Source organism: Corynebacterium sp. NML 120412 (genome assembly GCF_002285155.1).
GTDB classification, from domain to species: domain Bacteria; phylum Actinomycetota; class Actinomycetes; order Mycobacteriales; family Mycobacteriaceae; genus Corynebacterium; species Corynebacterium gottingense.
Window position 1 is genome coordinate 1 of record NZ_NSGL01000002.1, and the last position, 225618, is coordinate 225618.

Consider the following 225618-nt stretch of genomic DNA (forward strand, 5'->3'; position numbering starts at 1 on the left):
TGCGACCGGGGCGCGACGGGAGTACCGGGGCCGCCGGCGAGCCGGGGGGTGCCGCCGAGGCCCCGGGCGCTCGGCGGCGCGCGGCGCGGTTCCGCAGGCGGGATGAGCAGGGCGGGCGGGTGGGTGTGGGCGGGGAGCGGAACGGGGTGGCCGGGGACGGCGGTGGGGCCGGAGGCGGTGTCGATGGTGCTGTGCCAGCGCGCGTGCTCGGGGCCCGGGCCGTCGTTGCGGCCAGACCATTCGGATGCGGGGGAGAACAAAGGGGCGGTAACGGTATTCATGCCACCCGAGCCTAGCGCCGTTGCATACTAGGCGGGATGAATTCACCACAAGTCCCGGCCGCGCACAATGTCTTGCGCATCCTTGCTCTGCTGTCTGCCTCGGACGTGCCGCTTTCCGCCACCCGCATCCAGCGCGAGCTGGGTCTCCCGCGCTCGAGTACGTACCACCTGCTCCGCGAGCTGGAGGATTCCGGCTTTGTCGTCCATTTGAGCCAGGCGGGCACCTACGGGCTGGGGCTGGCCTCGTACCGCATGGCGCAGGCGTACACCACGCAGCAGCCGCTGGTGCGCCTGGCCACCGCGCCGCTCGCCCGGATTGCGGAGCTGGCCGGCGGGTCAGCGCACCTCACCAGGCTCGCCGGCGCCGAGACCGTCTACCTCCACGAGGTGCGCGCGCCGGGCGCCGCCTCGCTGGTCACGGAGGTCGGCGTGCGCCTGCCCACGCTCTCCACCGCCTCGGGGCGCATCATGCTTGCGCATCTGCCGGAGCCGGAGCTGCGCGCGGTGTTCAATGCTTCCGGGTCGCGCCGCAGCTTCCGCGAGTGCAAGGAGGAGCTGCACGCTTATCGACGCCAAGGGTGGGCCACAGAATCCCAAGATGTCTCCCGCGGGCAGGAGTCGGTCGCCGTGGCGGTGCTCGACCACCTCTCGCGCCCGGCGGCCGCGCTGGCGGTGACGTACCCGGTGGGCAGCGCCGACGAGCGGAAGCTGGTGTCCGCGCTGGGCGACGCCGCCGCGCACCTGCGCGCACGCTTCTTCGGGAAGTTATGAGATCGGACACATTCATGGTCTATTATCGCGCCCATGACAGATATGCAGACAGTTTCAGTAGGAATCGGCGCGCTGACCATCGAGGACGTCGTCGCCGTCGCTCGCCACGGCGCTGAGGTGGCCATCGACCCGGCCGCGCTCGAAGAAATCGCCACCACCCGCACCCGTATCGACGAACTCGCCGCAGACCCCACCCCCGTCTACGGCGTTTCCACCGGCTTCGGTGCGCTTGCCACTCGCCACATCCCCGAGGAGCTGCGCGCCCAGCTGCAGGTCTCGCTCGTGCGCTCCCACGCCGCCGGCTCGGGCCCCGAGGTCGAGGAAGAGGTCATCCGCGCGCTCATGCTGCTGCGCCTCTCCACCCTGTGCACGGGCCGCACCGGCGTTCGCCCCATCGTTGCAGAGACGTACGCGGCGGCGCTGAACGCGGGCATCACCCCGGTCGTGCGCGAGTACGGCTCGCTCGGCTGCTCTGGCGACCTCGCGCCGCTGGCCCACTGCGCGCTTGCCCTGCTGGGGGAGGGCGAGGTCCGCGTGCGGGGCGGCGAGGTCGTACCGGCGGCGGACGCGCTGTCCCAGGCGGGGATTGAGCCGCTCGTCCTGCGCGAGAAGGAGGGCCTGGCACTCATCAACGGCACCGACGGCATGCTCGGCATGCTGTGCCTGGCCATCGCGGACCTGCGCGAAGCTGCCAAGGTGTCCGACATCGCTACCGCCATGACCGTGGAGGGGCTCACCGGCACGCTCACCGTATTCGACGACGACCTTCAGCAGCTGCGCCCGCACCCGGGGCAGGCCGACGCCGCCTACAACATCCGCACCGTGGCTGCAGACTCGCCGATCTTGGCGGCGGCGCGCGAGGAGTTCAAGGCCACCCGCGTGCAGGACGCGTACTCCGTGCGCTGCACGCCGCAGGTTGCCGGCGGCTTGCGCGACACGCTCGCGCACGTCACCAACGTGGCGAACCGGGAGCTCGCCTCCGCCATCGACAACCCGGTGGTGACCAAGGACGGCCGAGTGTCCTCCAACGGCAACTTCCACGGCGCGCCGGTGGCCTACGCGTTGGACTTCTTGGCCATTGTGGTCGCCGACTTGGCGTCGATTAGCGAGCGCCGCTCCGACCGCTTCCTTGACCCGGCCCGCAACCGCGGGCTCAACGCCTTCCTCGCCGATGACCCTGGCGTGGACTCCGGCCACATGATCGCGCAATACACGCAGGCGGGCATTGTCAGCGAGCTCAAGCGCAACGCCACACCCGCTTCCGCCGACTCGATCCCGTCGTCCGCGATGCAGGAGGACCACGTGTCCATGGGTTGGGCCGCGGGGCGCAAGCTGCGCCGCAGTGTCGACGGGCTGCAGCGTGTGCTGGCCGTGGAGATCCTCACCGCCGCGCGCGCTCTGGACATGCGCGAGGGCGAGCCGGCCGCCGGCACCGCGGCAGCAATTGGGGCGCTTCGTGCGCTTGTCGACGCCCCCGCGACCGACCGTTTCCTCGCCCCGGAGATGGAGCATTCCGTGCAGCTGGTGAAGGGCGGTGACTACGTGGCGGCCGTGGAAGCCGTGGTCGGCGAGCTGCGGTAGGGGCTCGGGTGTCTCGCATACGAGACAAGACGTGATGCAAGTCCCGCCGAGAGTAACGGACCCCTCATTACCCTACTTGGTGTAAGTCGTATCACACCAAGAGTGAAAGAGGGAAACGATGAAGTGGCACCCGCAGAGCGAGAAGAACCCGCTGCCGTACTCTCCGTTTAAGTCCAGCACCATCCCGCGCCCGATCGGGTGGCTTTCCAGCGTGGGCACCGACGGGCGCGAAAACATTGCCCCATACAGCCAGTGGCAGAACCTCACGTTTGACCCGCCGATGGTGATGTTTTCCGCGAACCAGTACCCGGATGGACGACGCAAGGACACGGTGCTCAACGCTGAGGAGACGGGGTGGTTCGTGTGGAACATGGCCACCTACGACCTCCGTGAGGCTGTGAACCTCTCCGCGATGGCGCTTGGCCCTGACGAAAGCGAATGGGACCACCTTGAGGGGCATGGCGTGACCAAGGTGTACGCAGACAACCACCACATTCCGATGGTGGCTGAAAGTCCGATCAAATTTGAGTGCAAGTACAAGACCACCCTGCGCGTTCCCGGCAACTCTCCGGTTGGCACGATCGACATCGTCGTTGCAGACGTCATGACGATTCACATCAACGAGGATTTCCTCGGAGACGACGGAAAGCTTGACGTGCTGAAGATGAAGCCGATCGCGCGCATGGGGTACTTCGACTACACGGTAGTCACCGAAAAGTTCGAGATGCGGGTACCCGGCTCCGATTCTGATGCTCAAGCGGGATTGGAGGGGTCTGCATGACGCAGCCCTCCGCGGAACGACCGGGGGAACCGCTTATCCGACCTGGTAGTGCGACGTCGTACGGCCCGCGCTCGGAGCGGGAAGACGCGGCAGGCGGGTCGCTGAGTAAGCGTGTCCGCGACATGGTGGTGGCCAATTTTGGCAACGTGCTCGAGTGGTACGACTGGAATATCTACACCATCTTCGCCCCATATTTTGCGGTGCAGTTTTTTAATCACGACAACCCCACGTCGGCACTGCTCAGCACACTCGCTGTCTTTGCGGTCGGCTTTGTGGCGCGTCCGGTCGGCGGGTACATCTTCGGTGCATACGCCGACAAGGTTGGGCGTAAGCAATCCCTCGTGGTGGCGATGATGATCACGGCAGGGGGCTCGCTGGTCATTGGCCTTTCGCCGACGTTCGATTCGGTCGGGATTCTGGCATCGATCATTCTGGTCACCGCCCGACTGGTGCAGGGCCTCGCTCACGGTGGCGAGATGGGGACCGCAGTGACGTATCTGGTGGAGCGGGCTCCGCGCAAGCGGCGCGCGTTCTTCGGATCCAGTTCATGGTTTAGCGTGGTGCTGGGCACCATGGTGGCGACGCTGACGGGGCTGATCATCAACGCCATCTTGACGGATGACCAGGTCTCCGCGTGGGGCTGGCGAATCCCATTCATTGTCGGTGGCATTCTGGGGCTTTACGCGTTGTGGCTCCGGCGCGGGCTGCAAGAAACGGAAGCGTTCGAAGCGGGCCAAGAATCGGGTTCTGAGAACGAGGAGTCCACGGTTGGCGATTCGATCTTCAGTCACTGGCGCGGCCTGGCGACGATTTTCTTCGTCTCCGCTGGAGGATCTCTGTTCTTCTATACGTGGTCGATCTACATGCCAACGCATGTGCAAGTGGTGCATGGACAATCTGCGAACAGTGCGCTCGGTGCGAGTTTGCTCGCGGAGTTCCTCTTCCTGTTGGCTATCCCGATTATGGGCATCCTTGGCGACAAGGTTGGGCGACGTCCGATGGTGCTTATCTCCGGCGTGTTGTTCCTGGTGATTACCGTCCCGGTGTACAGGTTCCTCGATGGCACGTTTATCACCCAGTTCCTGGGGCAAACGATGGCCCTGCTCGCGTTGTCCTTGTTGTTCGGGGTGAACGGCGCGATCTGGACCGAGTCGCTTCCAACCAGATTCAGGGCGAAGGGCGTGGCAACAACCCTCTCGCTTGCTACTGCGATCTTCGGCGGCACCGCACCGTATCTCAACGCATGGCTCGGTGAGCAAGGAAGCCCCCAGGTGTTTCAGTACTACCTCGTGTTGATGGCGGTGGTGCTGGTTGCTACCGGTTTCTTTATGCGGGAAACAAAGGGCGTCGAACTGTAAGGGCGCGGACCCCCACCGCGGGTGTCTCGCATACGAGACACCCCACCGTATATCACCCTTTTGTCCTCTTGTGATGACCGTTACTCTCATTACCGTAAGTCGGTTGGACAACACGAAAGGACATTTCCATGGCGAAGAACTGGTCTGAAGGCGCGCGCGAGGTCCGTGCCCCGCGAGGCACTGACATCACCGCGAAGTCTTGGCAGACTGAGGCCCCGCTGCGTATGCTGCAGAACAACCTCGACCCAGAGGTTGCGGAGCGCCCGGACGACCTCGTCGTCTATGGCGGCACCGGCCGCGCCGCGCGCAGCTGGGAGGCGTTCGACGCGATTGTGGAAACCCTGAAGGACCTCGAGTCCGACGAGACCCTGCTGGTGCAGTCCGGCAAGCCGGTCGGCGTGTGGAAGACCAACGAGTGGGCCCCGCGCGTGCTCATTGCCAATTCCAACCTGGTCGGAGACTGGGCGAACTGGGAGCACTTCCGCAAGCTCGAGGACGAGGGCCTGATGATGTACGGCCAGATGACGGCCGGTTCCTGGATCTACATTGCCACCCAGGGCATCCTGCAGGGCACCTACGAGACGTTCGCGGCAGTGGCGAAGAAGCGTTTCGACGGCACCCTCGCCGGCACCCTCACGCTGACCGGCGGCTGCGGCGGTATGGGCGGGGCGCAGCCGCTGTCCGTCACCCTTAACGGCGGCGCCTGCCTCATCGTGGACGTCGACGAGGCCCGCCTGAAGCGCCGCCAGGGCAAGCGCTACCTCGACGAGGTCACGACTGACCTCGAAGAGGCCATCAAGCTGGTCACCGAGGCGAAGGAGGAGAAGCGCGCCCTGTCCGTCGGCCTGGTGGGCAACGCCGCCGAGATCTTCCCGGAGATGCTGCGCCGCCACCGCGCGGGCGAGCTGACCGTGGACATCGTGACGGACCAGACCTCCGCCCACGACCCGCTGTCCTACCTGCCCACTGAGATCCCGTTTGAGAGCTGGAACGCCGAGGCGGACGAGGACCCGACCACCTTCACCAAGAAGGCTCGCGAGGCCATGGCCACGCAGGTCCAGGCGATGGTGGAGTTCCAGGACGAGGGTGCCGAGGTGTTCGACTACGGCAACTCCATCCGCGACGAGGCGCGCAAGGCCGGCTACACCCGCGCCTTCGAGTTCCCGGGCTTCGTCCCGGCGTACATCCGCCCGCTGTTCTGCGAGGGCCTCGGCCCGTTCCGCTGGGTCGCGCTGTCGGGCGACCCGGAGGACATCAAGGTCACCGACCAGGCCATCAAGGAGGCTTTCCCGGACAACGAGCACCTGCACCGCTGGCTCGACGCGGCCGAGGAATACGTCGAGTTCGAGGGCCTGCCGGCGCGCATCTGCTGGCTGGGCTACGGTGAGCGCGCCAAAGCCGGCGTGATCTTTAACAACCTGGTTAAGGAGGGCAAGGTCAAGGCGCCGATCGTCATCGGCCGCGACCACCTGGACTCCGGCTCTGTGGCCTCCCCGTACCGCGAGACCGAGTCCATGCTCGACGGCACTGACGCCGTTGCTGACTGGCCGCTGCTCAACGCCATGACCGCGGTCTCCGGCGGCGCGACCTGGGTGTCCATCCACCACGGCGGCGGCGTGGGCATGGGCCGCTCGATCCACACCGGCCAGGTCACCGTCGCCGACGGCACTGAGCTCGCCGAGGCGAAGCTCAAGGCCGTGCTGACCAACGACCCGGGCATGGGCGTGATCCGCCACGTGGACGCCGGCTACTCCCGTGCCAACGAGGTGGCCAAGGAGCGCGGCGTGCGCATCCCCATGGAGTTCCACGCGCGCGACAAGTAGAAAGGAACCCATGAGCACCCTTATCACCGGAATTTCAGAGCTCCGCACCGTCTCAGAGCTCGGGACCATCAAAGACGCCGCATTGCTTATCGACGATGGCGTGGTCGCCTGGGCCGGCCCCGCCGACGAAGCCCCGGCGGAGGCGAACAACGCCGAAACCGTGGACGTGGGCAACCGCGCCGTCCTGCCCGGCTGGGTGGACTCGCACACGCACATGGTCTTCGACGGCAACCGCGCCGAGGAGTTCGAGGCCCGCATGGCCGGCGAGTCCTACGCCGCCGGCGGCATCGCAGTGACCATGGAGGCCACCCGCTCCGCTGGCGAGGAGCGCCTGGACCAGCTGGTGGCCGAGCGCGTTGCGGCCGCCCACGCGCTGGGCACCACCACCTTCGAGACCAAGACCGGCTACGGCCTCAACGTCGAGTCCGAGGCGGAGGCCGCGCGCGTGGCCTCGCGCCACGTCGACGAGGTCACCTTCCTCGGCGCCCACCTCGTGCCGCCGGGGGAGGAGGCCGACGAGTATCTCGAGCAGGTCGTCGGCCCGATGCTGGAGGCGGTGAAGGACCATGTGCAGTGGATCGACGTCTTCTGCGAGCGCGGAGCGTTCGACGAGGCGCAGTCCCGCCGCGTCCTCGAGGCCGGCAAGGCCGCGGGCCTGGGCGTGCGCGTCCACGGCAACCAGCTCGGTGAGGGCCCCGGCGTGAAGCTCGCCGTAGAGATGGGCGCGGCCAGCGTTGACCACGTCAATTACCTTTCCGACGAGGACATCCAGCTCCTCGCCGGCTCCGACACCGTCGCCACGCTGCTGCCGGCCTGTGACCTGTCCACGCGCGAGGAACTTGCTCCGGGCCGAGCGCTTCTCGACGCCGGCGCCACCGTCGCCATCGCCTCAAACCTCAACCCGGGCACGTCCTTCACCTCCTCGATGAACTTCTGCGTGACCACCGCGGTCCTGCAGCAGCGCCTCACCCTCGACGAGGCCATCGAGGCAGCCACCACCGGCGGCGCGAAGGCGCTGTGGCGTCACGACGTCGGTGGCGGCAAGGACCCGCAGGGCCGCCCCGCGAAGGGCACGCTCGCGCCGGGCGCGGCGGCGGACCTGCACATCCTGGACGCCGACAACGCCATCAACCTGGCGTACCGGCCCGGCATGCCGATCACCTGGCAGACCTGGGTCGCCGGGAAGAAGGTGTACGGGTAGGGGCGGCTCGCGTGGGCGTCGATAAGCATCTGCGACGGCCACACTCCACGGTGCGAACCACCAAGTAGCTGCGGCAGACGCCCACGACGCCATCGTCGTCGATCACAACCTGGCCCTGGTTTCCCGTGCCGAATGCGTCATCGACCTCGGCCCAGGCGCCGGCTCTGCTGGTGGCAAGGTGGTGGCTGCGGGAACGGTGCGGGAGCTCGTCGACAAGCATGCGCACACCGGGTCCGAGACCGGGCGGTACCTCGCAATGCAGGAGTCCTAGCGCGCCGCCCGGAAATGGGGTATGCGCAGGCGATTTGCTTGCTCGCACGGGGTCTGTGTAATGTATCAACTCGTGCGAGCGACAGTGCAACACACTGAAGGAATCGCACAGACAACACAATAATGGCCCTGTGGCGCAGTTGGTTAGCGCGCCGCCCTGTCACGGCGGAGGTCGCGGGTTCAAGTCCCGTCAGGGTCGCTGAACTGCCTGAGCAGTTCTGGCTAGATAGCTCAGTCGGTAGAGCACACGCCTGAAAAGTGTGGGGTCGCCAGTTCGATCCTGGCTCTAGCCACACCCCAGCCCCTCCACATTGTGGAGGGGCTTCGTGCTTTCGGTAGGCTGGGCCACCGATTGAGCGAACACTCTCTGACGGACTTCTCAGAAGGAGCGATCATGCCCGAGACTTCACAAGCAAACGTGGAACTGTCCAAGAATGAGGACAAGAGTCAGTACGAGATCCACGTGGACGGCGAGCTCGCCGGTTTTGCCACCTACAAGGACAGCGGCTCGGCGCGCGAGTTGCCGCACACCGTCGTGGACCCGAAGTTTCGCGGCGAGGGCCTGTCCAAGCCGCTGATCAAGTTCGCGCTTGATGATGCCCGCGGGGACAACCTCAGCGTTGTCCCGTCCTGCCCGGCGGTCGCCCGCTACATCGTGCAGAACCCGGAGTACAAGGACCTGGTGGAGTAAGCGCCCTAGATGACGTACTGACCGTTGTCGAAGTAGCTGTCCGGGTCCACCAGGCGCCGCAGCTCCGTATCCTTGCGCTCGCGCGCCTTCGCTGGGATGCCCACGGCAATCGAGTTCTCGGGGATGTCTTTGGTCACCACGGCGTTCGCGCCGACGGCCGAGTTCGCCCCGATCGTGACAGGACCGAGCACCTTCGCGCCCGCGCCAATGGTGACGTTGTCTCCAATCGTCGGGTGCCGCTTCGTCTGCGTCAGCACCTGCCCGCCCAGGGTGACGCCGTGGTAGAGCATGACGCCGTCGCCGATCTCGGCGGTCTCGCCGATGACAATGCCCATCCCGTGATCGATGAAGAATCGGCGGCCAATGGTCGCGCCCGGGTGGATCTCAATCCCGGTAAAGAAGCGGTTGGCCTGCGCGAGGATGCGCGCCGCGCCCTTCCATTCCCGCTCCCACATCCAGTGGCAGATGCGGTGGACCCAGATCGCGTGCAGCCCGGAATACACCACCGCGTTTTCCAGATCGCCGCGCGCTGCGGGGTCGTGCTCCCTGGCGTTGGCCAGGTCTTCTCTCATGCGGGAAATTACGCTCAGCATGACGGGTAGTCTACCTACTCTTTTCGGACAAGCGCGCAAATAAAAAAGCACCACGGGGTGGTGCTTTTCGACGCCGCGCAGTCCGCGGCCAACGCCTCCGCTAGTCGCGGATGTCCTCGAAGAGGATGGTGGAGACGTAGCGCTCGCCGAAGTCCGGGATGATGACCACGATGGTCTTGCCCTCGTTCTCCGGGCGCTCGGCCAGCTCGAGTGCGGCCTTCACATTCGCGCCGGCGGAGATACCGGCGAGGACGGCGTCCTCGCGAGCCAGCTCGCGAGAGGTGGACACGGCGTCCTCGTTGGAGACGGCGATGATCTCGTCGATCTGGTTGCGGTCAAAGGTGCCCGGGATGAAGTTGGCGCCCAGGCCCTGGATCTTGTGCGGGCCGGCCTCGCCGGTGGACAGCAGCGGGGACGCAGCGGGCTCGACGGCCACGTTCTTCACGTCCGGCTTCTGCTCCTTGAGATACTTGCCGGCACCGGAGATGGTGCCGCCGGTGCCCACACCCGCGACGAGGATGTCGACCTCGCCGTCGGTGTCGTTCCAGATCTCCGGGCCGGTGGTGGCGTAGTGGATGGCCGGGTTGGCCTCGTTCTCAAACTGGCGAGCCAGGATCGCGCCTTCATCATTAGCCACGATCTCGTCGGCCTTCTCCACGGCACCCTTCATGCCGGCTGCGCCCGGGGTGAGGACGATCTCTGCGCCGAACGCGCGCAGGACCACGCGACGTTCAATGGACATGGTCTCCGGCATGGTCAGGATGACCTTGTAACCCTTGGCCGCGCCAGCCAGTGCGAGGGCGATACCGGTGTTGCCGGAGGTTGCCTCGACGATGGTGCCGCCCGGCTTCAGGTCGCCTGACTTCTCAGCGGCCTCGATGATGGCCTTACCAATGCGGTCCTTGACCGAGTTTGCCGGGTTGTAGAACTCCAGCTTGGCCAGCACGCGGGCCTTGGAATCCTTGGACACACCGTGCAGTTCAACCAGCGGGGTGTTGCCGATGAGCTCGAGGACGTTGTTGGCGATCTTTGCCATGGTGATCAGCTCCTTGCTGTTCATATCCAAATCCGTTGTGCGGCCAACTATACACGGATAAAACAGACTATGTAGTCTCACCGGAGTAGACTGAACAGTCTGGTTGGTGCGGGGAGGGGGGCGCGGGGGCGTCGATAAGCGAAGGCCCACCGCCCCCAAAAACCACACCCGCGCGTGTAAATACAGCGGGAGGGGTGAACTTTGGCTACCCCCAAAGTCGCGTTATGATGGTTGGGATTCAACGTCAAGTTCAACTCGCGGGTGGCCCCGTGGGGACACTCAGATGGGTGGAAGGCTCAACAGCAATGACCATGGACGCACAGCGGATCAAGGACGATGACGACGCGATTCGGGCAGCCCTGACGGCGCTGAAGACGGCGACCGGCATCCCCGTTGCCATGTACGGCACGCTGCTGCCGGACAACAGGCTGCAGATCACCCAGTGGATCGGGCTGCGCACTCCCGCGCTGCAGGACCTCGTGCTGGACAACGGCTCCGGTGTCGGCGGTCGCGTGGTGAGTACGCGGCGCGCAGTTGGCGTCTCGGACTACACGCGTGCGGCGGTCATTTCGCACGAGTACGATAAGCAGATTCAGGACGAGGGGCTGCACTCCGTCGTCGCTGTCCCGGTCATCGTGCTGCGCGATATTCGCGGTGTCCTCTATGTTGGCGTCCACTCGCCGGTGCGGCTGGGGGAGAAGGTGATCGAGGAGGTCGCGATGACGGCGCGCACCCTCGAACAGGAGCTGGCCGTGAACGCCGCGCTCCGCAATGCCGACGGTGGCAAGGGAACGGCCAAGGTGGGGCGCGTGATGAACGGCGCGGAGTGGGAGCAGATCCGCTCCACGCACTCCAAGCTGCGCATGCTGGCCAACCGGGTCGACGACGACGCGCTCCGCAAGGAGCTCGAGCAGCTGTGTGACCAAATGGTCTCGCCCGTCCGCGTCAAGCAGTCGACCAAGCTCTCGGCCCGCGAGCTGGACGTACTGTCCTGCGTAGCGCTCGGCCACACCAACGTCGAGGCGGCAGAGGAAATGGGCATCGGCGCCGAGACCGTCAAGTCCTACCTGCGCAGCGTGATGCGCAAACTCGGCGCGCACACCCGCTACGAGGCGGTCAACGCCGCGCGCCGCATCGGTGCCTTGCCGTAACGCTTTTTGCTTATCGACGCCACGCCGCACCCCGAGTTGAGTACAGTAGGCCCCGTGAAAGAGCGATTTCTTGTAACAGGCGGTAACCGACTCGAAGGCGTGGTCAAGGTCGACGGCGCGAAAAACAGTGTGCTGAAGCTGATGGCTGCGGCACTCCTCGCGGAGGGCACGACGACGCTGCACAACTGCCCCGAAATCCTCGACGTTCCGCTCATGCGCGACGTGCTCATCGGGCTCGGCTGTGACGTCGACATCGACGGCTCGACCGTCCGCATTACTACCCCGACCACCGTCTCTCCCCGCGCCGACTTCGACGCGGTACGCCAATTTCGCGCCTCCGTCGCCGTGCTCGGGCCGTTGGTGGCGCGCTGCCATGAGGCATACGTGGCGCTGCCGGGCGGCGACGCGATCGGTTCGCGACCCCTGGATATGCACCAATCTGGCCTGGAAAAGCTGGGTGCTACGACGCACATCGAGCACGGCGCGGTTGTCGCGCGCGCCGAGAAGCTCACGGGCGCGAAGATCAGTCTGGACTTCCCGTCTGTCGGCGCGACCGAGAACATCCTCACCGCGTCCGTCCTCGCGGAGGGGCAAACGGTGCTGGACAACGCCGCGCGCGAGCCCGAAGTCGTCGACCTCTGCGACATGCTGAACTCCATGGGCGCGAAGATCAGCGGCGCTGGCACCTCCACCATCACCATCGACGGTGTGGACGAGCTGCGTCCCACCGAGCACTCCGTGGTGGGCGACCGCATCGTGGCGGGTACCTGGGCATACGCGGCCGCGATCACCCGCGGCGACATCACTGTGACCGGTATTGCCCCGCGCCACCTGCACCTTGCGCTGTCCAAGCTCAAGCTCGCGGGCGCCAACGTGGAAACCTACGAAAACGGGTTCCGCGTCCGCATGGACCAGCGCCCCAAGGCGGTGGACTACCAAACCTTGCCGTTCCCCGGGTTCCCGACGGATCTGCAACCCATGGCCATCGCCATCAGCGCGATCGCCGAGGGCGTCACCGTGATCACGGAGAATGTGTTCGAGGCCCGCTTCCGTTTTGTTGACGAGATGCTTCGCCTGGGTGCCGACGCCAATGTCGACGGCCACCACGTGGTGATCAGGGGGGTGGAAAACCTCTCATCGACTGACGTGTGGTCCAGTGATATTCGGGCCGGCGCCGGACTCGTGCTCGCTGGCCTGGTCGCCGATGGACAGACGACCGTGCACGATGTCCACCACATTGACCGCGGATACCCCAAGTTTGTCGAGCAGATCAACGAGCTCGGCGGCAAGATCGAGCGTTCGCTTGCGTAAGCGCATTTAAGTGACACCTTTAACGTGCGATTTAGGCCCCATACGCTGGGGATTTGTGTTGGCGTTTGGGTGTGTGTAACTTTATGTGAGTCAGCGAGACCGACAACGCCCCGCCAGACAGACTCCGCAAGGGAGTGGAGCTGGTGAGACGGCGGTCAGGAAAACGATCGCTGGCCGACATAAGAAAATATGGACTTCGGTCCGGTTGGGTCAAGGATTTGACTTTCGGATTGTGGTTTGTGTAGTGTCGACAAAGTCGCTTTTTACAGCTGCTGAGCAAAATGCTTGGTGGTGGGTAAATGTGCGTGTGTTGTTTGAGAACTCGATAGTGTGCCAATGTACTTTTGTTTGTGGATTGGTTGCGTGCCTGTGTTGTGCTGGCTGCACTTTTGGTGTGGTTGGTGTGTGCCGGTGGCGCTGCTTGTGAACCTCTAGTTGCAGGTGGGGTTTGCTGGTTATGGTGCGTGATTTGATTCGCGTTTTGTAACTATATTTTTTGTTGTGTCGGCCTGTTTTTGCCCCGTCGGGTTGGGTCGGCATGAGAAGGTAATTTGAGGATTTGCCAGTCCTGCACTGCATTTGGTTGTGGTGTGGGTTGGTTTGTTTTTGGTTAGGTTTGGGCTTTTCACGGCCTTTGTTTCTTGCTGAAACTTTTTGTGGAGAGTTTGATCCTGGCTCAGGATGAACGCTGGCGGCGTGCTTAACACATGCAAGTCGAACGGAAAGGCCCTGCTTGCAGGGTACTCGAGTGGCGAACGGGTGAGTAACACGTGGGTGATCTGCCCTGTACTTTGGGATAAGCCTGGGAAACTGGGTCTAATACCGAATATGACCACTTCTTGGATGGGGTGGTGGAAAGCTTTTGCGGTATGGGATGAGCTCGCGGCCTATCAGCTTGTTGGTGGGGTAATGGCCTACCAAGGCGTCGACGGGTAGCCGGCCTGAGAGGGTGTACGGCCACATTGGGACTGAGATACGGCCCAGACTCCTACGGGAGGCAGCAGTGGGGAATATTGCACAATGGGCGCAAGCCTGATGCAGCGACGCCGCGTGGGGGATGACGGCCTTCGGGTTGTAAACTCCTTTCGCAACCGACGAAGCTTTTGTGACGGTAGGTTGAGAAGAAGCACCGGCTAACTACGTGCCAGCGGCCGAGGAATACGTCGAGTTCGAGCGTTGTCCGGAATTACTGGGCGTAAAGAGCTCGTAGGTGGTTTGTCGCGTCGTTTGTGGAATACCGCAGCTTAACTGCGGGGTTGCAGGCGATACGGGCATAACTTGAGTGCTGTAGGGGAGACTGGAATTCCTGGTGTAGCGGTGGAATGCGCAGATATCAGGAGGAACACCGATGGCGAAGGCAGGTCTCTGGGCAGTAACTGACGCTGAGGAGCGAAAGCATGGGGAGCGAACAGGATTAGATACCCTGGTAGTCCATGCCGTAAACGGTGGGCGCTAGGTGTGAGTCCCTTCCACGGGGTTCGTGCCGTAGCTAACGCATTAAGCGCCCCGCCTGGGGAGTACGGCCGCAAGGCTAAAACTCAAAGGAATTGACGGGGGCCCGCACAAGCGGCGGAGCATGTGGATTAATTCGATGCAACGCGAAGAACCTTACCTGGGCTTGACATACACTGGATCGGGCTAGAGATAGTCTTTCCCTTTGTGGCTGGTGTACAGGTGGTGCATGGTTGTCGTCAGCTCGTGTCGTGAGATGTTGGGTTAAGTCCCGCAACGAGCGCAACCCTTGTCTTATGTTGCCAGCATTTGGTTGGGGACTCATGAGAGACTGCCGGGGTGAACTCGGAGGAAGGTGGGGATGACGTCAAATCATCATGCCCCTTATGTCCAGGGCTTCACACATGCTACAATGGTCGGTACAACGCGTGTGCGATCCTGTGAGGGTGTGCTAATCGCTGAAAGCCGGTCGTAGTTCGGATTGGGGTCTGCAACTCGACCCCATGAAGTCGGAGTCGCTAGTAATCGCAGATCAGCAACGCTGCGGTGAATACGTTCCCGGGCCTTGTACACACCGCCCGTCACGTCATGAAAGTTGGTAACACCCGAAGCCCATGGCCCAAACTTGTTAGGGAGTGGTCGAAGGTGGGATCGGCGATTGGGACGAAGTCGTAACAAGGTAGCCGTACCGGAAGGTGCGGCTGGATCACCTCCTTTCTAAGGAGCTTTTTATTGTTGTGCCCACGGTTGTGGGTTGGTGGTTGATGTCGCCTAAGGTGTGACTGCCACGTATTTGTTTTGTATAAATTCCGGGTGGATGCGCACCGGCAGGGTTGGATGCTTCTGCTTTGTGTGGCGCGGGTGTGTGACCAAGTGTTCCGCAAACATGGTTTTGGGTATGTTGGCATGCTGTTGGGTGTCTGGGGCAGCACATGGCCTGCGCACGACGTTTATGTTGTGTGTGGTTGTGGTTGTCTTGTTGGCCTGCACGTGAATGATCACTGCGCTGTTTGTGGTGTGTGGTTGTTGTGGTGTGGGTGTGTTGTGTGAGAACTGTATAGTGGACGCGAGCATCTTTCTTCTTTGCCGCATCCTTGTGCGCATGTTTGTGTGTGCTTGGGGTGTGGTGTTGTGAAGGATTTTTTGTTTTGTAAGTTTGCAAGACTGTTTTTGTGTTTTGTGTATCTGAGCATGCGCCGCCCGTTGTGTGGTGGTGTGTGTTTGTGTGTGTTGGATAATTGTTTGGTTATTCAGGGCGTACGGTGGATGCCTTGGCATGCTGAGCCGATGAAGGACGTGTGAGGCTGCGTTATGCCTCGGGGAGTTGTCAACAAAGCGTTGATCCGAGGATGTCCGAATGGGGGAACCCAGCACCGGTTGTGTGGTGTTACCTGCAGATGAATGCATAGTCTGTGTGGAGGTTGACGCGGGGAAGTGAAACATCTCAGTACCCGTAGGAGAAGAAAACAATTGTGATTCTGCTAGTAGCGGCGAGCGAACGTGGATGAGGCTAAACCATGTGCGTGTGATACCTGGCAGGGGTTGCGTGTGTGGTGTTGTGGGGTGCAGTGTTTCTGGGCTGCTGACCAGGAGCGTGCGCGTGCGTGTTAGCGGAAGCATCTGGGATGGTGCGCCGGAGTGGGTGAGAGTCCTGTACGTGAAGGCGTGTGCGTGTGTGTTGTTGTTGCCCCGAGTAGCAGCGGGCTCGTGGAATCTGCTGTGAATCTGCCGGGACCACCCGGTAAGCCTAAATACTCAGTGTGACCGATAGTGGATAGTACCGTGAGGGAATGGTGAAAAGTACCCCGGGAGGGGAGTGAAAGAGTTCCTGAAACCGTGCGCTTACAATCCGTCAGAGCACTTCTTGTGTGTGATGGCGTGCCTTTTGAAGAATGAGCCTGCGAGTCAGCGGCATGTCGCGAGGTTAACCCGTTAGGGGTAGTCGTAGCGAAAGCGAATCCTCATTGGGTGTTGTTAGTGGCATGTCCTGGACCCGAAGCGGGGTGATCTACCCATGGCCAGTGTGAAGCAGCTGTAAGAGGTTGTGGAGGCGCGAACCCACGTAGGTTGAAAACTGCGGGGATGAGTTGTGGGTAGGGGTGAAAGGCCAATCAAACTCCGTGATAGCTGGTTCTCCCCGAAATGCATTTAGGTGCAGCGTTGTATGAGCTTGCCGGAGGTAGAGCTACTGGTTGGTTGAGCGGGACTATCATCTTAGCAACATCAGCCAAACTCCGAATGCCGGTGTAAGTGTTGTACAGCAGTGAGACTGTGGGGGATAAGCTTCATAGTCGAGAGGGAAACAGCCCAGATCGCCGGTTAAGGCCCCTAAGGGTGTACTAAGTGGAAAAGGATGTGGGATCGCGAAGACAGCCAGGAGGTTGGCTTAGAAGCAGCCATCCTTGAAAGAGTGCGTAATAGCTCACTGGTCGAGTGGTTCCGCGCCGACAATGTAGTGGGGCTCAAGTACACCGCCGAAGCCGCGGCAACAATGTTTTGTTGGGTAGGGGAGCGTCGTGCATGGTGTGAAGCAGTACCGTGAGGGGTTGTGGACTGTGTGCGAGTGAGAATGCAGGCATGAGTAACGAGTGTAAGGTGAGAATCCTTACCGCTGGATGACTAAGGGTTCCTGGGTCAAGTTCGTCTTCCCAGGGTGAGTCGGGTCCTAAGGCGAGGCCGACAGGCGTAGTCGATGGTCAACGGGTTGATATTCCCGTACCCGTGTGTGTGCGTCAAGTGATGAAGCGGTGATACTAACCACCCTGATCGCTGGCCATGGGGTAACTTTGTTGCCCTGGGTTGGTGTGATGCGTGGGGCCTGAGTCGTTGTAGTCAAGTGATGGGGTGACGCAGTGTGGTAGCCAAGCCACTTATTGGATTGTGGTGTAAGCGTGTGGCACGACGGTGTGTGAAATGCCATCGTTTTTGTGTGTGAGGCGTGATGCGTAGCCCTTTTTTGGGTGATGTTGGTGATCCTGTGCTGTCGAGAAAAGCCTCTAGCGAGTGTGCATACGGCCCGTACCCGAAACCGACACAGGTGGTCAGGTAGAGAATACTAAAGCGGTCGGGTGAACTGTGGTTAAGGAATTCGGCAAAATTCCCCCGTAACTTCGGGAGAAGGGGGACCTGTGCTGGTAGCTGCATTGTCGTGTGGTGTGCTGGTGTGGGTCGCAGAGAAGAGAGGGGAGCGACTGTTTATCAAAAACACAGGTCCGTGCGAAGACGGTTAAGTTGATGTATACGGACTGACGCCTGCCCGGTGCTGGAAGGTTACGAGGACCTGTTAGATCTTTTTTGGGTCGAAGCGGAGAATTTAAGCCCCAGTAAACGGCGGTGGTAACTATAACCATCCTAAGGTAGCGAAATTCCTTGTCGGGTAAGTTCCGACCTGCACGAATGGCGTAACGACTCCCCTGCTGTCTCAACCACAGGCCCGGTGAAATTGCAGTACGAGTAAAGATGCTCGTTTCGCGCGGCAGGACGAAAAGACCCCGGGACCTTCACTATAGCTTGGTATTGGCATTCGGTGCGGTTTGTGTAGGATAGGTGGGAGACTGTGAAGCATTGACGCTAGTTGGTGTGGAGTCGTTGTTGAAATACCACTCTGACCGTAGTGGATATCTAACCTTGGCCCATGATCTGGGTTGGGGACAGTGCCTGGTGGGTAGTTTAACTGGGGCGGTTGCCTCCCAAAATGTAACGGAGGCGCCCAAAGGTTCCCTCAGCCTGGTTGGCAATCAGGTGTTTAGAGTGTAAGTGCACAAGGGAGCTTGACTGTGAGACTTACAAGTCGAGCAGGGACGAAAGTCGGGACTAGTGATCCGGCACCTACTTGTGGATGTGGTGTCGCTCAACGGATAAAAGGTACCCCGGGGATAACAGGCTGATCTTCCCCAAGAGTCCATATCGACGGGATGGTTTGGCACCTCGATGTCGGCTCGTCGCATCCTGGGGCTGGAGTAGGTCCCAAGGGTTGGGCTGTTCGCCCATTAAAGCGGCACGCGAGCTGGGTTCAGAACGTCGTGAGACAGTTCGGTCTCTATCCGCCGCGCGCGTTGAAACTTGAAGAAGGCTGTCCCTAGTACGAGAGGACCGGGACGGACGTACCTCTGGTGTGCCAGTTGTTCCGCCAGGAGCATTGCTGGTTGGCTACGTACGGGAGGGATAACCGCTGAAAGCATCTAAGCGGGAAGCCTGTTTTGAGATGAGGTTTCTTAGGCGCCCAGGAGATGACTGGGTTGATAGGCCAGATCTGGAAGCATCGTAAGGTGTGGAGGTGACTGGTACTAATCCGCCGTTGATCAAACACTTTTGCACACACGTGGATACACTTGTGGTGTTGTAGGTTTGCGAAACGATTTGTTTGCGTCCACTATGCAGTGCTGGCACAGCACACTGTTGGCTAACTGTTCATATTGTTGAATATTTTGACTGTCGCATCACCAACCGTTGGTGGTTGGTGGCTGGCATGCCCCGTGGGTGTGTCGGTGGTTGATGGCGGCGGGGAAACGCCCGGTCCCATTCCGAACCCGGAAGCTAAGCCCGCCCGCGCTGATGGTACTGCACTCGGGAGGGTGTGGGAGAGTAGGTTACCGCCGACCCAATAACTATAAATAATTGAATACTGTTTGTGCGCCCCGGCCCCGGGGGTGGTGGGATCATGTGTTGATCCGCACCGCCCTTTGTGGCCGGGGCGCTTCTTCGTGTGTGCGTAGCAGGGTGGGGGGAGCCTGGCCCGCCGAGACGCGTAACCTGCCACCGGGGAGTAGCCGTTGTCAGCTGCCGACTGTGACGGGCATCAATGGCGGGGGCTCGGCCGACCCACGAGGCGCGTGTGCTTGGTGCTAGCTCCATTTTTACCGTCCGGCCAACCGCGATCAGGTGATTTACTGGCGGATCCGCGCAGTTGGAGCTAGCTCCATCTGCGGCCACCAGACGGATGCGACCAGGGTATTTACCGGCGCCACCGTCCAAATGGAGCTAGCTCCATATAACGCAGCCCGCGCCGAAGTCTCACAACCATCGCAGACCAAGCTGTGGCCGTGCCGGGGGCTTTACTCTGCCACCGCAGAGCAAATGGGGAGCGTGGACCGCCGTGGTGCCTACGCTGTCGCCGCAGAGCGCAACCCGGTTGAACACCCGGGCAAAGGCTACACGGTTATCCTCACCGCATGATCGCCTGGCGTTGCTGTTGCTACCGGGGTTCACGCGTGCTGGCGCACCGCCCAACCCCGCGTGCAGTCAGTAGGGCGGCTATTTGACGAGGTCTCCGTGACGAAGATGCGAGACGAGGGACGTGAATTCGTCACCCCCTTCTCGTCCAACACACAGCTGCCATCAAACACATGGTCTTCTCGTCAAACACCCGACACCACACCCCACCGAAACACCGAGCCAGACGAAGGCCACCCCGAGCGGGCAACCACACCGGCGGCGCCCACCCCATCCACCCCGCCATAGCAAGGTCGACCGCCCTACCGAGCAGCCGTGGAGTTAGGAACCCGACGGCCCCGCGTCACGTCGAGGAGGGCGCAGTCCTACCCGAATGCGAGAGCACCCCAGCGGAGCCCGAAACCGGCGGCGACGAGGCTCAGCACTGCCGTCGCTAAGGCGTAGCGCACCAGCTCGCTCCAATTCCGATCACGGATGAGCTGACCGAGCTCCTTGGCCAGGGTGGACCAGGTGGACAAGGCGCCGGCGAAGCCGGTGCCGATGGCCATCGCGACCAAGCCACCGTGGCCGGAGACGAAGCCGAGGATGGAGCAAGCGACCATATTCGCGGCCCACGTACCAACTCGAGGTGCGGGGATACGCGCTAGCGCCCACCGGGAAACGCCGCCGGCGAAGGCTCCCGCGAAGATGGCAACCGTGGTCCAGATCAGCAAAGCCATGTTCAGGGCCTTGCCTGTGTGCGGTAGGGGTGGGGGGACGTGGCGTCGGCAAGCAACCAAGCTCCGACGCAGACGATGAAACTCACCGCGATGATGCCGAGAGCCCAGATCGCGCTGGACGTGGCTGCGGCGACCGTCATCGCGGAAAAGGTGGTGAAGCCGCCGAGGGCACCGGTGCCAAGGAACGGTCCGGGCTTGAAGTAGCCCATGGCGAAGGATCCGGCGGCGTTGATGCCCAGCGTGGCAAGGGCAGCGGAGCCTGGGATGACGGCGACAAGGGCGGCGCGCAAAAGCGCCCCCAGTGCGGCGCCGAGGCCGACGAGGAGCGCTTCATTGAGTGGACCCTGCATGCCGCCAGCCTAGCAGGCGGCTAGTGCCAATCCAAGCGTTGCTGCTGGACGAAGCGGGCGACGTCGTCAGGCGACTTCTTGAGCTTGGGGTCGAACCTGAGGTATTCGCGGGTCTCGCGGGCGACGAGCCCAGAGAGGATGAGTAGGCCGATGAGGTTCGGGATGGCCATGAGCCCGTTGGCGAGGTCGGAGAAGGTCCACGCGAGTTCGAGCTCGGAGGTCGCGCCGACGAACGAGAGCGCGGTGAAGAACATGCGGTAGGGCACGCTGATCCACTGGCCAAACAGCGCCACGATGGAGCGCTCGCCGTAGTAGGACCAGCCCAAGATGGTGGAGAACGCGAAGAAGATGAGGGAGATCGAGACGATCGTCCCTCCCCAGTGGCCGGGAAGCCCCTCGGCGAAGCCGGCCGCGGTCATCACGGCTGCCTCGTCGCGCCCCATCTGCCAAGTGCCGGAGGTGACGATGACCAGGCCGGTGATGGTGACAACGATGATGGTGTCAATGAACGTCTGGGTCATGGACACGAGGCCCTGACGCACGGGGTGCTCCGTCTTCGCGGCGGCGGCCGCGATGGCGGCGGAACCCATGCCCGACTCGTTGGAAAAGATGCCGCGAGCCACGCCGAACTGGATGGCCAGCATGATCCCGGAGCCGACGAAACCGCCAGCGGCAGCGGAGCCGGAGAACGCCCCGGTGAAAATCGCGCTCAGCGCCGCCGGGATCTGGTCGGCCATGGTGATGAGCACCGCGATACCGCCAACCACGTAAATGACGATCATCAGCGGCACGAACGCGGCCGTCATCTTGCCAATGCCCTCGATGCCGCCGAGGACGGCGGCGCCCACGCAGAGGAAGATGAGGATGCCGGAGACGACCGGGTCGACGCCAAACGCGTCCTCCATGCCGGCGGCAATCGAGTTGCCCTGGGCCAGGTTGCCGATGCCAAACGACGCGAAAATGGTAAACAGCATGAATGCCGCGGCGAGCACTTTGCCCAGGCCACCGGGAATCCCGCGGCGCAGATAGGTCTGGGGTCCGCCCTGCTGTTTGCCGTGCTTGTCGGTCGTGCGGAAGCGAACGCCCAGGTAGGCCTCGCTGTACTTGGTGGCCATGCCGACGAGTCCGGTCACCCAGATCCAGAACAGCGACCCCGGACCGCCGATGGACAGCGCGGTGGCAACGCCAACGATGTTGCCCGTGCCCACGGTCGCGGCGAGCGCCGTGGTGAGTGCCTGGTAGTTGGAGATGTCGCCGGCGCCCTCGCTGCTCGTATCAATAAACGCATGGCGCGTGGCGCGCCCGAGCGTGCGGAACTGGATGCCGCCGAGCCGGATGGTGAGGTATAGGCCGGTGCCGAGCAGCAGCGGCATGAGGACGAAGGGCCCCCAGACGACGGTGGACACCGCGCTGAGGACGTCATTCAACGATGAGGTCATAACTCCACGTTTCGGGCAGGAATTGAGGATAGGCTCACGCCGCAGTCGCGCTGCCGTGCGCAATGCGAACGGAACTTTGGACGTCAGAATAACCTGTCGAGTGATAAAAATACGAATCCTGGCAGAAATCGGTTGGAGCATGGAAGATGGGGGTGAGCAGGGGGCGTCGAGAAGCGGCGCGCCTGACGGAGACACAAGGAGCACGCACATGGCACACGAACGCGCTGGTCAACTCGCCCAGCCCGGAGACCTGATCGACATCGCCGCGCTAGTCACGGCCTATTACACGCGCGACATCGACGCGGAGGATCCTGACCAGCAGGTGAGCTTCGGCACCTCCGGGCACCGCGGGTCCGCGCTGGACAACGCGTTCAACGAGCCGCACATCCTGGCCACCACGCAGGCCATCGTGGATTACCGCCGCGCCAACTCCATCGGCGGCCCCGTCTACATCGGCCGCGACACTCACGCGCTCTCCGAGCCAGCGATGGTCACCGCGCTCGAGGTCCTCATTGCCAACGAGGTGCCAGTGCTTGTCGACGCCGCGGGGCGCTACACCCCCACCCCCGCAGTCTCGCACGCGATTCTGGCGCACAATGCCAAGCTCACCGGCGGCGTGACCGGCACGGACCCGCAGCGCGCGGACGGCATCGTGATCACGCCCTCGCACAACCCGCCGCGCGACGGCGGCTTCAAGTACAACCCGCCCAGCGGCGGCCCTGCTGGTGCGGACGCCACAGACTGGATCGCCGAGCGCGCCAACCAGTACCTCGCCCGCGGCCTGGAGGGTGTGCGCCGAGTCAACGTCACCGGCGTGCTGGATGACCGCGCCGAACGCTTCGACTTCCTGGGCAACTACGTCGACGATCTGCCGAATGTGGTGGACATCGACGCAATCCGCGGCTCCGGACTGAGCATCGGCGCGGACCCGATGGGCGGCGCGTCGGTGGACTACTGGGGCGCAATCGCCGAGCGTCACGGCCTGAACATGCAGGTAGTCAACCCGAACGTGGACGCCACCTGGCGGTTCATGACGCTGGATACCGACGGCAAGATCCGCATGGACTGCTCCAGCCCGAACTCCATGGCGTCGCTCGTGCACAACCGCGATAAATACGGCATCGCTACCGGCAACGACGCGGACGCGGACCGCCACGGCATTGTTACCCCAGACGCCGGGCTGATGAACCCGAACCACTACCTGGCCGTGGCGATCGAGTACCTGTTCAGCCACCGCGACGGCTGGGCCGATGGCACCGCAGTGGGGAAGACGCTCGTGTCATCCTCCATGATCGACCGCGTTGTGGAGTCGCTTGGCCGCACGCTCGTCGAGGTCCCCGTCGGCTTCAAGTGGTTCGTGCCCGGGCTTATCGACGGGCAGATCGGCTTCGGCGGCGAAGAGTCCGCCGGCGCCTCCTTCCTGCGCAAAGACGGCACGGTCTGGTCCACCGACAAGGACGGCCTGATCATGGACCTGCTCGCCGCCGAGATTACGGCCGTGACCGGCAAGACCCCGTCGCAGCGCTACGCCGAGCTGGCCGAGCAATTCGGCGCGCCCGCATATGCGCGTATCGACGCCCCCGCGAACCGCGAGCAGAAAGCCACCCTCAAGGCGCTCTCGCCGGAGCAAGTCAGCGCGACCGAGCTCGCCGGCGAGCCGATCACCGCGAAGCTCACCGAGGCCCCCGGCAACGGCGCAGCCATCGGCGGGCTCAAAGTGACCACGGAAAACGCCTGGTTTGCCGCCCGCCCGTCGGGCACCGAGGACAAGTACAAGATCTACGCGGAGTCCTTCAAGGGCGAGGACCACCTCAAGCAGGTGCAGGAGGCGGCGAAGGCCGTTGTCGCCGACGTGCTGGGGGAGTAGGGGCTACACAGGGGTTGCCGTAGTCGAAGCTGCGCGACTAAGCTGTGGGTGAAACCGGCGATAAGTCCTCCAGGGGAGGACTTCCCACCTTCACAGGCGGGATAGCCGGTTTCAGTGATTTTCAGGCCGGCCCCAGGGGGTAAATAGCGTGGAGAGCGTTGGTTTAATACAAGGCTCGAACCATGTACATTTCTTGCCCTCGAGATGACGCTGAACTGCCCAAAGACCGTAATCCGCCACCTGGAGACCCCAAGAGGATTGCGCAGTCCATACGCAAAGTGTGATGTTTCTGTTGATCTGGTCGCAGACCTCTGCTACCGATTCGGACGCAGCTTTCCGTATCTGTTTGGTGCCAAATTCTGCGACGACGACGTAGAGCTCATCGTCTGGCCGGGATACCTGTAGGGCGACTTTCTTAAGATGAAGAAACCACGCCATTTTGTAGAGTCGCAATGGTCCGTCGGCTTTGACGTATGGATATGCGTTCGCTTTGTATAAAAAAGTCGTGTCGAAACGTGGCGCTTGGCTCTTGATAAGTGAAAACATTTCGTTTCGAGTCTTGGCGGAATCGTCGACAGCGTGGAAACCCCTTGCGAGAGATATGCCTTCCTTGGAGCGACTCGCCCTGAGATGAAGGCCTTCGATGAGATCATCTCCGTGACGCGCCGTATCGAAGGTAGCTGTCCCGAAGCCGAAATACGTTGACGCGCCACCGCCTTTCGGGTTTGGGGAGCCTTTGTAGTCAAGGTTTCCAGTTTCGTCTGCGTAGAGGTATATGCGTCGAGACATTGAAGAAAATTGTGTAATGGTGCAGGGCTACTGTCCAGATGCTGGGCGCGCGAGCTGGGCAACCAGGAACGCCGAGTCCTGGGTGAACGGCTGGAGGTCCCAGCTCTCGTAGCAGTACTGGACCGCGAAGCCGACTTCCTTGGCGGTGGCGAGGAAGTCGTCGAAGCTCCAGCCGCGGCCCGCGCCGAAGCCGACGAAGAGGCGGCCGCCGGGGCGCAGGGTGCGGAAGATGTTTTCCAGCGCCGGCGCTCGGCCGGCGGGGTCGAGGAAGCCCATCACGTTGCCGGCACACACGGCGACGTCGATGTCGCGGGCGGGGATCTCGTCCTCGGAGAGGTCGCCGACCAGCCAGGTGGCGTCGGGGAAGTCCTCCTTCGCGTGGCCGATGAGGATCGGGTCGAGGTCGGTGCCAATCACCTCATGTCCGCGCTGGGCGAGGTAGCCGCCGACGCGGCCGGTGCCGCAGCCTGCGTCGAGGATGCGTGCGTGGCGGGGCACGGTGGCGTCGATAAGCCTGGCCTCGCCGTCGATGTCTTTGCCTTGGGCGACGAATGCTTTCCATCGCTGTGCATAATTTTCGGAGTGGGCGGGATTTGCGGTGGTGATGTCTTTCCAGGTAGGCATGGTGCCGAGTATAGGCGAGTCACAGATCACACCATTAATCGGAGTGGAGGCTTCCCGCGGTATGCAGCGCTGCGCTACGCTGCTGGTTGTGACGACAATAGATGCAACGGACGCGCCCGAAAAGCAGGTGGAGGCGAAGCGCAGCACGCGCGCGCTCGTGCTCGACGTGCTCTCGGCGGCGGCTCGCTTTTTCATGGCCTACGTGTGGATTAAGGCGGCGATCCCGAAAATCGGCGCTGTGCTGGACGTGACGCAAACCATCGCCGCGTACGAGATTTTTACACGCGACTGGTCCTACCTACTCGCGCACATCATCGGTCCCCTCGAACTCGCGGGCGGGCTCCTCCTGCTCCTGGGGATCAAGCTGCGCCCCGCGGGCTGGGTCTCCATCGGCGTGCTGAGCCTGTTTATCATCGGTATGCTTTCCGCGTGGCAACGCGGCCTGATCATTGACTGCGGCTGCTTCGACCCCAACACTGAGGGCACCGAGGGGACAAACCTCCTGGCCACCGTGGGGCGCGACGTTATCTACATCGCGATCACGCTGTTCATGATCTATCGCCCGTTCAAGAAATTCGCCATCTACCCCTAGGGCCAGGTCGTGCCGTATAATCCGCGGGGTAGAGCGGCGCTTATCGACGCTACCGAAACCCGCGTGGCAGCGCCGACCGGCCACAACCGCTTCTGATATTGAGGAGAACCTACATTGACCACTCGTAAGGTCCAGAACCCGAACGCGAAGGGTGGCGCCGGCTTCATTTGGGCCATCGTCGCCGTCATTGCGATCGCCGCGATTGTGATTGGCATCATCGTCTTCAACGGTAAGAAGGACCGCAAGGACGCGATTGCCGAGGACATGATTGACACGACCGGTATCACCTCCACCTGGGAGGAAGGCTCCGACGTGATCCACCTCGCCGCCGAGGGTGCGGAGGACGCTCCGGAGGCTGACCTGTTCGAAGACTTCTCCTGCTCCCACTGTGCCGAGCTGGAGGAAGCGACGGGCGACCAGGCGCTCGAGGCGCTGAAGGCAGGCGAGATCCAGATTGAGCTGCGCCCAATGGTGGCGTTGGACGGCCGTGGCGACGCGTACTCGCCGGATCACTCCACCCGCACCCTGGCGGCGGAGCTGGCACTGTTCGCGCACAACGACACGAACGCCGCGCTCAACCTGCGCTACTACCTGTTTGGGAACCAGCAGGACGTGTACAAGAAGCTCGAGGCTGAAGACTTGGCCAAGCTGGCCGAGGACTACGGCGCATCCGGGGATGCCGTGCAGGAGATTCGCGACGGCAAGTACATGGACACCGCGAAGGAGGTCTCCGACGCGAACATTAAGCTGCAGGAGGACCGCACCAAGGACGTCCCGGCCGACCAGCAGGGCGCTTGGTCCCCGCGCGTGATGGTCGACGGCAAGGACATTGAGGGCGACCGCGACGCTTGGGTGGAGACCCTGAAGAACAGCAAGTAGTCCTTGCTCACCCAGCCCGGCCCCGCCGGGTGGAGTTGCCAGAATTCGCGCCCGCAGGCGATTTGGTTCGCCAGCGGGCGCGCGTGTATATTGAGCAAAGTGCTTCGGGCCGGTCGCTGCCGGTCCATGCAATCCCAAACTGGGGCTATGGCGCAGTTGGTAGCGCACCACACTGGCAGTGTGGGGGTCACGGGTTCGAATCCCGTTAGCTCCACTCCTACAATTACATATTCACCTACGGGGCTATGGCGCAGTTGGTAGCGCACCACACTGGCAGTGTGGGGGTCACGGGTTCGAATCCCGTTAGCTCCACTTTGGCACGCTGCCCGGCTGACTCAGTGAGTTGGCCGGGCAGTTTTTCGTTGGCGCGGGGCGGAACGTGCCTGGCTCTGGCCGTGGTTGGCGGCGAGGTGCGGCCTGTTTGACGAGGACCGGATGACGAAGATGCGGGGGTGGGCGCAGCCCGGCGTAATCCCCACTGCCGGGCTGCCTACTGCGCAGCCTGGCGCATGCCCTCGAAGTAGGCGCTGCCGTCGGCCCCGGTGTAGCAAGCGCTCGAGTCCACCGGCCAGAGGCTGCGCGCCTGCTCGCACGTCCACTCGGAGGCGTAGGGGCCCATGGTGGCCCACTCCATGCTCGGCCCGCCCTGCTGCGGCGCGGGCTGGGCAGGAGCCTGCTGGGCAGGAGCCTGCTCCGCTGGCGCCTCCTGCTGTGGCGCTTCTTGTACCGGCGCGGGTGCCGGCTCCGGTTCGGGCGCCTGCTGCTGGTTGAGCGCTTCCGCTGCGGCTGCCTCGGACGCTGCCGCCGCTGAATGCTCGGCCTCTTCGCGCGCCTGCGCGGAGCGGGACGCCTCTGCGGCTGCAGACTCGGAAGCTGCCGCTGCCGCGCTCGATTCGGACGCCGCTTGCTCCGCGGCTTCCTTATCCATTCGATCGCGTGCTGCGTCGAGCTCTTCCTGGTCAATAACGCCGTCGCCGTTCGCGTCGTCAGCATCCACCAGCTTGTGGCTCAAGTCGCGCATGTCGGATTCGCAGCCGGCGTCGCCGTCGCACACGGTGGCGTCGATAGGCGGGTTTGTCCCCGCGATCGTCTCGGAAGAGGAATCGCTGCACCCCACGAGCGCCGCGGCTGATGCAACGAGGAGAAGAGTAATGCTTGCAAGTTTCTTGTGCATAGCTTGGAGTTTATCGAATGCGCCCCCGGCGAGCAGGCCGTTTGCAGGCTACGGTGGGGCCCATGGACACGCTGCAGTTCCACCAGATCGATTCCCCACTTGGCCGCCTGGGCCTCGTCGTGACACCGAAGGGGTTGGCCAAGGTCCTCTTCGAGTGCGACGACATCGACGCCGAGCGCGACCGCGCCGACCGCCCCGCCGAAGTGCCGCTGGCCGCCCAACAGCTCACGGAGTACTTCGAGGGCCACCGCACGAGCTTCACGCTCCCGCTGGACTTCCGTTTTGCGTCGGGGTTTCGCACCGAGGTCCTCCGCGAGCTCGCCCGCGTCCCCTTCGGCGCCACCACCACCTACAAGCAGCTCGCCGAGCAGGTGGGAAACCCCAACGCCGTGCGCGCGGTCGGCGGCGCCTGCGCGCACAACCCGCTGCCCATCGTCGTGCCCTGTCATCGGGTGCTGCGCGCGGACGGCGGTCTCGGCGGATACCGTGGCGGCACCGACGCGAAACGTTACCTGCTGGACAAGGAGGGCATTGATGTGTAAGGGCTTTACCAAGCACGGCAGCGCCCCGGGGTCCGCCGCCTCCGAGGCGGCGGGGCTTCGCTGGCTGCGCGAGGGGTCGCAGGCCGTGGTCGAGGTCTTTTCGCTTCACGACGCCACGAACACTCTCACCATCGAATCCGTCGAGCCCGCACGCCCAACTCGAGACGCCGCGCTCCGCGCCGGCCGCGAGTTGGCTGCGATCCACGCCGCGGGTGCCCCGGCGTTCGGCGCCCCGCCGACCGGGTGGGAGGGGCCGAACTTCATCGGGCGCCTTGAGCAGGACTGCGTGCCGGCGGACCGCTGGGCCGAGTTTTACGTCAACCAACGCGTGCTGCCGTTCGCGCGCTCGGCGCATGCCGTGGGCAACCTGGACGCGCACGAGCTCGTCGAGGTTGAGCGTGCCTGCGACGCGCTCCTGGCCGAGGACGAGGACGCCCCGCTCGCGCGCATCCACGGCGACCTGTGGGCGGGCAACCTCCTGTTTAGCCCGGAGGGGCCGAGGTTCATCGACCCGGCCGCCCACGGCGGGCACCCGTTGACGGACATCGCCATGCTGGAGCTCTTCGGTGCTCCGTACTTCGACGCGATCGTGGACGGGTACCTCGGCGCGGGCGGCACGCTTGGGCCAGGCTGGCGCGCCCGCATCCCGGTTCATCAGCTGCACCCGCTCGCGGTCCACGCCACCACCCACGGCCCGAGCTACGCCTCGGCGCTGGTCCGCGCCGCGCGCGACGTCGTCTCCGGGCTGAGCAGCTAGCGCCACCAGTTCTCGGTCGGCCCCGGCGGCAGGTGGCGCTTGTGTTGGCCGACGCGCCAGAGGTGTTCCAGGCGCGCTGCGGTGTCGGCGGGCACTTGCTTGCCTTCCAGGTAATCGTCGATAAGCGAATAGCTCACGCCGAGCGCCTCCTCATCGGGCAGCGCCGGGCGATCCTCCTCCAGGTCCGCGGTGGGCACCTTCTCCCACAGGCGCGGGGTGGCGCCGAGGTGCTGGAGCAGCGCGGCGCCCTGGCGCTTGTTCAGGCCGGCGAGCGGGAGGAGGTCGGCCGCGCCGTCGCCGAACTTGGTGAAGAAGCCGGTGATGTTCTCCGCCGCGTGGTCGGTGCCAATGACCAGGAAGCCGCGCTCGCCAGCGATGGCGTACTGGGCCACCATGCGCAGCCGGGCTTTTACGTTGCCCTTGTTGAAGTCGCCGAGGCCGTCCACCCCAATGGCGGAGGCGACCTGCGCGTTGAGCGCGTCGGTGGCGGGCTTGATGTCCACGGTGACGGTCTCGTCGGGGCGGATGAACTGGAGCGCGAGCTGCGCGTCGTCCTCGTCGGCCTGCACGCCGTGCGGGAGGCGGACCGCGACGAACGTGGTCTCGGCGCCCTCGGCGCGACGCCGCTCCACCGCGAGCTGGGCGAGCCTGCCCGCAAGGGTAGAATCCTGTCCGCCGGAGATGCCCAGCACGAAGCCGTTCGCGCCTGTGGCTGCGAGGTAGTCAACCAGGAAGTCAACGCGGCGCGACACCTCCTCCTCTGAATCGATCAAGGGGCGCACACCCAGGGCGTTTATGATGTCCTGCTGCAGGTTTTCGTCGTGTTCAGACATGACATCCATCGTAGCCGTCAGCCATATTGGGGGACATGGTTCACAACATTCGCGCACCACGTTACGTGCGCACCGTCGCCGCCACGGCCGCACTCGGCGGCCTCCTGTTCGGCTATGACACTGGTGTGATGAGCGGCGCGCTGCTCTTTATCACCCCTGAGTTTGGCATGTCTCCGGGGCAGGAGGGGCTGGTGACGTCCATGCTGCTCGTCGGCGCCGCGATTGGCGCCCTCGGCGGCGGCGCGGTTGCAGACGCGCTCGGCCGCCGCCGCACACTCATCGTCGGAGGCGCCCTCTTCGTCCTCGGCTCCGTCTGGTGCGCTCTGGCTGGCGGCGTCGGGGCCCTCGCGGCGGCGCGCACCTTTCTCGGGGTCGCGGTCGGCGGTGTCTCCATCGTCACGCCCATGTACATCGCGGAGATGTCGCCGGCGAAGGTCCGCGGCAAGCTCGTCTCACTGAACACACTCATGATCGTGGTCGGCCAGCTCCTCGCGTACCTGGTCAACTCGGTGCTCGCGCACACCGGCAGCTGGCAGTGGATGCTCGGCCTCGCCGCCGTCCCGGGCGCCGCGCTGGCGGTCGGCATGCTCCTGCTGCCGGAAACCCCGCTGTGGCAGGCGCGTCGCGGGGCACGTCGGCAGGCGGAGGTGACTGCGGCGCGCGTCGGCATGAGCTCGGATGAGCTCGAGGAGCTGTTGCTTGACGACGCCCAGACGCGCCAGGCCGCCAGCGCCGGGGAATGGCGCACCCTCCGCCGAACCCCTTGGCTGCGCTCCACAGTCCTCGTCGCCGCGCTGCTCGGTGTGACGCAGCAGGTCACCGGCGTCAACGCGATCGTCTACTTCGCGCCCACCATGATGGAGACCGTCGGTCTCTCCACCGAAAACGCCGTCTACACCTCCATCGTCATTGGACTGGTGTCCGTGGTCGCCTGCTGGGTTGGCTTGCAGGTGGTGGACCGGATCGGCCGCACGCGCCTGCTGCTCATCGGTCTGGCGGGCAACGTGGTCTTCCTCGTCGCGCTCGCTGTGATGTTCCGGGCCGCGGAGGGGAATGCGGCCCTGGCGTGGGTGGCGCTCGCCTGCATGGCGGGGTTCATCGCCTCGCAACAGGCCGCGGTCTCGCCGACGACGTGGCTGCTCATCTCCGAGCTCGTGCCCCCACAGGTCCGCGGCGTGGGGATGGGCCTGGCCGGGCTCGCGCTATGGGTGATGAATTGGGTGGTCGCCCAGTTCTTCCTCCCGCTTGTCGACGCCACCTCTGCCACCTTCACCTTCTGCCTCTTTGCGGTCTTCGGCGTGGTCGCCTCCGTCTTCGTGGCGCGCCGGGTCCCGGAGACGATGGGGCGCAGTCTTGACGACGTCGCCGCGGAGATGCGCCAGCGTTTTGGTGCTGGGCAGAAGAACGTGTAACCTTAATCGACGTGTCGCGACCCGGCACCGCGCAGCATGCTGGTAGCGTGCTGCGGCTGGGCATGAGGTCGCAGGTCAATGAAACCTCGAGAAGAAAGGAGCGCCCGATGAAGGTCCGCAAGTCGCTTCGGTCGCTGAAGAACAAGCCGGGCGCCCAGGTTGTACGCCGCCGCGGCAAGGTCTACGTGATCAACAAGAAGGAGCCGCGCTTCAAGGCTCGCCAGGGCTAGTTCACCGCCCGCCCAAACACCCCGCCACCAACCGGATTTCCGTCCGGCCGGTGGCGGGGTGTTGGCTTTTGTGAAATTAAATTGCACGGATGTAACCCGTTTGCTGGTGCGGGAGTGGTTATAGCGGACTACATGTGGGTAATTCCTGGGGCCTATCCTGGGAATACCAGCCCTGTAACTACTACATGTAGTATCACTTGCCAGAAATTGCCCCAAGGTATAGTGTTTCTTGGTGTTGCGCTGAGGTAGGAATCAGCGCCGAGGAAACCCCGTCATCTTCCCGTAAACGCGACAGAAAAGAGCTACAGGTTATGTCCATCACCGTGTACACGAAGCCCGCTTGCATGCAGTGCAAGGCAACCACCAAGGCCCTCGACAAGGCTGGCCTGGAGTACTCCCTCGTCGACATCTCGGTGGACGAGGAGGCTCGTGATTACGTCATGGCGCTCGGCTACCTGCAGGCACCCATCGTCGAGGTGGACGGTGAGCACTGGTCCGGCTTCCGCCCGGATCGCATCCGCGGCCTGAAGCCCGCCGCCTAAGCGGCTCCGCGCGAGCCACACGGCGCGCCCTAAGCGGAGCGCGCACCCCACCACCTGCACAATTCAACACCTGGAGTGAGCATGCTTGTCGTGTACTTTTCCTCGACGACGGAGAATACGAAACGTTTCGTGGAAAAGGTCGGGTTGCCCAGCGCGCGGATCCCGCTGCGCAGGGCGGAGGCGCCGCTCGAGGTGGACGAGCCCTTTGTGCTGGTGTGTCCGACGTACGGGGGAGGGGCGTCGATAAGCAATGCTCAATCACGGCCCGTGCCCAAGCAAGTCATCCGCTTCCTCAACAACCCGCGCAACCGGTCGCAGCTGCGCGGTGTGATCGCGGGTGGCAATTCGAACTTCGGCCCAGACTACTGCGTGGCCGGCGACATCATCGCGCGCAAGTGCAACGTGCCCTACCTCTACCGCTTCGAGCTGATGGGGACGTGGGACGACGTGGCGCACGTGCGCGGCGCGCTGATCCGCAACGCGGTGGCACTCGGGCTCGCGCCGTTGAGCGAAAGGCAACAGGCGGCGCTGCAGCCGCTTCCCGCGGATAATGGGGACCGGCTCGACGCGCTGCGCGCCAAGTACCAGGCGAAATACCGGCGCGATCCGCGCAGCGCCTAGTGCGCGCGCCCTGCGCCCGAGCGCAAGAAACCTCAAACTTGTAACCTAGAGACCCGACAAACGTGAATGAAAGGCTCTGCTGTGTCCACCTACGCTTCTGCTTCGGATAAGCACGGGAAAGTCGTCCCGGAACCGGTGAATACCACCGACCAGTTGGATTATCACGCGCTCAACGCGCTGCTGAACCTCTACGACGAGGACGGCCACATCCAGTTTGATAAGGACCGGGAAGCGGCCAATCAGTTCTTCCTCCAGCACGTGAACCAGAACACCGTGTACTTCCACGACCTGGAAGAGAAGATGAAGTACCTGGTGGACAACAAGTACTACGAGCCGCACGTCGTGGACGCCTACGACTGGGAATTTGTGAAGGAGACGTTCAAGCGCGCCTACGGTTTCAAGTTCCGCTTTAAGTCCTTCCTCGGCGCGTACAAGTACTACACCTCCTACACCCTGAAGACGTTTGACGGCCGCCGCTACCTCGAGCGCTTTGAGGATCGCGTGGCGATGACGGCGCTCTTCCTCGCCGACGGCAATGAGAAGCTCGCGTCCGCGCTCGTGGACGAGATCATGACCGGCCGCTTCCAGCCCGCCACCCCGACCTTCCTCAATGCCGGCAAGGCGCAGCGCGGCGAGCTCGTCTCCTGCTTCCTCCTGCGCATCGAGGACAACATGGAGTCCATCGGCCGCGCCATCAACTCCTCGCTGCAGCTGTCCAAGCGCGGCGGCGGCGTCGCCCTGCTGCTGAGCAACATCCGCGAGTCCGGCGCGCCCATCAAGCACATTGAGAACCAGTCTTCCGGCGTCATCCCCGTGATGAAGCTGCTGGAGGACTCCTTCTCCTACGCCAACCAGCTCGGCGCGCGCCAGGGCGCGGGCGCGGTGTACCTGAATGCGCACCACCCGGACATCATGAAGTTTCTGGACACCAAGCGCGAGAACGCGGACGAGAAGATCCGCATCAAGACCCTCTCGCTCGGCGTGGTCATCCCGGACATCACCTTCGAGCTGGCCAAGCGCAACGACGACATGTACCTGTTCAGCCCGTACGACGTCGAGCGTGTCTACGGCAAGCCCTTCGCCGACATCTCCGTGACCGAGAAGTACGAGGAAATGGTGGAGGACCCGCGCATCCGCAAGTCCAAGATCAACGCCCGCCAGTTCTTCCAGACGCTGGCGGAGATCCAGTTCGAGTCCGGCTACCCGTACATCATGTTCGAGGACACCGCGAACCGCGCGAACCCGGTGAAGACCGGCCGCATCAACATGTCCAACCTGTGCTCCGAGATCCTCCAGGTCAACTCCGCCTCCGAGCTCAATGAGGACCTGACCTACCAGGAGGTCGGCCACGACATTTCCTGCAACCTGGGCTCGCTGAACATCGCGATGACGATGGATTCGGACAACTTTGCCCGCACCATCGAGACCGCCATCCGCGGGCTGACCGCCGTGGCGGACAAGACGGCCATTAACTCCGTGCCGTCCGTGCGCGAGGGCAACGACGCCTCGCACGCCATCGGCCTGGGCCAGATGAACCTGCACGGCTACCTCGGCCGCGAGCACATCCACTACGGCTCCGAGGAGGCACTCGACTTCACCAACGCCTACTTCGCGGCCGTGATGTTCCAGGCCATCCGCGCGTCCCACAAGATCGCGGTGGGAAAGGGCCAGGCGTTCGCCGACTTTGACAAGTCCGAGTACGCTACCGGCGAATTCTTCGACCGCTACGACCCGGCCGACTTCCAGCCCAAGACCGACAAGGTCAAGGCGCTTTTCGACGCTTCCAACATCGCCGCACCAACCGCGGAGGAGTGGCAGCAGCTGAAGCAGGACGTGGCGCGCGACGGCATCTACAACCGCTACCTGCAGGCGGTGCCGCCGACCGGCTCCATCTCCTACATCAACAACTCCACCTCGTCGATCCACCCGATCGCCTCCAAGATTGAGATCCGCAAGGAAGGCAAGATCGGCCGCGTCTACTACCCGGCGCCGCACATGGACAACGACAACCTGGAGTACTTCGAGGACGCGTACGAGATCGGCTACAAGGCCATCGTGGACACCTACTCCGTGGCGACCCGCTACGTGGACCAGGGCCTGTCGCTGACCATGTTCTTCAAGGACACGGTCACCACCCGTGACCTGAACCGCGCGCAGATCTACGCCTGGACCAAGGGCATCAAGTCCCTGTACTACATCCGCCTGCGCCAGATGGCGCTGGAAGGCACCGAGGTCGAGGGCTGCGTGTCCTGCATGCTGTAGCCGGAAGCCTGGGTCTCAACCCGGAAAAGGGCCTGCACACCGAGAACGGAGTGCAGACCCTTTTCGCTGTACTTCCCTGCGAGACCGTCTAGATCGCCAGGAAGGTCTTGATCCCGGTGAGCAGGTCGCGGGAGGCGGCTTCGGAGGCGGAGGCGTCGCCGTCGTTAATTGCCTTTGCCAGGTCGACATGGATGCGCATCGCGGGCACTGAGGGATCGTCCGGCATGATGCCGTAGCGCGTGCGGCCTTCGAGCACGTGCATGATCGGTTCCGCGAGGGTGGAAAACATCTCGTTGCCCGACGCGTGCAGGATCAGCGTGTGGAACTCCTTGTCCGCGTCGAGGAACTCCTGCGTGTTGCCGGCGCCCGCCTCGGAAAGTTTGACCAGCAGCTCCGCGAGCTCGAGCAGGCGCGCCGACTGCGCGGGCGTTGCGTGGCTGGCGGCCAGCAGCGCGGCGACCGGCTCGACGGCGGTGCGCAGCTCGTTGAGCGACGTAATCTGCGCGGGGCGCTGCTCGGCGCACGAGAGGCGCCACTTGATCACGGACTGATCGAACACCGCCCAGTGCTCGGGCGGCAGTACCTTAATGCCCACGCGGCGTGACGAGGAGACGAGCCCCATCTGCTCGAGCGCGCGCATGACCTCGCGGGCGACGGTGCGAGAGATGCCAAACCTGGAGGACAAGTCCTGCAATGTAAAGGTGTATCCGGGTTCGAGGGCGCCGGAGATGATTTGCTCGCCGAGGGTGTCAAGGATCGACGTGAGCAGGGGCTCCGCCGAAGGTTCCTGGGGTGCGGCCATGGAATTCAACCTCATATGGTGGGAAAACGAGAAATAGAACTACCATTATCCTAGTCCTCAACGGGGGTAAACAAAATCGCGTGACGCGCGGTGCGGGGGAAGAAGACATTTGGTTAGGATGTGAGCCATGAGCGAGGAATATCAGGCATACCTGGATAGCCACCCGAACCCGATTAAGGCGATCAACTGGAATGAGATTCCGGATGATAAGGACCAGGAGGTGTGGGACCGCCTCACCGGTAATTTCTGGCTGCCGGAAAAGATTCCGGTGTCCAACGACATCCCGAGCTGGAACACGCTCAATGACGCGGAGCAGCTCGCCACTATGCGCGTGTTTGCGAACCTGACTCTGCTGGACACCATCCAGGGCACGGTCGGCGCGGTGTCGCTGATCCCGGATTCGCGCACGCTGCACGAGGAGGCCGTGTATACCAACATCGCCTTCATGGAGTCCGTGCACGCGAAGTCGTACAGCAATATCTATATGACGCTGGCGTCCACGCCGCAGATTAACGACGCCTTCCGTTGGACCGAGGAAAACGCCCAGGTGCAGCGCAAGGCGAAGATCGTCAAGTCCTACTACCGTGGCGACGACCCGCTGAAGAAGAAGATCGCCTCCGTGATGCTGGAGTCCTTCCTCTTCTACTCCGGGTTCTACCTGCCGCTGAACTGGTCGGTGCACTCCAAGCTGACCAACACTGCCGACATCATCCGCCTCATTATCCGTGATGAGGCCGTGCACGGCTACTACATCGGCTACAAGTACCAGGTCGCGCTGCGCGAGGAGTCCCCGGAGCGCCAGGAGGAGCTGAAGGAGTACACCTTCGATCTGCTCTACGACCTCTACGAGAACGAGCAGCAGTACACCGAGGACATCTACGACCCGCTCGGCTGGACCGAGGACGTCAAGCGCTTCCTGCGCTACAACGCCAACAAGGCGCTGAACAACCTCGGCTACGAGGGGCTCTTCCCGGCGGATGAGACCAAGGTGTCGCCGGCGATCCTCGCGTCGCTGTCGCCGAACGCGGATGAGAACCATGACTTCTTCTCCGGCTCCGGCTCGTCCTACGTCATCGGCAAGGCGGAGGACACCGCCGATGAGGATTGGGACTTTTAGGGGCACGCTTATCGACGACCACGTGAGCGTCGATAAGCCTCAACCTTTCGTTTGATATACAACGGGGGAACTTAACGCGGGGTTGACCACGAATGGGGTCAACCGGCAATCTGTCGAGGTGTTTGGGCGTGTCGCGCCCACCTCGGCGGGGGAGTGGGCGCGCACGCGGGGCAATCCCGGCGGATCGCGCGTGGTGCTTTCGGACCGACGCGCACGATGTGACGCAAGGGCCTATTGTTTAACCTGTAGCTGGCCTGGGAGGGCTGGCAATTTCATGAGCCGATCACATATGATGATTCGGTATCTAACAAGGCCTCGCCGCCATTGCGGTGGCGAGCCGAAGTCAGGAGGATCGAATGACCGCTGTGGCGCCAAGGCTGGACAATCATGTCCCGCCGACACGTCCGGAGCCGACGGGACACGCTCGCCGTGGCTCCAAAATCTACAAGCAGCTGACCACGACCGACCACAAAGAACTGGGCATCATGTACATCATCATGTCCTTCGTCTGGTTCTTCCTCGGCGGTTTCATGGCGCTGCTTATCCGTGCTGAGCTGTTCCACCCGGGCATGCAGTTCCTGTCCAACGAGCAGTTCAACCAGCTGTTCACCATGCACGGCACGGTGATGTTGCTGGCCTTTGGTACCCCAATCGTCTGGGGCTTTGCTAACTACATCCTGCCGCTGCAGATCGGCGCACCGGACGTGGCCTTCCCGCGCCTGAACGCCTTCGGTTTCTGGATTACCACCGTCGGCGTTGTCGCCATGCTCTCTGGCTTCATCACGCCGGGTGGCGCGGCCGACTTCGGCTGGACCATGTACATGCCGCTGGCTGACGCAGTCCACACCCCGTCCGTCTCCGCCAACCTCTGGATCGTCGGCGTGGGCGCAACCGGTGTTGGTACCGTCGCCTCCGCGATCAACATGCTCACCACCGTGCTGACCATGCGCGCACCGGGCATGACCATGTTCCGCCTGCCGGTCTTCACCTGGACCGTGTTCGTCACCTCCATCATCGTTCTGATGATCTTCCCGCTGCTGCTCGCCGCGGCACTGGGCGTGCTGTACGACCGCCTGCTCGGCGGCCACATCTACGACACCGCTAATGGCGGCTCCATCCTGTGGCAGCACCTGTTCTGGTTCTTCGGCCACCCCGAGGTGTACGTTCTGGCGCTGCCGTTCTTCGGCATCATCTCCGAGATCGTCCCGGTCTTCTCCCGTAAGCCGATCTTCGGTTACATCGGTCTCGTCTTCGCAACGCTGGCCATCGCGGGCCTGTCCATGGCCGTGTGGGCGCACCACATGTTCGCCACCGGCGCGATCCTGCTGCCGTTCTTCTCCTTCATGACCTTCCTCATCGCCGTGCCGACCGGCGTGAAGTTCTTCAACTGGGTCGGCACCATGTGGAACGGCCACATCACCTTCGAGTCCCCGATGATGTGGGCGATGGGCTTCCTGTTCACCTTCCTCTTCGGTGGCCTGACCGGCATCATGCTGGCGTCCCCGCCGCTGGACTTCCACCTGCACGACTCCTACTTCGTGGTCGCGCACTTCCACTACACCCTGTTCGGTACCGTGGTGTTCTCCGCAATCGCCGGCGTCCACTTCTGGTTCCCGAAGATGACGGGTCGCATGCTGGACGAGCGCCTGGCAAAGCTGTCCTTCTGGCTGGTCTTCATCGGCTTCAACATGACCTTCCTGGTCCAGCACTGGCTGGGCAACATGGGCATGCCGCGCCGCTACGCCGACTACCTGGACACCGACGGCTTCACTTTCCTGAACCAGGTCTCCACCGTCGGCGCCCTGATCCTGGGCATCGGTATGCTGCCGTTCATCTGGAACGTGTTCAAGTCCTGGCGCTACGGCGAGGTCGTCACGGTGGACGACCCGTGGGGCTACGGCAACTCCCTCGAGTGGGCAACCTCTTGCCCGCCGCCGCGCCACAACTTCACCGCGCTGCCGCGCATCCGCTCCGAGCGCCCGGCGTTCGAGCTGCACTACCCGCACATGGTGGAGACCCTGCGCCGCGAGGCGCACGCCGGCCACCACGCAGACGGCCCGGCAACCTGGAAGGGCGAGTCCGCAACCACCGGTTCTACCGCTGTGACCAAGTAATTCGCTTGGCGCGAACCCCCTGACAGTAATTACCCCTCACCGCCTCGGTGAGGGGTTTTGCTGTGCTATCGTCCTGGTTTGTGACCAACCAGCCAGCCTTCCAAGTCGAACTGCAACCGGGTCTCAAGCCCGCGGTGATTTCCACCTCGGGCCCGGACCGCCCCGGCGTTTCCGCCGAGTTTTTCACCGTCCTCGCTCGGCACGGGGTGCAGCTGCTCGACGTCTCCCAGACAGACTTCCGCGGACGCATGATGCTCGCGGCCCTGGTAGGCATGGATCCCCACTCGCTCACGCAGGTTGAGCGAGAGCTTCGCGACGGGCTGTGGGAGTACGGCCAGCGCGTGAACATCGAGACACACGCGGAAGCCCGCGCGGTGTCGCGCCCCCGCTCGACGCACGTGCTCGTGGCCCTGGGCAACCCGGTCAGCGCGGAGGCCATCTCTCGCCTCGGCGCGGAGCTCGCCGCCGTGGGTGCGAACATCGACGCCATCCGCGGCGTTGCCCAGTACCCGGTAACCGGGCTGGAATTCCGCATCACCATGCCGGACTACACACCTGGCGATGCCCAGGAGCTGCGCAAGCGTTTGGCCGAGCTCTCCGGCGAACTCGGCGTGGACGTGGCGATGGAGCACGCAGGCCTGCACCGGCGCGCGAAGCGCCTCGTCTGCTTCGACTGCGACTCAACGCTGATCACCGGCGAGGTGATCGAGATGCTCGCCGCCCACGCCGACCGCGAAGCGGAGGTGGCCGAGGTAACGGCGCGCGCGATGCGCGGCGAGCTGGACTTCGAGGAGTCGCTGCGCGAGCGCGTGAAGGCACTGGCTGGGCTCGACGCCTCCGTCATCGACCGTGTTGCCGCCGACATCGAGCTCACCCCGGGCGCCCGCACCACCATCCGCACGCTCAACTCGTTGGGCTACCGCACGGCGGTCGTCTCCGGCGGATTCATCCAGGTGCTCGAGGACCTCGCCGCGGACCTCGAGCTGGACTACGTGCGCGCCAACACGCTGGAGATTGAGGACGGCAAGCTCACCGGCCGGGTCATCGGCAAGGTGGTGGACCGCAAGGCCAAGGCGGACTTCCTCGCCGAGTTCGCCGCGGACTCCGGGCTGGCGCTTTCGCAGACGGTCGCGGTGGGCGACGGCGCCAACGACATCGACATGATCTCCCGAGCCGGCCTCGGCATTGCGTTCAACGCCAAGCCCGCCCTCAAGGAGGTCGCGGACGCGTCGGTGAACTTCCCGTTCTTGGACGAGGTCCTCTACATCCTGGGCATTCCCCGCGAGGAGATCGACTCCTCCGACGCGGCCGCGGGCATCGACACCAGGCGCCCGCTGTGACGGCGTCGGCGCACGGGTTGCTCGCGGCGTCGATAGGCGCAGGCTCCGGCGACCCCGACGACCCCGCGGCGGTGCAGGCGATGCAAATAGCCATCAATCTGCCGAAGCAGGACCCGCCCGCCCGCAACGCCATGCTTATCGACGCCGCACGTGCCGCCCTCCTCGTCTGCCTCGACGAGCGGGCCGAGCGCGACGGGTTTTGGCGCGAACGGCTCGAGGCGTGGTACTCCCGCAGGATCCGGAAGGTGGCGCGGCGCGCCCGCAACAAGGCGTGGGACGATGTCCAGGCGCTGCCCGGCGTGACCGTCGGCAGCGTGCGCGCGTTCGTGCCCTCCGCGGTGTCCGAGGTGCCGCGCGAGCTGGCGAAGCTGCAGGTCCGCGGCACGGACCTGCCGGCCGACGAGGGCCCGCTCCCGTTCGACCCGACCGCGCCGATGATCGTGGTGGACGCGTCCCTCGAGATGACGGCCGGGAAGGCGGCGGCGCAGGTGGGGCACGCGTCGATGCTGTACGCGGCAGCGCGTCCGGAGGGCGAGGTGCGCGAGTGGGCTGCCGCCGGGTGCCCGCTAAACGTGCGCGAGGTGCCTGCGGACGTGTTCGCCGCTTGCGCGGCGCACCCGGGCGCGGTGCCGGTGCGTGATGCGGGCTTTACCGAGGTCGCGCCCGGCTCGATGACGGTGCTCACGCTGCCGCCGGGCGCGTTCGACCCGGCTAGCGGGCGACCAGGCGCTTGAGCGCTCCGGTGACTACGTCGAGCCGGTCGGTCTGCCAGAAGGGCGGCAGCGAGCGCAGGAGGAATGCGCCGTAGCGCTTGGTGACTAAGCGGTTGTCCAGCACGGCGACGACGCCGCGGTCGTCCACCGAGCGCAGCAGGCGGCCGGCACCCTGCGCCATGAGGAGTGCCGCGTGGGTTGCGGAGACCTCCATGAACCCGGAGCGGCCGGCGGCGTCGGCGGCGTTGGCGCGCGCCTGGAGGAGCGGGTCGTCGGGGCGGGGGAAGGGGATGCGGTCAATGAGCACGAGCGAGAGGGAACTGCCGGGCACGTCCACGCCCTGCCAGAGCGACAGGGTGCCAAACAGACACGAGTTTTCCGCGTTGGCAAAGGCGGTCACGAGCGCGCCGGTGGAGTCCTCGCCCTGTAAGAAAATGTCAAAGGGGAGTCGCGCGCGCATCGCCTCCGCGGCCTGTTCGGCGGCGCGGCGCGAGGAGAACAGCCCGAGGGTGCGCCCGCCCGCGGCAGTGATGAGGGTGGCGATCTCGTCCAGAGTCTCGCGGCTCAGCCCGTCCCGGCCGGGGGCTGGGAGGTGGCGGGCGGTGTAGAGGATGCCGGCTTTCGCCGGGTCGAATGGGGTGCCCGCGTCCAGACTGTCCCAGGACCCGGACGGCAGGCCCCACGCGGCGGCCATCGCGTCGAAGTTGCCGCCGACCGTGAGCGTCGCGGAGGTGAGCACGACGGTTTGCTCGCCGAACAGGTTCTCGCGTAGCAGGGCCGCCACGGACAGGGGCGCGACGGCGACGGAATCTCCGAAGCGCTCGTTGCGGGTCAGCCACACCACGTCCGTGTGCTTGGCGGGGTCGTCCTCGTCAAACACACCCAGGATGCGTACGACCGCGTCGTGCAGGTCGCCGAGGTGGTTCTTCAGGTTCGTGCGCTCGGCAAACTTCTCCGGGTTGTTCTCCGATTCGCCCTCGGGGCTGTCCGCGATGCTGGTGCGGGTGGCCCAGAGCGCGTCGCGAAGCGCGGCGAACGCGCCGCGGGCCGGGTCGGAGATGCGCTCCCAGCGGCCGGGCTGCTCCAGGTCGATCACCGCGGTGAAGTCGTCCTTGACCTCCTCGAGCTTGTCACCGTCGCCGCCGATCTTGTCCGCGCGTCGCGCCGCGAGCGTGAGCGCTCGGGCGGAGATCTCGTTCGTGGCCACCGAGGTGATGCGCGCGTCCAGCTCGTGGGCCTCGTCGATGAGCACGGCCTCGTGCTCGGGCAGGATGTTGGAATCCGCGAGCGCGTCGATGGCCAGGAGCGCGTGGTTGGTCACCACGACGTCCACGTCGCGCGTCTTCTCTCGCGCGAGCTCGGCGAAGCACTCCTCGCCGTGCGGGCAGCGGGCGGCGCCAAGGCACTCGTTGGAGGTCACGGAGACCTGCCGCCACGCCAGGTCCGGCACGCCGGGGGAGAGGTCGTCGCGGTCGCCGGTCTCGGTCTCCTGCGCCCACTCGGCCACGCGCTTGACGTGGCGGCCGGTCCAGGAGAGCTCCGATTCGTCGATAAGCGATCCCTCTGGCTCGTCCTGCGCGAGCTTGTTCAGGCAGACGTAGTTGTTGCGGCCTTTTTGAATTGCAAAGGTGGGGCGGTGCGACAAGTGCGGCTCGAGCGCGTCCGCAAGGCGCGGCAGGTCGCGCTGCACCAGCTGGCGCTGCAGCGCGAGCGTGGCGGTGGAGACGACCACCGTGGTGTCGTTGGCCTGCGCGTAGCGCACCGCGGGCACGAGGTAGGCGAAGGACTTGCCGGTACCTGTGCCGGCCTGCACCGCGAGGTGGCGCTCCGTGTCCAGTGCGCGCGCCACGGCCTCAGCCATGCGTTGCTGCCCCTCGCGCGTTGCACCCCCAAGCTTATCGACGACAGCGCCCAACAATTCCAGCGTCTCCCCGCTCAGGGGAACGTCGCCGGTGGTGGTGCCTTCTTCTTCCTCGCGCGTGCTCACACCGTGAAAGTGTAGCGGGGTCGGTGTTAGTCCAGCGGGTCGGGGAAGCCGACGAATCGCGTCGGGATGGCGGCGTCGCCGCGCGAGAGCGCGAGGCCCTCCCACGGCAGGGTGCCGCGCGCCGCGTCGTGCAGGGTGCGGGCCTGCTCTAGGCTGCCGTGCTGCTCGTCGTACTCGGGGAGGCGCTTGCCGCCGCGCACCATTGGCACCACGATCTCGTGGTAATCCAGGTTGGGCTTGCGGGTGATCTCCGCGTCGAGCGGGTAGACGATCTCGGCGACAGCGACGCCTGACGCGCGGTAGCCGCGCAGCGCCGTCTTCGCGCCGCCGTAGGTCTGCTTGCCCGACGAGCGCTTCGCCACCGGGTGGCCCTCCACCTCGACGAGCTTGTACACGAGCCCGGCGGTGGGGGCGCCGGAGCCGGTGACCACGGAGGTGCCCACGCCGAACCCGTCGACCGGGTCGCCGCGCAGCCCGGCGATGGCGAACTCGTCGAGGTCGGAGGAGACGATGATGCGGGTGTTAAACGCGCCGGCCTTGTCCAGCTGTTGGCGCACGCGGCGCGACACGATGCCCAGATCGCCCGAGTCGATGCGCACCGCGCCGAGCTCCGTGCCCGCGACCTCGATGGCGTTGGCCACGCCCTTGGTGATGTCGAAGGTGTCCACCAACAGCGTGGTATCTACGCCCAGCTGGTCAATCTGCGCCTTGAACGCCGCCTTCTCGTCCGGCGTGCCGTCCTCGTCCACGTGCAGCAGCGTCCAGGAGTGCGCGGCGGTGCCTGACGGCGGGATGCCGTAGCGCAGCGACGCCTCCATATTGGAGGTGGCCTCGAACCCGGCGATGTAGGCGGCGCGGGCGGCGGTCACGGCGGACTGCTCGTGGGTGCGGCGCGAGCCCATCTCAATGATCGGGCGGCCGTCTGCCGCCGAGGCCATGCGGGAGGCGGCGGAGGCGACAGCGGAGTCCGAGTTCAGGATGGAGAGGATGACTGTTTCCAGGATGACGCACTCGGCGAAGGTGCCGCGCAGCGTCATGATGGGGGAGTAGGGGAAGTAGATGTCGCCTTCGCGGTAGCCGTCGATGTCGCCCGAGAACCGGTAGTTGGCCAGGTAGTCCTTGGCCTCGTCGGACAGGAAGTCGGCCGCGTCGATCTGGTCTTGCGTGAAGCGGAACTTTTCTACCGCGTCGATCACACGCGAGGTGCCGGCGACCACACCGTAGCGGCGCTCGCCGGGCAGGCGCCGGGTAAATACCTCGAACGCGCATTGGCGGTGTGCGGTGCCGTCCTTCAGTGCGGCGTCGAGCATGGTGAGCTCGTACATGTCGGTCAGAAACGCTGTAGAGTCCGGCGTGGAGTTCGTCATGGTCTTACAGACTACGCCCTGGTCGCGCGCGTCGCGTTTATTTGCGCGGAAGGGGCTCTTCGGGGCTATCCCGCAAACGCCACGACGACCCACACATCGCCGCGCCCGTAGGCCACGCCGATGCCCACGTCGCGGTGGCGATCATCCAGCAGCACCTCCATGTGCTCGGGCGAATGGGTGAACAGCTCGAAGAACTCGTAGCCGGAGGCCTGCTCTACCGGGAGGTGGGCGGAGACCTGCGCGGTCTTCTCGCCGGCATCCAACGGTGGCTGCTCACCGGTGACCGCGTTGCCCTCTGCTTGGGCTTGGGCGGTGCGCTGCAATTCGGGGTCGAGGCTGACTGGGGGCAGTGTGTCGTCGATACGCAACTGGGCGATGGCGGTGAAGAAGTCGGTGCGGATCTCCTCGAGCTGCTGCCCGGTGTCAAAGTCGGGATCGACGTAGCTGTCGCCGCGCCCGTCCGCGTGCGAGGAGCCGTCGGAGTGCTGCGCGCTGACCACGGTGAGGGCGACCGCGCTGACGATGCCGAGGACGGCAAGCACGGCACGCAGCAACTGCTCGGTGGAGACAGGCAGCTCCTGGAGGCTGGGGATGTTCCGCATGGGCCCTGATCCTAGCAACCTCCCGGGGCACACGTGCGGGAAACAACCGGTAGGCTGGTCCGCATGAATTGCGAATTCACGCGCCAGGACATGGGCCAGGACATGAGCCCGGACATGAGCCAGGACATGAGCCCGGAAGCGAGTTCAGCCGCGAGCCGAGTGCCGCAGATGAGCTCGCCGATGGCTACCCCGGACCTCGAGGAGGACCTGAAGGTTGAGGTCGCGGCCGGAGAGAACCTGCCATGGATGTGCATTGTGTGGGACGACCCGGTCAACCTGATGAGCTACGTCACCTACGTGTTCCAGACGGTGTTGGGCTACGACCGCAAGCGCGCGAATGAGCTGATGATGCAGGTACACACCGAGGGTAAGGCCGTGGTCTCCTCGGGTGAGAAGGACAAGGTCGAGGGCGACGTGAAGAAGCTGCACACCGCCGGCCTGTGGGCGACGATGCAGCAGGCGGGGTAGAGCTATGCAACCGTGGCGTAAGAAGAAAGGCCTGATGCGTTCAGGCGTGAAGTTCACTACCAAGTTCGATCCGTTGGAACGCGAGGTGATCGGCGACCTCACCGCGACCGTGTCGGAGGCGCTCATCTCGCGCGCGCAGTCCGCGCCGAAGGACGAGTTTGCAGAGATGGTCGGCATGTCCACGGGCCACACCGAGGCCCCGGAGGACCCGAAGCTGGCCCGCCTGCTGCCCGATTTCGAACGCGAGGGCGACGAGGAGTTCGACGGCGACAACGGCCTGCTCCGCAGCCTGCACGAGAACGACATCATCCGCGCGAAGCTGATGAACATGCAGGTGATCAATGACGTGCTGGGTCCCAACGGAGGCGTGGAGGTGAGCATCGACGAGCAGGAGGCCCACCAGTTCGTCGCCGCGCTCAATGACATGCGCCTCTACGTGTCCGCGGATGATCGCGGCGGAGAGGGCCAGGCACAGGATCGCGAGCGCCTCATGGAGTGGCTCGCGTTCTGCCAGGACTCCCTCGTCGACGTGCTCTGCGAGTAAACAGATGCTTGTCGACGCCACCGTGGCCCCAATCCTTCCCGCGGCCCATCTCTCCCTGGGCGACACCGGTGTGACCGCGTTCGTCGCCGCCGACCCGCGCGGGATGCGCGCCGCCGTCGACGTGCACGGCGGCGGCCGGCACCACGGTCGAGCGAGTCCACGCGATACTGTTGTGCGGCGGTTCGGCGTTCGGCCTGGCCGCCGCCGACGGCGCGATGCGCGAGCTGGAGTCGCGCGGGCGGGGGTTCCCAGTCTTCGGCGAGGGCGTGCCCGGCCCGCGCGTGCCCATCGTCCCCGCAGCCGTCATTTTCGACCTTGCCGTCGGTGATCCGTCGCACCGCCCAACTGCGAGTGACGGCGCCGCAGCCGTGGCGGCAGCGCTGGAGGACACCGCGGGCGAGCCGTTGGCGTCGGGCATTGTCGGAGCCGGCTGCGGCGCGACCGCCGGCGTCCTGCGCGGCGGGTTCGGCATCGCGTCCCGCGCGGTGGATCTTCCCGGGGCGCGCAGGAGCGCGACGGTGACCGCCGCGGTGGTGGCAAACCCGGTGGGCTCCGTGGTTGACCCCGCGACGGGGTTGCTGTTTGGCGATGCCTCGAAGCCCGCAGTGGACCTCGAGCGGTACCGCACCCTGCAGCGGCCCGCCCCTGGCAGCGGCGCGCCGGACCCGCGGCTGAACACCACCATCGGCGTGGTGGCCACCGACGAGGACCTCCCGGTGCCGCAGCTGCAGCGCCTGGCCATGACGGGGCACGACGGCATCGCCCGCGCGATCCGCCCCGCCCACTCGCCGCTGGACGGCGACACCCTCTTCGCCGTCTCCGTCCCGAAAGATGATGGTCAAGACGCGGGTGGGCAGGGCGACGCCGCGGAGCCGCTGGCACCGGAAGCGCTCGCGCACCTTTGCGGTGCCGCGGCGGACGCGGTGGAGGCAGCGATCGTGGACGCGGTGTGCAGTGCCACGGGCGGTTTCGGGGTGACGGCGTGGTCGGACGTGGTTGCTGGTGGGCGTCGATAAGCTTGCTCAGCGCGCCGGGGAGCGCCACGGCTACACTTATCAGCGATGACACACAATCCTTACGGAACCAGCGGCCCGACCCCACCCAACAACCCCTACCAGGGCGCTGGCTGGGGCTACGGCCAGACCCACCAGCCCGGCTACGGCAAGCCGTTCCAGCGGCCGTTTTCGCACCCTGAGACGCAGCTGCCCGCATTCCCGGACGGCGTGCAGCCGGAAGATAAACGGACCAAGCGTAAGAAGCAGCGGCGCACGGGGTTCACGTTTGCCATCGGCTACCTGGTGGTGATCTGGGCGGTGTTCCTGCTCAACGAGGGGCTGTTCGGAGGGCTCCTGCAGTACTGGGGCATCCACCCGCTCGACCTGGTGAGCATCTGGCACATTTTCACCGCCCCGCTGCTGCACGCCAACCTCGAGCACATCGTGGGTAACTCGGTCACCGGCGCGATTTTCGCGTTCCTCATCGGCTACTCGGGCAAGCGCGTCTTCTGGGAGGTCACGACGTTTGCCACGGTATTCAGCGGGCTGGGCACCTGGCTGTTCGGCGGGATTGGTACCAACCACCTCGGCGCCTCGGGCGTCATTTACGGCTGGCTGATCTACCTGCTGGTGCGCGGCATCTTCAACCGATCCGGGACGCAGATCGCGCTGGGCCTCGTGCTCGCGTTCTTCTACTCCGGGCTGATCCTGGGCGTGCTGCCGGGCACGCCCGGCGTGAGCTGGCAGGCACACCTCTTCGGCGCCATCGGCGGATTTTTCGCCGGCATGATCATCACCTCGGACGACCCGCCGGAGCTGGTGGCCAAGCGCGAGGCGAAGAAGGCTCGGAAACAGGCGGGCTACTAGCGCGGCGACACGGGTGGCACAATGGCACCCATGGAACAGCACAGTGGGAGTAGCAACGGAACCAGCGGGGGAAATACCGCCCCGATCGGCATCTTCGACTCAGGCGTGGGAGGGCTGACCGTCGCGCGCGCCGTGATGGATCAGCTGCCCGATGAAGCAATCATCTACATCGGCGATACGGGCCACAGTCCGTACGGTCCGCAGTCGATCGCAGACGTGCGCGCGCACGCGCAGCGCATCGGCGACCAGCTCGTAGACCAGGGCTGCAAGATGCTCGTCATTGCCTGCAACACCGCCACCGCCGCATTCCTGCACGATGCGCGCGAGCGGTACGACATCCCCGTCATCGAGGTCATCCAGCCCGCCGTGCGCCGCGCGATCGCGACGACCCGGAACAACAAGGTAGGCGTCATCGGCACCGCGGGCACCATCAAGTCGGGGGCGTACCAGGACCTCTTTTCGCTCAAGTCCGACCTGCAGGTCACCGCGGCGGCGTGCCCGGCCTTTGTGGAGTTTGTGGAGCGCGGTATTACCTCCGGCCGCCAGATCCTCGGCGTGGCGCAGGGGTACCTCGAACCGCTGCAGACCGCAGGCGTGGACACGCTGGTGCTGGGCTGCACGCACTACCCGCTGCTCTCGGGCGTGATTCAGCTGGCCATCGGCGAGCAGGTCACGCTTGTCTCTTCGGCGGAGGAGACGTCGAAGGACGTGCTGCGCGTGCTCACGGAGCGCGACATGCTCGCCCCGCCGCAGGCCGAGAGCGGCCGCGCGCCCGAGCGGGTGTTTGCATCGACGGGCGACCCGGCGGTGTTCGACCGGCTGGCCGCGCGCTTCCTGGGGCCGCAGGTGCGGGCAGTGGGGGAGCAAAACTTGGGGGCTGTGGGGCGTCGATAAGCAAAAATGCCCCGAAGTTTAGAATTCCCCGCAGATTCGTGGCACAGTAAGCGCATGAAGTTGACCATCCTCGGCTGCTCCGGGAGCCTGGCCGCGCCAGGCAACCCCGGCTCCTCCTACGTAGTGAGCGCGCCCGGGCACAGCGACATTCTGTTGGATTTCGGCCCCGGCGCCCTCGCTGCCATGCAGGAACACTTCGACCCGGCGGACGCGCACGTGTGCTTCAGCCACCTGCACGCGGACCACTGCTCCGACATCGCCTCGCTGCTGGTGTGGCGCCGCTACCACCCAGAAAAGCCGGCGGAGTCGCGCCACCGCATGTTCGGCCCGAGTTACACGCCGGAGCATGTCGGCCGGATGAGCGCGGACGGCCCGGACCAGATCGACGACATCGCAGACACCTTCGACTTCGCAGCGTGGCGCGCCGGGCAGGCCGAAACCCTTGGCGGGGTGACCGTGACACCGTTCGAGGTCGTGCACCCGGCTGCGGAGTCGCACGCGCTGCGCATCGAGGATGGCTCGCACGCAATCGCCTATTCCGGGGATAGCGCGTGGACGCCCGCGCTTATCGACGCCGCCCGCAACGCCGACCTCTTCCTCTGCGAAGCCGCCTGGGGCCCGACCTCGGAGGGGATGGCGCCGGGGATGCACCTTTCCGGCGCAGAGGCCGGTCGCATCGCCCGCGAGGCTGGGGTGAAGACGCTGGTGCTCGTGCACATCCAGCCGTGGACCAGCACGCAGGCCACGCTCGAGGCTGCGCGAGCCGAGTTTGATGGCGAGATCGTGGTTGGCTCCGCGGGGGACGTCTTCGAGCTGTAGGGCGCGCGGCGTGCGTTAGGCTGGGGCGCATGACTGATTTCAAACGCGCAGACGGCCGCGGACTCAACGAGATGCGCCCGGTGCGCATCACCCGCGGCTTTACTTCCAACCCAGCTGGCAGCGTGCTTGTCGAGTTTGGCAACACCCGCGTGATGTGCACCGCCTCCGTGGAGGAGGGCGTGCCGCGCTTTAAGCGGGATTCCGGCGAAGGCTGGCTCACCGCGGAGTACGCGATGCTCCCGTCGGCCACCCACGACCGCATGCCGCGCGAATCCATGAAGGGCAAGGTCAAGGGCCGCACCCACGAGATTTCCCGCCTGGTGGGTCGCTCTCTGCGCGCTGCGGTGGACCTGTCCGAGCTGGGCGAAAACACCATCCAGCTCGATTGCGATGTGCTGCAGGCCGATGGCGGGACGCGCACCGCGTCCATCACGGGTGCGTACGTAGCGCTGGCGGACGCGATCGAGGTGCTCAAGGAGCGCGGCGTGGTCCCGGGTGAGCCACTGCTCAAGCCGGTCGCGGCGGTGTCCGTTGGCATTATCGACGGCCGCGTGAGCCTCGACCTGCCGTACGAGGAAGATTCCCGCGCGGAGGTTGACCTCAACGTGGTGATGCAAGAGGGCGGCAACTTCGTGGAGATCCAGGGCACCGGTGAGCACGGCCTCTTCGGCCGCAGCGAGCTCAACGAGATGCTCGATGTTGCCGAGGTCGGGCTCAACGAGCTCATCGGCGCCCAGAAGGCGGCCCTGGGATGGTAAAAGTCCTCGTTGCTTCGAACAACCCCGGGAAGCTCCGCGAGCTCGAAGAGGTGCTGCGCGAGCTGGACATCGCCGGTGTTGAGCTGGTGTCGCTGCGCGACGTCGAGCCCTACCCGGAGCCGAAAGAGGACGGGCTGACCTTTGAGGACAACGCGCTGATCAAGGCTCGCGCCGGTGCCGCGCGCACCGGGCTGCCCTGCGTCGCCGACGACTCGGGCCTGGCCGTCACTGCGCTCAACGGGATGCCTGGCGTGCTCTCCGCGCGTTGGTCCGGCGACCACGACGCAGACGACGCCGACTCCGCGAATAACCGGTTGTTGCTCGCGCAGATGCAGGACATCGAGCTTCGCGACGCCGCGTTTATCTCCTGCTGCGCCCTCGTCACCCCCGCCGGCGACGAGTTCACGGCGACGGGCCGCTGGCCGGGCCAGCTGCTCCGCGAGCCACAGGGCGAGGGCGGGTTCGGCTACGACCCGCTGTTCGCCCCGGACGACGCGCAGCCAGCGGACGCGACGCGTCCGGTCTCCTCGGCGGAGTTGACGCCAGAGGAGAAGAACGCCTGGTCGCACCGTGGGCAGGCGCTGCGCGCGCTCGCCCCGGACATCGCGCGCCTGCTGGGATAGGCCAGTTTGGCTAGGGTAGTGGCATGAAGAAAACGCTTGCACTCTCAGCCACTGTCATGATCGCCGGAACCGCGCTCGTCGGCTGCGGCTCGTCCTCCGATTGGGACGGCTCCTGGTCCGGCGATGTCACCTCCACGGACGCCAGCCAGCCCGGCGGCGCCGCGACCCTCACCATCGACGGCGGTGACTGCCACTGGGAGCTCACCGAGCCGGACGGCCAAACCAACGACGCCCGTTGCGAGCAGGACGACGAGGAATTTAAGCTCGCCGACCCGCTTTCCGGGCGCGACCTGGAGTACAAGGGCAAGATCAACGGCGACACGCTGACGTTGAGCCCGGACAATGACCGCGCCGAGGACATCGGCGTGATGGTCCTGACCCGGGCTGGGGAAGAAAAGTAATTGGTTCGGGGCGCGTACCGGTGCCCGACCGCCCTGGTTAGCCGAGCTGGAACGTCTCGGTGACTTCCTTGCGTCGCTTCGCTTCGACGATGAAGGACATGAACGGCACGATGCCGGAAACCGCGGTGAGCACCCACGTCACCGATGACCAGCGGGCCTTAAGCCCCAGGTTCAGCGAGGCGACGAGGAAGAACATAAACGCGAAGCCGTGGACGCGAGCCACCCACGAGAGCAGGGACACGTCCATGTCCAGGCCGTACTGCATCACCATGCGGGTGATGAGCAAGAGGAAAAGTACGCCCGTGATCCACGCCGTGATGGAGAAGAGGTGCAGCGCGGTGCGCACGCGGCGCTGACGCTCCGGGTGGATCTTCGGGGTGGCAGCGGGGGTTTGCTCGGTCATGCGTCCTTCTCCTCGGAATTGTGCTGGTGTGGGGTTTGCCTACGCGGCGTGAGCATGTCGTTGTACTCCTGGACGTCCATCTGCGGCCGCGATGGGAGGAAGTCTTCGCTAATAGTTTTCGGTTGCGATGGGTCCGCACCGTACTTGGCCAGGTCCGCCTCGTACAGGCTGTCCATTTGCTCGCCGGCGTTGATCGCGTCGATCTTCTCGTTTTCCATGCGGATGCCCGCCCGGTAGGCGTAAACAAAAAACGCCCCGAAGAACGGCCACTGGAGGGCGTACCCAAGGTTTTGGAACGTGCCCGTGCCGGACTGGAAGCGGGTCCACTGCCACCACGCCAGCAGGCAGCAGGTGATGACGGCGGCGATAAGCAGCAGGATATGCCACGCGCGCACCTTCACGCGGGAGCGCTTCTCCGGTGCAGGGGCCTCTGTTTCGCCGAACTCACTCACAAGCGGACAGTTTACCAACTCCACACCTGCAACCAAACTAAAGTTTGATGGGGTGAGTGGGGGCTTACCGGTTTCGGGCGGGCGCGTCGCGCCGTGTAGCATGATGGTCACCGCGCCCGTGGCGGAATTGGCAGACGCGCTGGATTTAGGTTCCAGTGTCTACGGACGTGAGAGTTCAAGTCTCTCCGGGCGCACGAGAAAGCACCTGGGGCATCAAGGCCCCAGGTGCTTTGTGCTCGCGCGAGTTCCGGCTGCGTTAGAGGTGCTCTGCGTTAGAGGTGCTCGACGGCGAACTCAGCCTGCTCGCGGGTGAAGTGCTCGGGCCCTTCGGTCAGGGCCTTGGTGAGCTCGCTGCGGCTCGTGCCGTCTTCTTCCATCTGCTGCGCTACCTGGAGGGCGAGCTGGTTGAAGTCCGCGTCGAGGTGGTCGACGGCGTAGCTCGCGGTTTCACGGTCGAAACCGTCGGTGTCGCGCAGCAGGGTGTACAGGTTTTCCTCGGACATCGCCTGACCGTTCAGGTGCACCTCTGCCGCCTTGAGCGCCTCTGCCTGCGCGCCGGTGGCGTTGGCACCGGCCGTAGCGTTGGCGCTCACGGGGGTGTCCGTCGCCGGGGCGGACTCGTCATCGTTGTCGCTGAGCAGCAACCAGCCGAGGAGCCCGAAGCCGATGAGGGCGAGGACGACGACGGTCGCCCACTGGGCGGTGGTGGAGCGGGGACGTGCGTCCGCTTCGTCGTCGTGCGAGCCCTGCAGCGGGTACGGGCTGGACGGGCGCGCGGCACCGGCGGTGTCGTCGGCGCGGGAATCGCTGGGATTGATTGGACTAGACATGAGGCCTCACTTCGTCGCGGCAGGTCAACGCCGCATCAAATCGGTGGGGGACAAAATTTCACTGATATGACCATTATGCCTGGGTGTGGCGTGAATAAGCAAAAAGTTCCCGCGAAACACGGTGAAGATCACACCTGGGTGGCGCTATTCGCCCGGGGCTTTAACGCTGCTAAATATCCCAGTCGCGCAGGATCCGATCGACATGCCCCGAGGCGCGGACGTTGTACTTGGCCTCCTCGATGGTGCCGGAGCCGTCCTCAGCCACGTTCACCAGGAAGGTGGAGCGGATGACACCCTCCGTCACCTTGCCGTACATCTTCTTCTCTCCAAACGCGCCGTACGCGATGAGGGTGTCCTTCGATTCATTACCAAGCAACTCGATGCCCAGATCGTGCTTCGCACGGAAGTCCGCGAGCTTGTCGGTGGGGTCCGGGCTGATGCCCAGCACGGTCACGGAGGCGTTGTTGAAGTCCTCGAGCTTTTCCGTGAAGTCGCACGCCTCGGTCGTGCAGCCCGGGGTGTTCGCCCGCGGGTAGAAGTACACGATGACGCGCTTTCCGGCGAAATCTGACAGGGAGACCTGCTCGCCCTTGTCGTTGGTCAGGGTGAAGGCTGGGGCGGTGTCGCCCTTTTCCAGTCTGATCTGATCATTCATACTTCACCGTTTTACACGTTTTACACTACTGTGGTCACAAGAACCGACAAACGAGTACAACGTAGGAGAATTGAACGTGGCACGAGACATTCACGACATTGAGCGCGACATCTCCCGCACCCGCAGCCAGCTCGCCAGCACCCTGGACGAGCTCGCGGATCGCGCGAACCCGTCCACCCTCGCGGGGGGCGCGAAGGACGGCGCTCTGGAGTGGCTGAAGGACGAGACGGTGCAGAAGGTCCTCGCCGGCATTGGCGTCGGTATCGCCGCACTCGTCGGCATCAAGGTGCTCAACGGCCGCAAGCGCAAGAAGGAGCTCAACGAGCTGCAAAAGCTGCTGTCGCGCAACTAGCGCCAGACCGCTTCGGAACAACGAAAAACCGTCCACACCACCGATTGGTGGGTGGACGGTTTTTTGCTGCGCTGTAGCGTCGACAAGCGCCCCGGCGTTAGGCGATCTCCGCCCCGGCGTCCATCATCTCCTGGAGGGCCCGGGCGCCCGTCGCGTCATCGACGGGGGCGACCATGCCGCGCAGCACCCGGACCTTGAAACCCTGCTTCAGCGCGTCGAGCACCGTGGCGCGAACGCAGTGGTCGGTGGCGATGCCGCAGACATCGAGCTCGTTGATGTCGTGCTCGCGCAGCCAATCGCCCAGCAGCATGCCGTTGTCGTCGTGGCCCTCGAAGCCGGAGTACGCGGCCGAGTGCTCGCCCTTGCGGAAGAAGTGGTCGATCAGCGAGGTGTCAATCGGCCCGCGGATCTTCGCGCCGTAGGTGTCCGCGACGCAGTGCGGCGGCCACGAGTCCTGGAAGTCGGGGTTCTCAGAGAAGTGCTCGCCTGGGTCGATGTGCCAATCCTGGGTGGCGATGATGTGCGCGTACTCGCGCGTCCGGTTGTCCTCGGTGCTGAGGAACTGGGCAATTTTCGACGCCACCTCATCCCCGCGAGCCGTTGCGAGCGGTCCGCCGGGGCAGAAGTCATTTTGGACGTCTACAAGCAGGAGTGCCGTATTCATAGTAGCAACCTTAATTGATTCTCAGGCGACCGGCAAATGTATGCGCATTTTGTTTCAGGAAAGCGGGGAGGCGCACTAAATCTGCAGGATACAAAAGGGGTGACCTATTCCTGTATTAAGAAAGGCTCTCAGGTTTTTGGGGCTGGGAAGGGGGCGTGCTGGATTGTCGTGGGTGATACGTTCTAGGGGACTAGCGTACCGAAAAAGAAAACCCCCTCGCTGAGTACCATTCGGTATCTCCGCGAGGGGGTGAACTGTGCGCCATCAGGGAATCGAACCCCGAACCCACTGATTAAGAGTCAGTTGCTCTACCAATTGAGCTAATGGCGCGTATTTTGTTTTTCTCTCTGTCGCTCTCGGCGACGTTGAAAACAATAACACCTTTCCTTGCAGGGAGTGAAATCGCCTGGTCACGAGCCTTTTTCGTAGTGTTCAAATTGTAATCTATTTAAAGCGAAATGAAGTAGCGTTTGGGTGCTTTTGGCAGATAGGGTAATTGCAATGCACAACGCGATATTGGAGGTAGGAAAGCGTTCATGCGTGTAGGGAAAGTGGTGCGCCGGGCAGCTGGCGTCGTTGCGGCGGCCGCGATGGCCACCACGCTGGTGTCGTGCACGATCGGTGAGACGAACGAGGCTGAAACACAGCACGTTGCCAAGACCGAGGAGCACGAAGCGGCAGAGGAACCGAAGCCGGAGCCGCCGGAATTCTCTTTCGAGGACGGCGCTGAAGATGCCGAGCCTGGTGAGCCAGTCACCGTTACCTCGGATGAGGGGCTGTCGTCTGTGGTGATGACCAACGAAGACGGCAAGGTTGTCAGGGCGAAGATGAACGATGAAAAGACTGAGTGGGAAACGGCGGAGCCGCTCGGTTACGGTCGCACGTACACGGTGAAGGCTGAAGACGCTGCGGGCCAGAAGGCGAAGCAGAGTTTCACCACGGTGGTTCCGGCGGCTGAGACCAACGTGTATCTGGGCCCCCTTGACGGTGACAACGTCGGTGTGGGGCAAGCAATCACGCTCCGCTTCGACGTGCCGATTCAGGACACGAAGGCCGTTGAGGAGCTCATCGACGTGGAGACCTCCAATGACACCGAGGGTGGGTTTTTCTGGCTCGATCCCTACGAGCTGCGCTGGCGTCCGAAGGATCTGTGGGAGCCTGGCACCGAGGTCACTGTCGCTGCCAACGTCTACGGCAAGGATATGGGTGGCGGGGTCTACGGCGTCGAAGACGTCGAGCACAGCTTTACCATTGGTGACAAGGTCGAGGCTGTGGTAGACAACGCGGATAAGATGCTGAAGTTCTACCGAAATGACGAACTGGTGAAGTCCTTCCCGGTATCAATGGGTAGCGATAACTCGCGTGATACGCCGAACGGCACCTTCATTGTGGGCGACATGCACAATTCGTTGGTGATGGATTCGCGCACCTATGGTCTCGGCCTCGAGCAGGGTGGCTACGTCACCCCGGTGTCGTACGCGACGCAGCTGTCCTACTCCGGCATCTACCTCCATGCCGCGCCGTGGGCGATGTGGGCGCTCGGCAACACGAACCAATCGCACGGTTGCATTAACGCGTCGATGGCGGACGCGCAGTGGTTCCAGGAGAACGTGAAGCGCGGTGATGTGGTGACTGTACAGAACACATACGGTGGCACGCTCACGCCGTACGACGGGCTCGGCTACTGGAACATGGACTGGGAGATGCGCTCGGGTGGAACCGAGGATCCCAATGCGTAAGGTTGGTGGCGCGTAGGCGTCGACAAGCGATCTGCTCCAGGCACTGATTGTGCTTGGAGCGTTTTTATTTGCCTTCTCGCTTGTTGGCGGCGTCAGGGAACTCCGCGTGGATGCTCATGAGCGCCTCCCTGGTGCTGGACATGATGGTGACGTCCTTCGCCGCGATGGCGGTCGTCCCCGTCGTCTACGTGTTGTGGGGATGGTCGGCGTCGTACGCTGGAGACGACATCGCCGGGATCGTGGCCACCCCGCTGCAGGCATTTGGGGTCAGGGGGCCAGATCGCTGATTCCGCGGGCAACTTCGTGGCGGGCGCGGCGAGGTCTACCGCGGCGCAGAGGTTGCAGCGGACTTCGTGCCGAAACTGAAGCTCGAGATTGTCACGGGGGGAGGGGCTGGCCGACCGGGCGGTGGACGCCATCCTTCGGGCGGCATCCACGGGGACGTTTGGCGACGGCAAGATTTGGATCTCTCCGGTCGACGACGTGATCCGCGTGCGTACCGGCGAGTGTGGCGAGCAGGCGCTGTAGGGCGCGGCCGACCGAGAAAGCAATGTACCCCGTCACCTGTTTGTACAGGTCACGGGGTAACTTTGGGGTGGCTGACGGGACTCGAACCCGCGACACCCAGGATCACAACCTGGTGCTCTACCAGCTGAACTACAGCCACCATCGCTGCGTTTTCAGCAGCGGGAACTACCTTAGTACGCGGTCTCTAAATCACAAAAACGGCTGGTAGGCGCTATTGGCAGCGTCCCTTGCGTGCTCAGCTTCCGGGGTCTCCGGGCCGGGAGATTCCACGAACACGGAGCGGCGGTAGTAGTCCAGTTCGCGAATGGATTCCACGATGTCCGCGAGCGCGCGGTGCGCCATGCCTTTCTCGGGCTGGTTGAAGTACGCACGCGGGAACCAGCGGCGGGTGAGCTCCTTGACGGTGGAGACGTCGATCATGCGGTAGTGCAGGGCCGAGTCGAGGCGTGGCATCTGCTCGCGGATAAAGGCGCGGTCGGTGGCAATTGAGTTGCCCGCCAGGGGAGCGGGGTGCGCCTTATCGCAGTGCTTGTCCAGCAGTGCCAGGACGGCGTCCTCGGCCTCCTTCATGGTGACGGTCGACGCCTTGATCTCGTCGAGCAGCCCGTTATCTGTGTGCATCTTGGTGACAAAGTCATCCATCTCAGCGAGCTCGGCCTCGGTCGCTCCGATGACAATGTCCAGGCCTTCGTCCAAAATATTGAGCTCGGCATCGGTCACCAGTGCCGCCACCTCGACGATCACGTGGCGGTGCGTGTCTAGACCGGTCATCTCCAGGTCGACCCAAACGATCCGGTTATCTTTTGCGTGGATGTCCACGGTTACTCTTCTCCCATCTTTGCGTAAAAACTGCCTACGAGCGGGGCGATCACGCCGCGCGGCCCGTAGGCGGAAACCACGTCCATCGCCTTGGACAGCGGGCCGGGGACCACGCGGCGCTTGTTCGCGCGCATGGCTCGCAGCGTGTCGCGGGCGCACGAGTCGTAGGTGGTCCACAGGAAATCCGGCACGACCTTGTCCACGATGGACTGCTCCTCTTCCGGAATGTACGCGTCGCGTACCGGGCCCGGTGCAAGCAGGGTGCAATGCACGCCCGAATCTTTGAGCTCGAAGTGCAGGGCCTCGGTAAACGCGTTCACGCCAGCCTTGGTGAACACGTAGGTGGCGTTGTTGGGAATGGGGATGTTGCCTGCTGCCGAGCCGACGTTGCACAGCGCCCCCTCGCCCCGCGGCACCATCTGGTCCAGCACGGCCTTGGTGATGCGGAACACGGCGGTGGAGTTCAGGTTGTACTGGTTTGTCTCGTATCCCCAGTCCTGGCGCATGAATGGGCCGAAGCTGGCGATGCCCGCCGAGTTCACGCATAGCGTCACCTTGCGCGTCGCAATGTGCGCGAGCAGCGCGTCCACGTCGCGCTCCTTGGCCAGGTCGGCGGCCACGACCTCGACGTTGACGCCGTGCGCGTCGCTCAGTTCGTGGGCGAGCTCCATGAGCACGTTTTCGCGACGGGCGACGATGATCAGGTTGTAGCCGGCGGCGGCGAGGTCGCGCGCCACCGCCTCGCCAATGCCCTGTGACGCGCCGGTCACCAGGGCATAAGAGTCAATTTCGGGGGCTGGAAAAGTCATGGTCTACAGGGTACCTGGGCTAGTGCTTCTCGACGCCCACCTCACCCCTCGCCAGCGCCTCCAACGCCTCCATGTGCGCCTGGAAGGCTTCGCGCCCCTCCCTGGTGAGCGTGACCCACACCGTGTCCTTCGCCCGAGTCGAGCCGTACTCGCGGAACCGGGTCACAAAACCGGCTTCCTCCAGGGCGTTGAGCTGTTTGGACAGCGTGGCGTCGGAAAGCTGGGTGGCGTCGCGAAGCGTGCTGAAGCGCATTTCGTAGCGCGTCTCGCCCTCGATGGCGCCGCCGGCGTTGAGCGCCGCGCAAATCTTCAAACGGTTGATGGGGTGGATGACGGGGTTAGTCATGGTACTTGTTCCAGGTCAGGCCGTAGGCGGCGATCATGCCAATTGTTGTGGCTGCCGCGACGATGGCACAGGCCACTGTGCCGATTCCTTCAGCGAGCGTCATGAGGGGGTATGCGAGCAGAGGAATGACGACAGCTTTCCAATTGAGCTTCGGATCCTCGCGGACCTCTTGCTTCATCGCGGTGCGCACCCCGCGTTTGGCGGAAAGCTCGATCCAGATGATGCCCACCACACCAGCGAGGAGGATGAGCAAACCCCAGGCGTGCCCAACGAGGGTGAAGTACATGCCGGCGCCGAAACAGAGGCTGGTCGCCACGATGCTCAGCCACGGCACGGGTTGGGATGCCTTGGCGCGCGCTTCGGTGTCGCGAATTGCCTCGAGTGTCTCGCGAGCGGAGGCGGCTGTGTCCTTGTGTTTGACTCTGGCGTGCTGATTGGTCGTGCTTTGCCGACCCTGCGGCTCCATGTTTTCCATAGTGGAAAGTGTACCGGAACGCGGGGTAACGTCAAGTGGGATTACTCCTCGTCCAGCCACTCCGAGAGCGCCTGCGCGGAGGTACGCGCGTGGTGGACCACCATGCCCAGCTGTACGTCGCGGGCAAAAACGGCCAGGACCAGGTGGCCGACGGGCGGGTGCGCCACTTTTGCCAGTGCGATGACCTCGTCGTTTGGCAGCGATACGCTAACGATTGCGTCGCGTCCTTCGCCTTTCGCCTCATTGGGGTCGCGGGAGGGGTCCACAATCGCGGCCTGCGCCCCGGCGGTGCCAAACATCGATGAGTTTAGGGCGCTGATCCGGGCGGCGTCGAGCGCGTCGCCGAGGCCGATCGAGCAGACGTGGGTGCCGTCGCCGGTGCCGAGGACGACTGCGTAGATTCCCGGTACCTGGTGGCGCATGCGCGACATGTATGGCAGAGCGGCGGCAGCCAGGTCGTTCGTAGCGAAATCGGTGCCGCGCACCCGGCGGTGGCGCCCAATCTGAGCTTTGACGTCATCTTTCATGGCTTCTGACAATCCGCCCTCCAGGCCGTCTGTGGCCAACGTGGTCGTCGTGTTTTCAAGCGTCGCGGTCACAGGTAATCCTCCAGTCTGGTCAGGGCGAGGTCAATAACGCGCGCCACGTCGTCGTGCACGCGCGGGTCGGCCGCCACCACGGGAATGTCGGAGTGGCCGGCCATGGAAAGAAAATCGCGCAGGATCGGGAGCGGGTCGGGCCCATCCGGGTCGATGAAGTTCACCGCGAAGGTGGTGCGGTGATAGGCGTCCAAGCTCCCGATGGTCTCCAGCCAGTGCACGACCTGCTGTTCCAGGAGCTGCGGGAGCCCGAAGAGCCAGACCACGAGCGCTGCGGCCGGATTGCGGGCGGGGGTGCGCGCATCATCAAACTGGTCTTGGCCCGCGGTGCCGAAGACGGCGACGCGCGTGGTGTCGGCGCGGTCCCAGACGCCGAAGTCGATCCCCACGGTGGTCGTTGTCTTGGTCTGAGCGATGAAGTCGTCGGAAGCGTTGGCGTGCGCCTCAGTGTTGATGGGTGTCACCGTCGAGATGGTCGCGACTCCCGTCGTCTTACCAACCCCAACCGGGCCGACAAAGACGACCTCGGAATCTGAGTACGCGCCAATGATGGCGTCCGAGGGCATTGTCAGGTGTGGGTCCAGGTCATCGGCGGTGATGTCCTCGGCCTTTCCGTGGCGCCGCCCAGTGGCGGGCGTTTGAGTCATATCATTTCCTCAGGTTCAGTTTGGGGAGTGACACCCAAATTATCAGACTTTTCTTTCCATTTGTCTAATATTGCGGTATCCTGTGGTGGCAATCCGGGCCAGCGTGCACTTCCACCGTCCCAAACGGGCGCGTACCTGTGCGCCGTGACCAGCAATTACACGAGAATACGAAAAGGAATCGAATGTCCCAGCAGGAGAATCTCAACAACTTCCTCAACGCCGTCTCTGAGGACCTCAGCGGCTTCATTGGCGCATCTGTCGTCGACATCAACACCGGTATGTCCCTGGTGTCCACCTCCCGTTACCCGGACTTCGACCTGGACATCGCGGCTGCGTACAACTCTGAGATGGTGAAGGCCAAGTTCAAGACCATGGAGGCGCTGGGCATCCAGGGTGGCCTGCAGGACATGCTGCTTACCCTCACCGACCAGTTCCACTTGATCAAGATTCTGGAAAATGACTTGTTCATCTACGTGGCAGTCGACTCCTCCCGGACCAACCTGGCGCTCCTGCGTACGGCCGTGAACGCGAACGTGAAGAAGTTCGGCCTGGCATGAACGCAAGTGCGGCGTGACGTCACTGACGGCGCTGACGCCGCCGACGCCACCGACGGCACTGACGCCGAGCTGGTAAAAGCACCTGACGCACCGGATGTGCCGGAAGCGGAGGAGTACCACGGGGCCCACGAGCTAAGGGAAGACCGGGAAGACGTAGTCGTCGAGAAGCCTGACGCGACTCCGGAGGTCGACGAAGAGAAGCCTGAGACGCGGCACGCGCCGCCGCATCGGAAAGCGTGGTGGCTGCCGTGGCGGTAGCCTGGCGTCATGCTTGATCGCGATGAACTGATTTTCAGCCAGACCAAGGCACTTGGTACCGACGAATTTGAAATCACCGACGGGCAGGGCCAGCTCGTCGGCACGGCGCGGCAAACGCTGCAGCTCGCCGATATGTTCCGTGGCTCGCGCGGGGTGGAGGTGCGCGACGCCCAAGGCACCCTCGTGCTTGGCGTGACCGACCCGGCGAATTTCCTCCGGGACTCCTACGAGGTGCGCCTGGCGGAGCCCGACATGGTGCTCGCCACACTGCGCAGCAAGTTTTCCCTGCTGCGCACCAAGCTTGACCTGGAGATCGCCGGCTTTCCCAGCGTGCAGATTGATGGCAAGCTGCTCGCCCTCAACTTTGACCTGACCAGCAACGGACAGCCGATCGCGAGCATCAATGCAGAGTACACGGGCATGGGGCGCGCGTTTATGGGTAAGACCTCGTACCGGATCAGTTTCCAGCCGGGCCTGGATCAGCGTCAGCACGCGGCAATCCTCGGCACCGCGGTGGCGGTGGACATGCTGCGACGGAAGCGCCGAAACTCCTCCTAGCAGCGGTTTTCGCCCCAACGAAAAGCGCCCCCAGCAGGACTCGAACCCGCGACCAGCCGGGTAGAAACCGGATGCTCTAATCCACTGAGCTATGGGGGCAGCGCTCACGAGGGCACCCGTACGCCCGGGCGCTCCGTGCAGCCCGCCTATTGTAGCGCAAGGCCAGTTAGGCACCCCAATCAATCAAAAGTAGGGTAGGGGGCATGTCTGAAGTGGGAGTTCGCAAGCGGGCAGTGCGGCCCGCCTGGCCGGTGTACGTTGCAGCCTGCGTGATCGCCGCGGTGGTGGCGGGTGCGGTGGCGCAATCGTTCGCGGGGGCGTCGTTAAGTGCCCTCGGCATCCCTGATCCCGGTGCGTTGACCACTGCCGGCCTGCCCGCGTTGCGCGGCGTCGCCTGGCTGCTGTTTGCGCTGTCGTTAGGGTCGTTTTTCCTCACCGCGTGGCTGATCCCGCCGACGCGGCGCGGCGAGGGCGCGGATCTGAACGGCGCGCAGCTCACCGTCGACGGGATCATCGCATCGCGGACCGGCGGCTGGGCGCAGCTTGGCATCGCGCTTATCGGGTTGACGATGATTCCGCTCGTGCTTTCCGACGTCTCCGGCGAACCGCTCGGGGAGGTCTTCTTCCAGCTCAGTGCCTGGTCCGTCGCGCTGGAGCAGGTTGCCGACGCGAAGGTGTGGCTGGTCACCGCCATCATCGCCGCGGTCGTTGGCGTGTGCGGACTCCTGGCGCGCAGCTGGTTTTCCCAGGTGGCGCTGTGTGGGGGCGCGTTGGCGTCGATAATGCCACTGGCGCTGACGGGTCACTCGGCGTCGGGCGGAAGCCACGACTTTGGCACGAACTCGCTGATCTGGCACCTGGTGTTCATGCTCATCTGGGTCGGCGGACTCATGGCGCTGGTGGCGCACGGCCGCAGGCTGGGCCCCAACCTGGAGGGGGCGGCGCGGCGGTATTCCGCGGTTGCCCTGTTCGCGCTGCTGGTCATGCTGGTATCTGGGCTGACCAATGCGCTCATCCGGGTCCGGCTGTCCGACTTGCTCGACTACGCCTACGGCTGGGTGCTGGTGATCAAGTTCGCGGGCATCCTCCTGCTTGGCCTGATGGGGTTCGCGCACCGCCAGCTCACGCTGCCGCAGCTGGGGTCGCGCCCCGGCGCGTTTACCCGCTTCGCCCTCGTGGAGGTCGTGGTCATGGCGGCAATTGCGGGCCTGTCGGTCACACTCGGGCGCACCCCGCCCCCGCCGCCGCTGGACCCCGACCTGACCGCGATGCAGGTGGCGCTGGGCTACAACCTTGCCGAGCCGCTCACGTGGGGCAACTGGCTGACGCAGTGGCGCCCGGAGCTGCTGTACAGCGTTATCGCGCTGCTGCTTGCCGTGTACTACCTCTACCTGGTGCGCCGCGTGCCCGGGTGGCGCGCGTCTCGCACGGCGTGGTGGTTGCTCGGCTGCGCCACGGTGGTGGTCACGCTGAGCTCCGGGCTGGGGATGCACATGGCGGCCGCGTACTCCACGCACATGACAGTGCACATGATCCTCTCGATGGGCGCTCCCGTCTTCTTCGTGCTCGGCGCGCCGCTCACGCTGGTCCGCGAGGCCTACCCGGCCGGCGAGTTCAACCCGCGCCTGTGGGCGGAGAGCTTCCAGCACTCGCGCCTCGTCCGCGTGATCACCTACCCGCCGGTGTCCGCGGTGCAGTTCCTCGTGCTTTTCTACGTCATGTACGTCTTCCCCTCGCTGTATGAGCTGATGATCTCGGAGCACGCGGGCCATGTGATCATGAACGCCGTGTTCCTTGTTTCCGGCTATTTCTACTTCTGGGAGCTCATTGGGCCGGACGAGCTGCCCGCGCGTCACTCGGCGAAAGTCCGCCTGGCGTGGCTGTGGATCGCCATGCCGTTCCACCTCTTTATGGGCGTGTACCTGATGCAGCTCAACTTCGTGCTGGGCGAGGATTTCTACCAGTCGCTACAACTCCCGTGGGATCCGGACTTGCTTGATGATCAAAAGGTGGGCGGCGGTATCGGCTGGGCGGCCGGCTCGTTCCCGCTGGTCATCGTGTTTGCGCAGCTGTTCCGCGCGTGGTTTGCGGAGGACAACCGGGAAGCGATCGAATCCGACCGCAAGGCAGAAGAAACAGACGACGAGGAATGGCGCCAATACAACGAGATGCTCGCGCAATACAATCGACTCTAGCTGACATTTTTGGAAAATTGTCCGCCACCCCTTCCTATTTCGTACGTTTCGTGTAAAAATACCACTAACGGAGCAAGCGCTTGTCGACGCCCCGTTGCACGAAACAAACGTCAAAGTTTAGGAAAGGGGGTGGCTCTCCCATGAGCCACTTGCACACTCACATCCACGGCAACCTGATTGATAACCCAGACCTCCGCGTGTTTAAGGACACCGATTCGGTGCTGTGCAAATTTCGCCTCGCCACCTCGCGCCGTCGCCCGACGGAGGAAAAGGATTCCTCCGGGAAGGTGCTGTGGGAGGATGTGGATCAGCTGTATATCGATGTCGAATGCTGGGGGCAGCTCGCCACCAACGTGGCGGCGTCGCTGAAGCGGGGACTACCGGTTTCCGTCTGCGGCAAGTTGGTGACGGAAACGTGGCTGGTTGACGCGCCGGAGGGTGCCGAGCAGGAGAAGCTCAAGCGCTCAAAGATCGTGCTGAAGGCGACCCAAGTTGCGTTCGACCTGGCCCGCCACCAGGTCAGCTCGGTGCGTAGCGAGCCCGTTGGCAACACGCTGGCCGGGCAGGAACCGCTTCGGGCGAAGACAACGGAGGAACTGACGCGCGACAGTCGCGGGGACGTTACTGACCGGCTGATGAGTGAGGAAGACGCCATCGGGCACGCGAAGCGCGCCAAAGAGCGCGAGCCCGTGTTGGTCGGCGCGGCCGCCGGCGGTGGCGGCGCGGGTGGCGCAAACGCAGCAGATTCCGCAGACTCTTCGGATTCCGCGGACGCCGAGGGGGTGCCGTTCTAAACCGTCACTTCACCCAACGCTGATCTGTCGCTGCTTCCCCGCGCGCGATGCTTGGTCTGGTGCAGGCAGTCAGGCCATGTGGAGGCCCCGAAATGATGTAGTCTGTGGAAAGCATTTACGCCAATTTCGCAGTCGAATTCACAAGAGGGGACTTCACGTGGCTGAATTCATCTACACGATGAAAAACGTTCGCAGGGCCATCGGTGACAAGGTCATTCTGGACAACGTCACTATGGCTTTCTACCCCGGCGCCAAGATCGGTGTCGTGGGCCCCAACGGCGCTGGTAAGTCGTCGTTGCTCAAGATCATGGCGGGAATTGACCAGCCGAACAACGGCGAGGCATTTCTCCAGCCCGGCGCGTCGGTGGGCATCCTGCTGCAGGAGCCGCCGCTGAACGAGGAGAAGACGGTCCGCGAGAACGTCGAGGAGGGCCTCGGCGACATTTTTGAAAAGAAGGCCCGCTTCGAGCAGATCGCCGAAGAGATGGCGACCAACTACTCCGACGAGCTCATGGAGGAAATGGGCAAGCTCCAGGAGGAGCTCGACGCGGCCGACGCGTGGGAGGTCGACTCCAAGATCGAGCAGGCGATGGAAGCGCTGCGCTGCCCGCCGTCGGATTCCCCGGTGACCAACCTGTCGGGTGGTGAGCGCCGTCGAGTGGCGCTGGCGAAGCTGCTGCTGTCCGAGCCCGACCTGCTCCTGCTGGACGAGCCGACCAACCACCTCGACGCGGAGAGCGTGCTGTGGCTGGAGCGCCACCTGCAGGACTACCCGGGCGCCGTCCTCGCCGTGACGCACGACCGCTACTTCCTGGACAACGTCGCGGAGTGGATCTGCGAGGTTGACCGTGGCCAGCTCTACCCGTACGAGGGCAACTACTCCACCTACCTGGAGAAGAAGCAGGAGCGCCTCCAGGTCGCGGGCAAGAAGGACCAGAAGCTGCAGAAGCGCCTGAAGAAGGAGCTGGACTGGGTTCGCTCCTCGCCGAAGGCTCGCCAGGCAAAGAACAAGGCCCGCCTGGAGCGTTACGAAGAGATGGCGGCAGAGGCGGAGAAGTACAAGAAGCTGGACTTTGAGGAGATCCAGATCCCGACCCCGCAGCGCCTGGGCAATAAGGTCGTCGAGGTGGAAAACCTGAACAAGGGCTTCGACGGACGCACGCTGATCAAGGACCTCTCGTTCACCCTGCCGCGCAACGGCATCGTTGGCGTGATCGGCCCGAACGGCGTGGGCAAGACCACCCTGTTCAAGACCATCGTGGGCCTCGAGGACCCGGATTCCGGTGACGTTGAGGTGGGCTCCACCGTCGAGCTGTCCTACGTGGACCAGAACCGCGCAAACATCGACCCGGAGAAGACGGTGTGGGAGGTCGTCTCGGACGGCCTGGACTACATCCACGTTGGCCAGAACGAGATGCCCTCGCGCGCGTACCTGTCCGCCTTCGGCTTCAAGGGTGCTGACCAGCAGAAGCCGTCCAAGGTCCTCTCCGGAGGTGAGCGCAACCGTCTCAACCTGGCGCTCACGCTGAAACAGGGCGGCAACCTGATCCTGCTCGATGAGCCCACCAACGACCTCGACGTGGAAACCCTGGGGTCGTTGGAAAACGCGCTGCAGGCATTCCCGGGCTGCGCCGTGGTCATCTCGCACGACCGCTGGTTCCTGGACCGCACCTGCACCCACATCCTCGCCTGGGAAGGCAACGTTGAGGAAGGCCAGTGGTACTGGTTCGAAGGCAACTTCGGCGACTACGAGAAGAACAAGGTCGAGCGACTGGGCGAAGAGGCCGCGAAGCCGTCCCGCGTCACGCACCGCAAGCTGACGCGCTAGGCACACGCTTCTCGACGCCACCCGGCCTCCCGCTTCACGCCCCGCCCCGAGAGCCAGCTCACACTGGTTCCGTGGCGGGGCGTTGGTTGTGGGGTAGCATGTCGGCAGTACGTGCACCGCATACCCGCGAAGTTTGGAGTGGAGAATATGGCTGAGCAACCAGGACACGGCGAGACCGCAGGCGCGAACGGCGCCGGGGCCCCGCATACTCACAAGGTTTCGCTGCGCTGGGGCGACTTTGACCGGTACGGCCACGTCACCAACTCCGCCTACATCGAGCTCGCCCAGGAGGCGCGCCTGGCGTTCGCGCAGCAGTTCTTCGAGGCGCAGGGCCATGAGTTCGTCGTGTTTGTCCGCCGCGTTGACGCGGACTACATCCGCCCGCTGCTGCCCAACACCACCGAGGTCACCGTGGACACCGAGGTTGTGCGGCTGGGCAACACCTCGTTCACCACGCGCCAGGAGATTAAGGACGCGCAAGGCCACATCTGCTGCGTGGTGGAAACCGTGCAGGTCACCGTGGACACCGCGACGACGTCTCCGCGACAGATCACCCAGAAGGAAATCGGCATCCTGACCCGCGTTGCCTCGAGCATCGACGAAGCTGGCGAGGAGTAAATGGAGTCCCTCCGCATTACGGGCGGTGCTCCGGGGCTGACAGCGCTGGTCGGCCGGGCCACCGGCCTCGACGCCTCCGCGTCGGCCCGGTTCCAGTCGCTCGACGCAGACGCCCCCGCGGTCGACGTTTACGTCACCACCCCCTTCGACTGCATCGCGTCGCGCCGGGTGAGCGGCGAGGCCTCGCGCGATGGGGCAGTGGTGGCGGCGAGCGATCTGCTGGCTGCGTTGCAGGCTGGCCGCGCCGAAGTCGGTGCGGCGCGGGACCCCAACTGGCCCGGCGCGCTGCCCCCGCGCGAGGGCTTCACGGTGCGTGACGAGGTGCCAGTTTCGGTGGCGCGCCAGCTCGCCGACAAGGGCCGAGAACTCGCCCGCCAGTTTTCCGGGCCGATGGGGCCGCCGAAGTCGCTGTTGGACTCGACGGTGCTGACCGCCGACGCGGAGTCTGCAAGCCCGGTGGAGATCCCCATGCGAATGATTTTTACCTGCACGTCGCTGGGGTTCATCCCCGGCTTCGCTGCCCCCATTGACATCCCGCGCCATCTGCGGGTGTCCACCGCGGGGCGCTGGGTGCGTCTCGACGCCCCGTTTGGGTCCGTTTACCACTCAACGGGACTCGGGCTGTTCGTCTAAGCGCGCTCGTTTAGTACGCGCGCGGACCCTGGTTGATCATCATGTAGGCGACGCGCTGCATGTGGTTCCACAGGGCGAAGCGGTACGCCTCGGGGAGCTCCTCGTCCGAAAACTGGTTCAGCGAATTTTCCATGAGGTGTAGCCACCGATCCGCCTCTGGCTCGCCGATGGGGAAGGGGAAGTGGCGGCGCCGCAGCATGGGGTTGCCGCGCTTTTCCTGGTAGGTCCGGGGACCGCCCCAGTACTGCACGAGGAACCAACGGAGCCGGTCCTGCGCGCCGTCCCAGTCCTGGTCCGGGTACATCGGGCCGATGAGGTCGTCTTCTTTGACCTGGTTGTAAAAGCCTTCGACGAGGCGTTGGAAAAAGTCGGCGCCAAGGGCGTCGTAAAGCGAATGCTCCTGCGGGTTACTGGTCATTGGAGGGCCCTCTTTCGGTGATCTTGTCGCGCGGGTCATTGCGCACGAGGGTGGGTTCGGAGCCCGGCAGGCGGACGTCGGCTTCCTGCATTGCCTCGAGGATCTGCTCGTACATGAAGCGACTCACGCCCCACTGCTCGCCGGGCATGGTGTTTACGGTAACGCGGTAGGTGAGGTGGTCGGTAGTGAAGCTGGATACGCCGAGGAGCTCGGGCTCGCCGATGATGTTGCGGCTGACGCGCTCGTTCTGGGCAGCGGCGCGGGCAGCATCCAGGATCACGTCTGCGGCCTTCGATGGGTCGGCGAACAAGGAGACGGGGACTTCCATACGGGCGACCGAGAAGCGGTCTGAGTTGTTGCCAACCTGCTCGATGTCGCCGTTGCGGATGTACCAGAGCGTGCCGTCGATGTCGCGCAGCGTGGTGATGCGCATGGTCATGTCCTCGACAGTGCCCTCGACGTCATTGACGGCGATGACGTCGCCCACACCGTACTGGTTCTCAAGCAGGATGAACATGCCGGACAAGAAGTCTTTGACCAGCGACTGCGCGCCGAAGCCGAGAGCGACACCGACGATGCCTGCAGAGGCCACGAGTGGGGCGACGTTCACGCCGAGCTGGTCCAGGATCGCCATGATGGCCCAGACCCAGATGACAATGGCCACCGCAGAGCGACCCACGTTTGACAGGGTGCGGATGCGAGCCTGCCGGCGCTGCTCCTGCGAGCGCGCCTGTGGCGAATCAACGTCGCGTTCCCCGCGCCGGAAGGGCACGCCGCTGCCCGGGTTCTTGATTGCGTTTTCGGCACCGCGGCGGATCAGGCGGTTGAGCACCCACTGCAGCACGGAGGCCACGAGGATGATCAGGAGGATCCACAAGGGGCGGGTGACAAAGTTTTGCTGCGTGTCGGGGTCGTTCCACCAGGTGGAGAGGCCGGAGACGGCGCTGTCAACGCGCGCCTCGGTGCCCTTCGATGCTGCTGCGAGAAGTGTTGTTGTATAGCTCATCAGGTGCAATCTTAACCGGCTGGATGTGCCGGTGCTGGCCAGACGGAACGAACGTCCTGTGCATAAAATTCGCCCATTCCGCACCCAAAATGAACCGCTTGGTCTACACTTCGGGGAAACTTCCCCTCGCCGCACGGATGCGTCGCACGGAGGGGCCGCGACGACAAGAAAGGTACCGCGATGACCTCTGGGTTCTCCACAGATTCAATTCACGCTGGGTACGAGCCTGACAGCCTGTACGGACCGATCAATGCGCCGATCTACGCCTCCACCACATTCGCGCAGGACGGGTTGGCCAAGCTCCGCGGCGGGTACGAGTACACGCGCGTGGGTAACCCGACCGTGACCGCGCTGGAGAAGACCGTCGCCGCGCTGGAGGGGGCGGACTACGGCGTGGCGTTCGCCTCCGGAATGGCGGCGATTGACTCCCTACTGCGCATCCTGCTCAAGCCCGGGGACCACATCGTCATCGGGAACGACGCCTACGGCGGCACCTACCGCCTCATCCAACAGGTCTTCACGCTGTGGGGCGTGGAGAACTCGGTGGTGGACATTACGGACACCGACGCGGTCACTGCGGCGATCCAGCCCAACACCAAGGTGATTTGGGTGGAGACTCCGACGAACCCGCTGCTAAACATCGCGGACATCACGGCAATCAGTAGGGCCAAAGGTGCAGCAACCCTCGTCGTGGACAACACGTTCGCCTCTCCCTACCTGCAAAAGCCATTCGAGCTGGGCGCGGACGTGGTGCTGCACTCCACCACCAAGTACATCGGTGGCCACTCTGACGTCGTTGGCGGCATCGTGTGTGGCAAGGATGCGAATCTGGAGGAGGACCTGCGCTTCTTCTTTGGCTGGGTCGGCGCGATCCCGTCACCGTTTGATACCTACCTCACCGCCCGCGGCCTGAAGACGCTTGCGGTGCGCATGGACCGCCACTGCGATAATGCCGAGGCGGTCGCCGATTTCCTCCAGCGCCAGGACTGTGTGGCCAAGGTCCACTACCCGGGGCTTGCCTCGCACCCCAACCACGAGGTGGCGAAGCGCCAGATGACGCGCTTCGGCGGCATGGTGTCCGTCGAATTCCAGACCGAGGAGCAGGCGAAGGCGTTTTGCTTGTCGACGAAGCTGTTCTGCCTCGCAGAATCGCTCGGTGGAGTAGAGAGTCTGGTCGAGCACCCGGCGACCATGACGCACCTGGCGGTCAACGGGTCGGCGCTCGAGGTCCCGCCGGAGTTGGTTCGCATCTCGGTGGGCATCGAGGACGTGGACGATCTCATCGCCGACCTCGAGCAAGCCGTGGCGGCGTTGTAAGCCGGACGCTAGGAAGCTCGGTGCGGCGAGTTCGCCTGGTGACCTCGTTATACCTGCGGGTGCATAAATTGCATCGAAGTTAGACCCCTAATAGGGGGTAATTTCAAGGTTTTTCATGCATGGCATGCATGTCCGGTCGGAATGTACCTTTTGGGGGTGATTGGGGGGAGGTGTGCACCCGTTTGGGTGTGTGCTGCCGGGGTCGGAAAGGGCGACGTTCGTCCAAATTTAGACCATTGATTTGACAACAACTGTCGGTTGGGCGCGTAGAAAGAATGCAGGGTAACTGCATCCTTTGTTGATTAACGTTGATCGAAGAGAAATTTACACAGCCGTTTTCAATAATTTTGACGGCTGCGTGTAAATGAACGTAAATCAACGGCCGAATTGCTCGTCTTGGGAGTTTTCCCATTGCGCGAGGGAGAGCGAGGGAAGGTATCTATGGCGACGAAACCGGCGTATCTCCGTATCGCGGAGACGCTGCGCACCAGGATTGAGTCTCACGAACTCAAGCCCGGTGACAAGCTCCCACCCGAGCGCGAGCTAGTCGACCAGTTCAACGTCGCCCGGATGACAGTGCGGCACGCGCTTGATGTGTTGCAGCTTGAAGGCATCATTGAGCGCAAGCGCGGCCGAGCCGGGGGCACGTTTGTGCGCGCGCTGCCGCCCGTCGTGGACCTCAATGGGGCGACCGGGTTGGCGGCGCAGCTGGAGGAGAAAGGGGTGGACATCGTCTCCAAACTGCTGTTTTCCGGACGCATCACCCCTCCTCGGGTTGTTGCCGCGGCCTTTGGAGACACCGAAACCGACGCCGAGCTCGGCGACGGGGCCAGCGACGGGGCCAGCGACAAGGTGTATGCGGAGGAGCGTGTGCACTATGCCGACGGGGCCCCGGCGTTTTCGGAGACGCTCTACGTGCGCCCAAGATATGAGGAAGGCTACGCCGTGAGCAGCCTGACTTTGACGGCGGACAGGCGGCCGGAGGCGGCAACGCTGCGCGAGGACGTGGTCACCCCCGGCGTGGCTACAGATGTGGAGCGCGGTCGGCTCCAGATGGCGGCGAATGCGCCACTGCAGCGCGTGACCCGCAAGCTGTACGAGGGGAGCCTCGTCGTCGCCTACGCCACCATCGTCGTCCGGCCGGACGTGGCGCAGCTCCGCGCGGTCACGCGCTTCTAGCGCCGCGCCTTAGCAACCCTCGCCAGCGCTTTAAGCGTCTGCAGCGCCTTCAGCGTCTGCAGCGCGGTTGCGCACGGCGCGCGCGACTCGGTCCTGGCCCTCGGCGAGGATGCGCTTGAGGCCGGCGGACACGGAGGCGTCGTCAAGCAATGCGTCCGCCTTGCGCACGGCCTCTTCGGAGATCGCCCAGGTCGGGTACATGCCCTCGAGGGTGCGCTGCGCCATCTCATTGGTCAGACGGTCCCACAGCGCCGGCGCGACGCGGAAGTACTCGTCGGTGAACGCGTCGAGTTCGTCGCCGTTGAACTTCAGCCCGTCCATGAGGTAGCGCGCCTCCAGGTTGGTCAGGTCCTCATTGACCAGCGTGTCCCACGCCCATCGCTTCTCCACGGTCGCGCGGCACCGCAACCGCGAAATCACGCCCTCGGACGAGGTGTCCTCTTCCTTCTCCGCGTCCTCGAGCGGCGCTTCGCCGGCGGCGATGAGGCTGGTCAGGGCCAGCCAGCGCACCTCCTGGTTGTCCGAGCGCTCGAGCAGCTGCTTGAGGTAGTCCACCGTCTCCGGCGTCGGGGAGAGGCGGGCAAGTGCGCGGTCGAAAATTGCGGCCGGCTCGGCGCCGCGGAAGGCGTCGTTGAGCAGGCGGAAGCCCTCGGCCTGCCAGGCGGGGTCGACGTACTGCTTAACCGCCAGGGTGGCCTGGGCGAGCAGGCGCTCCTGCACGCTCGGCTGGTCCTCGGCGGCGCCGTGCTTGGCCACCAGGCGGACGAACTCGCGGGCCGGGAGCTGGCCGTCGCGCACGGACTCCCACAGCGACGACCACACGAGGGTGCGCGCCAGCGGGTCGGTGATCTCGCCCAGGTGGTCCAGGGCGAAGCGCTGGTGCGCGGGGGTCAGGCCCATCTTGCAGTAGGTGAGGTCCTCGTCGTTGACCAGAGCCAGGTCGTGGTCGACGCCGGCGAGCTCTGGCACCTCGGTGCGCGCGCCGTCGACGTCGAGGGTGACGTGGTGGGTGCGGGTGACGGAGCCGTCGATAAGCGAATAGAGCCCCACGGTAACCCGGTGGGTGCGCATGACGTCGGATTCCTGCACGACGGCGAAGGAGTCCTCGGTGATTTCCGGGCGCAGCGCGGAGACACCGGTGGTGCGCAGCCACTGCTCGGACCAGCTCGACAGGTCGCGGCCCGAGGACTTCTCCAGCGCGGAGAGCAGGTCAGCGAAGGTGGCGTTGGCGTGAGCGTGGTTGGTGAAGTGCTCGTGGACGCCGGCGAAAAACTCGTCGCGGCCCACATAGGCCTGCAGCTGCTTGAGCACGGACGCGCCCTTGGCGTAGGTGATGCCGTCGAAGTTCTGCTCCGCGGTCTCGATGTCGGGCGCGTCCGCCGCGATCGGGTGCGTGGTGGGCAGCTGATCCTGCTGGTAAGCCCACGCCTTCTCCACGGCGGCGAAAGTGGTCCAAGCGTCCGGGTACTCGCCGATCTCGGTCTGCGCGATGGCGGCGGACCAGGTGGCGAAGGACTCGTTGAGCCACAGGTCGTCCCACCACTGCATGGTGACCAGGTCGCCGAACCACATGTGCGCCATCTCGTGCAGGATGGTGTCGTTGCGGCGCTCCAGGCGGTACGGGGTGGGCTCGGAGGTGAACACGTACTCGTCGCGGAAGGTCACCGCGCCGGCGTTTTCCATCGCGCCCATGTTGTACTCGGGGCAGAAGATCTGGTCGTACTTGCCAAAGGGGTAGGCCACGCCGAAGTTCTTGTGGTAGTAGGCGAAGCCGTCCTTGGTCTGGCGGAACAGGCGCTCGGCGTCCAGGTGCTCCATGAGGGAGGCGCGGGCGTAGATACCCAGGGGGATCTCGCCGTGCTCGTCGGAGTAGGTGTCGGTGACGTGCTCGTACTCGCCGGCGATCACGGCGATGAGGTAGGTGGACAGGGGGTAGTCCACGGTGGCGGACCAGGTGTTGCCCTCGCGCGTGGTCGGCGCATTGAGGACCACGGTGTAGGACTCCGGTGCGGTCACCGCGATGTCGTAGGTGGCCTTGATGTCCGGCTGGTCGAAGCAGGCGAAGACCTTCATCGCCATCGCGGGCTCGAACTGGGTGTAGAGGTAGTCCTTGTTGTCCACCGGGTCGGTGAATTTATGCAGGCCCTCGCCGGTGCGGTTGTAGGTGATGGTGGCGTCGACGCTGAGGGTGTGTTGGCCGTCGGTAAGCGAAAGCTCGCGGCCCTCGACGGGCGAGCCGTCCAGGGTGGCCGTGAACGAGTCCGCGACCAGGTCGAAGGAAGTTTCGCCGGCACGGGAATCGAAGGTGACCGTGGTGCGCGAGCGGAACTGCTCGGCGCCAGTAACGTCGAGCTCGATGGAGTAGTGGACGTTGGAAATGAGGGCGGCGCGGTGCCGCGCGTCGGCCCGAGTCAGATTTGTTTTCATGGCCCCAACATACTCGGACGCGCGAAATAGCTACTGTGGGGGCCAACCGCTCACACGAAGGAGAATGTAATGACCCAACAAGTCACTTTTTGGTTCGATGTTTCTTGCCCATTTTGCTGGCTGACCTCCCGCTGGATCAAGGAGGTCGAGCAGGTGCGCGACATCGAGGTCGAGTGGGTGCCGATGTCCCTGAGCGTGCTCAATGACGGCCGCGACCTCTCGGAGACCTACGCCCGCATGATGGAGGCGAACTGGGGCCCGGCCCGCGTGTTCACCAAGGTGAAGGACGAATTCCCCGAGAAGATCGACGAGCTGTACACGATGATGGGCACGCTCGTGCACACCGAGGGCCAGGGCGGCAAGCAAGGCTTTGGCGGCTACGACGAGATCATCGGCGTGGCCCTCGACGCGGTCGGTCTGCCGCCGCAGCTGGCGGATGTGGCCAACTCCGAGGTCGTCGACGACCAGCTGCGCGCCTACCACCAGCAGGCCATGGACAACGTCGGCGACGAGGTCGGCACGCCCGTGGTCAAGCTCGGCGACACCGCCTTCTTCGGCCCAGTGATCACCCGCGTGCCCAAGGGCGAGGAGGCGGGCAAGCTTTTCGACGCCTCCGTGTCCCTCGCCTCCTTCCCCTACTTCTTCGAGCTGAAGCGCTCGCGCACTGAGGACCCGCAGGTCCGCGAACAGGCGTAGGGGCCCTGGCCGGGCCGGGTGGCAGGTAGGCTTGTGCGCATGCGAATTTACCTTGGAGCAGACCACGCAGGTTTCGAGCGAAAGAACCAGATCAAAGCCCACCTGGAGCACGCAGGCCACGAGGTCATCGACTGCGGCGCCCACGAGTACGACGCCGCCGATGACTACCCGGCGTTTTGCATCGCCGCCGCTGAAGCAGTGGTGGCGAACCCGGACTCGCTCGGCATCGTGCTGGGCGGCTCCGGCAACGGCGAGCAGATCGCCGCGAACAAGGTGAAGGGCGCGCGCTGCGCCCTGGCCTGGTCCGAGGAGACGGCGAAGCTGGCGCGCGAGCACAACAACGCCCAGCTCATCGGCATCGGTGGGCGCATGCACACCGAGGAGGAGGCGCTGAAGATCGTCGACGCCTTCGTCGCCCAGCCATGGAGCGAGGAGGAGCGCCACCAGCGCCGCATTGACATCCTGGCGAAGTACGAAGAGACCGGTGTGGCTCCGGAGGTGCCGGGTAACCCAGCGCAATCCTAAAATCCCGGTTACGCTTCTGTGCATGAGCGCACAGCCCGAGCACTACATCATTACGCAGGGCGGGGCCGCATGCCCCGTGATCATCCACGTCCCGCACTCCTCGCGCGAGATCCCCGAGGAGGTGGCCGCTGACTTCGTCGCCACCGACGCGCAGCTGGCGCAGGAGCTCGACCGCGTGACGGACGACGGCACGCTTGAGCTCGCCACCGCCGCCCGCGAGCAGTCCGGGGTGGACGCGTGGATGATCGTGAACAACCTGTCGCGCCTGGTGGCGGACCCGGGGCGGTTCTCCAACGAGCGCGACTCGATGGACGCCTCAGGCCGCGGCGCCGTCTACATGAAGCTTGGCGACGGCAACCTGCTGCGCCCCGCGGGTTTTGACACCACCGAACTGCGCGCGAAGTACTACGAGCCCTACGCAGAGGCCGTCACCGAGCTCACCCGCGGTCGCCTGGACGCCCTCGACGGCGCGGTGATCGTGGACGTGCACTCCTACTCCAACCAGCCCGACGAGTACCAGATCCACCCCGGCACGCTGCTGCCGGACATCTGCATCGGCACCCACTCGATCCATACCCCGGCGCTGCTTGCGGACGTGACCGACCGCGAGTTCACCGCCGCCGGGTTCAACGTGGAGCGCAATACCCCGTTCACCGGCGTGTACATCCCCGTCGAGTTCACCCAGAACATGAAGGTGCTGGGCGTGATGATCGAGGTGCGCAAGGACATCCTGAGCGGCGAGCGGGAGGCCGACGTCGCGGCGGCGCTGGCCAAGGTGATCCGCCACGCGGAGGAGATCGCGCAATCCGAGGTCGGCCGCCCGCTCTAGACCGAGCTACCGCGGCGGCGCGGGAACGCCGAGTGCCCCGGCCATCCGCGCAAACGCATCGCGCTCCAGCGCGCCAGAGCCGGCGGGGATACTTGCCCAGACGTTCACGCCCGTGACCACGGGCAGCTCCTCAAGGTTGAGCCGCGTCGCCAGGTCCGGCTCCGCGGGCAGCATGCCGCCGATAAGCCCGGCGACGCGCACACCGCGGCGCGTCGCCTCGCGCACCGTCAGTTCCGCGGCGTTGAGGCTGCCCAAGCCCAGCGAGGTCACGACAACGACGGGTGCGTCCAGCTCGGCGGCGATGTCGGCGATGGTGTAGTCGTCTGCAAGCCGCACCAGCAGGCCGCCCGCGCCCTCCACGAGGGTGACGCCGCGGCCGCCGTCCTCGGCGTCGAGCGCCCGGATCCAATCGCAGACCTCGCCCAGCGGCGGGACCTGCATGCCGGCGCGCCGGGCCGACAAGTTGGGGGCGAGCGGCTCGGGGAAGCGGACGTACTCGTGCGTGGCCACGCCGGTGAGACGGTCGACCGTGTTGGCGTCGCCGGAGCCGTCCGGCTCTCCGGTCTGCAGCGGTTTGGCCACGCGCACGGCCGTCCCATCCGCCTGCCACGCCGATGCGAGCGCCGCGGTGGCGATGGTCTTGCCCACGTCAGTGTTTGTACCGGTGATGACAACAATCATTGGTCCTGCTCCTGTGTTTCCTTGTGTGCGGCTGCGGCCGCGTCAGCGGCCGCGACGACGGCCCGACCGATCTGCCGGACCTGGTCCTCGGTGCATACAAACGGCGGCATGGTGTAGATGTTGCGCCCGAACGGCCTGATCCACACGCCCTGGTCCACCGCGGCCTGCGTGGTGGCGGCCATGTCCACGTCGAACGCCATCTCCACCACGCCAATGGCGCCGAGAACCCGCACGTCGGCGACGCCGGCGATGTTGCGCGCGGGCGCAAGTGCCTGGGTAAGCCAGGTTTCGATGTTGCGAGTCTGCTCGCGCCAGTCACCCTCGGCGATGATGTCGGTCGCCTCGGCGGCCACGGCGCAGGCGAGCGGGTTGCCCATGAACGTTGGCCCGTGCATGATCGCCGACGGCTCCATGCCGGCTGCGACCTCGTCGGTGGTGAGCACCGCGGCGAGCGTCATGAACCCGCCCGTGATCGCCTTGCCCACGCACAGGATGTCGGGGACCACGCCGTTGTCGAGGGTGGTGAAGAGCTGACCGGTGCGCCCGAAGCCGGTGGCAATCTCGTCTGCAAGCAGGAGTGCGCCATGCTTCGTGCAGAGCTCGCGCACGCCGCGGACCAGCTCAGCGTCGTGGAAGCGCATGCCGCCGGCGCCTTGGACGACGGGCTCGATCACCACTGCGGCAATGTCGTCGGTGATGAGCTGCTCAAACTCGGCGAGGTACGCGGCGCGTGCGTCCTCGCTCGCGCCGCGTACCGGCGGGGCGGGGGCGAAGCGCTGCTCGGCGAGCACGCCCTTCCACATCGAGTGCATGCCACCGTCGGGGTCGCACACGCTCATCGCGGCGAAGGTGTCGCCGTGGTAGCCGGAGCGCCACGTGAGCAGCCGGTTGCGCTCCGGGTGGCCGGTGCCGCGGGCGTACTGCAGCGCCATCTTGATGGCCACCTCCACCGACACCGAGCCGGAGTCTGCGAGGAAGACGCGGCTGTAGTTCGGGCCCGCCTCGCCGCTGGTCAGCTCGAGGAGGTTTTGGGTGAGGCGTGCTGCCGGTTCGTGGGTGAGCCCGCCGAACATCACGTGCGACATGCGGTCGATCTGTTCGTGGGCGGCGCGGACCAGGCGGGGGTGCCCGTGGCCGTGGGCTGCGGCCCACCAGGACGACATGGCGTCGATAAGCGTGCGCCCGTCGGCGAGCTCGAGGAAGACGCCGTGGGTCCGGACGACGGGGAGGTTGCCGGAGCCGGGCGCGGCGTAGGGGTGCCAGATGTGCGCGGTGTCGATCGCGGTGATCTCGTCGGGCGTCATGGGAGCCTTTCATTGCTGCAGCTGGTGGCGATATTGAACACTGTACAAGGCGGCGTGTAGGTTGGGTCACATGACCTACTTTTCGGTGCGCATGCGCGCGAGCTCCAACGGCCGACACATCTCTGGCGCGGAGCGCATCGTGCCCGCAGAGCGCGTGTCGTCCACCTGCGCGCAGCTTGCGCAGCGCGCGCTGGACCACCCCAAGGGCGTGGCGGCCGAAACGCACCTCACGGTGGAAGCACTCGACCCCGAAGCGATCCGGCGCGTCCCCGCGCTCGCCGTGGAGGTGGCGGAGTGCGCCCACCCAGGTGAGGCGCAGCAGGTGATCCGCGCGCTGCTCGCGCCGCTGACCCCGCACGCCGACGCCCTGGTCCGCGACACGTTCGCCGCACGGGACATGCGCGGCGCCATGCTCGTGTGCGCGGGCACCGGCGCGCGGCTGGAACCCGACCGCGAACGTGGCGTGCGCGTGAGCCACGTGGATAGCGCAGCTGCAGTCGACCCCACGGCCGCGCCCGGCAAGGACGCCGCCCGCGAGGCGCTCGTCCTCAGCAGCAAGGTCGCCGCGCACCCCGACGTACTCGCGGAGCTGTGCATCTCCGACGACCCCGACTACACCACCGGCTACGTCGCCCACGCCGGCACGTACACGCGCATCCCCAACATCAAGCCGGTCGGCTCGCCCGCGGGTGCGCGCGCCTTCCTCGTCCGCGAGGGCGCCGACACCGCCGCGCTCTTCCGCTACCTGGAGCGAGAACCGGTACTGGTGCGCGTTCCCTCGCAGGAGGACGCGCAGTGACCCCCGGCCAGCCACCGCAGGCCGAGACGCTTGCCGACGTCGCCGCCGCCAGCCTCGACGACTGGCGCGCCCGCGGCCTGTGGCGCAGCCCGTCCGTCTTCGCCACCGCCCAGCGCGCCGAGGCGAGCCTCCGGGACGGGGCACACCGCACCGACGCCGCCCTGTTCAGCTCTTCCAACTACCTGGGTTTAGCGGAGGATCCGCGCCTGGCCGACGCCGCCATCGCCGCGATCCGCACCTATGGTGCGGGCTCGGGCGGCTCCCGCCTCACCACCGGCACCAACGAGCTCCACCTGGCCACCGAGGCCGCGTGCGCGCGCCTGACCGGCTACGACGATGCAGTACTTTTCGCCACCGGCTACCAGGCCAACGTGTCCACCCTCCAAGCCCTCGCCGCCGCGTGCGCGAGCGCGGGCGGCCTCACGATCGTCTCGGACGCGCGCAACCACGCCAGCATCATCGACGGCTGCCGCCTGGCGAAGGCCAGCGGCGCCGAGGTCCGCGTCACCCCGCATCGCGACGTCGGGGCCGTCGCCCGCGCCCTGTCCCAGCGCACGACCGCCCACGCGCTCGTGGTCACCGACGGCCTGTTCTCCATGGACGGCGTCTGCGCGCCGCTGCCCGCACTGCTCGAGGTCTGCCGGGAGAAGGGCGCCTGGAGCATGCTTGACGACGCCCACGCCATCGGCACCATCGGCGCCACCGGCCGCGGCCTCCCCGAGTACTTCGGCCTGCGCCCCGACATCCAGCTCATCACTGCCAGCAAAGCACTCGGGGCGGAGGGCGCTGCCGTGGCGACCAACGCGCCGGTTGCCCAACTCCTGCGCCAGCAAGCGCGCTCCTTCGTCTTTTCCACTTCACCGGCGCCGGCGACCTGCGCAGCGATCACCGCCGCGGTCGAGGTCCTCGAATCCGATCCCAAGCCGGTGCAGCGCCTGCACGCCAACATCGCCCGCTGGAACGCCAACCGCGGCGAAGGCGCGATCGATCCCGCGGGCGCCGGCCCCATCATCCCGGTCCACGTGGGCGACGAGGAAGCCGCGATGCGGGCGTCCGCTCAGCTGCTCGAGCGCGGGTTCATCGTGCCCGCCATCCGCTGGCCCACCGTGGCCCGCGGGCAAGCGATCCTGCGCGTCACCCTCATGGCGACGCACACGTCAGCGCAGATCGATGCCCTGTGCGCCGAGCTCGCGGCGCTGGGAATTGAAGGCTACATGTCCGAGTAGTGCGCGGGGTGCGGCCCGAATCGTCCGAACTCCTCCTCGTCAAGCGCAATCATGGCGGCCATCTCGTCGTGGCTGAGCTCGAAGTCGAAGATGTCCAGGTTCTCCGCCATGCGCTCCGGCGAGTTGGTTTTGGGGAAGACGATTACCCGGTTCTGCAGGTGCCAGCGCAGCACCACCTGGGCGGGCGTCTTCCCGTGCGCCTCGGCGGCGTCGGTGATCTCCGGGTAGTCGGAAAGGTCCAGGTTGCCGCCGCCCAGCGGCGCCCACCCCTCGATGGCCACCCCGTGCACCCGCATCGCGTCGAGTTCCTTCCACCGCTGGAACAGCGGGTGCAGCTCGACCTGGTTGACCGCCGGGGTGACATCGGTAGCCATCTCCAGGTCGTGGATGTGACTGGGGAGGAAGTTCGAGACGCCGATGGAGGTGGTCAACCCCTGCTCGCGCAGCTGGACCATGGATCTCCACGCGTCCACGTAGGCGCCCTCCGAGGGGACCGGCCAGTGGATCAGGTACAGGTCCACGTGGTCCAACCCCAGGCGCTCGAGGGACTCGGACAGCGCCGCGTCGGCGTCGCGGTGCCGGCCGTTCCACAGTTTCGTGGTCACGTACAGCTCGTCGCGGGGCACGCCGGAGGCGGCAATGGCGCGGCCGACGCCCTCCTCGTTGTGGTAGATGAAGGCGGTGTCCAGGTGCCTGTACCCGGCCTCAAGCGCGGCGAGGGTGAGTTCCTCAGCGCGGGCGGGGTCGACGCGGTGCAGCCCGTAGCCGAGTTGGGGGATCAGCGTGCCGTCGTTGAGCTTGAGCTCGGGAATCGTTTCCGTCATGGCCGACATCGTAGTCGGGCGGGGTGACGGGGGCGTCGATAAGCGACTGCCCCTAGCGCTGCGTCACGTTGCCGGTGCGTGCAGCGATGGGCGCGACGAACATCGGCCGGGCGAGCGCCCAACCGCCCGCGATGACCGCGATGGCGATGACGAAGAGGATCGTGCCCGTCCACCCGGTCGGGTCGTCGGTGGCGGCGAACATCGCGTTGAGGTTGCCGCGCACGCCCGTGGTGAATACGAGCGCGACGTGGATGATCACGAACAGGACGAAGAACAGCATGGTGGGGAAGTGGAGCGCGCGAGCCACGCGCATGGAAATGAAGTTCCACTGCTTCGGCCACAGCGGGCTCATGCGCGCACCCGAGATGATCGCCAGCGGCGACGCCACGAACACCACCAGGAAATACGACAGCTCCTGCAGGGAGTTGTAAAACACCCACGGGTTCTCGTTCGGCCAATCTAGGCTCAGGTATTGGATGCCCGCCGACACCGCGTTGGGGAAGGTCTCCCAGCTCGTGGGCACGATGCGCATCCACTGGCCCGTGGTGAACAGCAGCACATAGAAGATCGCGCCAAGCACGACCCAGGCCACGTCCAGTACGACGTGCAGCCACAGGTTTACCGAAATCTTCTCGCGCGGCCTGCTCCGCGGCGCCCAGTACGCCTCCGGCTTCTTCTCGCGACGCTGCATCAGACCAGTCTTGATGATCATGGCCATAAGGAACATGTTGAAGAAGTGCGACCACGTCAGCCACGCGGGGAAGCCCTCCGGCGCGCTTTCCGGCAGCGGCTGCGCGCCGCTGTAGCGCGCAATGAAGTCCGCGCCCGTGTCCGTCCCGACGAACCAGCGCGCAGCCAGCACACCAATCGCCGCAAGCACGACGAGGATACCGCCCCACAGCCAGGGCTTGGTGTTGTGAGGAGTGCTTTTCGACGCCTCCGTGCCACCCCCCGCACGCTTCGCCGTCGACCCGCCGGCAGCGGCAGGAGTTGCGGGTGTGGCAGGTGTTGCGGGTGCCGTCGGGGTGACGTGCGCTGCCGGCTCTTCTGACTCTGCCGGCGCTGCCGGCTCTGCGGTCGCAGAGGGATCCGCCTCCGGTGCCGGTGCTTCCGCCTGTGCGGAAAATTTTGGCGCCGGGACCTGGGCGGTTTCCGCTGCGGGCCAGGGTTGGCCGCCCGGGGTGCGGGGCAGACCGCGTCGCAGCGGGACGGTGACGTACTCTGCGGCCGCAAAGTGAGCTGGGTTCGGTGCCGGGTCTTCCGCCTGTGCGGAAATTTTCGGTGCTGGGACCTGGGCGGTTTCCGCTGCGGGCCAGGGTTGGCCGCCCGGGGTGCGGGGCAGGCCGCGGCGCAGGGTTACGGTGACGTACTCTGCGGCCGCAAAGTGAGCTGGGTTCGGTGCCGGGTCTTCCGCCTGTGCGGAATGTGCCGCAGCGCCGCCCTTAGGCTCCGGTACCTCCGCAACTTCCACCGGCGGCCACGGTGCCCCGCCGGAAACGCGGGGCAGGCCCTGACGTACGGGTACCTGCATAGAGCGCCTACTTCCTGGACTCGATCTCGGAGATGATCTCGGGCACCACATCGAAGAGGTCGCCGATGATGCCAAAGTCGGCGATCTCAAAGATGGGGGCGTCCTCGTCATTGTTGATGGCAACGATGGTGCCGGAGGTCTGCATGCCCACCAGGTGCTGCACGGCGCCGGAGATGCCCACGCCGATGTACAGCTTCGGGGACACCAGCACACCGGTCTGACCGATCTGCGCCTCGTAGGGGACTTGGTCCTCGTCCACCGCGGAGCGGGTCGCGCCGACGGCGGCGCCCAGGGCGTCCGCGAGGCCGCCGACGAGCTCCTCGAACATGTCGGCATCGCCGAGCGAGACGCCGCCGGCGACGACCTTGTCCGCCGTGGTCAGCTCCGGGCGGGAGGAGGTGCGCTCCACCGGGGCCGATTCGACGACCTCGGCGACGCGGCGCTCGCGTGCGTCGCCGGTCACCTCGATGACCTCCGCGTTCGTGGCTGCCGCGCGCGTGTCGACGCTGCCCAGACGCAGCGTGACCACCGGCGCGGAGTGGGTGGCGGCAGCGACGGCGGTGAACGCGCCGCCGTAGTTGGAGTGGTCGGTGACGATGCCCTGGTCGTCGCGCCGAACGTTCGTAGCGTCGGTGAGCAGCGCGCGTCCGGCGCGGATGGCCACACGGGCGGCCAGGTCGCGGCCGCGCACGTCGTGGGCGGTGAGAATGGCCTGGGGGTTGAAGGTGTCGATGGCGGCCACGGTGGCGTCGATAAGCGAAAGCTCCGAGGTCGCGACCTTGGTCGCCCCGAGCCCACCGAGGGCCTCCGCGTGGTCGGCGCTGCGGGCGAGGACAACCGGGTCGCCGAGCGTGCTGGCGGCGCCGATGAGCTCTGCGGCTGCGGGGTCGGGCTGGCCGTCGAGCGTGTCGGGCAAGACGACGAGAACCGGATCTGTGGTGGTCATGGTGGGCTCCTAACTAGATAAGGTTCTGAGACTCGAGGAAATCGACCAGCTTGGCGGCGGACGAGCTCGACGCGTCGATGATTTCACCCTGCTCGCGCGGCGGGCGGCGGTCAATGCTCACCATGATGGCGCGGGCCGGAGTGTAATCCTCGGCGTCAACCCCAAGGTCATCGAGCGTGAGCGTGGTGAGCTCCTTCTTCTTCGCCGCCATGAGGCCCTTGAAGTTGGGGAAGCGCGCGTCCGCGAACTCGTCGGAAACCGCGACAACTGCGGGCAGCTGCGCGCGCAGCGTCGACGTCGCGTGATCGCCCGCCTGCGTCGCGGTGACGGTGTCACCGTCCACATCGAGCGAGGTGAGATTGGTCAGCGCGGGCCAGTTCAGCAGCTCGCCCAGCATCGGGGCGATCACGCCCGAGCCGCCGTCTGAGCTCATCGTGCCCGCAACGACGAGGTCGTAGTCGCCGCGCTCGATCAGCTTTGCCAGCACCGTCGCCGTCATCGTCGTGTCTGCGCCGACGAGGCGGTCATCCGTCACCATCGTCGCTTCCTGCGCGCCCATCGCGATCCCCCGGCGCACGGACTCCGCCGCCTGTGCGGGACCGACCGAAAGGACCTCGACCTGAACGTCGTCTTTCCCCAGCTTCTCCGCAACGCGCAGCGCGGCCTCCACCGCGCGCTCGCCAACCTCGTCGGCGGCGACGTCCCCCGAGCGGTCGGTGAGACCGGTCTCCAGGTTCATGTCGCGGTCGCTGTAGGTGTCCGGGACTTCTTTCAGCAACACTGCAATGCGCACTGCGGCTCCTTATATATAGGGCGGTTGAACGTCAAGCAGTTTATCGCACACAGCCCACTGGTCGGGCAGAGCTTTGGCTATCTGCGTGTTAGTCCCCGCCCCCGCCGTCGCCGCCCCCGTCACCGCCGTCCCCGCCGAAGAAGCCGCCAAACCAGCCGTCCCCGCCACTGTCACCGTCACTTCCGTCGTCGCCGCGCCCCCGGTTGTCGTCGACGTCGAACCTGCCGCCCCTGCTTTCGTTGTCAAAGGTGGCGTTGCCGGAGGATGGGGTGCTCGACCAGTCGCCACTGCCACCTCCGCTGCCTCCGCTGCCAGATGCGGACTCCATCTTCTTGCGGGGATCTTCCTCGGCCTCCGCGTACACGGAGGAGGAGAGTGCCGCAGCACCCGCGGCCCACGTGCCCGCGACGAGCGCCTGCTTCCACCACGGATCGGAGTACCAGCCGGCCGGCACCGGGCGACCCGCGACCGCGCCGCCGGGGTAGAAGTGCGGAGTGCTTACCGACGGCATGGGCGACGCCAGTAGCGTCGGCCCGTCCTCCTGCCGGATCATCCGTTCTTCGCCCACTCTCCCCGCCTCGAGTTGGCCCCGGAGCTTCGGGAGGGGCGACTCCGTCGCCATGCCCATGATCTCGCGTGCGGCGTTGAGGTAGTGCATGCCCTCCAGCGCCGCGTTGCGGGCGGCGCGCACCTCGTCAGGTGCTTGGGCGTACGCGAGTGCACTTTGCGCCGCGTCGTGCCGCTCGTTTGCGTCCGCCAGCGCCTGCCGGGACGCCTCGTCCTTGCCCGTGAGCCCCGACAACTGCGTGCCGAGGTGGTCCGTCCAGCGTTTTGCATCGGACACTGCGGCGTCGAAAAGCACGCGCTCGCGCGGGTCGTTGCCACTGCGGTTCATGATGAAGGCGCACAGTGCGATGCCGACGATCAAGAAAACAAACGGCCACAACACGAACGTCACATCCTTGGGGAGGTCGAGGTTTGTCACCACCGAGAGTATGTGCGCCGGGATGATCGCGCAGCAGCGTATGCGGCGCGGGTTTGGTTTCGCTGAGGCCCTGCGCTACACTTTCCACAGCGATTTCGCGTTCTGGGAATGTCGTATAGTGGCTAATACCTCAGCCTTCCAAGCTGAAGACGCGGGTTCGATTCCCGTCATTCCCTCCACTTTCTCCCGGTGAAACCGGTCGTGCGGGGCGTCGCCCATCAACGCTCGAGCACCCTCACCTCGCGTTGGTTCACCCCGGAAGATGATCCGGAGTATTCCACCTTTTCCACGTGTGTGCGAAGCTCTGCGCCCGGGTCGAGCTCGGTCCCAGACTCAATTCCGTTTCCGCAGGCGTTGATCTCTTCCGGCTCGAACCATTCGACGGAAGTGCTTCCGTCCGTAAAGATGAGTCCGATGCCGGTGCGAGTTTCCCATGCGCTCGGGTTGCGGTTGATGCTAAAGAAGTCTTGCTTGTCAAAGCCGAGCGCCGCGGCCTGCGACGCGTCGTGGTAGGGGCACCACGCGTACGCCCGATCGACGGTTTTGCCGGTCGACTCGCGGGCGACGTCTGCGAGGGTGAATGGGGCGTCATGAAGCAGGTGCTCTTGCAGATCCTGACTGGGTGCGCACGCAGCGAGGGGGAGTAGTGCAACGAGCGCGACAGTGCGTTTCATGGCTGTCTCCTTTTTGTTTTGCCATAATAATTGCTTGTCGACGCCACCGCACCCGGTTTAACGGGGCCTTAATTCCATATCGCGTACGCTGCACGCTACAATTGCTTGGCGTGAGTTGGTAGGGTGCCCCACCATCCTGCTTTACCGCAGCTCATGCCGTAAAAATTGCGGGGCGTGGCGCAGCTTGGTAGCGCACCTGCTTTGGGAGCAGGGGGTCGCAGGTTCAAATCCTGTCGCCCCGACAAGAGCAAGCCCGCTCCTCGTGAGCGGGCTTGCTGCACATACGAATCTTTTTCAATCAACTAGTACAGGAGTTACTTCGTGAAGACTTCCGTCGATAAGCTCAGTGAGACTCGCGTCAAGCTGAACGTGAGCGTCCCCTTCGACGAGCTCGGTAAGGAAATTGACCAGGCTTACAAGTCCATTGCACAGCAGGTCAACATTCCGGGCTTCCGTCGTGGCAAGGCTCCGCGCCAGCTTATCGACGCGCGCTTTGGCCGCGGCCCCATCCTCGAGCAGGTTGTCAACGACATGGTGCCGCAGCGCTACGAGCAGGCCATCGCGGAGAACGAGCTGACCCCGCTGGCCCAGCCGGAGCTGGAGATCACCAAGATCGAGGACAACGACGTCGTCGAGTTCACCGCTGAGGTCGACGTTCGCCCGGAGATCACCGTGCCGGACTTCTCTAAGATCGCTGTGACCGTCCCGGCTATCAAGGTCGACGACGAGGCCGTCGATGCAGAGCTGGACAACTTGCGCTCCCGCTTTGGCGAGCTCAAGGACACCAAGCGCAAGATGAAGACCGATGACTTTGCCATCATCGACCTCGAGGCAACCGTCAACGGCGAGAAGCTCGAGGACGCTTCCTCCGAAGGCCTGACCTACCAGATCGGCAGCGACGACCTGGTCAAGGGCCTGGACACCGCGCTGCGCGGCATGAAGACCGGCGAGGACGCCGAGTTCACCGCCACTATCGAGCAGGGCGAGCACAAGGGTGAGGAGGCCACCTTCAAGGTCCACGTCCAGCAGTCCAAGGAGCGCAAGCTCCCCGAGCTTGACGACGATTTCGTGCAGGAAGCTTCCGCATACGACACCGTCGACGAGCTGCGCGAGGCTACCAAGTCCCAGCTGGAAGAGGACACCAAGACGAAGCAGGCTGCGGACATCCGCGACGAGGTCCTCAAGGCCGCGCTCTCCGAGTCCACCTTCGAGCTGCCGGACTCCGTCGTTGAGGAGCAGGCGCACAACCAGCTGCACCAGCTGCTCGGCCAGATGGCGCACGACGAGAACGCGCTGGCTCAGCTGCTCGAGGCACAGGGCACCACTCGCGAGGAGTTTGACAAGCAGACCCGCGAGCAGGCAGAGGAGTCTGTGCGCACCCAGCTGTTCCTCGACGCCGTCGCTGAGGAGGAGAAGCCGGAGGTCTCCCAGGAAGAGCTCACCGACCACATCCTGTTCACCGCGCAGTCCTACGGCATGGACCCGAACCAGTTCGTGGCCCAGCTGCAGCAGTCCGGCCAGATTGGCAACCTGTTCGCAGACGTGCGTCGCGGCAAGGCCCTCGCCGCAGCCATCTGCCGCACCTCCGTCACCGACGAGGACGGCAACACCATTGACCCGAACGAGTACTTCGGCGAGATCGAAGATGAGGACGAGGCTGCAGAGTCCAACGAGTCCGCTGAGGCGACCGAAGAGAAGTAAGCGGTCACGGGGGCGTCGATACGCTGCCCCTGCCCAGTGAAGCCACTGCCCCACGCGCGGGCGGTGGCTTTTTTCGTGCGCGGGCGGCGCGAATCGGAGGGCGCGTACGCCGGTAGCGAACAGGGTCCACATTGCGCGCGGCCCCGAGTAGGGTAGGGGCATTGACTCAACGGAAACGAAGGATTAAAGGAGCGTCATATGACATCCCCAGCTAACGGCATGAATCTCGGAGACTCCGTCTACGAGCGCCTGCTGCGTGAGCGCATCATCTTCCTCGGCCAGCAGGTTGATGATGAGATTGCGAACAAGCTTTGCGCGCAGATCCTGCTGCTGTCCGCGGAGGACCCCACGCGCGACATTTCGCTGTACATTAACTCTCCCGGCGGCTCCGTGACGGCCGGCATGGCGATCTATGACACGATGAAGTACGCGCCGTGCGACGTGGCTACGTACGGCATGGGCCTCGCCGCGTCGATGGGCCAGTTCCTGCTCTCCGGCGGGACGAAGGGCAAGCGCTACGCGCTGCCGCACGCGCGCATCATGATGCACCAGCCGTCCGCGGGCGTCGGCGGCACCGCGGCGGACATCGCGATCCAGGCGGAGCAGTTCGCGCAGACCAAACGTGAGATGGCTGAGCTCATCGCCGAGCACACCGGCCAGACCTTCGAGCAGATCACCAAGGACTCGGACCGTGACCGCTGGTTCACCGCCCAGCAGGCGTTGGAGTACGGCATCGTCGACCACGTCATTGAGAACGTTGCGCAGACCGACGGCCCAGTTGGTAACTAACCCGGAACACCCTCAACGCAAAGGACTGAACTTATGACTTTCCAGATGCCGAACTCCCGCTACGTCCTGCCGCAGTTCCTGGAGGAAACCTCCTTTGGTACCAAGCAGATCGACCCGTACGGCAAGCTCTTTGAAGAGCGCATCGTCTTCCTGGGCACCCAGGTGGATGACACCTCCGCCAACGACATCATGGCGCAGCTGCTGGTCCTCGAGTCGCAGGACCCGGACCGCGACATCACCATGTACATCAACTCGCCGGGCGGCTCGTTCACCGCACTGATGGCGATTTACGACACGATGCAGTACGTCCGCCCCGATGTGCAGACCGTCTGCCTCGGTCAGGCCGCGTCCGCAGCTGCCGTGATCCTCGCGGCCGGCGCCCCGGGCAAGCGCGCTGCGCTGCCTAACTCCCGCGTGCTCATCCACCAGCCGGCCACCCAGGGCACTCAGGGGCAGGTCTCTGACCTGGAGATCCAGGCCAACGAGATCGAGCGCATGCGCCGCCTCATGGAGGACACGCTGGCCCGTCACACGGGCCGCACCGCGGAGCAGGTCCGCGAGGACACCGACCGCGACAAGATCCTCACCGCCCAGGAATCGGTGGAGTACGGGATCATCGACCAGGTCTTTGACTACCGCAAGCTCAACGCCTAACGCTTCGCGCGGGTGCTTCCCGCGCTGCACACAACAACGCCACCCGGCAGTGAACCGGGTGGCGTTGTTTGCGCGCGGACTATCCTGTTTTACGCGCAGAACGGCACAGCGTTCTTCACGGCCTCAGGCGCTTGCGCAAACGGCTCGCGGGCCCAGCACACGCCGTTCTCGTTCGACCCAGTCGGGTCCACGCTGGTCCAGGTGCCGCCCTCGGAAGTCCAGAAGTACTCCTGATCGTTTTCAGGAGTGATGGTGCGCGCCCAGGTACCGTCGCAGAACGTGCTGTACTCCTGGTTGCCGCTGCCCTCGCCCTGCGCCGGCCACGCGCACCCATTCGAGCCGTCATCCACCGGCACCGTCTCCGTAATCACCTGCTCTTCCACCTCGTCCTTTGCAGCTCGGCGGGTGCTGGTCTTGCGCGTGCTCGTGGACTTCTCGGAGGTCTTCTTCGTCGAGGTCTTCTTTTCCGAGCTGGACTTTTCAGAGGTCTTCGACGAGCTCGTCGACGACGACTTCGTCGTTTCCTCCTCGTCGTCCTCGTCCGCACTCGCGCTCTTCGATGTAGAGGTAGATGTGGACTTCGACGTCGTCGGCGACGCCGTCGTGCTCGTCGCAGGGAAGTCGATCACCGGCTCCGCCAGGCGAGCTTCGTCGCCCTCGGAAGACGAGCAACCCGCCAATACCGTTGCAGCAACGAGCGCTGCGAGAACAGACTGGGTACGGGTGCGTTTCACGAGCAGATCCTTTCCGGCGACGATGAACGCTACTAGCGTAGCCGATGCGGCCTAGAGAAACGCGGTCAAGGCCCGGTTGAATTCCTCGGGGCGCTCGATGCCAACCTGGTGCGAACCAGGGTCGATCACCACCGACTTCACCGGCCCCGCGACGCCGCGCGCGATCTTCTCCAACTCTGCGGGAGGCGTTGACGGGTCCTGTGCTCCGGCGATCGTCAGCACCGGGCAGGTGATCTCGCCCAGGCGGTCGGCGAAGTCCCACTTGGCCAGGGCGTCGCCGTTTTGTGCGTAGCCTTCACCGTCGATGCCGGACACCATGTCATGGATACGCTGCACCTCGTCCGGGTGCGATTTCCGGAACCCGTCGGTGAACCAGTTGCCCATCATCCCGTCGGCCAGCGCCGCTGTGCCCTGCTCGCGGGTGAGGGCGGTGCGCTCGGACCACTTGTCCTGCCCGCCAAGGTAGGTGGCGGTGCAGGCGAACACAGCCTTGTCCACGCGGCCGCTGGTGGCGGCGATGTACTGCGCCAGCGCCCCGCCGAGCGAAAGTCCGACGATGCTGAAGCGGTCCACGCCCGCCTCGTCGAGGGCGTGGAGGATGTCGGACGCGAGGTCGTCGATAAGCGATGCCCCGGGCGCAACCCGAGCCTTGTCGGACTTGCCGTGACCGCGGTGATCAACGGTGACGACACGGAAGGCGCCCTCCAAGACGGGGATCTGTTTGGACCAGGCCTCGTGTGTCGTGGCGATGGAGCTGAGCAGCACCACCGTCGGGCGAGTCGGATCCCCATGTTCGGTGACGTGAAGGTGAGTCATTGTCTGCGTCCTTTCCGCTGAAATGCAGGTCCGGCAACCATTGTTGCGCAAAACGGGAACCAGCGTGGGCGTGCGTCCGTTGGTTTGACGGAGGAACTACACTTGAAATCTAACCTTTTGGTCAGTCCGTGGCGGGGGCACGTATATTGCACGGAAAGACCGCACGGCGATTGCACGAACGGGAGTAAATAGCGCACATGGCAGCAACACACGACGGATCGGATCTGCTCAAGTGCTCGTTTTGCGGAAAGAGCCAGAAGCAGGTCCGCAAGCTCATCGCAGGTGGCGGTGTGTACATCTGCGATGAGTGCATTGAACTCTGCAACGAGATCATCGAAGAAGAGCTCGCGAGCTCGCAGCAGGGGCAGGCTGGTGACCCGGAGCGGCTCCCGCGGCCGTCCGAAATCACGGCGTTTTTGGACCAGTACGTCATTGGGCAGGATCAGGCGAAGCGGACGCTCGCCGTCGCGGTGTACAACCACTACAAGCGCATCAAGGCAGAGTCGCTTGCATCGACGGGGCGCCGCCGCGAGGAGGACGTGGAGATCTCCAAATCCAACATTCTTCTGCTCGGCCCGACCGGCTCCGGTAAGACGTACCTTGCGCAAACGCTGGCCCGAATGCTCAACGTCCCGTTTGCAATCGCGGACGCGACAAGCCTGACCGAAGCCGGGTACGTGGGCGAGGACGTGGAGAACATCCTGCTGAAGCTGCTGCAGGCGGCGGACTTTGACGTCAACCGCGCGCAGACCGGGATCATCTACGTCGACGAGGTGGACAAGATCTCGCGCAAGTCGGAGAACCCGTCGATCACGCGTGACGTCTCCGGCGAGGGCGTGCAGCAGGCGCTGCTGAAGATCCTGGAGGGCACGGTCGCGTCGGTCCCGCCGCAGGGCGGGCGCAAGCACCCGAATCAGGAATTCATCCAGCTTGATACCACGAACATCCTGTTCATCGTGGCCGGCGCCTTCGCTGGTCTGGACAAGGTCATCGCGGAGCGCGTGGGCAAGAAGGGGATCGGTTTCGGCGCAGAGATCGACTCGAAGGCGGAGCGCGACGAGGCCAACCTGCTTTCCCAGGTGCAGCCGGCCGACCTGGTGAAGTTCGGACTGATCCCCGAGTTCATCGGCCGTCTGCCGGTGCTGGCCAGCGTGGAGGACCTGGACCGCGACGCCATGGTGCGTGTGCTCACGGAGCCGAAGAACTCCCTGGTGAAGCAGTATCAGCGCCTGTTCGCTATGGACGGTGCCGAGCTTGAGCTGGATGGCGAGGCGCTCGGGCTCATTGCAGACAAGGCGGCGGAACGCAAGACCGGCGCTCGCGGACTGCGCGGAATCATGGAGGAGCTGTTGGTGCCCATCATGTACGACCTCCCCGACCGTGAGGGCGTGAACCGCGTGGTCATCTCCGCGGACGTGGTGCGGGGCGAGGCCGAGCCGCAGTACCTGACGGACGAAGAGCAGCGCTCGGCCTAAGCGCGCCCTGCGCGCGGGCCGCGGCGCGCGTTAGTAAATGCGCGTCTCCGGGTCGTCGAGGTAATCGGCGCTCACATCCGCGATGGTGTGGACTTCGGGCAAGTCCGCCGCGTCCGCCGCAGGCGTCGGCTCCAAGTAGCTGTCGTACCCGGACGGGGAAATGTTGGTGGTCAGGAACGCGATGACCGCGTCGATGACCATCCTGCGCAGGCCAGTGTTGTTGCGCTCGGAGCGAAAGTTTATGTTGCGCAGCCCCTCCGCGACGTCGCCCAAAGCGGTGGGGAAGAAGCTGAGCGAGACGAGCAACACCAGTACGTCATCGGCCGAGATTCCGGGGCGGAACGCGCCCGAGTCCTGACCGATGAGCAGGAGGCGTTCCAGGTGCAGCGCGACGGTGTCGGTGCGCTGGGTGAGTGCCGACGTGGTGCCGTCAAGCACCGGGTCCAACTCCTCGCGCAGCAGGATGCCTGCGGAATCGGGGTTATGCTTGACGGCCGTGTAGAGCGCGTCGATGAACTTGCGCATCCCCTCGACGGGTACGGCGTAGGAGCGATTCAACACGTGCTCGGGTGGGGTGAGGCGCTCGAGGGCGCGCAGCGTCGCCCGCGTATACAGTCCTTTTTTGTCCCCGAAGTTGTAGTGGATCTTGCGCTTGGACATACCGGATTCCTTGGCAATCGCTTCCAGCTTCGTGGCGTGGAACCCGTCCGCGGCAAACATTCGCAGCGCGGTATCGACGACCGCGTCCAGCGAGTCGGAAGATGCGGCGCCGGAGTCGGCCCGCGCTTCGCCCGTATCTGAGGTCTGGGCAGCCCCGTCAATTGCGTCAACTGCGTCAGCTGCGTCACTGCTCTTGTGCTGTTGCGTCACAGGGTCTCCTTCGGGTCATGCAGGGCGGGCAGGGGTCGGTGCGCGTCAACGCCAAGGTCATACGTTTCCATCGTGCACCACATGCGCCCCCGATGTCCCCATTCGAAGCGAAAACCACAGAAGCTGGCCAAAGTTGTGCCCAAATGGGGGGAGATGCGCGAGTACCCACCGGCGTCGCGTTTCTATACTCGTCGGGTAAACGATCGAGCACACATCCGAGCCAAGGAGTCATGATGACGAAATCCCCGGTACAGCCCGTCAACGTTGTGGTTACTGGAGCCGCAGGCAATATTGCGTACTCGCTGCTCTGGCGTGTCGCCTCCGGCGACGTCTTTGGTAAGGACCAGCCGGTCAACCTCACGCTGCTGGAGATCCCGGCTGCCGTGCGCGCCGCGGAGGGGACCGCGATGGAACTCGCCGATTCTGCACTCCCGCTGGTCAACACCATCACTGTCGCGGACAACGCAGCCAAGGCGTTCGAGGGAGCGAACGCGGCGTTCCTGGTCGGTGCCAAGCCGCGCGGAAAGGGCGAGTCTCGCGCCGACATGCTCGCGGCCAACGGCAAGATTTTCATCGAGCAGGGCAAGGCGCTGAACGACGCCGCAGCGCAGGACGTCCGCGTCCTCGTCGTGGGCAACCCCGCCAACACTAACGCCTACATCGCTTCGAAGTCGGCCCCGGACATTCCCGACGATCGCTTCAATGCGATGATGCGCTTGGACCACAACCGCGCGCTGTCCATGCTGGCACAGCACCTCGACGTGCCCTCCACCGCGCTCGAGCGGTTGGTGGTGTGGGGCAACCACGCCGACACGCAGTTCCCAGACATCACCTACGCCACCGTGAACGGCGAGCCGCTGGCCAACAAGGTGGACCGGGACTGGTACGTCGACGAGTTCATCCCGCGCGTGGCCAAGCGCGGCGGCGAGATCATCGAGGTGCGCGGGAAGTCCTCCGCGGCGTCGGCGGCGTCCGCCGCCGTGGACCACATGCGGGACTGGGTGCAGGGGACCGATGGGCGTTGGGTGACGGTGGCGCAGGCGTCGACAAGTGAATACGGCGTCGACACTGGCCTGGTCTTCGGCGTGCCGGCAGTGGGGACCGGCGGGACGTGGGAGCCCGTCGCAGGGCTGGAGGTGAGCGACTTCCAGCGCGAGCGCATCCAGGCGAACGTGGACGCGCTCAGGCAGGAAGCCGAAGTGGCTGACGCGCTGTTCTGAGCGGGGGCTATGATGGGCAACCGTGAGTGAAGCGACGAATGATTTAGTAGGCAAGAACCGCGCGGACACCCTTCCCAAGAGCTGGGAACCGCAGGACCATGAGTCCACGCTGTACGAGAAGTGGGTGGACAAGGGCTACTTCACGGCGGACCCCGCATCCGACAAGCCCGCCTACTCCATCATGCTGCCGCCGCCGAACGTGACCGGCCAGCTGCACATGGGCCATGCGCTCGACCACACGCTGATGGATTCCCTCGTGCGCCGCAAGCGAATGCAAGGCTACGAGGTGCTGTGGCTGCCCGGCATGGACCACGCCGGCATTGCTACGCAGACCAAGGTGGAGGCGAAGCTCAAGGCTGAGGAAGGGAAGGACCGCTACGACTACGGCCGCGAAGAGTTCATCGATCGCGTCTGGGAGTGGAAGCAACAGTACGGCGGCACGATCACCACGCAGATGCGTGCGATCGGCGATTCGGTCGACTGGTCGCGGGAGCGCTTTACGCTGGATGATGGGCTGTCCAAGGCGGTGCAGACCATCTTCAAGCAGCTGTACGACCAGGGCATGGTGTACCGCGACTACCGCCTGGTGAACTGGTCGCCGGTGCTCGAGACCGCGGTGTCGGACATTGAGGTCGTGTACAAGGACGTCGAGGGCGAGTTCGTCTCTATCCGGTACGGCTCGCTTGACGACGATGCGCCGCACCTTGTCGTAGCCACCACCCGTGTCGAAACCATGCTGGGCGACGTGGCGATCGCCGTCCACCCCGACGACGAGCGTTACGCGCACCTCATCGGCGAGGAGTTCGCCCACCCGCTGCGCGACGACCTCAAGGTCAAGGTCATCGCCGACGACTACGTGGATATGGAGCTGGGCACGGGCGCGGTGAAGATCACGCCGGCGCACGACCCGAACGATTACGAGATGGGCCTGCGCCACAACCTGGACATGCCGATCATCATGGATGAGCAGGCCCGCATTGCCAACACTGGCACCCGCTTCGACGGTTTGAGCCGCGAGGAAGCGCGCGTCGCCGTGCGCGAGGCGCTCGCGGAGCAGGGCCGCATTGTCAAGGAGATTCGCCCCTACGTGCACTCCGTGGGCCACTCGGAGCGCTCCGGCGAGCCGATCGAACCACGCCTGTCGCTGCAGTGGTTTGTCAAGGTGGATGAGATGGCTAAGATGTCCGGCGACGCCGTGCGCAACGGCGACACGGTGATCCACCCGCAGTCGATGGAGAAGCGCTACTTCGACTGGGTAGACAACATGCACGACTGGACCATCTCGCGCCAGCTGTGGTGGGGGCACCGCATCCCGATCTGGTACGGGCCGGAAGACGAAAACGGCGAGCGCGACGTGGTGTGCGTCGGCCCCGACGAGGAAGCGCCCGCCGGCTACGAGCAGGACCCGGACGTGTTGGACACCTGGTTCTCCTCCGCGCTGTGGCCGTTCTCCACGATGGGCTGGCCCGAGAAGACGCCTGAGCTGGACAAGTTCTACCCGACCTCCGTCCTCGTCACCGCGTACGACATCCTGTTCTTCTGGGTGGCGCGCATGATGATGTTTGGCACCTTTGCCGGTAAGTTCACCCCGGAAATCCTCGGCGAGGGCAAGGGTGGCCGGCCGCAGGTGCCCTTCACGGACCTCTACCTGCACGGCCTGGTGCGCGACGAAAAGGGCCGCAAGATGTCGAAGTCCCTGGGCAACGGCATCGATCCGATGGACTGGGTCGGCCGCTTCGGTGCGGATGCGCTGCGCTTTGCCCTGGCCCGCGGCGCGAACCCGGGCGTGGACCTGCCCATCGGCGACGACCACGCCGTGGCCGCCCGCAATTTTGCTACCAAGCTGTACAACGCCACGAAGTTCGCGCTGATGAACGGCGCCGGGGTCGGCGAGCTGCCGCAGCGCCAAGCGCTTACCGACGCCGACCGCTGGATCCTCGACCGCGCCGAGGAACTCCGCAAGCGCGTCGACGCCTACCTGGACGACTACCAGTTTGCAAAGGCCAACGAGGCGCTCTACCACTTCGCCTGGGACGAGCTGTGCGACTGGTACCTCGAGATTGCCAAGACCCAGATCCCGCGTACTGATGCTGACGTGTCAGCGGAAGAACAGGAACGGGGCCGCAACACCCAGATCGTGCTGGGCCGTGTCCTCGACGTGGTCCTGCGCCTGCTGCACCCGACCATGCCGTTTATTACCGAGGTCCTGTGGACTGCGCTGACCGGTGAGGAGACCGTAACCACGGCTGCGTGGCCGACCGCAGACGACACCAACGGTGGTGTGGAGACGGACCTCGACGCGCGCCGTCGCGTCGAGGACTCCATCAAGCTCATCACCGAGCTGCGCCGTTTCCGCGCCGACCAGGGCGTGAAGCCGTCACAGAAGGTGCCGGCGCGCTTGGACTTCGCGTCCGCGGATCTGGCTGGCCAGGAGGACATGGTGCGCCAGATCGCTCGAGTAGAGGTGCCGGGTGAGGACTTTGCAGCGTCGGCAAGCATCGAGATGCGCCTGAGCCAGGTCAACCTCGACGTGGCGCTGGATACCTCCGGCACGGTCGACGTGGCTGCCGAGCGCAAGCGCCTGGAGAAGGAGCTCGCCGCCGCGCAGAAGGAGCTGGACACCACCGGTGCGAAGCTGTCCAACGAGCAGTTCCTGACCAACGCGCCGGAGCAGGTCGTGGAGAAGATCAAGGTGCGGCAGAAGGTTGCGCAAGAGGAATTCGAGCGCGTGACCGCGCGACTGGAAACGCTGCCGGAGAAGTAGACTGGCTCGCATGAGCGAGCAGTACGACCACAGCGACAACACCACCCACGGCGACGAGCAGGAACGTGACGAGCTCACGCCGGTGCGTGAGCGCGACACGGAGTTCGGCCGTATCTCCATGACGGACAGTGGCATGACGCTGAATCTGGGTGGTACTCGGGATCTGGGTGATACTCGGGCCGCCGACAGCGTCGAGCCCGACGGGTCTCCGGAAGGCTCGGAGAACGACGAGCTTGCGCGCCTCGCTGGGCTGGTGGGGATGCGCGTTGGGCAGCTGGCGAGCGACGACGGCGAGCCGATCAGTCGGGTTCCTGAGTACTCCGGGGATAGCGCTGCACTCACGCGGGTCAGCGAGAAGCTTGATGCTCGCGCCGGTGCTGCCGACCCGAACCCGAGCCTTGACCGCGTTGCCGCATTGATGGATTTACTCGGTTCGCCCGAGCGCACGCTGAAGGTGATCCAGGTCGCGGGCACGAACGGGAAGACGTCGACCGCGCGGATGACCGAGTCGTTGCTGCGCGCACTGGGACACCGCGTGGGGCTGTTCACCAGCCCTGAGCTCACGCGGGTGACCGAGACGATGCTCATCGACGGCGCCGAGATCGCGCCGGAACGCTTCGCGGAAATCTTTGACGAGCTCGAGCCCTTCGTGGAAATGGTCGACGCGCAGTTTGCCACCCCGCTGAGCCGCTTTGAGGTGCTCGTAGCCATGGCGTTCGTGGCGTTTGCGGACGCGCCCGTCGACGTCGCCGTCCTGGAGGTCGGCATGGGCGGGACCTGGGACGCGACGAATGTGGTGGACGCCGATGTCGCCGTGATTACCCCGATCGGGCTTGACCACCAAGCGTTCCTTGGCCAGACCATTGCCGCGATCGCGGCACAGAAGGCCGGGATTATTAAGCCCCGCGAGGCGGACGCGTTGAGCGCGTTGAGCCCGGCGGAAAACATTGCGGTGGTCGCCGAGCAGGAGCCGGACGCAATGCACGCGATTCTCGAGCGTGCGGTGGACACAGAGGCAATCGTTGCTCGGAGCGGCAGCGAGTTCTCGGTAGGGAAGTCCACGGTTGCCGTCGGCGGCCAACAGCTCACGCTGCGCGGACTCGGTGGAGAGTACGACGGCATCTTCCTCCCACTCGCGGGCGCCCACCAGGCGGCGAATGCGTCGCTTGCGCTCGCCGCGGTGGAGGCGTTCTTCGGCGTGACCCGCGAGCACCCGCTTGATGCCGACGCCGTTCGCGCGGGATTTGACCAGGTGACGGTCCCGGGGCGGATTGAGCGGTTTGGTAAGGACCCGGTCGTGCTTATCGACGCCGCCCATAACCCCCACGGCGCCCGCACCCTCGCCTCCGCACTCGAGCGGGACTTCAACTACACGGGTCTGATCGGCGTGGTGTCGATTTTTGGGGACAAAGACGCACGCCAGATGCTGACAGCGCTGGAGCCCGAGCTGCGCGAGGTAGTGATTACTCAGAACTCATCCCCACGTGCGATGGACGTCGACGAGCTGGCGGAGGTGGCGTACGACGTGTTCGGTGACGACCGCGTTCGGATCGAGGCGCATCTGCCGGCGGCGGTGGAACTGGCGCGCGAGGTCGCCGAAGAGTCTGGCGAAGACGGCATGGGCGTGTTGGTCACCGGGTCCATCGCCACCGCCGGTGATGCCCGCACCTACCTCACTGCGCTGGACGCGCAGGAGCCCGAGGCGTAGTGCGGTGGGCTGCGACGCTGCCTGGCTGGTGACCAACCGCTGGCTGCACTGGGACAAGTTTGAGTGGCAGTTCGGCGCTCTTGCGCGTGCGGCCGGCGCGGTCGGGCTTGATTTGCGGCGAGTGAGTACCGATGAGGTTGTCGCCGCGATGGGCACCGGTCCGCTGCCGCGCGTCGCGCTTATCCAGGACAAAGACGTTGCCGTCGTCGCACAGCTCGAAGCGCTGGGGGTGCGCACCATCAACACCGCGACCGCGATCGCTGCGTGCGATAACAAGGCGTACACGCACGCGGTGCTTTCTCACGCCGGCATTGCGCACCCGTGTACGTTGACTGCGCCGCTGGCGTACCGGAACTTATCGGCCGCGGAATGGGAGGAGAGCGAATTCCTGGCTGCCGTGGACCGTCAGTTGGGCTACCCGGTCGTGGCGAAACGTGCAATCGGCTCGTGGGGGCAGGGGGTCGAGCTGATCCACGCCCCCGCGGAGCTGGTCGCGTTCCTCCGCGCCGCTCATCCCGCGCCCGTGATCGTGGAGGAATACATCGCTGAATCCCACGGCCACGACGCCCGCATCTTCATGGTTGGTGAGACCCCAGTTGCTGCGATGCAAAGGTTCGGCCAGGGAGGTGACTTCCGCGCCAACGTGACCGGTGGCGGTCGCGCGGTGCCGTGGGATCCGCCCGCGGACTTCGTGGACACTGCACGCACAGCGATGGGCGCGCTCGGCCTGGATATTGGCTCGGTCGATTTCCTCCATGCGTCCAGCCCGCTTGTCGGCGAGGTGAACTCGAACGCCCAATTTGCCTCCCTCACGGAGGTGACGAGAATCGACGTCGCCGCTCGAGTAATTGAGTACTGCGTCCAGGCGCGTTGATCGAAGCGCTTGTCGACGCCACCGCGCACCAGTTATGGCCCAACCGTTCTCAGCGATACGATGAGGGCATGGCTGACCAGAACAACACCCGGCGCTCGCGCCGCGGCGCGCGTCGCGAGCCGGATATGAGCCCCCTCGGCCCGGGCAAGGCCCCGGTCAAAGACCCGATGGCAGGCCTGACCGGCGTACTTTCCGGCACGCTCGTGATGGAAGCGATCACGATCTTCCTCATCCTCACCGTGATTCTCAAGGTTGAGAACGGGGAGCTCTGGACCACGTTTAACTGGGTCTACGTCACCGTCATCGGCCTCGCGCACGTGGTCGTTGCGTTCTTCCAGAAGAAGCCGGTGATGCTGTGGGTGGACCTGGCGCTCCAGATTCCGCTCATCTTCGGGTTTTTCATCCACTGGTCCGTCACTGCCGTCGGCATCACGTTCGGCGTGGTGTGGTTCTTCATCATCAAGCTGCGCTCGGAGATGCTGCAGCGTATGCGCGCCGGGTACCTAGTTACCCAGCACCTGGGCACTGCAGAAGACCCGGCGCGCTAGTCTGCGTGCGGCAGGTCGCGCAGCTGGGTGCGGAGGATTTTCCCGGCTGCGCTACGGGGGATCTCTTCGACAAAATCTACGACGCGCACCTTCTTGTACGGCGCGACCCGGTCAGCCACGAACCGCATGACACCGTCGGCTGTGAGGCGGGCAGACGTGGCTGCCGGTGAGGGTGCGGGCACGACGAAGGCGCGGGGGACCTCGGTGCCATTGAGCACAAAGGGGGTGACGGCGGCGTCGACAATTGCTTCATGCTCGAGCAGCGTGGCCTCCAGCTCGGCCGGAGCGATCTGGTAGCCCTTGTATTTGATCGTGTCTTTGGCGCGTCCGATGATGTAGAGCTCGCCGTGCGTTCCCACGCGCGCGAGGTCCCCGGTTTGAAACCATTCACCGATCGGCTCTTGCCCGAGGTAGCCGCGCATGAGCTGTGGCCCGGCGACGGATAATTCACCGTCGGAACCGATGCGGAAGCGGGTATCGGGGAGCGGGAACCCCACCGAGTCCGGAGGCGTTTCGCCGCGCACGCCAACAAAGGTGACCGGCGACGTCTCGGTCATTCCGTACCCCTGGATCACGCTCGCGCCCAGTCGCGACTCCACCGTTCGTGCCACCGTGGGGTCGAGTCGATCCGCGCCGCTGATGATCAGTTCGAGTGCGTTGAAGGCATCGGCCGGGGCGGTCTCGAGGACGCGCGCGAGCGGCGGGGCGATGAATGTGAGCTGCACGGCGAAATCGCGGTGCGCGCTCACAAAGCGCTCCGGATCAAAGCGCTGCATCGTGAGCACGTGATGCCCCAGCATGAGCGGGGTGAGCAGCAGCGCGGTCAAGCCATAGATGTGTGAGAAGGGCAGCGGCGACATCGTTGGGGTGTGAGTACCCACCCCACTTCGTGCAATCGCTGCAGCAAACTGGGTCATGTTTGCGCTTACCGACGCCCCCGTCAACCCCACCGCCTTCTGCATCCCCGTGGTGCCCGACGAGTACGGAACGAAGGCGAGCTCTTGTGCATTCGCAGCACTGACTGCGGGCGTGTGGTTAGCAGCGTCGCGGCGTGGCCAACCGGCGGGAGTCGTGCCGCGTATCAGCGCTTGCGCCTGCTCCATCCGGATGAGGCCGAGTTGTGGGTCTGCGCCGGCGAGCTCGGCGAGATGTCTCGCTTCATGGTTGCGAAGTAGCGGGCCGATCAGACTGGACGCTGCACCCGCCTGGGCGATGCCGAGGATCACGGCCGCAAACTCCACCGAGTTTGGGAGTTGGACCGCGATGACGGGGGAGGGTGATGTTGTGGCGTGGGCCAGTACGCGCGAGACGTTGTTAGCGAGTGTGCGGAGCTCGCGGTAGGTCACCGTCGTGCCCGTGGACAGCTCTGTCAACGCGGGTGCGTCAGGAAGGCCTTGGCTAAGCGCGAGCTCATGGAGCGGAACATGCTGGTACATCCCCCTAAACCTTAGTAGCTTGGAGGGCATGCGATTCTTCCTGCTGGTGCTTGCTGCGGTGATGTCGCTTGTCGCCGTTGGTGCGTCGTTGTTTGCGTGGCCGAGTTGGGTCGGCGCCGCTGCGATCGTGATCGCGGGCGGTGCTTTGGCATGTGCGCTGTACATGAAGTATCAGGACATGGGTGCCCCGGATCTTTCGCTTGACCCGGAACAGCGTACGACAATTATGCGGATGATCCGTGAGGGAAATGAAGATGGTGCGGTTCGGCAGGTGCAGTTGTGGAAGCGTGACGCGACGCCCGCAGATGCATCGCGCATCGTGCGAGAGGTTTCGGTAGAGTCTGGTCCATGACCGAACGTACTTTGATTCTTATTAAGCCGGACGGCGTTGCCCACGGGCACGTCGGTGAAATCATTTCCCGCATCGAGCGCAAGGGCTTGAAGCTGGTGGAGATGGATCTGCGTACCGCGGACCGCGAGACCGCCGAGAAGCACTACGAAGAGCACAAGGATAAGCCGTTCTTCGGTGACCTCGTAGACTTCATCACCTCTGCGCCGCTGGTTGCTGGCATCGTTGAGGGCGAGTCTGCGATCGCTGCCTGGCGCCAGCTGGCAGGCGGCACCCACCCGGTGGAGAAGGCGACCCCGGGTACCATCCGTGGCGACTTCGCGCTGACCGTCGGTGAGAACGTGGTGCACGGTTCCGATTCCCCGGAATCTGCAGAGCGTGAGATCGCGATCTGGTTCCCCAACAAGTAACCAACCACACCAAACTTTCGACAACGCTACCCCCGGAAGAGCGCATCCTGGGGTAGCGTTTTTCTATGCTTTCCTGGGCAAAACTCGTAAATCATTCAGTTGATTTATTGCGACTCAATACATATGTCACAATGCATAGGAAAGCGTCACGCTGCGATGAGTCCATCGTATGCTTTATCGGAGAAAGGCTCGGAGATGGTCAACGACAAGCCAGAGCAAGAACGTGCAAAAGCGAAGCGCGCGTCTATTGAAAAGGCCACGATTGATCTTCTCCTGCAGGAGGGAATGTCCTCAGTCACTCATCGGCACGTGGCCGCGCGTGCTGGGGTGCCGGTTGGCTCGATTGGTTACTACTACGAGAGCCGTGAGAAGCTCATCCAGACGTGCTTTGAGCGATTCCACGCCGTACAGGCGGCGATCCTCGAGGAGGCGCTGAAGGACCCCAAGATTCGAGAAGATCGGCGTGAGCTCGCTGCAGCGACGCTGGATCTTGTGACCTGTGGGCACCGAGACTGGGTGCGCGGGATTATTTCCGCAACCGTCGATGCCGAGCGCGAGGCGCCCGCGTTGCAGGAGATGGTCAAAGAGCAGTTTTACGAGGCAGTCAACGCCATCGACGCACTGCTCAAGTACGCGGGCGTTACCAACGCGGATGGCGAAGCAATTCTCGGAGCAATTGTTGGGTCATCCCTTGTTGTTGCGGGTTGGGATAAACCAGTCGTCGAAACAACTATTGGCGGAGTTGTGCGCTTCCTCGAGCTTGCGGAGGGGCCGCAGAGCGAGAACCACTAGCGGTTGGTCAAGAGGACTGACCGTGGACAGGGCGGGGTAAACGCGCGGGGCGGGGGCCTGTGCCACAATAGATGGCAAGCATCGCGTCGTTGACGTCCTTGACGATATTCACGTTGTTGACGTTGTTGACGCCGCGCGTGCTGACAAACTTTGACATTGAAGTCCCGCGCATTCGCGCGGCACTGTGCGGCGGCGGCAGGAAATGCCAGCGCCCGGTGCCCGGCGCAGAAGCTGTGCGGGCAGACGCATAACAGGAGAATAGGTTCGTGGCACAGAACGAGGAATCCACGCCAAAGAAGCGCCGCAGCACGAAGGCGACGGCGAAGAAGTCGACAAAGCCGGCCAAGAAATCGACAAAGAAGTCAACAAAGAAGGCTCCTGCGAAGCGCGAACAGCCAGCCAATGAGCCAACGGTCAACCCCTACGCGACGTTTGACCGCTCTCGCCTCAAGGACAAGATGCGCGTCTTCCAGTTGGCCAAAGAGCTCAACGTGCCTTCGAAAGACCTGGTCGTTGCGCTGTCGGACATGGGAGTAGTCAAGGTAGCGCAGTCCTCGCTCACTCGCGCGGAGAGCGAGCAGCTTCTCGACGCACTGTCTCCCGAGACCAACGCACCCCAATCAAGCGACGCTGGGGACGAGTCTTCCGACGCGGACGAGAAGATCCGACACCGCGTACGCAAAGACGTAGAGAACGAGATCCACCAAATTGAGGACAAGGTCAATGCCGAGTTGGCCACCGCAGATGAACCGGGCACGGATCCGAGCGGCGATGCTTCCGACGAGCCGCTTACTGACGTGGAACCTGACGTGACGCCGGCGCCAGAGGACGAGTCGGTCACCGAGTACGCTCCGCTGTTCAAGGCTCCGACTCGTTCGCAGCGTCGACGCGCTCGTCGTGCAGCGCAAGCTGCCCGTGCCGCTGACCGCGAGGTGGCAGAAGGATCCGACGGACTGGATGACTCGGACGCCTCATCTTCTGATTCTGGGGACGGTACCTTGCGCACAGCGGAAGGAAGCTCTGCGGACTCCGCGCGCAGCGGGCGGCAGAAACGGAACCGCGGCAACGCAAAGGCGAGCAAGGCCAGCGATTCACGCGGGCAGGAGAGCGCTGATGGGGCAGAGCGTGGCGTCGATACGCAAGAGGCTGAGCAGATAGACGAACCGAAGGCGATCAAGGGATCGGCTCGTCTGGAAGCGAAGCGACGTCGCCGCAGTGAGCGGAGCGCGGAGGAGCGTAAGCGCTCGCGCATCGTCAGCCAGGCAGAGTTTCTTGCGCGCCGCGAATCCGTGCAGCGCACCATGGTGGTGCGGGACCGCGAGCGGCACTATGGCACGGGAATGGTGACACAGGTCGGGGTGCTCGAGGACGGCCTGCTTGTTGAGCACTTTGTTGACACAGAAGACCAGGTCACCATGGTTGGCAACATCTACCTTGGGCGCGTGCAAAACGTGCTGCCCAGCATGGAAGCCGCGTTTATTGACTACGGACAAGGCCGAAACGGTGTGCTGTACGCGGGCGAAATCGACTGGAAGTCTGCTGGACTCGGGGGTCGCGCGCGACGAATTGAAAACGCGCTGAAGTCCGGCGACCAGGTCGTTGTTCAGGTCACCAAAGACCCGGTTGGGCATAAGGGCGCCCGTCTGACGACCCAAATTTCGTTGGCGGGGCGGTTCCTTGTCTATGTTCCGGGAGGACGGACAGCCGGGATCTCCCGCAAACTTCCGGCCCCGGAGCGTAAGCGCTTGAAGGAGATCCTCCACAAGGTTGTACCCGGGGAGGGTGGGGCGATCATCCGCACCGCTGCCGAAAACATCACTGAGGAAGCTATTGCGGCGGACGTGCAGCGCCTTCACAGCCAGTGGGAGGAGATCAAGGAACTCGCCGAACGTGAAAAGAAGTCTCATGGCGCGAAGCCGGTGACCCTTTATGAGGAGCCGGCACTATTGATCAAGGTCGTACGGGATCTTTTTAACGAGGACTTCAATAAACTCATCGTTGACGGCAAGAAGTCGTACAAAACTATTCGCGCGTACGTTGAATCCGTCGCGCCTGACTTGCTCGGACGCGTCAAGAAGTACCGCAGCAAGAAGCACGATGGACGCGATGCTTTTGAGACGTACCGCGTGGATGAGCAACTCGAAAAGGCTTTGGCTCGGAAGGTGTGGCTGCCGTCCGGTGGCACCTTGATCATCGAACACACCGAGGCACTGACGGTTATCGACGTCAACACCGGCAAGTACACCGGATCCGGCGGAAACCTCGAGGAAACGGTGACGAAAAACAACCTCGAAGCAGCCGAGGAGATTGTTCGCCAAATCCGCCTGCGCGACATCGGCGGCATGATCATCATCGACTTCATCGACATGATCCTGCCGGAGAACCAAGAATTGGTTGTTCGACGTCTCAAGGAATCACTGGGGCGCGACCGCACCCGCCACAATGTCTCCGAGGTAACTTCTCTGGGTCTGGTACAGCTCACCAGAAAGCGTCTTGGGAACGGTCTTCTTGAGACGTTCTCCGTACCCTGCCATTGCTGCGACGGTCGAGGCATTCTGCTGACCGAAGATCCAGTTGTTGAAGAGAAGCGAGCGCGATACGGGCGCGTCGATTCCAAGCGACTCCCGTCCGGTCAGCACCCTGCGGCCAGAGCGATGCATTCTGCGCTCTCCGAGGCGCCGAAACCCGTAGAGAAACCGCTGGATGACGAGGCCATCGACGAATTGGCGGATGCCGTTGTGGCGGCAGAAAAGGAGAAGGAGGACGAGCCGAAGACTTCGTCGAGGCGACGCGGTCGTCGCGGCTCCGGTCGAGGTCGTGGCCGAAATCGTTCGCAAGCGCCTGAGCAGAACGCACCAGGTGCCGGGGAGCACCAAGATCAGCGCGGCAGTGAGGAAAACACTGTTCTTAGCTCGGAGCCAACAGAGAACGACGGCGTCAACGAGGGCGGTAGTGAAACCACGCAGTCCGAAAGTGGCAATGAGCGTGGTGGACGCAACAGGCGCAGGCGACGTCAAGCGCAGCGAAAGAATGCGAAGGCCGAGCACTCGAAGACAGTTGGGGCGTCGGGCGGAGCTTCCGGGGATGCCGGCGACAACAACGACCACGAAGACGCGCCGGCGCAGGGAACCTCGCGAGCAGGGCGATCCAAAAAGCGTCGCAGCGCTCGGAGAGCAGCGACCCGCAGCACCTCGAGCGAGACTGAAGCTCCTGCGCACGGAGAAAACGAGAACACTGGGAACTCGCGGCAGAGCTTTGAAGATGCAATGGCGGATTTTGAGAAGTCACCGCGTCGTCGACGGAAGACCCGGGGCAACTCTCGCTCCGATCAACGGCCGCAACGCAACGAGTGGGACGACGATTCGCAGGCGAGTGAAGCCCAGCAACCTGTAAGGCGAGGCACGACAGATCAGTCTGGAACGCGAGACCGAGGGGCGAGCGCCGATGAATTGACGGGGAATCGTGGGAGCGTCGAAACTTCCCGTGACGCCTCTGGAGGCCGTCGTCGCCGTCGAGCGGTACGGCGGACGAATCGGAGTGTGTCGTCCGAGGATGGTTCCGCGCCCGACCCCCGACAAGATGGCGGGCTTAACGCTCGCAATGCCGGCGCCCATGGGGACACCAGCAGCCAACGTGGCACCCGTGGACACGAAGGTAAGGACAAGGACTCGGAGCAGCATGGTGAGGAGGCAGGACGCCAGCGAAGCCGGCGCGGCCGCCGACGGGCCGCACGCAAGCGCCGCTCCTAGCGCCCGAGGTCGTTGAGGCACAGCGCCCCAGATCGCGGTTTGGAGAAACGCCCCGGTTCGGTGTAGTCTTTGGCAGTCGTTGTTTTTGGGGCGTGCCGCCTCGTTGCCCAAGCATGCGGGCACGGCGGATCGATCAGGTCCTGAAGCACTGAAATGAAGTTCCATGCGTCCACCGAAGCATGCCGGCGGATGCGCGAGTAGAGATAAGGGGTAACCCTCTATGTACGCGATCGTCAAGACCGGCGGCAAGCAGTACAAGGTTGCCGAAGGCGACCTCGTCAAGGTCGAGAAGCTGGAGGGTGAAGCAGGCGACAAGGTTGCACTCACCCCGATCCTTCTCGTTGATGGCGCAGACGTCACCTCCGGCGCAGACGCACTGTCCAAGGTCAATGTTGAGGCTGAGATCGTCGAGCACGGCAAGGGCAAGAAGATCGACATCCTCAAGTACAAGAACAAGACCGGTTACAAGGTCCGCCAGGGCCACCGCCAGCAGCTGACCACGGTCAAGATCACTGGCATCAAGTAAGACTTACTTTTAAGGAGATAGACAAATGGCACACAAAAAGGGTGCATCCAGCTCCTCGAACGGTCGTGACTCTGAGTCCAAGCGCCTCGGCGTGAAGCGCTTTGGTGGCCAGCAGGTCAAGGCCGGCGAGATCCTCGTCCGTCAGCGCGGTACCAAGTTCCACCCGGGCGACAACGTCGGCCGTGGCGGCGACGATACCCTGTTCGCACTGAAGCCGGGCGCTGTCCAGTTCGGCATCAAGCGTAAGCGTCGCATCGTGAACATCATCCCGGCCGATGGTGAGGGCGTCGCCTCTGAGGTCCTGGAGCAGGCAGAGGCTGCAGGCGTCGTTGAGGACGAAGCCACCGCGTAAGCCAAAGTTGGCAACACGCTAGGCCGCGTGGCCCCGATTACGGGGCTACGCGGCTTTTTGCATTCCTGGAGAATCTGCCGGAACGGTGGTGTGACCTGGAGGGCCATATCCCTCGGCTACAAGCGTAATGCGGCCTAATGAGATCAACTCGCGGTCGGCGAAATCGGATCCGTGAACTACTGATCCATCCGCGAGCCGCACCCCGGTGGAACAGGCGCTTCCTTTCATAATGGCCTGCAAGTCACTCATCGGCATAACCGCGTGCGCGCGATCTTCTGCCGAGTGATCCTGCCTTTTTCCGCGCAGCCAAAGAATTGGATCAAGTGGATCACCGGTTTTATTGGTGCCGCTCCTGAGCGTATTGACGACATCCTCTAGAGCGCTGGAATCGCCTGTAAACGTCACAGTCGTCTTCGCGCCGGAGCGCCTTACTCGCACCCCGTCCTGGGGGCTCTGGGTCGGTTGATATGCCTTCTTGATTCTCCGCGCTGTGCGACGGACAACGTCTGTGTCACCTGCAGTATTGCAGAGTTCTACGCGGAATTTCCACCGCGATGTCGGATCTTTAATACTGCGAGAAGCACGGAAAATGAGCGCTAAAGTTTCGACGCAATGTTCGTTGTTCGCTGCGTACTTTCGGCACCGTTTCTGGTATCTCGTGTGCACTACCGGGCGAAAGAGCAGCTCCGCGAGGTCGAGCACATCCATCGCGTAGTCCTTTGGCATCCCTAGTTGAACGAGCTCGCCGAGTGTTTTATTTGATCTGGCAACCCACTCGCCGAGTTTGATGCCATTGCGACGGAACATAAAGTAGTTGCTAATTTCGTTTGAGTAGTCCATACGGCGAAACTACCGAAACGTTGTGCGGGTTGTCAAGGGGTTGCGAAAATGCATAGTGGGCGCACAAGCATGCGGGGCTGACGTAAAGTGGAGCAGAATTCGCGAAAAGGAGTGTAGATGCAGGCAACCACGCACGATGATCTCGCAACCCTACTTGAGCAGCTTCCTTTGGGTGGAACACTGACGGTAACACCTGGGGAGTACTCAGTCGGAACACTTCGCGTTGTGGGGCGCACCGTGCAGGCGAGTGGTCGGGGTGTAATCTTCCACGGTCGCGTCGTACTTGCCGATGGTGCGGCATTAGTTGGTGTGAGCGTGATGGGGCCGAATGAGGCTAACGCCGTCATTTGTAACCGTGGACAAGCAACCCTGAGCTACTGCACTGTGCGAATCCCGGCAGTTTCGACGTACCCTGCTGTCGGGGTCAAAGATGCGCAGCTCAACGTGGTGAATTCTGATGTACGTGGCAGCGACGCTAAGAAGGCGATCCTTGGCGCGCAAAATGCTCAAATCGCAGTTGAACGATCCCACACCGACGCGCTCGAAATTCTTTCAAATGTGAGTGCAACGATCGCTTCGTCCACAGTGGGGACCCTCATCATTAATAAGGGCGGACGTGCCCACCTCGGCGAAGGCGTAGCCATCAAGACTCCGGCAGGTAAGAGAATTGCAGCTGTCGCTGGCGGAGGTGTGCTCGAGGGGCAGCGCGCGCACGTCGATACGAGCCGCCCCGAGATCTTTGTGAAGGACGCTACGGTCCGGATTCCGCAGATGAGCAGCCAAACTGGAGAGCGCATTACCGTCAAGGCTTCCGGTGGCGCAACGGTTGATGTTGATCAGAGCTCATGCGTCGTGGAGCGGGAGAGCGCTGACGAAACAGAAGTTCGGTGGAGTGCTTCCGAAGGTGCGGACTTTGACCGCGTTGTAGCCCCAAGGCTTGCGCCAGAGGCGACGGTGATTCTTGAAGCCGGGGAGTACCGGATGCAGTCGGTGCCGGAAAAGATGCGGCACTTCACAATTCGAGGGGCTGGTCGCGACGAAACCACGATCGCGGTCACCGGCGCGCTTTGCGCGAAAAACGGCGGCACCGTGCGCATTGAGGACGCAACGATTCTGCAGGCAGATGGGCAAAACTGCTTCAACGTGTTTGACCAGTCGTTTGGCGAGCTAGTTCGTACGCGTGTCGTCACCGCGCAACGGTCGAGCAATATGCCCGCCATTTTTGCCAGGGGCAGAAGGCTCTTGCTTGAGGATGCGATTGTTGAATCTCCCGCGGGTGTAACAAATGCGACGCTCTCGGTGAGCGGAGGGGAACTTGTGGCCAAGCGGTCATTTCTCGGGTGGTCGCAGATTCTCGACGGTGTGCTGGCCGTATTTGAAAACACGCGAGCGTTCTCGATCATGGCTGAAAACTCGCGGCTATCTGGTTCCTTGGTGCTCCACCCGTCGATGGCAAACTTCCGCCAGCTCGTCCTCCAAAACGGCAGTCGAGGCGAGTTCGATGAGCTCACTCTCTTTGCCTCCTACGGTGAGTTTCTGGTCAATGGCTCCGTGCTCAGCGTCGAAGATACAAAGCTCACGCAGGGCGCGCAGATTGCAATCTACTCCCAAAATGGCAGCCAGGTGGACGTCGACGTTGCTGCCGTATTCGAAAGCGTCGATGGACAATGGAAGCAGGTCCAAGCGCCCACGCCGGTTAACGGGCCCACGTCAGCAAACTCGGGGAAGAGCGGTCAAGTCAGCGGAAGTTCCCAAGGAAGCGGCGCTGCTGGGGCTGTCGCCTCGGCACCTGGCGATCCGATGGCGCAGATCAACGAGCTCATCGGCCTTGCGAGCGTGAAGCGGCAGATCGCCTCCTTTATGGACCGCGTGAAATTCAATCAGCGCCGCAATGAGCTTGGCCTCGCGTCCGAGCCTGTGGTTATGCACTCCATGTTCCTCGGTAATCCGGGTACAGGTAAAACGACCGTCGCTCGCCTTCTTGGCCAGGCGCTGTACAGCGCAGGAGCGGTGCGCACGAACACTTTCGTCGAGGTTGGACGTGCGGACCTCGTTGCGGAGCACATTGGTGGCACCGCCCAGAAGACGAACAAGGTGCTTGAAGAAGCCCGCGGTGGCGTCCTGTTTGTGGACGAGGCCTACGACCTTCACTCTGAGGGAGGCAACGACTTTGGCAAGGAAGCCGTGAATGCGATCCTCACATTTATGGAGAACAACCGCGAAGACATCGTGATTATCTTTGCAGGTTACACAGACAAAATGCAGGACTTCCTCTCAATGAACCCCGGTTTGAAGTCCCGCATTCCGAACCGGTTTGACTTTGAGGACTACTCTGCCGACGAGCTTGCGCAGATCGGTGCGGCGAGCTTGGCAAAGAAGGGCTACACCTTTGATGAGGAAGCGCTGCATTCGGCGATCCGCCGTCAGTATCGACGTTCCGGTGACGGTTCGAATGGCCGTTGGGCGAGAAACTTCGAGGATAAGCTCATCAGCTCCATTAGTAGTCGACTTGCACGCGAATACGCGGGTGATTTGTCGAAGGTGACGAATGAGGAAATCACGAGCGTGACTGACGCCGATATTCGCGCGGTTTCGGGCGGAGAATCGAGTGGTCAGCGTGTCGAAGAGCTGTTGGATCAGCTGGAGAGCCTGATTGGCCTCGAAGAGGTCAAGCAGTGGGCGGCCGAATTGGTGCGTGTCGCGGAAACGAATCAGCGCCTCGAAGCGCAAGGTCTGCAGACGTCGTCGCCGACCTACCACATGGTCTTTTCTGGCAACCCGGGTACTGGCAAAACGACCGTTGCGCGTATCGTGGCGGAAATTTTCCACGCACTCGGCATTCTGGAATCCTCCACTGTCAAGGAGGTCACGCGCTCTGACCTCGTCGGATCGGTGATTGGTGCGACTGAAAAACAGACCACCCGTGCGCTGGATGAGGCGCTCGGCGGCGTCCTGTTTATCGACGAGGCGTACCAGCTCACCGCAGCAGGCGGCGCTAACGATTTCGGTCTGCAAGCAGTGGAGACACTGCTCCCTCGCCTGGAGAATGACCGGAGCAAGTTCATCGCCATTCTTGCCGGTTACACCAAGGAGATGGACGAGTTCATGAATGCAAACCCAGGCTTGCGTTCGCGTATCCCGAACTCCATTGAGTTCCCCGATTACTCGCCCGTCGACGTCGCGCGCATTGTGGAAGCAAGCATCACCGGCAGGGGCTGGCTTATCGACGCTGACTTGCTCACCGCTACTGTCGTCGCAGCCTACGAAGCACTTCCGCCTGCGGAGCGAAGCAATGGCCGCTGGGCCCGCAATTTCGCGGACCGGCTAGAGCACCAGCACAAGCTGTGGATCAGTCAGAACAATGTGTCCGGTGAGGAGCTTCGTCGAATTTCAGACGACACCGTACGCGCGGTGGCGGGTATCGGCGAGTAGTCGATACCTGACCCGGTACCCTGCAAGTGAGAAGCACGAAATCACGGAAAGGCGGGCGTAACCATGGCGCAGTTTGTTGATCGTGCGGTTCTGCACCTGCAAGCGGGCGACGGCGGGCACGGTTGTGTTTCCGTGCACCGCGAAAAGTTCAAGCCACTCGGTGGGCCGGACGGCGGCAACGGTGGACACGGCGGAGACATTGTCCTCGAGGTGTCGACCCAGGTGCACACGCTGCTCGACTTTCAGTACCGGCCCCACGTGAAGGCTGAACGTGGTGCGAACGGCGAGGGCGATCACCGCAATGGCGCCCGGGGCGAAGACCTCATCCTCCACGTGCCCGTCGGCACTGTCGTACGCAGTGAAGATGGCGAGATACTCGCCGACCTCACCGTTCCGGGGACGAAGTTTATTGCCGCAGAAGGCGGTTTTGGCGGGCTAGGTAATGCAGCACTGGCCACCGCGAAGAGGAAGGCCCCGGGGTTCGCGCTGAAGGGGGAACCTGGTGAAGCGCACGATCTCATCCTTGAGCTGAAGTCTGTCGCAGATGTGGGCTTGGTGGGGTTCCCATCGGCCGGTAAGTCGTCCCTCATTTCGGTACTTTCTGCTGCGAAGCCGAAAATTGCGGACTACCCGTTCACCACACTTGCTCCCAATCTAGGCGTGGTCGACGTCGGCGACGACACGTTTACCATCGCCGACGTGCCGGGGCTTATTCCGGGTGCCAGCGAAGGGAAGGGGCTCGGACTTGATTTCCTTCGCCACATCGAGCGAACCGCCGTCCTCGTTCACGTGGTAGATGTTGCGTCACTTGAGCCTGGGCGCGATCCGATCTCGGATATTGAAGCGCTCGAGGCTGAGCTCGATAGCTACGCTGAGGCACTCGACCACGATTCCGGGCTCGGGGACCTTCGCCAACGGCCAAGGGTCATCGTGCTGAACAAGTTGGACATTCCCGACGCGGCGGAGCTTGCAGAGTTCCTGCTCAGTGACATCAAGGACAAGTTTGAATGGCCGGTGTATTTCGTGTCCACAGTGACTCGCGCGGGGCTCGAAGAGCTGAAGTGGGCGATGTGGGACGTTGTGAAGAAGTCGCGTGACGCGCAGCGTAAAGCCGCTCGAAAGGCTGCCCGTGCTGGTGGCAACACACTGGGCGCGGAGCCGCAGATCATCCGACCACGCGCAGTGGGGAGAAATGGGCGGTCCGGTTCCGGCATCACTGTCGAGCGCGATCCGCTCTACCCCGAGGGCTGGATTGTTACGGGCGAGAAAGCTGAGCGGTGGATCCGGCAAACCGACTTTGAAAACGACGAGGCAGTGGGCTATCTCTCCGACCGTCTGGAAAAGGCTGGTGTTGAGGACGAGCTCCGTCGGATTGGTGCCAAGGAGGGCGATACGGTCACGATCGGTGAAATCTCGTTTGATTGGGAACCGATGCGTGGCGGAGACCCGACACTTGCTGGTCGCGGTGGCGACGCTCGCCTCTACGACACGAATCGCGTCTCCGCGGCAGAACGCAAGCGTGCCTCGCAGGCTCGCCGTGGCCTGATCGATGAGTTTGATTACGGCGACGGTGAAGAAGCCGAGCGGAAGCGCTGGGAGGGCTAGCAACCCATGGTCTCTGAATCCGAGCTGCGTGCACAGATTGCTTCGGCACGTCGGGTCGTGGTGAAGATTGGTTCGAGTTCCTTAGTTAATGAGGATTCAGCAGTCAGCACTGCGAAAATCGACGCGCTCGTGGATGCGTTGCATGCACGTATGAGCACGGGAACTGACATCATCGTCGTCTCGTCTGGTGCTGTTGCCGCCGGGTGCAAGCCGCTGGGACTGCACCAGCGTCCGCGCGATCTGGCGACTAAGCAGGCCGCCTCAGCAGTGGGACAAGTCCATCTTGGCCAGGCTTGGGGGTCGTCCTTTGCACGCTACGGGCGAACCACCGGCCAGGTGCTGCTGACGCAAGCAGACGCAGGGGCACGCGAGCGTGCGCGCAACGCGCAGCGGACCATCGACCGGCTGCGGCAGCTTGGCACCGTACCAATCGTGAACGAGAACGATACGGTCGCCACTACAGAAATGCGATTTGGTGATAACGACAGGCTCTCGGCCATCGTGGCCACGCTGACTTCGTCAGACGCGCTCGTGCTCTTGTCCGACGTCGACGGGTTGTATGACCGAAACCCCTCCGACCCCAATGCGACGTTCATCAGTGAGGTTCGCAGTGGCCGCGACCTCGAGGGAGTCGCTGCGGGCGACGGAGGCGCGTTCGGAACCGGGGGTATGGCGGCCAAAGTGTCGGCGGCACGGCTCGCGGCGCGGGGTGGGGTACCGGTGTTGTTGACGTCGGCAAGCAATATTGACCAGGCGCTCGGTCCCGCCGATTGCGGGACGGTATTCCATACACGACCGGAATCGCAGTTACGGGCGTGGAAGTTCTGGGCGCTCTATGCGGCAGACGCAGAGGGCGTGCTGCGGTTGGACGCCGGCGCGGTTGACGCGGTGACTCGGGGTGGGACGAGTTTGCTCGCGGTGGGTATTACTGATGTCGAGGGCGATTTTCACGCAGGCGACATTGTAGAGATCCTCGGCCCTGACTCCGAGGTCGTTGGGCGCGGTGAAGTTGCATTTGATGCTGCAGAGCTCCATGGGATGTTGGGCAAGCACACTACCGAGCTGGAAGAATCCAAGCGTCGGCCGGTAGTGCATGCGGACTACCTTTCTCAGTACGCGAGCCGCCTGTAGCGATTACTGTGGGGGCATGAAGTTCGCATTTTTGCCCTCACTGTGGAAAGAGTCCGCGGACCACCTGCGCGCAGCTGGTCATGAAATGGTCGATCTTTCGGAGAACCCTGAATTGCTGATCTTCCGCGGCGGACCGTCGGATTTCCCCGCTGAACTGCCGGATAGCGTCAAGGTCGTGCAGATTGGTTATGCGGGTGTTGAGCAGCTGCTTGAAGCTGGAATTCTTGCCCGCCACGCTGAGCGCGGTGTCCGTTTTGCCAACGCAGCTGGAATCTACGATGACACGGTTGCAGAAGCTACACTGGCGCTGCTCCTCGCTGTGCTCCACCGCCACAAGGCAGTGTCTCGCGAGTGGAACCAGGAGCAACTCTTTGGTGAAACTGAGTACCTTTTTGACGCGAAGAAGCTCGCGATCATCGGCGCGGGTGGCATCGGGAAGAAGCTCATCGAATTTGCCGCGCCGTTCGGCGTTGAAATTACCGCGGTGAATCGGTCAGGCCGTCACGTCAGTGGGGCTGAACGCACCGTTGCCATGGGGGATGTCGAAGCGATGGAGGTTGTGTGGTCCGAATCCGACTGTGTCGTTCTCCTGGCGCCACTGACTCCGGAAACTCGGCACTTGGTTGATGCCACGGTGCTGGCGAAGATGCGGAATAACGCGGTGATCGTCAACGTAGGGAGGGGAGCGCTGATTGATACGAAGGCGCTCACAACAGCCCTGCAAGACGGTGCTATTGCGGGTGCCGGATTGGATGTGACGGACCCCGAACCGCTGCCTGCAGACCATCCTCTCTGGGAGATGGATAATGTGGTGATTACGCCCCACACTGCGAACATTCCGCGCTTTATGGCCCGTCGGGTTGGCGCGCTTGCGGCCAGAAACTGGGAGTTGTTTGCCGCGGGCGAATCGATGAGCACTGAAGTCGACGTCGAGGCGGGGTACTAGGATGAGCGGAAACACAACAGCGGCTGGCACTGCCCAATCCGGTTACGAAACGGTGTCCGTGGAGGAGCTTGCGCGTGAAGCGAAGCGGGTCGCGCCGCTGCTTGCGAAAGCATCGACAGCGGTGAAGAACCGCGCTCTCGTTGCTGCCGCGGGTGCTCTGGTGGAGCGAGTGGACGAAATCCTGGCCGCCAACGAGAAGGACATCGAGGCGGCGCGCGCCAACGGTATGTCAGAGGCGATGGTGGACCGCCTGGCACTCAGCCGACAGCGCGTTGCGGCGATGGCTGCCGGCCTGGAGCAGGTGGCGAACCTTAGCGATCCCATCGGCGAGGTGCTCCGAGGTCATACGATGCCTAACGGCATCCGCATGCGACAGGTTCGCGTTCCACTCGGGGTGATGGGCATGGTCTACGAAGCACGGCCCAACGTCACCGTTGACGCATTCGGGTTGGCGTTGAAGTCAGGCAACGCTGCGCTTTTGCGGGGCTCGAAGTCGGCGGTTCATTCCAACTCCGCCTTGGTGAACATTATCCAGGACGCCCTCCACCCGTTCGACCTTCCGCGCGAAGCGGTGCAACTCCTGCCGTGTGAAAGTCACGATTCGGTGCAGGAGCTCATCACCGCGCGCGGTCTGGTGGACGTTGTTATTCCGCGCGGTAGCGCGGCGCTTATCGACGCAGTCGTTCAAAACGCCACTGTTCCGACTATTGAGACCGGTACCGGCAATTGCCACTTTTACATTGACCGTGACGCCCATCTCGATGACGCCATAGCGATGCTCCTCAATGGCAAAACCCGCCGGTGCTCCGTATGTAACGCGACGGAGACAGTGCTTATCGACGCCGCGCTCCCGGACGCAGACAAACTCCGAATCGTCCAATCACTGCAGGAAGCGGGGGTGACGGTGCACGGCGACGTCGGAAAGCTTGGCGCGTTTCAGGCGCAAGGAATTATTGAGGCTACCGAGGCTGATTGGGCTGAGGAATACCTTTCGATGGACATTGCATGCGCCGTAGTTGAGGGCGTCGACGGTGCGATTCAGCACATCGCCGAGTACAGCAGCGGGCACACCGAGGCGATCGCGTCGCTGAACGCGTCGACGCTGCAGCAGTTTGCCGATTCGGTCGATGCTGCGGCAGTCGTGCTGAACGCTTCGACTGCCTTTACTGATGGCTTTGAATACGGAATGGGCGCAGAGATTGGTATATCGACCCAGAAGCTGCACGCGCGCGGACCGATGGCGCTTCCCGAGCTGACCAGCACAAAGTGGATCTTGGAGGGGGATGGTCAGACCCGCCCGTGATCGTAATGAGACATTGACGGCAACTGGCTATATGCTCATTGGCGTGTTAAATTCCCATGCCAATCTCCGCGCTCGCCTCTGCGCGATCGTCATCGCCCTGGTTGCCGCAATTACCGTTGTCGCGAGTCCGCTGAGCCCGACCCCAAAGGCCGAAGCACAGCACCGATGCCCAGCCGTTGCCTTTGTTGCCGCACGCGGGTCCGGACAAAACGACCAGATTTTCCGCACAAGCTACTCCCCGCAGGCGCCGTGGGTGTCGAACGGCTGGGAAGGGCAGACGATCCGTGCCTTCCTCCGCCACGCTGAGGGGCGTTACGCGGCCACGCACGGCGGCAATTCCCTGATGAAGGACGTCGAAGTACTCGGCCTTGAACCTCGTTTCTACCCGGCTGTGTACCCCGAGTATGAGGTCCCCAACGTCATTGCACCGACGACAGCGCTGCAAGCGTTTAGCCTCGCAATGCAATACTCCGTCCCCGTGCTCCGCATGGCGATGCGCGCCGGGAACGAGTTCCTCGACTCTGTGCAGGTTGGTCGCACTGGCGTAATGGCCATGATCAACGGGTACGAAGCCACGACGGGCTGCCACCCGCAGTACATCCTGTCGGGATACTCCCAGGGCGCGATGATCATGCTCGAGCACGAGCGTGAGCTCGCGCGGCGCGGCCAGCTCGCCGGTGTGGTCTACTTTGGCAATCCGAACACCGCTGCCGGTGACCCGTCCACCGTTGGCGTGCCGGGCGGTGGCGCGGGCGGCATTCTCGGATTCCTGCCGTTTAACTCCCGCACGGCCGCTGGCACTGGCAACCGCGTGAACTACTGCCTGCCCCTCGATGGTGTCTGCGACCTTTCCGTGCAAACGCTGCGCGCTTCTCAGGGAAACGGCGGTAATCACGGGCGCTACTTCATCTGGGGCTCCCGGTGGGACAACCAGGTATCGGACTCGTTCGGCAGGTTCGTGGACCAAGTCCGCTACTAGGCCAGTTGCCACGGTCCGGTCAGAAAAGCGGAGTCGTGGCATCATACGAACGACGTCCCGCGTACGCTAAGCAGCATGGACGACGCTTTTGCAGACTCGTTGGATGATGCCGCGCGCATTGGCATCATGGGCGGCACCTTCGACCCCATCCACCACGGGCACCTCGTTGCCGCGAGTGAGGTCGCGGACCGCTTCCAGCTCGACGAGGTGGTGTTTGTGCCCACAGGTAACCCGTGGCAGAAGGCGGGACGCACAATTACTGCCGCTGAAGACAGGTATTTGATGACGGTGATCGCCACAGCGTCAAATCCGCGGTTCTCTGTCTCTCGCGTCGACATTGACCGGGGAGGGCCCACCTACACGATGGACACGCTGCGTGATCTCCGCGAGCAGTTTCCCAACGCGCAGCTGTACTTCATCACGGGAGCGGACGCGCTGAGCTCGATTATGTCGTGGCGCGACTGGGAGCACATGTTTGAGCTCGCGGAATTTGTCGGCGTGACGCGTCCCGGTTACGAGCTCAGCGAGGACATGTTTCCGGAGGAAATTCAGCGGCGCGTGCATCTGATTGAGATTCCAGCAATGGCGATTTCATCGACCGACTGCCGGGAACGGTCAGGACAGGGGAGGCCAGTCTGGTATCTGGTTCCCGACGGCGTCGTGCAATACATCGGGAAGAACCAGCTCTACCAGTAAGTGGCACTTTGCGCGCTCATCGTGGGAGAATGGGGGCGCATTATTGTTATCAGCGAAAAGGAATTGCTTCTTGAGTGCAGCGCAGGTCTCCATCGATCAAGCCACGATTGCCGCAAAGGCGGCCGACGAAAAGCTTGGCACGAACATTGCCGTCCTTGATGTCTCCCAGGTCATGGGCATCACGGACATTTTTGTAGTCGTCTCTGCAAGCAGTGAGCGGCAGGTCGCTTCCATTGTCGATGAGGTCGAGTCTGAGCTCACTGCGGCTGGACTCGAGCCGAAGCGTCGGGAAGGGAACCGTGAGTTCAGGTGGGTGCTGCTTGACTACGGAAACTTTGTGGTGCACGTGCAGCGCGAAGCGGAGCGCGAGTTTTACGGCTTGGACCGGTTGTATGCCGATTGCCCGGCGATCTCGGTTGAGGGCATCGCGCCGTATGAGCGCCCGAGCGACTTCGGAGACGTTCGCGAGGTCGAAACCTTGGAAGACCTGCCGCTTGCCGGTGAGGTCGCGGAGGACGAAGACTAACGCTTGACGACGCCCACCCCGTCAGCAACCAACGTCGTTGATCCCCTTTTCAACGCGCCACATTGATTACGAGCAAAGGAGCGCCGATGCAGCGCCGGCTAATTCTGCTGCGGCACGGGCAAACTACATATAACGCGACCAACAGGATGCAGGGACACCTCAACTCCCCGCTTTCGGAGACCGGTTTGGCGCAGGCGCGGTCGGCTGCGGAATTGGTGGCCAAGCTCGGAGTGTCAAAGATTGTTGCTTCTGATCTCCAGCGTGCGGCAAATACTGCGCAGATCATCGCGGATCAGCTGGGACTCCCCGTGTCGACTGACGCTCGGCTCCGAGAGACCCACCTCGGTGAGTGGCAGGGAAAGTCGCACGCAGAAGTCGATGCGGCCCACCCAGGTGCGCGGGCTCGCTGGCGCAACGATGCCGCGTGGGCGCCACCAGAAGGGGAAAGCCGCGTAGAAGTTGCGCAGCGCGCACGTCCGGTTGTTGAGGAGCTGCTTGCAGAATACGACGCGTGGGATGACTCCGCGGTGCTCCTGGTTGCGCACGGAGGGACGATCTCGGCGCTGACAGCGAACCTGTTGGGACTTGAAGTGTCGCAATACCCATTATTTAAGAGCCTAGGCAATACAAATACAGCGCGCCTGTACGCGATGCCGGCCTACGGTGAGCCCGATGCGGGAATGCAGTGGTATCTCGAAGCCTGGAACCAAGGGCTGGTCGTGCCATGACGGTGCGCGTTGTCGTTGATTCTGCAGCGGGACTCTCGGAGGAGCTTCTGCGAGAGTTGGATATTGCCGTGGTTGATCTCCACGTACTGGATGGGGACGAGGGGGCGTCGACGAGCGGACTCACCGCTATCGAGCTTGCTGCGTGCTACGGCCGCCAACTCGAGCGTGGAGGCGACGACGGCGTCGTCGCCTTGCATCTGTCGAAATCGTTTTCTTCAACGTGGTCCGCGGCTGTCCAGGCGGCGGGAGTCTTTCCTGGCAACGTGCGAGTGGTGGACACAAACGCTGCCGGTATGGCAGTTGGAGCCGCAGCGATGGCGGCGGCAACGATTGCGCGTGAGGGAGCTGATTTGGACGAATGCGAGGAGATGGCGCGGTCCACGATTGAGCGCTCCGAAACGTGGTTGTACTTGAGCCAGCTTGATGACCTTCGTAAGAGCGGGCGGCTTTCAACTGGCACGGCGGTGCTGTCTGCAGCACTGTTGGCCACGAAGCCCATTCTTCGGTTGCACGAGGGAAAATTCGAGCTGGCGGGGAAGACGAGGACGCAGACGAAGGCGTTTGCCAAGCTGGCAGAACTTGTGATGGAGCGCGCTGAGGACCTCCCTGTGTTTGCTGCGATCCAACACGCCGAATGCGAGGACGCTGCTGAGCAGTTGGCGGAAACACTCAGAGAGGTGCTGCCAAACGGGTCACGCGTACTTGTCGCGCCTCTGGTGGATGTGCTTGCAGTTCACACCGGTCGTGGGGCTATTGGACTTTCGGTCGTCTTCTCTTCGCAGGGGCGGCCTGCGGCGTAATTCGCCTGCGTGATCTTCGTCGGTGCCCCCCGGGCCAGATTCACTTACTTGCGATGTTGAACGAATAATGCGTTCCGTCTTCCGATTGGTTCGAATATTGCGTATTATCGCGATATGGAATCTTTAGCAAGAATTAAAGAACTCACTCGTCCAACGGGGGAAGAGGATCTCCTCAACGTAAAATATCCGCCGCCCCGCATCCAGGTGGCTCCAAAATATGCCATCAGCGCGGTGGTGCTCGTATTTCTGGCGGTCGGTGGGTGGGCCATCACCCGCCCACCCTCTCACAGCGAGTCTGTGCCCCAGTGGGAATCGACTGCAACTGAAGCAGAATCCAGTGGCCAAATCGTGGTTTCCGTGATCGGGCAAGTAGAAAACCAGGGGCTCGTCACACTGCAAGACGGAGCCCGAATCGCGGATGCCATCAACGTGGCACGGCCAACCGGTGACGCGGACATCTACCAGCTCAACCAAGCACAGTTGCTCGTCGACGGCCAACAGATCCTTGTGCCAAGCAAAGGCGCGCCGCCGGTTCCTAACGAGCTCGGAGCTGGCGGCGCCCGGTCTGGCGGTGCGCCTCCGGCGGGTGGCGCAGGCGGGCTGGTTTCGCTCAACTTCGCTACAGCAGAAGAGCTGACCAGTCTTTCAGGTGTTGGTGACGCCACAGCGGCGGCGATTGTTGCCCACCGGGAATCAAACGGCCCGTTTGCCAAGCTGGAGGACCTCATGGACGTCAAAGGGATCGGCCAAGCCAAATTTGACGCCCTCAAAGACCAGATCACGCTGTAGCTATGCAGGAACTCCGACTCGCTCCGGCAGCTCTCGTCGTGTGGGGAGCAACCGTCTGCTGCCTGCTCATCGGCCTGCTCCCCGCAGGCTTCTTTGTAGCGGCGACAGCATTGGTGTTTCTCTGTGCGTGGCAAAAGGGGCAGGCGATCCTGGTCGCCGGACTTGGCGCTGCATCCCTTGTTGGTACGTCTCTGCGTATCCGTATTGCAACATCCTTTGCACTGAGCCACGAGGTTGGTCGCAGTGCAGTATTCCCAGCGACAGTGCTTGGACAGCCTAAGCCGTTGAGCTCGGGCGGGTTCCTTACAAACGTGAGCCTTGATGGCTACCCAGCGAAGATTCCAGTCTTCGCACCGGAGCTGGATGACTCTGTCGTTTCAGGCTCAAGCGTAGCGGTATCTGGCCAGGTACGGGAGTCCACGTTTCCTGGGATCGGGACGGTGACAGTAAACGGCGAAGTGGACACTGTTGCTGCGCCGCGCGGTTTTGCCGCGTTTGCGCACCATGTCCGTGCGACATTTGGACAATCTGTGCAGGCAAATGTTGGGGAGGCTGCGGGAGGCCTCATCCCGGGAATGGTACTTGGGGATACGCAATATCAAACCGAGGCGGAGCAACAGGCATACATTGACACGGGGCTAAGCCATTTGTCCGCGGTGTCCGGCGCGAACGTAGCGATTGTGACAACGTTTGCGATCGTCGTCGCATCGCTTGTAGGCCTTGGATTGCGGGGGCGCCTCATTGCCGCGGCGATAGCACTGTCACTCTTTGCCGCGCTGATTGGTCCGGATCCGAGCGTGCTGCGTGCGTCTGTGACCGGACTGGTCGGTGTCGTGGCGGTGGTGGCGTCGTCAAGAGTCGAGCCCATTCACGCGTTGTGTTTGTCCGTGATCGTCTTGATCTTTATCGACCCAGACCTGGCGGTACATTTCGGATTTGCGCTGTCAGTCGCGGCTACTGCCGGGATTGTCGCGCTCAACCCACTGCTTTACCGCGCCCTTGCAGTTACCGGGTGGCCGGACATTGTGGTCCGAGCGCTGGCCGTAGCAATTGCTGCTGACCTTGCCACGATACCAATCATTGCGCTGATGTCGGGACAAGTCTCGCTTGTTTCGGTGGCAGCGAATGTCCTCGTCGCCCCAGTGGTTCCCCTCATCACGGTCCTCGGCTTGATCGCGGTGGTTCTCGCGTTGCTGCCAGGAGGCCTCGAGGTGGTGCTCCTGCAAGCAATGGAACCGTTCGCGTGGTGGGTCCACAAGGTCGCAACATGGGGATCGGAGATGCCTTTTGCACTCATCGACGCCACTCCAGCGTCCGCACTCGTCGCCTACGGATGGATCGTCGCGGGCCTGGTCGCGGGACGCCCGAGACTGACGTTAGCCACAACTGTGTCGTTGATCCTCGTGATGCAGACCCCCTTTGGCGGACATGGTCGCACGCTTGATCCGGGGCAGCTTACTGCACACGTCGTAGAAAGCAAGGAAGACGTCGAACCAATTCCAGGAGGAACCCAGGTTGTGGTGGTGCTTGAATCCGGGCGTCCACACTCGCGGCCCGTGCAAACGGCATCCGGTATCCCGGTGCTGTTTCCCAACCGTGATGGTCCCGTACGACTCTACGCTGATGGCACGCAGGAGCTTCGCGGTTCCGGCCCCTAAGATGGTGGACATGCTCAACCCCGTGCACCTCGTACTCGGTGAAGAGGCGTTTCTTGCGGAGCGAATCACCAACGAGATCATCGACCAGATTGGCCCTGCTGCGGAGGTCTCCACGCTGCGTGCAGGCGACGTCACCGAAGGCGAAATCGCGATGGCAACAAGCCCATCCCTCTTCGCCGAAGAACGTGTCGTGGTGGTGAAAAAGGCAGAAATAGCGGGAAAAGAGCCCACCCAGGTGCTCCTGAACGCATGCATGGATCCTGCCCCGGGCATGACGCTCATCATCGAGCACACCGGCGGTGGGCGCCAAAAGGCGATGGTGAAGAAATTCCAGAAAATCGCTGAGGTACATCCTGCAAATCCGGTTGGCCGTCGGGACCGACCCGCATGGGTTACGTCCGAGTTTCGTCGTCACGGCGTTCGCCCGCATCAAGATGTCGTCGCCGCGCTGCTTGAATCTGTGGGATCTGACTTGCGGGAGCTGGCGTCCGCTGTCAGTCAGCTCGTGGCAGACACAAACGGCGAAGTCACGGTCGAAGCAGTCCGTCAGTATTACACGGGCGTTGCAGAAGTAGCCGGGTTCGATATTGCGGAACTCGCGCTGCAGGGCCGTGCAGACAAAGCGCTGGCGTCAACGCGCCGGGCGTTGCAACTGGGCACGGATCCTGTAGCTATCGCAGCGGCGTTGGCGTATAAGGTCGGCGACCTCGCAAAGCTGCAAGGGGAGCGTGGGGACCCAAATCAGCTTGCCAGGGTTGTCGGTATGCCACCGTATGGGGTGAAGAAGACCATGCAGCTCGCGCGACGGTGGTCTTCTGAGGCAGTGTCGCAGGCCGTGATCATCGTGGCCGACCTGGACGCAGAGGTGAAAGGCAATGGCGGTATTCCCGAGTTTGCGGTGGAGAACGCTGTCCGCCGCCTCGCACAGCTCGCGTGATAGTTTTTCGGTATGACCAGTGAGCGCACGAGCAATCCTGCCCACCAAGACGAGAAAATTCCCGAGGAAGTGCGGAAATTCGCCACCAAGATGTTCAACTTGGCACGTTCCGGCGACGTATCGCTCTTGGACTACGTTGACGCCGGAGTGGATGTGAATTTGTCCAATCAGGACGGCAATAGCTTGCTCATGCTCGCCGCCTATTCAGGGCATGTGGATGTGGTCCGTGGTTTGCTCGACCGAGGCGCAGATGTTGAACGCCTCAACTCCCGCGGCCAGAGCATCCTCGCCGGCGCGGTGTTTCAAGGCGACGAGGACATGGTGAGCGTGCTGCTTGCCGCCGACGCGAGCCCAGAGGCAGGGCAGCCTTCAGCGCGGGAAACTGCGCGTATGTTTGGCCGCGAAGATCTGCTGGGACCGACCGCATGATCGGGTTCGGGGACCTGGCTGTCATCGTCGGCCTAAACTTGCTGGGTGCGGCATCACCGGGGCCGGACATCATTCTGATTACGCGGACAGGGACTCGGTCGCGCACCCATGCGTGGGCCACGACCCTGGGGACGCAAACTGGGGTGCTGTTGTGGTGCACGTTGACAGTGATCGGTGCGACTGCGCTCCTCAATGCATTTCCGTGGGCACTCGAGGCCGTGCAGGTATTGGGTGGCGCTTTCTTGGCATGGATGGGGATCGGCAACGTACGTAGCGGTTGGGCAGAGAGGAGGAAGCCTCCTCCAAATACGGTTGAGGCTGCACGCCGACTCGGCACGCCACGGTCCAGCTACATCCGAGGACTGACCACGAACCTGGCGAACCCGAAAATTGTTCTCGGCCTCTCAGCGATGATCGCCCCGCTACTGCCGGCGCACCCTTCGGCGCTGACGGCGGTTGTCGTTATATTGGCGCTGTGGCTGAGCTCATTCGCGTTGTTTGCGGCGTATACCCAGGTCATTTCTACAGAGCGCGTCCGGCGCCGGATGCTAGGGGCAGGCCCCTTCATTGACATCGGCGCTGGCTGCTTCTTTTTCGTCGTCGGTGTTGTGCTCTTTCTACGCGGCGCACTCGCATTGGGGCAGTAACGCGCAAGGCTGCGGCAAGTCCCCGCAGCTCCACTATGATGCCGCGTTAGAGCTCATTGAGGACGAAATTGACGGACTCCGTCGTCGCGTCTGGGCTGGCAAACCACGTGTGGCCGCCACCGTCGACGCGCTCAAGCCGAGTTGGCGTGAGACAAGTCGTGGGCTCAAAGCTGGTGGAAAACGCTCCGGGGGTTTCAATGAGCTGCGTCGAGCAACCGTTCTTCCGGCCAAACGTAGCAAACACCCGGTCGACGGCTTGAAAGTGCGCGCCGTGTCGGGTTCCGCCGAAATACCCCACGACGTCGTCGTTCGTCCCGTCTAGCAGGAGCGTCGCCACGTCGCCGGACGTGCAGTTGCTCACGGTCGGGTCGTAATACGCACCGGCAGCCGAAGCAACTGCTTTGACCAATTCCGGTGCGTGGCACGCCAACGCGGCAGCCATGCCGCCGCCGTTGGATAGCCCGATCGCAGCAACACGGTCCCGCTCGCCACCGAAGTTGGTCGCAACGTCATCGATCGCGGCACGCACGAAGTCGATGTCGTTGTCCACAGTCGTGTCAGCGTATGGAGCGCCGCCCCAAGCATTGTTAATTCCTTGCGCATAGATAATGATTGCATCACGAGCGACCGATTCCAGTCGCATGTATTCACGCGAGCGCTCAGCAGAATGCTGCCAACCGCCAAAGGCGATGATGACCGGGTAGGCATCGCCTTGGTGATAGTGGGCGGGCAGTACGACGTTGAACGCGCGGGTTCTACCGCCTGCCTGCACGGTGCGACGTTGGAGCGATCCTCCGCCTTCATAGTCACCGTCGGGAGCGGTGTTCTTCGACGACCCCTCGGTGCCCACAATCGGAATCGCAACGCCCAGTACCGCGATGAGTGCGATGAGGACGCCAATGCGCTGCGCCACCACCGGATCTACTCCGGGAAGCTGAGGAAAAGCTCCGTTCAGGCCGCGTGGCGGGCTCTTGAGAAGCTCTTCTGCGAGCGACGCATTCGTGGCAGGCAGGATGCTGCCCGAGGCGTCCTGCGGGCGGCTCTCCACATGGGTATCCGCGGAGGCGACAGCAAGGAAGCCGTCATCCTCGCTGAATGGAACCGCGGTGCTGAGGGCGAGTGTCGTGGTCAATGCGGCCGCACTCATCGTTCGTCGCCACGATCGTGGCAGGCGCGGCGCTCGGGGATTGGACGATTGGGAAATGATCACCCGGCAATCGTAATCCAACCTGGGAGCAAGTATTGCGTCTCCCGTGCGCGAATATGGAAAAGCTCCCACGCCGACCTTGCGGCCGGGGCGGGAGCGACGACGCTCAGCGTCAGTTACGCCATCTTGTTCAGGGCGGTAGCCATGTTGGACTTCTTGTTCGCCGCGCTGTTGCGGTGGTAGACGCCCTTGGTCACAGCCTTGTCAAGCTTGCGGGAAGCCACGCGGAGCTGAGCCTCTGCGGCAGCCTTGTCGCCGGACTCGACAGCCTCGCGGAACTTGCGGATCTCGGTGCGAGTGGCGGAACGGATGGACTTGTTGCGCAGACGACGCTTCTCGTTGGTGAGAACGCGCTTCTTCTGCTGCTTGATGTTTGCCATGATGTACCTCTTGGTCTTTCGTAAAAACGGATCGGTTCGTGTCGATCTCCCGGAAGCGGGGAAGAAACTGCCTGGCTGTAGCGACCCTCGTCGGCGTGCGCCGTGCGTTGGTCTACGCGGACCCAAGGTCCTGACCGCGTCGTCAAGCAAGCCCCGAAATGCCCCGGGCTGAAACAACCACTCAAACCTAGCAGCTCAGCAGGAGAAACCCCAAAACGTGCGCTACTCCCAGTCGAACCTGTCGCGCAGGCGGTTGGCTACACGCTCGAATCGGCGCTGCGGGATGATGGTGCCGGAACGGTGCAGGTCACTTTCCGGCACGATCATTGTCTTATCCAGGCGTACCCAGCAGGGTTTTCCAGAGGCGTTCCATTCGCCGGCACCGATGCCCAGCCAGCGTTCGTCGCTGGCGTGCTCGGCTTCGGAGGAGATGAGCAAGCCGAGAACTTCACCGCGTTCGCGGCCGACGACCAGCATCGAGCGTTGCCGTGGCGGGTGCGAGGGGACGGTGACCCAGACAACCTCGCCGGGTTCCGCGTTGCCGTCCATATCGGGTGCGTAGTAAATGTTGCGCGGCAGGTGCGCCGTCGGCCTCACCGTGACGTAGGTGGCGGTGCGGGGCTCGTGCGCCGGGTTGCGGGTCCCCAGGCGCTCGTTGAGTAACGCGAGCCCCTGGTCCAGCGAACCTACGCGGTGCTCGTCTTTGCTCCCGCGGTTGCGCCTGATCAGCTTGGACGTTGTCGCCTTGATCTTGTTCAGCGGTTGAAAGCTTCTGGGCCTTTTGACCAGGCGCGGCTTGTCGCCCTGAGGGGTGGGGTCTCCGTGTGATTCCACGCTGCTGAACCTTCCGTCCGTGTTGCTGGACACTCTAGGCGCTCGCGGTGGGCGGGACAAGTGGTTTCGCCTGGGTTGTGCCCGGTAGGATGGTGAAACTATGGCTGCCACTACGAAAAATTTTGCGGAAGAGACGTTTACTTCGCCCGAGCGGATCCGAAACTTCTGCATTATCGCCCACATTGACCACGGCAAATCTACGCTCGCTGACCGGATTTTGCAGTTGTCAAACGTGGTGGCTGCGCGCGAGATGCGCGACCAGTACCTAGACAACATGGATATTGAGCGCGAGCGTGGCATCACGATCAAGGCGCAGAATGTGCGCCTTCCTTGGACGCCGACGACCGGTGAGTACGCCGGCCAGGACACGGTGCTGCAGATGATCGATACCCCCGGCCACGTGGACTTTTCCTATGAAGTTTCGCGTTCCCTCGACGCATGTGAGGGTGCGATCTTGCTTGTCGACGCCGCGCAGGGGATCGAGGCCCAAACCCTGGCCAATCTGTACATGGCCATGGAGAATGACCTGGAAATCATCCCCGTGCTGAATAAAATCGATCTGCCCGCCGCAGATCCGGACAAGTACGCGGGGGAGATTGCCAACATTATCGGTTGCGAGCCGGAGGACGTGCTGCGCGTCTCCGGGAAGACCGGCGAGGGTGTGGCGGAGCTGCTGGACAAAGTGGTCGAGCTCGTTCCGCCGCCGACGTCGGAACACGGTCCGGATGCGCCTGCGCGCGCCTTGATTTTCGATTCGGTCTACGACACCTACCGCGGTGTGGTCACGTACGTGCGCATGATGGACGGCAGGCTCGAGCCGAACCAAAAGGTGCAAATGATGAATACCGGCACCACCCTGGAGATCCTCGAGATCGGCGTCGTCTCTCCAACCATGAAGAAAACGAAGGGGCTGGGCCCGGGCGAGGTCGGTTACCTGATCACCGGTGTGAAAGACGTGCGCGAGACGCGCGTGGGTGACACGGTGACCTGGGCGCAGAAGGGCGCCACCGAAGCGCTGGAAGGCTTCGAAGACGTCAAGCCGATGGTCTACTCGGGCCTGTTCCCGGTCAGCCAGGAGGATTTTCCGACATTGCGTGAGAGCCTGGAGAAGCTCCAGCTCAACGACGCCTCCTTGACTTGGGAGCCCGAAACGTCGGTGGCGCTGGGCTTCGGCTTCCGCTGCGGATTCCTCGGCCTCCTGCACATGGAGATCACCCGCGACCGCCTCGAGCGCGAATTTGACCTGGATTTGATTTCCACGGCCCCGTCGGTCACCTACCGCGTGATCGCCGAGGACGGCACTGAGCACCTCGTGCACAATCCGTCGGATTGGCCGGGCGGCAAGTTGCAGCAGGTCTTCGAGCCGGTGGTCAACATGACGATCATCGTGCCGCAGGAGTTCGTCGGCTCCACGATGGAGCTGTGCCAGTCCAAGCGCGGTCAGATGAAGAACATGGAGTACCTGTCCGAGGACCGCGTTGAGCTGCGCTACATCATCCCGCTCGGCGAGATTATTTTTGACTTCTTCGACATGCTCAAGTCACGCACGAAGGGCTACGCCTCGCTCAACTACGAGGAGGCTGGCTGGCAGGAGTCGGACCTGGTGAAGGTGGACATCCTCCTGCAGGGCGATCCCGTGGATGCGTTCTCCGCGATCGTGCACCGCGATTCCGCCCAGTGGTACGGCAACAAGATGACGAAGAAGCTCAAGGAGCTCATCCCACGCCAGCAGTTCGAGGTGCCGGTGCAGGCGGCGATTGGTTCGAAGATCATCGCCCGCGAAAACATCCGCGCGATGCGCAAGGACGTGCTGTCGAAATGCTACGGCGGCGACATCTCGCGTAAGCGCAAGCTGCTGGAGAAGCAGAAGGCAGGCAAGAAGCGTATGAAGGCGATCGGTTCCGTGACGGTGCCACAGGAGGCGTTCGTCGCGGCCCTGTCTACCGACGAGGGGTAGACACGGCTATCAGCGCCGCGGATACCACGGTCGCTACTGTGCCCAGGGGGCCGGAGCTTATCGACGCCCCCGTCACCCACACGTTACCTACCAGATGCACCACCCACGCGGCCTCAATTCCATCGGTGCGCCAGGTCAGCCACGCCGCGCAGGCGGCGAACACGGCGACGTCGAGAAGCGTGCCTGCACCGCCCGTGTGCAGCGCGACGAACGCGAGCGCGGGCAGGCCGTAGGCGATAGCAGGGTGTGCGCACCAGCGTCCGAATGCGCCCGAGCCAATGATCTGGGGGAGCGCGGCGCGGAACACGAGCTCTTCTGCTGCCGATTGCAGCGTGATCACGGCGCACAGCGCACACACCATCGCAACCGAGCGCGTTTCGCTCACCGGGGCGGGCTCCCCGCTAACGCGTGCCCACACGACGGCGCCTGCCGTGGCGGCAGCGTAGAGACCAACCGCGAGGGCGAGGGCGCGCCCCGCTATGGGCCACCTGATGCGCCACGTGGTTGACAACAGTGTCGCGGGGTGGCGTCCGGTGCACGCGGCGGCGAGGGGCGCCGCCGGCAGCGTCGCTGCGAGAATCAGCAGCGGCTCAAAGAGTGCTCGCTGCGCGGGGTCGTCGAGCAGGATCCCGCGCGAGCTGCACAACTGGATGGCGAGTGCGGCGGCGACGCCGAAGGCGGTGGCAAACGCCGCGAGCAGCGCGAGCTCCGCTGCGCGAACCCACGTACTGCGCCCGGGGCGCGCGTCGGCGCTGCGATGGAGCGGTACCGTCATGCGCGCACGCTGCTGCCAGCAGTCGGAGTGACCGTCAGCGAGAGTTCTGCAGACGCGCCCGGGGCGAGCTCAACACCTTCGCGGTTTTCGCCCAGGAGCGCGGGTTCGACGCAGACGAAGCGGGTCCAGTCGTCCGCGTGCAGCCCGTCGGCGGCGGCGCATTCCTCAGGGCCTGGGTTCCACACCACGACGTGGTCGGTGCCGTGGGTGCGGAAGGCGAGGGCGCGGTGGTCGTCGATAAGCATGCAGTCGTTGGTGGTGCGAACGACGCTGTCGACCTCCCGGCCAAATGCGAGATCGCCGTCAATCCTGCGCGCTTCACCCGCGACCTTGTCAAAGTACGGCTGGTCGGCGAGACCGGTGACGCGTGCGCGCGCGGTGTCGACGGCCCAGTAAGGGTGGAGTGCGAGCTGAATACGGCGAGACTCCTCGTCCTCATTGACCGCACGCAGCGTGAACGCGGGCTCGGGGCCGCGACGAACGGTGTAGATCAGGCGGAGGCGATCGTTGCTGAGTTCCGCAGTGGTGGTCTCGCCAGTTTCCTCGGTGATGACCCACGGCAGGGCGCGCGCCCACCCGTGCATCTGCGGGCCCAGCGTTTGCGCAAACCACGGCGCCACCACGGGCACGCCGCCGTGCTCGGGCCCGGCGGACGAGTTGAACAGGAGGTCGCCGGTGGGGTGGGGGAGGGTTCGCAGGTGGCCATCGGTGGTTGGCATGGGGGCAACCTTACTGCCAATGATCGGCAGCGCGATGAGTGCGAGGGCAAACGCGCCAAGTTGGCCGACGACAGACAGCAGGACGCGCGCCGATTCCAGATCAATAAGACCGGAAAACCTTGCGTACGAGACAGTGACGTTATTGACAATGTGCAGCGCCACCGAAAGCTCGATCCCGCCCGAGCGGTGGACCAACAGCGAGGCAATGAGCGCGAAGACCACAATGGTGACCATGCCGCCGCCGCCCGCAGTGTGCCCGACGACGAAGATCGGCAGGGCCAGTAGGTATGCGAGCCACGGCGAGCGCATCCACGCGCCGAAGCTTTGCACAACCACTCCGCGAAAGAGCAGCTCTTCTGCGAGACACTGCAGCGGCACCAGGCTGAGCACGATGGCGACGCTCCAGAAGAAAGTTGGGTCCAACGGGGCAGGGGGCGCGCCGTATATGGCGATGTCAGCAACGAGCGTGAGCAGGCCTGGCGCGGCAAAGACCGCGAGCGCGGGCAGGAAGTAGCGCCACCGGAACCGTCGCTCGACCGACCAGAGCGCGCGCACGTCACGCCCTGAGGACCACGCCGCTACGAACGCTGCCGGGACCGTCATCGCGAGCGCGCCGAAGCCAACCAGCATCGATGTGGGGGTGCCGTCCTCAATACGACCGATACTCTCTTTGCCGTTGATGAGAATGAACGCGACCACCCACACTGCCTGGAGTGCGACGAACAGTGCAGCGGCAACTGCGATCTCAAGAAGCGGGCGCCACCAGCGGTACGGGCGGATGCGGTCGCGGCGCGCCAGGCGGTGGAAGGCGGGGATCATGAGGGGAGTGTCTACGATCGCAGGCATGGAGTCAACTGTAGAGGTCACCCGAGGCCAATGGTCCGTCTTCGCTCGCGTGTTGGGAGACACCGGCGCCCCCGCGTTGCTGTTTTTGCAGGGAGGGCCGGGCTCGCCCGCGCCACGCGAGCGATTCGCGTGGATTGAAGAGGCGCTGCGCCGCGGTTACCGGGTCGTGCTGCTGGACCAACGCGGCACCGGCCGGTCCACGCGAGTCGACGCGGCCACGCCCGAGCTCATCAACGCCGATACGCTTACAGAGCTGCGCGCGCCGGAGATCATCAAGGACGCGGAGGCGATCCGCGAGGAGCTCGGCATCGAGCGCTGGGACGTGCTGGGGCAGTCTTTCGGCGGGTTCTGCCTGCTGCACTACCTGTCGGTTGCGCCGGAACATATCGGGGTGGCGATGTTTACGGGCGGGTTGGCGTCGATAAGCGAGGGCCCCGACGCGGTATACGAGGCGACGTTTGCCAAGCTGCGCGCCCGCCACCGCGCGTTCAATCGCAGCTACCCGGAGGCAGAGCGCACGATGCGCGAGGTGTGCCGCCACCTTGAGGCTGCCGAGGAGCACCTGCCAACGGGCGAGCGGCTCACCGCGCGTCGCTTCCGCACCGTCGGCATTGAGCTTGGGCGCGAGGGCGGCTTTGCGACGCTCGCGAGCCTCCTCGAATCACCCTTCCACCCCAACGGCCGACTGCGCACCGACTTCCTCGCCAACGTTGGCCAACGTGTGAGCTTCGCTCCCAACCCGCTCTACGCCGCTATCCACGAATCCATCTACGGCGGCACCGTGCCGGGGGCGACGAACTGGTCTGCGGAGCGTGTCTCGCACACGGTGCCCGGCTTCGCCCCAGACGCCTCGCCGGGCGACGATGAGTTCTACCTCACCGGCGAACACATCTTCCCCTTCCAGTTCGACGAGGACCCCGCGTTGCGTCCGTTCAAGGACGCGGCGCACGCACTCGCGGAGATAACGGATTGGGGCAACCAGTACGCGGGCGTCAACGACGGCGCGGCGGCGCACGAGGCTGCGGGTGGCAGACGCGTTGCAGCCGTCTACACCGACGACATCTTCGTACCTCGCGAGCTGTCGCTGGCCACCGCAGACGCGCTGGGTGTGAGCGTGTGGGAGACCGCAACGTACCAGCACGACGGCCTTCGCCGACACGGGACGGAGGTCATTGGGCGGCTGCTGGAGATGGCTGCGCAGCGGTAGTGCGTGTGGGGTGCACGCGCGGTTGCGCGCGGGCTATGATCGGGGCATGCAACGACCGGTTCCCCGCGAGCAAGTGCAGTTGAGCTCCGCCGAGGCGCACGAATTTGAGGACCTCACGAGCGTGTTTGAGCGAGTTGAGGAGCACCTGCTGAGCTGGTCTCTGGTGCCCCGCATCCGCGACTAGCGCGCAGCCCCTGGCAGCTCGTCACCGGAGTTTGGGTACGACGGCTGGGCACCGGGGCGCTGAACCGAAAACGCGCCGACGCGCGCCGCGTAGGCGGCCGCGTCATCCAGAGAGTCGCCGGCGACAAGCCGGAAGCACAGGGCGCCAGCGAACGAGTCCCCGGCGCCGACAGTATCTACCGCCGTCACGCGCGGGCTCGCAATGTCGCGCAGGCCGTCAGCGTCGGCGACGAGCGCGCCCGCCGCACCAAGCGTGAGCACGACGGACGCGAACCCTGCGTCGAGCAAGCGTTGCGCCAGTTCGGGCGGGGTTCCCGAGCCGTCGAGGCCAAGCTGCGCCAGAATCAGGCCGGCCTCGTGTTCGTTGGCTAGCAGCGGATCGGCCGCGAGCAGCGCGTCGCGCGGTACGTCGACAACGGGCGCAAGGTTAATCACCACCCGCCCGTGAGCCAGATTGACGGCCTCGGCGAACCCGTCCGCCGGGATTTCGCCCTGCAGCAAGACCAGCGGCGCCTGTTCGATGGGGGCACGGTGCGCGCGCACGAACGTTGCGTCGACCAAAGCGTTTGCGCCGGGGATGACCAGGACGGTGTTTTCGCCGTCGGCGGCGACGGTAATCACGGCGAGCCCGGTGACGTCGTCGACGTCCTCGAGGTGGTCGAGGTTGACTCCAGCTTCGCGCATGAGCGCGGTCGCTGGTGCAGCGTTCGCGTCGCGTCCGACGGCGCCGACGAGCGCCACGCGCCCGCCAAGCTTGGCTGCCGCGCACGCCTGGTTCGCGCCCTTGCCACCGGCGGTAATGCCACCGCCACTGCCCAGCAGCGTCTCTCCGGGCTCGGGGTGCCGCGGCACGTTCACGGTCAGGTCAGCGTTGACGGAGCCGACGACAACAATGTCGGCTGGGGCTGCGGTATCCGCTGTGCTGCTCGTTGCGGCGGGACGGGGTGCGCTGTGTTGGCTCATAGGTCCTCATCGTACGGAAGATCGGTCGGGGTCTCGTAAGGGATGATCGCGTCGAGGAGCTGGTGGGTGTACTCGTGCTGCGGGTCGGCCCAGATTTTTTCGGTCGCGCCGTGCTCGACGATGCGCCCGCGGTGCATGACCGCCAGCCGTGGGCACAGCTCGCGGGCAACCTGTAAGTCGTGGGTGACAAAAATGAGCGTGCCGTCGCCGACGGTGGCGCGCAGTAGGTCGATCACCTGGTGCTGCACGGTTGCGTCGAGGGCGGAGACGGGCTCGTCGGCAAGCAGGAGCCCGGGGCGCGGCGCTGCGGCGCGGGCGATTGAGATGCGCTGGCGCTGCCCGCCGGAAAACTCGTTCGGCAGCCGCGATCCCGTCCCACCGAGCTCGACGGCCTCAAGCATCGCGTCGGCGCGCTCGGCGTCGACGCCGGCCTCGCGGATGGAATCGCGCACGCGCATGCGGGGGTCCAGCGACGAGTAAGGGTCCTGGAACACCATGTGCAATCGCTTGCTCACACTCACCTCGCCGGAATCCGGGGCCAAAAGCCCCGCGATGACGTGCAGGAGCGTGGTCTTGCCGGAGCCGGACCCGCCGACGATGGCCACGCGGTCGCCCTCACGCACAGTGAGGCTGACGCGGTCGAGCGCCCGCGTTGCCCCGCGGTTCAGTGTGATGTCGGCAAGCTCGACCACGGGTTGGCGCAGCTCGCGGTCGTGCGCATGAGGGTCTGCCGCGGGCGGGCCCGGTTGCGCGGCGCGCGCGAGTGACCGGGCGTACTCCCCGTCGGATCCCACGATGCGCCCGCGGTGGAAGACAAGGGTGCGGTCAGTCATATGGTGCACGACCGCGAGGTCGTGGGAGATGAACAGCAGCCCCATGCCTCGCTCGGTGACGAGCGAGTCGATGAGATCAAGGACCTCCGTTTGCGTCGTTGCATCGAGCGCGGTGGTCGGCTCGTCGCAGATGAGCACGTCGGGGTCCTGCGAGAGAGCGAGCGCAATGAGGACACGCTGGCGCTGTCCACCCGACAACTGGTGCGGGTACGCGTCCGGGCGATCCACACCGACCTGGCGCAACAGGTCGCGGGGGACGAGCCGCCCAATCCTGGTCAAGGGATCCAGCGCCGTCATCGGTTCTTGAAACACCATGGCGACGCGTTGCCCGCGTATCTTTCGGCGGGTCCTGTCGCGGGTCCCCACCATCTCGATGCCATCGACGGTGACCGAGCCCGAGGCAGGCGGAAGCCCGGGCTGGTCGGCGAGCCCCATGATGGACAAGGCGGTGAGCGACTTGCCCGAGCCGGATTCACCAATGATGCCGACCCGCTCTCCGCGTTCGAGGGCAAAGCTGACGTGGTCGAGGACGCCGGGGATGGTCAGCCCGTCGACGGTGATGAACGGTGTCGACGAGCCGTCTGCGGTACTGTTCGCCAAAATCACTGTGCCCTCCGTTCGGTTCCGGTGCCGAGCAGGTTAAACCCGAGCACGGTCAGCGCGATGGCCAACCCGGGCCACAGCGCCAGGTGCGGGGACGTGGCCAAGAACGGCTGCGACGCCTGCAGCATGCGCCCCCACGACGCGTACGGCGCCGGGGTACCCAGGCCGAGGAAGGAAAGCCCTGCCTCCGCGAGGATTGCGAGCGCGAACGCGACTGACACCTGCACCGTAATAATGGGTGCGATGTTGGGGAGGACGTGCCGCAGCGCGATGCGCCACCCGGCGACGCCAGAGATGCGTGCGGCGAGCACGTAATCCTGGTGCATGACTTGCATAGTGCCGACCCTGGCGACGCGGATGAATCCGGGCACGCCGGCAATGCCGACAGCGAGGATGACCACCCACATCGACGCACCGAACACGGCGGTAAAGACGATGGCCAGCAGCAGCGCGGGGAACGCCAGCAGCAGGTCCGCGCCCGCCATGACCACGCCGCCGCCACGACCTGCCGCGCCCCGCATGCCGGCGAGGACGCCCATTGGAACACCGACCAGGGCGGAACCGGCGACGGCGGCAAGCGAGACCGCAAGCGTGAGGCGTGCGCCGTCCATGATGCGAGACAGAATGTCGCGGCCGAGCTCGTCGGTCCCCATCCAGTGCTGCCAGCTGGAGCCGACCAGGCGAGCGGCAGGGTCGGCGTGCAGCGGGTCGTACGGAGTCCATACCAGGGAGAGCAGCGCGGCGAGCACTGCCACCGCGACGAGCACGAGCCCGAAGGTGCGCCCCGCTCCGAAGCGTTTACGCGTTGTCACCATTATGCGAACCTCCCCGGCCGCCCAGCTTGTCTCGTTCGCGGATCGATCGCGGCGTAGCTGACGTCCACCGCGAGGTTGACCGCGAGCGTAAACGCGACGATGCACATCATCACCGTTTGGACCGCGGTGAGATCGCGGGTCGACACGGCGTCGATAAGCATGCTCCCGAGGCCAGGCACCGCAAACACGCGCTCAATCACCACAGCGCCAACGATGAGGGTGGACAGTTGCACGCCCGTCACCGTCAGTACCGGCAGCGCGGCGTTGCGTAGCGCGTGGCGAGCCAGGGCAGTGCTTACCGACGCCCCGCTCGCCCTTGCCGTGCGCACATAGTCTTTCGTGAGCTCCTCCGAAATCGCGGCGCGCACGTAGCGGGTGAGGATCGATGCCTGCACCAACGTCAGCGCGAACACCGGCAGCACGATGTGCGACGGCGTGCCCCACCCGTTCGCGGGAAGCCAACCCAGTCGGACGGAGAAGCACGCGACGGCGAGGATGCCCACCAGGAATGAGGGGACCACGATGCCGACCTGCGTCAGCGCGTTGATGAGCGCGGCGTCGGCGTGGCCGCGGCGGCGCGCCAGGTAGGTGCCCGCCGGCACCGCGATGGCCAGCGAGCACACCATCGCGATGACGGTCAGCGTGAGCGACGCGCCTGCGCGCTCCGCCACGACGGGGGCGAGCTCAGTGCCGCTGGCCATGGAGATGCCGAAGTTTCCGGTGAGCATCCCACCTACCCAGTCCAGGTACTGGACCACGAGCGGACGGTCGGTGCCCAGCCGGTGGGAGAGCTCCGCGACCGCCTCGTCGGTTGCGCTCACGCCGAGGGCGACGCGCGCCGGGTCGCCGGGGACGGCGCGGAGCAACACGAAGATGATGACGCTCGCGGCGAGGAGTAATAGGACAAAGCGCAGGAGCGCGCGGCCGAGGCGCGCCGCGAACGCGGAAGCGCCACTCCTGGTTCTGCCGGTGCTGACCGCACGGTGCTCGCGCGAAAGGAGCTTGCTCACCGTTCTACCTCCTTTAACGGTAGCGAGTCGGTGACGACGTTGGGGTTCAGACCGTGCACGCCCGGGGCGTAGAGGACGACGTTTGGGGCGTTGACCAGGGTGAGCGCGCCGGCGTCTGCCATGATCGTGTCCACGGCGTGCACGCGGTCGCCGCTGCCGAGCGCGGCGCGTGCTGCTTCGGAGTCGTAGCCGAGGTAATAGTCGGGGTCGCCAAACAGCACACCCAGGTCACGCGGTTCCACGTGCGCGACCAAGGACGCCTGGTAGTCGTGCCCCTTGAGCACGTCTGCGAGCCAGACCGCGGGGAACTCGACCGTTTCAAGGTGAACGCGGAATCCGACGTCGGTGAGCTGGGAGTAGATAAGTTCGCTGGCCGTTTGCGCGTACGGCAGGTTCGGCACGGTGATGGTGATTTCCGGAGCGCGCCCGCCGAGAAGCTCTCGCGCGCGTTCCGGATCGTAGGGGTAGTAATTCTCGCCCGTATACCAGGGGTCGGTCGGCGGCACGGGTGCGCCGCCGGTGTCGGTGGCGAGTCCGTTGTACACGACGCTATTCACCGCCGCGCGGTCGATGGCAAAGGCAGCAGCGCGGCGGACGTCGGGGTCATCAAACGGAGCGCGATTATTATTCATGGAAAATAGGACCTCGCCGTTGGTGGTGCCGATGTCCACCGTGATGTCGTCGGGGAGCGCGTCGATGAGCTGCGGTGCCTGCATCGCCCACACCACGTCGGCGTCGCCAGTGCGCAGCGCGTTGACAGCGGCAATCGAATCGTCGAAGTAGCGGATTTTGGCGTCGTGCTCGGCGGGCTCGCCCCAGTAGTCCTCGCGCGCACTGAATTCGATGGCTTCGCCGACGCGGAAGTTGTCCACTACGTATGGGCCGGTCCCGAGCGGATCCGTGGCGAGCCGGTCCACGCTCGCCGGCGCCATCATCGCGCCGGTCAGCGTGCCCATGGACCATAACCAGTCCGGGCTCGGGGAGTCGAGCGTGACGCGGAGCGTGTGCTTATCGACGCTCACCGCTTCCCGCACCGGCGCCATCTGGCTCTTCAGGCCGTTCGTCCACTGGTCTTTGACGTAGTTGATGGAAAACGCGGCGGTGTCGGCGTCGAAGGGGGTGCCGTCGGCAAATGCGACGTCGTCGCGCAGGTGGAAGGTGTATTCGGTGCCGTCGGTGCTTTCCTCCCAGCTGGTGGCGAGGAACGGCTGCGGTTTACCCGATTCGTCGATCCGGACCAGGGTTTCGTAGACGTTGCCCATCATCGCCTGGGGGACGGCCGCGCCGCCGGTGGTGGTGAAATCCAGGCTGGCGGGTGCCGCTTGCGTGGCGACGACGACTTCTCCGCGGGCATGCTCGGGGGCCGCGTCCGTGTCTCCTCCGCTGCCGCACGCGGCGGTGGTCAGTAGCGCGCAGGACGCGGCAAGCGCCCCGGCGAGCCGGGGAAGGTGGGAACCAGCTATGGAAGCCATGGGCAGAGTGTAACGGGGCCCACGGGGCGACTACGAATCGATTTCAAACCATAGGGGGGACGAGTGCCCCCGCACATTGTTTAGCCCGATGGTGATCATGTCGGCGCGGTACGTTTGCACCGCGAGCTCGACGGGCCTGCCTGAGTGGTCGAAGACGCGCATCTCCACCTGAATCACCGGTGTACCTGGGGCGATGTCGAGCGCGTCCGCCTCGTTGTCGGTCGCGGCGTGGACCGTCAGCGCGCGGGACAGGTTGTTGAAGTCGATCCCACTACTCACGAGGCGGCGGTGAATGGAATCGTGCTCTGGATCAACCCCGTCAAGGGCGTTGGTCACACTGGGGTGGAAGTAGAGAGACTCGATCACCAGCGGGGCGCCGTCGGCGGTGCGGGTGCGCTGCACGGTCACCGCCTCCTCGCGGCCGGGGACGCGCAGCACGTCCGCCGCGTGCTGGGGCAGCGGGGCCAGGCCGTAGTGCTCCAGGACCTGGCCGGGGGCCTTGCCCAGGTTCACAATCCAGGCCGTGTTGGACAGGATCTCTTCGAACGACTCGGTGCGAATGTTGGAGAGCACGAGCGAGCGCCGACCGCGGCCGGAGGAGATGAGTCCCTCGGCACGCAGGGTCGCCATCGCCTGGCGGACGGGGCCGCGGGACGAATTGAACTGCTCGCACAGGTCCGCCTCAGAGGGGAGTGGTTCGCCCGCGGGGATCCGGCCCGTGAAGATTTCATCGCGCAGGTGCGCCGCGATTTCCTCGTGTTGTTGCGGGGGCCGAAGCGGCGAAACGGACATGACACTCTCCCAGCTATAGCGCGCCTAAAAGTATGAACTCGGCTAGACCCTATACCAGGATCCTGAGTGTTCACGCATCGGCGAATTAATGTTTCCAGTGGCTTGCGAGGATGTCCATGGAGGCGAGTACTTCCTCGTGGCTGGGTGCCTGCAACGAAATCATGAGCTCGTCCGCGCCCGCGTGCTGTGCAAACCAGTCGAGGTACTCGACGACCTGCTCGCCGGTGCCCTGTGCGGTGTACCGCAGCATGTCAATGATCTGCCGGCCCTGGTAGGAGTCGACGACGGCGTCCAGTTGGGCGTCGTCAAGCACCTGGCCCCTTCGGCCCAACATCGCGCGCACGCGGTTGCGGTGCACCAGCCCGGTCTGCCGCTCCGCGTCCTCCTCGGTCTCCGCGGCGGTGACGTTGACAGCGGCCACACAGTACGGCTCGGGGCAGCGCTCGGAGGGTTCGAAGTTCTCCCGGTAGTAGGCGGTGGCCTGCTCCAGGTGTTGCGGCGCGAAGTGAGACGCGAACGCGTAGGGCAGGCCCAGCTTGGCGGCCAGCGACGCCCCGAACATGGACGAGCCGAGAATGATCAGCGGCACGTTGGTGTTGAAGCCGGGGACGGCGGTCACGCCCGGGAGTGGCGACTCGTTGGACAGCCATGCCTGGAGCTCGAGGACGTCCTGCGGAAAGTTTTCGGCGGCGCGGGGGTCGCGTCGCAACGCGCGGCCCAGGGTTTGCTGGTCGGTGCCGGGGGCGCGGCCCAAGCCCAGATCAATGCGGCCGGGGTAGAGCTCCTCGAGCATGCCGAACTGCTCGGCGATGACGTAGGGGGAGTGGTTGGGCAGCATCACGCCGCCGGACCCCAGGCGGATGCGCTCAGTCTTGGCGCCGATGTGGGCGATGAGCACCGCGGGCGTGGAGGAGACAATCGAGCTCATGTTGTGGTGCTCGGAGTACCAGATACGCGAATACCCCAACGACTCCGCGTGCTGGGCGAAGGCTACGGAGCGCTCCATGGCCTCGCCGACGGATTCGTCGGGGTAGCGGGTGCAAAAATCAATGAGTGACAGTGGGGCACGCGTATTCATGCCCCCACACTACGCGGTGACTACGTCACCGTCGACGGTCTCGTTGGTGCCCACCGCCATCGGCGTCTTGGGGTGTGCCCAGTCGATGGCCAGGCCGATGAGGAAGGCGATGACAACCGGGACGATCCACCCCAGTCCCTCGGCGTGCAGCGGCAGCCAGGACACCAGCGGCGTGAGCGCGTCCGCGCCCCACCCCTGGGAAATGCAGGTCTCGATCGCCGAGTAGATCACAGCGACCCAGATGGGCAGGAAGAACGCCCAGGTAAAACGGGTGCGCTTGGCAAACGCCGGCTCGACCAGCGTTACCAAGATCAGGGAGATGGCGGGCGGGTACAGGAAGCCGATGACCGGGGCCGCAATCGTCATGACGAAGTCGAGGCCCTGCGTTGCGATGACCATCGACGTGACGGTGAATACGACGGCCCAGATCTTGTAGGAGCCCGGGAACTGCGAGGAGAAGTACTCGGCGGTCGCGGTGATCAGACCGACCGACGTGGTCAAGCATGCGAGCAGGACGATCAGCGCGAAGATGATCTGGCCCGCCATGCCCATGGTCAGGTTGGAAGCGTCTGCAAGCAGGCCCGCGCCGTTGTCGTACTGGGTGGGGTTGGGGATGACGCGGCCGATAGTGCCCAGGCCGAGGTAGATGGCGCCCAGCATGATGCCCGCGCCAACGCCGGCGAGGATCGTGCCGCGGACAATTTCCTTGCCCTCCTTGAACCCCTTGAACTGCAGCGTGGAGATGACCACGATTGAGAACGCCAACGCGGCGATGGAGTCCATGGTGAGGTAGCCCTCGAGCAGGCCGGAGGTGAACGGGCCGTCTGCGTAGGTCTCACTCGGGGCGGAAGGCTCCGCGTCCCACTTGACAATGGACACGGAGATCATGATGATCAGCAGGACCACCAGGGCGGGCACGAGGAATTTGCCCAGGGTTTCCATAATGCGGGTGGGGTTCCACGCCAGCGCCAGGGAGACGCCGAAGAAGATCACATTAAAGACGGCGGAGGCGAACAAACCGTCCCACCCAAACAGCGGCGTGATCGCCGTTTCCATGGACACGGCGCCGGTGCGGGGCAGCGCGTAGAAGGCGCCGATAGACAGGTAAGCGAGCACCGGAAAGACGACGCCGAAGACGGAACCGGCGCGCTGCGCAAGGTCGCGGACGTTCGCGCCGGACATGGCGATCGCGATCACCGCCAGCACTGGCAGGAGTGCGCCGGTGCCCAGGAAGCCGAGAATGGCGGGCCAGAAGTTGTCGCCGGCCGAGACCGCCAGCATCGGCGGGAAAATTAGGTTGCCAGCACCGAAAAACATGGAAAACAGTGCGAGCGCGGTGATGACGATCGTTTTCGTCTGGCCGCCGGTGCTGCCCGAGGCGCCGGCGGACGTTGCTGTGGAACTCATTGAAACCCTCCTTGTAGGTGTTGGGTGGTTTTCAGCGTACATCGAAGATTCCATTTTTGGGAAACTTTGTCCCAAATAGTGGAAAATTTGGGGAGCGCAACTAATTTGCCAGCGGGTTTGCGTCGATAAGCGATCGGCGCGAGCGGAGCGAGAAAGTGGAAAGTTAGGCAAACTGTTGGTGAATTTTGCGTCAACAGTAGGTGTGATCGGGCGAGAATTTCAATATTGTTCCAGCTCACAGGCTTGAACGCGCGGGAAATGGATGGATTGGCAGGCTTTGCAAAGTGACCTGGCGGGAATTTAAATAGGCGCTGAAAGGATACGGTCCTCGCGCAGGGGTGCCGCAGCTTTCGTCGTTACCGCAGTATCCGCTTACTTCAAGATTGGACTTCGCCATGAAGCTTCGTCACCGCGCTATCGCCGCGTGCGCCGCAGTCGCCGCGACCACTGCAATCGTCCCGGGTGTGGCCCAGGCCGACACTAAGACCCCGATCGAGCATGTCGTGGTCATTTACTCTGAGAACATCTCCTTCGATCACTACTTCGGCACCTACCCCAACGCCGCAAACCTCGACGGCGAGAAAATGCAGGGCTCGGGCAACGACGCCCCGAAGTTCACCGCCAAGAAGGACACCCCGAAGGTCAACAACCTGGAAAACAACGACCTGCTCGGCGAGAAGAACCCGAACTCCACGAAGCCGTTCCGCCTCACCCCGGGCCAGGCCGTGACCACGGACCAGAACCACCACTACGGTGACGAGCAGAAGGCCTACAACGGCGGCAAGATGGACAAGTTCGCAGAGACCGTGTCCACCGATGTGGACAAGTACGGCGAGGGCTCCTTCGCCACTGTCGGCACGACCATGGGCTACTACGACGGCAACACCGTCACCGGCCTGTGGAACTACGCGCAGAACTTCGCCATGAACGACAACTCGTTCTCCACCATCTTCGGCCCGTCCACCCCGGGTGCGCTCAACCTGATTTCCGGCACCGTGGCCGACGCCACCATGCACGACCCGGCCACCGGCGAGCAGCAGAAGATCGTCGACGGCCAGAACCACGCCCTCGCCGGTGTCTCCGAGGACGGCAAGACCGCGACCGTCGTCGGCGACCCGGACCCGCTGTTCGACGACTGCTCCAACTCCTCCTCCGCGGGCACCAACCAGGTCACCGCGATGCACTCCAAGAACATCGGTGACCAGCTCAATGAGAAGGACATTACCTGGGGCTGGTTCCAGGGCGGATTCCGCCCGACCGAAGAGGCAACCGATTCCTCCCGTGCACGCTGCGGCGCCGCGCACAAGACGCTGACCGGCCAGGATAAGACGGACTACAACCCGCACCACCAGCCGTTCCAGTACTACGCATCCACCGCGAACCCGCACCACTTCGCGCCGTCCAGCGACGAGATGATTGGTAAGACCGACCGCGCGAACCACCAGTACGACCTGACCGACTTTGACAAGGTCATCGAGCAGGGCAACCTGCCGGCCGTTTCCTTCCTCAAGGCCGCGAACTACCAGGACGGCCACGCCGGTTACTCCAACCCGTACGACGAGCAGGCCTTCATTACCCACTACATCAACGAGCTGCAGAACTCGCCGGAGTGGGACTCCACCGCGGTCGTCATCGCCTACGACGACTCCGACGGCTGGTACGACCACCAGGCACCGAAGATCCTCAACGGCTCCAACGATCCGCACCAGGACGCGGAGATCTGCACCGCGGCAGCCAAGAAGGTCGGCATTGCGGGTGATAAGCACGGCCAGTGCGGCCCGGGTACCCGTCAGCCGCTGCTGATCGTCTCCCCGTACGCAAAGACCAACTTTGTCGACTCCACCTACACCGAGCAGACCTCCATCACTAAGTTCATCCAGGACAACTGGGGGCTGGGCCGACTGGGAGGCATCGCTTTCGACGAGCGCGCCGGCGAGCTGAACAACATGTTCGACTTCAACGGTGAGAAGGCGCCGAAGCTGTTCCTCAATGAGACCGACGGCACCGTGGCCAAGGATTACGCCTCGATTGAGAAGGTGGACAACACCTCCCGCGAGATCTCTAACCTCAAGCCGGTCGCAGAAGGCATGAACAACCCGCTGGTCACCGAGAACGGTGTCGCCGAGGTGGCCAAGATGGTCAACCGCGACGCGCAGCCGGGTGCGCAGCAGCCGGGCAAGGGTGATCCCGCCGGCGAGCAGGACGGATCCTCCACCGGCGGCATCATCGCCGCGGTCGTCGCCGTCCTTGCTGTCCTGGGTGGCATCGGCGCTTGGGTCATGAACGGCATGCCGGGGCTGCCCGCGAACATCAAGGACTCCATCAAGCTCCCGTTCTAAGGCACGCGCTCAGTAATGCAGGAAAACATCCAATACGCTCTGGCGGCGCTGGCTGCACTCATCGCAGTCATCGTCGGCATCGTGCACATCCCGGGAATCTCAAGCTCGAGTGGCACGGAAGGCTCGAGTGGCTCCTCGTCGCAATCGCAGGGCCAGCCTTCCGCGCAGCCCGCACCGAGTGACAACCCCGACCAGCTCAAGCTGCACGTGCGCGACGTGTACAACTGCCCGTCCCCCGGGGATGTGCAGGACCAGGCGAATTGGAATGTCTACAACACCTCAGGCCTGGCCCTCACCGTCTACGTATCGGACGATGACGGCTACGCCTACCAGGTCCTCGAGCGCGTCGGCTTCCCCGCCGAGCGCGCCTGGACCCCCAAACTTCAAAACGGCACGTACCACCTGACATGCGTGTTTCACAGTGATTCCGCGGTGAAGTCCGAACCGTTCCAGGTCACCGGATCCCCCATCACGGACGCCCCGAAGATGGTGCCCATCACAGACCGAGAAGTCGCCGCCGTCTCCACCGCCCACGCTGCCGCGCAGAAACAGCGCGTCCCCGAGCTGCAGGCCAACGCGCAGGCGCTTGTCGACGCCACCCGCTCCGGTAACCGCAGCGAGGCGCAGGCCTCCTACCTGGCATACCTGGAGACGTACCGCTCCTTCGACGACGCGTCCGAGATGTGGCCGGGCGCGGCACTTGGCGGGTACGAGGACGTCGAAAAGCTGCTCTTCTCCGAGGCGCCGGTGCAGGACGCGGTGGCGCCCGCGGAGGCGCTGGCCGACGCCGTCGACAAGGCGGCGCACGCGCTTCAGACCACGCACTTTGCCATCCCGGCACCCGATTATGGGCTGCGCACGCACGAGGTGATGGAGGAGTTCGAGCGTTTTGACATGCGCGGCGAGCGGGACTTCGGCGCACACGCGCTGCCCACGGCGCTGCGCGGAAACGTGACCTCGACCCGGGCGACGATGGACCCGGTGCGCGAACTCGTGGAGGGGCGCGGCCTGGACACCACCCCAATTTATGACCAGCTGGACGCGCTCGAGCAGCTCGCCAACGAGATGGACGCGAAGTACGGCGCCGGCGGCACGCCGACGGCCTACGACGACTGGGAGCAAGACGACCGGCTGAGGCTACAAGCCGAGGTCGCCCGCGCGAATGAGCTGCTGGCCACGGTGGCCACCATGACTGTGATCCGGAGGATGAACTAGTGACCTGCCCGTTCCACTTCAACCGACGCACGTTCCTCGCCGGCGCCGCCACGGCCACGGCGGCGCTTGGGGTCCAGGCGACGACGCAGGCGCAGCAGGCGGACTCGCCCCGGGGCGACGGCACGCCGCGCTCCGACAACGCGACCGTGAACAACCCGGAGGCGCGCCTGGAATTCCACGGCGAGCACCAGCAGGGCATCATCAACCAGCCGCAGAAGTACGCGGAAATCGTCGCCCTGGACATCCAGCAGGGGGACCGCGCCCGCCTGGAGCAGCTCCTGCGCACGATCACCGAGCGCTCCCGCGCGCTCACGGCCGGGGGCGCGACCGCCGTCGACGGCATCGCATTCCCCGCCAGCGACTCGGGCGAGCTTGGCCCGGACCTGCCCACCGACAACCTGTCCATCACCCTCGCGGTGGGCGAGTCCCTCTTCGACTCCCGCTTCGGGCTCGCAAACCGCAAGCCCGCCCGCCTGCGCGCGATGGAGGCGTTCGCGGACGACACGCTCAACCCCGATCTCTGCCACGGCGACCTGGTGCTGCAGATCTGCGCCGACCAGCACGACACCGTGACCCACGCGCTGCGCGACATCTTGCGCCACACCCGCGGCGACGTTGCCGTGCGCTGGCGCCAGAACGGCTATATGAACGAGCCCCGGCCGACCGGCACGCAGCGCAACCACCTCGGGTTTAAAGACGGCATCGTCAACCCCTCGCCGAAGCAGTTCGACGACCTGGTGTGGGTGGGCGACGGCGAGCCCGACTGGACCGCGGGCGGCAGCTACATGGCCGTGCGCCTGATCGCCATGTATACGGAGTTTTGGGACCGCATCTCCATCGCGGAGCAGGAGCAGATCTTCGGCCGCGACCGCGCCACCGGCGGGCCGCTCTCCGGCGGCGACGAGTACGCCGCCCCGGACTACCTCGATGACGCGAACGGCGACGTGATCCCCACCGACGCACACATCCGCCTGGCCAACCCGCGCACCCCGGAGACCGCGGACCAGCTCATGCTGCGCCGCGCCTACAACTACGACAACGGCGTGCGCGACAATGGCACCCTCGACGTCGGCCTGCTCTTCGTCTGCTTCCAGCAGGACTTGGAGCGCCAGTTCGTCACCGTGCAGAAGCGCCTGGAGGGCGAGCCGCTCGCGGACTACATCCGCCCCTACGGCGGCGGCTACTTCTTCGCCCTGCCCGGCGTCGCCGACCAGGACGACTACTTCGGCAGCGCCCTACTGGCCTAATCCGCTCCTACACCAGGTCGCGGATCGCGTCGAGGGGGATGTCCACCCAGTCCGGGCGGTTGTTCGCCTCGTAAATCACCTCGTAGGCGGCCTTGTCCACGATGTAGGCGGCGAGCAGCGCGTCGCGTTCGGCGCCGTACCCCGCGAGCAGCTTCTCGACGCCGCCGCGCTCCCATTCCACGTCAAACCCGCCGACGGCGCGGGCGTACCCGTACGAGCGCACCATCCCGGCCACGTCACGCAGCCGATGGTCCGGGCGGCGCCGCTGCGCGAGGGGCCGCGCCGGCTCGCCCTCGAAGTCGATGAGGTACCACCGCTCGGGGGTCTTGAGCGTCTGTCCCAGGTGCAGGTCGCCGTGGACCCGTTGCACCGGCACGGTTGACTCGGTTGACTCGGTTGACTCGGTTGACTCGGTTGACTCAGTGTTGCCGAGCTCCGCGTAGAGCGCGCGGATCCGCGGGGCGAAATCGGCGAGCAGCGGTGCGCGGCGCACGTATGCATCCAGGTTTGCGGTGAGCGTGTCGGCGATCGAGCGCGTCGGCCGTTCCTGGACGCCGAATGCGTGGGCAAGCGCCTCGTGCACGGTCCGCATCGCGCGCCCGAGCGACTCCGCCTGCGCGGCGACTTCGGCCTCCGGCAGCGTCCCCTCGGCGGAGCCCCCGGTAGTGAGCACGAACCCGTCGATGCCGCCGCGGATGAATTCCTGCTGCATCGCCAGCGTCTGCTCGCCGCGGGTGACGTAGGCGTTCACGGCGGCGACGTGCGGGCAGTCGCCGATGCGGGTGAGCAGTTCAACGTCCGGGTTGAGGCCGTCCTCGAGGTGGCGGAACACCTTCACAATCGTGTTGCCGACGACGAGGTTGGTGTTGGACTGCTCGGCGCCCAGTGGGGTAGCGGCGCCGGTGATCAGGTCGCCGTGGACCTCGCCGAGCTCGGGGAGCGCGGCCACGTAGGCCGTGGCCCCGGAGTCGGTGCTCAGAATGTCCTGCGTCTCACCGTTCGCCGACTCTGCAAGGAGGACCTGGTAGGTGTCCGAGTCGGCGCCGCGTGTGACGTCGAGAAGCTGCCACTTCGCCGTGGCTCCGCAACCAGCGACGGCGACCGGCCGCGCGGTGGCGACGGTGATCGCGTCGATGGTGTCTGACTTTGCGCCGTAGAATCGTTGCGAGGCGAGATCGAACATGCCGCCCTCCCTAGGAGATGTCGAACCAGAAGAAGCCGTGCGGCGCGAGGGTAACCAGCCAGGGCAGCTCGCCGATGGCGGGGAACTCCAGGCCGCCGGACAGCTCGCGGGGAACGACGCCGGCGTACTGCGAAAGGTGCATCTCCACCGCCTGCGGGCGCGAGCTCATGTTGTGTACGCACAGGATTCGCTCGACCCCGCCGCCGGGGGTCCCGTCCGCGGAAGCGTCGTACTCGCGGATGAAGGCCAGCACCTGCTCGTTGCCGTGGTCCACCTCTATATACGAGCCGCGCCCGAACGCCTTGTACTGCTTGCGGATGTGCACCTGCGTGCGCACCCACTGCAGCAGCGAGTTCTCGCGGTCCATCTGGGATTCCACGTTCACGATGTGGTAGCCGTACTGGTCGTTGCGCACCGGGGGCAGGTAGAGCCGCTCCGGTTCGGCCTTGGAAAACCCGCCGTTGCGGTCGTTGGACCACTGCATGGGCGTGCGCACGCCGTCGCGGTCGGGCAGCCAAATGTTGTCGCCCATGCCAATCTCGTCGCCGTAGTACAGGAACGGGGAGCCGGGCAGGCTGAGCAGCAGGGCGTGCGCGAGCTCCAAGCGGTCGCGGTGCCCGCCGAGCAGCGGGGCGAGGCGGCGGCGGATACCCACGTTGGCGCGCATGCGAGGGTCGGATGCGTAGTGCTTGTACATGTAGTCGCGCTCTTCCTCCGACACCATCTCGAGGGTGAGCTCGTCGTGGTTGCGCAGGAAGATGCCCCACTGGGCGGACGCCGGGATCGCCGGGGTTTCGCGCAGGATGTCAATGATGGGCGTCGCCGATTCCTGGTGAATTCCCATGAAAATGCGCGGCATGACGGGGAAGTGGAACGCCATCTGGCACTCGTCGCCGGAGCCGTCGGGGTTGCCGTGCTCGTCGGTGCCGCCGTCGCCGAAGTACTCCACCACCTCGTCGGGGAGCTGGTTGGCCTCGGCGAGCAGGAAGCGGCCGGGGTATTCCTCGTCAAAGAGTGCGCGCACGCGCTTGATAAAGCCGTGCGTCTCCGGCAGGTTTTCTGACGAGGTGCCCTCGCGCTCGAAGAGGTAGGGGATGGCGTCGAGGCGGATGCCGTCCATGCCCAGGTCGAGCCAGAAGCGGATGATGTCCAGGATCTCCTCCTGCACAGCCGGGTTGTCGTAGTTCAGGTCCGGCTGGTGGGAGAAGAAGCGGTGCCAGAAGTACTGCTTGCGCACCGGGTCCCAGGTCCAGTTGGATTCCTCGGTGTCGATGAAGATGATGCGGGTGCCGTCGTACTGGGTGTTGTCGTCGGTCCACACGTAGTAGTCGCCGTACGGCCCATCCGGGTCCTGCCGGGACGCCTGGAACCAGGCGTGGGAGTCGGAGGTGTGGTTGATGGGAAAGTCCGTGATGATGCGGATGCCGCGTTTATGCGCGGCGTCGATAAGCGAAATGAAGTCTTCGACGGTGCCGAACTCGGGCAGGACCTTGCGGAAGTCGCGGATGTCGTAGCCGCCGTCGCGCAGCGGGGAGTCGTAGAACGGCGGGATCCACAGGCAATCCACCCCCAACCACTGCAGGTAGTCGAGCTTCTCCTCCAGCCCCTTGAGCGTGCCCAACCCCGTGCCGTCCGGGTCGTAGAAGGCGCGGACGAGGACTTCGTAGAATACGGCGTCCTTGTACCACTCGGGGTCGGGCCGCTCCCAGGGCTGCTCCGGGGGTGCGGGGGGTAGGTAATCTGAGGCCTGTGGGGTCTGCTCCATGCCCACCTACAGTAGGCGAATTGCCCCCGCCATGCGCTCGACTGCCTCGCGCAGGATCGCGGGGCTGGTGGCAAAATTCAGCCGCGCCTTGTGCCGGCCACCGGGGCCGAAGCTCACGCCCTCGTTCATGGCCACCTTCGCGTGCGTACGCAGCCAAGTGGCGGGCTTTTCCGTGGTCAACTTGGTATTCCGGAAGTCCAAAAACATGAGGTAGGTGGCCTGCGGGACCTCGACCTCGATGCCGGGAATCTCGCGCGGGAGGTGCTCCACGAGCCAGTCGCGATTTTCGCGCAGCTGCGCAATTTCACCGTCGAGGAAGTCACCCCCGTCCCGGTAACACGCCTCGGCGGCGACGATGCCGAGCGTGCCCGTGCCGTCTTTCGCCACCCCGCTGAGTCCCTGCCAGGTCTTGACATCGGCGTCGTTGGAAAAGATCAGCTGCGCGCACTTCAGGCCCGCCACGTTCCAGGCCTTCGACGCCGCCGTAATAGTGATGCACACGTCCGGATTGTTCGCGGCCGCGCACGTGTGGGCGCCGTCGTAGACCAGCGGCGCGTGGATCTCGTCGACGATCACGCGCGCGCCGTGGCGGCGGGCAAGGGCACAGATCTCATCGAGCCGCTCGGGCGTAAAGGTCCACCCGCCGGGGTTGTACGGGTTGGTGAGCACGAGCGAGCCCGCGCCGCGGGAAAACGCCGCGTCCAGTTCGTCCAGGTCCAGCCCCGGCACGGCGCGCACGTTGATGCGCACGCGTCCGGCGGTCCCCGCCACCTCCAAGAACGGGTGGTAGGCGGGCACCGGCACGATGACCGGGCCCTCGGTGAAGTGCTGGATGGATAGCAACACGCCGCGCACCACGTCGGGGATGGGGAAGATGCGCGCGGGGTCCGGCCGCCAGCCGTAGCGCGCCTCGTAGAAGTCAGCCACCAGCCCAGGCAGCTGCTGCGCGCTCGGGGCGGGGGTGTAGCCGAACATCTCGCGCTCGACGGCGTCGGCGATCGCCGCGCGCACGGGCTCGGCGGTGGTGAAGTCGCTCTCGGCGACGAACAGCGGCAGCACATCGTCGTCGTACTGGGTCCATTTGCGGGTTCCGCGTGCGCGGAGTTGCTCAAGCTCGGGGAAATCCATGGCCCAAGCTTAACGACGCCCACCCGTCCCCTCCGCCACGCCGCCCCGCGGGATCAGGCGTTGTGGGGCTGCGCGGCGCCCTCCACGTCCGCGGCGTCCTCGTCCTCGGCGTCGTATTCGCCGTCTAGCTGGAAGCCGAAGGACTTCAGGCGCGCCCGGTCCGCGGCGGACGAAGACGCGGTGAGCGTGAGCAGCTCTGAATAAATACCGCCGGAGGCAGCGAGCTCCGCCGGCGAGCCGATCTCATCGATCCGGCCGTTGTCCAGGGTGATGATGGTGTCCACGTCGGCGATGGTGGAGAGGCGGTGCGCGATCATGATGGTCGTGCGGTCCTTCATCAGCTCGTCCAGGCTGGCCTGCACGGCGCGCTCCGCCTTGGTGTCCAGGGCCGAGGTGGCCTCGTCGAGCACCAGAATGGGTGCGTCCTTGAGCATCGCGCGCGCGACGGCTACTCGCTGCTTCTGCCCGCCGGACAGCCGCAGGCCGCGCTCGCCGATGACGGTGTCGTAGCCGTCCTTGAACCGGGTGATGAAGTCGTGGGCGTTCGCGCGCTTGGCCACGTCGATGACCTCCTCGCGCGTCGCGCCGGGCTTACCGTAGGCGATGTTTTCCGCCACGGTGCCGGAAAACAGCGCGGGTTCCTGGAAGACCACGCCGGAAGACGCGCGCAGTTCCTCCACGCTCAAGTCCTCGAGGTTGCGGCCGCAGACGGTGAGCGTGCCGTCGTGAAGCGGATAGAGCCCCAGCAACAGGTTGACGATGGTGGACTTGCCGCCACCAGACTCGCCCACCAGCGCGATCTTTTCACCCTCGCGCGCGGAAAAGGTCAGGCCCTCCAGGACGGGCTCGCCCGGGTTGTACGCGAAGGAGACGTCGTCGAACGCGATGACCGGCTCGCGCACCTCGAGCGGCTCGTGCGTCACCTGCGTGAGCTCCGGCACGCCGGTGGACTGGGGCGCGGCGACGAGCTCGCGGTTGGCGGTGGGCTCGTTCGGCTCGTCCATCACCGTGAAGTAATCGCGCGAGCCCGCGATGGCGCGCTGCGCCGCGTCCACGATCCAGCTCATCATCTGCGCGGGCTGGCGAGCCATGGTGACCATCTGGATGAGCATGACCATCTCGCCGATGGTGAAGTCGCCGTGGAGCGTGCGTACGAACAGGATCAGGTAGATGCCCAAAAAGACCGCCGTCATGGCGATGCCGCGCACCGTGTCCATGCTGTGCCACCAGCGCGACTGCGGGCGCGTGATGTCCACGGTGTTGTTGTAGTGGGTGCCAAACTTGTCCAGCTCGCGCACCTCCGCCACGAAGGACTTGGTCACCTTGACCTGACCGACCACCTCGGCGAAGCGGCCGTTGCCCTCGTCGATGTTGGCGTTTTTCTCCTTTTCAAACCGCTGCCACCGCTTGGACGTGAGCGCCGTGAGCCACATGTAGAGCGGGAACAACAGCGCCAGGAGGATGGTCAGCGGCCAGTAGTAGTACGCCGTGATCGCCAGAATCGCCACGACCTGCAACAGCATCGGCAGGAAGCTGTTGGCAAAGGACTGGATGAACTGGGTGACGTTTGCAATCGAGCGGTCCAGGCGGGCGATGATCGTGCCCGTGACCTGGTTGTCAAAGTAGCGCTGCGGCAGCGCGAGCAGCTTGGCAAAGTAGCGCGTGGACATGATCTGTCGGATGCGCGCCACCATCACGTCGCCCAGGTAGCCGGCGACGTTGCGCAGCAGCGCCGCAGCGGTCTCGGCAGCAAACAGCGCGATGGCCAGCCACACGACGGTGCGCACCGGCGACGGCCCCTCGCTGCCACCGCTGACGTATCCGACGATGGTGTCGGTGGCCTCCCGGATGATGAAGGGGGAGACCAACCCCAGTGCTGCGACACCGGAGGAAATGATCACGACGGCGAGGTAGTAGGGCCACAGCGCAGAGGCGCTGCGGAGGACACGCAACAATGACTGCATAATTTGGTTAGGGTACTAGGGCTGTACAGTGAGGAAGAACTGGAAAGCGCCTGATCGGCGCATTTCAGTGCAGTGCCACAACGAGGTAAAAGAGGCGTTTATGTCACACCGTTCGCAGTTCACCGCCGTGCTGCTTGCCGCCACGTCTGTCTTTGCGTTGTCCGCGTGCGTGAGCGGCAACGAGAGCGAGGAGGCGAAGGAATCTGAAATCGAGATCACGACGCCGACTGGCGCCCCCGCGCCGGAGTTCAAGGCGGAGGAGACCGACCCGCTAATCAGCGACGAGATCACGGGCGAGCGCGTGGAGGACCCGGCGATGGACCTCTCCTACAAGTGGCAGGGCACCAGCGCTGCGCCCGGTGGCGGCACCGTGGTCGTCGTGGCTGTGACCAACGAGAGCGAGGTCCCGATGCCCGCGGACACCCTCACCCCGAAGCTGCGCTACAACTCCGGCAACAACAACATGCAAAACGCCGACCCGATGAGCGGCGAGAACGCCGGCGTGGAGATCGTCGGCGTGGACCTGCCGCTCGGCCCGGGCGCCACCACGAACGCGAAGTACGCCTTCAACGTGTCCACCGGCAACCTGTGGGACGCCGAGTTCACCATTGGCAATGTCACCTTCAAGGGGAATCTGAACAACTAATGCGCGAGCAAGTAGTGCTTGTCGACGCCACGCGGACCCCAATCGGCACCGCCGACAAAGCCACGGTGCACACCACCGACACCCCGCTGCACCTCGCGTTCTCCTGCTGGCTGCGCAACGCCGACGGCGAGGTGCTGCTCACGCGCCGCGCGCTCTTCAAGGTTGCGTGGCCAGGGGTGTGGACGAACTCCTTTTGCGGCCACCCGGGCCCGGGCGAAGCGGTGGCCGATGCGGTGCGCCGCCGCGCCACCGAGGAGCTGGGCATTGCTGCGATCGACGGGCTGACGGAGATCCTGCCGGACTTCCGCTACCGCGCCGTTGATTCCTCCGGCATCGTGGAAAACGAGTGCTGCCCGGTCTACGTCGCCCGCCTCGCGCCGGGCGCGGCGCTGAACGCCAACCCGGACGAGGTCGACTCCTGGGACTGGGTCGCGTCGGAGGCGCTCATCCGTGCCGTCGACGCCACCCCGTTCGTGTTCTCGCCGTGGCTCGTTGATGAGCTCGCGGACCCGCGCCTGCGCCGCGCGCTCACCGAGCCCGGCTCCAACTAAAGCTCGTGGGCCACGGGGCTGAATGCGCCCCGCAGGTAGCCAAGCGGATCCGCCACCTCCTGCGCCCCCGAGCCGTCCAACGCCACGCGCAGCGCGGTCCGCCCCGTCCCCGCGCGCGTGCCGCCGCTGTAGGGATCCCACCCGACGTCGCCGCCGCGCACAAATTGGGTGAGCCACCGGTTGAGCCCGGTGCCGTAGGCGCCATCGGCGCCGAACGCGGGGGCGAGGTCGGTGGCGTGGTGCGCCGGGAGGTCGGCGCTGGCGATGAGCTCCGCCTGCCACACCGTTCCCGGCGCGCCCTCAGCAATGTCGTCGACCCAGCGGCGGCACATGGCGTCGGAAATCAGGCGCCCCACCACGTGGCCCGGGTCGATGCGCGACGCCGCGCCGAGGTACTCGCCGACGCGCCGCTTGGCCAGCCCCATGTGCCGGCCCAATGCCCGCGCCACGGGGGTGGCCAGGGCAGTGCCGTCCGCAAACGCGCCGTTGGGGAAGAACTCGTCGCGGGTGGAGGTGACCACCAGGGGGACGCGAGCGAGCTTCGCGGGCTCCAACGGGAACGGGCCGAGCGCGATGTCGGTGAAGTACTGCGTGCGGAAGCGGCGGTAGGCGCGGTCGAACCCCTTCGGTGAGCGGGCGTAGCGCGGGTTGAGGTCCTCGCGCAGCAGCGCGCCGCCGATTGCGCCGCGCGCCGCCCACCGGCGCGAGTCCATCCCGCGGCGCGGGAACACCGGCGACGCCGCCACCGCGCGACGGAACTCGCCCTTGTAGTGGTCGCGTCGGCACAGCCAGACCGCGATGTCCGCCCCGGCGCTTTGGCCCGCGACGGTGACGTTGGTGGGGTCGCCGCCGAACGCCTCGATGTTGCGCTGCACCCAGCTCAGCGCCGCCGCGCAGTCCTGCACGGCCCGGTACTGGCCGGGGGCGTCGCCGCCCACCGGCAGCATCCCCGGAAACTTCAGCCGGTACCCCACCTGCACCAGGATGATCCCGTCGCGGGCGAAGGCGGGGCCGTTGGCGCGGTCATCGGCGTGGGTGCCCTCCTCGAACCGGCCGCCGTGGATCCACACCAGCACCGGCAGGTCGTCGTTTCTGCGAGCACCCTCCGGGGCGGTGATGCTCAGGCGGGTGGCGTGGGGGAGGGGAGTAGTGGCGTCGATAAGCATGCCCGTGGGCGCTGGGGCGGGCGGGTCGAACGCGGCGTTGAGACGCGCGTACGGGATCGAATGGAATTCGCGGACTGCTCCGTCGCTGGTGCCGACGATTGCGCCGGCGGGGCAAGTGACCTGAGTTTCGCGCGTAGCCATGCCGTAATCGTAACCGCCTATGATGGCCGCCATGACCAACCCACTGCTTGCCCCGTCGGAGCTGCCGTACCAGCTGCCGGACTTTGCCCACATCAGGCTCGCGCACGTCGAGCCCGCGTTTGAGGAAGCGCTCGCGCGTCACGACGCGGAGATCGCGGAAATCTGCGCGCAGGAGTCGCCGAACTGGGAGAACACCGTCGAGGCGCTCGAGCTCGCGGGGCAGGACCTATCGCGCGTGCTCGCCTGGTTCTTCAACCTGCAGGGGACTGACGCCACCGCGGAGTTTGACGCCGTGGCCGACCGCATCGTCCCGCAGCTGTCCGCGCACACGGACGCGATCTACCAAAACGCGGAGCTGTATTCCCGGCTGCGCGCGGTGGCGGTGCCCGATGACGAGGAATCGCGGCGCCTTCACGAGCTGCTCGTGCGCCGCTTCGTGCGCCGCGGCGCGGATTTGGACGCAGACGGCAAGGCGCGCCTGGCCGCTATCAACGGGCGGCTGTCCGAACTCTCGGAGCAGTTCGGCCGCAACCTGCTCGCCGATACGAAGCGCCTCGCCGTGCGGCTCTCGCGCGACGAGCTCGCGGGCCTCAGCGAGGACCAGCTGCACGCGTTCGCGGCGGACGACGGGAGCGGCGAGTACATCGTGCCCCTCGAACTTCCCACGACCCAGTCGCTGCAGGCCGAGCTGGAGGACCCCGCGGCACGGCGCGCGCTTTTCGACGCCTCCCAGCAGCGCGGTGCCGAGTCAAACGTTGACATCGTGGTGGAGACGGTCACGCTGCGGCAGGAGCGTGCCAAGCTCCTGGGGTACGACACGCACGCGGACTACGTGATTGCGGAGGAAACCGCTGGCACCGCCGACGCGGCCCGCGCGTTGATCGCGGACCTGGCCCCCGCTGCCGCGGCGAACGCGGAGGCGGAACGCAAGCTGGCCGGCGAGCTCGCGCGGTCGCGCGGCGCGGATCTTGGGAGCCCCGATGGCCCTGACGGTGCGGACTGGCCGTACTGGGCGGCGCAGCGCCGCGCCGAGGAACTCAACTTGGACGAGGCCGAGCTGCGCAACTACTTCCCGCTCTGGCAGGTGCTGGAGGACGGCGTGTTTTACGCGGCGAACCTGCTCTACGGCATCACCGTCACGCGCCGCGAGGACCTGCGCGGCTACCGCGACGACGTGCAGGTGTGGGAGGTCAAGGAAGAAGATGGCACCGGTCTCGGCCTGCTGCTCACGGACTACTCGGCGCGCGAGACCAAGCGCGGCGGGGCGTGGATGAGCTCGTTCATGGACCAGTCCCGGCTCGCCGGCACGGCACCGGTGGTGGTCAACGTCATGAGCGTGAACAGCGAACTGCTCACCATCGACGAGGTCACCACCGTCTTCCACGAGTTCGGACACGCGCTGCACGGTCTGCTCTCCAACGTGCGCTACCCGTCGCTGTCCGGCACCAACGTCCCCCGGGACTGGGTGGAATTCCCCTCGCAGATCAACGAGAACTACGCGTTCGCGCCCGAAATCGTGCGCAACTACGCCCGCCACGTGGACACCGGCGCGCCGATCCCGCCCGCGTTGCTCGAGTCCGTCCGCGCCGCGCGCCAGTTTGGCCAGGGCTTTGCCACCGCCGAATACCTCGCCGCCAGCGCCATCGACCTCGAGTGGCATTCGCTTACCGACGCCACCCCGACCGACATCGACGCCTTCGAAGAAGACGTCCTGCGGCGCTACCACCTGGACGTTCCCGGGCTCACGCCTCGGTACCGCTCGACGTGGTTCAACCACATCTTCGCCGGCGGCTACTCCGCCGGGTACTACTCCTATCTGTGGGCCGAAGCACTGGACGCGGACGGGTACGACCTGGTGCAGGAGGAAGGCATCAACCGGGCGACCGGCGCGAAGTTCCGCGACGCCATCCTGTCGCGCGGCGCTGCGCGCGACTACACCGAGGCGTACACGGCGTTCCGCGGCCGCGAGAAAGATACGCGCCCGCTGCTCGTGCGGCGTGGGCTTGAGGGCACCGACTTCGCGTCCAACACTGGGCGCGCGTAGGCGTACACGGGGGAGGGACCTTCATGTTTGCACTGAGCCCCTGGCTCCAGCTCCCGATCGTGCTTGCCGTCGCGCTGCCGGCGGCCGGGCTCGCCGCGTGGGCGATGCTGCGCGTGGCGGATTGGCTGGCGTTCTTGCGCGACAGAACTCGCGGGACCAAAAGCGCCCAAGAGACCGGAAGCGCACACGGCGAAGTTTCGGCCGCGGCGGACGGGGAAGTACACTAGCGCCATGGCAAACCCGGAAGAATTGCGCAAGCAGGATCAGCGCCTGCCACGGCAGCAACGCAAGTACCCGCAGTCGCGGGTGACGCAGGCACTGTACGTGATGCTCGCGCTCGTCGTTATTGCGGCGATCGTCGGCAGCCTGGTGTAGCAGGCCGAGCCGGTCGAGCCCGCACCTGCGCGGGACCTGCGCCGGCGGCGCACAGCGGCCAAGCTAGCGCTGCGGCCGCCGCGACGCCTCTGCGACCCGGTGGAAGAGGGGGTGGGACGGCAGGGCGTCGATAAGCACCGGCTTCCCCGCGGCATCGGTGAGGGGGATGCACCAGTTTGCGTACTGGTGCGCATTGGTGCCCGGCTGGTTTTGGATGCGGCGGTCGCCCACCATGTCCACGAGGTTTGTGCACGTCATCGCGGACGGGGTCGAGGCGATGAAGCGGGTGAGTCCGACAAGCAGGTCATCCAGCGAGCCCGCGCTGTCGAACTCGCCGAGGTCGTACTGGGTAAAGTCGGCGTCCGCGAACGCCGTGCCCGCGAACGCGCCCTCGGCGCGCACCTGGTTGAGCACGCGGCCGATCCACACGCCGTCCTCGGCGTTGAGCTCTTCGAGCGACTCCGCGACCAGGCCCAGGCGGGAGCGCAGCTCGTTGTGCACGCCCTCCATGTAGCCGGCGGTCGGCGGCAGGTCGTGCGTGCCAACGGCGGACAGCGCCAGCGCCCGGTACTGGTCGGCCGGGCGTGGGTCGTCGGAATCGGTCGCCTCGAACCACAGGACCGTCGTGCCGAACACACCGGTGTCGCGCAGCACGTCCTGCACCCACGGCTCGAAGGTGCCCAGGTCCTCGCCGATCACCACGGCGCCTGCGCGCTGCGCCTCAAGCAGGAGGATGCCCACCATCGCCCGGTAGTCGTAGTTCATGTACAGGCCGTCAGCCGGCTTGTCCTCGCGCGGCATCCAGAACAGGCGGAACAGACCCAGGATGTGGTCGACGCGGATGCCGCCGGAGTGGCGCAGCACCGTGCGCAGCAAGTCGCGCCACGGGCCGTACCCCTGCTGGGCGAGTGCCTCCGGGTTCCACGGCGGCTGGGACCAGTCCTGCCCCTGCTGGGAGTACATGTCCGGCGGCGCGCCAACCGAGGCGTCGGCAACCAGCACATCAGCCAGCGTGTGCGCGTCCGCGCCGTCCGGGTGAATGCCCACGGCGAGGTCCGTCATGATGCCGATGCGCATGCCGGCGGCCAGCGCGCGGTCCTGGGCGACGCGGCGCTGCTCGTCCGCGATGAACTGCAGCCACATGTAGAACTGGATCGTTTCCTCGTCGGCGGCCTTCGCCGCGTGCTGGCCGTGCTCGACCGCGTCGGCCTGGACGGCGCACCACTCGCCGAACTCGCGCAGGCCCTCGCCCTCGTCCAGGGTGTACAGCTCGAAATCGTGCGAGCGCCCCGGGTCCTGCTGGGACAGGTAGAACAGCTCGCGCAGGACCGCGAGCTTCACCTCAAACACGGCGTTGCGGTCCAGCGGGTCGGCGGTGTGGTTCATCGCTTTCAGCGGGCTGACCAGCTGGTTGACCTCCGCGCGCGTTTCCACGCCCAGCTTGGTGAACTCGGGGACCGCCTCGACGGAAATGTAAATGGGATTGACAAAGCGGCGCGAGGCGGGGAGGTACGGGGAGTCCTCCACCGGCGGGACGGGCTGCGCAGCGTGCACCGGGTTGATCAACAGGTAGTCCGCGCCCTCGGCGGCGACAGCCTCGGCGATGCGCGCGAGGTCTTCAAAGTCGCCGATGCCCCAGGACTGCGTGGAGCGCACGGAGTAGAGCTGCGCCATCACGCCGTACGCGGGCCGGCGCTCGAGCGCCTCGTTGGTGGTCAGGCGGGCCGGCACCACAATGAGCGGGCAGACCTCGTCCAGGTCGTCGGACTCCAGGTGCAGCTCGTGCCAACCTTCGGGCAGGTCGCCGGGGACGTGGAAGGTCGCCTCGCCCCAGACGGTGCCGTCGGCGGCGGTGGTCGGCGGCACCCAGTTCTCGTCCTGGTAGGCGTCGCGCGAGGACCCGTCCTCCAGGCGGATCCAGCAGTGCGCGTAGTGGCCGTCCTTGACGTGGACGTTGAAGTGCTGTTCCTCGCCCGCGGTGGCGACCACGGTGAGGGGCAGCGGCCGGGTCGCGAGGGCGGTCGCGCGGGCGTCGATAAGCTCTTGGAGCTCCTGGTCTGAGGGGGATTCAGACAGCGGCACGCCGATTGCGCGCAGCAGTTTCATGAAGGACTGCGCCGGCGGCGTAACAAGTTTCCCAACGTCGGAGCGGTAGGAGGTGCCAAAGCCGTACGACCGGGCGAGTGACAGCAGGAGTTCTTCATTCATCACAGTGAACACAAGGTATATTGTGCCAAACGCGCCGCGCGCTCGCCCGGAGCGGGGCCGAGCAGCTGTTAACGCGGTAGGGTGAGGGCTTATGTCACAGATGTCACAGAATTCTTTCACCACGGACCTCGGATTCGAGCTCGACGCGTCGGAAAACTGCCTGAGCCAGCTGATCACGCTGTGCACGGAGCACCCGCACACGGTGCTGTTTTCCCGCCCGCGTAACTACGACTGGGTGAACGTGACTGCCGGCGAGTTCCTCGAAGAAGTCTACGAGGCGGCGAAGGGCCTGGTGGCGGCTGGTATTGAGCCCGGCGACCGCGTGGCGATCCTGTCGGCGACTCGCTACGAGTGGTCGCTGATGGACTTTGCCATCTGGGCAGCCGGGGCGGCGTCGGTGCCGATTTACCCGTCGAGCTCGATGTCGCAGATCCAGTGGATTTTGGAGGATTCCGGCGCGAAGCTGGCGCTGACGGAGACGCGTGATCATACGCAGCTGATCAGCTCGTTCGTGCTGCAGGAGGATGGCACGCCGCGGCTGGCTGGCTCCACGTCCCAGCTGCGCAAGGTCTATGAATTTAATGCCTCGGGCGTGGAGACGCTCAAGTTTGAGGGGCGCGAGGTGGAGCAGTCGCTTATCGACGCCCGCGTGGCCGCCATCACCCACGACGACATCGGCTCGATCGTCTACACCTCGGGCACCACCGGCCGGCCGAAGGGCGTGGAGCTCACGCACGGCAACTGGGCCTACCAGACGTGGGCGCTGATTAAGAACGAGATCGGCGAGGTCGCCGTGCCCGGCAAGCGCGTCGTGACGTTCCTGCCACTCGCGCACGTGCTGCAGCGCGCGGTGTCGCTGGCACTGGCGATGGCGGGCGCGACCCAGTCGCACTGGTCCGACACCTCCACCCTCACGGTGGAGCTGCAGCGCGCCCGGCCGAACATGGTGCTCGGCGTGCCGCGCGTGTTTGAGAAGGTGCGCAACGCCGCCTACAACAAGGCCGCTGACGGCTCCGCCGTGGGCAAGCGCGTCTTCCTCGAAGCCGAGCGCGCCGCCATCGAGTACTCCAAGGCGCTGGATACGCCGGAGGGGCCGAGCCGCGTGCAGAAGGCGAAGCGCAAGGTGTTTGAAAAGCTCGTCTACTCCAAGCTCAAGGACGCCATGGGCGGCGCCGTGACCTACGGAATTACCGGCGGCTCCGCGATGAGCGCCGAGCTGTCGCACTTCTTCCGCGGGATGGGCGTGCCCATCTATGAGGGCTACGGGCTGACCGAGACCTGCGCCGCGGCGTGTGTGAACAACAAGGTCGGGCAGAAGATCGGTACCGTCGGCCCGCCGGTCAACGGCTACTCGGTGCGGATCAACGACGACGGCGAGATCGAGTTCTCCGGTCCCGGCGTGTTCAAGCAGTACTGGAACAACCCGGACGCCACGGCCGAAGCGTTCGACGAGGGCTGGTTCAACACCGGCGACCTGGGCGAGGTGGACGACGAGGGCTTCGTGCGCATCACCGGCCGCAAGAAGGATCTCATTGTCACCGCGGGCGGCAAGAACGTTTCGCCCGGGCCGATGGAGGAGATCATCCGCCAGGACCCGCTGATCTCCAACGCGCTCATCGTCGGCGACGGCAAGCCATTTATCGGCGTGCTGGTCACGCTGGACGAGGACGAGCTGGCCCGCTGGAAGGCCACCCACAACATCCCGGAGCAGAAGAAGCTCTCGGAGCTCGCCCAGGACGCCAGCCTGCGCGCGGAGGTGCAGGACGCGATCAACATGGCCAACGCGACCGTTTCGCACGCCGAGGCGATCAAGAAATTCCGCATCCTGGACCGCGACCTCTCCGAGCGCGACAACGAAATGACACCAACGATGAAGGTCAAGCGCAACGTGGTCTTCCAGCGCTTCCGCGAGGACATCGACAAGCTCTACGAGCGCTAGCACCCGCCGGGGGCGGGGTGGGTGCGGCGTAGCTTCGGCGCGCCTTCCGCGCCGGGGCGCGCGCGTGCCTTAGCATTGCTCCCAGCAAATCCGTAACTCGTCCTGAGCAATACAAAAGGGGGCTTGTCCGTGCACAAGACGGCTGCAATGCTGCGGCACCGCGAGCTCACGCAGGAGATTTACAACATCGGCGACGAGGTCGCCGAGTACATCGAGCACATTGCAGAGGCCGTCGCGGACTACGACGGCGAGCTCACGGACGACTGCCTCGCTGAGTTTGTGGAGATCGCCGACGACGCCCGCGTGGACGCGCGCCGCGTGGTCGGCGAGCTCATCGGCTTGCGCCAGGCACTGACCTCGGGGATGCGCGCGGGCGTCCTGTCCGCCTCCGCTTGCCCCGAGGAGAAGGTCCCCGAGCCGGAGCTTCTCGACGCCACCGGGCTGGAAGAGCTCTTCCCGCTTTCCGCGCCGTTTTCCGTGCAGACGATGGAGGACGCGCTCACCGGCCGCACCGACCTCACCGTCCAGCACCTCACCGAGATTGTCGCCTACACCCTTGAGCAGACCGACATGGTCGCGCGCGAGCTCGGCGCGGTGAGCCTGCCGCACCTCTACGCCACCGTCTCAGAGCTGGTCGAGGCCGCCGTCGAGGGGTGGGTGGAGACCGTGTGCGTCGACCACCCGGCGTTCGTGCGGACCATGCGTGGGACCAACCCGCCGGAGTTTTTGGACGAGCGCGCCCGCATCAACCGGATCGTGGAGAAGGTCGCGGCGAAGCGCTCCCGGCGCGGTGCCTAAACTGGCCGCATGGCTGAACACGACTCTTTTGGCGTCTACCTTCACGTCCCGTTCTGCGCGACCCGTTGTGGCTACTGCGACTTCAATACGTACACGCCCACCGAGGTAGCGTCCTCGCACGCGGAGTACCTGGACGCGATCGAGCGCGAGCTGGAGCTCGCCGCCGCGCGCACCGCCGCCGAGCGGGGCGAGCGCACCCCGCCGCGCGCGGATACGGTGTTTGTGGGCGGGGGCACCCCGTCGCTGCTCGGCGCAGAGGGACTGTCGCGTCTGCTGGGCGCCGTCCGCAACACCTTCGGCCTTGCGCCGAACGCCGAGGTCACCACGGAGTCGAACCCGGAGTCCACCAGCCCCGGCTACTTCGCGGGGCTGCGCGAGGCCGGGTTTACCCGCTTGTCGCTCGGGATGCAGTCCGCCTCCACGCCCGTACTCAAGGTGCTGGATCGCGCGCACACGCCGGGGCGCGCTGTCGCCGCTGCCCGCGAGGCGCTCGCCGCCGGGTTCGACCACGTCAACCTGGACATGATCTACGGCACCCCGACGGAGACGGACGATGACGTGCGCGCCACGCTTGACGCGATCCTTTCCACGGGAGTGGACCACGTCTCCGCGTACTCGCTCATCGTGGAGGACGGCACCGCGATGGCGCGCAAGGTGCGCCGCGGTGAGCTGCCGGCACCCGAGGAGGAGGTGTACGCGCGCCGCTACGAGTTGATCGCCGAGGCGCTCGAGGCCGCGGGGTTTGGCTGGTACGAGGTGTCGAACTGGTCGAAGCCGGGCGGGGAGTGCCGGCACAACCTGCTGTACTGGCGCGATGGTCAATGGTGGGGCGCGGGTCCGGGGGCGCACTCTTATATCGGCCGCGAGCGCTTCGCAAACGTGAAGCGCCCAGAGCGCTACGCCGACACCCTGCGGGGCGGCGAGCTGCCGATCGGGTTCACGGAGACGGTGACGGTTGCGGAGCACCACGACGAGCAGGTGATGCTCGGTCTGCGGCTCAAGGAGGGTATCCCTGCCGGCTGGGTTGGGGAGGGGGCGCGCGGGGTCGTCGACAAGCATGTGCGCGGCGGCCTGCTCACCGCGGGCGAGCGCATCGCGGTGACGGATGCGGGCCGATTGCTTGCCGACGGCATCGTGACCGATATTCTGGCCGCCGAGTAGGATGACTGGCAGTCGATGAGAGGGAGTGCTAATGAGTGCTGCTGATGACCGCCGCAAGGCGGTGCTGCGCGCAATCGTTGCCGACTACATCGCGCAGCAAGAACCAGTCGGATCGAAGGCACTGGTGGAGCGCCACGGGCTCGGCGTGAGCTCGGCGACCATCAGGAACGACATGAGCGTGCTGGAACAACAGGGCTACATCAGCCAAACCCACACCTCCTCCGGCCGCATCCCCACACAGGCCGGGTACCGCGCGTTCGTGGACGCGCTGCACGACGACGTCAAGCCGCTCTCCGTCGCCGAGCGCCACGCCATCCTAGACTTTCTCGAGCACGGCGTGGACCTCGAGGACGTGCTGCGCCGCAGCGTCCAGCTGCTCGCCCAGCTGACCAACCAGGCCGCGGTGGTGCAGCTGCCTAACCTCGACCTGTCGCGCGTGAAGCACTGCGAGGTCGTCTCGCTCACGCCGACTCGCTTGCTGCTGGTGGTCATCACCGACACCGGACGCGTTGACCAGCGCAATGTCGAGCTCAAGGGGCCGCTTGTCGACGCCCACGTGCCCGTCCTCCGCGACCTCCTCAACGACGTTCTCGTCGGCCGGACGATGCGCGAGGCCGCCGCCGGGCTGTCCACCCTGCACGCGAGGGCGCCGCGGGAACTCGCCGACGCCGTCGGGCGCTGCGCCGCCGTCCTCGTGGACACGCTGGTGGACACGACCGCGGACCGCCTGCTCATCGCCGGCGCGGGCAACCTGACCGTGCACCGGCTGGCGGACCTGCACAACGTGATCGAGGCCCTGGAGCAGCAGGTCGTCGTGCTGAAGCTCCTGGCCAGCGCGCAAGATCTGGAGCGGGTGTCCGTGCGGATCGGGCGGGAGAACGAAAACGAGGAATTTTCCCAGGCGGCGATTGTTACTACTGCATATGGCGCGGGCGACGAGGCGCTTGGCGGACTCGGGGTGGTCGGTCCGACGTACATGGACTACCCCGGTACGATTCAAAAGGTTGCCACCGTGGCCCAATACATTAGCCGCATCCTGCGGGGCGAATAGCAGCCGCGACCAGCGGGCGAAGCACTTTTTCACACTTCTATAAATCTGAAAGGGTAAATACTTTGGCACGAGACTACTACGGCATTCTCGGCGTCGACCGGGAAGCCACGGAGCAAGAGATTAAGAAGGCGTACCGCAAGCTCGCCCGCAAGTACCACCCGGACGTGAACCCGTCCGAGGAGGCAGCGGAGAAGTTCGCGGACATTTCGCTGGCGCAGGAGGTCCTGCTGGACCCGAAGAAGCGCAGCATTGTGGACCGCGGCGGAGACCCAATGGAGCAGGGCGGCGCGGCCGGGCCCGGCGGCGGCTTCGGTGGATTCGGCGGCGTCGGCGACATCTTCGAGGCGTTCTTCGGCGGGGGTGGCGCGGGTCGCGAGCCGCGTTCGCGCGTGCAGCCGGGCAACGACGCCCTGCTGCGCACCCAGATCACGCTGGAAGAGGCGTTTGCCGGCGTGAAGAAGGACGTCACCGTGGACACCGCCGTGTTGTGCAACAAGTGCCAGGGCTCCGGCTCCGAGTCGGGCGCCAAGCCGGAAACCTGCGACTACTGCCAGGGTCAGGGCGCGGTGCAGGAGATGCAGCAGTCCTTCCTGGGCAACGTAATGACCACCCACGAGTGCCCGAAGTGCCACGGCTACGGCGAGATTATTAAGGACCCGTGCCGCCAGTGCGCCGGCGACGGCCGCGTGCGCACCACCCGCGACCTCACCGTGAATGTCCCGGCCGGCATCGCGTCCGGCATGCGCATCCGCATGGCCAACCAGGGCGAGGTCGGCCACGGCGGCGGCCCGGCGGGCGACCTCTACGTGGAGGTCCACACCGCCCCGCACGCCGTCTTCGCCCGTGAGGGCAACGACCTGCACCTGCAGCTGCGCGTGCCAATGTATGACGCTGCGCTTGGCACCGATCTGGCCGTGGAGAACTTGGCCGGCGAGCAGACCACCATCCAGGTTCCGGCTGGCGTGCAGCCGGATGAGGAGATCGTCCTGCACGGCGAGGGCATGCCGCGCCTGCGGGCCGAGGGCGCGGGCGACATGGTCGCGCACGTGAAGGTGGTCGTGCCGACCGACCTGAACAAGGACGAGCGCGCCGCGCTGGAGCAGCTGCGCGAGTCGCACGACGACGAGGCGCGCGTGCACTCCAGCGAGGAGTCCGGCGGGGAAAGCTTCTTCTCCCGCATGCGTGGTAAGTTCCGCCGCTGATGAGCCTGCCGTACTTTTACGCCGTGCAGCCAAACTCCGGCGAGCTCGACGGCGCCGAAGCGAAACACGCCCACGTCAAGCGCATCGGCCCGGGGGAGCACATCATGCTTGTCGACGGCCACGGCAACGCCGCCGAAGTCGTCGTCCGCGACTGCTCGCGCGACCGTGTCGTCGGCGACGTGGTGGCCGAACACACCGAAGCCGCGCCCACGCCGCGCGTCACGCTCGTGCAAGCGGTGCCGAAGTCGGAACGCGCCGAGCTGGCCGTCGACCTCGCCGTGCAGGGCGGCGCGGACGCCATCATTCCCTGGATCTCGCACCGCACGATCGCGCGGTGGGGGAACGACAAGCAGGCGAAGCAGGTGCAGAAGTGGCAAAACCAGGCAGCCGCCTCCGCGAAGCAGTCGCGCCGGGCATGGCTGCCTGAGGTCCACGACGCGGTGACGACCAACCAGCTCAAGGACCTCATCGCCGGCAAGCCCGCGGTCGTGCTGCACGAAGATGCGACGGACTCCATCAAGGACCTCAACTTCGGCGAAGAGGTCTTCCTCATCGTTGGCCCGGAGGGCGGCATTGGCCAAGATGAGTTAGATTTGCTCGGAGCCCACCCCGTGCGGATGGGGCCGCAAGTCCTGCGCACAGCGAGCGCCGGGTTCGCGGCACTTTGCGCCATCGGCGCGTTGACGTCTCGCTGGTAGTGTTGAGGAGCAGCATGCAAAATCCAGTTACCCGCAAACTCGAATTGGACTCCGCCTACGCCCAGGCCGTCCTCGGAGTCAACGACGGCAACCTGCGGGTCCTCAACCGGCAGCTCGCCGCTGACATCCACGCGCGAGGCACGACGCTGACGCTGCGCGGTGCCGAGGCGGATGTGGCCTACGCGGCGCGCGTCGTCGATGAGCTCGAGTCCATGGCGCGCCGTGGCGTGCCCGTGGACCCGGACTCCGTCGTCCACGCCGCCCGCATTATGGAGACGGACACGCCAGAATCCGCGTCCGAGATCCTCGGCGCAGAGATCGTCGCCCGCCGCGGCAAGGTGATCCGCCCCAAGACCGCGGGCCAGCGCCAGTACGTCGACGCGATTGATGAGCACACCATCACCTTCGGCATCGGCCCTGCCGGCTCCGGCAAGACCTACCTGGCCGTGGCGAAGGCGGTGCAGGCGCTGCAGGCCAAGGAAGTCAAGCGCATTATCCTCACCCGCCCCGCCGTGGAAGCGGGCGAGAAGCTCGGCTTCCTCCCGGGCACGCTGAACGACAAGATCGACCCGTACCTGCGCCCGCTCTACGACGCGCTGCGGGACATGTTGGACCCGGAGATGATCCCCAAGCTCGTCGACGCCAACATCATCGAGGTCGCCCCCCTCGCCTACATGCGCGGTCGCACCCTGTCGGACGCGTTCGTGATCCTGGACGAGGCGCAGAACACCACCGGTGCCCAGATGAAGATGTTCCTCACCCGCCTGGGCTTCCGCTCGAAGATGGTGGTCACCGGCGACATCTCGCAGGTGGACCTGCCGCGCGGCACCGTGTCCGGCCTGCGCGTTGCCCGGCGCATTCTGTCCAACATCGATGACATCGCGTTCCAGGAGATGCGCGGCGAGGACGTCGTGCGCCACCACCTGATCTCCCGCATCGTCGCCGCGTACGACCGGCACGATGCCCAGAATTCGATGCGCTACGAAAAGCGCCAGCAGGAGCTTGAGCGCGAGCGCGAGGAGGAAGCCAGCCAGTGAGCATTGAAGTTCTCAACGAGTCCGGCGAGGCCGACGTCAACGAGCAAATGCTTATCGACGTTTGCTCGTTCGCCCTCCAAACCATGGACGTCCACCCGGACACCGAGGCCACGATCACGCTCGTGGATGAGCCGACGATGGCCGATCTCCACGTCCGCTGGATGGACCTTGAGGGCCCGACCGACGTGATGAGCTTCCCCATGGACGAGCTGACCCCGGGCGGCGGCCGCCCCGACGCGACCCCACTGGGCGCGGCGATGCTCGGCGACATCATCCTGTGCCCGGCGTTTGACCGCAGGCAGGCGGAGATGGCCGGCCACGATTTGGCGCACGAGCTCGCGCTGCTTACTGTCCACGGTGTCCTGCACCTGCTCGGCTACGACCACATCCAGCCCGCCGACGAGCGCGAGATGTTCGCGCTGCAGAACGAGATCCTCGCCGACTGGTACGACTCCATGACCGCGCGCGGGGTGGAGTACCAGCCGAAGCCGACCGGGGCGCACGCGTTCCCCTCCGCCGCTGACCGCGAGGAGCTCGACCGTCTGATGCGTGAGCGCGAGGCGCAGCACGCAGACCCCCACAGCCCCCACGGCACCCGCGGCCCCAACGCACCGACCCAGAACGAGAACTAACACCTCAATGCACAACACCATTTTCTACGGCATCATCGCGCTCGCGGCGATGCTGTTGTCCGGCCTTCTTGGCTCCGTCGAATCCGCCCTGACCCCGGTCTCCCGGGCGCGTGTGGAAAACATGGTGAAGGACGAGGTCGCCGGCGCGCCGGCGCTGCTGCGCGTGGTCAACGCGCGCGCGAACCACGTCAACATGCTCGTGCTGCTGTCTACCACGCTGGACATCACGGCGGCGGTGTTCGCGGCGATCACAGCCATGGACCTCATTGACGCGGAAGGCTGGGCGATCACCGCGGCGATCGTGGCGGTAGCGCTGCTGCAGTTCAGCATCATCGGCGTCTTCGCCCGCACGGCTGGCAAGCGCAACCCGTACACCATCTCGCTGAAGGCGGCCCAGTGGCTCGTGGTGTTCCACGCGGTGCTGGGCCCGGTGTCCCGTTTCCTGATCAAGCTGGGCAACCTGTTCCACCCGGGCGCGGACTTCCGCGACGGCCCGTACGCCACCGAAGTGGAGCTGCGCGAGGCCGTTGACATTGCGCAGGAGAAGGGCGTGGTGGAGACCACCGAGGGCCGCATGATCCAAAACATCTTCGACCTCGCGTCCACCCACGCCCGCCAGGTGATGGTGCCGCGCCCGGAAATGATCTGGATCGAGAGCGAAAAGACGGCGCGCCAGGCCACGAGCCTGATGGTTCGCTCGGGTCACTCGCGCGTTCCGCTCATCGGCGAGAGCGTCGACGAGATCGTCGGCGTGGCCTACCTCAAGGACATGTTCGGCGACAACGGTGCCCCGGTCGACGCGTCGACGCAGCTGACCGGGCTGATGCGCGATCCGCTGTTCGTGCCGGAGTCGAAGCCGCTGGATGAGCTGCTCAAGCAGATGCAGCAGCAAAACACGCACATCGCTATCGTCATTGACGAGTTCGGCAACGTGGCCGGCCTCCTCACCATGGAGGACCTGCTGGAGGAGATCGTCGGCGAGATCACCGACGAGTTCGACGAGGACGAGGACGCCCCGATCGAGCAGATCGGCGAGCGCCAGTTCCGCGCCCAGTCCCGCCTGCCGCTCGATGACTTGGTGGACTACCTCGAGGACCACTTCGATTACGAAGTCGAGTTCGACGACGAGCTCACCGACTCCGTGGACACCCTCGCCGGCCTACTGTCCTACCAGCTTGGCCGCGTCCCGCTCCCGGGGTCGTCGACGGTGATCGACGGCGTGCGCTACACCGCCGAGGGCGGCTTCGACCGCCGCGGCCGCATCAAGACGAGGACGGTGCTTATCGACGTCCCCGAACCCCCCGAAGAGCCGCTGCCGACTGACGAAACGCGCTAAGATAGTACCTGTCAGTTTTTCCTCTTGAAAGGGGTTTTTCCAATGCGTGCAGTGCGCTACTACGGTCAGAAAGACATCCGCGTCGAAGAGATTGACGCGCCGGAGGCAGGCAAGGGCGAAGTGCTCATCGACATCGCCTGGTGCGGCATCTGCGGCACAGACCTGCACGAGTACCTGGAGGGGCCGATCTTCTGCCCGAAGCCGGGCCACCCGCACCCGATCACGGGCGAAGAGCCGCCGGTCACCCTGGGCCACGAGTTCTCCGGCGTGGTTTCGGCGCTGGGCGAGGGCGTGGACGACCTGGAGGTCGGCCAGCACGTCGTCGTCGAGCCGTACGTTCTGCCGGATGACGTCGACCCGAAGAAGCCGGGCCCGTACAACCTGCACCCGGACGTCAACTTCATTGGCCTGGCCGGCGGTGGCGGCGGCCTCTCCGAGAAGATTGCGGTCCCGCGCCGTTGGGTCCACACGATCTCCAACGACATCCCGCTGGATGAGGCCGCCCTGATCGAGCCCCTTTCCGTTGCCCACCACGGCTTCTCCGCCGCGGACGCGAAGGAAGGCGACGTGGCGCTGATCGGCGGCGCCGGCCCGATCGGCGTGCTCACTGCCGCGGTGGCGAAGGCATACGGCTGCACCGTGGTCATCTCCGAGCTCTCCGAGCTGCGTCGCCAGAAGGCGCTCGACGCCGGCGTGGTCGACTACGCCATCGACCCGAGCAGCCAGGACCTCAAGGAAGAGATCATGAAGATCACAGACGGCAAGGGCGCGGACATCGCTTTCGAGGCCACCTCCGTGAACGTTGTGCTGGACCAGCTGGTGGACTGCCTGAAGCTCAAGGGCACCCTGGTCGTGGAGTCCATCTGGTCCAAGAAGGCATCGCTGGACATCCACAGCGTGGTGATGAAGGAGCTGACGCTGCGCGGCATCATCGGCTACGCACACGACCACGAGCAGACCATCAAGCTCGTCGAGTCCGGCAAGATCGACCTCAAGCCGTTCATCACCGGCAAGATCGGTTTCGACGGCGTGGTCGACGAGGGCTTTGACACCCTGATCAACCGCAACGAGACCGCGGTGAAGATCCTCGTCTCTCCGGAGCTGTAGAGAATATTAGGAAATTCTCGGGGCTGCGTTTGTGGCCCCTAACGCCCCCGTCGCAAAGCGGCGGGGGCACAATAGGTGGTATGAGTAACATTCTCTCCATCCAATCGGCAGTTGCGTATGGGCACGTGGGCAACTCGGCCGCCGTCTTTCCCCTTCAACGCATCGGCCACGAGGTGTGGCCGGTGTACACCGTCAACTTTTCCAATCACACCGGTTACGGTCACTGGACCGGCCCGATGATCCCGGCCTCGGATGTCGCGGACATCATTAAGGGCATGGATGAGCGCGGCGCCCTCGAGCGTGTCGACGCGGTGCTTTCCGGCTACCAGGGCGGCGACGACATCGCCGACGTGATCGTCGATGCAGTCGCTCAGGTCAAGGCCAAGAACCCGAACGCCATCTACGCGTGCGACCCGGTGATGGGCAACGCGAAGTCGGGCTGCCACGTCTCCGACAACATCCCGCCGCTGCTGCGCGACAAGGTCGTGCCGGCCGCCGACCTGATCACCCCGAACCAGTTCGAGCTGGGCTACCTCACCGAGCGTGACGTCACCGACCTGGACTCGACGCTGGCAGCCGTGGACGCCGCCCGCGAGATGGGCCCGTCGACCGTGCTGGTCACCTCCGTCGAGCGCCCCGACGCGCCGGAGGACGTCATGGAAATGATCGCCGTGGACGACAAGGGCAAGTGGATCGTGCGCACCCCGCGCCTGCCGTTTAAGCGCAACGGCTCCGGCGACGTCACCGCCGCCCTGTTCACCGGCCACTACCTGCGCGGCGGCGACGCGGCGGACGCGCTGGCTCGCACCGCAAGCTCCGTCTACGACATGCTGCGCCTCACCCACGAGGCGGATTCGCAGGAGCTCAAGCTTGTGGAGGCGCAGGACTACTACGCCAACCCGCAGCTGCAGTTCAACGTGGAAGCGCTGTAGTGAACATCGTTTCGCTGCAGTCGGCGGTGGCGTACGGGCACGTGGGCAACTCGGCCGCCGTGTTTCCTATGCAGCGGCTCGGCCACGAGGTGTGGCCAGTGCACACCGTCAACTTTTCCAACCACACGGAGTACCCCACGTGGCGCGGTCCGGTACTCGGCGCGGACAACGTGCGCGAGATCCTGCGCGGCATGGAGTTCGCGTTCCCGCAGGTAGACCTGTTTGTCAGCGGGTACCTCGGCACCGCCGAGATGGCGGAGGTGGTGCGCGACGCCGTCGTGGCCATCAAGGAAGCCAACCCGCAGGCGCGCTACGTGTGCGACCCGGTGATTGGTAACTCGGAGGTCGGCTCGTTTGTCCGCGAGGACATCCCCGGCGTGTATACGGAGACGCTCATCCCGCTTGCCGACGCCATCACGCCCAACCAGTGGGAGCTCTCGCTGCTGACCGGCCGGCGCCTCGACCCGGGCGACGCTGCGTACGCCGCGGACGCGGAGTACGCGGAGTACACCGAGGCGCTGGCGGACGCCGCGCGGTCGCTGTGCAGCAACGCGCTCATCACCTCGGTGGAGACGGGCAACCCGGAGACGATTGGGATGGTCGACGTGGCGTCGACAAGCGTCCTGCGCACGGACGCCCCGCGGCTCGGCGGCAACATTGTTGGTGCGGGTGACCTGGCGACGGCGCTGTACGCCGCGCTCATCGACGTCGCGCCGCAGCAGCGCCTCGACCACCTCGCCGGGACGATGGGCGCGATGGTGCGCGCGGTGCGCGAGCGCGGGCTCGACGAGCTGCCGCTCGTTGAGCTGCAGGAGTGCATCGTCGACCCCGCACGTACCGCCTAGGCGAAGGACGAGCGCGGTGCGCCGATGCCCGGGTCGATGCGCGGCGGCTCGCCGGCGCCGGGGCGGATGTCAATGTCAAAGATTTCCGTCGGCAGGTACACCGTGGCGCACGCGTTCGGAATGTCCACCACGCCGGAGAAGCGGCCCTCGATCGGCGCCGCGCCCAGCAGCAGGTAGGCCTGCTCCGGAGACCAGCCGAACGTGGTGAGGTAATCGATGGCGTGGAGGCACGCGCGCTGGTACGCCAACTGGGAATCCAGGTAGCGCTGCTCGCCCTCGAGCGTGACGGAGGTGCCGGAGAACGCGAGCCACTGGCTGTACTGCGGCTCGACGTTGCCCGGCATGAAGATGGCGTTCTCGGTCACGCCGTACTTGGCCATGCCGTCCTTGATCACGTCGACGTGGAAGTCGATGAAGCCGCCCATCTCGATGCCGCCGCAGAACGTGATCTCGCCGTCGCCCTGGGAGAAGTGCAGGTCGCCGACGGAGAAGTTCGCGCCGTCGACATACACGGGGTAGAACACGCGCGTGCCCTTGGACAGGTTCTTGATGTCCTGGTTGCCGCCGTTTTCGCGCGGCGGGGCGGTGCGGGCGCCTTCCCCGGCGACGCGGTCGAAGTCAGCGCCGGTGAGCGAGCCGAGGATGGCGTGGTCCGGCTCCGGCGGCAGCGCGAGCGGCGGGACGCGCTCCGGGTCGGTGGCGATGAGCGCCGCCTCGCGCTGGTTCCACTTGCCCAGCAGCTCGTGGGACGGGGCGGTGCCCATGAGGCCCGGGTGGATAATGCCGGTGAAGCTCACACCTGGGATGTGGCGCGAGGTCGCGGTCTGGCCGGTGAAGTCCCACACGGCCTTGTACGCGTCGGGGAACTGGTCGGTGAGGAAGCTGCCGCCGTTCTTCTTGGCAAAGATGCCGGTGTAGCCCCAGCCCTGGCCGGCGAGCGGGCCCTCCTCCTGCGGGATCGGCCCCACGTCCAGGATGTCCACAACCAGCAGGTCGCCCGGCTTCGCGCCTTCGATGCGGAACGGGCCGGAGAGCGCGTGGACCTTGTTCAGCGGCGCGTCGCGGATGTCGTCGGCGCTGTCGTCGTTGTGGATGTCGCCGTCGAACCACTCGCGGCAGTCAACGCGGAAGGTGTCACCGGGCTGCACCGTCTGGATCGCCGGGATGTCGGGGTGCCAGCGGTTGTGGCCGACGGTCTCCTGATCCGGGAACGGCTTGGCGGAATCGAGTGGGAAAAGATTCTTCGGCATGCTGCCTCCTAAGGCTTCGGAAGTTTGGCGTGTTGCGGGTTGTGCGAGACCGGGGTGGCGCGCCGGTTGCCGGCACGCGGGACCGAGTTCACGACCGCGGGTTCATATGCGCTCTTCTGCGTTGCCTCCACCAGCTGGGCCTTTCGCTTATCGACGCTTCCCACAGCCGGTGCACTAATCACCCTCGTCGCCTCCTCGCCGCAGTCCTTGCAGTCCGTCGTGCGCGACTCGGAGGACATGGGAAGAAGCCGCTCGGTGGTGTGGCCGGTTGGGCGTGGTGTGGCCGGTTGGGCAACGAAATTCATAGAAAGGCATCTGCTTCACTTTCTTTTTCAGCAGTGGGTGCAATCACAAAAGCACGGCCAGTGTAACGCATACCGAGTAGGGGTACGCGGATGCCGGCCGCCGATCGGGGGTGGCGCGCCCCCGACTACGGTGGCGGGCATGGCACAGCAACGCAGACACCGGAACCACCGAACCGACGCGCGGAGCTCGCGTCCCACAAGGCGGCGCGGCACCATCGACCAGCTGGATCGGATGTGCCGCGACATCGACGGCGCCGGCTACGGCGCGTACAAGAAGCTCGCGGGCGAATACGAGGCCGGCGAGTTCCGCCTGGTGGTGGACAAGGTGCAGTCGGACCCGTTCGCGTCGCCGTCGAAAATCCGCGTCATCGTGCCGCGCGATGCGCTCGATTTGGGTGGCGAGTTCACCGCGACGCGCGGCGACCGCATCGCCGTCGCCGACGTGCTGGCGCGCGAGGCTGCGGCGCTCCTGCGCTCCGGCGGCGCGCCCGGCCGTGGAGGGGGCAGCGGCAAATCCAACACCATCAGCATCGGGGCGCTCGGCCAGGAGGTCCTCGAGCGTACCAACGTGCTGGTGGGGGAGCGCGACGTAGAATTCCGTCTGCTCGTCGGGCTGCCCGCGCGCGGCCGGCGGGTGCTGGGCAAGCAGGCGGCGCAGCTGCTCACGCAGGACGTCCCCCGGCTCGCGCAGCGGGCTGCGGCGGTGTCGCGCCAAGCCCTGGAAGACGCAGTGTGGCTGCTCCGGGACCAGGAGGCGCTCCGCGCCGAGCTGCCGGGCCGCGGGCTCGTCGCGTTCGTCGCCGACGGCGCGAACCTCCCGCGCGTATCGGGCGCGAGCGACCTGCCGCTCGACGGCGGCGTCCCGTTCCGCAGTCCGGAGCCGCTGCGCGTCACGTTCGACCTGCCCAGCGGCCGCACCGTCACCGGGATGGGCGTCCCGGAGGGACTCACCGTCATCGTCGGCGGCGGCTACCACGGCAAGTCCACGCTGCTGCGCGCACTTGAGCGCGGCGTGTACCCGCACACGGCTGGCGACGGCCGCGAGTTCGCCATCACCCGCGCCGACGCCGTCACGGTGCGCGCGGAGGACGGTCGCCCGGTGACGTCGCAGGACATCTCCGCGTTCATTGCCAACCTGCCGAACGGCGCCGACACCGCGCACTTCTCCACCGCCAACGCCTCTGGCTCCACGTCCCAAGCAGCCAACGTTATCGAGGCTCTCCAGGCGAGTGCGAGCACGTTGCTTATCGACGAAGACACCTCCGCCACCAACTTCATGATCAGAGACACCGTGATGGCGGAGCTCATCGCCGCCGACCGCGAACCGATCACGCCGTTCAGCGCGCGCGTCCGCGGGCTCTACGAGGCACTCGGCGTGTCGACGGTGCTGGTCGCCGGCGGCTCCGGCGCGTACCTGGGGCTCGCGGACACCGTGATCGCCCTGGACGCCTACGTGCCGAGCGACGTGACAGAACGGGCCCACGCGGTCGGGCGCGGGCACGAGCCAGCGCAGCTGCCGGTCACACCGGAGATGTTCGCGCCGGATACGCGCACGCTGTCGGGCCCGACCTTTGTCTCCGGCGGCTCAGGCGGCTCCTGCGGCGGGCGGCGCCGCGGGCCGAAGGCGCGGGGGCAGGACACCATCAGCGTGGGCAAGAGCGACATCGACATGTCCTTCCTGCCGCAGCTGGCCGGGGCGCCGCAGACGGCGGCGATCGCCGCCGCGCTGGAGCGGCTGGACGAGTGGTGCGGCCGCGGCGGGGCACCGGTGGCGGTGGGCGTCGAGAAGCTGCTCGGCGAGCTCGAGGCTGAAGGGCTCGCGGCACTCGTGCCGGGGCGCGCGCACCCGGGGCACCTCACGGCGCCGCGGCGGTTTGAGATCCTGGCCGCGGTGAACAGGTACCGGGGGCTTCGCACCGGGTAGGATTACGCGCCATGAGCACTTTCTTCCCCGACGAGGCCGACCTGCCAGACGACGCGCGCGCCGATACCACCGGTGGTACGGACGCGGCGCCCCGCCCGACCGTGCCCGGCTTCACCGACACGCCGGAGGGCTTCCGCTCCGGGTTCGTCAGCTTCGTGGGCCGGCCCAACACCGGCAAGTCCACGCTGACCAACGCGCTCGTGGGCGAGAAAGTGGCCATCATGGCGGACCAGCCGGAGACGACGCGCCGGCCGATCCGCGGCATCGTGAACCGGGAGGACGCGCAGGTCATCATCGTGGACACGCCCGGCATGCACCGCCCGCGGACGCTGCTCGGCGAGCGGCTCAACGACGTGGTCAAGGACACCTTCGCAGACGTCGACGTCATCGGGTTCACGGTGCCCGCGGACGAGAAGATCGGCCCCGGCGACCGTTTCATCCTGGACCAGATCCGCCGCATCAAGCCGAACACGCCGATCGTTGGCATTGTGACCAAGTTGGACAAGGCATCGCGCGATATGGTCGGCGAGCGCCTGCTCGCGCTGCACGAGCTGCTCGGCGGTGACTGCGAGGTGGTGCCGGTCTCCGCCACGGACGGCGTGCAGACGGACGTGCTGATGGACATCCTGGTTGGCCAGCTGCCGGAGGGCCCGCGCTTCTACCCGGTCGGCGACGTCACCGACGAGGACCTCGAGGCGCGCATCGCCGAGCTGATCCGCGAGGAGGCGCTGCAGGGGCTTCGCGACGAACTGCCGCACTCCGTAGCCGTCCAGATCGATGAAATGGTGCCGGACCCGGACAACCCGAACCGCACCATGATCTACGCCGTGATCTACCTCGAGCGCCCCGGGCAGCGCCGGATCCTGGAGGGGCCGAACGGCCGCCGCCTGTCCGGGATCACCCACCGCTCGCGCCAGCAGATCATGGACCTGGTAGGCCACAACGTGTACCTTGACCTGCGCCTGAAGGTGCTGAAGAACTGGCAGCAGGACCCGAAGGCGCTGGGCCGCCTTGGCTTCTAAGGCGTCTCGGCCTACTCGGCCTTCACGGCCTTCGCGCCCGGGCCGCCCGTCCTGGCGCGACCGCGCGTTCGTCGTCCGCACTTACGACTTCGGCGAGGCCGACCGCGTCGTCGTCCTGCTCACGCGCTCCCACGGCCTGGTCCGCGGCGTGGCCAAGGGCGTGCGCAAGGCGCGCTCCCGGTTCGGCTCCCGCCTGCAGCCTTTCGTCGACTTGGACGTCCAGATCTACCCGGGCAAGGGATTGTCTACAATCACCGCCGCCGACACCGTGGCCTACCACGGCGCGCGCATCATCGAGGACTTCGAGCGCTACGCCGCGGCGTGCGCGATCCTGGAGGCGGCGGACAAACTCGCGTACGAGGAGGCGGACCCAGAGCTGTTCGACCTGGTCAAGGACGGCATCCGCCAGCTACAGACGACGGAGGCGCCGACGCAGGTCCTCGACGCGTTCATCCTGCGAGCCACCGATCACGCCGGCTGGGGGCTGTCGCTGTACAACTGCGCGAACTGCGAGAAGCCTGGCCCGCACCGGGCGTTCAACGCCGCCGTGGGCGGGGCGGTGTGCACGAACTGCCGCCCGCCGGGGTCGATGACGGTGGCGGAGGAAACCCTGCACGCGATGTGGCTGCTCGCGCGGGGCTATCAGTACACGCCGGACTCGGCAACGGTGGAGTCGCAGGTGCACCGCGCGGCGACCGCGCACCTGCAGTACCACCTGGAGTCCGGGTTGAAGAGTTTGCGAATGATGGAACAGGCATAATAAGGGCATGACTTTGCGCCAGATCGATCCGGAATTCATCCCCCGCCACATCGCACTCGTGATGGACGGCAACGGCCGTTGGGCGCAGCAGCGCGGCATGAAGCGCACCGAGGGGCACAAGCGCGGCGAGGCAGTGCTCATGGACTGTGTCGATGCCTGCATCGAGATGGGCACGATCGAGTGGCTGTCGGCCTACGCGTTTTCTACGGAAAACTGGCGCCGCGCGGCGTCCGAGGTCCGCTTCATCCTCGGCTTTTCCCGCGACGTGCTGCACCGCCAGCGCGACGAGCTGAACGAGAAAAACGTCCGCATCGTCTGGGCCGGCCGGCGCCCGCGCCTTTGGCGCTCGGTGCTGCGCGAGCTGGAAGCGGCCGAGGAGCTGACCCAGGACAACACCGGACTGACGCTCGCGATGTGCATCAATTACGGCGGCAGGGCAGAGATTATCGACGGCGCACGCCAGCTCGCCACTGACGCTCGTGACGGCAAGATCCGCCCGCAGGACATCAACGAGCAGACGTTTTCCAAGTACCTCTACCGGCCCGACATGCCGGACGTGGACTTGTTCCTGCGCCCCAGCGGCGAGCAGCGCACCTCGAACTTCCTGCTCTGGCAGTCGGCCTACGCGGAGATGGTCTACCAGGACAAGCTGTTCCCGGACTTTACCAAGGACGACCTGTTCGAGGCGGTCTACGAGTACGCCAAGCGCGACCGGCGCTTCGGCGGCGCGGTGGATAAGTTTGCGGAGAAGTAAGGTTACGCGTTGGCGTCGAGAAGCTTCCTGCACTCGGCGCAGATGCCGTAGATCTCGGCGTCGTGGGCGACCAGCCGGTAGCCATACGAGTTCGCGGTTTCGCGCGCCCAGTCTTCGATGGGCCCGCCGTCGATCTCCTCGCTGCGGCCGCACTTCGTGCACACGAGGTGATGGTGGTGGTGCTCGGTGAGGCAGTGGCGGAAGAGCGTCTCGCCGTCGGCGTTCTGGAGCACGTCGACGGCGTCGATCTCCGCGAGCGACTGCAGCGTGCGATACACGGTGGTCAGGCCGACCTTCTCTCCACGCGCATCCAGCTCGGCGTGGATTTCTTTGGCGGTGGCGAACTTATCGACGTCGCGCAGCGTCTCCACCACCGCCGTGCGCTGGCGCGTCATGCGCGCTCCGAGTTTGGGGATGGGCTCCTTCGGCGTCCTCTGGTGCTGCTGTGCCATACCTATCTACGGTAGCGCGGCTACTCCACCGGCTGCCGCGGGGTCTGCGGAACGATCCCGGGGTCCGCGGTGGGAGCCACGGTGGGGGACATCGTTGGTGGGGCCACGATCGCCGCGCCCATGCCGGCGCCCGCGCCGGGGGAGGTCGGCGCATCGCCGTGTTCGCGCGCGCTGCGCTTCTCGGCCAGATCGTCGCGCTCGGCGTTCGCTTCCTCTGCCTCCTTGGTCACCCGAGTGGCGGCCCGGGAGAGCGCGAAGATGACCTCTCCGGCCTCCGGGACCACAAGGCTGTAGACCACCTCTCGGCCGGAGCGCGAGGAGGTGACCAGCCCGGCGGACTTGAGCACGCGGAGGTGCTGCGAAATTAGCGGCTGCGACTTTTTCAGGTCGGCCACCAGCTCGTGGACCACGTGATCGCCGTTGTACAGCATGAGCAAAATCTGCAGCCGCAGCTCGGAGTTCAGCGCGCTGATGAGCTCCGCGGTTGCGTCGAGGTTTGCTGGGGCGCTTCGTTTACGTCGTGCCAAGGCGCCGCCCCTTTCTAATCGCTGTGGGCGTTCTCAGGATTCTCAGTTTAGGAAATTCGCGGGGCTTTTGCCAGTTTCTTGCCCACCGGCTTGAGCGGGCGTGGGGTATTCGCGCGGTGCGCGCCCCATGCGCATACGCCGGGCGTGCCCTGGGCTACACTGGCACCGTTACCCGAAACCGGATTACAGGAGGCTATCCGTGCCCGCCAGCAAGATCGATACCGTTGTCAACCTCTGCAAACGCCGTGGACTCGTGTTCCCCGCGGGCGAGATTTACGGCGGTACGCGCTCGGCATGGGACTACGGCCCGCTGGGCGTAGAGCTGAAGGAAAACATTAAGCGCCAGTGGTGGCGCCACATGGTGCAGTCCCGCGACGACGTCGTGGGCGTGGACACGTCCGTGATCCAGCCGCGCCAGGTGTGGGTGTCTTCCGGCCACGTCGAGGTCTTCACGGACCCGCTGGTGGAGTCCCGCCACACCGGCAAGCGCTACCGCGCCGATCATCTCATCGAGGCGTACGAGGAGAAGCACGGCCACGAGCCGGAGAACGGCCTGGCAGACATCAACGACCCGGAGACCGGCCAGCCCGGCGACTGGACCGAGCCGAAGGCGTTCTCCGGTCTGCTCAAAACCTTCCTGGGCCCGGTGGATGATGAGCAGGGCCTGCACTACCTGCGCCCCGAGACCGCCCAGGGCATCTTCGTGAACTTCAAGAACGTGATGACCTCGTCGCGTATGAAGCCGCCGTTCGGCATCGCCAACATTGGCAAGTCCTTCCGCAACGAGATCACCCCGGGCAACTTCATCTTCCGCACCCGCGAGTTCGAGCAGATGGAGATGGAGTTCTTTGTCAAGCCGGGCGAGGATGAAGAGTGGCACCAGTACTGGATTGATGACCGCTACAACTGGTACGTCGACCTGGGCATCAAGGAGGAGAACCTCCGCCTCTACGAGCACCCGAAAGAGAAGCTGTCGCACTACTCCAAGCGCACCGTCGACGTGGAGTACGCCTTCGGCTTCAAGGGCTCCAAGTGGGGCGAGCTGGAGGGCGTGGCCAACCGCACGGACTACGACCTCTCGGTGCACGCGAAGGGCTCCGGCGAGGACCTGTCCTACTACGACCAGGCCAACGAAGAACGCTGGATCCCCTACGTCATCGAGCCGGCCGCCGGCCTGGGCCGTTCCATGATGGCCTTCCTGGTGGACGCGTACGACGAGGAGGAGGCGCCAAACGCCAAGGGCGGCACCGACAAGCGCGTCGTTCTGCGCCTGGACCGCCGCCTGGCTCCGGTGAAGGTGGCAGTGCTGCCGCTGTCCAAGAAGGAGGAGCTGTCCGTCCCCGCCCGCGAGCTGTCGAACACGCTGCGCAAGCACTGGAATGTCGACTTTGACACCTCCGGCGCGATCGGCCGCCGCTACCGCCGCCAGGACGAGATCGGTACGCCGTTCTGCGTCACCTACGACTTCGACACCCTCGAGGACAACGCGGTCACTGTCCGCGAGCGCGACACGATGGAGCAGGAGCGCGTGAAGATCGACGAGCTCGAGGCCTACCTCGCCGCCCGCCTGATCGGGGCATAGGCACGATGCACTACGTCAGCTGGGACCGCTCGGATCGGGACAACCTGAAGTTGCTCGCCGAGGCAGGCCCCGAGGTGCTCGGCGAGTTCACGCACGACCGCGCCGTCGTGGCGGGACAGCAGTGGGAGCTGCTCGCGTCGCCCGAGTCGGGTGCGGTGGCGACGCGAGGCGGCACCGAGTTCGTGCGTGCGCACGATTCGCTGAAGCGCGCCAAGCAGATCCGCGTCGACGTGGAGGGACGCACCTACCAGATGGTCGCGGAGACCTCGAAAAACTGGATCGTCGACGACGCCTCCGGCACGAAGGTCGCCCAGTTCACCTCCGATCACAACGGCGTGCGCAAGGCCATCCTGGAGTTCGAGGGCGAGACCGAGCTTTCGCTTCTCGACGTCGCTGCGCTCGCCTGGGTCTCCCGCGAAATCTTGGAGGCGCGCAAGATCGTCTCCTCCAACGTGCTGATCGCAACGCTCCTGCTCTTCTCGCTTGTTGCCGTGCTAGTGTTCGTGCTGTGATTTGGCGCGACAACCTGCTGATCCGCGAGGACGATGACCCGCCCGCCGAGGGCGGCGCGCGCCTCGCTGCGGTGGAGGACGGCACGCTGCGCTTCGGCGCCACGCCCCTCCGCTTCACCAGCGGCAACCCGGCTGACCTGCGCGCTGAGGGCGCGCACGGCGAGCAGTTCGCGGTCCGCAAAACGTCGTTCACCGTCGCGCGCTACGCCGCGGACTGCAACGGCGCCGCATACGAGCTCAACCGGACAGGGCTGCGCCCGCGCCGCGAGATCGTTGACGCCCAGGGGAACATCGTCGCGCTGACCGTCGCGCGCGCGAACGGCGATCTCGCGGTCACCGTCCCGCGGGAGATCACCTTGGACATCGTGTTCATGACGTGGTGCCTGACGCTTATCGACGCCCCCGTGCGCCGCACCCGCTACTGATCCACCCCTACTCGGCGTCGTCCGGCGAGCCGACGTAGATGCTCTCGCCCCGGCGCAACGCCGACACGAGCTGCGCCAGTGTTTCGCGCGCCGCAGCCGAACTGGAGCAGCGGCGGAGTGCGTCGAGCTCGTTGAGGTCTTCGGGGGTGAGTTGCGTGGTGATAAGCGCCCTCATCGTGAAAACCTCCCGCTTCCGCTCGTGGTGGCTGGCTGGCTAGTGTTTGCCAACCAAAGCTTATGTGGCTCTAATGTATCGCAGCTGTGATTCAGACACTACGGAACCCCGGGCGTTGTAGCAACGGGACACCTGTCTGTGCTGCTAGAACGTGCCGCCGCGGCCAATGTTGCCGCCTCCGCCACCGCCGGAGAAGCCGCCGCCACCGCCACCGCCGCCAAAGCCGCCGCTGAGAATCGCGCCCCACATGGCTGCGCGCGCGATGTCGCCGGCGGTCTGGCGGTTCTGCTGGGAGCGGTAGTGGTCCACGTCGTCCTTGGCCGCCTGGTAGGCGCGCCGCGCGGTGTCCGTGGCGGCGCGGGCGAAGTCGATCGCGCCGCGGGTGTCGCTGGTCCGCCGCTGGTGTGCCTCGGCGTACTGGCGCTGGGACTCGGCAAGCAGGGAGCGCGGGTGCGAGCCGATGATGCGGCCGCGGGAGCGGATGAGGTCTTCAGCCGACTGGATCTGGGTCGTGGCCACCTGCATTTGCTGGGTAAACAGCTGGAGGGCGCGAGATTGGTCGTTGGCCACGCCCTTGGCGCGGTCCAGCTCGGCGTCGATGCGCCCGTCCAGGTCCGTCAGCTCGGTATAGAGGGCGAGCGGATCGGTCTCAGCGCGGTCGCCCATTTGCGACAGGGCCTCGCGGGCCTGCGCGGCGATGGTGTCCAGGGACGCGACGTCGATACGCGCGCCCTGCTGCGTAGAGCCCTTGACCTGGTCGATCTCGCGCAGCTCGCCCTCGATCTCCTTGATCAGCGCGGGCAGGTTGTGCTGCGCCTTGGCCAGGTTGTCCTCGGCGTGCTCGATGGCAGCGAGGTTGGTGTCGGCGACCTTGACGGCTTGGGTGGCGGTGGCGAGGACGTCGATAAGCGCGCCCTGCTGGCCCGCGGGCTTCGCGGCGAGCGCGCTGGCCTCGCTCAGCTGTTTCTCGGCTTCCGCGAGCGAGGACTCGGCGACGTCGACGTTGTCATCGATCGAGTGCAGCATCCCGTCGTTGTGGCGGCTGCGCAGCTCCTCCAGCGTCGCCTTCGCCGGCTCGATGCGCGCGCGGATGTCGATGGTGCGGGCGCGAAGCGCGTTAACCTCTTCGTCGGCGCGCATGAGCGTGCCGCGCATGGCGTTGAACTCATCCGTCTTCGCCTTGAGCGCCTCCTCGGCCTTGCCGCAGCTGGAGATGATGTCAATGAGCATGGCGCGCTTTTCCGGCTCGGTCTCCGGGATGGCGTCGTAGAGCTTCTGGTGGGTGTGGAACGCGCGCTGCAGCGTGGAGGTCGCCTGGTTCATCGCCGAGGTGAACGGGCGCACGCGCTCGGCGCCGAACTCCGCGGACGCCACCTGCAGCTCCTCCTTGCCCTGCGTGATCGACTCGTCGGCGGCGACGAGGGCGTCGCGCGCCACCTGCTCGAGCGTCGGCGTGGGCAGGCGTCCGAGCGAATCGGTGTCGCCGGGCGTGAGCGCCTTGGCAGACTCGAGCTGCTTCGCGTTCTGCTTCTTGGTGTTGCGGCGCGACGCTACGTAGGCGCCGCCGCCGGCGAGTGTGAGCACGCCGATGCCGCCCGCGGCCCAGCCGGCGCCCGAGCTACCGTCGGAACCGCCGCTGATTGCGGCCTCAGCCGCAGCGGTGCCGGCGCCCGCCCAGTCCTCGGCGGACAGCTTCTCGTAGGCGGCCGCGTCCATCGCGTCGATGTCCTTCTGCGCCCAGTCGTTGCCGCCGAAGACGCCGTAGTCGCGCTCGTCGGGTGCGACGACCAGCACGGCGGTGTTCGGGCCGTTCGCGGCGGCGGCCTGCTCCGCCCACTGCGGGCCGGTCAGGTTGCCCAGCGAGCTCGTGTACACCACGCGCAGCGAGAGGTGCTTCTCCTGGCTCACCTTCGACACGGCGTCCTTGACGCTGGCCAGCTCTGCCTCGGAGAGCACACCCGCCTCGTCCGTGACGGGCTGCGCGAGCTTGCCCGGCGCCGTCGCGGTGTCCACGGCCTGCGCGAGGACGGCCGGTGCGTCGGGGGTTGGCGGGGTGGCGTGGGCGGCGGTCATGGGGGCGTCGATAAGCAATGCCCCGGCGATGAGCGGCGCGGTTGCCACGATGCGTACATAGCGCGAATTCATGCCAACTAGGGTAGTCGCAACCGGGGAACGCGCGCTGCAGCCTTTACGCTTGGGGCGTGTACACCTATACAACTGAGGATTTCGCCCGCCGCGCGCCAGAGGCCCCGAAGCAGGCGCAGATCGCGCCCGAGCAGGACACGCGCGACGCCTTCGCGCGCGACCGGGCCCGCGTGCTGCACTCCGCCGCGCTGCGCCGGCTTGCGGATAAGACGCAGGTGGTCGGCCCCCGCGACGGCGACACCCCGCGCACGCGCCTGACGCACTCGCTGGAGGTCGCGCAGATCGCGCGCGGGATCGGCACCCGCCTCGGCCTGCACCCCGACCTGTGCGAAATGGCCGGCCTGACCCACGACATCGGCCACCCGCCCTACGGCCACAACGGGGAAAACGCGCTCAACGCCGTGGCGCCCTGCGGCTTCGAGGGCAACGCGCAGACCCTGCGCATCCTCGCGCGCCTCGAGCCCAAAGTGCTTATCGACGCCACCTCATACGGACTCAACCTCACCCGGGCCTCCCTCGACGCCGCCGTGAAGTACCCGCGCACCCGCACCAACGCGGACGGCACGATCAACCGCAAGTACTCGGCCTACGACGAGGACGCGGACGTGCTCGCCTGGGCGCGCGCCGGGCACACCGACGACCGCCCGCCGATGGAAGCCCAGGTGATGGATTTTTCCGACGACATCGCCTACTCCGTCCACGACGTGGAGGACGGCATCGTCTCCGGCCGCGTCTCGCTGCAGGTGCTGTGGGACTTCGTGGAGCTTGCCGCGCTGGCGCAGAAGGGCGCGGACGCCTTCGGCGGCACGGCGGACCAGCTCATCGACGCCGCCGATCGCCTCCGCTCCCTGCCCGCCATCGCCGCGGCCGCGGACTTCGACTTCACGCTGCGGTCCTGGACGGGGCTGAAGTCCCTGACCTCGCAGCTGGTGGGGCGCTACGTCGGCGCGGTCACGGAGGCCACGCTTGCGAGTGCAGCGAACCAGGAACTCGTCACGGGGCTCGGCCGGGCGCACGGCGACCTCGTCGTCCCGCCCGACGCGGAGGCCGAGGTCCGCCTGCTCAAGACGGTCGCCGTCCTCTACGTGATGGACCTGCCAGCCCACATCGCGCGCCAGGACCGGCAGCGCGAGCGCATCTTCCGCGTTCACGAGTACCTGCGCGCCGGCGCGCCCGGCACGCTGGACACCGTGTTCCGCGCCTGGTTCGAGGCCGCGGACACGGACCTGGAGCGCGAGCGGGTGATCGTGGACCAGATCGCTTCCATGACAGAGTCGCGCCTGGAGCGCGTGGCAGACAAGGCTGCCGCCTTCGACGGGTTCCTGTAGCTCCGCCTAGAGCCGCTCGGCGATCTGCCCGAGCGCCTCGCGCGTGCCGATTTCGCCCGGGAGCCACGGCAGCTCCACCACCGGCACAGGTAAGTCGAGGAGCGCGAGCGCCTGCGCTTCCACGCCCCGCCGCCCCTCCAGGAACGCCCCCGCCTCATCTGGCGTGCGCCGGTTCACAATCGCGCTTCCCACGTGCACCCCGTTCGCGGTGAGCTCCTCGTAGAACTCCATCGACTCCATCACGGGCAGGCGCTCGGCGGTGAGCACGATGTGGAAGACGCACTCGGCGGGATCGGTGAGCACGGCGCGCAGGCGCTCGAACTTGCGGCGACGGGCGAGCAGTGTGGAGCGGATCTGCTGGTTGCGGCGGTCGACGGGCGACCCGCCGCTAGAATCGCCGCCCATGCCGCGGACGAGGTCGCTGAACTTGTCCGACTTGTCGCGCCGCTCGAGCAGCCCGTCGGTGTAGGCGGCCAAGAGCTCCGGCAGCGCCACGAGCCGGGAGGTGTGGCCGGAGGGGGCGGTGTCGAAGATGAGGTTGTCGTACTCGGACCCAGCAACCAGGTCGGCGATGCGCTCGAGCAGCGCCGCCTCGTGCATGCCGGGGGAGTGGCGCGACATTTCCAGGTGCCGGTCCACTTCGCGGTGGAGGCGCTCCGGCATCATCGCGCGCATGGAGCCGCCGACGGCGCGCAGGTGCTGCTGCGTGATGGCGGCCGGGTCGAGCTCGATGGCGTCGAGGCGTGGCTCGAGGGTGACGGGGGCGTCGTGAAGCGCCTCGCCCCAGATGTGGCCGAGGTTGTGGGCGGGGTCGGTGGAGACGAGCAAGACGCGGCGACCGCGCGCGGCGAGGCGGACGGCGGTGGCGGCGGAGATGGTGGTTTTGCCCACGCCGCCTTTGCCGCCGAAGAACATGACTGGTGCGTCTAGCAGCATGAGATCCCGTCGAGTGGTGAGCGTTCCATGCCCATGCGGGTGTGCCAGGCGTGGAAGTCATCGTACAGCAGCGGCAGCAACTCGAGCGTGTAGTAGCTGGCCGGGTTGGGGATGCCGAGCGTTTCCGACGCCACGAGCAGCGTGAACAGGTCGTCCTCCTCGCGGGCTGCGCGGGCGAACTCGCGGCGGTACGGCGCCTGGTAGAACTCGCTGAGGCCCGCCCCGAGGCGCTTAAGCAGTTGCATACTCGTCGTCCCAGGTCATCGCGGGCTCGCGGCGCGCCTTGCTAATCGACGCCACCGCCTCAACCACCACCCACACGGCCGCAACAATGATGATGACGTCGATGCCCAGCAGCAGCCAGTTGCCGGCCTCGAAGAGCGTGCGCAGCTGCAGCACGGCGGCCCAGAGCGACATGAGGGTGACAAACACCAGCGGGATGAGCAGCGGCAGGGTGGGGCGGCGCAGCTTGGTCAGGATGACCACCAGGACGGACAGGGTGAGGCCGGCCATGAGCTGGTTGGTGGTGCCGAACAGCGGCCAGATGATCATGCCGCCGGAGCCGTCCATGCCGGTGGAGAACGTCAGGCCCAGTGCGGCGCCGACGGCGATGATGGTGGCGACCAGGCCGGAGAGCTTCACGCCCATGATCTCGGCGATCTCGCCGACGACCATGCGCTGCAGTCGCACGCCGGAGTCCATGGTGGTGGCGGCGAACAGGACGGCCATGGTGGCCAGGATGGTGGCGGACAGGGAGGTCGGGATGCCGAGGCCCTCGTTCATGAGCGCGCCGCCGCCCTCGACGAACGCGTTGACGCCGCCCGCGTTCCACTCGTTGTACACGCTTTCCCAGTCGGCGAGCGTCTTGTAGCCGGCGGTGGTGGCGACGATGGTGCCCAGGGAGAGCAGGCCCTCGCCGACGGCGCCGAAGTAGCCGACGAAGCGCGCGTCCGTCTCCTTGTCCAGCTGCTTGGCCGACGTGCCCGAGGCGACGATGCCGTGGAAGCCGGAGACGGCGCCGCACGCGATGGTGACGAACAGGAGCGGGAAGATGTTCGGGGTGCCGGCGGGGACGGCGTCATTGAGCGTCGGCGCGACGATCTCCGGACGGACGATGAAGAACGAGCCGTACAGGATGAAGAGGCCGACGAACAGCTGCAGGCCGTTGATGTAGTCGCGCGGCTGCAGCAGCACCCACACCGGCAGCAGCGAGGCGATGAAGGCGTAGACGAAGAGCAGGATGATCCACACGCCTCGGTCCGGGATGCCCATGACCGTTTCCGGCAGGGCGACGGGGAAGCGGTCGCCGAGCACGATGAGCGCGTAGAGCGCGGCCACGCCGACCAGCGAGACCAGCGGCAGGTTCCACTTGAGGCGGTAAATTGCCTGGCCGATCAGGACGGCGACGATAATCGCGCCCCACGTGGGGATGACCGCCGACGGCGTGGCGATGAGCAGGTTCGAAATCACCACGGCGAACGCGGTGTTCACCATGAGCAGCAGCAGGAAAATGACCACGAGGAAGAGGTTGCGCCCGCGCGCACCGATGTAGCGCCCGGACAGCGTGCCAATCGACTGGCCCTTGTGCCTTTGCGACGCCCACAGCGCCCCCAAGTCGTGCATCCCCGCAAAGAACACGGTGCCGAGTGTGACCCACAGAAACGCCGGTAGCCACCCCCAGATCACGGCGACGGCCGGTCCGATGATCGGCGCCGCGCCCGCCACGGAGGTGAAGTGGTGGCCCCACAGGACGTACTTGTTGGTGGGCACGTAGTCCACGCCGTCCTCCATGGTGTGCGCCGGCGTGCGGAACGTGTCCGATAGCTTGAACACGCTGCGGCCGAGGAACCTGGAGTACAGCAGGTAGCCGGCCACCATCATGGCGAGTCCGATGATGACGAGGAGTAGCGAGTTCATACGCCAACTTTCTTTCCGTGGTTCGTGTCACAACTGTGAGAAGTATGCCACACATCACACGGCGTGGTGCAAAGTGGGGGGCGTTGCTTATCGACGCTCCCCCGCCCCCTTACGGCACAAGAACTGTGTGAAATAGTGTTGACTGTGTGTCGTTGAAATTGTCGTCGACAGCAATGTGGAGGGTACGGCGGCCGTCATCCAGCATTGGCCCCCATGAAAGTGCCTCGACGTTGTCGGGCTGCGGTGGGTTGTCGGCGAAGTCGTACACCAATTCTTTAGTTGCGAGCTGCTCAGTCCCGTCGAGCGTGTCCTTGCCGAGAACATCGTCCGCGCCGCTGAGTGTGAGTCGGTAAATCTCTCCGCGGACTTCGCCGCTTTTTCCCAGCTCAGGGTAGAACCCGCGCTCAAGGACATAGAGCGACCCGTCTTCTGCCTCGAGCACGGATGTGATTCCGCGACCGGGGTTCGCGCGTACCGCGTACTCGTGAGTGGCGTTTCCGTTGGCCAGGTTATATTCGGTGATGCGATTGACTGAGCTGTGCTTCGGATCGTTGCTGGTCCCGTCTTGCGCGAGCGCATTCTCATTGATTGTCAGCGCGGTTGTACCACCATCCGCCAATGTCATTGCTTCCGGTCCGTTGTTGTGGTGGATGCCCTTCGTGTCGTGTCCATCGGGGAAGTGGTATGCGGGTGGATTGATTCGGCGGACTTCGCGACCAGCAGCGGTCGACTCAATCAGTTGCGGTGGAGCGACCTGTCCCTCGCGCGCGTCTCCCTCGGTGGTCCACAACAAGTTGCCATTGGGCAGCTGGCGAATCTCTTCCGCGTCGATGAATTCGGTGTAGTCGGAGCCGTCAGGAAGCGTGAGGCGCACCTCACCTTCATGCGCGAACCTGCGATGATCCTGAGTAGTGAAGATGTATGCGCGGATAGGGCCGTGTTCATGCTTGTCATCGGAAATTGCGATGTATCGCCCATCCTCGAGCTGATCCATGCCGCTGAGCCCGCCGATCGCGGGGTCATGCTCAGTCGCACTGAAGTCAAAACGACTGACGTACTCTGCACTTGGGAGATCGCTGGATGACACTCCCTCTTCGTTCTTCTCTGCCCCTGCGGCCAGAAGCACCTGAATGGCTACAGTGAGCGCGCCGCCTATGAGCACGCCGATACCGGCAACGGCGGCGACAGCCGCCGTAACCGGCACCGTTACTTCGCCTACGTGAAGCGAAGTGCCGTTCTGGCCGACCGTGACCGGAACCGCAGCACTCGGGTCTGCAGTGGCTGTGACTGGCGAGAGCGCGATCGAAGCTGAGACCCCTAACGCGATGACGGTACGACTACGCATGCGTGACTCCTTTGAGAGATACAAATGTAATATCTCACACCTTAAAACCGTCCCTGGAACATGCAACTTGGCCACAGCCACCGTTACGCTCCTACCGCAACTCCCGATACAACAAGTAGACGGCTCACAGAAAGGACACGCACCATGCGCACTTCATACCTCCCCGCCTTCTCCGCCGCGGCCCTCGCCGCCGCAGCCCTTGTCGCCCCGCACGCCACGGCCGCGGAGCTCGCGCCCAAGGGCGAGGCGTCCTGCACGCTCACGATGACCGCCGCCGAGCGCGCCTACGCCGACTCCTTCAAGAGCGAGGAAAAGGACCTGGGCGGCAAGCGGATCGCCGGCACGTGGGTCCGCGCCATCGAGGACGTCTACCCCGAGGCTAGCGCCTACAACGACCTCGACCTCCTGCAGAAGGTCATGCCCCGCAGCCTGGCGGAGCACTACCTGGAGGTGCGCGGGTCCGAGTCCGCCGCCGACGTCCCGTTCGGCCCGACCGCCGAGGCGGTCGCGGGCCTGGGCGCCGTCAACGCCGCCGATAACACGGCCACCACCACTGCGGGGGACCGCGAAAACGGGCGCTCGCTGACGCAGCAGCTCCAGGCCGCGTTCCCCGGGCTGGCCAAGGACAAGGCGGATTCGCTGGCGTACGTGCTGCAAAACGACGCCACCGGCAAGTACTTCAACGACCGTCTGGCCTACCACCAAGCGCTCGAGCAGGCGGAGCTGCGCTGCCACGACCTGCGTGCCGGTAGCGCGAAGCTGGCTAACGTCGACCTGCCCACTGCGGATCCCGTGCAGAGCGCGCCCGCGCCGGGCAGCTCGCAGCCGCACCGGGGCGAGGCGTCGTCGGCAGGCGCGACCGCAGGCGTGGTGGTGTTCTCCCTGCTCGCGGCGCTGGGCGTGTCGCTCGCGATCGTGGCCGCGGTGGGTCCCCAGCTCGGCATCGCGCTGCCGGAGTTCCCGGACCTCTCGGACCTCGCGAATATCCAGGTCTAGCTAGCGCACCAGCTCGACGCGGTTGTCGCGGAAGACGGCCGCGACCTTGCGCGTCTCATCCGCCGGCAGGTGCCAGTCGCAGGCGACCACGCGCGCCGGCCGCGCCTCGCGCAGTAGGTCGGCGAGGCCGTCGAGGTTGCGCGGCGCCGGGCGCTCGGGCCCGAACACCGCGACGGAGATCGCCCCGGCAACGTCCGCGACCGTGTGCACCGGCGCGGTGAGCAGCACCGGGTTTCGGTTCCGTCCGTGTCCTGTCCTATACATCTTGAACCTCCTCCACCTGGCAGAAGCTCTCGTAGTGGTCGGCGGTGTAGTACCACACCTCGGGGGTCTCGTCGCCGGCGCCGCCGTCGTTGTCGCGGCTTCCGGTGATGATGCGCCGCGCGCCGCGGTGCGACACACCCGGCGTGTCCACGGTGAACTCGCGGTAGAAGCCCAAGTCCTCATCGGGGAGTACGCCCTCGTAGTTGCCAAAGCGGGCGTTGTCGTTGTCGGGGTAGGGGAACGGCCCGCCACGCTGCACGAGCGAGATCGTCTCGCGGGCCTCTTGCGGGAGGTTTTCGCAGGTTGGGACGGTGGGGGACGCGGGGGCGTCGATAAGCGAGCATGCGCTGAGCACGCCCGCGAGTGCGACGACAAGCTTTTTCACGCCACGCATTGTTGCACACTACGATTGGGCGCATGGCAAGGGGCAGGATTCCGGAAAGCGACATTGAGGCGATCCGCGAGCGCGCGGCGATTGAGGACATCGTCGGCGAGTACGTCCAGCTCAAACCGGCGGGCCACGACTCGCTGAAGGGACTCAGCCCGTTCAAGGACGAGAAGACGCCGAGCTTCCACGTCCGCCCCGCTCGCGGCTACTACCACTGCTTTTCCACCGGCAAGGGCGGCGACGTCTTCAACTTCCTCATGGAGCTGGAGCAGCTCACGTTCCCCGAGGCCGTCGAAGCGGTCGCGGACACGATCGGCTACCACATCAACTACCAGGGCGGATCCACGGGCGCGCGCGACGTCAAGCCCGGCACCCGCCAGCGCCTCCTGGCCGCGAACAAGGCGGCGCACGAGTTCTACCGCGAGCAGCTCGAGACCCCGGAGGCCGAGCCGGGCCGCAGTTTCCTGCTCGAGCGCGGCTTTGACAAGGAGCTCATCTACCGCTTCGAGTGCGGCTACGCGCCCGACGGCTGGGACACCCTGACCAAGCACCTGCTCCGCCGCGGCTTCGAGGTGCAAGAGCTTATCGACGCCGGCATATCCTCCATGGGCCGCCGCGGACCCATCGACAAGTTCCGTCGCCGCCTCATCTGGCCGATCAAGGACGCCGCCGGCAACACCATCGGCTTCGGCGCCCGCAAGCTCTTCGACGACGACCCGATGGGCAAGTACATGAACACGCAGGACACGCTCCTGTACCACAAGTCGAAGGTGCTATTCGGCCTGGACCTGGCCAAGCGCGACATCTCGGAGCGGCACCAGACCGTGATCGTGGAGGGCTACACGGACGTCATGGCCATGCACGCGGCAGGCGTGACCACGGCCGTGGCGGCGTGCGGCACGGCGTTCGGCGCGGACCACCTCTCCGCGATCCGCCGCCACATGCTGGACGACAGCTACTTCCGCGGCGAGCTCATCTACACCTTTGACGGCGACGAGGCCGGCCAGAAGGCGGCCATGCGCGCCTTCGAGGGCAACCAGCAGTTCACGGGGCAGTCTTTCGTCTCCGTCGCGCCGGACGGGATGGACCCGTGCGACCTGCGCCTGGCCCGCGGCGACGTGGCGCTGCGCGACCTGGTGGCCAAGCGCGTGCCCATGTTCGAGTTCGTCATCGAATCCCTGCTCGCCGACTACTCGCTCGACTCCGCCGAGGGCCGCGTGCAGGCGCTGCGCCGCACCGTCCCCGTCGTCGCCTCCATCAAGGACACCGTCCTGCAGCAGGAGTACGCGCGCCGCCTCGCCGGCTGGGTCGGCTGGCCCAACCCGGACGAGGTGCTCGACCAGGTGCGGAGTGCTTCTCGACGCCCCCAGAAACCCAACCGACGCCCCCGCCCCACCCCCTCCGCCTCCGAACCGGCCCCCGGCCAGCCCCCGGCCCTGCAACCGCCGAACCCGCAGGACCCGCTCCTGTGGCCGCAACGCGAGGCGCTGAAGATCGCGCTGCAATACCCGGACAAGGCGGGCACCTACTTCGAGGGCATCAACCCGGACGCGTTCACCAACGACGCCTACCGCCAGGTCCGCGAGGCCATCGCCAGCGCGGGCGGCGTCGCCTCCGCCACCGAGCACGGCGCAAACTTCCTCGCCGCCGTCGCCGCGGAGATGCGCGACCTGGCCGGCCGCAACTTCGTCTCCGAGCTCGCCGTCGAGCCGATCCACGCCGACGACATGGACCGCTACGTCGACTCCGTGCTTTCGCGCCTGCAGGAGACGCGCGTGGGCGACCAGATTGCGCAGCTGAAGTCCCAGCTCCAGCGCATGCGCCCCTCCGAGGAGCCGGAGGCCTACAACGCCCTGTTCTCGGACCTCGTGGCGCTGGAGCAGGCGCGCCGCGAGCTCAACGACCGCGCCTCGCGCGCCTAACCCCTTTTAGACGCAGCGGAGGCCGCCTCGGTTCCCTCGCGGCGGCAAAATCGGAGAAGAATCACAAACCCTTGTGACCTGCCCTGATGGGCCCATAGTGTGGTCGGCATGGACACCTTGACAGACATCGACGCGCTCATCGACCTGGACCGCCGCGCCATCGCGCTCGCGGGCCTCGTCGCGGGCATGACCGCCGCGGAGCTCACCGCGCGCGGTATGGAGGCGGATCGCGCCGAGCAGTTTGTCACCGTCGCCACCACCTTCTATGGCCCGACCTCCCACAGCGCCTACCAGCGCCGCTGCCGCGACAAGGCGCTGGAGAACGGCCACCGCCTGGACACGCTCGCGTACATCGCCCGGGCGTCGCGCACGATCACCGACCCCACGGAGCGCTGGCGGTTCCGCGAGGCGTTGTGCGCGACGTCTGGCGACGGGGCGGAGGTGCGTCGTCAAGCGCGAGCCCTCAAACGCACACCCACGCCGCCGCCCGCGCACGGCTACCGCGTGGCGCGCTACGCCGACGGCACGATGCGGCTCTCCTTCGTCGGGCCCTCGGCGCAGCTCCAGGACGTCGTCGACTCGATGGAGGCCGACGCGCAAAGCGATTCGCTTTTCGACGCCACCGCCTGGCTCCTCAGCCGCAAACCCGTCGCCGAAACCACGGCCGTCGCCAACGTCGTGCTCACCGTGACCGACTATGTCCGGATCCTCACCGGCGACGGCGACGACATCCGGGTCGAGATGTCCAACGGCGCCGTGCTCACGGGCGCGGAACTGCTCGAGCGCAAGCTGCAGGGCAACGGCTACATCACGCTTGTCTCGCCGATGGAGGGGCCGCTGAACACCTACCGGGCGCGGTTTGCCCACGACAAGCACCGGCGGATGATCGACACCGACGGCGCCCGGTGCTGCTGGCCGGACTGCCGCGCGCCGGCCGCGAAGGCGCAGGCGCACCACATCCACGAATACCGCGACGGCGGCGAGACGCACGCCGGGAACCTGTGCTGGCTGTGCTCGTTCCACAACGGAGTCAACGGATTGCCGCAGTTCGGACGGGTGGAGCGACGTGCCGGGCGGATCGTGTGGATCAGCCCGGGCGGCCACGTCGTACCGACGGGGCGCACCTACTCCGCGGTGGACGGGGAGCCGCCACCGACGTCCCCGTAAACGCTCACGCCAAGGCGCGCCGGTGAGGCGGCGCCGCTTTGGCGTGCCAAAAATTTCCGAACAGCTGTAACGCGCGCCGCATACCCGTAGATTAAATGAGTATGAGCACACAACACCGCGCGGCCCGCGTCGCCGCCCTCTCCGCAGTCCTGACCCTGTCCGCAACTTCCGTCATCAACGCCGCCCCCGCCTCCGCAGAAGAGCCCTTCGAAGGCAAAGACTGGACCGGCGGCTACTACGTCCCCGAAGAGGAGTTCCCGTCTGACCCCGGCTACGCCACCACGTGGCGCAGCTACGACGTCATCCGCTTCGGCGACCCCCGCTTCTTCGACTACGGCACCAACGGCGTCCGCGTCCTTGGCAAGTTCGAGGGCGACCGCATCCTCTGCCTTTCCAACGCGAAGGCCGGCATGCAGTCCTGCGAGGTCGAGGGCCAGAAGATCACGGAATTCCAGGGGCTTCCGAAGACGGTCACCACGGACCCGACCGTCGCGATGCTCTCGCCCGTCGTCGGCATCGTTCTGGCGCTCGGCTACAGGTTCAGCAACCTCGGCCTCACCGGCATCAGCGGCCTGAGCAGCTAACGCCCAAAAAACAAACGGCGCCCGTCCCCGAAACATTGGGGGACGGGCGCCGTCTGCATTGCGCGGGTGTTAGGCGTCGGCGTGCTTGCGCAGCGCGTACTCCACCGCGTCGAGCGGCAGGGAGGAGTCGTGGGCGTCGCGGGCCTCGCGAAGCGCCCTGAGGTACTCGGCGTAGTCGTCGGCGGTCCAGTCGGCGTCCTTGGGCAGCCCGGCGCCGGCGGCGCGCTTGGAGCAGATGATCACCGGCTTCTCGTCGCCGGCCTCCTGCGGCCCGGCGAGGAAATAGGCCACGTGCGACGCGAACTTCGGCGCCAGCCCGGTTTCAACGAGCGACGCGTAGGCGTCCACCGCGGACTTACCGCCGATGTTGCGGATCGCCTGCAGCAGCTGGTTGGCCTTGTGCTTGTTGCGCAAGAACTGCTGCAACTGCATGACCTGGTTCGACTGGCCGGCCGCGAACGCGAAGGCAGCGCCGAGGAAGTCAATGATTTGGTCGCGGTTGTACTCCGAGTCGGCCACGTCCTGAGCGAAGAGGAACACGTCGCGGCGGGTCAGCGACGCGGTGGCGTCGTCGCGGAACGGCGGGACGCGGCGGAGGTGGTGCGGCCACCCGGTTTTCCAGCGGATGGGGGAGAAGGTCGAGGAGTCTGCGGCGACGTCCTCGGGGGTTGGGGTGGCGTCGTGAAGCGCTTCTGCGATTGTCATGCGTCCATCCTTGCATGTCCGGGTGGCCGCTACAATGCGCGGTATGACTGTGTTGGTGCTTGATGCTCGGTGGCCGCAGATGGTGCCGGTGGACGTGGTGCAGCGGCTGGTTGGGCCGCTGGCGTTCACCGCGGAGGTGCCGGTGTCGGTGCGGTGGTCGCTGAGCGCGCCGTCGACGGTGGGCGAGCCGTGGCTGGTCACGACGGATCCCGCCGACCCCGAGGTGCGCGAGCGCGCCGCGGCCGGCGAGGACGTCGTGCGCGTGCCGTCGCTTGAGGACCCGATCGTGGAGGCCCGCCGCGTCATGCACGACGCCCGTCGCCGCGGCGAGTGGGAGCGGCAGATGACGCACGTGAGCCTGCTGCCGTTTCTTCGCGAGGAATCAGCCGAGCTGGCGGAGGCGATCGAGCAGGGCGCGGGTGATGAGGCGTTGAAGCATGAGCTTGCCGACGTCCTCCTGCAAGTCCTCTTCCACGCCGAAATCGCCGACGAGCGCGGCGCGTTCGATTTCGGCGACGTCGCTGCGGCGTTCGTGGCGAAGATGCGCTCGCGGGCCCCGTATTTCTTCGACGGGTCGACGGGGATCGTGGATCAGGCGACGCAGGACCGCCTCTGGGCGGAGGGCAAGGCCCGAGAGGCGGACTAGCCGCGGTTACTGCGCGGCGACGGCGGGCAGCAAGTTGCGGATCTCCGGCAGGCCGGCCTGCGAGGACATCTGCGAGCTCATCGCGATGGCCTGGGAGAGCGGGGTGGCCTGGTCCGGCTTGACCACGCCGCACTCGAGGGCGCGGTCGCCGAGCGTGTTCACGGTGGGGGCGGCGACGAGGCGCAGGGCTGCGTCCTCGCCGACGGCCTTGTTGACGTTGCCGACGAACTGGGAGCGGGTGGTGTTTTCGTCGGCAAGCCCGGTGCCGCGGACGACGGTGCGCAGGGCGTTGCAGTCCATCGTCTTGACGTTGCCGTTGAGGACGCGGACCAGCTCGACGTAGTTGGTGTCGGCGCCGGCGGTGGCGGGGGAGATGAGCGACGTGGCGACGAGGACGCCCGCGGCGGCGAGGGCGGTGCGGCGCAGGGCAGCGATTGCGGTCATGGGGGTTCCTTCCGGGAAGCAAGAATTTTCGGGTACGTGGCGTGGGCCGTTCGGCCGTCCGCGCAACAGCCTACACGTTACGCAAGTGACGCGTGTGACTTATGTGACTCACGGCCTGCCCGTTCCTGTCTGGCACCGCGGGGCCGGTATGCTCGGCAGCTATGGCAAATTCGACTCACGCCCGTCGCGCCGCTCGTGGCTGCGGCTGCGTCGGCCTCCTCGTCATGACGCTCGCCGTCGTGCTGGCCATCTCCGTGGTGGCGTGGGTCCTCTCGTTCCTGGGGCAGCCGATCCCGCGCCAGACCCGCACCCCGGTCCCGGACACGATCCCCCCGGCGGCCGCCGAGGCGCCCCCGCTCATCGACGTCCACGCCCCCGGCCGCACCTCCGACCAGCTCGCCGAGTGGGCCGCCCCGATCGCGGAGCAGACGGGCGTCGACGCGCAGGCGGTGCGCGCCTACGGCAACGCGGCCCTCATCGCGGCGGAGGCGTGGCCGGCCTGCCACCTGAACTGGAATACGCTCGCCGGCATCGGCTGGGTGGAGACGCGCCACGGCACGTACACGGGGCACACGTTTGATTCTGCCCGGTTGGGTGAGGATGGGGTGGCGGTGCCGTCGATAATCGGCCCCCAGCTCGACGGCAGCGAATCCTTCGCGGTGGTTCACGACACGGACGGGGGCGAGTTTGATGGCGACACGACGTTTGACCGCGCGCTCGGGCCCATGCAGTTTATCCCGGAGTCGTGGCAGCGCTACGGGCGCGACGCGAACGGCGACGGTTACCCGGATCCGCAGCAGATTGACGACGCCGCCCTCGGCACCGCCAACCTCCTGTGCGCGAACGGGCGCGATCTGGCCACGGAGGACGGATGGTACGACGCGGTGCACGCCTACAACCAGTCCAACGAGTACGTGCGCAAGGTGCGCAACGCCGCGGCGAACTACGCGCTGAACCAGTCGGCGCCCCGCTAAGGCCACACGTCCGGGCACATCCAAACACAAACGGGGCTACCGATTCCCCGTCGGGGCGAGCATTCTCGGCAAAACTCTGGAAGAATCGGGAGGCGGAAACTTCAATGTCCACACTCAAGGAGTTGAGCCACAATGGCTATCATTATCCACGCCTTCGCCCGCGAGATTCTTGATTCCCGCGGCAACCCCACCGTCGAGGCAGAGGTGCTGCTCGACGATATGTCAAACGGCGTCGCTGGCGTTCCCTCCGGCGCGTCCACGGGTGTGCACGAGGCCCACGAGCTGCGTGACGGCGGCGACCGTTACAACGGCAAGGGCGTGCAGAAGGCCGTGGAGAACGTCAACGAGGAGATCGCTGACGCTGTGGCCGGCATCGATGCTGATGACCAGCGCCTGATTGATAAGGCCATGATTGACCTGGACGGCACCGACAACAAGTCCCGCCTCGGCGCCAACGCCATCCTGGGCGTGTCCATCGCCGCTGCGAAGGCCGCTGCTGAGTCCGCTGGTCTGCCGCTGTACCGCTACATCGGCGGCCCGAACGCGCACGTCCTGCCGGTCCCGATGATGAACATCGTCAACGGCGGCGCTCACGCTGACTCCGGCGTGGACGTCCAGGAGTTCATGATCGCCCCGATCGGTGCCGAATCCTTCGCCGAGGCGCTGCGAATGGGCGCCGAGGTCTACCACGCGCTGAAGTCCGTGATTAAGGCCAAGGGCCTGTCCACCGGCCTGGGCGACGAGGGCGGCTTCGCCCCGTCCGTCGACTCCACCAAGGCTGCGCTCGACCTTATCGTTGAGGCCATTGAGAAGGCTGGCTTGAAGCCGGGCGAGGACATCGCCCTGGCGCTCGACGTCGCATCCTCCGAGTTCTTCGAGGACGGCGTGTACAAGTTCGAGGGTGGCGAGCACTCCGCCGAGGAGATGGCGAAGGTCTACGAGGAGCTCATCGAGCAGTACCCGATCGTCTCCATCGAGGATCCGCTGCAAGAGGACGACTGGGAGGGCTACACCAAGCTCACCGCCGCGATCGGCGACAAGGTCCAGATCGTCGGCGACGACTTCTTCGTCACCAACCCGGAGCGTCTCGCCCGCGGTATCGAGGAGAAGGCTGCGAACGCCCTGCTGGTGAAGGTGAACCAGATCGGTACCCTCACCGAGACTTTCGACGCGGTCGATCTCGCGCACCGCAACGGCTACCGCACCATGATGTCCCACCGCTCCGGCGAGACCGAGGACACCACCATCGCGGATCTCGCCGTCGCCCTGGGCTGTGGCCAGATCAAGACCGGTGCCCCGGCCCGCTCCGAGCGCGTTGCCAAGTACAACCAGCTGCTGCGCATCGAGCAGGAGCTTGACGACGCCGCCGTGTACGCCGGCCGCTCCGCGTTCCCGCGCTTTAAGAAGTAAGCGCTTTTCGACGCCCCCCTTGCACCCCGCCCAACGCGGAGTGCAAGGGGGTTTGGCGTGCCCGCATATTCTTCCAATTTTCTTGGGTAATGCTTGGGGCGTTCTGTGTACGGGCGGATAGGGTTGTGTATGCAACTTCCCGTGCATTGTTTTCGTGCTGAGAAAGGCCGTTCCCGTGTATTCCCGTACTTTCGTCGCCGTTGCTGCGGCGACCTCACTTTCCCTTGCCCTCGTCCCGGCGCCGGCGGCGCTCGCCACCGTCTCCGACACCGCCAGCGCTACGATCGCCACCACCGCTGATCCTGCGGACCAGTACCAGGCCGACCTGGCCACCTGGAAGCAGGAACTCGCCGACGCCGAGCAAGCCGTGGCGGACGCCGAGGAGGCGCGCACCGCCGCGGAGTCGGACGCTGAGGCGCAGCAGGCGAAGGCCGACGCGGCGCAGGCGGACCTTGACACCGCCACGACACGGTACGAGCAGGCGAAGGCCGACCTGGCCAACCTCGACGCGACCGCGCTGGAGCGGGCCGAACAGGAGGCGAAGGACGCGCTCGCCGCGGCGGAAGCCGCCGCAGCGGCAGCCGCCCAGTCCGCCAAGGATGCAGCCGCCGCAGAGGTCAAGGCGGCAAAGCGCCTCGCCGAGGCGGAACAGCGGCGCGATGCGCAGGCGGACGTTGTCGCGGAGCTCGAGCGCACGAGCGACGAGGCGGATGATCAGCTGTACTCCGTCGGCGCGGAGCTCGACGACCTTGAGCGTCGCGATTTTTCCGGTTCGGATTACTCCGTCCAGGACTGGAAGCGCCTGGCCTCCCAGTCCATCGAGGAAATGATCAACGAGTACCGCGAGGCCCACGGCCTCCACCCGCTGACGGTGCACCCCGTGTTTACGGAGCAAGCCGAGGCCTGGTCCGAGGTCATGGCGCAGGACTACGACGAGTCCGGCGATCTCGACGTCGCGTTCCGCCACTCGGATATGGACGGGTGGGGCCATTCCGGAGAGAACATCATCTTTGATTACAACTCGGGTCGTGGCAAAGAGGTCGACACGTGGACGCGCCAGACTTGGGAGTCGGTCCCGTACATGTTCTTTGACAGGTGGCGCCACTCGCCTGGGCACAACCGCAACATGCTTGCGCCGCATGTGCAGCGCATGGGTGTGGGCATCGCGACCGACAGCAAGGGCGGAATCTTCGCCACCACGATGTTCTTCATCGAGGACACTCATTCGGACGACAGCTTCTACCGGACTGACGCCATGACCCGCAAGGCGTTGGAAAGCGGCGAGCCGTTCTACCTCCCCGCGGGCGCAACCGACCTCATGCGAGCAGAATCCCTGGCCAACCCAGAGTTCAACCCCGGCGACGAACGAGATTACGGCGATTTAATCCTCGACGGCTTGGACAAGTCCGAGTACACCGATGCAGGACTGGATCCGTCAGTTGAACCGGTTGACCATACCGAGGCGATCGAGTCCTTCACCCAGCAGTACATCGCGCTGGAGCATCGCTCCACCCAGGCCGCGGAGGAGGCGTCTGCGGCTTCCGCGGAGCTCGACCGTCTCACCGGCCAGTTCGACGAGGCGAACGCCGCGCACGAGGACGCCACCGCCGCGAGGCAGAACGCGGATCAGGCCGAGGTGGACGCGGGCGTCGACGTCGTCAGCGCGAAGGCCCGCCTGACCTCCGCATCCACAGCGCTGGAGCGCAAGCGCGCGATCCCGCGCGAGCCGTACGAGCAATCGCTTGCCGACGCCACCGTCACCCTCGACCACGCCAAGTCCACCCTCAAGGCGGAACGCGCAGCAGCCGCCGAGCTTTCGGAGGCGCAGGGCCCTGCGCGCGACGCCGTCGAATCCGCCCGCGCTGCCCTCGAGCAGGTGCGCGCCCGGGAACCGCAGCCGCCGGCACCGGCACCCACACCAACGTCGCAAGACGTGACGCCGACCGAGACGACTACCACCGCGGCCACGCCGGCTGAGACGACTACGGCAGCCACGCCGGCCGAGACGTCCACGGCGGCTGCGACGACCGAGACGACCACCCCGGCGACGCCGGCGGAGACGACCACGGCGGCCACACCGACCGAGTCGACCACCGCGGCCACGCCGGCTGAGACGACCACCACCACGGCCCACGCTCCCGCGGAGCCCGGGGGCAGCAGCACGGCTGGGACCGCCATCGCGGTCGTCGCCAGCCTGCTGGCAATCCTCGCCGCGGGGATCGCGTTCGCCCCGCAACTGGGTATCGACCTCTCCCAGTTCGGTATCCAGCTGCCCTGATAATAGGGCGGGCGCTTAGGCTTGTGTGTGTCATCCCCCGCACACCTAGAAAGGCCACCCCGTGTCATCCCGCTCCGCGCGCGCCCTCGCCATCGCGGCGGCCGGCTCCGTCATGCTGGCGCTCGCACCTGATGCTGCTGCATCCGCCTACGACGCCCAACTCACCGCCGCCGAGCAGGCAGTGACCGACGCGAAGACTGCGCTCGCGGAGGCGAAGCAGGCGGTCCAGTCGCAGCAGGCCAAGGTCGACGCCGCGCAGGCGGCGCTGGACTGGAAGGTGGAGGCGCGCAACGTCGCAAAGCGCAAGCTCGAGGCGCTCGACGCGGACGCCGCTGACGAGCAAGCTCTTGCCGACGCCACCGACGCAGTCAACGACGCCAACATCGACGCCGAAACTGAACGCGTCGAACTCTCCGTGCGCAAGCAGGCCGTGGAGGACGCGCGGGAGGAGCTGCGGCGCGCCACCGTCGCGCTGGCCAAGGCGCAAGCGGCCGAGCCGGAGGTGCCGGCTTCGCCGGAAACGCCCGCCGCTGGCCCCGGCAACGATGGCAGCACTACCGCGGGCACCACCGTCGCAGTGGTCCTGGGCGTCCTTGCCGCCCTGGGCGCCGGTGTGGCACTCGCGCCGAGGCTGGGCATCGACCTCTCTGGGTACGGCATCCAGCTGCCGTAGTCGCCCGCGCGCCTTCACGCGCGCCCGCTCCGGAGGGCTACACTTCGAATCACTATGTCCTCACGCGTAACGCAGGAGCCCGGCCGGAGACGCGGGCGCAACAAAGCACCTCGAAGGGTGCCGGTGGCTTCGCGCGAGCGCGAGCAGCGCCGCCGCGCCGAAGAGGCTGCCGCTGGCATGAAGAAGCGCCGCCTGCCCGCGCTGTTCCAGCAGGACATCACCAGCATGGCCATCCTCATCGCGCTCGTGATCGCAGTCCTCATCGCCATCGCGGTCCCGCTGCGCAACTACTACGAGGGCCGCGCCGAGATCGCCCGCGCGCAGTCCTCCATCGAGCAGCTGGAGCGCAGGAAAGCGCAGTTGGAAGAGGACATCGCCAAGTACGACGACCCCGCTTACGTGGAGCAGGAGACACGCCGTCGCCTGGGCGTGATGGCGGAGGGGGAGTCCGCCTGGCGCATCATCGACCCGCGCATGTCCCACAGCCCCTCCATCACCACCGATGAGCTTCCCGACGAGCGCTCCTGGCCCGCCGTCATGTGGGATTCGCTCCGCGAGCTCCCGGAGTCGGAGAACACAGCGCCCGAGTCCGCGGAGGTCCCTGATGAGCTCGAAGTACCTGCTGAATAAACACAGCTTAGAACGCAGGCCTTTCGAATAGCGGCTTGCAGATGGCATTTTTCATTTTGGCGAGCAGCCGGATATAGGTATTGAAAAGCGTGGACGAACTGGAATATTCTGGCTCTTGATTGAATTTACTCATGTGAGACAGCCAAAACTAAGTCCAGCTGTTGACCACTGACGTGCCAAAGCGAGATTGAAGGGAGGGCAATAATGGGGACTCTGCGCATTGAAATTAACAAAGATGTTCTGGACTGGGCACTGCAACGTACAGGCCTAAATGAAGAAAAGCTCCTCGATGAGTTTCCTAAACTCAACGATTGGCGCAAAGGCGACGTTGCCCCCACGTTCAAGCAGGCGAAGTCCCTGGCGGAGAAGGCTCACATCCCGTTTGGCCGCCTCCTTCTTGATGAACCTACGGGTGAAAAGACTGATGTCCCAGACTTTCGTACCGTAGGAAATCAGCGACTCGATGGGATGAGCCCTGACCTCCAGGAGGTGATTCACTCAGCTGAGGGTCGTTTGGCTTGGTATGCGGAGTACGCCGCAGAGGTGGGGATTCCTGGTCCTCAAATTCTCCGACTCGTTCAGGAGGAACTCACTCCGAGCGCAGCCGCGCATCGGACCAGGCTTGCCCTGGGGATCGACGCGGATTCCCCAATCTCAGGGCGAGACAAGGTCGGGGCCCTGGTGACCCAAATGGAGGATGCCGGAATGCTTGTGTCTCGGAACTCCGTTGTCGGAAACTCTACGAGCCGTCCCCTCGACGTTGATGAATTTCGGGGGTTTACCTTGATCAATGGTACTTACTGTCTGGTGTTCATTAACACTCGAGATGCAAAGACAGCCCAGCTGTTTAGTCTTGCCCATGAACTGGCGCACGTGGCTTTGGGGAAGGCCGGTATTTCAAATCATAGCGAGCACCACAAAGTCGAGCGTTGGTGTAACTCGTTTGCATCAGCATTTCTCGCTCCCGAGGCGTCAGTGACGCCACGGTACGTCAAGGGAAAACCTCTCCTAGAAAACATTGCATTGCTGGCAGCTGAGTTTGGCATGAGCCGCGAGGCGGTGCTTTGGAGGTTAAGGGAGATCGGCCTCATCGATGCTGAAGCGGCCAGCAAGGTACTGGCACTTGTCCGCGCAAATACAGAGGCGAAAGCCCCTAAGGTTAGCAGTACGGGTGGTCCAGCGTTCCATGTTCTGGTGCGGTCTCGTGTGGGCGGACGGTTTTACGAGACGGTTACCCTGGCAGCCCAGTCAGGAGAGGTAGGCGAGAGAGATGCCGCACGGTACCTTGGAGCTGCCTCGTACGAGTCGCTTAGAAAATTGATTCAAAATAGCGCTTGGGCGACCCAGGAGGTTGTATAACCATTGTTTTTGGTTGATACGAACTTCCTGGGCACTGCTGAAAACCTTTATCCGGAGGATGTCTTCCCAACATTTTGGCGCGAGCTTGAAAGGACTCTTTTCACCAGCGATGTGTTTTTCCACGATGAGGTAGACACCGAGCTACGAAGGTGGAAGCACCCACGTTTGCAGTGGTACTTAAACAAGGTGCAGCCATATCAAGTTCTCGAGTCTGATGCTGACGAAATCAATGCCTATCGGGAGGTCACGGAGTGGGCCGACAATCACCCGACGTACAATCATTCGGCTGCAACGACCTTCCTTAACGCGGCTGACTCGTGGCTCGTGGCTTCGGGCGCCCGGTACGGGTACACCATCGTGTCCAATGAGAAGCCAGCTCCTAATTCAGTGAGCAAAATTAAGATTCCGGATGCGGCAGATGCATTCCAGGTGGAGTGTGTGACGCTTCTTGAATTTTTGAGGATCCGACGGATCAAGGTGTGACACTTCATCCGCTGGATACGACTTGACTCGTCCTCGTTGTTTACCCGCCTTGTGGGATTTACCCCGCGAGCTCCCGGAGCCGGAGGAACCAGCGCCCGAGCCTTCGGAGCAACCTGCGCACCAGGCACCAGAAGCGCCGCAGGACGCCGAACCGCCCGCCGATGCCCCGGAACCCGGCGCAGCCCTAACTAGATTCGCCGAGAAGCCGCAGCCCTTCCCGGAACTCGTCGTCGCGCATGAGCGCGTCCCAGTCCCCGCTGAACGACAGGGCGTATTCCAGCACCGCGGATTGCGCGAACGAGGGCGGTGCCGCGTGCCCGTCGCCCCAGTCGCCGGGCATTGCGCACCAGTCCACGCCGTAGCGCTCTCGCAGCCGCGTTGCCCACGGACCAAAGTGGTGCTGCAAGTGGAACGCGTCGTCACGATTTTGCAGGTAGAGCACCTTGTTGGGCATGGCCGCCGAGTACGCCGAAACCAAATCCATCGTCACATCATCCGCTCCACCCACCCCACCAGGCCAGCACGCGTCCACATAGTCGCGCACCCGCGGCTGGTAGTACTTCATAATGTTGGTCTGCGGGTTCATCGCCACTGCCAGCGACCCCGGCAACTGCAGCGAGTAGTACAGCGCCGCAAACCCGCCGGCTGAGGATCCCTGGCACACGACCACCTCGGCACCAAGCTCCGCCACCACGTGCTCGATCACGCGCACCAGATCCCGTTGGAGTGGCCGCTCCCGGTCTCCCGTGAACCAGCCGATGGACAGCCCCAATTCCAGCGACGGGTCTGAAATGAACAGCACGGAGGCGTCGAGATCCTGCGTCACCTTCTGGCCCGTAAAGACCGGAATCGTGGAAGAAGAAAGATCGACTGCGGCGTGGAACGCCACCACGAGCGCGTTGCTCGAGCGCCGCACCAGCCGCACCTCCAACGCTCCAGCGCCGTAGCTGATGGCATGGATCCCGCTTGGCACGTTCCCCGCCGCAAAGTCGTCGAGGCTTCCGTACGTGTACACCTCGCCCGCGTACCGCGAGTAGTCGCGCTCAGGATGCACGGTTCCTCCAATCGTGGCCAGACACTGCATTCAACCTACCCGCCGCGCCAAGTGCCCCGTGCGCACGCTATGCGACAATAGCCCCATGCAACACGAAACCCCCACGCAGGAGGACCTCGCCACCGTCGCCGAGCAGCTCGGCCGCGCGCCCCGCGGCGTCCTCGCCATCGCCTACCGCACGCCCGACGCCCAGCCAGCGGTGCTCAAGACCGCGCCAAAGCTTGACGACGGCACGCCCTTCCCAACCCTCTACTACCTCACAGACCCACGCCTGACCGCCGAAGCGTCGCGGCTCGAGGTCGCCCAGGTGATGAAGTGGATGGAGTCCCGCCTAAACGAGGACTCCGAAAGCGGCGAGGCGCTGCGCAAGGACTACCTCGCCGCGCACGAGCACTACCTGGCCGAGCGCAACGCCATCGAGGACCTGGGCACGGACTTCTCGGGCGGCGGGATGCCGGAGCGGGTGAAGTGCCTCCACGTGCTTATCGCCTACGCCCTCGCGGAGGGCCCGGGCCGCGTCCGCTTCGGCGATGAGGCCGTTGCCCTTGCCGCCGAGCACGGCAACCTCCGCGGCTCCGCGATCCCCGCGGACTGGCCCACGCTCGAGGACCTGGGCATCACCCTCGACGAGGCAGGGGAGGGGCTCGCATGACCACCCCACAGAACGCACCGATGACCGTCGCCGCCGTCGACTGCGGCACCAACTCCATCCGCCTCCTGATCACGCGTCGCGACGACGATGGCACGCTGACGGAGGTCACCCGCGAGAACACCATCGTGCGGCTCGGCCAAGGTGTGGACGAGACAGGCCGCTTCAACCCGGAGGCCATCGAGCGCACCCGCCAGGCGCTTGCCGCCTACTCCGAGCGCATGGGTGCCGAGGGCGTGCAGCGCGTCCGCATGGTCGCCACCTCCGCCACCCGCGACGCCTCCAACCGCGAGGACTTCTTCGCCATGACCCGCGAGCTCCTCGGCCAGATCCAGCCTGGTGCGCAGGCCGAAGTCATTTCCGGCGACGAGGAAGCGCACCTGTCGTTCCGCGGCGCCACGGCGGACATCGATCCCGCCCGCGGGCCCTTCTGCGTCATCGACCTCGGCGGCGGTTCCACCGAGTTCGTCATGGACCAGGGCGCGCGCTCCACCCAAATGGGGTGTGTCCGCATCACCGAGCGCTTCATGCGCACAGACCCGCCGACCGACCAAGAAACCGAGTCCGCGCGCACCTACATCCGCGATCGCATCGCCGACGCCGCCGAGGTCGTCCCCTTCGCCCAGGCCCGCACGTTCGTGGGCTGTGCGGGCACCTTTACGACGCTTTCCGCACTCGCCCAGGACCTCGACTCCTACGACCCCGCGCGCATCCATATGTCGGAGATCCCCTTCGAGCGCATGCGGGAGGTCACCGCGGACCTGCGCGCCCGCACCGCGTCGCAGCGCCTTGAGTACGGCCCGATGCACCCCGGCCGCGCCGACGTCATCGGCTCCGGCTCCACCGTCGTAGAGGAGATGATGGACGCTTTCGCCCGCGAGGCCGGCGCGACCTCCTTCATCATCAGCGAGAAGGACATTCTCGACGGCATCGTGTCCGGCCTACTGGCCGCCTAGCCCGCCTTAGTCCTCATCCGGCTCGAGGATCTGATCCTCGAGCTCCGGGTTCTTCTTCCCCCGCAGCCTGCGACCCTTGCGCAGGTCCTTGACCTCGCGCATGCGCGGCTCGGGGTCAATCTTGTTCGCGATGGCCTTGCGGGTGGACTCCACCACCTGCTTGGTTACTGGCGAGTTCACCGCTGCCTGGGTAGCGTTGACAATCTGGTGGTAGCGCTTGCGGCCGGCCTTCGTGCCGAACACGTACCCGGCGGCTGCTCCGACAACGAATTGATACATGGCCCCCACCTTACTGGTTGATGGCACCGGCACAACGTGTTGACGGTTGTTGCGATAGATTAGGGGGAAGTGATTATCCCCCAACATCGCAACGAGGAATCGTGTCTTCCCCCAAACCGAAAGTGATGACTGTCTACGGCACCCGCCCCGAGGCAATCAAAGTCGCGCCAGTAATCAAAGCACTCGAGAACGATGACCGCTTCGAGTCTGTGGTGGTGTCCACAGGTCAGCACCGCGAAATGCTCGAGCAGGTGAACAAGCGCTTCGGGATCGAGCCTGATCATGACATGGGACTGATGAAGCCGGGACAGTCCCTCAATGAGCTCGTCTCCCGGGCAATTCAGGGTCTTGATCCAATCATTAAGTCCGAAGCACCCGACGTCATCATCTCTCAGGGCGACACCTCGACGGCAATGGCCGCTGCTCTCGCAGGCTTCCACAGTGGGGTTAAGATCGTTCACCTCGAAGCGGGGCTGCGTACCGGCAATATCTTCTCCCCGTTCCCGGAGGAAGCAAACCGCAAAATTATTGGCCAGCTCGCCAGCCTCCATCTCGCGCCGACCGAGCAGTCCAAGGAAAACCTTCGCCGTGAGAACTTCCGCAGCAAGGACATCGTGGTCACGGGCAACACGGTGATCGACGCCCTCTTGGCTGCCAAGGAATGGGACGTCGCATTTGATGACGAGCGCCTCCAGGCCCTGCAGGACAACGATCAGAAGGTCGTTCTGGTGACCACCCACCGTCGCGAGAACCTCGACGCGATGACCGAAATCGGAGGCGCGGTGCAGGACCTTGCGAAGGCATACCCCGATTACGCGTTCGCACTCCCGCTCCACCTGAATCCGAAGGTCCGCGATGCGGTGCTTCCTGAGGTTGAGGATCTGCCAAACGTGATCATCACAGATCCGCTCCCGTATGACCAGTTCACTGCACTACTGAATCGTGCGTACCTCGTGCTCACTGACTCGGGCGGAGTACAGGAAGAGGCGCCCTCGCTGGGTAAGCCGGTTCTGGTCATGCGCGAGAACACCGAGCGCCCTGAGGCAGTCGTAGCCGGCACCGTGAAGCTGGTTGGCACGGATCGTGGACGCATCGAGGCCGAGGCCAAGAACCTCCTCGATCAGGATGCTGCTTACGAAGCGATGGCCAACGCGGTCAATCCCTACGGTGATGGCAGAGCAGCAACTCGTTCCGTAGCAGCGATCGCAGAGATCGTTGGTGTAGGGGAAAGGATTGACGAATTCAGTCCAGCGGCTCCCGCGCAGTAACGACATAGCAGTCTCAATATAGATCCGGGCCGTGTATCTTTTACTCTTGAGATTGAATGCACGGTGGTCGGTAATGACACGTAGCCAAAGAGTTGTGAACGAAAGGGTTTCAACCAGATATGCTTAATACTCAGCAACAATTCAAGGACGTTTGCGTTGTCGGATTGGGGTACATCGGACTCCCCACCGCGGCATTCATTGCTTCGAAGGGAATTAAGGTTACTGGTGTTGACGTCAACCCCGCGTTTGTTGAGACCATTAACAAGGGCGAAGTTCCGTTCGTAGAGCCCGGATTCGACGAAATGTTGAAGGACGTTGTCAACCGTGGCCTATTGACCGCTCGCTTTGATCAAATCGAAGCGGACGCGTACATTGTCTGCGTCCCGACACCGTTTAAAGGCGAGAATCACGAGGTCGACACCAGGTTCATCAACTCCGCCGTTGATGCGATGGCTCCCCACTTGCGGCCCGGCGCTCTCGTTGTGCTCGAGTCGACTTCGCCTCCGGGGACCACCCGCGCCATGGCCGACTACATCCTGGAAAAGCGTCCTGATCTGACGATCGGGGACGATGAAGATAATGCTATCTTCGTGGCCCACTGTCCTGAACGCGTGCTGCCTGGGCGCATTATGGAGGAAATGGAAAGCAATGACCGGGTTATCGGCGGATTGACCCCGCGCGGTACCGAGCTTGCAGTCGCGCTTTACGGCACGTTTTGTTCTGCAGAATTGCTGCAAACCGATGCGACGACCGCGGAAATGGCAAAGCTCACTGAGAACTCGTTCAGAGACGTGAATATCGCGTTCGCTAATGAGCTCTCGCTTATCGCTGACCGGCTGGGGATTGACGTCTGGGAATTGATCGAGCTGGCGAATCACCATCCGCGCGTCAATATCTTGCAGCCAGGTCCCGGCGTTGGTGGACACTGCATTGCTGTTGACCCGTGGTTTATTGTTTCCTCTGTTCCTGAAGAGTCGAAATTGATTAAGATGGCGCGCGACATCAACGACGGCAAGCCCGAATGGGTTATGGAACAGGTAAAGAAGGCAGTTGATGGTAACGAGAACGGTACCGTAGCTGCACTTGGCATCGCTTTCAAGAACGATATTGACGACTTGCGTGAGTCGCCGTCACTGGGGATTGTCAAGCGGCTCGCGTCGGAGAACCCAGGATTGGATGTTCGAGTCGTGGAGCCGAATGTGCAGCAGCTCCCGGAAGAACTCGCGGAGATTCCAAACCTGCGACAGCAAACATTGGCCGAGGCCGTTCAGGAGTCCGACGTGATCCTCCTGTTGGTGAATCACAAAGAATTCCTTGCCATGGATAGGTCGATGCTTGAAGGAAAGACGGTTATCGATACAAAGGGAGTCTGGCGGAAGTAACTGCCCGACCGTCACCTCCCGCGATTGCCGGTTCGGGCAAAACTTCGGGTGTGTGTAATGTGGGTGTTCACATAGTGAGCTTTGCCACGTTGTTTTGCTGGCAGAATTACCATAGATCCGCCCGGAGAGAATAAGTAGTTCAATTTGAAAATCCTGATCGTTTCGCAGTATTGGTACCCAGAAAACGGTGTTCCACAACGCCGTTGGTCGTGGCTCTCCAATATTTTGACTACTGCTGGTCATGACGTGATGGTTGTCGCACCACCTCCGCATTACCAGCGAAAGGTGACGCGCAGGGAGTGGTTGCAGGCACTGCGGACTAGCTCGAGCCCAGAAGTTGGTCCCTCAGGAGAATTGATCCTCCGGAGCCCTTACATTCCGGATAGCCGCTCACTCACTTCGCGTGTGCTAAATCAGGCTTTTGTAGCGGCCGGAATGATTACGATGGCGATTCGAAAGTCGAGTGGGATTCGAGAGTTCAAACCGGAAATTGTGATTGGAACCGTCCCCGCAATACCAACATCGGTAGTCGCGGCAATTATCGGACGCGTTTTTGACGTGCCGTATATGGTCGACTTGCGAGATGCATGGCCGGATCTCCTTGATCAAGCGGCAGGATGGAATCGTAGCATCGGGGAAAAGTCGATTCGTGAGAAACTTTTGTCCAACGGCCCCCTCCAGATTCTGACGGCGATAACTAGAAAGGCGATATATCGGACGCTCAGAAACTCGCAGGGCATTCTAGTGACCTCGGACTTCTTGCGTTCTCAGTTGCTTGGGAAAAAGGAATTGGAGGGAGGTTCATTTCGCATAACGACAATACGAAATGTGTTTCCACCAAAGACTCCTATTAAGAGACAACACGGTGGGCGAAGCAAGAAAAATAGTTTGAACGTGTTGTATGCAGGAACGCTCGGGAGGGCACAAAATCTTGCTAATGCGATCGAAGCTGCAAACATGGTCGCCTCGCGAGGAATTCACATTCATCTTCGCCTCATAGGTGCGGGCGCTGCCCGTGAACCGCTGACACGTCTTGTCGAGCATTCGAAAGCTCGAATCTCGATTGAAAATCGTCGGCCGGCTGACGAACTCGGCGATTGCTATGAGTGGGCTGACACTGCTTTGGTGCACCTTACTGACTGGGAGCCGCTTGCAAGGGCAGTTCCGTCGAAGACATACGAGTTGATGGAGGCGGGGATCCATATTTCTGGTGTTGTCACTGGTGAGACAGCGGAACTTATCTCAAAGCTCCACGCTGGCGATGTGGTGAATCCGGAGGCCCCGGAGGATTTGGCAAACTTGTGGTGCGATCTTGCCAGGGACCCATCTCGCCTATCTGTAAGCTCCGAGGGACTGGACTGGGTAAATTCAGAACGCACCGAGGTGGTGCCGCCTAGTCTTTTGAATGCTGTATCGGAAGCGCAACACTATAAGCGGAAGCGTGGCAAATAAGGAGAATTCGTGACAACGCGACAACGCTATTCGTTCCTGGTACGTCAGATTTCCGTAATGGCGAGCGTGACGGTGACAGGACTCCTCACGGACGCTCCCCGTTTTCTGACTTCGCTGTCAGAAAGGCTCCGGCAAATGCCGATTCCTGGAGCTCTGCGCTTAAGCAAGGTGGCATCGCTTTTAGCGCAGCGGACGTCTTCTCCATCGTTGCAATTACTGCAAAAGGGGCAAATCAATGAGGCGATGGCCGCGTTGCGGTCGAAATCTCAATTCGAAAAAGGCAGGTTTTTCTCTAGCCCTCGGACTCGTCATCTACGGGGAATTCAGCAGGAGCTCACTGCGACGATGGGCGGCCCCGCTAGCGACGCAACGAGTCGAAACCACATGAAGCAGACCTCAGCGACGAATCTACGTGTTTTGCTGTTTCTTACGAATAGTCGACCGCATACCTTGTCCGGGTACACGGAGCGTTCACGAGGAACTATTGAATCTTTGACGCGTTCAGGCGTTGAAGTATTCCCGACAACCCGATTGGGGTATCCCGCAGTTGTAGGCAGGTTTGCTAGGTCGAATGTAGAAGCGGAAGGTGACATTACATATACAAGGTTAATACCGTGGTTTATGCCGATTAACGCTTCCGTTGTACGCACAAAGACGGTGAAGGCGTTGGTTCGACAGGCTGCCGCCCAAGACATCAGCCTTATGCATACAACAACCCCGTTTCGAAATGCCTTGATCGTCAGCAAAGCGGCTTCATGCCTGGGTGTCCCATGGATCTATGAGGTCAGGGGAGAGCCAGAAAAGACTTGGCTGGCTAAACGGGAGTCGTTGGGTGACCTGGAGGCTCAGCAGTCGGAGCTGTACCAATGTTCCCGCAACCAAGAGCTCGAGGCGATGAAAGCGGCGGATGCGGTCGTCGTACTTAGCAAGGTCCAAAAGCAGAGCATTCGAGAGCACGGTGTCAGCGCAAGTAAGATCCATGTCGTTCCGAATGCCGTTGATGGTGTTCAGCTTCAAGAGTTTCGAGCGAAAGGGATCGCCAGATCTGAAGCTCGAAAGCTGCTTGACTTGCCGGTTGAAAAGAAGCTGGTCGGCATTATTTCGTCGTTAGTTGAGTACGAGGGCATCGATGTGCTTCTGCGGGCGGTCGCGCAGTTGCCTTCAGACTATGAGTGCGTCGTTGTCGGCGACGGAACTGCACGTCCATCGCTTGAAGAGCTTAAGGATCGTTTGCAACTCGGGCAACGAGTACATTTCGTCGGGCGAAAACCATCTGAAGAAATTCCGTACTGGTATCGAGCACTTGATGTCTTTGCAGTTCCGCGCAAAGACACCGCAGTTTGTCGTGCCGTCACTCCAATAAAACCCGTGATGGCGCTCGCTCTTGGATGCTCAGTGGTTGCTAGCGACCTCCCTCCGCTTCGGGAAATCACCGGCGGGTTCGCTCAGTACGTCCCGCCAGAGTCCTCAGAACATATGGCGGAAGGCATTTTGACTGCGTACCACCAAGAGCCTCCCAGGGCTGAAAAACTCGACGCCTTTTTAGATGAACATACGTGGGGCCACAACGCAGAGATCTACAAATCGATATACCAAGAGGTGCTGGAAATGAACAGAAACAGCTCAGAGACTTAAGAGTGGTCCAACTCGCTACCTAGAACGATTTGTGGAGGATTTCCGTACTTGGCGCGAATGCGATCTACAATCACGCGCATCTTGTCATATTTCCGCTGGGAGGAAAAGGAACTCCAGGCACGGTATGCATCGGAAATCTCATCTGCAGGACCATCCGCGATAAAAGTACCGTCGTGAATCCACAAAGCTCGGGTGCAATGTGTCTTGATTGCGGCAGGGCCGTGGGAGACGAGAAAAATCGTTCCTGCGCTATCTAGGAAAGAATCCATCCGCTCTTTCGCTCGTGCAGCAAACGTAGCATCACCCGTCGACAGCGCTTCATCTACCAACAGAATCTCGTGCTTCACTGCAGTGGAGATTGAAAATCGTAGGCGGGCCTTCATTCCAGACGAATATGTCTTCAAAGGACGGTTGATCGCGTCGCCAATATCTGCCCAGTCCGCAACAGAACTCTCCAGTTCACTCGCTTCGTCGGGTGAAAGGCCCATTGCTAGAAGACCAAGGCGCACGTTCGCTCTTCCGGACAAATGTGGCTGAAGCACAGCGGAAACCCCCAAGAGGGTTGGTGGCGCGGAGACGAGGACTTCGCCGGTAGTAGGAGACTCGTTGCCAGCGATAATCGAAAGGAGTGTCGACTTGCCGGAACCATTTCGGCCGAGAACGCCAATCGACTCGCCCGCAAACGTCGCAAAGCTAATACTCTTGAGCGCCTCGACCTCAACCTTTTTGCGTGCCCCGAATAGTGACCGCGACGAACCTCCTGGGTAAACGCTGTATGTTTTTGTTACGTCGCGAACGACGACTGTAGGTTTAGCGTACGCTTGCATATCGCGCCTCGGCTCTCCAGAAGTAAATGAACCCGACAATGATTAAGATCGCTGACCAGGCGATGAGGTATGCGCTAGCACCGATACTGGGGATGGTGCCCTCCAGTACGCATCCTCGAAGCGTGGAAAGAAACAGATAGATTGGGTTCAACTCGACAATCAACTTGATGGTGGGCTCTGCATCAAAGCGAGAGACAGAGAAAAACACGCCAGAAAGGAAGAACAGCGCTCGAACTGTGAGATTAACAAGCCCCTTGAGGTCTGGAATGAACGCAGTCGCGCGTGCGATGATGAGCTGCAATCCAGCGACGAAAATATGCATCAAGACGTAGATCGGGAAAACGAAAAGCAACGTTAGGCTGGGCGCCTTGTGAGCTTGGAAAAGAAGCGCGATCACTATGGCTAAGAGTGCTGGGGGGAAATTATCAATGAACTGTTTAGTGATCATCGATGCCACGAGCGAAGCCTTCGGAAAATGAAATGACGTAATCATGCTTCGTTCACGTTGAATCAGGCCCGCTGCAGAGTTGATTCCCTTCGAAACAAACCCGAAGTATATGACTCCGAGTACCAAGAAGCCGATGAAATTCTCCATGCCGCGCGACGTCTTCAGGATAAGGCCAAAAACGAGTGCGTAAATACCAACCTGGATGAGAGGGTTAATAAGGATCCACAAATTACCTAGGAACATGTCGCGGCCGTCGGTGAGAGATTTACTCTTTGAGTCCTCCCAAATGAAAAACCTTCTCTGCCAAAGCGACTTGATGTAGGTGATCAACGGCGGACGCGGCTGAGTGCCCGTTAGTTGAGCATCGTCTACTACCACCTGAGCCTCCTGCGGCTTGGGGAGTTCTCCCGGCACGTTCACGCTGAGCTCCTTAAGATTCGAGATTTTTCCAACCGGCGCGATGTGGCTCATCGGTAAAGCGTCGGATGGCGATTCTACTCCTCTCGGCGGGCGATATTGGAAACGGCAGCCGAAACCCAGTGATTTTAAGGAGAAGTGAGACCGAAGAAATGAAGTTCGGTTAAGGTAATGTGTGATCCATTGGCCTAACCGCGACTTGAAAGTGCAACTAGTGTTTCAACCTTCAAAGAGTTCATTACTTCGACTTGGCGCCGCAGTCGGGTCATCAGTTCTGACGACTGCCGCATTTGGTGCTACAACCAAGAAATGGGGGCCGGCAACGCTTGCGGGGTCAGCAGTTCTCGCTTCGCAAGCTGCTGGTTTTATTGGCGATGTGAACTTGGGCCGGGCTGTGAGCAGAACCCGTCTCCTTACCGAAACTGTTGGTCGCGATTTGCGCTCCCGAGATGGCTACGTAGCGGTCGAGCAAGAGCTCAGGGCATTGCAGGCTGCGGTCCGCAGTATTCAAGCAACACCAGCTGCGGTTGCCAAAAAAGTGGCACGGAAGATGGAGGTCCCCACGGCCCCCGCAGCGGACCCGAAGACCCGGCGAACTGGCGCGCCCGTGAACTTCGTGCTGCCGGCCGAGGTAAAAGCGCGTAAGCGGGTCCCGTTGGTTGGCTCTGCTGCGGAAGAGTGGGTGAAATCGCGCACTGGTGGAGAACCGTATGTGCCGGTTGAACCTGATCTTCCTTACCGAGCCAAAGGGATACCATTCGCGGACGAAGTCCCAGTTGCGATGATTGCGGACGATTTCACGTTCCACTCTTTCGAGAGTGAGTTTCATGCGTTGCGGTTGACTCCCTCGAATTGGAGGAGCATTTTTACCAAATACAAGCCGGCCGTGTTTTTCTGTGAGTCGGCCTGGCAGGGAGGATCACCGAAAACCCACCCATGGCAAGGGAAAGTTTACGCCTCGGTGAGATGGCCAAAGGAAAACCGCAGCGCTTTGCTCGACATTCTTGACTACTGCCACAAGCACCAAATTCCAACAGTCTTTTGGAACAAGGAAGACCCCACCCACTACTCCGATCGCATCAACGACTTTGTTCGTACGGCCGCGTTGTTCGATTACGTGTTCACGACTGCGGAAGAGTGCGTAGAAGGCTACAAGAAGGACGCGGGCTGCAACTATGTAGACGTTCTCCCGTTCGCGGTACAGCCAAAGCTGTTTAATCCCATGGGGACAGCCGACGCCACTGACTCGGTGAATTTCGCCGGAACCTGGTACGGCATGTACCCAAAGCGGTGCGAGGCCCAAGCCGCGATTATGGATCAGGTACTGGATGCTGGCCTAGATTTGGTCATTTATGACCGCATGAAGTCTAGCCCACTTGAGACTTACCGTTACCCAGAGCGGTTTGAAAAATTTACCCGTGAAGCAATTCCCTACACGGAAACTGCACAGGCGTACAAGCAGTCGAAATATGGCATCACAATGAACACGGTTGCCGATTCGCGCACCATGTTTGCACGAAGGGTGTTTGAGTTGGCTGCTTCCGGCAGCGTAGTTCTATCGAACGACGCGAAGGGCGTACGTGAATTCTTCGGAGATTCAGTAATCTATGCAGATTCTGACCCGGAGGCGTTGGCTTCATTGACGCCCGAGAAGTACCGAGACCTGCAGCGTCGGGCGCTGAACATCGCTCTGAATAACACCTACCGCCACCGTGCCGAGAAGATCTTGCGTGTAGTGGGAATTTCCTTCCAATCTAGGCATCAACAGCCGACTCTCATCTGCTCAATCCGCAGCATGTCCGAGTTTTCGGAGTTCATCAACGAGTTTGAATCGAGGAACTGTTTTAGCGAGTTGCTCGTGATCGTAGAATCAGGGGCCGAGCAAAGCCTCGAATTCAAGCTTCTTCAGCGTCGCGACGAGCACGTAACAATTATTAGTGAACGCAGCATTGTGGAGAACGAATTCCGCGTGAGGAGCTTCATGCAAAGCGGACACTTTGTGTACGCGGACCGATCTTCCGATATTCCTGAAGTTGAGGAGATTGAGGAGATGCTTTTGCACACGTCGTACTTTGAGGGGCAGATCAAGTTCGCTCCTTCTTCGGAGCTGCGCTACAAGTCTGGTCCTGCGCCCCTCTCCCCGGCAAGCCTGGTTGCTACCTCGTTTGTCAAGGAAGCGCTTACTGGTCGTGAAATCCCAACCTACGAGATTTAAAGAGGTACATCATGAACCACTTTGACCTGACAATCGCGATTCCGACCTACAATTCGATCGCAAAGATGGCAGAAACCATCGATTCGCTTCGTAATACGAGCGAGCTCGTCAATTGCGAAGTCATCTTCGTTGATGACTGCTCCTCGGATGATACATTTGAGCGACTCAGTGAAATTGCGGTTGAAAACCCCTCCTGGAGCGTCTACAGGCTGGAAAAAAATTCTGGTTCGGCAGCTGGTCCAAGAAATTACGCAATTGGTAAAGCTCGCGGCGAATGGATCTACTTCCTAGACTCGGACGATGTGCTCGAGCCCAAAGGCATCGAGGACGCTCTGCGGACCGCTAAGCGATACAACTATGATGCTGTCCGAACGTCCCTGCGTGTCCGTATGGGGGACGGAACAGAACGTATCGGGGACTTGATCCCCAAATGGGATTCACTGAAGTCCGCGAACGAGCGAATTCGAGCAATTACTCGGCATCAAAGCCTCACGTGCAGCTTTTTTGCTAAGCGCAGCATCCTGATGGACCATCATGTTCGTTTCGACGAGAAACGTCGTATTGGCGAGGACATCAAATTTACCTCTGAAGTCTTGCTCCACTGCAATAGGATTGGATACCGTGCGCTGCCATCAAGGACATACGTGCGAAACGCTGTCGGAGCCGAGTCTGTAACTCAGAAAATTAATTCCGAGCAGTTCTCGGACTTTACGAAGTCCTGGAATGAAGTGGAAGAAAACCTTTCTGAGCTTGGCATTTCTTTCGTTGCGGAGCACGGCTTTTCCGCCGTCCAGTACGCCCTACGACAGTTTGTATGGTTTAAATCCGAGGAATTGTCGAAAGAAGCGTTTGATGAGTTCGCCGACTTTTGCAATCGGCACAAGGCATCCCTTCGCTCCTTCGCCTTCCAACCCCGTTACAGGGAGCTCGTAGATGCAGCGCTGGCGCGCGATCACGCAGTTTTCAATCAGGCCGTTCAGCTGCGAGTTCTGGTCGCAGGTCACGATTTGAAGTTTATGGGTTCGATCGAGAACCGCATTCGTGACCACTATCCTGTGCGAATCGATAAATGGGAGGGGCATACTCGACACGACGAACGAGAGTCGAAGCAGCTTCTTGCATGGGCGGACTTTGTCTGGGTCGAATGGCTATTGGGCGCCGCTGTCTGGTATTCGAAACATCTCCGCGGAGACCAGCGGATGGTTGTCAGGGCTCATAGGTCCGAAGTAACTGTCGACTACGGAAATCAAATCAACCTTGATCGAGTAAGCGGGATCATTTGTATCGCTCCTCACGTGCTCGGTGACATCGCAGATAAATTCGACATTCCACGATCGAAACTCTGGCTGATCCCGAACGCACTCGATGTGCAAACCTACGAACGAGGCGAGTACGACGAGGATCGGCTGCGACGGATTGCGATGGTTGGAATTGTCCCTCGCCTCAAGGGATTCAAAAAGGCGCTCGAGGTACTTTCCTCGTTGAAGGAGGACTTCCCTCAGGTGGAACTTCATGTATACGGCAAGCAGCCAGAAGAATTGGAATGGGTGTTGAACAAGCCGGAGGAAGCAAGCTATTACGAAGAATGCCGTGCGTTTATTGCCGAACGGGAACTTGAAAACAACGTGCGATACCACGGGTGGGTCGACCCTAAGCAAGAGCTTTGCGGAAACGCTGCAGTCATTTCAATGAGTGACTTTGAGGGTATGCAAGTCTCAGTGGCCGAAGGGTACTGCGCCGGCAGCATCGGCATGACGCTGAATTGGCGCGGAGCCGAGCAAGGATACCCTAAGCAGTGGGTATTTGACTCTTCAACAGAATTGGAGAAAGCATTGCGCGGGGTACTTCAGGGCGAAATTGATGTGAAACGGGAGTCGCAGAAGGGCCGCGCCATCATCGAAGATCTGTATTCAATTGATTCCGTCTGGCCGAAGATCGAGGAAATGATGAAAGCGGTAAGGGCTTGACATTTCCTGACATCGACGTCCGTAACCCGTTGGGGTGACGCGGAATTTATATCGAGGGAGTGTAAAGGCGGCAGTTGGAAATGGATATGGCGAAAGCGGACAACAGGCCAGACTATTGGCTGAAGTTTCCCGATGGCTCTCCAGACCGCTGGAAAGTTGAGCGATCTGATTCGGCGTGGAGCATCACGATGCCAAACTCGGCAACGATCACGATTTCTAGCGCCGATCCCGTCGTAGCTTTCAACGGTAATTTCGATGCCGACCGGGACTCAACTCGCCTCTGGGTCAACTCAATGCGCTACGCGACGTCGATTCTCGATGAAGGAGATGAGGATACTACGTGGTGTCTCCTTTCTCAGCTCAAAAATCATGTCGCGGTCGATCCTCGAGGACCTGGTGGGGAATTCAGCGGTAGTCTCGACCATCAGTACGCACTCCAGCTCAGGACACTGTGTGACTTGCGCTCTTGGCTCCTGAAGCGACCTTGGTCACGCCTGAGCGCAGAACGGGACGAGCTTCTCTGCGGATCTGTGCTTTCGATCTACAAATACGTAGACGAGTTGTCATTGTTGCGCCCCAATAACCACGGCGTCATGCTGGCAATCAGCCTTCTGCATAGCTTTTACATGTTCAACGACGTTTCACGGGCGAAGGTGGATAGAGAAGGCTGCATCGCGATAGACCAGGAGGGAGAGATTGGTCCTGGTGCCGTTGTCACTTTTTTGAATGAGACGTTTAAGGAAGTCTTTGGCGACGACGGGGTTGCGAACGAAAATACGCCAATCTATCAGGCCTTTTACCTCAAGCTGATCAAGAGCATTACGGATTTTCAATCCTGGGCGTACGGCCAAGAAGACGAATCCTTGGGCAAGCTGAACGCCAGGGCTACGACTGCGTATCGTCACATGCTACTGCCGAATCGAGCTGTTCCACCACTAGGAGATGGGTCATACTCTCAGCAATCAGAGTATTCGCCTCTCTTTGGACTGTGGGCCTCGCCAGAAAATGGGTTGCTCACGCGATCGTCGGATGAGACTTTCTTTTCGTTCACTTGCGGCTACCGGGGGGTCTTTCATAAACAACTAGATGATTCGTCCATCTATCTCTGGCATAACGGTGAGGCGCTTATCCAGGACGCTGGACTGAAGTCGTATGACGCGAATGACCCAGTCGCTACCTCTATACGAGGGCAACTAGGTCACTCTGGCCTCTTCTTTAGAGAGTTCGACGGAGTGCGAGCGGAAAAGGTTACCGCATACGGGGCGGGAACTCGTCTCGTTGAAGCCAACATGGAGTTTTCAAATTCTGTGGTGGCTGGCGCGTTCCAGGTAAGGGGACGATATGGTTTTAGGGGAGTGGTTGCTGAACGTCTGGTGACGTGGCTGGACGAGCACTCGTTTTTGATCCGTGATTCGGTCGAGTCCACCAGAGGTGAGAGGGAAGCCGTATCACGTTTTGTGTTGGATCCCCAAGCGGAAGTCACTTTCTCACGGGAAGGCGCGATTTCGGTAACAATGCCTAGGGCCCGTATGGATATTTCCACTAACGGCAACGGAGGTGCAGTTGAGCTCATTCGCGGATTTAATCCCGGGGGTGGACCTGCTCGTGGTTTTATCTCTCCCAGAAACTATTCATCCCAACCGACTACAATGTTGGAATTTCGGATTCCGCTTGTTGAGGATCCGGAGAGCAGCACTTTGAAAGGTAAACACCTACTCAGGGTTTCCTTTGGAGAAGTGTAGGTTCCAACGACCACGGTTTTGCTAGCCTGTTTTGGGGCGAATGCTTTAAGCGAAATTGTGCTGCATGGCTTTGCCGCCGTCGTGAATTAGATCAAACAGAATTAATAGTTGTGACTAGGAGACACTATGTTCGTGGGGCACACGCGCTTTAGCCTCTTCAATCCGGGGGCTGGCGACTGGAAGTCGAGCTCGAGAACCTCTTCCGCAGAAGAGGCGGCTTTTGAAAAGTATCTTTTCAGCGAAGAGCGACTTGCTCCGCGCGCGGAGGTCTTTATGCAGAATACGGTGCCTATGCTCAATCGAGCGTCAGAACGGCATCGTATCCGTCACGTAGTTTCGTATTCTGAAAATCTTCCTGCGAAGTACCAGGAGATGCTCACTGAGGCTGCAGAGAAGCATCCATTTTTAGTCTTGGACCGGAAGGCTCCAAAAGAGGGAGCATCACCCTGGCAATCGGTCGTAGGGGATGAGATCGCTGACACTGAATGCGTCGGTGCATATCGGCTAGACGATGACGACTTGCTTGCGGATGATTTCTTTGACCGAATGGCGGGTTACATTCGTGACCCCTTCGTTGGGATGTGGGTAACGTTTGCGCATGGGTACACAGCGGTGACGAGCGAAGGGAGGATTTTCCGTCCTCGGAAAGTTACCTGGCCCAAAATCGCAATCGGGCTCACTGCTGTACACAAGAAGGAAAGCGGCGGAAAAATTGTGGGTCCAAGCGCTCGGGGAGGCCACAATCGCGTCGACGAGCACAATGCGATGATCGTCGATTCAAGGGAGCCGAGCTATCTATGGTTAAGGTCCACAAACCAAGACTCGTTAGTTAACGTTCCCGAAGCGGAGCGCTTAAGAAAGCTTGAAGGCATGCTACACGAGTATGAGCTAGCCAGCGCAGTTGATTTTCGTCGATCCTTTCCGCATCTCAAAAATGTCGAATTCGGAGAGTCTTGGGAACTTCTTAAAGGCGAGGAATCTGCAAAACAGCCGATCGATTTTGAGCTGCCGAAGCCATTGAACTCCTTCTCAATCAAGTACGGTTTCAAGTTTTCTGGAGCACTTGATCCGAGAAACTATATTATGAGATTCGGAATTGAGCGAGACAGTAAACCGGAAGGCAAGAACGATCGTGAGCTAGGGCTCGGGGAGGCTAAAGACCTCGCAAGTAGCGTCAACGGACTTTCATTTTCGGAGAATCCCACAGTCGGCTTCTTTAAGTACCTCCCACTTCGGCGGGGTAAGGGTGAAATGCGGTTTTCTCTGAGCTTGCCAACTGGATACGTGTGCACCGAACTGCAGATTAGGGAATGGAAGAACCCAGAGAATCCGCTGAAGTTGACCTATCTGAGGGTGAATGAGTCATAATGCGCGATTTTCGTACGAAAACGGGACAAGTAAAGCCAGAGAATTTCGTTGTCGCGTTTGGAGCGATGGAAGCGCCCGGTAGCCTTGAGGGTTTTTTCGAGTTTCCAACCGGCGATAGCTGTAATGAAGTCAAGGATCCACTTGACTATTACTGGCGCGGATATTACGGGGAATTCGCTCCCTTTCAATTTGGCAACTTGAAAGGAGGAACAAGCGAATGGGACGCCGAACTCGGAGTAAAGCGATTCTTTTGCTCTAGTGAAGCTCCTCTTGTTCTTGCAGTAAGGGTGTCGTTGCCTGGAACCAGGCAAATTCGGCAAGGTCGCTTCATTCACTTTGTCGCTGAAGACGGGACTCGTTGCGGAGAACTTGAATTTTGTAATCTGAATTCTTCCGCAATTGAAGATAGTCCAGGGGAGAATCCAGAATCGTCCGTCTACTCATTCGGGACGCGGTTTGATTTCGATTTAACTATCCGTGTGCGCACGTCGGATTTCGTCATCAACGACAGGTCGTTTGCGCTACTTTCGGAAACAGAAGAGTTCCGAGATAGAGTGCCCGTAAGGTACTTGACGATTCCTGGCACTAGCGACGAGGTCGCATTCGTTTTTTCAGCAATGTCGTCTGTTGGCGATCTCACCTTCAATTACAAGTCTTCATTAGCGAATTTTTCAGGCACCCAGTATTTCATCCTTGATGATGCAAGGGAACAAGGAACCTACTATCTGTGCGAGGGACGAGACTTTTCTGTTGCTGACTCGGTGCAGAGGTTCATTCGTTCAGTCCTGAAAGATCGGAACACTCCGTCCGATTCTGTCTACTTCTTCGGATCGTCAAAGGGCGCGACGGCGGCAGTTTGGCATGCATTAAGACTCGGGTCTGGCAATGCAGTCGTAGCGGCGCCCCAATTTCTGATCGGTGATTTTCTCAAGCGACCCCACCCAGGCATTTTGCACTATATGGCAGGTGGCCGGAGCTACGAGGACGTTGAATGGCTGAACGGTCTTTTCTCGAGAACCTTGGACCCTTCAAACTTCGGAGGTTCAATTCGAATTTTGGTCGGCGATAACGATCCCCACAAGGACACCCATGTTCCAGCCTTGGTGCGCTTTCTCACGGACGCAAAGGCGGATGTCATGACGCTTCCTGTTTTGGGGGCAAATCACGCTGAGACCGGCGTGATTTATGCTTCGATGTTGCGGTCGTTTTCGGATCAAAAGGGTGATGAAGTTCGCTCTTTTTACGCGCTCTCGGCCAAAGACGAATGCCTGCAGTTGTCCTGTGCTCCTCATTTCCAGAATTCTACGATGGCGGTGCGGTTGTACGTCGGAGCGAACGAGTTCGCGATGGAGTGGTATGGAAGGCAGAACACCTGGAAGTGGGACAATGTGCCTGAAGGAAGCAGCGTTGTCTTCCGAGTCTACGAGAAGTTGGCCGGAGAAAATGGCAATATGCATGCTTACACAACGCGGCGCATCGAGATAGATGATGTCCAAAAGAGGAAGTACTAAATGACAAGAATGATCGCTACAAACGGGATTCGACTCTCTCTCCCGGACGAGTTTCCGTTAGAAGTACCCGAGAACGCGGGAAATATCATTCACGGCAACGCGCCAAAGAATCTGTTTGGCACTACCATGGCCACGCTCGACTCGGAATGGAGGCAGTTAACTGCGTCAGGAAGCTTTCGCGACTTTGTCAATGATCATTGTTCGCATTTGATCATTACCATGGCGAATTTTTTCCGCTTGTATGACTTTTCGCCCGCGATGAGGAAGCGGTATGACTACTTCTCGCGAGCACTAGATGGGTATGAGAAACCGATTGTTCTCTTCGGCCTTGGGTCGCAAGCGAAATCTGGGGCCAAGATCTCTGCAGATGCTCTTCCACCTGAGGGGCAGCGATGTCTTAAGAAGATTATTGAGAAGACGACGGCAATTTCGGTGCGAGGTGATTTTACTCGCCGTGTTATTGAGGCTGTCGTTGGTCCGACTGAAGGACAAGTCTTCGTCACAGGGTGTCCGAGCTACTATAGCAAACCGACTGCGTTTAAAGACCTACAAGAACGGCTTAGTGGCATGGAGTCTGAGGAACGTGCCCCAGCGGTGAACGTCACGCGCTATTCTCGGGAAGCCGATCAGCATCTAGTACGTCAAGCGGTGGCTGGAAACTTCTTCTTAATCGAGCCGGAGAACAAGGACGTGCATCGGTACTTCGTGGATACACTTCGTAGCGGTGA

Annotated in this window: 213 protein-coding genes, 10 tRNA genes, 3 rRNA genes and 1 pseudogene (1 of these 227 only partly in view); 146 read left to right on the plus strand and 81 right to left on the minus strand. The window is 64.2% G+C overall.

What is annotated here, in order from left to right; genetic code table 11:
• Positions 1 to 281: pseudogene (locus CKJ84_RS12520) on the minus strand (hypothetical protein); the annotation flags it as partial.
• Between the two features lie 36 nt (positions 282 to 317).
• Between CKJ84_RS12520 and CKJ84_RS06940 the strand changes: the two are divergent.
• The 9 genes from CKJ84_RS06940 to CKJ84_RS06980 all read left to right on the plus strand — a co-directional run bounded on the left by CKJ84_RS06940 (position 318) and on the right by CKJ84_RS06980 (position 8757).
• Positions 318 to 1052 (plus strand): IclR family transcriptional regulator, encoded by a 735-nt coding sequence (locus CKJ84_RS06940; protein WP_095279011.1) that lies wholly within the window; start codon positions 318 to 320, stop codon positions 1050 to 1052.
• Between the two features lie 33 nt (positions 1053 to 1085).
• A complete protein-coding gene (gene hutH, locus CKJ84_RS06945; RefSeq protein WP_095546439.1) occupies positions 1086 to 2633 on the plus strand; it encodes a histidine ammonia-lyase in 1548 nt (515 codons plus the stop codon).
• A 118-nt stretch (positions 2634 to 2751) separates the two neighbouring features.
• Positions 2752 to 3414: a flavin reductase family protein gene (locus CKJ84_RS06950; protein WP_095546440.1), complete on the plus strand. Its 663-nt coding sequence runs from the start codon at positions 2752 to 2754 to the stop codon at positions 3412 to 3414.
• Positions 3411 to 4772, plus strand: a complete 1362-nt coding sequence (locus tag CKJ84_RS06955) for an MFS transporter (RefSeq protein WP_095546441.1) — start codon at positions 3411 to 3413, stop codon at positions 4770 to 4772. The genes CKJ84_RS06950 and CKJ84_RS06955 overlap by 4 nt, the downstream gene beginning before the upstream one ends.
• 128 nt (positions 4773 to 4900) lie before the next feature.
• Positions 4901 to 6595 (plus strand): urocanate hydratase, encoded by a 1695-nt coding sequence (gene hutU / locus CKJ84_RS06960; protein ID WP_095546442.1) that lies wholly within the window; start codon positions 4901 to 4903, stop codon positions 6593 to 6595.
• A 10-nt stretch (positions 6596 to 6605) separates the two neighbouring features.
• Entirely contained in the window at positions 6606 to 7796 is a 1191-nt protein-coding gene (gene hutI / locus CKJ84_RS06965; protein WP_095546443.1) for an imidazolonepropionase, read from the plus strand.
• Between the two features lie 395 nt (positions 7797 to 8191).
• Positions 8192 to 8265 (plus strand) — tRNA-Asp (locus tag CKJ84_RS06970).
• Positions 8266 to 8286: 21 nt separating this feature from the next.
• Positions 8287 to 8359 (plus strand) — tRNA-Phe (locus CKJ84_RS06975).
• A gap of 101 nt (positions 8360 to 8460) precedes the next feature.
• Positions 8461 to 8757, plus strand: coding sequence for a GNAT family N-acetyltransferase (locus CKJ84_RS06980; protein ID WP_095546444.1), 297 nt, complete (start codon positions 8461 to 8463; stop codon positions 8755 to 8757).
• Positions 8758 to 8762: 5 nt separating this feature from the next.
• Here CKJ84_RS06980 and epsC read toward each other — a convergent pair whose 3' ends face one another.
• Both epsC and cysK read right to left on the minus strand, forming a co-directional pair.
• The gene (gene epsC / locus CKJ84_RS06985; RefSeq protein ID WP_095279006.1) at positions 8763 to 9350 is read right to left on the minus strand and encodes a serine O-acetyltransferase EpsC; all 588 of its coding nucleotides are present in this window, start codon (positions 9348 to 9350) and stop codon (positions 8763 to 8765) included.
• Between the two features lie 100 nt (positions 9351 to 9450).
• A complete protein-coding gene (gene cysK, locus CKJ84_RS06990; RefSeq protein WP_095546610.1) occupies positions 9451 to 10386 on the minus strand; it encodes a cysteine synthase A in 936 nt (311 codons plus the stop codon).
• 311 nt (positions 10387 to 10697) lie between these two features.
• Between cysK and ramA the strand changes: the two genes are divergently transcribed.
• The 5 genes from ramA to rrf all read left to right on the plus strand — a co-directional run bounded on the left by ramA (position 10698) and on the right by rrf (position 18901).
• Positions 10698 to 11537, plus strand: coding sequence for an acetate metabolism transcriptional regulator RamA (ramA, locus tag CKJ84_RS06995; RefSeq protein ID WP_095279018.1), 840 nt, complete (start codon positions 10698 to 10700; stop codon positions 11535 to 11537).
• Between the two features lie 54 nt (positions 11538 to 11591).
• Positions 11592 to 12848: a UDP-N-acetylglucosamine 1-carboxyvinyltransferase gene (gene murA, locus CKJ84_RS07000; protein ID WP_095546445.1), complete on the plus strand. Its 1257-nt coding sequence runs from the start codon at positions 11592 to 11594 to the stop codon at positions 12846 to 12848.
• Positions 12849 to 13501: 653 nt separating this feature from the next.
• Positions 13502 to 15017: ribosomal RNA gene (locus CKJ84_RS07005) — 16S ribosomal RNA — on the plus strand.
• A 522-nt stretch (positions 15018 to 15539) separates the two neighbouring features.
• Positions 15540 to 18610 (plus strand): 23S ribosomal RNA (locus tag CKJ84_RS07010).
• Between the two features lie 173 nt (positions 18611 to 18783).
• Positions 18784 to 18901, plus strand: a 5S ribosomal RNA gene (gene rrf / locus CKJ84_RS07015).
• Together the 16S, 23S and 5S rRNA genes form the textbook arrangement of a ribosomal RNA operon.
• Before the next feature lie 936 nt (positions 18902 to 19837).
• On the opposite strand, the gene CKJ84_RS07020 is transcribed toward rrf, so the two are convergent.
• From CKJ84_RS07020 to CKJ84_RS07030, 3 genes are read right to left on the minus strand one after another with little or no spacing between them, the layout of a single operon-like run.
• Positions 19838 to 20191, minus strand: coding sequence for a CrcB family protein (locus tag CKJ84_RS07020; protein WP_095546446.1), 354 nt, complete (start codon positions 20189 to 20191; stop codon positions 19838 to 19840).
• A 2-nt stretch (positions 20192 to 20193) separates the two neighbouring features.
• Entirely contained in the window at positions 20194 to 20541 is a 348-nt protein-coding gene (locus CKJ84_RS07025; protein ID WP_095546447.1) for a CrcB family protein, read from the minus strand.
• A 20-nt stretch (positions 20542 to 20561) separates the two neighbouring features.
• Positions 20562 to 21980, minus strand: a complete 1419-nt coding sequence (locus CKJ84_RS07030) for a sodium:alanine symporter family protein (RefSeq protein WP_095546448.1) — start codon at positions 21978 to 21980, stop codon at positions 20562 to 20564.
• A 208-nt stretch (positions 21981 to 22188) separates the two neighbouring features.
• On the opposite strand from CKJ84_RS07030, the gene pgm reads away from it, so the two are divergent.
• Complete coding sequence (gene pgm / locus CKJ84_RS07035) at positions 22189 to 23847, plus strand: phosphoglucomutase (alpha-D-glucose-1,6-bisphosphate-dependent) (RefSeq protein WP_095546449.1); 1659 nt, start codon at positions 22189 to 22191, stop codon at positions 23845 to 23847.
• Positions 23848 to 23958: 111 nt separating this feature from the next.
• On the opposite strand, the gene CKJ84_RS07040 is transcribed toward pgm, so the two are convergent.
• Both CKJ84_RS07040 and CKJ84_RS07045 read right to left on the minus strand, forming a co-directional pair.
• Complete coding sequence (locus CKJ84_RS07040) at positions 23959 to 24636, minus strand: DUF3800 domain-containing protein (RefSeq protein ID WP_095546450.1); 678 nt, start codon at positions 24634 to 24636, stop codon at positions 23959 to 23961.
• A gap of 27 nt (positions 24637 to 24663) precedes the next feature.
• Positions 24664 to 25260 carry a bifunctional 2-polyprenyl-6-hydroxyphenol methylase/3-demethylubiquinol 3-O-methyltransferase UbiG gene (locus CKJ84_RS07045; RefSeq protein WP_095546451.1) on the minus strand — a complete coding sequence of 199 codons (597 nt, stop codon included), beginning with the start codon at positions 25258 to 25260 and terminating at the stop codon, positions 24664 to 24666.
• Between the two features lie 88 nt (positions 25261 to 25348).
• Here CKJ84_RS07045 and CKJ84_RS07050 point away from each other — a divergent pair, with 88 nt between their 5' ends.
• From CKJ84_RS07050 to CKJ84_RS07065, 4 genes are all read left to right on the plus strand, one after another.
• A complete protein-coding gene (locus tag CKJ84_RS07050; protein WP_255396027.1) occupies positions 25349 to 25852 on the plus strand; it encodes a MauE/DoxX family redox-associated membrane protein in 504 nt (167 codons plus the stop codon).
• A gap of 114 nt (positions 25853 to 25966) precedes the next feature.
• Complete coding sequence (locus CKJ84_RS07055; RefSeq protein WP_095546453.1) at positions 25967 to 26731, plus strand: thioredoxin domain-containing protein; 765 nt, start codon at positions 25967 to 25969, stop codon at positions 26729 to 26731.
• A gap of 141 nt (positions 26732 to 26872) precedes the next feature.
• Positions 26873 to 26945: transfer RNA gene (locus tag CKJ84_RS07060), tRNA-Ala, on the plus strand.
• Positions 26946 to 26970: 25 nt separating this feature from the next.
• Positions 26971 to 27043 (plus strand) — tRNA-Ala (locus CKJ84_RS07065).
• Between the two features lie 178 nt (positions 27044 to 27221).
• Here CKJ84_RS07065 and CKJ84_RS07070 read toward each other — a convergent pair.
• Positions 27222 to 27905, minus strand: a complete 684-nt coding sequence (locus tag CKJ84_RS07070) for a hypothetical protein (protein ID WP_143340332.1) — start codon at positions 27903 to 27905, stop codon at positions 27222 to 27224.
• 62 nt (positions 27906 to 27967) lie between these two features.
• On the opposite strand from CKJ84_RS07070, the gene CKJ84_RS07075 reads away from it, so the two are divergent.
• Positions 27968 to 28447, plus strand: coding sequence for a methylated-DNA--[protein]-cysteine S-methyltransferase (locus CKJ84_RS07075; RefSeq protein ID WP_095546455.1), 480 nt, complete (start codon positions 27968 to 27970; stop codon positions 28445 to 28447).
• Positions 28440 to 29204, plus strand: a complete 765-nt coding sequence (locus CKJ84_RS07080) for a fructosamine kinase family protein (RefSeq protein ID WP_095546456.1) — start codon at positions 28440 to 28442, stop codon at positions 29202 to 29204. The genes CKJ84_RS07075 and CKJ84_RS07080 overlap by 8 nt, the downstream gene beginning before the upstream one ends.
• Here the strand turns inward: CKJ84_RS07080 and nadE are convergent.
• Positions 29201 to 30046 (minus strand): ammonia-dependent NAD(+) synthetase, encoded by an 846-nt coding sequence (nadE, locus tag CKJ84_RS07085; RefSeq protein WP_095275359.1) that lies wholly within the window; start codon positions 30044 to 30046, stop codon positions 29201 to 29203. The two genes, CKJ84_RS07080 and nadE, sit on opposite strands and share 4 nt — an antisense overlap.
• 26 nt (positions 30047 to 30072) lie before the next feature.
• Here nadE and CKJ84_RS07090 point away from each other — a divergent pair, with 26 nt between their 5' ends.
• From CKJ84_RS07090 to nrdE, 5 genes are all read left to right on the plus strand, one after another.
• Positions 30073 to 31449 carry a sugar porter family MFS transporter gene (locus CKJ84_RS07090; RefSeq protein WP_095546457.1) on the plus strand — a complete coding sequence of 459 codons (1377 nt, stop codon included), beginning with the start codon at positions 30073 to 30075 and terminating at the stop codon, positions 31447 to 31449.
• A 107-nt stretch (positions 31450 to 31556) separates the two neighbouring features.
• Complete coding sequence (gene ykgO, locus CKJ84_RS07095; protein WP_005511141.1) at positions 31557 to 31679, plus strand: type B 50S ribosomal protein L36; 123 nt, start codon at positions 31557 to 31559, stop codon at positions 31677 to 31679.
• 311 nt (positions 31680 to 31990) lie between these two features.
• Complete coding sequence (gene nrdH / locus CKJ84_RS07100; RefSeq protein ID WP_095275361.1) at positions 31991 to 32221, plus strand: glutaredoxin-like protein NrdH; 231 nt, start codon at positions 31991 to 31993, stop codon at positions 32219 to 32221.
• 81 nt (positions 32222 to 32302) lie between these two features.
• Positions 32303 to 32842, plus strand: coding sequence for a class Ib ribonucleoside-diphosphate reductase assembly flavoprotein NrdI (gene nrdI, locus CKJ84_RS07105; RefSeq protein ID WP_095546458.1), 540 nt, complete (start codon positions 32303 to 32305; stop codon positions 32840 to 32842).
• A gap of 81 nt (positions 32843 to 32923) precedes the next feature.
• Positions 32924 to 35104, plus strand: coding sequence for a class 1b ribonucleoside-diphosphate reductase subunit alpha (gene nrdE / locus CKJ84_RS07110; RefSeq protein WP_369801171.1), 2181 nt, complete (start codon positions 32924 to 32926; stop codon positions 35102 to 35104).
• 88 nt (positions 35105 to 35192) lie between these two features.
• On the opposite strand, the gene CKJ84_RS07115 is transcribed toward nrdE, so the two are convergent.
• The gene (locus CKJ84_RS07115; RefSeq protein WP_095275363.1) at positions 35193 to 35906 is read right to left on the minus strand and encodes a FadR/GntR family transcriptional regulator; all 714 of its coding nucleotides are present in this window, start codon (positions 35904 to 35906) and stop codon (positions 35193 to 35195) included.
• Between the two features lie 127 nt (positions 35907 to 36033).
• On the opposite strand from CKJ84_RS07115, the gene nrdF reads away from it, so the two are divergent.
• From nrdF to CKJ84_RS07135, 4 genes are all read left to right on the plus strand, one after another.
• Entirely contained in the window at positions 36034 to 37023 is a 990-nt protein-coding gene (nrdF, locus tag CKJ84_RS07120) for a class 1b ribonucleoside-diphosphate reductase subunit beta (RefSeq protein WP_095275364.1), read from the plus strand.
• A gap of 356 nt (positions 37024 to 37379) precedes the next feature.
• Positions 37380 to 39137: a cytochrome c oxidase subunit I gene (ctaD, locus tag CKJ84_RS07125; RefSeq protein WP_095275365.1), complete on the plus strand. Its 1758-nt coding sequence runs from the start codon at positions 37380 to 37382 to the stop codon at positions 39135 to 39137.
• Positions 39138 to 39217: 80 nt separating this feature from the next.
• Complete coding sequence (gene serB / locus CKJ84_RS07130; protein ID WP_095546612.1) at positions 39218 to 40477, plus strand: phosphoserine phosphatase SerB; 1260 nt, start codon at positions 39218 to 39220, stop codon at positions 40475 to 40477.
• Positions 40474 to 41211, plus strand: a complete 738-nt coding sequence (locus CKJ84_RS07135) for an aminoacyl-tRNA hydrolase (protein WP_233125576.1) — start codon at positions 40474 to 40476, stop codon at positions 41209 to 41211. The genes serB and CKJ84_RS07135 overlap by 4 nt, the downstream gene beginning before the upstream one ends.
• Here the strand turns inward: CKJ84_RS07135 and CKJ84_RS07140 are convergent.
• From CKJ84_RS07140 to CKJ84_RS07150, 3 genes are all read right to left on the minus strand, one after another.
• On the minus strand, positions 41189 to 43177 hold the full coding sequence (locus tag CKJ84_RS07140) for an ATP-dependent DNA helicase (RefSeq protein ID WP_304441712.1): 1989 nt from the start codon (positions 43175 to 43177) through the stop codon (positions 41189 to 41191). The genes CKJ84_RS07135 and CKJ84_RS07140 overlap by 23 nt on opposite strands.
• Before the next feature lie 26 nt (positions 43178 to 43203).
• Positions 43204 to 44544 carry a nicotinate phosphoribosyltransferase gene (locus CKJ84_RS07145; RefSeq protein ID WP_095546459.1) on the minus strand — a complete coding sequence of 447 codons (1341 nt, stop codon included), beginning with the start codon at positions 44542 to 44544 and terminating at the stop codon, positions 43204 to 43206.
• A gap of 65 nt (positions 44545 to 44609) precedes the next feature.
• Positions 44610 to 45146 (minus strand): CAP domain-containing protein, encoded by a 537-nt coding sequence (locus CKJ84_RS07150; protein WP_095537386.1) that lies wholly within the window; start codon positions 45144 to 45146, stop codon positions 44610 to 44612.
• A gap of 168 nt (positions 45147 to 45314) precedes the next feature.
• On the opposite strand from CKJ84_RS07150, the gene clpS reads away from it, so the two are divergent.
• From clpS to CKJ84_RS07195, 9 genes are all read left to right on the plus strand, one after another.
• Positions 45315 to 45614, plus strand: coding sequence for an ATP-dependent Clp protease adapter ClpS (clpS, locus tag CKJ84_RS07155; RefSeq protein ID WP_173783196.1), 300 nt, complete (start codon positions 45315 to 45317; stop codon positions 45612 to 45614).
• Between the two features lie 4 nt (positions 45615 to 45618).
• Entirely contained in the window at positions 45619 to 46158 is a 540-nt protein-coding gene (locus tag CKJ84_RS07160) for a DUF2017 domain-containing protein (RefSeq protein WP_095535355.1), read from the plus strand.
• 170 nt (positions 46159 to 46328) lie between these two features.
• Positions 46329 to 47174 carry a P1 family peptidase gene (locus CKJ84_RS07165; RefSeq protein ID WP_369801172.1) on the plus strand — a complete coding sequence of 282 codons (846 nt, stop codon included), beginning with the start codon at positions 46329 to 46331 and terminating at the stop codon, positions 47172 to 47174.
• 45 nt (positions 47175 to 47219) lie between these two features.
• A complete protein-coding gene (locus tag CKJ84_RS07170; RefSeq protein WP_095546460.1) occupies positions 47220 to 48020 on the plus strand; it encodes a rhomboid family intramembrane serine protease in 801 nt (266 codons plus the stop codon).
• Positions 48021 to 48050: 30 nt separating this feature from the next.
• Positions 48051 to 48914, plus strand: a complete 864-nt coding sequence (gene murI / locus CKJ84_RS07175) for a glutamate racemase (protein ID WP_095546461.1) — start codon at positions 48051 to 48053, stop codon at positions 48912 to 48914.
• A gap of 54 nt (positions 48915 to 48968) precedes the next feature.
• Positions 48969 to 49733: an MBL fold metallo-hydrolase gene (locus CKJ84_RS07180; protein ID WP_095546462.1), complete on the plus strand. Its 765-nt coding sequence runs from the start codon at positions 48969 to 48971 to the stop codon at positions 49731 to 49733.
• Between the two features lie 29 nt (positions 49734 to 49762).
• Positions 49763 to 50491 (plus strand): ribonuclease PH, encoded by a 729-nt coding sequence (gene rph, locus CKJ84_RS07185; RefSeq protein ID WP_095275373.1) that lies wholly within the window; start codon positions 49763 to 49765, stop codon positions 50489 to 50491.
• Positions 50485 to 51114 carry an RdgB/HAM1 family non-canonical purine NTP pyrophosphatase gene (rdgB, locus tag CKJ84_RS07190; RefSeq protein WP_095546463.1) on the plus strand — a complete coding sequence of 210 codons (630 nt, stop codon included), beginning with the start codon at positions 50485 to 50487 and terminating at the stop codon, positions 51112 to 51114. The genes rph and rdgB overlap by 7 nt, the downstream gene beginning before the upstream one ends.
• Positions 51115 to 51137: 23 nt before the next feature.
• Positions 51138 to 51515 carry a hypothetical protein gene (locus CKJ84_RS07195; RefSeq protein ID WP_095275375.1) on the plus strand — a complete coding sequence of 126 codons (378 nt, stop codon included), beginning with the start codon at positions 51138 to 51140 and terminating at the stop codon, positions 51513 to 51515.
• Between the two features lie 37 nt (positions 51516 to 51552).
• Here CKJ84_RS07195 and CKJ84_RS07200 read toward each other — a convergent pair whose 3' ends face one another.
• Together CKJ84_RS07200 and CKJ84_RS07205 are read right to left on the minus strand one after the other, a co-directional pair.
• A complete protein-coding gene (locus CKJ84_RS07200; protein WP_095275376.1) occupies positions 51553 to 51918 on the minus strand; it encodes a DUF3817 domain-containing protein in 366 nt (121 codons plus the stop codon).
• Positions 51915 to 52370, minus strand: a complete 456-nt coding sequence (locus tag CKJ84_RS07205; protein WP_095535360.1) for a hypothetical protein — start codon at positions 52368 to 52370, stop codon at positions 51915 to 51917. The genes CKJ84_RS07200 and CKJ84_RS07205 overlap by 4 nt, the downstream gene beginning before the upstream one ends.
• A gap of 112 nt (positions 52371 to 52482) precedes the next feature.
• Between CKJ84_RS07205 and CKJ84_RS07210 the strand changes: the two genes are divergently transcribed.
• Positions 52483 to 52564: transfer RNA gene (locus tag CKJ84_RS07210), tRNA-Leu, on the plus strand.
• A gap of 78 nt (positions 52565 to 52642) precedes the next feature.
• Here CKJ84_RS07210 and CKJ84_RS07215 read toward each other — a convergent pair.
• Both CKJ84_RS07215 and CKJ84_RS07220 read right to left on the minus strand, forming a co-directional pair.
• Positions 52643 to 53200, minus strand: coding sequence for an Ltp family lipoprotein (locus tag CKJ84_RS07215; protein ID WP_095546464.1), 558 nt, complete (start codon positions 53198 to 53200; stop codon positions 52643 to 52645).
• A 169-nt stretch (positions 53201 to 53369) separates the two neighbouring features.
• Entirely contained in the window at positions 53370 to 53855 is a 486-nt protein-coding gene (locus tag CKJ84_RS07220) for a peroxiredoxin (protein ID WP_095546465.1), read from the minus strand.
• 76 nt (positions 53856 to 53931) lie between these two features.
• Between CKJ84_RS07220 and CKJ84_RS07225 the strand changes: the two genes are divergently transcribed.
• Positions 53932 to 54207 (plus strand): DUF3618 domain-containing protein, encoded by a 276-nt coding sequence (locus CKJ84_RS07225; protein ID WP_095535501.1) that lies wholly within the window; start codon positions 53932 to 53934, stop codon positions 54205 to 54207.
• 97 nt (positions 54208 to 54304) lie between these two features.
• Here CKJ84_RS07225 and CKJ84_RS07230 read toward each other — a convergent pair whose 3' ends face one another.
• Both CKJ84_RS07230 and CKJ84_RS07235 read right to left on the minus strand, forming a co-directional pair.
• A complete protein-coding gene (locus CKJ84_RS07230; protein ID WP_095546466.1) occupies positions 54305 to 54871 on the minus strand; it encodes a nicotinamidase in 567 nt (188 codons plus the stop codon).
• A 257-nt stretch (positions 54872 to 55128) separates the two neighbouring features.
• A tRNA-Lys gene (locus CKJ84_RS07235) sits at positions 55129 to 55201 on the minus strand.
• 206 nt (positions 55202 to 55407) lie between these two features.
• On the opposite strand from CKJ84_RS07235, the gene CKJ84_RS07240 reads away from it, so the two are divergent.
• From CKJ84_RS07240 to CKJ84_RS07250, 3 genes are all read left to right on the plus strand, one after another.
• Entirely contained in the window at positions 55408 to 56610 is a 1203-nt protein-coding gene (locus tag CKJ84_RS07240; protein WP_095546467.1) for an Ig-like domain-containing protein, read from the plus strand.
• Positions 56611 to 56726: 116 nt separating this feature from the next.
• A complete protein-coding gene (locus CKJ84_RS07245; RefSeq protein WP_143340333.1) occupies positions 56727 to 56897 on the plus strand; it encodes an ammonium transporter in 171 nt (56 codons plus the stop codon).
• Positions 56898 to 56985: 88 nt separating this feature from the next.
• Positions 56986 to 57138 (plus strand): P-II family nitrogen regulator, encoded by a 153-nt coding sequence (locus CKJ84_RS07250; protein WP_369801173.1) that lies wholly within the window; start codon positions 56986 to 56988, stop codon positions 57136 to 57138.
• Positions 57139 to 57201: 63 nt separating this feature from the next.
• On the opposite strand, the gene CKJ84_RS07255 is transcribed toward CKJ84_RS07250, so the two are convergent.
• The 7 genes from CKJ84_RS07255 to CKJ84_RS07285 all read right to left on the minus strand — a co-directional run bounded on the left by CKJ84_RS07255 (position 57202) and on the right by CKJ84_RS07285 (position 60833).
• Positions 57202 to 57277, minus strand: a tRNA-His gene (locus CKJ84_RS07255).
• Positions 57278 to 57327: 50 nt separating this feature from the next.
• Complete coding sequence (orn, locus tag CKJ84_RS07260) at positions 57328 to 57957, minus strand: oligoribonuclease (protein WP_255395997.1); 630 nt, start codon at positions 57955 to 57957, stop codon at positions 57328 to 57330.
• A 2-nt stretch (positions 57958 to 57959) separates the two neighbouring features.
• On the minus strand, positions 57960 to 58766 hold the full coding sequence (cmrA, locus tag CKJ84_RS07265; RefSeq protein ID WP_095546469.1) for a mycolate reductase: 807 nt from the start codon (positions 58764 to 58766) through the stop codon (positions 57960 to 57962).
• 19 nt (positions 58767 to 58785) lie between these two features.
• Entirely contained in the window at positions 58786 to 59112 is a 327-nt protein-coding gene (locus CKJ84_RS07270) for a transcriptional regulator (RefSeq protein WP_095275403.1), read from the minus strand.
• Positions 59105 to 59587 carry a hypothetical protein gene (locus CKJ84_RS07275; protein WP_143340334.1) on the minus strand — a complete coding sequence of 161 codons (483 nt, stop codon included), beginning with the start codon at positions 59585 to 59587 and terminating at the stop codon, positions 59105 to 59107. The genes CKJ84_RS07270 and CKJ84_RS07275 overlap by 8 nt, the downstream gene beginning before the upstream one ends.
• A 41-nt stretch (positions 59588 to 59628) precedes the next feature.
• The gene (locus CKJ84_RS07280; protein ID WP_233125578.1) at positions 59629 to 60186 is read right to left on the minus strand and encodes a hypothetical protein; all 558 of its coding nucleotides are present in this window, start codon (positions 60184 to 60186) and stop codon (positions 59629 to 59631) included.
• Positions 60183 to 60833 carry a hypothetical protein gene (locus CKJ84_RS07285; protein ID WP_095546471.1) on the minus strand — a complete coding sequence of 217 codons (651 nt, stop codon included), beginning with the start codon at positions 60831 to 60833 and terminating at the stop codon, positions 60183 to 60185. Before CKJ84_RS07285 ends, CKJ84_RS07280 begins: the two co-directional genes overlap by 4 nt.
• A gap of 182 nt (positions 60834 to 61015) precedes the next feature.
• Between CKJ84_RS07285 and CKJ84_RS07290 the strand changes: the two genes are divergently transcribed.
• Genes CKJ84_RS07290 through CKJ84_RS07300 form a run of 3 tightly spaced genes read left to right on the plus strand, consistent with a single transcriptional unit; the run spans position 61016 to position 62206 of the window.
• A complete protein-coding gene (locus CKJ84_RS07290; protein WP_095275406.1) occupies positions 61016 to 61390 on the plus strand; it encodes a hypothetical protein in 375 nt (124 codons plus the stop codon).
• A 6-nt stretch (positions 61391 to 61396) separates the two neighbouring features.
• Positions 61397 to 61648 carry a hypothetical protein gene (locus CKJ84_RS07295; protein WP_095546472.1) on the plus strand — a complete coding sequence of 84 codons (252 nt, stop codon included), beginning with the start codon at positions 61397 to 61399 and terminating at the stop codon, positions 61646 to 61648.
• A 9-nt stretch (positions 61649 to 61657) separates the two neighbouring features.
• On the plus strand, positions 61658 to 62206 hold the full coding sequence (locus tag CKJ84_RS07300) for an LURP-one-related/scramblase family protein (protein ID WP_095275408.1): 549 nt from the start codon (positions 61658 to 61660) through the stop codon (positions 62204 to 62206).
• A gap of 25 nt (positions 62207 to 62231) precedes the next feature.
• Here the strand turns inward: CKJ84_RS07300 and CKJ84_RS07305 are convergent.
• Positions 62232 to 62305 (minus strand) — tRNA-Arg (locus CKJ84_RS07305).
• Between the two features lie 104 nt (positions 62306 to 62409).
• On the opposite strand from CKJ84_RS07305, the gene CKJ84_RS07310 reads away from it, so the two are divergent.
• The 5 genes from CKJ84_RS07310 (at position 62410) to CKJ84_RS07330 (ending at position 68274) form a co-directional block, all read left to right on the plus strand.
• On the plus strand, positions 62410 to 64401 hold the full coding sequence (locus CKJ84_RS07310; protein WP_095537370.1) for a bifunctional copper resistance protein CopD/cytochrome c oxidase assembly protein: 1992 nt from the start codon (positions 62410 to 62412) through the stop codon (positions 64399 to 64401).
• A gap of 140 nt (positions 64402 to 64541) precedes the next feature.
• Positions 64542 to 65195 (plus strand): single-stranded DNA-binding protein, encoded by a 654-nt coding sequence (locus tag CKJ84_RS07315; RefSeq protein ID WP_095546473.1) that lies wholly within the window; start codon positions 64542 to 64544, stop codon positions 65193 to 65195.
• A 157-nt stretch (positions 65196 to 65352) separates the two neighbouring features.
• Positions 65353 to 67023 carry an energy-dependent translational throttle protein EttA gene (gene ettA, locus CKJ84_RS07320; protein WP_095275411.1) on the plus strand — a complete coding sequence of 557 codons (1671 nt, stop codon included), beginning with the start codon at positions 65353 to 65355 and terminating at the stop codon, positions 67021 to 67023.
• Between the two features lie 147 nt (positions 67024 to 67170).
• Entirely contained in the window at positions 67171 to 67641 is a 471-nt protein-coding gene (locus CKJ84_RS07325; protein WP_095275412.1) for a thioesterase family protein, read from the plus strand.
• The gene (locus CKJ84_RS07330; protein ID WP_095546474.1) at positions 67642 to 68274 is read left to right on the plus strand and encodes a hypothetical protein; all 633 of its coding nucleotides are present in this window, start codon (positions 67642 to 67644) and stop codon (positions 68272 to 68274) included.
• 10 nt (positions 68275 to 68284) lie between these two features.
• Here CKJ84_RS07330 and CKJ84_RS07335 read toward each other — a convergent pair whose 3' ends face one another.
• Both CKJ84_RS07335 and CKJ84_RS07340 read right to left on the minus strand, forming a co-directional pair.
• Positions 68285 to 68692, minus strand: coding sequence for a globin (locus CKJ84_RS07335; RefSeq protein WP_095275414.1), 408 nt, complete (start codon positions 68690 to 68692; stop codon positions 68285 to 68287).
• Positions 68682 to 69698 carry a mechanosensitive ion channel family protein gene (locus CKJ84_RS07340; RefSeq protein ID WP_095546475.1) on the minus strand — a complete coding sequence of 339 codons (1017 nt, stop codon included), beginning with the start codon at positions 69696 to 69698 and terminating at the stop codon, positions 68682 to 68684. The genes CKJ84_RS07335 and CKJ84_RS07340 overlap by 11 nt, the downstream gene beginning before the upstream one ends.
• 180 nt (positions 69699 to 69878) lie before the next feature.
• Between CKJ84_RS07340 and CKJ84_RS07345 the strand changes: the two genes are divergently transcribed.
• Both CKJ84_RS07345 and CKJ84_RS07350 read left to right on the plus strand, forming a co-directional pair.
• Positions 69879 to 71015 (plus strand): cystathionine gamma-synthase, encoded by a 1137-nt coding sequence (locus CKJ84_RS07345; RefSeq protein WP_095546476.1) that lies wholly within the window; start codon positions 69879 to 69881, stop codon positions 71013 to 71015.
• 441 nt (positions 71016 to 71456) lie between these two features.
• Positions 71457 to 72194 (plus strand): GntR family transcriptional regulator, encoded by a 738-nt coding sequence (locus tag CKJ84_RS07350; RefSeq protein ID WP_095546477.1) that lies wholly within the window; start codon positions 71457 to 71459, stop codon positions 72192 to 72194.
• 30 nt (positions 72195 to 72224) lie between these two features.
• Here CKJ84_RS07350 and pepN read toward each other — a convergent pair whose 3' ends face one another.
• Positions 72225 to 74621, minus strand: coding sequence for an aminopeptidase N (pepN, locus tag CKJ84_RS07355; RefSeq protein ID WP_095546478.1), 2397 nt, complete (start codon positions 74619 to 74621; stop codon positions 72225 to 72227).
• A 69-nt stretch (positions 74622 to 74690) separates the two neighbouring features.
• Between pepN and CKJ84_RS07360 the strand changes: the two genes are divergently transcribed.
• Genes CKJ84_RS07360 through CKJ84_RS07370 form a run of 3 tightly spaced genes read left to right on the plus strand, consistent with a single transcriptional unit; the run spans position 74691 to position 76671 of the window.
• Positions 74691 to 75317: a DsbA family protein gene (locus CKJ84_RS07360; protein WP_095546479.1), complete on the plus strand. Its 627-nt coding sequence runs from the start codon at positions 74691 to 74693 to the stop codon at positions 75315 to 75317.
• A 39-nt stretch (positions 75318 to 75356) separates the two neighbouring features.
• A complete protein-coding gene (locus CKJ84_RS07365; RefSeq protein ID WP_095546615.1) occupies positions 75357 to 75842 on the plus strand; it encodes a ribose-5-phosphate isomerase in 486 nt (161 codons plus the stop codon).
• Between the two features lie 22 nt (positions 75843 to 75864).
• Positions 75865 to 76671: an N-formylglutamate amidohydrolase gene (locus CKJ84_RS07370; RefSeq protein ID WP_095546480.1), complete on the plus strand. Its 807-nt coding sequence runs from the start codon at positions 75865 to 75867 to the stop codon at positions 76669 to 76671.
• A 6-nt stretch (positions 76672 to 76677) separates the two neighbouring features.
• Here CKJ84_RS07370 and bioD read toward each other — a convergent pair whose 3' ends face one another.
• Both bioD and CKJ84_RS07380 read right to left on the minus strand, forming a co-directional pair.
• Positions 76678 to 77352: a dethiobiotin synthase gene (gene bioD, locus CKJ84_RS07375; RefSeq protein WP_095537363.1), complete on the minus strand. Its 675-nt coding sequence runs from the start codon at positions 77350 to 77352 to the stop codon at positions 76678 to 76680.
• Positions 77349 to 78656 (minus strand): adenosylmethionine--8-amino-7-oxononanoate transaminase, encoded by a 1308-nt coding sequence (locus CKJ84_RS07380; protein WP_095546481.1) that lies wholly within the window; start codon positions 78654 to 78656, stop codon positions 77349 to 77351. The genes bioD and CKJ84_RS07380 overlap by 4 nt, the downstream gene beginning before the upstream one ends.
• A 70-nt stretch (positions 78657 to 78726) precedes the next feature.
• On the opposite strand from CKJ84_RS07380, the gene CKJ84_RS07385 reads away from it, so the two are divergent.
• Together CKJ84_RS07385 and CKJ84_RS07390 are read left to right on the plus strand one after the other, a co-directional pair.
• Positions 78727 to 79455, plus strand: coding sequence for a 6-carboxyhexanoate--CoA ligase (locus tag CKJ84_RS07385; RefSeq protein ID WP_095546482.1), 729 nt, complete (start codon positions 78727 to 78729; stop codon positions 79453 to 79455).
• A complete protein-coding gene (locus CKJ84_RS07390) occupies positions 79452 to 80681 on the plus strand; it encodes an 8-amino-7-oxononanoate synthase (RefSeq protein ID WP_095546483.1) in 1230 nt (409 codons plus the stop codon). Before CKJ84_RS07385 ends, CKJ84_RS07390 begins: the two co-directional genes overlap by 4 nt.
• On the opposite strand, the gene CKJ84_RS07395 is transcribed toward CKJ84_RS07390, so the two are convergent.
• The 5 genes from CKJ84_RS07395 to CKJ84_RS07415 form a co-directional block, all read right to left on the minus strand.
• Positions 80666 to 81505 carry an aldo/keto reductase gene (locus CKJ84_RS07395; protein ID WP_095546484.1) on the minus strand — a complete coding sequence of 280 codons (840 nt, stop codon included), beginning with the start codon at positions 81503 to 81505 and terminating at the stop codon, positions 80666 to 80668. The genes CKJ84_RS07390 and CKJ84_RS07395 overlap by 16 nt on opposite strands.
• A gap of 52 nt (positions 81506 to 81557) precedes the next feature.
• Positions 81558 to 83036, minus strand: a complete 1479-nt coding sequence (locus CKJ84_RS07400; protein WP_095546485.1) for a cytochrome b/b6 domain-containing protein — start codon at positions 83034 to 83036, stop codon at positions 81558 to 81560.
• A gap of 7 nt (positions 83037 to 83043) precedes the next feature.
• A complete protein-coding gene (locus CKJ84_RS07405; protein WP_095546486.1) occupies positions 83044 to 83982 on the minus strand; it encodes an electron transfer flavoprotein subunit alpha/FixB family protein in 939 nt (312 codons plus the stop codon).
• A 13-nt stretch (positions 83983 to 83995) separates the two neighbouring features.
• Positions 83996 to 84775: an electron transfer flavoprotein subunit beta/FixA family protein gene (locus tag CKJ84_RS07410; protein ID WP_095546487.1), complete on the minus strand. Its 780-nt coding sequence runs from the start codon at positions 84773 to 84775 to the stop codon at positions 83996 to 83998.
• An 88-nt stretch (positions 84776 to 84863) separates the two neighbouring features.
• A complete protein-coding gene (locus CKJ84_RS07415) occupies positions 84864 to 85760 on the minus strand; it encodes a DUF1542 domain-containing protein (protein ID WP_233125579.1) in 897 nt (298 codons plus the stop codon).
• A 104-nt stretch (positions 85761 to 85864) separates the two neighbouring features.
• Here CKJ84_RS07415 and CKJ84_RS07420 point away from each other — a divergent pair.
• Positions 85865 to 85939 (plus strand) — tRNA-Gly (locus tag CKJ84_RS07420).
• A 39-nt stretch (positions 85940 to 85978) separates the two neighbouring features.
• On the opposite strand, the gene CKJ84_RS07425 is transcribed toward CKJ84_RS07420, so the two are convergent.
• Complete coding sequence (locus CKJ84_RS07425; RefSeq protein ID WP_095546488.1) at positions 85979 to 86434, minus strand: hypothetical protein; 456 nt, start codon at positions 86432 to 86434, stop codon at positions 85979 to 85981.
• Between the two features lie 168 nt (positions 86435 to 86602).
• Here CKJ84_RS07425 and CKJ84_RS07430 point away from each other — a divergent pair.
• The 4 genes from CKJ84_RS07430 to CKJ84_RS07445 all read left to right on the plus strand — a co-directional run bounded on the left by CKJ84_RS07430 (position 86603) and on the right by CKJ84_RS07445 (position 89578).
• A tRNA-Pro gene (locus CKJ84_RS07430) sits at positions 86603 to 86676 on the plus strand.
• 79 nt (positions 86677 to 86755) lie between these two features.
• The gene (tig, locus tag CKJ84_RS07435; RefSeq protein ID WP_095546489.1) at positions 86756 to 88135 is read left to right on the plus strand and encodes a trigger factor; all 1380 of its coding nucleotides are present in this window, start codon (positions 86756 to 86758) and stop codon (positions 88133 to 88135) included.
• 198 nt (positions 88136 to 88333) lie between these two features.
• Complete coding sequence (locus tag CKJ84_RS07440) at positions 88334 to 88924, plus strand: ATP-dependent Clp protease proteolytic subunit (protein ID WP_095275432.1); 591 nt, start codon at positions 88334 to 88336, stop codon at positions 88922 to 88924.
• Between the two features lie 33 nt (positions 88925 to 88957).
• Positions 88958 to 89578: an ATP-dependent Clp protease proteolytic subunit gene (locus CKJ84_RS07445; protein WP_095275433.1), complete on the plus strand. Its 621-nt coding sequence runs from the start codon at positions 88958 to 88960 to the stop codon at positions 89576 to 89578.
• An 89-nt stretch (positions 89579 to 89667) separates the two neighbouring features.
• Here CKJ84_RS07445 and CKJ84_RS12060 read toward each other — a convergent pair whose 3' ends face one another.
• A complete protein-coding gene (locus tag CKJ84_RS12060; RefSeq protein WP_143340335.1) occupies positions 89668 to 90312 on the minus strand; it encodes a hypothetical protein in 645 nt (214 codons plus the stop codon).
• A gap of 51 nt (positions 90313 to 90363) precedes the next feature.
• Positions 90364 to 91128, minus strand: coding sequence for an alpha/beta fold hydrolase (locus tag CKJ84_RS07460; RefSeq protein ID WP_095546491.1), 765 nt, complete (start codon positions 91126 to 91128; stop codon positions 90364 to 90366).
• Positions 91129 to 91325: 197 nt separating this feature from the next.
• On the opposite strand from CKJ84_RS07460, the gene clpX reads away from it, so the two are divergent.
• On the plus strand, positions 91326 to 92603 hold the full coding sequence (gene clpX / locus CKJ84_RS07465) for an ATP-dependent Clp protease ATP-binding subunit ClpX (RefSeq protein WP_095275437.1): 1278 nt from the start codon (positions 91326 to 91328) through the stop codon (positions 92601 to 92603).
• Positions 92604 to 92633: 30 nt separating this feature from the next.
• On the opposite strand, the gene CKJ84_RS07470 is transcribed toward clpX, so the two are convergent.
• Positions 92634 to 93473 carry a TetR/AcrR family transcriptional regulator gene (locus CKJ84_RS07470; RefSeq protein WP_095546492.1) on the minus strand — a complete coding sequence of 280 codons (840 nt, stop codon included), beginning with the start codon at positions 93471 to 93473 and terminating at the stop codon, positions 92634 to 92636.
• Between the two features lie 230 nt (positions 93474 to 93703).
• Here CKJ84_RS07470 and CKJ84_RS07475 point away from each other — a divergent pair, with 230 nt between their 5' ends.
• From CKJ84_RS07475 to CKJ84_RS07495, 5 genes are all read left to right on the plus strand, one after another.
• Positions 93704 to 94693, plus strand: coding sequence for a malate dehydrogenase (locus CKJ84_RS07475; protein ID WP_369801174.1), 990 nt, complete (start codon positions 93704 to 93706; stop codon positions 94691 to 94693).
• Positions 94694 to 94715: 22 nt separating this feature from the next.
• Positions 94716 to 97457, plus strand: coding sequence for a valine--tRNA ligase (locus CKJ84_RS07480; protein WP_095546493.1), 2742 nt, complete (start codon positions 94716 to 94718; stop codon positions 97455 to 97457).
• A 10-nt stretch (positions 97458 to 97467) separates the two neighbouring features.
• Positions 97468 to 99165, plus strand: coding sequence for a folylpolyglutamate synthase/dihydrofolate synthase family protein (locus CKJ84_RS07485; protein WP_233125581.1), 1698 nt, complete (start codon positions 97468 to 97470; stop codon positions 99163 to 99165).
• A gap of 4 nt (positions 99166 to 99169) precedes the next feature.
• Entirely contained in the window at positions 99170 to 100039 is an 870-nt protein-coding gene (locus tag CKJ84_RS07490) for a RimK family alpha-L-glutamate ligase (RefSeq protein WP_158221680.1), read from the plus strand.
• A 68-nt stretch (positions 100040 to 100107) separates the two neighbouring features.
• Complete coding sequence (locus tag CKJ84_RS07495) at positions 100108 to 100587, plus strand: DUF4233 domain-containing protein (protein WP_095535399.1); 480 nt, start codon at positions 100108 to 100110, stop codon at positions 100585 to 100587.
• On the opposite strand, the gene CKJ84_RS07500 is transcribed toward CKJ84_RS07495, so the two are convergent.
• Positions 100584 to 102023: a class I adenylate-forming enzyme family protein gene (locus CKJ84_RS07500; protein WP_158221681.1), complete on the minus strand. Its 1440-nt coding sequence runs from the start codon at positions 102021 to 102023 to the stop codon at positions 100584 to 100586. The genes CKJ84_RS07495 and CKJ84_RS07500 overlap by 4 nt on opposite strands.
• 28 nt (positions 102024 to 102051) lie before the next feature.
• Here CKJ84_RS07500 and CKJ84_RS12220 point away from each other — a divergent pair, with 28 nt between their 5' ends.
• From CKJ84_RS12220 to rpmA, 6 genes are all read left to right on the plus strand, one after another.
• Positions 102052 to 102375, plus strand: a complete 324-nt coding sequence (locus CKJ84_RS12220; RefSeq protein ID WP_158221620.1) for a hypothetical protein — start codon at positions 102052 to 102054, stop codon at positions 102373 to 102375.
• Positions 102372 to 102782 (plus strand): nucleoside-diphosphate kinase, encoded by a 411-nt coding sequence (ndk, locus tag CKJ84_RS07505; RefSeq protein WP_095535401.1) that lies wholly within the window; start codon positions 102372 to 102374, stop codon positions 102780 to 102782. Before CKJ84_RS12220 ends, ndk begins: the two co-directional genes overlap by 4 nt.
• Before the next feature lie 195 nt (positions 102783 to 102977).
• A complete protein-coding gene (locus CKJ84_RS07510; RefSeq protein ID WP_158221619.1) occupies positions 102978 to 103574 on the plus strand; it encodes a TetR/AcrR family transcriptional regulator in 597 nt (198 codons plus the stop codon).
• A 266-nt stretch (positions 103575 to 103840) separates the two neighbouring features.
• Positions 103841 to 107323, plus strand: a complete 3483-nt coding sequence (locus CKJ84_RS07515) for a translation initiation factor IF-2 N-terminal domain-containing protein (RefSeq protein WP_369801175.1) — start codon at positions 103841 to 103843, stop codon at positions 107321 to 107323.
• 220 nt (positions 107324 to 107543) lie between these two features.
• Positions 107544 to 107849: a 50S ribosomal protein L21 gene (gene rplU, locus CKJ84_RS07520; RefSeq protein WP_095275446.1), complete on the plus strand. Its 306-nt coding sequence runs from the start codon at positions 107544 to 107546 to the stop codon at positions 107847 to 107849.
• A 25-nt stretch (positions 107850 to 107874) separates the two neighbouring features.
• The gene (gene rpmA, locus CKJ84_RS07525) at positions 107875 to 108201 is read left to right on the plus strand and encodes a 50S ribosomal protein L27 (protein WP_095275447.1); all 327 of its coding nucleotides are present in this window, start codon (positions 107875 to 107877) and stop codon (positions 108199 to 108201) included.
• 45 nt (positions 108202 to 108246) lie between these two features.
• On the opposite strand, the gene CKJ84_RS12065 is transcribed toward rpmA, so the two are convergent.
• Positions 108247 to 109041, minus strand: coding sequence for a hypothetical protein (locus tag CKJ84_RS12065; RefSeq protein ID WP_143340336.1), 795 nt, complete (start codon positions 109039 to 109041; stop codon positions 108247 to 108249).
• Positions 109042 to 109158: 117 nt separating this feature from the next.
• Between CKJ84_RS12065 and CKJ84_RS07530 the strand changes: the two genes are divergently transcribed.
• The 15 genes from CKJ84_RS07530 (at position 109159) to CKJ84_RS07600 (ending at position 125647) form a co-directional block, all read left to right on the plus strand.
• A complete protein-coding gene (locus tag CKJ84_RS07530; protein ID WP_095546496.1) occupies positions 109159 to 112473 on the plus strand; it encodes an AAA family ATPase in 3315 nt (1104 codons plus the stop codon).
• Between the two features lie 63 nt (positions 112474 to 112536).
• On the plus strand, positions 112537 to 114078 hold the full coding sequence (gene obgE, locus CKJ84_RS07535) for a GTPase ObgE (RefSeq protein WP_095546497.1): 1542 nt from the start codon (positions 112537 to 112539) through the stop codon (positions 114076 to 114078).
• A 6-nt stretch (positions 114079 to 114084) separates the two neighbouring features.
• Entirely contained in the window at positions 114085 to 115209 is a 1125-nt protein-coding gene (gene proB / locus CKJ84_RS07540) for a glutamate 5-kinase (protein WP_095546498.1), read from the plus strand.
• A 16-nt stretch (positions 115210 to 115225) separates the two neighbouring features.
• Positions 115226 to 116155, plus strand: coding sequence for a D-isomer specific 2-hydroxyacid dehydrogenase family protein (locus tag CKJ84_RS07545; protein ID WP_095546499.1), 930 nt, complete (start codon positions 115226 to 115228; stop codon positions 116153 to 116155).
• Position 116156: 1 nt separating this feature from the next.
• A complete protein-coding gene (locus tag CKJ84_RS07550) occupies positions 116157 to 117458 on the plus strand; it encodes a glutamate-5-semialdehyde dehydrogenase (RefSeq protein WP_095546500.1) in 1302 nt (433 codons plus the stop codon).
• Between the two features lie 253 nt (positions 117459 to 117711).
• On the plus strand, positions 117712 to 118437 hold the full coding sequence (locus CKJ84_RS07555) for a cutinase family protein (RefSeq protein ID WP_233125583.1): 726 nt from the start codon (positions 117712 to 117714) through the stop codon (positions 118435 to 118437).
• Between the two features lie 75 nt (positions 118438 to 118512).
• Positions 118513 to 119133, plus strand: coding sequence for a nicotinate-nucleotide adenylyltransferase (nadD, locus tag CKJ84_RS07560; protein ID WP_095275454.1), 621 nt, complete (start codon positions 118513 to 118515; stop codon positions 119131 to 119133).
• A gap of 70 nt (positions 119134 to 119203) precedes the next feature.
• Positions 119204 to 119659 (plus strand): ribosome silencing factor, encoded by a 456-nt coding sequence (gene rsfS / locus CKJ84_RS07565; protein ID WP_095275455.1) that lies wholly within the window; start codon positions 119204 to 119206, stop codon positions 119657 to 119659.
• Positions 119660 to 119745: 86 nt separating this feature from the next.
• Positions 119746 to 120387: a histidine phosphatase family protein gene (locus CKJ84_RS07570; RefSeq protein ID WP_095546501.1), complete on the plus strand. Its 642-nt coding sequence runs from the start codon at positions 119746 to 119748 to the stop codon at positions 120385 to 120387.
• A complete protein-coding gene (locus CKJ84_RS07575; RefSeq protein WP_095546502.1) occupies positions 120384 to 121187 on the plus strand; it encodes a DegV family protein in 804 nt (267 codons plus the stop codon). The genes CKJ84_RS07570 and CKJ84_RS07575 overlap by 4 nt, the downstream gene beginning before the upstream one ends.
• A 114-nt stretch (positions 121188 to 121301) precedes the next feature.
• Positions 121302 to 121976 (plus strand): helix-hairpin-helix domain-containing protein, encoded by a 675-nt coding sequence (locus CKJ84_RS07580; protein ID WP_095546503.1) that lies wholly within the window; start codon positions 121302 to 121304, stop codon positions 121974 to 121976.
• A gap of 2 nt (positions 121977 to 121978) precedes the next feature.
• Positions 121979 to 123634: a ComEC/Rec2 family competence protein gene (locus CKJ84_RS07585; RefSeq protein WP_095546504.1), complete on the plus strand. Its 1656-nt coding sequence runs from the start codon at positions 121979 to 121981 to the stop codon at positions 123632 to 123634.
• Between the two features lies 1 nt (position 123635).
• Positions 123636 to 124571, plus strand: coding sequence for a DNA polymerase III subunit delta (holA, locus tag CKJ84_RS07590; protein ID WP_095546505.1), 936 nt, complete (start codon positions 123636 to 123638; stop codon positions 124569 to 124571).
• A gap of 12 nt (positions 124572 to 124583) precedes the next feature.
• On the plus strand, positions 124584 to 125000 hold the full coding sequence (locus CKJ84_RS07595) for an ankyrin repeat domain-containing protein (protein WP_095546506.1): 417 nt from the start codon (positions 124584 to 124586) through the stop codon (positions 124998 to 125000).
• A complete protein-coding gene (locus CKJ84_RS07600) occupies positions 124997 to 125647 on the plus strand; it encodes a LysE family translocator (RefSeq protein ID WP_095546507.1) in 651 nt (216 codons plus the stop codon). The genes CKJ84_RS07595 and CKJ84_RS07600 overlap by 4 nt, the downstream gene beginning before the upstream one ends.
• Before the next feature lie 46 nt (positions 125648 to 125693).
• On the opposite strand, the gene CKJ84_RS07605 is transcribed toward CKJ84_RS07600, so the two are convergent.
• From CKJ84_RS07605 to CKJ84_RS12225, 3 genes are all read right to left on the minus strand, one after another.
• Positions 125694 to 126779, minus strand: a complete 1086-nt coding sequence (locus CKJ84_RS07605; RefSeq protein ID WP_233125585.1) for a PHB depolymerase family esterase — start codon at positions 126777 to 126779, stop codon at positions 125694 to 125696.
• 191 nt (positions 126780 to 126970) lie between these two features.
• A complete protein-coding gene (gene rpsT, locus CKJ84_RS07610) occupies positions 126971 to 127234 on the minus strand; it encodes a 30S ribosomal protein S20 (RefSeq protein WP_095275464.1) in 264 nt (87 codons plus the stop codon).
• A gap of 222 nt (positions 127235 to 127456) precedes the next feature.
• Positions 127457 to 128068, minus strand: coding sequence for a type II toxin-antitoxin system PemK/MazF family toxin (locus CKJ84_RS12225; RefSeq protein ID WP_233125587.1), 612 nt, complete (start codon positions 128066 to 128068; stop codon positions 127457 to 127459).
• A 100-nt stretch (positions 128069 to 128168) separates the two neighbouring features.
• Between CKJ84_RS12225 and lepA the strand changes: the two genes are divergently transcribed.
• Positions 128169 to 130025: a translation elongation factor 4 gene (lepA, locus tag CKJ84_RS07620; protein ID WP_095546509.1), complete on the plus strand. Its 1857-nt coding sequence runs from the start codon at positions 128169 to 128171 to the stop codon at positions 130023 to 130025.
• On the opposite strand, the gene CKJ84_RS07625 is transcribed toward lepA, so the two are convergent.
• Together CKJ84_RS07625 and CKJ84_RS07630 are read right to left on the minus strand one after the other, a co-directional pair.
• Positions 130009 to 130800 carry a CPBP family intramembrane glutamic endopeptidase gene (locus tag CKJ84_RS07625; RefSeq protein ID WP_095546510.1) on the minus strand — a complete coding sequence of 264 codons (792 nt, stop codon included), beginning with the start codon at positions 130798 to 130800 and terminating at the stop codon, positions 130009 to 130011. The genes lepA and CKJ84_RS07625 overlap by 17 nt on opposite strands.
• The gene (locus CKJ84_RS07630; RefSeq protein ID WP_095546511.1) at positions 130797 to 132365 is read right to left on the minus strand and encodes a type II CAAX prenyl endopeptidase Rce1 family protein; all 1569 of its coding nucleotides are present in this window, start codon (positions 132363 to 132365) and stop codon (positions 130797 to 130799) included. Before CKJ84_RS07630 ends, CKJ84_RS07625 begins: the two co-directional genes overlap by 4 nt.
• On the opposite strand from CKJ84_RS07630, the gene CKJ84_RS07635 reads away from it, so the two are divergent.
• Both CKJ84_RS07635 and CKJ84_RS12365 read left to right on the plus strand, forming a co-directional pair.
• A complete protein-coding gene (locus tag CKJ84_RS07635) occupies positions 132364 to 133572 on the plus strand; it encodes an alpha/beta fold hydrolase (RefSeq protein ID WP_233125588.1) in 1209 nt (402 codons plus the stop codon). The genes CKJ84_RS07630 and CKJ84_RS07635 overlap by 2 nt on opposite strands.
• 46 nt (positions 133573 to 133618) lie before the next feature.
• On the plus strand, positions 133619 to 133756 hold the full coding sequence (locus tag CKJ84_RS12365; RefSeq protein ID WP_198949261.1) for a hypothetical protein: 138 nt from the start codon (positions 133619 to 133621) through the stop codon (positions 133754 to 133756).
• Here the strand turns inward: CKJ84_RS12365 and CKJ84_RS07640 are convergent.
• The 8 genes from CKJ84_RS07640 to brnQ form a co-directional block, all read right to left on the minus strand.
• The gene (locus tag CKJ84_RS07640; RefSeq protein WP_095546513.1) at positions 133753 to 134718 is read right to left on the minus strand and encodes a ribokinase; all 966 of its coding nucleotides are present in this window, start codon (positions 134716 to 134718) and stop codon (positions 133753 to 133755) included. The two genes, CKJ84_RS12365 and CKJ84_RS07640, sit on opposite strands and share 4 nt — an antisense overlap.
• Positions 134715 to 136151: an ABC transporter ATP-binding protein gene (locus CKJ84_RS07645; protein WP_233125590.1), complete on the minus strand. Its 1437-nt coding sequence runs from the start codon at positions 136149 to 136151 to the stop codon at positions 134715 to 134717. Before CKJ84_RS07645 ends, CKJ84_RS07640 begins: the two co-directional genes overlap by 4 nt.
• 2 nt (positions 136152 to 136153) lie before the next feature.
• Positions 136154 to 136969, minus strand: coding sequence for an ABC transporter permease (locus tag CKJ84_RS07650; protein WP_095546514.1), 816 nt, complete (start codon positions 136967 to 136969; stop codon positions 136154 to 136156).
• Positions 136969 to 137883, minus strand: coding sequence for an ABC transporter permease (locus CKJ84_RS07655; protein WP_173783198.1), 915 nt, complete (start codon positions 137881 to 137883; stop codon positions 136969 to 136971). Before CKJ84_RS07655 ends, CKJ84_RS07650 begins: the two co-directional genes overlap by 1 nt.
• Before the next feature lie 92 nt (positions 137884 to 137975).
• Positions 137976 to 139451, minus strand: coding sequence for an ABC transporter substrate-binding protein (locus CKJ84_RS07660; RefSeq protein WP_095546516.1), 1476 nt, complete (start codon positions 139449 to 139451; stop codon positions 137976 to 137978).
• 30 nt (positions 139452 to 139481) lie between these two features.
• A complete protein-coding gene (locus tag CKJ84_RS07665) occupies positions 139482 to 140243 on the minus strand; it encodes a GntR family transcriptional regulator (protein ID WP_095546517.1) in 762 nt (253 codons plus the stop codon).
• 85 nt (positions 140244 to 140328) lie between these two features.
• Positions 140329 to 141321, minus strand: coding sequence for an LLM class flavin-dependent oxidoreductase (locus CKJ84_RS07670; RefSeq protein ID WP_095546518.1), 993 nt, complete (start codon positions 141319 to 141321; stop codon positions 140329 to 140331).
• A 9-nt stretch (positions 141322 to 141330) separates the two neighbouring features.
• The gene (gene brnQ, locus CKJ84_RS07675; RefSeq protein WP_095535425.1) at positions 141331 to 142728 is read right to left on the minus strand and encodes a branched-chain amino acid transport system II carrier protein; all 1398 of its coding nucleotides are present in this window, start codon (positions 142726 to 142728) and stop codon (positions 141331 to 141333) included.
• 395 nt (positions 142729 to 143123) lie between these two features.
• Here brnQ and CKJ84_RS07680 point away from each other — a divergent pair, with 395 nt between their 5' ends.
• The 3 genes from CKJ84_RS07680 to efeB are packed head-to-tail and all read left to right on the plus strand — an operon-like array spanning position 143124 to position 147529.
• Positions 143124 to 145067, plus strand: coding sequence for a phospholipase C (locus CKJ84_RS07680; protein ID WP_095546519.1), 1944 nt, complete (start codon positions 143124 to 143126; stop codon positions 145065 to 145067).
• 15 nt (positions 145068 to 145082) lie between these two features.
• A complete protein-coding gene (locus CKJ84_RS07685) occupies positions 145083 to 146282 on the plus strand; it encodes an EfeM/EfeO family lipoprotein (protein WP_233125592.1) in 1200 nt (399 codons plus the stop codon).
• Positions 146282 to 147529 carry an iron uptake transporter deferrochelatase/peroxidase subunit gene (gene efeB, locus CKJ84_RS07690; protein WP_095546520.1) on the plus strand — a complete coding sequence of 416 codons (1248 nt, stop codon included), beginning with the start codon at positions 146282 to 146284 and terminating at the stop codon, positions 147527 to 147529. Before CKJ84_RS07685 ends, efeB begins: the two co-directional genes overlap by 1 nt.
• Before the next feature lie 7 nt (positions 147530 to 147536).
• Here the strand turns inward: efeB and CKJ84_RS07695 are convergent, their stop codons facing one another.
• Genes CKJ84_RS07695 through CKJ84_RS07710 form a run of 4 tightly spaced genes read right to left on the minus strand, consistent with a single transcriptional unit; the run spans position 147537 to position 153569 of the window.
• Positions 147537 to 148712: a phosphotransferase gene (locus CKJ84_RS07695; RefSeq protein WP_095546521.1), complete on the minus strand. Its 1176-nt coding sequence runs from the start codon at positions 148710 to 148712 to the stop codon at positions 147537 to 147539.
• A 10-nt stretch (positions 148713 to 148722) separates the two neighbouring features.
• Positions 148723 to 150477: a maltose alpha-D-glucosyltransferase gene (gene treS, locus CKJ84_RS07700; RefSeq protein WP_095546620.1), complete on the minus strand. Its 1755-nt coding sequence runs from the start codon at positions 150475 to 150477 to the stop codon at positions 148723 to 148725.
• Positions 150478 to 150483: 6 nt separating this feature from the next.
• Complete coding sequence (locus CKJ84_RS07705; protein ID WP_095546522.1) at positions 150484 to 151605, minus strand: MalY/PatB family protein; 1122 nt, start codon at positions 151603 to 151605, stop codon at positions 150484 to 150486.
• Between the two features lie 53 nt (positions 151606 to 151658).
• Positions 151659 to 153569 (minus strand): ABC transporter ATP-binding protein, encoded by a 1911-nt coding sequence (locus CKJ84_RS07710; RefSeq protein ID WP_095546523.1) that lies wholly within the window; start codon positions 153567 to 153569, stop codon positions 151659 to 151661.
• Positions 153570 to 153669: 100 nt separating this feature from the next.
• On the opposite strand from CKJ84_RS07710, the gene CKJ84_RS07715 reads away from it, so the two are divergent.
• The gene (locus tag CKJ84_RS07715) at positions 153670 to 154215 is read left to right on the plus strand and encodes a hypothetical protein (RefSeq protein ID WP_095546524.1); all 546 of its coding nucleotides are present in this window, start codon (positions 153670 to 153672) and stop codon (positions 154213 to 154215) included.
• A complete protein-coding gene (gene idi / locus CKJ84_RS07720; protein ID WP_095546525.1) occupies positions 154215 to 154766 on the plus strand; it encodes an isopentenyl-diphosphate Delta-isomerase in 552 nt (183 codons plus the stop codon). The genes CKJ84_RS07715 and idi overlap by 1 nt, the downstream gene beginning before the upstream one ends.
• On the opposite strand, the gene CKJ84_RS07725 is transcribed toward idi, so the two are convergent.
• Positions 154763 to 156073: a carboxylesterase family protein gene (locus tag CKJ84_RS07725; RefSeq protein ID WP_095546621.1), complete on the minus strand. Its 1311-nt coding sequence runs from the start codon at positions 156071 to 156073 to the stop codon at positions 154763 to 154765. The genes idi and CKJ84_RS07725 overlap by 4 nt on opposite strands.
• A gap of 31 nt (positions 156074 to 156104) precedes the next feature.
• Here CKJ84_RS07725 and CKJ84_RS07730 point away from each other — a divergent pair, with 31 nt between their 5' ends.
• The 3 genes from CKJ84_RS07730 to CKJ84_RS12370 are packed head-to-tail and all read left to right on the plus strand — an operon-like array spanning position 156105 to position 158492.
• Positions 156105 to 158117 carry a M3 family metallopeptidase gene (locus CKJ84_RS07730; RefSeq protein WP_095546526.1) on the plus strand — a complete coding sequence of 671 codons (2013 nt, stop codon included), beginning with the start codon at positions 156105 to 156107 and terminating at the stop codon, positions 158115 to 158117.
• A 23-nt stretch (positions 158118 to 158140) separates the two neighbouring features.
• Positions 158141 to 158344, plus strand: a complete 204-nt coding sequence (locus CKJ84_RS07735; protein WP_095546527.1) for a hypothetical protein — start codon at positions 158141 to 158143, stop codon at positions 158342 to 158344.
• A 4-nt stretch (positions 158345 to 158348) separates the two neighbouring features.
• Positions 158349 to 158492 (plus strand): hypothetical protein, encoded by a 144-nt coding sequence (locus CKJ84_RS12370; RefSeq protein ID WP_095275485.1) that lies wholly within the window; start codon positions 158349 to 158351, stop codon positions 158490 to 158492.
• 63 nt (positions 158493 to 158555) lie between these two features.
• On the opposite strand, the gene malQ is transcribed toward CKJ84_RS12370, so the two are convergent.
• A complete protein-coding gene (gene malQ / locus CKJ84_RS07745) occupies positions 158556 to 160700 on the minus strand; it encodes a 4-alpha-glucanotransferase (RefSeq protein ID WP_233125594.1) in 2145 nt (714 codons plus the stop codon).
• 100 nt (positions 160701 to 160800) lie between these two features.
• Here malQ and CKJ84_RS07750 point away from each other — a divergent pair, with 100 nt between their 5' ends.
• The 12 genes from CKJ84_RS07750 to pdxY (CKJ84_RS07805) all read left to right on the plus strand — a co-directional run bounded on the left by CKJ84_RS07750 (position 160801) and on the right by pdxY (CKJ84_RS07805) (position 173438).
• A complete protein-coding gene (locus CKJ84_RS07750) occupies positions 160801 to 162639 on the plus strand; it encodes a long-chain fatty acid--CoA ligase (protein WP_095546528.1) in 1839 nt (612 codons plus the stop codon).
• Between the two features lie 129 nt (positions 162640 to 162768).
• Positions 162769 to 163437: a hypothetical protein gene (locus CKJ84_RS07755; protein WP_095275579.1), complete on the plus strand. Its 669-nt coding sequence runs from the start codon at positions 162769 to 162771 to the stop codon at positions 163435 to 163437.
• 9 nt (positions 163438 to 163446) lie between these two features.
• On the plus strand, positions 163447 to 164598 hold the full coding sequence (hemW, locus tag CKJ84_RS07760; RefSeq protein ID WP_095546529.1) for a radical SAM family heme chaperone HemW: 1152 nt from the start codon (positions 163447 to 163449) through the stop codon (positions 164596 to 164598).
• Between the two features lie 31 nt (positions 164599 to 164629).
• On the plus strand, positions 164630 to 165649 hold the full coding sequence (gene hrcA, locus CKJ84_RS07765; RefSeq protein WP_095275487.1) for a heat-inducible transcriptional repressor HrcA: 1020 nt from the start codon (positions 164630 to 164632) through the stop codon (positions 165647 to 165649).
• Positions 165650 to 165711: 62 nt separating this feature from the next.
• Positions 165712 to 166851: a molecular chaperone DnaJ gene (dnaJ, locus tag CKJ84_RS07770; RefSeq protein WP_095546530.1), complete on the plus strand. Its 1140-nt coding sequence runs from the start codon at positions 165712 to 165714 to the stop codon at positions 166849 to 166851.
• On the plus strand, positions 166851 to 167549 hold the full coding sequence (locus CKJ84_RS07775; RefSeq protein WP_095546531.1) for a 16S rRNA (uracil(1498)-N(3))-methyltransferase: 699 nt from the start codon (positions 166851 to 166853) through the stop codon (positions 167547 to 167549). Before dnaJ ends, CKJ84_RS07775 begins: the two co-directional genes overlap by 1 nt.
• A 14-nt stretch (positions 167550 to 167563) precedes the next feature.
• Positions 167564 to 168586, plus strand: a complete 1023-nt coding sequence (locus tag CKJ84_RS07780) for a PhoH family protein (RefSeq protein WP_095537309.1) — start codon at positions 167564 to 167566, stop codon at positions 168584 to 168586.
• A complete protein-coding gene (gene ybeY / locus CKJ84_RS07785; RefSeq protein ID WP_095546532.1) occupies positions 168583 to 169218 on the plus strand; it encodes an rRNA maturation RNase YbeY in 636 nt (211 codons plus the stop codon). The genes CKJ84_RS07780 and ybeY overlap by 4 nt, the downstream gene beginning before the upstream one ends.
• A 7-nt stretch (positions 169219 to 169225) precedes the next feature.
• Positions 169226 to 170554 (plus strand): hemolysin family protein, encoded by a 1329-nt coding sequence (locus tag CKJ84_RS07790; protein ID WP_095546533.1) that lies wholly within the window; start codon positions 169226 to 169228, stop codon positions 170552 to 170554.
• 42 nt (positions 170555 to 170596) lie between these two features.
• A complete protein-coding gene (locus CKJ84_RS07795; protein ID WP_095546534.1) occupies positions 170597 to 171661 on the plus strand; it encodes a 2,3-butanediol dehydrogenase in 1065 nt (354 codons plus the stop codon).
• Between the two features lie 80 nt (positions 171662 to 171741).
• Positions 171742 to 172593 (plus strand): pyridoxal kinase PdxY, encoded by an 852-nt coding sequence (pdxY, locus tag CKJ84_RS07800; protein WP_095546535.1) that lies wholly within the window; start codon positions 171742 to 171744, stop codon positions 172591 to 172593.
• Positions 172593 to 173438 carry a pyridoxal kinase gene (pdxY, locus tag CKJ84_RS07805; protein WP_095546536.1) on the plus strand — a complete coding sequence of 282 codons (846 nt, stop codon included), beginning with the start codon at positions 172593 to 172595 and terminating at the stop codon, positions 173436 to 173438. The genes pdxY (CKJ84_RS07800) and pdxY (CKJ84_RS07805) overlap by 1 nt, the downstream gene beginning before the upstream one ends.
• Here the strand turns inward: pdxY (CKJ84_RS07805) and fmdA are convergent.
• Together fmdA and CKJ84_RS07815 are read right to left on the minus strand one after the other, a co-directional pair.
• Entirely contained in the window at positions 173435 to 174688 is a 1254-nt protein-coding gene (gene fmdA / locus CKJ84_RS07810) for a formamidase (RefSeq protein ID WP_095275496.1), read from the minus strand. The genes pdxY (CKJ84_RS07805) and fmdA overlap by 4 nt on opposite strands.
• An 8-nt stretch (positions 174689 to 174696) precedes the next feature.
• Positions 174697 to 174993: a zinc ribbon domain-containing protein gene (locus CKJ84_RS07815; protein ID WP_143340338.1), complete on the minus strand. Its 297-nt coding sequence runs from the start codon at positions 174991 to 174993 to the stop codon at positions 174697 to 174699.
• Between the two features lie 139 nt (positions 174994 to 175132).
• Here CKJ84_RS07815 and CKJ84_RS07820 point away from each other — a divergent pair, with 139 nt between their 5' ends.
• The 4 genes from CKJ84_RS07820 to CKJ84_RS07835 are packed head-to-tail and all read left to right on the plus strand — an operon-like array spanning position 175133 to position 179453.
• Positions 175133 to 176917 carry an ABC-ATPase domain-containing protein gene (locus tag CKJ84_RS07820; protein WP_255407228.1) on the plus strand — a complete coding sequence of 595 codons (1785 nt, stop codon included), beginning with the start codon at positions 175133 to 175135 and terminating at the stop codon, positions 176915 to 176917.
• A gap of 11 nt (positions 176918 to 176928) precedes the next feature.
• Positions 176929 to 177939 (plus strand): GTPase Era, encoded by a 1011-nt coding sequence (gene era / locus CKJ84_RS07825; RefSeq protein WP_095546539.1) that lies wholly within the window; start codon positions 176929 to 176931, stop codon positions 177937 to 177939.
• On the plus strand, positions 177929 to 178699 hold the full coding sequence (recO, locus tag CKJ84_RS07830) for a DNA repair protein RecO (protein WP_095275500.1): 771 nt from the start codon (positions 177929 to 177931) through the stop codon (positions 178697 to 178699). The genes era and recO overlap by 11 nt, the downstream gene beginning before the upstream one ends.
• A gap of 7 nt (positions 178700 to 178706) precedes the next feature.
• A complete protein-coding gene (locus CKJ84_RS07835) occupies positions 178707 to 179453 on the plus strand; it encodes an isoprenyl transferase (protein ID WP_095275501.1) in 747 nt (248 codons plus the stop codon).
• A 2-nt stretch (positions 179454 to 179455) separates the two neighbouring features.
• Here the strand turns inward: CKJ84_RS07835 and CKJ84_RS07840 are convergent, their stop codons facing one another.
• Positions 179456 to 179905: a Fur family transcriptional regulator gene (locus tag CKJ84_RS07840; RefSeq protein ID WP_095546540.1), complete on the minus strand. Its 450-nt coding sequence runs from the start codon at positions 179903 to 179905 to the stop codon at positions 179456 to 179458.
• Between the two features lie 20 nt (positions 179906 to 179925).
• The gene (locus CKJ84_RS07845; RefSeq protein WP_233125596.1) at positions 179926 to 180432 is read right to left on the minus strand and encodes a helix-turn-helix transcriptional regulator; all 507 of its coding nucleotides are present in this window, start codon (positions 180430 to 180432) and stop codon (positions 179926 to 179928) included.
• A gap of 199 nt (positions 180433 to 180631) precedes the next feature.
• On the opposite strand from CKJ84_RS07845, the gene CKJ84_RS07850 reads away from it, so the two are divergent.
• Genes CKJ84_RS07850 through CKJ84_RS07860 form a run of 3 tightly spaced genes read left to right on the plus strand, consistent with a single transcriptional unit; the run spans position 180632 to position 182951 of the window.
• On the plus strand, positions 180632 to 182014 hold the full coding sequence (locus CKJ84_RS07850) for a glycine--tRNA ligase (protein WP_095535447.1): 1383 nt from the start codon (positions 180632 to 180634) through the stop codon (positions 182012 to 182014).
• Positions 182015 to 182019: 5 nt separating this feature from the next.
• Positions 182020 to 182526 (plus strand): hypothetical protein, encoded by a 507-nt coding sequence (locus CKJ84_RS07855; protein ID WP_095546541.1) that lies wholly within the window; start codon positions 182020 to 182022, stop codon positions 182524 to 182526.
• A complete protein-coding gene (locus CKJ84_RS07860) occupies positions 182523 to 182951 on the plus strand; it encodes a hypothetical protein (protein WP_095275505.1) in 429 nt (142 codons plus the stop codon). Before CKJ84_RS07855 ends, CKJ84_RS07860 begins: the two co-directional genes overlap by 4 nt.
• A 7-nt stretch (positions 182952 to 182958) precedes the next feature.
• On the opposite strand, the gene CKJ84_RS12230 is transcribed toward CKJ84_RS07860, so the two are convergent.
• Together CKJ84_RS12230 and CKJ84_RS07865 are read right to left on the minus strand one after the other, a co-directional pair.
• Entirely contained in the window at positions 182959 to 183126 is a 168-nt protein-coding gene (locus tag CKJ84_RS12230) for a hypothetical protein (protein WP_158221683.1), read from the minus strand.
• Between the two features lie 144 nt (positions 183127 to 183270).
• A complete protein-coding gene (locus CKJ84_RS07865) occupies positions 183271 to 185271 on the minus strand; it encodes a TPM domain-containing protein (RefSeq protein ID WP_095546542.1) in 2001 nt (666 codons plus the stop codon).
• A gap of 56 nt (positions 185272 to 185327) precedes the next feature.
• On the opposite strand from CKJ84_RS07865, the gene CKJ84_RS07870 reads away from it, so the two are divergent.
• On the plus strand, positions 185328 to 186599 hold the full coding sequence (locus CKJ84_RS07870; RefSeq protein ID WP_095546543.1) for a deoxyguanosinetriphosphate triphosphohydrolase: 1272 nt from the start codon (positions 185328 to 185330) through the stop codon (positions 186597 to 186599).
• A 6-nt stretch (positions 186600 to 186605) separates the two neighbouring features.
• Here CKJ84_RS07870 and CKJ84_RS07875 read toward each other — a convergent pair whose 3' ends face one another.
• The 4 genes from CKJ84_RS07875 to CKJ84_RS07890 form a co-directional block, all read right to left on the minus strand.
• A complete protein-coding gene (locus tag CKJ84_RS07875) occupies positions 186606 to 187535 on the minus strand; it encodes an ArsA family ATPase (RefSeq protein WP_198949262.1) in 930 nt (309 codons plus the stop codon).
• On the minus strand, positions 187526 to 187780 hold the full coding sequence (locus CKJ84_RS07880; RefSeq protein WP_095275508.1) for a cory-CC-star protein: 255 nt from the start codon (positions 187778 to 187780) through the stop codon (positions 187526 to 187528). Before CKJ84_RS07880 ends, CKJ84_RS07875 begins: the two co-directional genes overlap by 10 nt.
• Positions 187767 to 189452, minus strand: a complete 1686-nt coding sequence (locus tag CKJ84_RS07885; protein ID WP_095546544.1) for a carbon starvation protein A — start codon at positions 189450 to 189452, stop codon at positions 187767 to 187769. Before CKJ84_RS07885 ends, CKJ84_RS07880 begins: the two co-directional genes overlap by 14 nt.
• A gap of 109 nt (positions 189453 to 189561) precedes the next feature.
• Positions 189562 to 190797, minus strand: a complete 1236-nt coding sequence (locus tag CKJ84_RS07890; protein ID WP_095537295.1) for an esterase-like activity of phytase family protein — start codon at positions 190795 to 190797, stop codon at positions 189562 to 189564.
• A 144-nt stretch (positions 190798 to 190941) separates the two neighbouring features.
• Here CKJ84_RS07890 and CKJ84_RS07895 point away from each other — a divergent pair, with 144 nt between their 5' ends.
• Positions 190942 to 191793, plus strand: coding sequence for a hypothetical protein (locus CKJ84_RS07895; RefSeq protein WP_095546545.1), 852 nt, complete (start codon positions 190942 to 190944; stop codon positions 191791 to 191793).
• On the opposite strand, the gene CKJ84_RS07900 is transcribed toward CKJ84_RS07895, so the two are convergent.
• Both CKJ84_RS07900 and CKJ84_RS07905 read right to left on the minus strand, forming a co-directional pair.
• On the minus strand, positions 191794 to 192057 hold the full coding sequence (locus tag CKJ84_RS07900) for a hypothetical protein (protein WP_095535455.1): 264 nt from the start codon (positions 192055 to 192057) through the stop codon (positions 191794 to 191796).
• A complete protein-coding gene (locus CKJ84_RS07905; RefSeq protein ID WP_095546546.1) occupies positions 192050 to 192451 on the minus strand; it encodes a ribonuclease domain-containing protein in 402 nt (133 codons plus the stop codon). The genes CKJ84_RS07900 and CKJ84_RS07905 overlap by 8 nt, the downstream gene beginning before the upstream one ends.
• 23 nt (positions 192452 to 192474) lie before the next feature.
• On the opposite strand from CKJ84_RS07905, the gene dnaG reads away from it, so the two are divergent.
• The 3 genes from dnaG (at position 192475) to CKJ84_RS07920 (ending at position 196118) form a co-directional block, all read left to right on the plus strand.
• The gene (gene dnaG, locus CKJ84_RS07910; RefSeq protein WP_095546547.1) at positions 192475 to 194367 is read left to right on the plus strand and encodes a DNA primase; all 1893 of its coding nucleotides are present in this window, start codon (positions 192475 to 192477) and stop codon (positions 194365 to 194367) included.
• Between the two features lie 108 nt (positions 194368 to 194475).
• A complete protein-coding gene (locus CKJ84_RS07915; protein WP_095546548.1) occupies positions 194476 to 195534 on the plus strand; it encodes an HNH endonuclease signature motif containing protein in 1059 nt (352 codons plus the stop codon).
• 101 nt (positions 195535 to 195635) lie between these two features.
• Positions 195636 to 196118, plus strand: coding sequence for a hypothetical protein (locus tag CKJ84_RS07920; protein WP_095546549.1), 483 nt, complete (start codon positions 195636 to 195638; stop codon positions 196116 to 196118).
• 69 nt (positions 196119 to 196187) lie between these two features.
• Here CKJ84_RS07920 and CKJ84_RS07925 read toward each other — a convergent pair whose 3' ends face one another.
• A complete protein-coding gene (locus tag CKJ84_RS07925; protein ID WP_095546550.1) occupies positions 196188 to 196823 on the minus strand; it encodes a hypothetical protein in 636 nt (211 codons plus the stop codon).
• Between the two features lie 43 nt (positions 196824 to 196866).
• Here CKJ84_RS07925 and CKJ84_RS07930 point away from each other — a divergent pair, with 43 nt between their 5' ends.
• Complete coding sequence (locus tag CKJ84_RS07930; RefSeq protein ID WP_095546551.1) at positions 196867 to 197469, plus strand: MazG nucleotide pyrophosphohydrolase domain-containing protein; 603 nt, start codon at positions 196867 to 196869, stop codon at positions 197467 to 197469.
• A gap of 6 nt (positions 197470 to 197475) precedes the next feature.
• Here CKJ84_RS07930 and CKJ84_RS07935 read toward each other — a convergent pair whose 3' ends face one another.
• Positions 197476 to 197913 (minus strand): hypothetical protein, encoded by a 438-nt coding sequence (locus CKJ84_RS07935; RefSeq protein ID WP_233125598.1) that lies wholly within the window; start codon positions 197911 to 197913, stop codon positions 197476 to 197478.
• 161 nt (positions 197914 to 198074) lie between these two features.
• Here CKJ84_RS07935 and CKJ84_RS07940 point away from each other — a divergent pair, with 161 nt between their 5' ends.
• From CKJ84_RS07940 to CKJ84_RS07970, 7 genes are all read left to right on the plus strand, one after another.
• Positions 198075 to 198887 (plus strand): lytic transglycosylase domain-containing protein, encoded by an 813-nt coding sequence (locus tag CKJ84_RS07940; RefSeq protein WP_233125600.1) that lies wholly within the window; start codon positions 198075 to 198077, stop codon positions 198885 to 198887.
• 132 nt (positions 198888 to 199019) lie between these two features.
• Positions 199020 to 200297 carry a phosphopyruvate hydratase gene (gene eno / locus CKJ84_RS07945; protein ID WP_095546553.1) on the plus strand — a complete coding sequence of 426 codons (1278 nt, stop codon included), beginning with the start codon at positions 199020 to 199022 and terminating at the stop codon, positions 200295 to 200297.
• Positions 200298 to 200472: 175 nt separating this feature from the next.
• A complete protein-coding gene (locus CKJ84_RS07950) occupies positions 200473 to 202575 on the plus strand; it encodes a CAP domain-containing protein (RefSeq protein ID WP_095546554.1) in 2103 nt (700 codons plus the stop codon).
• A gap of 61 nt (positions 202576 to 202636) precedes the next feature.
• Positions 202637 to 203248 (plus strand): hypothetical protein, encoded by a 612-nt coding sequence (locus CKJ84_RS07955; RefSeq protein WP_095546555.1) that lies wholly within the window; start codon positions 202637 to 202639, stop codon positions 203246 to 203248.
• Positions 203249 to 203371: 123 nt separating this feature from the next.
• Positions 203372 to 203878, plus strand: coding sequence for a septum formation initiator family protein (locus tag CKJ84_RS07960; RefSeq protein WP_233125601.1), 507 nt, complete (start codon positions 203372 to 203374; stop codon positions 203876 to 203878).
• Between the two features lie 204 nt (positions 203879 to 204082).
• Positions 204083 to 205237 (plus strand): ImmA/IrrE family metallo-endopeptidase, encoded by a 1155-nt coding sequence (locus CKJ84_RS07965; RefSeq protein ID WP_095546557.1) that lies wholly within the window; start codon positions 204083 to 204085, stop codon positions 205235 to 205237.
• A 9-nt stretch (positions 205238 to 205246) separates the two neighbouring features.
• Positions 205247 to 205720, plus strand: a complete 474-nt coding sequence (locus CKJ84_RS07970) for a DUF4411 family protein (RefSeq protein WP_233125603.1) — start codon at positions 205247 to 205249, stop codon at positions 205718 to 205720.
• Between the two features lie 184 nt (positions 205721 to 205904).
• Here CKJ84_RS07970 and CKJ84_RS07975 read toward each other — a convergent pair whose 3' ends face one another.
• Positions 205905 to 206774 (minus strand): hypothetical protein, encoded by an 870-nt coding sequence (locus CKJ84_RS07975; RefSeq protein WP_095546559.1) that lies wholly within the window; start codon positions 206772 to 206774, stop codon positions 205905 to 205907.
• Between the two features lie 85 nt (positions 206775 to 206859).
• On the opposite strand from CKJ84_RS07975, the gene CKJ84_RS07980 reads away from it, so the two are divergent.
• Both CKJ84_RS07980 and CKJ84_RS07985 read left to right on the plus strand, forming a co-directional pair.
• The gene (locus tag CKJ84_RS07980) at positions 206860 to 207426 is read left to right on the plus strand and encodes a DUF501 domain-containing protein (RefSeq protein WP_095546560.1); all 567 of its coding nucleotides are present in this window, start codon (positions 206860 to 206862) and stop codon (positions 207424 to 207426) included.
• Positions 207423 to 208379 (plus strand): exopolyphosphatase, encoded by a 957-nt coding sequence (locus CKJ84_RS07985; protein ID WP_369801176.1) that lies wholly within the window; start codon positions 207423 to 207425, stop codon positions 208377 to 208379. The genes CKJ84_RS07980 and CKJ84_RS07985 overlap by 4 nt, the downstream gene beginning before the upstream one ends.
• A 6-nt stretch (positions 208380 to 208385) precedes the next feature.
• On the opposite strand, the gene CKJ84_RS07990 is transcribed toward CKJ84_RS07985, so the two are convergent.
• Positions 208386 to 208658, minus strand: a complete 273-nt coding sequence (locus CKJ84_RS07990; protein WP_095537277.1) for a hypothetical protein — start codon at positions 208656 to 208658, stop codon at positions 208386 to 208388.
• A 125-nt stretch (positions 208659 to 208783) separates the two neighbouring features.
• Between CKJ84_RS07990 and wecB the strand changes: the two genes are divergently transcribed.
• The 4 genes from wecB (at position 208784) to CKJ84_RS08010 (ending at position 214395) form a co-directional block, all read left to right on the plus strand.
• Positions 208784 to 209926, plus strand: coding sequence for a non-hydrolyzing UDP-N-acetylglucosamine 2-epimerase (wecB, locus tag CKJ84_RS07995; protein ID WP_233125612.1), 1143 nt, complete (start codon positions 208784 to 208786; stop codon positions 209924 to 209926).
• 119 nt (positions 209927 to 210045) lie between these two features.
• Entirely contained in the window at positions 210046 to 211308 is a 1263-nt protein-coding gene (gene wecC, locus CKJ84_RS08000) for a UDP-N-acetyl-D-mannosamine dehydrogenase (RefSeq protein WP_095546562.1), read from the plus strand.
• A gap of 144 nt (positions 211309 to 211452) precedes the next feature.
• Positions 211453 to 212760: a glycosyltransferase family 4 protein gene (locus CKJ84_RS08005; RefSeq protein WP_095546563.1), complete on the plus strand. Its 1308-nt coding sequence runs from the start codon at positions 211453 to 211455 to the stop codon at positions 212758 to 212760.
• A 384-nt stretch (positions 212761 to 213144) separates the two neighbouring features.
• Positions 213145 to 214395: a glycosyltransferase family 4 protein gene (locus CKJ84_RS08010; RefSeq protein ID WP_233125614.1), complete on the plus strand. Its 1251-nt coding sequence runs from the start codon at positions 213145 to 213147 to the stop codon at positions 214393 to 214395.
• Here the strand turns inward: CKJ84_RS08010 and CKJ84_RS08015 are convergent.
• Both CKJ84_RS08015 and CKJ84_RS08020 read right to left on the minus strand, forming a co-directional pair.
• Entirely contained in the window at positions 214392 to 215222 is an 831-nt protein-coding gene (locus CKJ84_RS08015; RefSeq protein WP_095546565.1) for an ABC transporter ATP-binding protein, read from the minus strand. The two genes, CKJ84_RS08010 and CKJ84_RS08015, sit on opposite strands and share 4 nt — an antisense overlap.
• Complete coding sequence (locus CKJ84_RS08020) at positions 215206 to 216141, minus strand: ABC transporter permease (protein WP_095546566.1); 936 nt, start codon at positions 216139 to 216141, stop codon at positions 215206 to 215208. Before CKJ84_RS08020 ends, CKJ84_RS08015 begins: the two co-directional genes overlap by 17 nt.
• Before the next feature lie 160 nt (positions 216142 to 216301).
• Here CKJ84_RS08020 and CKJ84_RS08025 point away from each other — a divergent pair, with 160 nt between their 5' ends.
• The 6 genes from CKJ84_RS08025 to CKJ84_RS08050 form a co-directional block, all read left to right on the plus strand.
• Positions 216302 to 218302 carry a glycosyltransferase gene (locus tag CKJ84_RS08025; protein ID WP_143340339.1) on the plus strand — a complete coding sequence of 667 codons (2001 nt, stop codon included), beginning with the start codon at positions 216302 to 216304 and terminating at the stop codon, positions 218300 to 218302.
• 11 nt (positions 218303 to 218313) lie between these two features.
• A complete protein-coding gene (locus CKJ84_RS08030) occupies positions 218314 to 220269 on the plus strand; it encodes a glycosyltransferase (RefSeq protein WP_095546568.1) in 1956 nt (651 codons plus the stop codon).
• An 80-nt stretch (positions 220270 to 220349) separates the two neighbouring features.
• A complete protein-coding gene (locus CKJ84_RS08035) occupies positions 220350 to 222011 on the plus strand; it encodes a heparinase II/III family protein (protein WP_095546569.1) in 1662 nt (553 codons plus the stop codon).
• 126 nt (positions 222012 to 222137) lie between these two features.
• Entirely contained in the window at positions 222138 to 223379 is a 1242-nt protein-coding gene (locus CKJ84_RS08040; RefSeq protein WP_095546570.1) for a glycosyltransferase, read from the plus strand.
• On the plus strand, positions 223379 to 224890 hold the full coding sequence (locus tag CKJ84_RS12070; RefSeq protein ID WP_143340340.1) for a hypothetical protein: 1512 nt from the start codon (positions 223379 to 223381) through the stop codon (positions 224888 to 224890). Before CKJ84_RS08040 ends, CKJ84_RS12070 begins: the two co-directional genes overlap by 1 nt.
• Positions 224891 to 225618: the 5' portion of a polysaccharide pyruvyl transferase family protein gene (locus CKJ84_RS08050; RefSeq protein WP_095546572.1), read on the plus strand. The gene runs 427 nt beyond the window's last position; only the first 728 of its 1155 coding nucleotides appear in the window; the start codon lies at positions 224891 to 224893; its stop codon lies beyond the right edge, outside the window.

Excerpts from the sequence above, each read along its gene's own strand:
- CKJ84_RS06940 (WP_095279011.1), top strand. The coding sequence starts at position 318 with ATGAATTCACCACAAGTCCCGGCCGCGCACAATGTCTTGCGCATCCTT.
- hutH (WP_095546439.1), top strand. The coding sequence starts at position 1,086 with ATGACAGATATGCAGACAGTTTCAGTAGGAATCGGCGCGCTGACCATC.
- CKJ84_RS06950 (WP_095546440.1), top strand. The coding sequence starts at position 2,752 with ATGAAGTGGCACCCGCAGAGCGAGAAGAACCCGCTGCCGTACTCTCCG.
- CKJ84_RS06955 (WP_095546441.1), top strand. The coding sequence starts at position 3,411 with ATGACGCAGCCCTCCGCGGAACGACCGGGGGAACCGCTTATCCGACCT.
- hutU (WP_095546442.1), top strand. The coding sequence starts at position 4,901 with ATGGCGAAGAACTGGTCTGAAGGCGCGCGCGAGGTCCGTGCCCCGCGA.
- hutI (WP_095546443.1), top strand. The coding sequence starts at position 6,606 with ATGAGCACCCTTATCACCGGAATTTCAGAGCTCCGCACCGTCTCAGAG.
- CKJ84_RS06980 (WP_095546444.1), top strand. The coding sequence starts at position 8,461 with ATGCCCGAGACTTCACAAGCAAACGTGGAACTGTCCAAGAATGAGGAC.
- epsC (WP_095279006.1), bottom strand. The coding sequence starts at position 9,350 with ATGCTGAGCGTAATTTCCCGCATGAGAGAAGACCTGGCCAACGCCAGG.
- cysK (WP_095546610.1), bottom strand. The coding sequence starts at position 10,386 with ATGGCAAAGATCGCCAACAACGTCCTCGAGCTCATCGGCAACACCCCG.
- ramA (WP_095279018.1), top strand. The coding sequence starts at position 10,698 with ATGGACGCACAGCGGATCAAGGACGATGACGACGCGATTCGGGCAGCC.
- CKJ84_RS07020 (WP_095546446.1), bottom strand. The coding sequence starts at position 20,191 with ATGGCTTTGCTGATCTGGACCACGGTTGCCATCTTCGCGGGAGCCTTC.
- CKJ84_RS07025 (WP_095546447.1), bottom strand. The coding sequence starts at position 20,541 with ATGCAGGGTCCACTCAATGAAGCGCTCCTCGTCGGCCTCGGCGCCGCA.
- CKJ84_RS07030 (WP_095546448.1), bottom strand. The coding sequence starts at position 21,980 with ATGACCTCATCGTTGAATGACGTCCTCAGCGCGGTGTCCACCGTCGTC.
- pgm (WP_095546449.1), top strand. The coding sequence starts at position 22,189 with ATGGCACACGAACGCGCTGGTCAACTCGCCCAGCCCGGAGACCTGATC.
- CKJ84_RS07040 (WP_095546450.1), bottom strand. The coding sequence starts at position 24,636 with ATGTCTCGACGCATATACCTCTACGCAGACGAAACTGGAAACCTTGAC.
- CKJ84_RS07045 (WP_095546451.1), bottom strand. The coding sequence starts at position 25,260 with ATGCCTACCTGGAAAGACATCACCACCGCAAATCCCGCCCACTCCGAA.
- CKJ84_RS07070 (WP_143340332.1), bottom strand. The coding sequence starts at position 27,905 with ATGCACAAGAAACTTGCAAGCATTACTCTTCTCCTCGTTGCATCAGCC.
- CKJ84_RS07075 (WP_095546455.1), top strand. The coding sequence starts at position 27,968 with ATGGACACGCTGCAGTTCCACCAGATCGATTCCCCACTTGGCCGCCTG.
- CKJ84_RS07080 (WP_095546456.1), top strand. The coding sequence starts at position 28,440 with ATGTGTAAGGGCTTTACCAAGCACGGCAGCGCCCCGGGGTCCGCCGCC.
- nadE (WP_095275359.1), bottom strand. The coding sequence starts at position 30,046 with ATGGATGTCATGTCTGAACACGACGAAAACCTGCAGCAGGACATCATA.
- CKJ84_RS07090 (WP_095546457.1), top strand. The coding sequence starts at position 30,073 with ATGGTTCACAACATTCGCGCACCACGTTACGTGCGCACCGTCGCCGCC.
- ykgO (WP_005511141.1), top strand. The coding sequence starts at position 31,557 with ATGAAGGTCCGCAAGTCGCTTCGGTCGCTGAAGAACAAGCCGGGCGCC.
- nrdH (WP_095275361.1), top strand. The coding sequence starts at position 31,991 with ATGTCCATCACCGTGTACACGAAGCCCGCTTGCATGCAGTGCAAGGCA.
- nrdI (WP_095546458.1), top strand. The coding sequence starts at position 32,303 with ATGCTTGTCGTGTACTTTTCCTCGACGACGGAGAATACGAAACGTTTC.
- CKJ84_RS07115 (WP_095275363.1), bottom strand. The coding sequence starts at position 35,906 with ATGGCCGCACCCCAGGAACCTTCGGCGGAGCCCCTGCTCACGTCGATC.
- nrdF (WP_095275364.1), top strand. The coding sequence starts at position 36,034 with ATGAGCGAGGAATATCAGGCATACCTGGATAGCCACCCGAACCCGATT.
- ctaD (WP_095275365.1), top strand. The coding sequence starts at position 37,380 with ATGACCGCTGTGGCGCCAAGGCTGGACAATCATGTCCCGCCGACACGT.
- CKJ84_RS07145 (WP_095546459.1), bottom strand. The coding sequence starts at position 44,544 with ATGACGAACTCCACGCCGGACTCTACAGCGTTTCTGACCGACATGTAC.
- CKJ84_RS07150 (WP_095537386.1), bottom strand. The coding sequence starts at position 45,146 with ATGCGGAACATCCCCAGCCTCCAGGAGCTGCCTGTCTCCACCGAGCAG.
- clpS (WP_173783196.1), top strand. The coding sequence starts at position 45,315 with ATGAGCTCGCCGATGGCTACCCCGGACCTCGAGGAGGACCTGAAGGTT.
- CKJ84_RS07160 (WP_095535355.1), top strand. The coding sequence starts at position 45,619 with ATGCAACCGTGGCGTAAGAAGAAAGGCCTGATGCGTTCAGGCGTGAAG.
- CKJ84_RS07170 (WP_095546460.1), top strand. The coding sequence starts at position 47,220 with ATGACACACAATCCTTACGGAACCAGCGGCCCGACCCCACCCAACAAC.
- murI (WP_095546461.1), top strand. The coding sequence starts at position 48,051 with ATGGAACAGCACAGTGGGAGTAGCAACGGAACCAGCGGGGGAAATACC.
- CKJ84_RS07180 (WP_095546462.1), top strand. The coding sequence starts at position 48,969 with ATGAAGTTGACCATCCTCGGCTGCTCCGGGAGCCTGGCCGCGCCAGGC.
- rph (WP_095275373.1), top strand. The coding sequence starts at position 49,763 with ATGACTGATTTCAAACGCGCAGACGGCCGCGGACTCAACGAGATGCGC.
- rdgB (WP_095546463.1), top strand. The coding sequence starts at position 50,485 with ATGGTAAAAGTCCTCGTTGCTTCGAACAACCCCGGGAAGCTCCGCGAG.
- CKJ84_RS07195 (WP_095275375.1), top strand. The coding sequence starts at position 51,138 with ATGAAGAAAACGCTTGCACTCTCAGCCACTGTCATGATCGCCGGAACC.
- CKJ84_RS07200 (WP_095275376.1), bottom strand. The coding sequence starts at position 51,918 with ATGACCGAGCAAACCCCCGCTGCCACCCCGAAGATCCACCCGGAGCGT.
- CKJ84_RS07215 (WP_095546464.1), bottom strand. The coding sequence starts at position 53,200 with ATGTCTAGTCCAATCAATCCCAGCGATTCCCGCGCCGACGACACCGCC.
- CKJ84_RS07220 (WP_095546465.1), bottom strand. The coding sequence starts at position 53,855 with ATGAATGATCAGATCAGACTGGAAAAGGGCGACACCGCCCCAGCCTTC.
- CKJ84_RS07230 (WP_095546466.1), bottom strand. The coding sequence starts at position 54,871 with ATGAATACGGCACTCCTGCTTGTAGACGTCCAAAATGACTTCTGCCCC.
- CKJ84_RS07240 (WP_095546467.1), top strand. The coding sequence starts at position 55,408 with ATGCGTGTAGGGAAAGTGGTGCGCCGGGCAGCTGGCGTCGTTGCGGCG.
- CKJ84_RS07245 (WP_143340333.1), top strand. The coding sequence starts at position 56,727 with ATGAGCGCCTCCCTGGTGCTGGACATGATGGTGACGTCCTTCGCCGCG.
- cmrA (WP_095546469.1), bottom strand. The coding sequence starts at position 58,766 with ATGACTTTTCCAGCCCCCGAAATTGACTCTTATGCCCTGGTGACCGGC.
- CKJ84_RS07270 (WP_095275403.1), bottom strand. The coding sequence starts at position 59,112 with ATGACTAACCCCGTCATCCACCCCATCAACCGTTTGAAGATTTGCGCG.
- CKJ84_RS07275 (WP_143340334.1), bottom strand. The coding sequence starts at position 59,587 with ATGGAAAACATGGAGCCGCAGGGTCGGCAAAGCACGACCAATCAGCAC.
- CKJ84_RS07285 (WP_095546471.1), bottom strand. The coding sequence starts at position 60,833 with ATGACTCAAACGCCCGCCACTGGGCGGCGCCACGGAAAGGCCGAGGAC.
- CKJ84_RS07290 (WP_095275406.1), top strand. The coding sequence starts at position 61,016 with ATGTCCCAGCAGGAGAATCTCAACAACTTCCTCAACGCCGTCTCTGAG.
- CKJ84_RS07300 (WP_095275408.1), top strand. The coding sequence starts at position 61,658 with ATGCTTGATCGCGATGAACTGATTTTCAGCCAGACCAAGGCACTTGGT.
- CKJ84_RS07310 (WP_095537370.1), top strand. The coding sequence starts at position 62,410 with ATGTCTGAAGTGGGAGTTCGCAAGCGGGCAGTGCGGCCCGCCTGGCCG.
- CKJ84_RS07315 (WP_095546473.1), top strand. The coding sequence starts at position 64,542 with ATGAGCCACTTGCACACTCACATCCACGGCAACCTGATTGATAACCCA.
- CKJ84_RS07325 (WP_095275412.1), top strand. The coding sequence starts at position 67,171 with ATGGCTGAGCAACCAGGACACGGCGAGACCGCAGGCGCGAACGGCGCC.
- CKJ84_RS07330 (WP_095546474.1), top strand. The coding sequence starts at position 67,642 with ATGGAGTCCCTCCGCATTACGGGCGGTGCTCCGGGGCTGACAGCGCTG.
- CKJ84_RS07335 (WP_095275414.1), bottom strand. The coding sequence starts at position 68,692 with ATGACCAGTAACCCGCAGGAGCATTCGCTTTACGACGCCCTTGGCGCC.
- CKJ84_RS07340 (WP_095546475.1), bottom strand. The coding sequence starts at position 69,698 with ATGAGCTATACAACAACACTTCTCGCAGCAGCATCGAAGGGCACCGAG.
- CKJ84_RS07345 (WP_095546476.1), top strand. The coding sequence starts at position 69,879 with ATGACCTCTGGGTTCTCCACAGATTCAATTCACGCTGGGTACGAGCCT.
- CKJ84_RS07350 (WP_095546477.1), top strand. The coding sequence starts at position 71,457 with ATGGCGACGAAACCGGCGTATCTCCGTATCGCGGAGACGCTGCGCACC.
- pepN (WP_095546478.1), bottom strand. The coding sequence starts at position 74,621 with ATGAAAACAAATCTGACTCGGGCCGACGCGCGGCACCGCGCCGCCCTC.
- CKJ84_RS07360 (WP_095546479.1), top strand. The coding sequence starts at position 74,691 with ATGACCCAACAAGTCACTTTTTGGTTCGATGTTTCTTGCCCATTTTGC.
- CKJ84_RS07365 (WP_095546615.1), top strand. The coding sequence starts at position 75,357 with ATGCGAATTTACCTTGGAGCAGACCACGCAGGTTTCGAGCGAAAGAAC.
- CKJ84_RS07370 (WP_095546480.1), top strand. The coding sequence starts at position 75,865 with ATGAGCGCACAGCCCGAGCACTACATCATTACGCAGGGCGGGGCCGCA.
- bioD (WP_095537363.1), bottom strand. The coding sequence starts at position 77,352 with ATGATTGTTGTCATCACCGGTACAAACACTGACGTGGGCAAGACCATC.
- CKJ84_RS07380 (WP_095546481.1), bottom strand. The coding sequence starts at position 78,656 with ATGACGCCCGACGAGATCACCGCGATCGACACCGCGCACATCTGGCAC.
- CKJ84_RS07385 (WP_095546482.1), top strand. The coding sequence starts at position 78,727 with ATGACCTACTTTTCGGTGCGCATGCGCGCGAGCTCCAACGGCCGACAC.
- CKJ84_RS07395 (WP_095546484.1), bottom strand. The coding sequence starts at position 81,505 with ATGACGGAAACGATTCCCGAGCTCAAGCTCAACGACGGCACGCTGATC.
- CKJ84_RS07400 (WP_095546485.1), bottom strand. The coding sequence starts at position 83,036 with ATGCAGGTACCCGTACGTCAGGGCCTGCCCCGCGTTTCCGGCGGGGCA.
- CKJ84_RS07405 (WP_095546486.1), bottom strand. The coding sequence starts at position 83,982 with ATGACCACCACAGATCCGGTTCTCGTCGTCTTGCCCGACACGCTCGAC.
- CKJ84_RS07425 (WP_095546488.1), bottom strand. The coding sequence starts at position 86,434 with ATGAAACGCACTGTCGCGCTCGTTGCACTACTCCCCCTCGCTGCGTGC.
- CKJ84_RS07440 (WP_095275432.1), top strand. The coding sequence starts at position 88,334 with ATGACATCCCCAGCTAACGGCATGAATCTCGGAGACTCCGTCTACGAG.
- CKJ84_RS07445 (WP_095275433.1), top strand. The coding sequence starts at position 88,958 with ATGACTTTCCAGATGCCGAACTCCCGCTACGTCCTGCCGCAGTTCCTG.
- CKJ84_RS07460 (WP_095546491.1), bottom strand. The coding sequence starts at position 91,128 with ATGACTCACCTTCACGTCACCGAACATGGGGATCCGACTCGCCCGACG.
- clpX (WP_095275437.1), top strand. The coding sequence starts at position 91,326 with ATGGCAGCAACACACGACGGATCGGATCTGCTCAAGTGCTCGTTTTGC.
- CKJ84_RS07475 (WP_369801174.1), top strand. The coding sequence starts at position 93,704 with ATGATGACGAAATCCCCGGTACAGCCCGTCAACGTTGTGGTTACTGGA.
- CKJ84_RS07485 (WP_233125581.1), top strand. The coding sequence starts at position 97,468 with ATGAGCGAGCAGTACGACCACAGCGACAACACCACCCACGGCGACGAG.
- CKJ84_RS07495 (WP_095535399.1), top strand. The coding sequence starts at position 100,108 with ATGGCTGACCAGAACAACACCCGGCGCTCGCGCCGCGGCGCGCGTCGC.
- CKJ84_RS07500 (WP_158221681.1), bottom strand. The coding sequence starts at position 102,023 with ATGTACCAGCATGTTCCGCTCCATGAGCTCGCGCTTAGCCAAGGCCTT.
- CKJ84_RS12220 (WP_158221620.1), top strand. The coding sequence starts at position 102,052 with ATGCGATTCTTCCTGCTGGTGCTTGCTGCGGTGATGTCGCTTGTCGCC.
- ndk (WP_095535401.1), top strand. The coding sequence starts at position 102,372 with ATGACCGAACGTACTTTGATTCTTATTAAGCCGGACGGCGTTGCCCAC.
- CKJ84_RS07510 (WP_158221619.1), top strand. The coding sequence starts at position 102,978 with ATGGTCAACGACAAGCCAGAGCAAGAACGTGCAAAAGCGAAGCGCGCG.
- rplU (WP_095275446.1), top strand. The coding sequence starts at position 107,544 with ATGTACGCGATCGTCAAGACCGGCGGCAAGCAGTACAAGGTTGCCGAA.
- rpmA (WP_095275447.1), top strand. The coding sequence starts at position 107,875 with ATGGCACACAAAAAGGGTGCATCCAGCTCCTCGAACGGTCGTGACTCT.
- CKJ84_RS12065 (WP_143340336.1), bottom strand. The coding sequence starts at position 109,041 with ATGGACTACTCAAACGAAATTAGCAACTACTTTATGTTCCGTCGCAAT.
- CKJ84_RS07530 (WP_095546496.1), top strand. The coding sequence starts at position 109,159 with ATGCAGGCAACCACGCACGATGATCTCGCAACCCTACTTGAGCAGCTT.
- obgE (WP_095546497.1), top strand. The coding sequence starts at position 112,537 with ATGGCGCAGTTTGTTGATCGTGCGGTTCTGCACCTGCAAGCGGGCGAC.
- proB (WP_095546498.1), top strand. The coding sequence starts at position 114,085 with ATGGTCTCTGAATCCGAGCTGCGTGCACAGATTGCTTCGGCACGTCGG.
- CKJ84_RS07545 (WP_095546499.1), top strand. The coding sequence starts at position 115,226 with ATGAAGTTCGCATTTTTGCCCTCACTGTGGAAAGAGTCCGCGGACCAC.
- CKJ84_RS07550 (WP_095546500.1), top strand. The coding sequence starts at position 116,157 with ATGAGCGGAAACACAACAGCGGCTGGCACTGCCCAATCCGGTTACGAA.
- nadD (WP_095275454.1), top strand. The coding sequence starts at position 118,513 with ATGGACGACGCTTTTGCAGACTCGTTGGATGATGCCGCGCGCATTGGC.
- CKJ84_RS07570 (WP_095546501.1), top strand. The coding sequence starts at position 119,746 with ATGCAGCGCCGGCTAATTCTGCTGCGGCACGGGCAAACTACATATAAC.
- CKJ84_RS07575 (WP_095546502.1), top strand. The coding sequence starts at position 120,384 with ATGACGGTGCGCGTTGTCGTTGATTCTGCAGCGGGACTCTCGGAGGAG.
- CKJ84_RS07580 (WP_095546503.1), top strand. The coding sequence starts at position 121,302 with ATGGAATCTTTAGCAAGAATTAAAGAACTCACTCGTCCAACGGGGGAA.
- CKJ84_RS07585 (WP_095546504.1), top strand. The coding sequence starts at position 121,979 with ATGCAGGAACTCCGACTCGCTCCGGCAGCTCTCGTCGTGTGGGGAGCA.
- holA (WP_095546505.1), top strand. The coding sequence starts at position 123,636 with ATGGTGGACATGCTCAACCCCGTGCACCTCGTACTCGGTGAAGAGGCG.
- CKJ84_RS07595 (WP_095546506.1), top strand. The coding sequence starts at position 124,584 with ATGACCAGTGAGCGCACGAGCAATCCTGCCCACCAAGACGAGAAAATT.
- CKJ84_RS07600 (WP_095546507.1), top strand. The coding sequence starts at position 124,997 with ATGATCGGGTTCGGGGACCTGGCTGTCATCGTCGGCCTAAACTTGCTG.
- rpsT (WP_095275464.1), bottom strand. The coding sequence starts at position 127,234 with ATGGCAAACATCAAGCAGCAGAAGAAGCGCGTTCTCACCAACGAGAAG.
- lepA (WP_095546509.1), top strand. The coding sequence starts at position 128,169 with ATGGCTGCCACTACGAAAAATTTTGCGGAAGAGACGTTTACTTCGCCC.
- CKJ84_RS07625 (WP_095546510.1), bottom strand. The coding sequence starts at position 130,800 with ATGACGGTACCGCTCCATCGCAGCGCCGACGCGCGCCCCGGGCGCAGT.
- CKJ84_RS07635 (WP_233125588.1), top strand. The coding sequence starts at position 132,364 with ATGGAGTCAACTGTAGAGGTCACCCGAGGCCAATGGTCCGTCTTCGCT.
- CKJ84_RS07630 (WP_095546511.1), bottom strand. The coding sequence starts at position 132,365 with ATGCCTGCGATCGTAGACACTCCCCTCATGATCCCCGCCTTCCACCGC.
- CKJ84_RS12365 (WP_198949261.1), top strand. The coding sequence starts at position 133,619 with ATGCAACGACCGGTTCCCCGCGAGCAAGTGCAGTTGAGCTCCGCCGAG.
- CKJ84_RS07640 (WP_095546513.1), bottom strand. The coding sequence starts at position 134,718 with ATGAGCCAACACAGCGCACCCCGTCCCGCCGCAACGAGCAGCACAGCG.
- CKJ84_RS07650 (WP_095546514.1), bottom strand. The coding sequence starts at position 136,969 with ATGGTGACAACGCGTAAACGCTTCGGAGCGGGGCGCACCTTCGGGCTC.
- CKJ84_RS07660 (WP_095546516.1), bottom strand. The coding sequence starts at position 139,451 with ATGGCTTCCATAGCTGGTTCCCACCTTCCCCGGCTCGCCGGGGCGCTT.
- CKJ84_RS07665 (WP_095546517.1), bottom strand. The coding sequence starts at position 140,243 with ATGTCCGTTTCGCCGCTTCGGCCCCCGCAACAACACGAGGAAATCGCG.
- CKJ84_RS07670 (WP_095546518.1), bottom strand. The coding sequence starts at position 141,321 with ATGAATACGCGTGCCCCACTGTCACTCATTGATTTTTGCACCCGCTAC.
- brnQ (WP_095535425.1), bottom strand. The coding sequence starts at position 142,728 with ATGAGTTCCACAGCAACGTCCGCCGGCGCCTCGGGCAGCACCGGCGGC.
- CKJ84_RS07680 (WP_095546519.1), top strand. The coding sequence starts at position 143,124 with ATGAAGCTTCGTCACCGCGCTATCGCCGCGTGCGCCGCAGTCGCCGCG.
- CKJ84_RS07685 (WP_233125592.1), top strand. The coding sequence starts at position 145,083 with ATGCAGGAAAACATCCAATACGCTCTGGCGGCGCTGGCTGCACTCATC.
- CKJ84_RS07695 (WP_095546521.1), bottom strand. The coding sequence starts at position 148,712 with ATGTTCGATCTCGCCTCGCAACGATTCTACGGCGCAAAGTCAGACACC.
- treS (WP_095546620.1), bottom strand. The coding sequence starts at position 150,477 with ATGGAGCAGACCCCACAGGCCTCAGATTACCTACCCCCCGCACCCCCG.
- CKJ84_RS07705 (WP_095546522.1), bottom strand. The coding sequence starts at position 151,605 with ATGGATTTCCCCGAGCTTGAGCAACTCCGCGCACGCGGAACCCGCAAA.
- CKJ84_RS07710 (WP_095546523.1), bottom strand. The coding sequence starts at position 153,569 with ATGCAGTCATTGTTGCGTGTCCTCCGCAGCGCCTCTGCGCTGTGGCCC.
- CKJ84_RS07715 (WP_095546524.1), top strand. The coding sequence starts at position 153,670 with ATGTCACACCGTTCGCAGTTCACCGCCGTGCTGCTTGCCGCCACGTCT.
- idi (WP_095546525.1), top strand. The coding sequence starts at position 154,215 with ATGCGCGAGCAAGTAGTGCTTGTCGACGCCACGCGGACCCCAATCGGC.
- CKJ84_RS07725 (WP_095546621.1), bottom strand. The coding sequence starts at position 156,073 with ATGGCTACGCGCGAAACTCAGGTCACTTGCCCCGCCGGCGCAATCGTC.
- CKJ84_RS07730 (WP_095546526.1), top strand. The coding sequence starts at position 156,105 with ATGACCAACCCACTGCTTGCCCCGTCGGAGCTGCCGTACCAGCTGCCG.
- CKJ84_RS07735 (WP_095546527.1), top strand. The coding sequence starts at position 158,141 with ATGTTTGCACTGAGCCCCTGGCTCCAGCTCCCGATCGTGCTTGCCGTC.
- CKJ84_RS12370 (WP_095275485.1), top strand. The coding sequence starts at position 158,349 with ATGGCAAACCCGGAAGAATTGCGCAAGCAGGATCAGCGCCTGCCACGG.
- malQ (WP_233125594.1), bottom strand. The coding sequence starts at position 160,700 with ATGAATGAAGAACTCCTGCTGTCACTCGCCCGGTCGTACGGCTTTGGC.
- CKJ84_RS07750 (WP_095546528.1), top strand. The coding sequence starts at position 160,801 with ATGTCACAGAATTCTTTCACCACGGACCTCGGATTCGAGCTCGACGCG.
- hemW (WP_095546529.1), top strand. The coding sequence starts at position 163,447 with ATGGCTGAACACGACTCTTTTGGCGTCTACCTTCACGTCCCGTTCTGC.
- hrcA (WP_095275487.1), top strand. The coding sequence starts at position 164,630 with ATGAGTGCTGCTGATGACCGCCGCAAGGCGGTGCTGCGCGCAATCGTT.
- CKJ84_RS07775 (WP_095546531.1), top strand. The coding sequence starts at position 166,851 with ATGAGCCTGCCGTACTTTTACGCCGTGCAGCCAAACTCCGGCGAGCTC.
- CKJ84_RS07780 (WP_095537309.1), top strand. The coding sequence starts at position 167,564 with ATGCAAAATCCAGTTACCCGCAAACTCGAATTGGACTCCGCCTACGCC.
- CKJ84_RS07790 (WP_095546533.1), top strand. The coding sequence starts at position 169,226 with ATGCACAACACCATTTTCTACGGCATCATCGCGCTCGCGGCGATGCTG.
- CKJ84_RS07795 (WP_095546534.1), top strand. The coding sequence starts at position 170,597 with ATGCGTGCAGTGCGCTACTACGGTCAGAAAGACATCCGCGTCGAAGAG.
- pdxY (WP_095546535.1), top strand. The coding sequence starts at position 171,742 with ATGAGTAACATTCTCTCCATCCAATCGGCAGTTGCGTATGGGCACGTG.
- fmdA (WP_095275496.1), bottom strand. The coding sequence starts at position 174,688 with ATGCCGAAGAATCTTTTCCCACTCGATTCCGCCAAGCCGTTCCCGGAT.
- CKJ84_RS07815 (WP_143340338.1), bottom strand. The coding sequence starts at position 174,993 with ATGAATTTCGTTGCCCAACCGGCCACACCACGCCCAACCGGCCACACC.
- CKJ84_RS07820 (WP_255407228.1), top strand. The coding sequence starts at position 175,133 with ATGGCACAGCAACGCAGACACCGGAACCACCGAACCGACGCGCGGAGC.
- era (WP_095546539.1), top strand. The coding sequence starts at position 176,929 with ATGAGCACTTTCTTCCCCGACGAGGCCGACCTGCCAGACGACGCGCGC.
- CKJ84_RS07835 (WP_095275501.1), top strand. The coding sequence starts at position 178,707 with ATGACTTTGCGCCAGATCGATCCGGAATTCATCCCCCGCCACATCGCA.
- CKJ84_RS07840 (WP_095546540.1), bottom strand. The coding sequence starts at position 179,905 with ATGGCACAGCAGCACCAGAGGACGCCGAAGGAGCCCATCCCCAAACTC.
- CKJ84_RS07855 (WP_095546541.1), top strand. The coding sequence starts at position 182,020 with ATGCACTACGTCAGCTGGGACCGCTCGGATCGGGACAACCTGAAGTTG.
- CKJ84_RS12230 (WP_158221683.1), bottom strand. The coding sequence starts at position 183,126 with ATGAGGGCGCTTATCACCACGCAACTCACCCCCGAAGACCTCAACGAG.
- CKJ84_RS07865 (WP_095546542.1), bottom strand. The coding sequence starts at position 185,271 with ATGAATTCGCGCTATGTACGCATCGTGGCAACCGCGCCGCTCATCGCC.
- CKJ84_RS07875 (WP_198949262.1), bottom strand. The coding sequence starts at position 187,535 with ATGCTGCTAGACGCACCAGTCATGTTCTTCGGCGGCAAAGGCGGCGTG.
- CKJ84_RS07880 (WP_095275508.1), bottom strand. The coding sequence starts at position 187,780 with ATGCAACTGCTTAAGCGCCTCGGGGCGGGCCTCAGCGAGTTCTACCAG.
- CKJ84_RS07885 (WP_095546544.1), bottom strand. The coding sequence starts at position 189,452 with ATGAACTCGCTACTCCTCGTCATCATCGGACTCGCCATGATGGTGGCC.
- CKJ84_RS07890 (WP_095537295.1), bottom strand. The coding sequence starts at position 190,797 with ATGCGTAGTCGTACCGTCATCGCGTTAGGGGTCTCAGCTTCGATCGCG.
- CKJ84_RS07895 (WP_095546545.1), top strand. The coding sequence starts at position 190,942 with ATGCGCACTTCATACCTCCCCGCCTTCTCCGCCGCGGCCCTCGCCGCC.
- CKJ84_RS07900 (WP_095535455.1), bottom strand. The coding sequence starts at position 192,057 with ATGTATAGGACAGGACACGGACGGAACCGAAACCCGGTGCTGCTCACC.
- CKJ84_RS07905 (WP_095546546.1), bottom strand. The coding sequence starts at position 192,451 with ATGCGTGGCGTGAAAAAGCTTGTCGTCGCACTCGCGGGCGTGCTCAGC.
- dnaG (WP_095546547.1), top strand. The coding sequence starts at position 192,475 with ATGGCAAGGGGCAGGATTCCGGAAAGCGACATTGAGGCGATCCGCGAG.
- CKJ84_RS07915 (WP_095546548.1), top strand. The coding sequence starts at position 194,476 with ATGGACACCTTGACAGACATCGACGCGCTCATCGACCTGGACCGCCGC.
- CKJ84_RS07920 (WP_095546549.1), top strand. The coding sequence starts at position 195,636 with ATGAGCACACAACACCGCGCGGCCCGCGTCGCCGCCCTCTCCGCAGTC.
- CKJ84_RS07925 (WP_095546550.1), bottom strand. The coding sequence starts at position 196,823 with ATGACAATCGCAGAAGCGCTTCACGACGCCACCCCAACCCCCGAGGAC.
- CKJ84_RS07930 (WP_095546551.1), top strand. The coding sequence starts at position 196,867 with ATGACTGTGTTGGTGCTTGATGCTCGGTGGCCGCAGATGGTGCCGGTG.
- CKJ84_RS07935 (WP_233125598.1), bottom strand. The coding sequence starts at position 197,913 with ATGACCGCAATCGCTGCCCTGCGCCGCACCGCCCTCGCCGCCGCGGGC.
- CKJ84_RS07940 (WP_233125600.1), top strand. The coding sequence starts at position 198,075 with ATGGCAAATTCGACTCACGCCCGTCGCGCCGCTCGTGGCTGCGGCTGC.
- eno (WP_095546553.1), top strand. The coding sequence starts at position 199,020 with ATGGCTATCATTATCCACGCCTTCGCCCGCGAGATTCTTGATTCCCGC.
- CKJ84_RS07965 (WP_095546557.1), top strand. The coding sequence starts at position 204,083 with ATGGGGACTCTGCGCATTGAAATTAACAAAGATGTTCTGGACTGGGCA.
- CKJ84_RS07980 (WP_095546560.1), top strand. The coding sequence starts at position 206,860 with ATGCAACACGAAACCCCCACGCAGGAGGACCTCGCCACCGTCGCCGAG.
- CKJ84_RS07985 (WP_369801176.1), top strand. The coding sequence starts at position 207,423 with ATGACCACCCCACAGAACGCACCGATGACCGTCGCCGCCGTCGACTGC.
- CKJ84_RS07990 (WP_095537277.1), bottom strand. The coding sequence starts at position 208,658 with ATGTATCAATTCGTTGTCGGAGCAGCCGCCGGGTACGTGTTCGGCACG.
- wecB (WP_233125612.1), top strand. The coding sequence starts at position 208,784 with ATGACTGTCTACGGCACCCGCCCCGAGGCAATCAAAGTCGCGCCAGTA.
- wecC (WP_095546562.1), top strand. The coding sequence starts at position 210,046 with ATGCTTAATACTCAGCAACAATTCAAGGACGTTTGCGTTGTCGGATTG.
- CKJ84_RS08010 (WP_233125614.1), top strand. The coding sequence starts at position 213,145 with ATGAAGCAGACCTCAGCGACGAATCTACGTGTTTTGCTGTTTCTTACG.
- CKJ84_RS08015 (WP_095546565.1), bottom strand. The coding sequence starts at position 215,222 with ATGCAAGCGTACGCTAAACCTACAGTCGTCGTTCGCGACGTAACAAAA.
- CKJ84_RS08020 (WP_095546566.1), bottom strand. The coding sequence starts at position 216,141 with ATGAGCCACATCGCGCCGGTTGGAAAAATCTCGAATCTTAAGGAGCTC.
- CKJ84_RS08030 (WP_095546568.1), top strand. The coding sequence starts at position 218,314 with ATGAACCACTTTGACCTGACAATCGCGATTCCGACCTACAATTCGATC.
- CKJ84_RS08035 (WP_095546569.1), top strand. The coding sequence starts at position 220,350 with ATGGATATGGCGAAAGCGGACAACAGGCCAGACTATTGGCTGAAGTTT.
- CKJ84_RS08040 (WP_095546570.1), top strand. The coding sequence starts at position 222,138 with ATGTTCGTGGGGCACACGCGCTTTAGCCTCTTCAATCCGGGGGCTGGC.
- CKJ84_RS12070 (WP_143340340.1), top strand. The coding sequence starts at position 223,379 with ATGCGCGATTTTCGTACGAAAACGGGACAAGTAAAGCCAGAGAATTTC.